At 65.7% G+C, this 229170-nt stretch carries 198 protein-coding genes and 12 pseudogenes (2 of these 210 running past the window's edge); 142 read left to right on the plus strand and 68 right to left on the minus strand.

What is annotated here, in order from left to right:
* A protein-coding gene (locus KY49_RS24150; protein WP_042587020.1) for a GNAT family N-acetyltransferase crosses the window boundary here: on the plus strand, window positions 1–32 show its end. The gene continues 403 nt to the left of window position 1, outside the view; the window shows 32 of its 435 coding nt (coding positions 404–435); its start codon lies off the left edge, out of view; its stop codon occupies window positions 30–32.
* On the opposite strand, the gene KY49_RS24155 is transcribed toward KY49_RS24150, so the two are convergent.
* Window positions 19–888, minus strand: coding sequence for an AraC family transcriptional regulator (locus tag KY49_RS24155; protein ID WP_197083600.1), 870 nt, complete (start codon window positions 886–888; stop codon window positions 19–21). The genes KY49_RS24150 and KY49_RS24155 overlap by 14 nt on opposite strands.
* A 137-nt stretch (window positions 889–1025) precedes the next feature.
* Here KY49_RS24155 and KY49_RS24160 point away from each other — a divergent pair, with 137 nt between their 5' ends.
* Together KY49_RS24160 and KY49_RS24165 are read left to right on the plus strand one after the other, a co-directional pair.
* Window positions 1026–1847 (plus strand): alpha/beta fold hydrolase, encoded by an 822-nt coding sequence (locus KY49_RS24160; RefSeq protein WP_080407592.1) that lies wholly within the window; start codon window positions 1026–1028, stop codon window positions 1845–1847.
* Window positions 1848–1922: 75 nt separating this feature from the next.
* Window positions 1923–2327 (plus strand): DUF1801 domain-containing protein, encoded by a 405-nt coding sequence (locus KY49_RS24165; RefSeq protein WP_042588682.1) that lies wholly within the window; start codon window positions 1923–1925, stop codon window positions 2325–2327.
* A gap of 27 nt (window positions 2328–2354) precedes the next feature.
* Here KY49_RS24165 and KY49_RS24170 read toward each other — a convergent pair whose 3' ends face one another.
* The 3 genes from KY49_RS24170 to KY49_RS24180 are packed head-to-tail and all read right to left on the minus strand — an operon-like array spanning window position 2355 to window position 4913.
* Window positions 2355–3182, minus strand: coding sequence for a MipA/OmpV family protein (locus tag KY49_RS24170; protein ID WP_415869588.1), 828 nt, complete (start codon window positions 3180–3182; stop codon window positions 2355–2357).
* Window positions 3182–4075 (minus strand): alpha/beta hydrolase, encoded by an 894-nt coding sequence (locus KY49_RS24175; protein WP_042587021.1) that lies wholly within the window; start codon window positions 4073–4075, stop codon window positions 3182–3184. Before KY49_RS24175 ends, KY49_RS24170 begins: the two co-directional genes overlap by 1 nt.
* 19 nt (window positions 4076–4094) lie before the next feature.
* Entirely contained in the window at window positions 4095–4913 is an 819-nt protein-coding gene (locus KY49_RS24180; protein WP_042587022.1) for a DUF4118 domain-containing protein, read from the minus strand.
* A gap of 364 nt (window positions 4914–5277) precedes the next feature.
* On the opposite strand from KY49_RS24180, the gene KY49_RS24185 reads away from it, so the two are divergent.
* Window positions 5278–7089 (plus strand): ExeM/NucH family extracellular endonuclease, encoded by a 1812-nt coding sequence (locus KY49_RS24185; RefSeq protein WP_042587023.1) that lies wholly within the window; start codon window positions 5278–5280, stop codon window positions 7087–7089.
* Window positions 7090–7158: 69 nt separating this feature from the next.
* On the opposite strand, the gene KY49_RS24190 is transcribed toward KY49_RS24185, so the two are convergent.
* Together KY49_RS24190 and KY49_RS24195 are read right to left on the minus strand one after the other, a co-directional pair.
* Entirely contained in the window at window positions 7159–8559 is a 1401-nt protein-coding gene (locus KY49_RS24190; protein WP_042587024.1) for a heavy metal sensor histidine kinase, read from the minus strand.
* The gene (locus KY49_RS24195) at window positions 8556–9227 is read right to left on the minus strand and encodes a heavy metal response regulator transcription factor (RefSeq protein WP_042587025.1); all 672 of its coding nucleotides are present in this window, start codon (window positions 9225–9227) and stop codon (window positions 8556–8558) included. The genes KY49_RS24190 and KY49_RS24195 overlap by 4 nt, the downstream gene beginning before the upstream one ends.
* 525 nt (window positions 9228–9752) lie before the next feature.
* Between KY49_RS24195 and KY49_RS24200 the strand changes: the two genes are divergently transcribed.
* The 7 genes from KY49_RS24200 (at window position 9753) to KY49_RS24230 (ending at window position 14996) form a co-directional block, all read left to right on the plus strand.
* Window positions 9753–10142, plus strand: a complete 390-nt coding sequence (locus KY49_RS24200) for a DUF2946 family protein (protein ID WP_042587026.1) — start codon at window positions 9753–9755, stop codon at window positions 10140–10142.
* Window positions 10143–10340: 198 nt separating this feature from the next.
* On the plus strand, window positions 10341–10526 hold the full coding sequence (locus tag KY49_RS39325) for a hypothetical protein (protein WP_442854644.1): 186 nt from the start codon (window positions 10341–10343) through the stop codon (window positions 10524–10526).
* Window positions 10523–11956, plus strand: a complete 1434-nt coding sequence (locus tag KY49_RS24210; RefSeq protein WP_042587028.1) for a TolC family protein — start codon at window positions 10523–10525, stop codon at window positions 11954–11956. Before KY49_RS39325 ends, KY49_RS24210 begins: the two co-directional genes overlap by 4 nt.
* Window position 11957: 1 nt before the next feature.
* On the plus strand, window positions 11958–13253 hold the full coding sequence (locus tag KY49_RS24215) for a multicopper oxidase family protein (RefSeq protein WP_042587029.1): 1296 nt from the start codon (window positions 11958–11960) through the stop codon (window positions 13251–13253).
* 66 nt (window positions 13254–13319) lie between these two features.
* Window positions 13320–13664: a copper-binding protein gene (locus KY49_RS24220; RefSeq protein ID WP_042587030.1), complete on the plus strand. Its 345-nt coding sequence runs from the start codon at window positions 13320–13322 to the stop codon at window positions 13662–13664.
* A 16-nt stretch (window positions 13665–13680) separates the two neighbouring features.
* Window positions 13681–14055, plus strand: a complete 375-nt coding sequence (locus KY49_RS24225) for a copper resistance CopC family protein (RefSeq protein ID WP_042587031.1) — start codon at window positions 13681–13683, stop codon at window positions 14053–14055.
* The gene (locus tag KY49_RS24230; RefSeq protein WP_042587032.1) at window positions 14055–14996 is read left to right on the plus strand and encodes a copper resistance D family protein; all 942 of its coding nucleotides are present in this window, start codon (window positions 14055–14057) and stop codon (window positions 14994–14996) included. The genes KY49_RS24225 and KY49_RS24230 overlap by 1 nt, the downstream gene beginning before the upstream one ends.
* 105 nt (window positions 14997–15101) lie before the next feature.
* On the opposite strand, the gene KY49_RS24235 is transcribed toward KY49_RS24230, so the two are convergent.
* Entirely contained in the window at window positions 15102–15950 is an 849-nt protein-coding gene (locus KY49_RS24235) for a LysR substrate-binding domain-containing protein (protein WP_042587033.1), read from the minus strand.
* Between the two features lie 100 nt (window positions 15951–16050).
* Here KY49_RS24235 and KY49_RS24240 point away from each other — a divergent pair, with 100 nt between their 5' ends.
* From KY49_RS24240 to KY49_RS24250, 4 genes and pseudogenes are all read left to right on the plus strand, one after another.
* A complete protein-coding gene (locus KY49_RS24240; protein ID WP_042587034.1) occupies window positions 16051–16698 on the plus strand; it encodes a LysE family translocator in 648 nt (215 codons plus the stop codon).
* 132 nt (window positions 16699–16830) lie between these two features.
* Entirely contained in the window at window positions 16831–17166 is a 336-nt protein-coding gene (locus KY49_RS24245; protein WP_042587035.1) for a DUF4148 domain-containing protein, read from the plus strand.
* An 11-nt stretch (window positions 17167–17177) separates the two neighbouring features.
* Window positions 17178–17330: pseudogene (locus tag KY49_RS36150) on the plus strand (RNA-guided endonuclease InsQ/TnpB family protein); the annotation flags it as partial.
* A 67-nt stretch (window positions 17331–17397) separates the two neighbouring features.
* Window positions 17398–17721, plus strand: a complete 324-nt coding sequence (locus KY49_RS24250) for a helix-turn-helix domain-containing protein (RefSeq protein WP_231636474.1) — start codon at window positions 17398–17400, stop codon at window positions 17719–17721.
* Window positions 17722–17730: 9 nt separating this feature from the next.
* On the opposite strand, the gene KY49_RS24255 is transcribed toward KY49_RS24250, so the two are convergent.
* Window positions 17731–18168 (minus strand): GNAT family N-acetyltransferase, encoded by a 438-nt coding sequence (locus tag KY49_RS24255; protein WP_042587036.1) that lies wholly within the window; start codon window positions 18166–18168, stop codon window positions 17731–17733.
* Between the two features lie 286 nt (window positions 18169–18454).
* On the opposite strand from KY49_RS24255, the gene KY49_RS24260 reads away from it, so the two are divergent.
* Window positions 18455–19669: an MFS transporter gene (locus KY49_RS24260; protein ID WP_082062496.1), complete on the plus strand. Its 1215-nt coding sequence runs from the start codon at window positions 18455–18457 to the stop codon at window positions 19667–19669.
* A 61-nt stretch (window positions 19670–19730) separates the two neighbouring features.
* Here KY49_RS24260 and KY49_RS24265 read toward each other — a convergent pair whose 3' ends face one another.
* From KY49_RS24265 to KY49_RS37620, 4 genes are all read right to left on the minus strand, one after another.
* A complete protein-coding gene (locus KY49_RS24265; RefSeq protein ID WP_042587037.1) occupies window positions 19731–20330 on the minus strand; it encodes a thiamine phosphate synthase in 600 nt (199 codons plus the stop codon).
* Between the two features lie 55 nt (window positions 20331–20385).
* The gene (locus tag KY49_RS24270) at window positions 20386–21660 is read right to left on the minus strand and encodes an MFS transporter (protein WP_042587038.1); all 1275 of its coding nucleotides are present in this window, start codon (window positions 21658–21660) and stop codon (window positions 20386–20388) included.
* A complete protein-coding gene (locus KY49_RS24275) occupies window positions 21633–22328 on the minus strand; it encodes a helix-turn-helix transcriptional regulator (RefSeq protein WP_042587039.1) in 696 nt (231 codons plus the stop codon). Before KY49_RS24275 ends, KY49_RS24270 begins: the two co-directional genes overlap by 28 nt.
* Before the next feature lie 139 nt (window positions 22329–22467).
* Window positions 22468–23097 (minus strand): hypothetical protein, encoded by a 630-nt coding sequence (locus KY49_RS37620; protein WP_156162594.1) that lies wholly within the window; start codon window positions 23095–23097, stop codon window positions 22468–22470.
* Between the two features lie 20 nt (window positions 23098–23117).
* Between KY49_RS37620 and KY49_RS24280 the strand changes: the two genes are divergently transcribed.
* The 12 genes and pseudogenes from KY49_RS24280 to KY49_RS38740 all read left to right on the plus strand — a co-directional run bounded on the left by KY49_RS24280 (window position 23118) and on the right by KY49_RS38740 (window position 36604).
* A complete protein-coding gene (locus tag KY49_RS24280; protein ID WP_042587040.1) occupies window positions 23118–23648 on the plus strand; it encodes a YcxB family protein in 531 nt (176 codons plus the stop codon).
* A gap of 326 nt (window positions 23649–23974) precedes the next feature.
* Window positions 23975–25213, plus strand: coding sequence for a metal-dependent hydrolase family protein (locus KY49_RS24285; RefSeq protein ID WP_042588686.1), 1239 nt, complete (start codon window positions 23975–23977; stop codon window positions 25211–25213).
* A gap of 861 nt (window positions 25214–26074) precedes the next feature.
* Window positions 26075–28888, plus strand: coding sequence for a type VI secretion system Vgr family protein (locus KY49_RS24290; protein ID WP_042587041.1), 2814 nt, complete (start codon window positions 26075–26077; stop codon window positions 28886–28888).
* The gene (locus tag KY49_RS24295) at window positions 28885–30435 is read left to right on the plus strand and encodes a hypothetical protein (RefSeq protein ID WP_042587042.1); all 1551 of its coding nucleotides are present in this window, start codon (window positions 28885–28887) and stop codon (window positions 30433–30435) included. Before KY49_RS24290 ends, KY49_RS24295 begins: the two co-directional genes overlap by 4 nt.
* Window positions 30436–31422 carry a PoNe immunity protein domain-containing protein gene (locus KY49_RS24300; protein WP_042587043.1) on the plus strand — a complete coding sequence of 329 codons (987 nt, stop codon included), beginning with the start codon at window positions 30436–30438 and terminating at the stop codon, window positions 31420–31422. It abuts the gene before it with no gap.
* A 130-nt stretch (window positions 31423–31552) separates the two neighbouring features.
* A pseudogene (locus KY49_RS36155) lies at window positions 31553–31801 on the plus strand (SOS response-associated peptidase family protein); the annotation flags it as partial.
* A 150-nt stretch (window positions 31802–31951) separates the two neighbouring features.
* Window positions 31952–32836, plus strand: a complete 885-nt coding sequence (locus KY49_RS24305) for an SMODS domain-containing nucleotidyltransferase (RefSeq protein WP_042587044.1) — start codon at window positions 31952–31954, stop codon at window positions 32834–32836.
* Window positions 32814–33407 (plus strand): SLATT domain-containing protein, encoded by a 594-nt coding sequence (locus KY49_RS24310; protein WP_042587045.1) that lies wholly within the window; start codon window positions 32814–32816, stop codon window positions 33405–33407. Before KY49_RS24305 ends, KY49_RS24310 begins: the two co-directional genes overlap by 23 nt.
* 52 nt (window positions 33408–33459) lie before the next feature.
* Window positions 33460–34902 (plus strand): hypothetical protein, encoded by a 1443-nt coding sequence (locus tag KY49_RS24315; protein ID WP_042587046.1) that lies wholly within the window; start codon window positions 33460–33462, stop codon window positions 34900–34902.
* 257 nt (window positions 34903–35159) lie between these two features.
* Window positions 35160–36005, plus strand: a complete 846-nt coding sequence (locus tag KY49_RS24320) for a restriction endonuclease (RefSeq protein ID WP_042587047.1) — start codon at window positions 35160–35162, stop codon at window positions 36003–36005.
* Between the two features lie 67 nt (window positions 36006–36072).
* On the plus strand, window positions 36073–36351 hold the full coding sequence (locus tag KY49_RS37630) for a hypothetical protein (protein ID WP_156162595.1): 279 nt from the start codon (window positions 36073–36075) through the stop codon (window positions 36349–36351).
* A gap of 34 nt (window positions 36352–36385) precedes the next feature.
* Window positions 36386–36604, plus strand: coding sequence for a hypothetical protein (locus KY49_RS38740; RefSeq protein ID WP_042587048.1), 219 nt, complete (start codon window positions 36386–36388; stop codon window positions 36602–36604).
* A gap of 56 nt (window positions 36605–36660) precedes the next feature.
* On the opposite strand, the gene KY49_RS36160 is transcribed toward KY49_RS38740, so the two are convergent.
* Complete coding sequence (locus tag KY49_RS36160; RefSeq protein ID WP_080411923.1) at window positions 36661–37338, minus strand: YozE family protein; 678 nt, start codon at window positions 37336–37338, stop codon at window positions 36661–36663.
* Between the two features lie 563 nt (window positions 37339–37901).
* Window positions 37902–39731 carry a glutamine--fructose-6-phosphate transaminase (isomerizing) gene (gene glmS / locus KY49_RS24340; RefSeq protein ID WP_042587050.1) on the minus strand — a complete coding sequence of 610 codons (1830 nt, stop codon included), beginning with the start codon at window positions 39729–39731 and terminating at the stop codon, window positions 37902–37904.
* Window positions 39732–39886: 155 nt separating this feature from the next.
* Here glmS and KY49_RS24345 point away from each other — a divergent pair, with 155 nt between their 5' ends.
* A complete protein-coding gene (locus tag KY49_RS24345) occupies window positions 39887–40378 on the plus strand; it encodes an Lrp/AsnC family transcriptional regulator (RefSeq protein WP_042587051.1) in 492 nt (163 codons plus the stop codon).
* Between the two features lie 39 nt (window positions 40379–40417).
* On the opposite strand, the gene panB is transcribed toward KY49_RS24345, so the two are convergent.
* A complete protein-coding gene (gene panB / locus KY49_RS24350; RefSeq protein WP_042587052.1) occupies window positions 40418–41284 on the minus strand; it encodes a 3-methyl-2-oxobutanoate hydroxymethyltransferase in 867 nt (288 codons plus the stop codon).
* A 78-nt stretch (window positions 41285–41362) separates the two neighbouring features.
* Here panB and KY49_RS24355 point away from each other — a divergent pair, with 78 nt between their 5' ends.
* Window positions 41363–42190 carry an AraC family transcriptional regulator gene (locus tag KY49_RS24355; protein ID WP_042587053.1) on the plus strand — a complete coding sequence of 276 codons (828 nt, stop codon included), beginning with the start codon at window positions 41363–41365 and terminating at the stop codon, window positions 42188–42190.
* Between the two features lie 40 nt (window positions 42191–42230).
* Here KY49_RS24355 and KY49_RS24360 read toward each other — a convergent pair whose 3' ends face one another.
* Window positions 42231–42758, minus strand: a complete 528-nt coding sequence (locus KY49_RS24360) for a methylated-DNA--[protein]-cysteine S-methyltransferase (RefSeq protein WP_042587054.1) — start codon at window positions 42756–42758, stop codon at window positions 42231–42233.
* A gap of 315 nt (window positions 42759–43073) precedes the next feature.
* Here KY49_RS24360 and KY49_RS24365 point away from each other — a divergent pair, with 315 nt between their 5' ends.
* Entirely contained in the window at window positions 43074–44363 is a 1290-nt protein-coding gene (locus KY49_RS24365; RefSeq protein ID WP_042588688.1) for an MFS transporter, read from the plus strand.
* Between the two features lie 52 nt (window positions 44364–44415).
* Here the strand turns inward: KY49_RS24365 and KY49_RS24370 are convergent, their stop codons facing one another.
* Window positions 44416–45408 carry a LacI family DNA-binding transcriptional regulator gene (locus KY49_RS24370; protein WP_042587055.1) on the minus strand — a complete coding sequence of 331 codons (993 nt, stop codon included), beginning with the start codon at window positions 45406–45408 and terminating at the stop codon, window positions 44416–44418.
* A gap of 182 nt (window positions 45409–45590) precedes the next feature.
* On the opposite strand from KY49_RS24370, the gene KY49_RS24375 reads away from it, so the two are divergent.
* Window positions 45591–46424, plus strand: coding sequence for an NAD-dependent epimerase/dehydratase family protein (locus tag KY49_RS24375; RefSeq protein ID WP_042587056.1), 834 nt, complete (start codon window positions 45591–45593; stop codon window positions 46422–46424).
* A gap of 311 nt (window positions 46425–46735) precedes the next feature.
* On the opposite strand, the gene KY49_RS24380 is transcribed toward KY49_RS24375, so the two are convergent.
* Window positions 46736–47710, minus strand: coding sequence for a serine hydrolase domain-containing protein (locus tag KY49_RS24380; RefSeq protein WP_052495773.1), 975 nt, complete (start codon window positions 47708–47710; stop codon window positions 46736–46738).
* A gap of 127 nt (window positions 47711–47837) precedes the next feature.
* Window positions 47838–48749, minus strand: coding sequence for a LysR family transcriptional regulator (locus KY49_RS24385; protein WP_042587057.1), 912 nt, complete (start codon window positions 48747–48749; stop codon window positions 47838–47840).
* 103 nt (window positions 48750–48852) lie between these two features.
* Here KY49_RS24385 and KY49_RS24390 point away from each other — a divergent pair, with 103 nt between their 5' ends.
* Window positions 48853–49587, plus strand: coding sequence for an SDR family oxidoreductase (locus KY49_RS24390; protein WP_042587058.1), 735 nt, complete (start codon window positions 48853–48855; stop codon window positions 49585–49587).
* A 55-nt stretch (window positions 49588–49642) separates the two neighbouring features.
* Here KY49_RS24390 and cysS read toward each other — a convergent pair whose 3' ends face one another.
* Window positions 49643–51046 carry a cysteine--tRNA ligase gene (gene cysS / locus KY49_RS24395; RefSeq protein WP_042587059.1) on the minus strand — a complete coding sequence of 468 codons (1404 nt, stop codon included), beginning with the start codon at window positions 51044–51046 and terminating at the stop codon, window positions 49643–49645.
* A gap of 339 nt (window positions 51047–51385) precedes the next feature.
* On the opposite strand from cysS, the gene KY49_RS24400 reads away from it, so the two are divergent.
* Window positions 51386–51754, plus strand: coding sequence for a nuclear transport factor 2 family protein (locus KY49_RS24400; RefSeq protein WP_042588690.1), 369 nt, complete (start codon window positions 51386–51388; stop codon window positions 51752–51754).
* 250 nt (window positions 51755–52004) lie between these two features.
* Here the strand turns inward: KY49_RS24400 and KY49_RS24405 are convergent, their stop codons facing one another.
* Window positions 52005–53633, minus strand: a complete 1629-nt coding sequence (locus KY49_RS24405; protein WP_042587060.1) for an NADP-dependent glyceraldehyde-3-phosphate dehydrogenase — start codon at window positions 53631–53633, stop codon at window positions 52005–52007.
* 464 nt (window positions 53634–54097) lie between these two features.
* Complete coding sequence (locus KY49_RS24410) at window positions 54098–55051, minus strand: LysR family transcriptional regulator (RefSeq protein WP_042587061.1); 954 nt, start codon at window positions 55049–55051, stop codon at window positions 54098–54100.
* Window positions 55052–55275: 224 nt separating this feature from the next.
* Between KY49_RS24410 and KY49_RS24415 the strand changes: the two genes are divergently transcribed.
* Both KY49_RS24415 and KY49_RS24420 read left to right on the plus strand, forming a co-directional pair.
* A complete protein-coding gene (locus KY49_RS24415; RefSeq protein ID WP_042587062.1) occupies window positions 55276–56304 on the plus strand; it encodes a DUF1338 domain-containing protein in 1029 nt (342 codons plus the stop codon).
* A 2-nt stretch (window positions 56305–56306) separates the two neighbouring features.
* On the plus strand, window positions 56307–59225 hold the full coding sequence (locus tag KY49_RS24420) for an FAD-binding and (Fe-S)-binding domain-containing protein (RefSeq protein ID WP_082062431.1): 2919 nt from the start codon (window positions 56307–56309) through the stop codon (window positions 59223–59225).
* A gap of 40 nt (window positions 59226–59265) precedes the next feature.
* On the opposite strand, the gene KY49_RS24425 is transcribed toward KY49_RS24420, so the two are convergent.
* Window positions 59266–60393, minus strand: coding sequence for a J domain-containing protein (locus KY49_RS24425; RefSeq protein WP_042587063.1), 1128 nt, complete (start codon window positions 60391–60393; stop codon window positions 59266–59268).
* Window positions 60394–60647: 254 nt separating this feature from the next.
* On the opposite strand from KY49_RS24425, the gene KY49_RS24430 reads away from it, so the two are divergent.
* Both KY49_RS24430 and KY49_RS24435 read left to right on the plus strand, forming a co-directional pair.
* Window positions 60648–61799, plus strand: coding sequence for a branched-chain amino acid ABC transporter substrate-binding protein (locus tag KY49_RS24430; RefSeq protein WP_042587064.1), 1152 nt, complete (start codon window positions 60648–60650; stop codon window positions 61797–61799).
* A gap of 116 nt (window positions 61800–61915) precedes the next feature.
* A complete protein-coding gene (locus KY49_RS24435; protein WP_042587065.1) occupies window positions 61916–63088 on the plus strand; it encodes an NAD(P)/FAD-dependent oxidoreductase in 1173 nt (390 codons plus the stop codon).
* Between the two features lie 106 nt (window positions 63089–63194).
* On the opposite strand, the gene KY49_RS24440 is transcribed toward KY49_RS24435, so the two are convergent.
* Together KY49_RS24440 and KY49_RS24445 are read right to left on the minus strand one after the other, a co-directional pair.
* Window positions 63195–63893 carry a hypothetical protein gene (locus tag KY49_RS24440; RefSeq protein WP_042587066.1) on the minus strand — a complete coding sequence of 233 codons (699 nt, stop codon included), beginning with the start codon at window positions 63891–63893 and terminating at the stop codon, window positions 63195–63197.
* Window positions 63894–64187: 294 nt separating this feature from the next.
* The gene (locus KY49_RS24445; RefSeq protein ID WP_042588692.1) at window positions 64188–64376 is read right to left on the minus strand and encodes a hypothetical protein; all 189 of its coding nucleotides are present in this window, start codon (window positions 64374–64376) and stop codon (window positions 64188–64190) included.
* A 139-nt stretch (window positions 64377–64515) separates the two neighbouring features.
* On the opposite strand from KY49_RS24445, the gene KY49_RS24450 reads away from it, so the two are divergent.
* Window positions 64516–64848: a cupin domain-containing protein gene (locus tag KY49_RS24450; protein ID WP_042587067.1), complete on the plus strand. Its 333-nt coding sequence runs from the start codon at window positions 64516–64518 to the stop codon at window positions 64846–64848.
* Window positions 64849–65052: 204 nt separating this feature from the next.
* Here KY49_RS24450 and KY49_RS36170 read toward each other — a convergent pair whose 3' ends face one another.
* The 4 genes from KY49_RS36170 to KY49_RS24465 all read right to left on the minus strand — a co-directional run bounded on the left by KY49_RS36170 (window position 65053) and on the right by KY49_RS24465 (window position 68543).
* Window positions 65053–65628, minus strand: coding sequence for a hypothetical protein (locus KY49_RS36170; RefSeq protein ID WP_231636476.1), 576 nt, complete (start codon window positions 65626–65628; stop codon window positions 65053–65055).
* 486 nt (window positions 65629–66114) lie between these two features.
* On the minus strand, window positions 66115–66909 hold the full coding sequence (locus tag KY49_RS24455) for an SDR family NAD(P)-dependent oxidoreductase (RefSeq protein WP_042587068.1): 795 nt from the start codon (window positions 66907–66909) through the stop codon (window positions 66115–66117).
* A 56-nt stretch (window positions 66910–66965) separates the two neighbouring features.
* Entirely contained in the window at window positions 66966–67820 is an 855-nt protein-coding gene (locus KY49_RS24460) for a type 1 glutamine amidotransferase domain-containing protein (RefSeq protein WP_231636477.1), read from the minus strand.
* 9 nt (window positions 67821–67829) lie between these two features.
* Window positions 67830–68543 carry a type 1 glutamine amidotransferase domain-containing protein gene (locus tag KY49_RS24465; RefSeq protein ID WP_042587070.1) on the minus strand — a complete coding sequence of 238 codons (714 nt, stop codon included), beginning with the start codon at window positions 68541–68543 and terminating at the stop codon, window positions 67830–67832.
* 121 nt (window positions 68544–68664) lie between these two features.
* Between KY49_RS24465 and KY49_RS24470 the strand changes: the two genes are divergently transcribed.
* From KY49_RS24470 to KY49_RS24495, 6 genes are all read left to right on the plus strand, one after another.
* Window positions 68665–69573, plus strand: coding sequence for a LysR family transcriptional regulator (locus KY49_RS24470; RefSeq protein WP_042587071.1), 909 nt, complete (start codon window positions 68665–68667; stop codon window positions 69571–69573).
* Window positions 69574–69916: 343 nt separating this feature from the next.
* Window positions 69917–70300 (plus strand): hypothetical protein, encoded by a 384-nt coding sequence (locus tag KY49_RS24475; protein ID WP_042588693.1) that lies wholly within the window; start codon window positions 69917–69919, stop codon window positions 70298–70300.
* A 563-nt stretch (window positions 70301–70863) separates the two neighbouring features.
* The gene (locus KY49_RS24480; RefSeq protein WP_042588694.1) at window positions 70864–71145 is read left to right on the plus strand and encodes a hypothetical protein; all 282 of its coding nucleotides are present in this window, start codon (window positions 70864–70866) and stop codon (window positions 71143–71145) included.
* Window positions 71146–71543: 398 nt separating this feature from the next.
* On the plus strand, window positions 71544–72743 hold the full coding sequence (locus KY49_RS24485; protein ID WP_042587072.1) for an aminotransferase-like domain-containing protein: 1200 nt from the start codon (window positions 71544–71546) through the stop codon (window positions 72741–72743).
* A gap of 18 nt (window positions 72744–72761) precedes the next feature.
* A complete protein-coding gene (locus KY49_RS24490; protein ID WP_042587073.1) occupies window positions 72762–72950 on the plus strand; it encodes a hypothetical protein in 189 nt (62 codons plus the stop codon).
* A gap of 46 nt (window positions 72951–72996) precedes the next feature.
* On the plus strand, window positions 72997–73596 hold the full coding sequence (locus tag KY49_RS24495) for a pyridoxamine 5'-phosphate oxidase family protein (protein ID WP_042587074.1): 600 nt from the start codon (window positions 72997–72999) through the stop codon (window positions 73594–73596).
* 41 nt (window positions 73597–73637) lie between these two features.
* Here KY49_RS24495 and gcvA read toward each other — a convergent pair whose 3' ends face one another.
* A complete protein-coding gene (gene gcvA / locus KY49_RS24500) occupies window positions 73638–74534 on the minus strand; it encodes a transcriptional regulator GcvA (protein ID WP_042587075.1) in 897 nt (298 codons plus the stop codon).
* 134 nt (window positions 74535–74668) lie between these two features.
* Between gcvA and KY49_RS24505 the strand changes: the two genes are divergently transcribed.
* The 11 genes from KY49_RS24505 to acnB all read left to right on the plus strand — a co-directional run bounded on the left by KY49_RS24505 (window position 74669) and on the right by acnB (window position 87298).
* Window positions 74669–75373, plus strand: coding sequence for an SDR family oxidoreductase (locus tag KY49_RS24505; protein WP_042588695.1), 705 nt, complete (start codon window positions 74669–74671; stop codon window positions 75371–75373).
* Between the two features lie 181 nt (window positions 75374–75554).
* A complete protein-coding gene (locus KY49_RS24510) occupies window positions 75555–76832 on the plus strand; it encodes an epoxide hydrolase family protein (RefSeq protein WP_042587076.1) in 1278 nt (425 codons plus the stop codon).
* 227 nt (window positions 76833–77059) lie between these two features.
* On the plus strand, window positions 77060–78100 hold the full coding sequence (locus KY49_RS24515) for an alpha/beta fold hydrolase (RefSeq protein ID WP_042587077.1): 1041 nt from the start codon (window positions 77060–77062) through the stop codon (window positions 78098–78100).
* Entirely contained in the window at window positions 78100–78636 is a 537-nt protein-coding gene (locus KY49_RS24520; RefSeq protein ID WP_042587078.1) for a cytochrome P460 family protein, read from the plus strand. The genes KY49_RS24515 and KY49_RS24520 overlap by 1 nt, the downstream gene beginning before the upstream one ends.
* A gap of 255 nt (window positions 78637–78891) precedes the next feature.
* Window positions 78892–79230 (plus strand): DUF4148 domain-containing protein, encoded by a 339-nt coding sequence (locus KY49_RS24525; RefSeq protein ID WP_042587079.1) that lies wholly within the window; start codon window positions 78892–78894, stop codon window positions 79228–79230.
* Window positions 79231–79323: 93 nt separating this feature from the next.
* Window positions 79324–80115, plus strand: coding sequence for an alpha/beta fold hydrolase (locus KY49_RS24530; protein ID WP_042588696.1), 792 nt, complete (start codon window positions 79324–79326; stop codon window positions 80113–80115).
* Between the two features lie 239 nt (window positions 80116–80354).
* Window positions 80355–81257 (plus strand): TauD/TfdA dioxygenase family protein, encoded by a 903-nt coding sequence (locus KY49_RS24535; protein ID WP_042587080.1) that lies wholly within the window; start codon window positions 80355–80357, stop codon window positions 81255–81257.
* A gap of 44 nt (window positions 81258–81301) precedes the next feature.
* Window positions 81302–82357 (plus strand): ABC transporter substrate-binding protein, encoded by a 1056-nt coding sequence (locus tag KY49_RS24540; protein WP_042587081.1) that lies wholly within the window; start codon window positions 81302–81304, stop codon window positions 82355–82357.
* Between the two features lie 125 nt (window positions 82358–82482).
* A complete protein-coding gene (locus KY49_RS24545) occupies window positions 82483–83382 on the plus strand; it encodes an ABC transporter ATP-binding protein (protein WP_042587082.1) in 900 nt (299 codons plus the stop codon).
* The gene (locus tag KY49_RS24550) at window positions 83379–84266 is read left to right on the plus strand and encodes an ABC transporter permease (protein ID WP_042587083.1); all 888 of its coding nucleotides are present in this window, start codon (window positions 83379–83381) and stop codon (window positions 84264–84266) included. The genes KY49_RS24545 and KY49_RS24550 overlap by 4 nt, the downstream gene beginning before the upstream one ends.
* 446 nt (window positions 84267–84712) lie before the next feature.
* On the plus strand, window positions 84713–87298 hold the full coding sequence (acnB, locus tag KY49_RS24555) for a bifunctional aconitate hydratase 2/2-methylisocitrate dehydratase (RefSeq protein WP_042587084.1): 2586 nt from the start codon (window positions 84713–84715) through the stop codon (window positions 87296–87298).
* 375 nt (window positions 87299–87673) lie between these two features.
* Here acnB and groL read toward each other — a convergent pair whose 3' ends face one another.
* From groL to KY49_RS38255, 4 genes are all read right to left on the minus strand, one after another.
* Window positions 87674–89317 (minus strand): chaperonin GroEL, encoded by a 1644-nt coding sequence (groL, locus tag KY49_RS24560; protein ID WP_042587085.1) that lies wholly within the window; start codon window positions 89315–89317, stop codon window positions 87674–87676.
* A gap of 13 nt (window positions 89318–89330) precedes the next feature.
* A complete protein-coding gene (locus KY49_RS24565) occupies window positions 89331–89621 on the minus strand; it encodes a co-chaperone GroES (RefSeq protein ID WP_010098917.1) in 291 nt (96 codons plus the stop codon).
* A gap of 186 nt (window positions 89622–89807) precedes the next feature.
* The gene (locus tag KY49_RS24570; RefSeq protein WP_042587086.1) at window positions 89808–90761 is read right to left on the minus strand and encodes a LysR substrate-binding domain-containing protein; all 954 of its coding nucleotides are present in this window, start codon (window positions 90759–90761) and stop codon (window positions 89808–89810) included.
* Window positions 90758–90946, minus strand: a complete 189-nt coding sequence (locus KY49_RS38255) for a hypothetical protein (protein ID WP_177315666.1) — start codon at window positions 90944–90946, stop codon at window positions 90758–90760. The genes KY49_RS24570 and KY49_RS38255 overlap by 4 nt, the downstream gene beginning before the upstream one ends.
* On the opposite strand from KY49_RS38255, the gene KY49_RS24575 reads away from it, so the two are divergent.
* A complete protein-coding gene (locus KY49_RS24575) occupies window positions 90897–92066 on the plus strand; it encodes a M20 aminoacylase family protein (RefSeq protein ID WP_042587087.1) in 1170 nt (389 codons plus the stop codon). The two genes, KY49_RS38255 and KY49_RS24575, sit on opposite strands and share 50 nt — an antisense overlap.
* Before the next feature lie 53 nt (window positions 92067–92119).
* A complete protein-coding gene (locus KY49_RS24580) occupies window positions 92120–92905 on the plus strand; it encodes an ABC transporter substrate-binding protein (protein ID WP_042587088.1) in 786 nt (261 codons plus the stop codon).
* 64 nt (window positions 92906–92969) lie between these two features.
* Here KY49_RS24580 and KY49_RS24585 read toward each other — a convergent pair whose 3' ends face one another.
* Window positions 92970–93989, minus strand: coding sequence for a zinc-dependent alcohol dehydrogenase family protein (locus tag KY49_RS24585; protein WP_042587089.1), 1020 nt, complete (start codon window positions 93987–93989; stop codon window positions 92970–92972).
* A 119-nt stretch (window positions 93990–94108) separates the two neighbouring features.
* Between KY49_RS24585 and KY49_RS24590 the strand changes: the two genes are divergently transcribed.
* The 5 genes and pseudogenes from KY49_RS24590 to KY49_RS24610 all read left to right on the plus strand — a co-directional run bounded on the left by KY49_RS24590 (window position 94109) and on the right by KY49_RS24610 (window position 99814).
* The gene (locus KY49_RS24590; protein ID WP_042587090.1) at window positions 94109–95050 is read left to right on the plus strand and encodes a LysR family transcriptional regulator; all 942 of its coding nucleotides are present in this window, start codon (window positions 94109–94111) and stop codon (window positions 95048–95050) included.
* 386 nt (window positions 95051–95436) lie between these two features.
* Window positions 95437–97386, plus strand: coding sequence for an arylsulfatase (locus KY49_RS24595; RefSeq protein WP_042587091.1), 1950 nt, complete (start codon window positions 95437–95439; stop codon window positions 97384–97386).
* Between the two features lie 10 nt (window positions 97387–97396).
* On the plus strand, window positions 97397–98440 hold the full coding sequence (locus tag KY49_RS24600; RefSeq protein ID WP_042587092.1) for a formylglycine-generating enzyme family protein: 1044 nt from the start codon (window positions 97397–97399) through the stop codon (window positions 98438–98440).
* A gap of 65 nt (window positions 98441–98505) precedes the next feature.
* Window positions 98506–99312 (plus strand): MetQ/NlpA family lipoprotein, encoded by an 807-nt coding sequence (locus KY49_RS24605; protein WP_156162596.1) that lies wholly within the window; start codon window positions 98506–98508, stop codon window positions 99310–99312.
* 177 nt (window positions 99313–99489) lie between these two features.
* A pseudogene (locus KY49_RS24610) lies at window positions 99490–99814 on the plus strand (antibiotic biosynthesis monooxygenase family protein).
* Window positions 99815–99871: 57 nt separating this feature from the next.
* Here the strand turns inward: KY49_RS24610 and KY49_RS24615 are convergent.
* The gene (locus tag KY49_RS24615; RefSeq protein ID WP_042587093.1) at window positions 99872–100804 is read right to left on the minus strand and encodes a LysR family transcriptional regulator; all 933 of its coding nucleotides are present in this window, start codon (window positions 100802–100804) and stop codon (window positions 99872–99874) included.
* 205 nt (window positions 100805–101009) lie between these two features.
* Between KY49_RS24615 and KY49_RS24620 the strand changes: the two genes are divergently transcribed.
* The 4 genes from KY49_RS24620 (at window position 101010) to pdeR (ending at window position 109779) form a co-directional block, all read left to right on the plus strand.
* Window positions 101010–101783 (plus strand): putative hydro-lyase, encoded by a 774-nt coding sequence (locus KY49_RS24620; protein ID WP_042587094.1) that lies wholly within the window; start codon window positions 101010–101012, stop codon window positions 101781–101783.
* A gap of 230 nt (window positions 101784–102013) precedes the next feature.
* Window positions 102014–103312, plus strand: coding sequence for an MFS transporter (locus KY49_RS24625; RefSeq protein WP_042587095.1), 1299 nt, complete (start codon window positions 102014–102016; stop codon window positions 103310–103312).
* 149 nt (window positions 103313–103461) lie between these two features.
* Window positions 103462–107115, plus strand: coding sequence for a hydantoinase B/oxoprolinase family protein (locus KY49_RS24630; protein ID WP_042587096.1), 3654 nt, complete (start codon window positions 103462–103464; stop codon window positions 107113–107115).
* Between the two features lie 660 nt (window positions 107116–107775).
* Window positions 107776–109779, plus strand: coding sequence for a cyclic di-GMP phosphodiesterase (gene pdeR / locus KY49_RS24635; protein ID WP_042587097.1), 2004 nt, complete (start codon window positions 107776–107778; stop codon window positions 109777–109779).
* A gap of 39 nt (window positions 109780–109818) precedes the next feature.
* Here the strand turns inward: pdeR and KY49_RS24640 are convergent, their stop codons facing one another.
* A complete protein-coding gene (locus KY49_RS24640; protein ID WP_042587098.1) occupies window positions 109819–110682 on the minus strand; it encodes a crotonase/enoyl-CoA hydratase family protein in 864 nt (287 codons plus the stop codon).
* Window positions 110683–110786: 104 nt separating this feature from the next.
* Window positions 110787–111350, minus strand: coding sequence for a hypothetical protein (locus KY49_RS37645; RefSeq protein WP_156162598.1), 564 nt, complete (start codon window positions 111348–111350; stop codon window positions 110787–110789).
* Window positions 111351–111591: 241 nt separating this feature from the next.
* Here KY49_RS37645 and KY49_RS24645 point away from each other — a divergent pair, with 241 nt between their 5' ends.
* The 15 genes and pseudogenes from KY49_RS24645 to KY49_RS24715 all read left to right on the plus strand — a co-directional run bounded on the left by KY49_RS24645 (window position 111592) and on the right by KY49_RS24715 (window position 129372).
* Window positions 111592–112314 carry a winged helix-turn-helix domain-containing protein gene (locus tag KY49_RS24645; protein WP_042587099.1) on the plus strand — a complete coding sequence of 241 codons (723 nt, stop codon included), beginning with the start codon at window positions 111592–111594 and terminating at the stop codon, window positions 112312–112314.
* 4 nt (window positions 112315–112318) lie between these two features.
* Complete coding sequence (locus KY49_RS24650; protein WP_042587100.1) at window positions 112319–114922, plus strand: ATP-binding protein; 2604 nt, start codon at window positions 112319–112321, stop codon at window positions 114920–114922.
* 151 nt (window positions 114923–115073) lie between these two features.
* Entirely contained in the window at window positions 115074–116351 is a 1278-nt protein-coding gene (locus KY49_RS24655; RefSeq protein ID WP_197083601.1) for an ABC transporter substrate-binding protein, read from the plus strand.
* A gap of 68 nt (window positions 116352–116419) precedes the next feature.
* Window positions 116420–117376, plus strand: coding sequence for a carbohydrate ABC transporter permease (locus KY49_RS24660; protein WP_042587101.1), 957 nt, complete (start codon window positions 116420–116422; stop codon window positions 117374–117376).
* 1 nt (window position 117377) lies between these two features.
* On the plus strand, window positions 117378–118208 hold the full coding sequence (locus KY49_RS24665; RefSeq protein WP_042587102.1) for a carbohydrate ABC transporter permease: 831 nt from the start codon (window positions 117378–117380) through the stop codon (window positions 118206–118208).
* Between the two features lie 24 nt (window positions 118209–118232).
* Window positions 118233–119369, plus strand: a complete 1137-nt coding sequence (locus KY49_RS24670; protein ID WP_042587103.1) for an ABC transporter ATP-binding protein — start codon at window positions 118233–118235, stop codon at window positions 119367–119369.
* An 80-nt stretch (window positions 119370–119449) separates the two neighbouring features.
* Complete coding sequence (locus KY49_RS24675; protein WP_042587104.1) at window positions 119450–120259, plus strand: ThuA domain-containing protein; 810 nt, start codon at window positions 119450–119452, stop codon at window positions 120257–120259.
* Window positions 120256–121404, plus strand: coding sequence for a Gfo/Idh/MocA family protein (locus KY49_RS24680; RefSeq protein WP_042587105.1), 1149 nt, complete (start codon window positions 120256–120258; stop codon window positions 121402–121404). Before KY49_RS24675 ends, KY49_RS24680 begins: the two co-directional genes overlap by 4 nt.
* Before the next feature lie 134 nt (window positions 121405–121538).
* Window positions 121539–122945: a maltoporin gene (locus KY49_RS24685; protein ID WP_197083602.1), complete on the plus strand. Its 1407-nt coding sequence runs from the start codon at window positions 121539–121541 to the stop codon at window positions 122943–122945.
* A gap of 5 nt (window positions 122946–122950) precedes the next feature.
* On the plus strand, window positions 122951–123874 hold the full coding sequence (locus KY49_RS24690; RefSeq protein WP_042588699.1) for an aldo/keto reductase: 924 nt from the start codon (window positions 122951–122953) through the stop codon (window positions 123872–123874).
* 48 nt (window positions 123875–123922) lie between these two features.
* Window positions 123923–124921: pseudogene (locus tag KY49_RS24695) on the plus strand (glucokinase); the annotation flags it as partial.
* A gap of 169 nt (window positions 124922–125090) precedes the next feature.
* Entirely contained in the window at window positions 125091–127064 is a 1974-nt protein-coding gene (locus tag KY49_RS24700) for an APC family permease (RefSeq protein WP_042587107.1), read from the plus strand.
* Window positions 127065–127232: 168 nt separating this feature from the next.
* Window positions 127233–128234, plus strand: coding sequence for an OmpA family protein (locus KY49_RS24705; RefSeq protein WP_042587108.1), 1002 nt, complete (start codon window positions 127233–127235; stop codon window positions 128232–128234).
* Window positions 128235–128299: 65 nt separating this feature from the next.
* On the plus strand, window positions 128300–128725 hold the full coding sequence (locus KY49_RS24710; RefSeq protein WP_042588700.1) for a DUF3617 domain-containing protein: 426 nt from the start codon (window positions 128300–128302) through the stop codon (window positions 128723–128725).
* 326 nt (window positions 128726–129051) lie between these two features.
* The gene (locus KY49_RS24715) at window positions 129052–129372 is read left to right on the plus strand and encodes a DUF1840 domain-containing protein (protein ID WP_042588701.1); all 321 of its coding nucleotides are present in this window, start codon (window positions 129052–129054) and stop codon (window positions 129370–129372) included.
* Between the two features lie 213 nt (window positions 129373–129585).
* Here the strand turns inward: KY49_RS24715 and KY49_RS38260 are convergent, their stop codons facing one another.
* A complete protein-coding gene (locus KY49_RS38260) occupies window positions 129586–129747 on the minus strand; it encodes a hypothetical protein (protein ID WP_176727283.1) in 162 nt (53 codons plus the stop codon).
* A gap of 114 nt (window positions 129748–129861) precedes the next feature.
* Window positions 129862–130050 (minus strand): hypothetical protein, encoded by a 189-nt coding sequence (locus KY49_RS24720; RefSeq protein ID WP_010096698.1) that lies wholly within the window; start codon window positions 130048–130050, stop codon window positions 129862–129864.
* 292 nt (window positions 130051–130342) lie between these two features.
* On the opposite strand from KY49_RS24720, the gene KY49_RS24725 reads away from it, so the two are divergent.
* Together KY49_RS24725 and KY49_RS38265 are read left to right on the plus strand one after the other, a co-directional pair.
* Complete coding sequence (locus KY49_RS24725; protein ID WP_156162599.1) at window positions 130343–132256, plus strand: DUF3857 domain-containing transglutaminase family protein; 1914 nt, start codon at window positions 130343–130345, stop codon at window positions 132254–132256.
* A 94-nt stretch (window positions 132257–132350) separates the two neighbouring features.
* A complete protein-coding gene (locus tag KY49_RS38265) occupies window positions 132351–132518 on the plus strand; it encodes a hypothetical protein (RefSeq protein ID WP_175550639.1) in 168 nt (55 codons plus the stop codon).
* Between the two features lie 43 nt (window positions 132519–132561).
* On the opposite strand, the gene KY49_RS24735 is transcribed toward KY49_RS38265, so the two are convergent.
* Window positions 132562–133620 carry an AraC family transcriptional regulator gene (locus KY49_RS24735; protein ID WP_042587110.1) on the minus strand — a complete coding sequence of 353 codons (1059 nt, stop codon included), beginning with the start codon at window positions 133618–133620 and terminating at the stop codon, window positions 132562–132564.
* Between the two features lie 67 nt (window positions 133621–133687).
* On the opposite strand from KY49_RS24735, the gene KY49_RS24740 reads away from it, so the two are divergent.
* The gene (locus tag KY49_RS24740) at window positions 133688–134887 is read left to right on the plus strand and encodes an MFS transporter (protein ID WP_042587111.1); all 1200 of its coding nucleotides are present in this window, start codon (window positions 133688–133690) and stop codon (window positions 134885–134887) included.
* A gap of 16 nt (window positions 134888–134903) precedes the next feature.
* Here the strand turns inward: KY49_RS24740 and KY49_RS24745 are convergent, their stop codons facing one another.
* Both KY49_RS24745 and KY49_RS24750 read right to left on the minus strand, forming a co-directional pair.
* Window positions 134904–136094 carry a M20 aminoacylase family protein gene (locus KY49_RS24745; RefSeq protein WP_042587112.1) on the minus strand — a complete coding sequence of 397 codons (1191 nt, stop codon included), beginning with the start codon at window positions 136092–136094 and terminating at the stop codon, window positions 134904–134906.
* A 23-nt stretch (window positions 136095–136117) separates the two neighbouring features.
* Window positions 136118–137755 (minus strand): YfcC family protein, encoded by a 1638-nt coding sequence (locus tag KY49_RS24750; RefSeq protein WP_231636478.1) that lies wholly within the window; start codon window positions 137753–137755, stop codon window positions 136118–136120.
* On the opposite strand from KY49_RS24750, the gene KY49_RS24755 reads away from it, so the two are divergent.
* The 4 genes from KY49_RS24755 to KY49_RS24770 all read left to right on the plus strand — a co-directional run bounded on the left by KY49_RS24755 (window position 137721) and on the right by KY49_RS24770 (window position 144028).
* Window positions 137721–138635, plus strand: a complete 915-nt coding sequence (locus KY49_RS24755) for a LysR family transcriptional regulator (protein WP_042587113.1) — start codon at window positions 137721–137723, stop codon at window positions 138633–138635. The two genes, KY49_RS24750 and KY49_RS24755, sit on opposite strands and share 35 nt — an antisense overlap.
* 205 nt (window positions 138636–138840) lie before the next feature.
* Entirely contained in the window at window positions 138841–139440 is a 600-nt protein-coding gene (locus KY49_RS24760; RefSeq protein WP_042587114.1) for a DUF2760 domain-containing protein, read from the plus strand.
* Window positions 139437–141278 carry an Hsp70 family protein gene (locus KY49_RS24765; RefSeq protein WP_042587115.1) on the plus strand — a complete coding sequence of 614 codons (1842 nt, stop codon included), beginning with the start codon at window positions 139437–139439 and terminating at the stop codon, window positions 141276–141278. Before KY49_RS24760 ends, KY49_RS24765 begins: the two co-directional genes overlap by 4 nt.
* A 5-nt stretch (window positions 141279–141283) precedes the next feature.
* The gene (locus tag KY49_RS24770; RefSeq protein ID WP_042587116.1) at window positions 141284–144028 is read left to right on the plus strand and encodes an Hsp70 family protein; all 2745 of its coding nucleotides are present in this window, start codon (window positions 141284–141286) and stop codon (window positions 144026–144028) included.
* A gap of 115 nt (window positions 144029–144143) precedes the next feature.
* Here the strand turns inward: KY49_RS24770 and ctlX are convergent, their stop codons facing one another.
* Together ctlX and KY49_RS24780 are read right to left on the minus strand one after the other, a co-directional pair.
* Complete coding sequence (gene ctlX, locus KY49_RS24775) at window positions 144144–145079, minus strand: citrulline utilization hydrolase CtlX (protein WP_042587117.1); 936 nt, start codon at window positions 145077–145079, stop codon at window positions 144144–144146.
* A 55-nt stretch (window positions 145080–145134) separates the two neighbouring features.
* Window positions 145135–146214, minus strand: coding sequence for an ornithine cyclodeaminase (locus KY49_RS24780; protein WP_042587118.1), 1080 nt, complete (start codon window positions 146212–146214; stop codon window positions 145135–145137).
* A 225-nt stretch (window positions 146215–146439) separates the two neighbouring features.
* Here KY49_RS24780 and KY49_RS24785 point away from each other — a divergent pair, with 225 nt between their 5' ends.
* On the plus strand, window positions 146440–146871 hold the full coding sequence (locus tag KY49_RS24785) for an Lrp/AsnC family transcriptional regulator (protein WP_042587119.1): 432 nt from the start codon (window positions 146440–146442) through the stop codon (window positions 146869–146871).
* A 15-nt stretch (window positions 146872–146886) separates the two neighbouring features.
* Here KY49_RS24785 and KY49_RS24790 read toward each other — a convergent pair whose 3' ends face one another.
* Window positions 146887–147810: a LysR family transcriptional regulator gene (locus KY49_RS24790; protein ID WP_042587120.1), complete on the minus strand. Its 924-nt coding sequence runs from the start codon at window positions 147808–147810 to the stop codon at window positions 146887–146889.
* Window positions 147811–147949: 139 nt separating this feature from the next.
* Here KY49_RS24790 and KY49_RS24795 point away from each other — a divergent pair, with 139 nt between their 5' ends.
* The 13 genes and pseudogenes from KY49_RS24795 to KY49_RS36200 form a co-directional block, all read left to right on the plus strand.
* The gene (locus KY49_RS24795) at window positions 147950–148801 is read left to right on the plus strand and encodes an SDR family oxidoreductase (protein ID WP_042587121.1); all 852 of its coding nucleotides are present in this window, start codon (window positions 147950–147952) and stop codon (window positions 148799–148801) included.
* Between the two features lie 590 nt (window positions 148802–149391).
* Entirely contained in the window at window positions 149392–150066 is a 675-nt protein-coding gene (locus KY49_RS24800) for a response regulator transcription factor (RefSeq protein ID WP_042587122.1), read from the plus strand.
* A 167-nt stretch (window positions 150067–150233) separates the two neighbouring features.
* On the plus strand, window positions 150234–150593 hold the full coding sequence (locus KY49_RS24805; RefSeq protein WP_082062432.1) for a transposase: 360 nt from the start codon (window positions 150234–150236) through the stop codon (window positions 150591–150593).
* 97 nt (window positions 150594–150690) lie between these two features.
* Window positions 150691–151227, plus strand: a complete 537-nt coding sequence (locus KY49_RS37650) for a hypothetical protein (protein WP_156162600.1) — start codon at window positions 150691–150693, stop codon at window positions 151225–151227.
* 81 nt (window positions 151228–151308) lie between these two features.
* Window positions 151309–151477: pseudogene (locus tag KY49_RS38745) on the plus strand (IS630 family transposase); the annotation flags it as partial.
* Window positions 151478–152163: 686 nt separating this feature from the next.
* Complete coding sequence (locus tag KY49_RS34655) at window positions 152164–152406, plus strand: hypothetical protein (protein ID WP_052495776.1); 243 nt, start codon at window positions 152164–152166, stop codon at window positions 152404–152406.
* A 16-nt stretch (window positions 152407–152422) separates the two neighbouring features.
* Entirely contained in the window at window positions 152423–152647 is a 225-nt protein-coding gene (locus KY49_RS37660) for a hypothetical protein (RefSeq protein WP_139253453.1), read from the plus strand.
* Between the two features lie 499 nt (window positions 152648–153146).
* A pseudogene (locus tag KY49_RS39330) lies at window positions 153147–153530 on the plus strand (hypothetical protein); the annotation flags it as partial.
* Between the two features lie 291 nt (window positions 153531–153821).
* Window positions 153822–154853, plus strand: a complete 1032-nt coding sequence (locus KY49_RS39335) for a YadA family autotransporter adhesin (RefSeq protein ID WP_231636642.1) — start codon at window positions 153822–153824, stop codon at window positions 154851–154853.
* A 182-nt stretch (window positions 154854–155035) separates the two neighbouring features.
* On the plus strand, window positions 155036–155743 hold the full coding sequence (locus KY49_RS36195; RefSeq protein WP_197083604.1) for an OmpA family protein: 708 nt from the start codon (window positions 155036–155038) through the stop codon (window positions 155741–155743).
* Between the two features lie 55 nt (window positions 155744–155798).
* On the plus strand, window positions 155799–156569 hold the full coding sequence (locus KY49_RS37665) for a hypothetical protein (RefSeq protein ID WP_156162602.1): 771 nt from the start codon (window positions 155799–155801) through the stop codon (window positions 156567–156569).
* Window positions 156570–156835: 266 nt separating this feature from the next.
* On the plus strand, window positions 156836–157534 hold the full coding sequence (locus tag KY49_RS24815; RefSeq protein WP_052495777.1) for a peptidylprolyl isomerase: 699 nt from the start codon (window positions 156836–156838) through the stop codon (window positions 157532–157534).
* Window positions 157535–157660: 126 nt separating this feature from the next.
* Window positions 157661–158152, plus strand: a pseudogene (locus KY49_RS36200) (IS3 family transposase); the annotation flags it as partial.
* 187 nt (window positions 158153–158339) lie between these two features.
* Here KY49_RS36200 and KY49_RS39160 read toward each other — a convergent pair.
* The 4 genes and pseudogenes from KY49_RS39160 to KY49_RS24835 form a co-directional block, all read right to left on the minus strand.
* Window positions 158340–158954: pseudogene (locus tag KY49_RS39160) on the minus strand (response regulator); the annotation flags it as partial.
* 169 nt (window positions 158955–159123) lie between these two features.
* Window positions 159124–161040, minus strand: a complete 1917-nt coding sequence (locus tag KY49_RS24825; RefSeq protein ID WP_080491894.1) for a two-partner secretion domain-containing protein — start codon at window positions 161038–161040, stop codon at window positions 159124–159126.
* Window positions 161041–161145: 105 nt separating this feature from the next.
* Entirely contained in the window at window positions 161146–162816 is a 1671-nt protein-coding gene (locus KY49_RS24830) for a ShlB/FhaC/HecB family hemolysin secretion/activation protein (protein WP_042587124.1), read from the minus strand.
* 23 nt (window positions 162817–162839) lie between these two features.
* On the minus strand, window positions 162840–163325 hold the full coding sequence (locus KY49_RS24835; protein WP_042587125.1) for a helix-turn-helix domain-containing protein: 486 nt from the start codon (window positions 163323–163325) through the stop codon (window positions 162840–162842).
* A gap of 1065 nt (window positions 163326–164390) precedes the next feature.
* On the opposite strand from KY49_RS24835, the gene KY49_RS24840 reads away from it, so the two are divergent.
* The 5 genes and pseudogenes from KY49_RS24840 to KY49_RS24860 all read left to right on the plus strand — a co-directional run bounded on the left by KY49_RS24840 (window position 164391) and on the right by KY49_RS24860 (window position 171218).
* Entirely contained in the window at window positions 164391–164960 is a 570-nt protein-coding gene (locus KY49_RS24840; protein ID WP_042587126.1) for a fimbrial protein, read from the plus strand.
* A gap of 106 nt (window positions 164961–165066) precedes the next feature.
* Entirely contained in the window at window positions 165067–165816 is a 750-nt protein-coding gene (locus KY49_RS24845) for a fimbrial biogenesis chaperone (protein WP_042587127.1), read from the plus strand.
* Window positions 165817–165899: 83 nt separating this feature from the next.
* Window positions 165900–168530 (plus strand): fimbria/pilus outer membrane usher protein, encoded by a 2631-nt coding sequence (locus tag KY49_RS24850; RefSeq protein WP_042587128.1) that lies wholly within the window; start codon window positions 165900–165902, stop codon window positions 168528–168530.
* Between the two features lie 89 nt (window positions 168531–168619).
* A complete protein-coding gene (locus KY49_RS36205; RefSeq protein WP_080407822.1) occupies window positions 168620–169627 on the plus strand; it encodes a fimbrial protein in 1008 nt (335 codons plus the stop codon).
* 296 nt (window positions 169628–169923) lie between these two features.
* A pseudogene (locus KY49_RS24860) lies at window positions 169924–171218 on the plus strand (IS701 family transposase).
* Window positions 171219–171720: 502 nt separating this feature from the next.
* On the opposite strand, the gene KY49_RS36215 reads toward KY49_RS24860, so the two are convergent.
* Both KY49_RS36215 and KY49_RS36220 read right to left on the minus strand, forming a co-directional pair.
* Window positions 171721–172071: a DUF4148 domain-containing protein gene (locus KY49_RS36215; RefSeq protein ID WP_071749599.1), complete on the minus strand. Its 351-nt coding sequence runs from the start codon at window positions 172069–172071 to the stop codon at window positions 171721–171723.
* Window positions 172072–172569: 498 nt separating this feature from the next.
* Window positions 172570–173964, minus strand: a complete 1395-nt coding sequence (locus tag KY49_RS36220) for a flavin monoamine oxidase family protein (protein WP_082062437.1) — start codon at window positions 173962–173964, stop codon at window positions 172570–172572.
* A gap of 72 nt (window positions 173965–174036) precedes the next feature.
* Here KY49_RS36220 and KY49_RS36225 point away from each other — a divergent pair, with 72 nt between their 5' ends.
* Both KY49_RS36225 and KY49_RS24870 read left to right on the plus strand, forming a co-directional pair.
* Entirely contained in the window at window positions 174037–174603 is a 567-nt protein-coding gene (locus tag KY49_RS36225; RefSeq protein ID WP_071749596.1) for a TetR/AcrR family transcriptional regulator, read from the plus strand.
* A gap of 173 nt (window positions 174604–174776) precedes the next feature.
* Window positions 174777–176078 carry an NAD(P)/FAD-dependent oxidoreductase gene (locus KY49_RS24870; protein WP_042587130.1) on the plus strand — a complete coding sequence of 434 codons (1302 nt, stop codon included), beginning with the start codon at window positions 174777–174779 and terminating at the stop codon, window positions 176076–176078.
* A gap of 165 nt (window positions 176079–176243) precedes the next feature.
* On the opposite strand, the pseudogene KY49_RS24875 reads toward KY49_RS24870, so the two are convergent.
* Window positions 176244–176498, minus strand: a pseudogene (locus KY49_RS24875) (IS3 family transposase); the annotation flags it as partial.
* An 87-nt stretch (window positions 176499–176585) separates the two neighbouring features.
* Here KY49_RS24875 and KY49_RS36230 point away from each other — a divergent pair.
* From KY49_RS36230 to KY49_RS24895, 5 genes and pseudogenes are all read left to right on the plus strand, one after another.
* Window positions 176586–176771, plus strand: a pseudogene (locus tag KY49_RS36230) (IS3-like element IS407 family transposase); the annotation flags it as partial.
* Between the two features lie 93 nt (window positions 176772–176864).
* Window positions 176865–177311: a helix-turn-helix domain-containing protein gene (locus KY49_RS24880; protein WP_231636480.1), complete on the plus strand. Its 447-nt coding sequence runs from the start codon at window positions 176865–176867 to the stop codon at window positions 177309–177311.
* A gap of 69 nt (window positions 177312–177380) precedes the next feature.
* A complete protein-coding gene (locus KY49_RS38765; protein WP_071749595.1) occupies window positions 177381–177683 on the plus strand; it encodes a transposase in 303 nt (100 codons plus the stop codon).
* 290 nt (window positions 177684–177973) lie between these two features.
* The gene (locus tag KY49_RS24890; protein WP_042587131.1) at window positions 177974–178642 is read left to right on the plus strand and encodes a response regulator; all 669 of its coding nucleotides are present in this window, start codon (window positions 177974–177976) and stop codon (window positions 178640–178642) included.
* 10 nt (window positions 178643–178652) lie between these two features.
* Window positions 178653–181676 (plus strand): hybrid sensor histidine kinase/response regulator, encoded by a 3024-nt coding sequence (locus tag KY49_RS24895; protein ID WP_042587132.1) that lies wholly within the window; start codon window positions 178653–178655, stop codon window positions 181674–181676.
* Window positions 181677–182080: 404 nt separating this feature from the next.
* On the opposite strand, the gene KY49_RS24900 is transcribed toward KY49_RS24895, so the two are convergent.
* Entirely contained in the window at window positions 182081–183478 is a 1398-nt protein-coding gene (locus tag KY49_RS24900; RefSeq protein WP_042587133.1) for a sensor histidine kinase, read from the minus strand.
* Entirely contained in the window at window positions 183465–184130 is a 666-nt protein-coding gene (locus KY49_RS24905) for a response regulator transcription factor (protein WP_042588711.1), read from the minus strand. The genes KY49_RS24900 and KY49_RS24905 overlap by 14 nt, the downstream gene beginning before the upstream one ends.
* 169 nt (window positions 184131–184299) lie before the next feature.
* Here KY49_RS24905 and KY49_RS24910 point away from each other — a divergent pair, with 169 nt between their 5' ends.
* Both KY49_RS24910 and KY49_RS24915 read left to right on the plus strand, forming a co-directional pair.
* Window positions 184300–185322, plus strand: a complete 1023-nt coding sequence (locus KY49_RS24910; protein WP_042587134.1) for an ABC transporter substrate-binding protein — start codon at window positions 184300–184302, stop codon at window positions 185320–185322.
* A gap of 45 nt (window positions 185323–185367) precedes the next feature.
* Window positions 185368–186678: an MFS transporter gene (locus KY49_RS24915; protein ID WP_042587135.1), complete on the plus strand. Its 1311-nt coding sequence runs from the start codon at window positions 185368–185370 to the stop codon at window positions 186676–186678.
* 92 nt (window positions 186679–186770) lie between these two features.
* On the opposite strand, the gene KY49_RS24920 is transcribed toward KY49_RS24915, so the two are convergent.
* The gene (locus KY49_RS24920) at window positions 186771–188594 is read right to left on the minus strand and encodes a sensor histidine kinase (protein WP_082062438.1); all 1824 of its coding nucleotides are present in this window, start codon (window positions 188592–188594) and stop codon (window positions 186771–186773) included.
* Window positions 188591–189238 carry a response regulator gene (locus tag KY49_RS24925; RefSeq protein ID WP_042587136.1) on the minus strand — a complete coding sequence of 216 codons (648 nt, stop codon included), beginning with the start codon at window positions 189236–189238 and terminating at the stop codon, window positions 188591–188593. The genes KY49_RS24920 and KY49_RS24925 overlap by 4 nt, the downstream gene beginning before the upstream one ends.
* 323 nt (window positions 189239–189561) lie before the next feature.
* Here KY49_RS24925 and KY49_RS24930 point away from each other — a divergent pair, with 323 nt between their 5' ends.
* Window positions 189562–190014, plus strand: a complete 453-nt coding sequence (locus KY49_RS24930; RefSeq protein WP_042587137.1) for a hypothetical protein — start codon at window positions 189562–189564, stop codon at window positions 190012–190014.
* Between the two features lie 98 nt (window positions 190015–190112).
* On the plus strand, window positions 190113–192128 hold the full coding sequence (locus tag KY49_RS24935; protein ID WP_042587138.1) for an LssY C-terminal domain-containing protein: 2016 nt from the start codon (window positions 190113–190115) through the stop codon (window positions 192126–192128).
* A gap of 13 nt (window positions 192129–192141) precedes the next feature.
* Here the strand turns inward: KY49_RS24935 and KY49_RS24940 are convergent, their stop codons facing one another.
* Together KY49_RS24940 and KY49_RS24945 are read right to left on the minus strand one after the other, a co-directional pair.
* Entirely contained in the window at window positions 192142–192471 is a 330-nt protein-coding gene (locus tag KY49_RS24940; protein WP_042587139.1) for a helix-turn-helix domain-containing transcriptional regulator, read from the minus strand.
* A complete protein-coding gene (locus KY49_RS24945; RefSeq protein WP_042587140.1) occupies window positions 192468–192800 on the minus strand; it encodes a type II toxin-antitoxin system RelE/ParE family toxin in 333 nt (110 codons plus the stop codon). Before KY49_RS24945 ends, KY49_RS24940 begins: the two co-directional genes overlap by 4 nt.
* A 349-nt stretch (window positions 192801–193149) precedes the next feature.
* Between KY49_RS24945 and KY49_RS36240 the strand changes: the two are divergent.
* Together KY49_RS36240 and KY49_RS24960 are read left to right on the plus strand one after the other, a co-directional pair.
* A pseudogene (locus KY49_RS36240) lies at window positions 193150–193392 on the plus strand (AraC family transcriptional regulator); the annotation flags it as partial.
* A gap of 290 nt (window positions 193393–193682) precedes the next feature.
* Window positions 193683–194585, plus strand: a complete 903-nt coding sequence (locus KY49_RS24960) for a hypothetical protein (RefSeq protein WP_042587143.1) — start codon at window positions 193683–193685, stop codon at window positions 194583–194585.
* A gap of 38 nt (window positions 194586–194623) precedes the next feature.
* Here the strand turns inward: KY49_RS24960 and KY49_RS24965 are convergent, their stop codons facing one another.
* The gene (locus tag KY49_RS24965) at window positions 194624–195556 is read right to left on the minus strand and encodes a LysR family transcriptional regulator (protein ID WP_042587144.1); all 933 of its coding nucleotides are present in this window, start codon (window positions 195554–195556) and stop codon (window positions 194624–194626) included.
* 125 nt (window positions 195557–195681) lie between these two features.
* On the opposite strand from KY49_RS24965, the gene KY49_RS24970 reads away from it, so the two are divergent.
* The 8 genes from KY49_RS24970 to KY49_RS25005 all read left to right on the plus strand — a co-directional run bounded on the left by KY49_RS24970 (window position 195682) and on the right by KY49_RS25005 (window position 204430).
* Window positions 195682–196767: a 4-hydroxythreonine-4-phosphate dehydrogenase PdxA gene (locus KY49_RS24970; RefSeq protein ID WP_042587145.1), complete on the plus strand. Its 1086-nt coding sequence runs from the start codon at window positions 195682–195684 to the stop codon at window positions 196765–196767.
* A 41-nt stretch (window positions 196768–196808) separates the two neighbouring features.
* Window positions 196809–197981, plus strand: a complete 1173-nt coding sequence (locus KY49_RS24975) for an L-rhamnonate dehydratase (RefSeq protein ID WP_042587146.1) — start codon at window positions 196809–196811, stop codon at window positions 197979–197981.
* Window positions 197982–197983: 2 nt separating this feature from the next.
* A complete protein-coding gene (locus tag KY49_RS24980; RefSeq protein WP_042587147.1) occupies window positions 197984–198901 on the plus strand; it encodes a dihydrodipicolinate synthase family protein in 918 nt (305 codons plus the stop codon).
* 75 nt (window positions 198902–198976) lie between these two features.
* Complete coding sequence (locus KY49_RS24985; protein WP_042587148.1) at window positions 198977–200275, plus strand: MFS transporter; 1299 nt, start codon at window positions 198977–198979, stop codon at window positions 200273–200275.
* 82 nt (window positions 200276–200357) lie between these two features.
* Window positions 200358–201305 carry a YncE family protein gene (locus KY49_RS24990; RefSeq protein WP_042588713.1) on the plus strand — a complete coding sequence of 316 codons (948 nt, stop codon included), beginning with the start codon at window positions 200358–200360 and terminating at the stop codon, window positions 201303–201305.
* The gene (locus KY49_RS24995) at window positions 201283–202266 is read left to right on the plus strand and encodes an amidohydrolase family protein (protein WP_156162604.1); all 984 of its coding nucleotides are present in this window, start codon (window positions 201283–201285) and stop codon (window positions 202264–202266) included. Before KY49_RS24990 ends, KY49_RS24995 begins: the two co-directional genes overlap by 23 nt.
* Window positions 202266–203846, plus strand: a complete 1581-nt coding sequence (locus KY49_RS25000; RefSeq protein WP_042588714.1) for an aldehyde dehydrogenase (NADP(+)) — start codon at window positions 202266–202268, stop codon at window positions 203844–203846. Before KY49_RS24995 ends, KY49_RS25000 begins: the two co-directional genes overlap by 1 nt.
* Window positions 203847–203932: 86 nt before the next feature.
* Window positions 203933–204430 carry a GNAT family N-acetyltransferase gene (locus tag KY49_RS25005; protein ID WP_042587150.1) on the plus strand — a complete coding sequence of 166 codons (498 nt, stop codon included), beginning with the start codon at window positions 203933–203935 and terminating at the stop codon, window positions 204428–204430.
* Window positions 204431–204443: 13 nt separating this feature from the next.
* On the opposite strand, the gene KY49_RS25010 is transcribed toward KY49_RS25005, so the two are convergent.
* The 5 genes from KY49_RS25010 to KY49_RS25030 form a co-directional block, all read right to left on the minus strand.
* Window positions 204444–205397: a leucyl aminopeptidase (aminopeptidase T) gene (locus KY49_RS25010; RefSeq protein ID WP_042587151.1), complete on the minus strand. Its 954-nt coding sequence runs from the start codon at window positions 205395–205397 to the stop codon at window positions 204444–204446.
* A gap of 58 nt (window positions 205398–205455) precedes the next feature.
* Complete coding sequence (locus KY49_RS39045) at window positions 205456–205578, minus strand: hypothetical protein (RefSeq protein ID WP_042587152.1); 123 nt, start codon at window positions 205576–205578, stop codon at window positions 205456–205458.
* A 372-nt stretch (window positions 205579–205950) separates the two neighbouring features.
* Complete coding sequence (locus tag KY49_RS25020) at window positions 205951–206382, minus strand: acetyltransferase (protein ID WP_042587153.1); 432 nt, start codon at window positions 206380–206382, stop codon at window positions 205951–205953.
* Between the two features lie 32 nt (window positions 206383–206414).
* Window positions 206415–207794, minus strand: a complete 1380-nt coding sequence (locus KY49_RS25025) for an FAD-containing oxidoreductase (protein WP_042587154.1) — start codon at window positions 207792–207794, stop codon at window positions 206415–206417.
* Window positions 207795–208129: 335 nt separating this feature from the next.
* Window positions 208130–209332, minus strand: a complete 1203-nt coding sequence (locus tag KY49_RS25030) for a DUF1444 family protein (protein ID WP_042587155.1) — start codon at window positions 209330–209332, stop codon at window positions 208130–208132.
* Window positions 209333–209587: 255 nt separating this feature from the next.
* Here KY49_RS25030 and KY49_RS25035 point away from each other — a divergent pair, with 255 nt between their 5' ends.
* The 4 genes from KY49_RS25035 to KY49_RS25050 are packed head-to-tail and all read left to right on the plus strand — an operon-like array spanning window position 209588 to window position 214433.
* A complete protein-coding gene (locus KY49_RS25035) occupies window positions 209588–210355 on the plus strand; it encodes a DUF3348 domain-containing protein (protein ID WP_042587156.1) in 768 nt (255 codons plus the stop codon).
* A gap of 9 nt (window positions 210356–210364) precedes the next feature.
* Window positions 210365–213172, plus strand: coding sequence for a DUF802 domain-containing protein (locus tag KY49_RS25040; protein WP_042587157.1), 2808 nt, complete (start codon window positions 210365–210367; stop codon window positions 213170–213172).
* Between the two features lie 3 nt (window positions 213173–213175).
* Window positions 213176–213823, plus strand: coding sequence for an OmpA family protein (locus KY49_RS25045; protein WP_042587158.1), 648 nt, complete (start codon window positions 213176–213178; stop codon window positions 213821–213823).
* The gene (locus KY49_RS25050) at window positions 213813–214433 is read left to right on the plus strand and encodes a DUF2894 domain-containing protein (protein WP_156162605.1); all 621 of its coding nucleotides are present in this window, start codon (window positions 213813–213815) and stop codon (window positions 214431–214433) included. Before KY49_RS25045 ends, KY49_RS25050 begins: the two co-directional genes overlap by 11 nt.
* Before the next feature lie 25 nt (window positions 214434–214458).
* Here KY49_RS25050 and KY49_RS25055 read toward each other — a convergent pair whose 3' ends face one another.
* Complete coding sequence (locus KY49_RS25055; RefSeq protein ID WP_042587159.1) at window positions 214459–215031, minus strand: NADPH-dependent FMN reductase; 573 nt, start codon at window positions 215029–215031, stop codon at window positions 214459–214461.
* Window positions 215032–215498: 467 nt separating this feature from the next.
* Between KY49_RS25055 and KY49_RS25060 the strand changes: the two genes are divergently transcribed.
* The 9 genes from KY49_RS25060 (at window position 215499) to KY49_RS25085 (ending at window position 226769) form a co-directional block, all read left to right on the plus strand.
* Complete coding sequence (locus KY49_RS25060; protein WP_042587160.1) at window positions 215499–218339, plus strand: type VI secretion system Vgr family protein; 2841 nt, start codon at window positions 215499–215501, stop codon at window positions 218337–218339.
* On the plus strand, window positions 218311–218874 hold the full coding sequence (locus KY49_RS25065) for a hypothetical protein (RefSeq protein WP_231130510.1): 564 nt from the start codon (window positions 218311–218313) through the stop codon (window positions 218872–218874). Before KY49_RS25060 ends, KY49_RS25065 begins: the two co-directional genes overlap by 29 nt.
* Before the next feature lie 108 nt (window positions 218875–218982).
* A complete protein-coding gene (locus tag KY49_RS25070; protein WP_042587162.1) occupies window positions 218983–219429 on the plus strand; it encodes a hypothetical protein in 447 nt (148 codons plus the stop codon).
* Between the two features lie 191 nt (window positions 219430–219620).
* Window positions 219621–220094 (plus strand): DUF1795 domain-containing protein, encoded by a 474-nt coding sequence (locus tag KY49_RS25075; protein WP_042587163.1) that lies wholly within the window; start codon window positions 219621–219623, stop codon window positions 220092–220094.
* 15 nt (window positions 220095–220109) lie between these two features.
* Window positions 220110–224378: an RHS repeat-associated core domain-containing protein gene (locus tag KY49_RS25080; RefSeq protein ID WP_042587164.1), complete on the plus strand. Its 4269-nt coding sequence runs from the start codon at window positions 220110–220112 to the stop codon at window positions 224376–224378.
* Window positions 224378–225004: an Imm43 family immunity protein gene (locus KY49_RS37670; protein ID WP_156162606.1), complete on the plus strand. Its 627-nt coding sequence runs from the start codon at window positions 224378–224380 to the stop codon at window positions 225002–225004. Before KY49_RS25080 ends, KY49_RS37670 begins: the two co-directional genes overlap by 1 nt.
* A 96-nt stretch (window positions 225005–225100) precedes the next feature.
* Window positions 225101–225721, plus strand: coding sequence for a hypothetical protein (locus KY49_RS37675; protein WP_156162607.1), 621 nt, complete (start codon window positions 225101–225103; stop codon window positions 225719–225721).
* Window positions 225722–225810: 89 nt separating this feature from the next.
* Window positions 225811–226194 (plus strand): VOC family protein, encoded by a 384-nt coding sequence (locus KY49_RS37680; protein ID WP_156162608.1) that lies wholly within the window; start codon window positions 225811–225813, stop codon window positions 226192–226194.
* A 137-nt stretch (window positions 226195–226331) separates the two neighbouring features.
* Window positions 226332–226769 (plus strand): hypothetical protein, encoded by a 438-nt coding sequence (locus KY49_RS25085; RefSeq protein ID WP_042587165.1) that lies wholly within the window; start codon window positions 226332–226334, stop codon window positions 226767–226769.
* Window positions 226770–226787: 18 nt separating this feature from the next.
* Here KY49_RS25085 and KY49_RS25090 read toward each other — a convergent pair whose 3' ends face one another.
* Both KY49_RS25090 and KY49_RS25095 read right to left on the minus strand, forming a co-directional pair.
* Entirely contained in the window at window positions 226788–227585 is a 798-nt protein-coding gene (locus tag KY49_RS25090) for a hypothetical protein (RefSeq protein ID WP_042587166.1), read from the minus strand.
* A 573-nt stretch (window positions 227586–228158) separates the two neighbouring features.
* Window positions 228159–229170, minus strand: partial view of an isoprenylcysteine carboxylmethyltransferase family protein gene (locus KY49_RS25095; protein ID WP_042587167.1) — the 3' portion only. Its footprint extends 272 nt past the window's final position; the window shows 1012 of its 1284 coding nt (coding positions 273–1284); its start codon lies off the right edge, out of view; it ends in the stop codon at window positions 228159–228161.

Raw genomic sequence — 229170 nt, forward strand, 5'->3', positions numbered from 1 at the left:
CCGCGCGCGTGTTCATGGTCAAGGAACTCTGAGCGTCGGCGGCCGAGCGGTGCAGCAGGTGCTGGCGGCGGACGGGCTGCTCGACCAGGCTTCGTTCGCGTTCTCGCCCGATGGACGACCTTCCAGATACCGGCTCGGCGTCTCCCCGAGCACGCGGCGAAACGCGGACGTGAACGCGCTGGGGCTCGCGTAGCCGAGGTCGAGCGCGACCCGGGTCACCGGCTGCCCCTGGCTCAAGCGGGAGACCGCCGCGAGCAGGCAGACCTGCTGCCGCCATGCGGCGAAGCTCACGCCGGTCTGCACGCGGAAGCGCCGCGTGAAGGTGCGTCTGCTCATCCCGGCGTCGGCCGCCACGGTGTCGAGATCGATCGCGATCGACGGCGCTTCGAACAGTTGCCGGCACACGCTTGCCAGCCGCGGATCGTCCGGCAACGGCGCATGAAGCGACAGGCGCGGCATGGCCGCCATTTCCGCGACGAGCAAGGCCATCAGCTTGCCGGCGCGTCCGTCGACGTCGTACAGCGCCGGGAGATCGATTGCGCCGTCGAGCAGCTGCCTCAGCAACGGCGACACGCCGTACACGCAGCAATGGTCGGGCAGCCCCGCCGCATGCGCCGCGTCGCCCGACACGAAGGTATTGAGCATCGTGACCGGGCCGCTCATCGTCATTTCATGCTCGACGCCGGCCGGGACCCAGCACGCGCGCTGCGGCGGCACGAGCCAGCGGCCCTGCGGGGTGGCGATGCTGATTGCGCCGCGCGAAGCAAACGCGAACTGCCCGCGTCGATGCGCGTGCGGCGGAAACGTCAGGCCGGCCGGATAGTCGTTCGCGGTCACCACCACGCTGCGCGGGATGTTCTCGTAGGGATCGAGCAGGGTATTTCGCATGGCCCGGATTCTATAGCGAATGGCCCGGCGTCGAAGGCGGGCCATGGTCGACCGGCCTACGATCCGTTTCATGCGTGGCGCGACGGCGCACTCGACCAAGTCGCCGGACGCCTGATCGTGATTCTTCCGGAGTCGATATGCCCAAACCCTTTCATCGCGTGGGACATGGCCCCCACGCTGTTCTCGTGCTGCACGGCTGGTTCGGTGACGCGCGCTCGTTCGAGCCGATCGAAGCATGGCTCTCACAGGACAAGTTCTCCTACGTATTCGTCGACTATCGAGGCTACGGCGAAAGGCGCGACACGCGCGGCGCCTACACGATCGACGAGATTGCCGCCGATGCACTCGCGCTCGCGGATGCGCTCGGCTTTCGCACGTTCAGCCTCGTCGGTCATTCGATGGGCGGCATGGCGATCGAGAAGATTGCCGCATGCGCGCCCGAGCGCGTGCGTGCGCTGGTGCCGGTTGCGCCTGTTCCGTGCGGCGGCATCGCGTTCGATGCCGCAAGGCGCGCGCTGTTCGAAGGCGCCGCCGGGCATCCGGGCAACCGGCGGGCCATCATCGATCGCAGCACCGGCGGCCGACTGCCGTCGTCGTGGGTCGAATGGAAAGCGGCGTATTCGGCATTGCATTCGTCGCCGGAAGCGTTCGCCGCCTACTTTCACGCATGGGCCGATACGGACTTCAGCGACGAGATCGCCGGGCGGCACCCGGTGAAGGTGCTGGTAGGCGAGCATGATCCGACGTTCAACGCGGCGCTGATGGCCAGGACCTATCTGCGGCGGTATCCTCTTGCCACGGTCGACGTACTGGCGAACGCCGGCCACTATCCGATGAATGAAACCCCGCTCGCGCTGGTGGCGGCGATCGAGTCGTTTCTACTCGCGGTGGACGGGGCCCCGGACGTTTCGACATGCCCGCTTGACTCGCGCCGGTTCCCGACCAAATTCAATCGATAACTCGCGAGTGATGAATCCGGCATGCCGAACGAACATGACGTGTACTTTGGAACGCTCGCCGAAGGAGAAACGCGCATGAAGAAAAGCGAGTCGCAGCACGAGAACGTCCAGTCGCCTTCACAACTGATCGACGCGAGAATCGAGGAGCTGGGCGACTGGCGCGGCGAGATGCTCGGCCGGCTCCGGGCGCTCGTCAAGGAGGCCGATCCCGACGTCGTCGAGGAGTGGAAGTGGCGCGGGGTGCCGGTGTGGTCGGATGCGGGCATCCTCTGCACCGGTGAGACCTACAAGAGCGTCGTGAAGATGACCTTCGCGAAAGGGGCGGCGCTGCCGGACCCCGCCGGCCTGTTCAATGCCAGTCTCGAAGGGAACACGCGGCGCGCGATCGATTTCCGCGAAGGCGAAACGATCAACGAACGCGCGTTGAAGACGCTCGTGCGCGATGCGGTGGCGCTGAACCGGTCGAAGGCCAGACGCTGAGCCGCATCGTCCCGGCCGCACGCGCGGTCAGAAGCGGTAGTTGACCGACGCGAGCGTATTGAGCTCGGTCCTGCGCTCGGTGATCGGGCTCGACGCGGCATGGTGCTGCAAGCGCCCGAGCGTCACCGCGACCGAGCCGACCCAGTGCTTCGAGAAGTCGTAGCTGACGTAGCCGTTCAGATGCACGTCGCGGATGCCCGCGCCGGTGTTGTAGGCGGGCAGCCCCGACGCGGCGCTCTGCTGGTTCGACACGCCGAAGAACGTGCGCGTATGGACGGCGTCCGCCCACGTGAAGCCTGGTCCGGCGGAGAACAGCCAGCCGCCTGCGGGCAGCGACGCGTAGAGATCGGTGAGCACGGTCTTGCCCTGATGGTGTCCGGCGATGTCCTGATACATCGCGACGGAGCCCGTGAACATCCAGACCGTGTAATCGGCGAAGAGCTTCAGCTTCGGGCCGGCGTTCACGTTGCCGAGCCCGTGCAGGCGCGGATCGTCGCTCTCGTGGCGCGACACGAAATCGAACGTGATGGCTGCGCCGACGTGATAGTCGTCGCCGCGCAGCACGTTCACGCCCAGCACGTCGGGGCCTTGCGAGAAGATGCGGTCGTCGTAGGAAATGTCGAGCGCGGGATAGGGGAACACGCGCAGGTCCCGCGAGCCCGGGTATCGCGGCGAGACGAACAGGCCCGGCCCGAACGCGATCTTCCATTTGCCGGCGGGCTGGACGGCCGCGTCGGCAGCGGTTGCGGCGGATGCGGCGTCGGCGGCCGATGCGTCGAGCGCGCAGACGGTCAGCGACAATCCCGCCGCCAGCAGCGCGGCCCGCTTTGCGGTGAGGAACGCAGGAAGCTTCATCACGACGTCCGCCCGTTGCCCAGTGTCGCCAGTTGCCGCAGGCGGCGCGCCAGCGCCTTCGAGACGACCGGCTTGGCGCCGGCGTCGCCCGTGCGGCTTGCCATTTCGCTTTCGCGCAGGAACAGCGCGGTTTCCCGCGCGACGATTTCGCGTTCGTTGTCGGAAGTGATCATGTGATACGAGTCGTCGAGCCAGATGGTTCGCAGGAAGCCGGCCCCGATCGACGAAGCGATGAAGCGCGCATTGCGCGGGCTCGACGTTTCGTCGTCGATGGCATGGATGATCAGGCAGTCGTTGCGGATCGCGCGCACCTTCGGGCGCACGCAAGCCGCGAGCCGGCTTGCCTCGTGCAGGGCGGGGAGCGAGATCGTCGACGGACCGATTTCGCTGAAGTCGTCGCGGCTCATCGCGCGCGCGATCTTCGCGCGCAGCGCCTCGTTGCGCAGGCCGTAGGGCGCCGATTCGCGATACCGGTAGCGGTGGCGCATCGGCGAGTAATACGCCCAGTTCAGCAGGAAGCGATACCACGGAATCGCCCAGCCGTCGTACGCGAGGGTGAGCGACAGCAGCGCAACGGCCTGCGCCTGCGGACGGCGATGCGCGAGCGCGAGCGCAAGCGTCGCGCCGATCGACAGCCCGCAGATCGACACGCGTTCGTAGCGTGCGGCGAGCGCGTCGTATTCGCGGGTCGCGGCGTCGAGCCATTGCTCCATCGCCTGTTCCGGCGTGCCGGCGCTATAGCCGTCCAGCACCGGCGCGCACGTCGTGAAGCCCTCGTCATTCAGGAAGCGCGCGAGATAGCGGAATTCCAGCGGCGAGCTGGACAGCCCGTGCAGCATCAGCACGGCGTGGCCGTCGCCTTCGTTGAACACCGTTCTGGCGGAGATTGACATGTGTAAACAGACCCTGGCGTCAGTCGTCGATGCGCAGCACGAGGAAATCGCCCGCGTGCGTCGTGAAGCGTTCGCAGACGCAGTCGACGAAGCGCGTGGCGCCGTCGCCCGCCGCGTCACCCGCCGCGCGCGTGGCGGGCGTGCCGGACCGGCGCAGCCGCACGCGGTGCCGGCCGGCCGAGAGGGTCTTCGACAGGCGGCGGAGATCGTCCGGGTCGACGTCGTCGAAGCGGGGGCCGGGCGCGATTTCCGCGGGCGGCGGCAGCGCGACATGGGCGCCGCTCGCCGGGCCGCTCGTGCCGCCGCTCCATGCGGGGTTGTGTTCGAGCGCCTGCATCAGCACGAAGGTCCGGTGGTACTGCGACAGGTGATGCAGCAGCCGGTGCGTTTCATCGATCGCGCGGCGCGCGAGCAAGCGCTCGTTGTCGTGGCGCAGCAGCATCTCGTAGCGCGACTGCGCGACGGACGCGATCAGTTCCGCGCGGAATTGCGCGCGCCTCAGGCGCTCGATCAGCGTAATCAGCACGAGCGCGACCAGCGGGTACGAGACGACGAACAGGATGTCGGAGCGATCGATGACGTCGAACACGCCATAAGGCGGCACGAACAGGTAGTCGGCGATGCACAGGCCGGCCAGCATCACGGTCAGCGCGGGCGCGAGGCCGAAGTAGTACTCGATCAGCACGGCGGCGATGCTGAAAGCCGTGCCCGGCATGACGGGACCGAGCAGCGGGTGCAACAGGAGGCGCGCACCGCTCGCCAGGCCCAGCGCGGCGAGTGCGGCAACCCATCGCCGTGGCCCGCGTGGCGCCCAGCGGCGGGCGTTCTGGATCTGCATGAGTCTGGAGTTCGCCGGCGGACCGGGCGTGATTTATCTGGGGCCGAAAACGGCCGGCGTAGCGAGGCGTGCGCGCGAGTCATGAGCGACCCACGGCACGAGTGGGCCGAACGATAGCACATGTAATTTCTCGTAGTAATTGGCGGCGCCGGGTTTCGGCCCGGCGATCGAGGAAGGAATGGCGCGGGGCCCGCTGCCGTCGGGCCGAGCCGGTCGCGAAGGCTTTCCGGCGACCCGGAGCATCCGCCACGCGGCGGTTCGCCCGATCGGATCGGAAACATTACATCCATCCATCTTTCGCTTACCAAAAACTGTCACCAAGCACCGCTAAGCTTTCGGCACCCTCACAACCGGACCCTCCGTCATGCGCGCTCCGATTCCCGTGTCTGCCCTCCTGTTGCTCCTGCCCGCCCTTGCCGCCGCGCCGGCGCTCGCTGCCACCGCCGCGCCCGTCAGCGCGAACTGCGGCGGCAGCGCGACGCCGATCGCCGAGATTCAGGGGCCGGGCGCGCCGTCGCCGCTCGCCGGCCAGAACGTCTCGATCGAAGCGGTCGTCACCGCCGATTTCGGCGGCGCCGACGGCTTCGGCGGCTTCTTCGTCCAGCAGGCCGATGTGCAGCGCCGCAACCAGCCGGGCGTCTCCGAAGGGCTGTTCGTCTATGCGCCGAAAGCGCGCGCGAAGGCGGGCGATCTCGTCCACGTGACGGGCAAGGTCGAGGAGAAATACGGGCAGACGCAGCTCACGCTGTCGGGCGCGATCGCGGTGTGCGCGAACGGCCAGTCGGTCACGCCCGCGACGCTCGCGCTGCCCGTCGACGACGTGAATGCGTTCGCCGCGTATGAAGGCATGCTGGTGCGGCTGCCGCAGAAGCTGAACGTCACCGACAACTACGAGCTCGGCCGCTACGGCAGCGTGCTGCTCAGCAACGGCCGGCTGCGCACGCCGACGAGCGTCGTGCCGCCCGCGCAGGCGCGGTCGCAAATCGACGCGAACGCACGCAACCGGCTGGTCCTCGACGACGGCTCGAACAAGCAGAACCCGGCGAGCGTCCCGTATCCGCCGCCCGGGCTTTCCGCCGCGAACACGCTGCGCGCGGGCTACACGGTCAGCAACGTCGAAGGCGTGCTCGAGATGCGCTACGGCGCGTGGCGCGTGCAGCCGGTGCCCGGCGCGGCGGCGCCCGCGTTCGATGCGCGCGCGAATCCGCGCACCGCGGCGCCCGCGCGCGATCGGCACGCGAACCTGCGCGTCGCGTCGTTCAATGTCCTCAATTATTTCAACGGCAACGGCCTCGGCGGCGGCTTCGACGATCCGGCCAACCGCGGCGCGAAGACCTATCAGGAGTTCCTGCGCCAGGACGCGAAGATCGTCAGCGCGTTGAAGGCGCTCGACGCCGACGTGATCGGCCTGATGGAAATCCAGAACAACGGCTACGGCGAACTGAGCGCGGTGCGCCAGCTCGCGGCGAAGCTCGGCAGCCACTGGCGCGTCGTCGATCCGGGCACGGCGCGGCTCGGCGGCGACGCGATCGCGGTCGCGCTGATCTACGACAGCCGCAAGGTCGAACCGGTCGGCCGCGCGGCGACGCTCGCGATCGACGACAAGAACCGCCAGCCGCTCGCGCAGACGTTCCGGCGCGTCGGCGGCAAGCATGCGCTGACGGTCGTGGTCAATCATCTGAAATCGAAGAATTGCCCGGACGCGACGAGCGACGATCTCGACCAGGGCGACGGCCAGGGCTGCTGGAACGCGACGCGCACGCGCGCGGCGGCCAGGCTCGCCGACTGGCTCGCCGGCACGCCGACCGGCGCGTCGAGCCAGGGCGTGCTGCTGATCGGCGATTTCAACAGCTACACGCACGAAGACCCGATCCGCCTGCTCGAGTCGCGCGGCTACCGGAACCTCGTGTCGCGCTGGATCGGCGCGAATGCGTACAGCTACGTCTACAACGGCGAAGCGGGCTATCTCGATCACGCGCTCGCGTCGCTGCCGCTCGCGGCGCACGTGAAGGCCGTGCACGAATGGCACATCAACGCGGACGAGCCGGTCGCGCTGCAGTACACGCTCGCGTACAAGAGCGCCGAGCAGCAACGGACCTGGTACGCGCCCGACGCGTATCGCTCGTCGGATCACGATCCGGTGCTGGTCGACATCGCGCTGCCGGGCGGCCGCTGATCGCCGGCCGGGTGGCTTCGCCGCGCGGCATGCACGCGATGCCGCGCGGCGTGGCGAGTGAAGAACGGTTCAGGCCGTGGCAGCAACGGGAAAGCGCAGGATGAAGGTCGTGCCGGCGTCGTCGCTCACCGCCTCGACGTTGCCGCGGTGCAGTTCCATGATCGATTTGACGATGGCGAGACCGAGGCCTGCATTTCTGGACGACCCGTGCCGCGACGCGTCGATGCGATAGAAGCGCTCGAAGATGCGGTCGATGTGCTCCGGCGCGATCGGGCGTCCGCGATTCGTCACCTTGACGACGGAAAACCCCGCGGACGATAGCGCGGCCAGTTCGATCGTCGAGCCGGCCAGCGCATGGTCCAGCGCATTCGACACGAGATTGCTGACCGCTCGGCGAAACAACGTGGCATCGGCCGCCACCCGCGCGTCGCCTTCGACCACGATGCTGATGTCCCTTTCGTCGGCGATGCCCTGGAAGTACGACGCCAGCCGGCCCAGCTCGTTCGCCGCGTCGAGGTCCGACAGCTTCAGGTGCTGTTGCGCGTTGTCGGTGCGCGCGAGGAACAGCATGTTCTCGATCATGCGCTGGAGCCGCTCGCATTCCTCGATGTTCGAGTCGATCAGCGCCTCGTATTCGTCGGTCGTCCTGGGCCTGGACAACGTGACTTGCGACGAGCTGATCACGTTGGCGAGCGGCGTGCGCATGTCGTGCGCGAGGTCCGACGAAAACTGCGACAGGCGGACGAACGCGCGTTCGAGCCGGTCGAGCATGCGATTCACGGAGACGGCGAGTTCGCGCAGCTCGATCGGGCCACCGCCGATGTCGAGCCGCTCGTTCAGGTTGTGCGCCTCGATGCGGGAGGTCTGCCGGCCCAGGCCCTCGACCGGACGCAGGCCGCGGCGCGCAACCGCATAGCCGAGCGCGCCGACGAGGATCGCGCCGACGGCAACCGCGACCCAGATATCGACCCGGTAGCTTTCGAGCAGCGATTGCCGGTCGGTCGCCGTGCGTACCAGCGCCACCCGGATCGCTTCGCCGGACGGCAGCGTCGCTTCGGCGACGATGCAGCGGGACGGCCCGATGCCGTCGGGCGAGCAGCTAAACGGCCGGCGGCCCGGATGCCGGCCGGTGACGAGCGCGTCGAGCTTCACGTCCGGCTTGTCGGTGTGCTCGACCAGCAGCGTGTTGCGGCTGTCGTAGATGCCCAGATAGACGCCGGGATGGGACAGCAGGACTTCGTGAACGATGGCCGGGTTCGTGCGGACGGCCTCGGTCGAGCCGCTCGCGCGCGCAAGCTGCAGGAACTGGTTCAGCTTGCCGCCGATCTCGATGTCGTCGCGCCGCTGCAGCTCCGCCGACAACGACCGGTACAGGTAGGTGCCGGTCAACGCGAACACGAGCGCCGCGACCAGCGCGAATGCGAGCGTCAGCCGCCGGAGCAGCGAGTACGGTGCGGGGCCGTCGGTCACGAGCGGTCCTCGAGCACGTAGCCCATCCCGCGTATCGTATGGATGAGCTTCTTCTCGTATGCGTTGTCGATTTTCGCGCGCAGGCGCTTGATGGCGGCGTCCACCACGTTGGTGTCGCTGTCGAAGTTCATGTCCCAGATCTGGGACGTGATGAAGGTGCGCGTGAGCACCTCGCCTTCGCGTTCGGCGAGGAGCTGCAGCAACGCGAACTCCTGCGCGGTGAGATCGATGCGCGTGTCGCCGCGCTTCACGCGCCGCCTGATGAGGTCTACTTCGAGATCGGCGACGAGCAGGATGTCCCGGACGTTGCGCGGCGCGCGCCGCAGCAGCGCGCGAATGCGGGCCAGGAACTCGGCGTAGGCAAACGGCTTGGGCAGGTAGTCGTCCGCGCCCAATTCAAGGCCGGTCACCTTGTCTTCGATGGCTTCCCGCGCCGTCAGCAGGAGCACCGGCGTCTGCTTCTGCGCCCTCAGGCGCTTGAGCACCTCGAAGCCGTCGATTCCCGGCAGCATGACGTCCAGCACGATCAGGTCGAAGCTTTCGTGCAGCGCCAGGAACAGGCCGTCCTGGCCGTTCTCGGCCACGTCGACCGTGTAGCTCGCCTCCATCAATCCCTTCCGGAGATACGACGCCATTTTCGGCTCGTCTTCGACTATGAGTATCCGCATTGCTGAGTGGGTCGTGCTGTCTCTAGGGTCTGTTTACATACGGAACGCACATGCGTTGCCACGAGAACGGCCGCTCGCGAGGCGTGCGACGCCGCGAATACTGGACGTATTCGCAAGGAGCACAACGCGGCGAGCGGCCGTTCTCGTGGCAACCCCAAACTAAAAAATTCATTCCAGGGGAATGCCCGAAATCGCCCGCATGGCGGCGTCGCGCGTCGCTTGTTTGGCTCGGCCAAACGGCGCTCCTTCCTCCTTGCCCTGCGGGCGATTTCGGGCATTCGCATGTGCGTTCCGTATGTAAACAGACCCTAGTGAGGCGGGTTGGTCCAGGGCCCGAGCTTGGGGCGGCGCGGACGCGCCGGGCATGACGGCTGGATGACAATTTTTTCATGAAGCGCCGGCCGTCGACGGTCCGGACGACGCGCCTGCATGACATTTCGGTCATTTTATGGCCATGCCGGCGTCACGCGCGCGGCGCTAAGCTGCGGCCCACGTTCTGTCCTGACACACTCGATTGCCGCTTCCATGTCGTACTGGCGCAAATTCTTCATCGTCGTCTTGCTGGCGCTGAGCCTTCCGGTTCAGTCGTTTGCGGCCGTCTCGACGCAATGCGCCGCCGCGCAGGACGATGCGCCCCGGTACCTGCAACAGGCCGCGCCAGCATACCACCGCGACATGCAACGCATGGCGCGTGCGGACGGCGCGCATCACCCTCGGCATCACGACGGCGCGCACCACGCGCATGCGTGTTCGACCTGTGCATCGTGCTGCATCGGCACGGGATTGCCGGCGATGCCTGCCGCGGCCGTTGCACCGGACGCCGCTCGCGCCGCCCGCCCCATTCCGCCTCCCGTCGGCGTCGCGTCGTTCCTGACCGACGGCATCGAGCGACCGCCTCGCCGCTTTCCCGTCTAGTTCGCCGTCGCGGTCGATGAACCGCGCTACGCCTTCGACCTGGTGCGCCGATACGCGCCTGCCAGCTGATTCACGACGAGAACACGTATGCGACTTATCTCTGCAGCGCTGCTCGGCGCGGCGGCTACCTTGCCGTCGCTCGCGCATGCCGCAACAACGATGCCTGACCCCACGGACGCAACGACCCCGGTGCCGGCGATGACCATTCCCTCTGCGTTCGACGGCTATCAGCCTTACCGGGACGGCGACGGGCCGACGTGGCTGCAATTGAACAAGGCCGTCCTCGACGAGCCGGCCAAAGGCGGCATGAAGCACGGCGGCGCGCCGGCCCAACCGGCCGGCGGTCATTCGAACCACGCGAAGCACGAGGAAACCGCCAAATGATGCGACGATTCCTTACCGCTCGAATGGGCGCGGGCATCGCGGTGATGGCGTTGCTCGCGGGATGCACCACGTTCTCCAGAGACGGCGGTTTCGATACGGTGTCCACCGCCGCCAAGGAGCGGCTCGGCAAGGACGCGATCGTCGTCAGGACGGACGACGACCGGAATGCCGCGGCAAAACGCACGCAGGAACTGCTCGCCAAGCCGCTCACGATGGACGATGCCATGCAGGTCGCGCTGCTGAACAATCGCGGCCTTCAGGCATCCTACGCGGAACTGGGCCTGTCCGAAGCCGACCTGGTGCAGGCCGGCCGCCTCCCGAACCCCGGGTTCACGTTCAGCCGGACCCGCGCGGGAAACGGCGACCTTAGCATCGGCCGCACGTTCTCGGCGAACGTGCTCGGTCTCCTGACGTTGCCGTTCGCCGCGCGCATCGAAGGGCGCCGCTTCGAGCAGACCAACCTCGAGACGGCGGACGCCATGCTCAAGGTCGCCGCCGACGCGCGTCGCGCGTACGTCAACGCGGTGGCGGCCGAGCAGGCCGCCAGGTACGCGGAGCAGGTGAAGGATTCCGCGGACGCCGGCGCCGAGCTGGCGTCGCGCATGCGTCAGGCGGGCAACTTCAGCAAGCTCGACCATGCGCGCGAGCAGGCGTTCTATGCCGATGCGGCCGCGCAGCTCGCGAAGACGCGCCAGCAAGCCGTCGCCGCGCGCGAAAAGCTGACGCGCACGCTGGGCTTGTGGGGAGGCGGCACGCAGTACATGCTGCCCGAGCGCCTGCCGGACTTGCCGAAGGCGCGCCCGGATCTTCAGGACCTCGAAAGCTACGCGATGCAGAACCGCCTGGACATTCAGGCGGCGAAGCTGCAAACGCAGGGCGTCGCGTCATCGCTGGGGCTCACCAAGGCGACGCGCTTCATCAATGCGCTCGATGTCGGGTATCTGAACAACTACGAGACCGACAAGGGGCATGAGCACGGCTACGAGATCAGCATCGAGATTCCCGTCTTCGACTGGGGCGGCGCGAAGGTCGCCCGTGCGGAAGCCATCTACATGCGCTCGGCCAACCAGCTCGCGCGCACCGCGATCGATGCGCGCTCGGAGGTCCGCGAGTCGTACTCGGCGTACGTGACCAGCTACGACATCGCGAAGCACTATCGCGACGAGGTCGTGCCGCTGCGCAAGACCATCTCGGACGAGCTGCTGCTCCGCTACAACGGCATGCTCGCCAGCGTCTTCGAGCTGCTCGCGGATTCGCGCGAACAGGTCGGCGCGGTCAACAGCTACATCGATTCGCTGAAGGATTATTGGCTTGCGGAAACCGACCTCCAGCAGGCGGTCGGCGGCCATCTGCCCCGCGCGGGCGCAGCGCAGCCTGCTTCGGCTCCCACGGCGCAACCGGCGCCGGCAACGCATTCGGAAGGTCAATAACATGGTGTCCCGACGACAATTCCTCAGCGGCTCCGGGGCCGCACTCCTCGGCGCCGCGATGGTCAGCAAGGCGGGCGCCGCGTCGCTCCCCGAAGCACCGACGATGGCGAAGGCGGCGACGCAGCCGCCGCTCGCGCCGCCCAACGGACGCCCGTATACGCCGGTGTCGACGCTCAACGGCTGGAGCCTGCCGTGGCGAATGAAGAACGGCTGGAAGGAATTCCACCTGACGGCCGAGCCGGTCGTGCGCGAGATGGCGCCCGGCATGAAGGCGAACCTGTGGGGCTACAACGGGCAAACGCCCGGCCCGACCATCGAGGCGGTCGAGGGCGACAAGGTCCGCATCTTCGTGACGAACCGGCTGCCCGAGCACACGACCGTGCACTGGCACGGCATGCTGCTGCCCAGCGGGATGGACGGCGTCGGGGGGCTCACGCAGCCGCACATCCCACCCGGCAAGACGTTCGTCTACGAGTTCGAGCTGGAGAAGCACGGGACCTTCATGTATCACCCGCACGCCGACGAGATGGTGCAGATGGCGATGGGAATGATGGGCATGTTCATCGTGCACCCGAAGGACCGCGGCGTGATGCCGGTCGACCGGGACTTCGTGTTCCTGCTGGCGGCCTACGACATCGACCCGGGCAGCTACACGCCGCGCGTCAACGAGATGACGGACTTCAACATGTGGACGTTCAATTCGCGCGTGTTCCCGGGCATCGACCCGCTGCCGGTGCGCGCGGGCGACCGCGTGCGCATCCGGTTCGGCAACCTGACGATGACGAATCATCCGATCCACCTGCACGGCTACAGCTTCGAGGTGGCCGGCACGGACGGCGGGTGGATTCCGCCGGCCGCGCGCTGGCCGGAGGTGACGGCCGACGTCGCGGTGGGCCAGATGCGCGCGATCGAGTTCACCGCGAACCGCCCCGGCGACTGGGCGCTCCACTGCCACAAGTCGCATCACACGATGAATGCGATGGGCCATCAGGTGCCGAACCTCATCGGCGTGCCGCAGAAGGATCTCGCGAAACGCATCAACAAGCTGGTGCCCGACTACATGGCGATGGGCAGCACCGGCGGCGCGATGGGCGAGATGGAGATGCCGCTGCCCGACAACACGCTGCCGATGATGACCGGCACCGGGCCTTTCGGGCCGCTGGAGATGGGCGGCATGTTCACCGTCGTCAAGGTGCGGCAAGGGCTGGGCCGGAACGACTACCGCGACCCGGGCTGGTTCAGGCATCCGAAGGGAACCGTGGCCTACGAATACACCGGCGAACTGCCGGACGGCTGAACGACACAACCAGGCCGGGCCAGACCCGGCCGACCGTTTCATCCCCTCAACCCTGGAGAAAGCACGATGAAAAAAGCACTTGTTTCGATTGCGATGGGCTGCGCCCTCGCGTTCTCGGCCGCGTCGCATGCGGCCGGCGAGATGGGCAACATGGACATGAGCGGCGCGAAGCAGGGCGCCGAAGCGGCGAGCGGCATGTCGCACGGTGAAATCAGGAAGGTCGACACGGCGGCCGGCAAGCTGACCATCAAGCATGGCCCGCTGGAGAACCTCGGCATGGACGCGATGACGATGGTCTTCAAGGTCAAGGACGCGGCGATGCTGTCGCAGGTGAAGGCCGGCGACAAGATCGATTTCGTCGCCGACGAAGTGAACGGTGCGCTCACCGTCACGAAGCTGCAGAAGCAGTGACGAGACGAGCCCCGACATGAAGACATTCACCCTCAAGCACTTCGCCGGACTGGCCGCGACCGGCGCGTTGGCGTTCGCGCCGGTTGCGGCGCTGGCGCACGGCAAGCTGGAAAGCGCGGTGCCCGCATCGGGCAGCATGGTCGATGTGGCGCCCGACGTGTTGCGCCTTGCCTTCAACGAAGACCTCGAACCGACCTTCAGTTCGGTCAAGGTATCCGACGCAGGCGGCGCCGCCGTCACGAAGGAGAAGGCCAAGGTCGACGCGTCCGCGCCGCGCGTCATGACGGTCGCGGTGCCGAAGCTGGCGTCGGGCACGTACACGGTCCAGTGGACCGCGATGACCGCGGATGCGCACAAGACCAAAGGCGCCTACGTGTTCAGGGTGAAGTGATGAACGACGGGTTCCTCGGCATCTTGAGGCTGGTCGCGGTCGCCGTGCAGAACGTCGGCTTCGCCGTCGTCGTCGGTGCGCTGCTCGGCAACCGATGGCTCGCGCGCGGCGCATCCGACTGGCAGGCGGGCATGGCTCGGCGTCTGGTCTCGACGATGCGCATCGCATCCGTCGTGTCGCTGCTGGCGAGCATGCTGTCGTTCTGGGCGCACTGCGCGTTGATGAGCGAGTCGACGCTGTTCGAAGCCGGTCCGGCCGTGTGGTCGATGCTCGCGGGAACCGGCTTTGGGCATGCGTGGCTGGTCGGCGCCGGCTTCACGCTTTGCATCGTCGTGCTGTCGTTTCTGCCGTCACGAAGCGACGTGCGTGTTCCGTTCGCGATGTGGATTGCGCTGGCGGGTGTCGCGCTTGCGCGCAGCAACGGCGGGCATCCGGTGGATGCCGGGCTGTTCAGCGTGCCGGTCTGGGTGGACTGGCTGCATCTGCTGGCCATCAGCGCGTGGGTTGGCCTCGTGCTGGTGACGACGTATGCGGTGATGCCGTCTCTGATTCGCGCTCCGGGAAGTGAATACCGGAACGGCGCGTCGTTCGTGCAATCGCTTTCCGATGCGTCGACGTGGGCGCTGATCGTCCTGTTCAGTACGGGCGCATACAACGGATGGCGCGGAGTCGGTACGCCTTCGAACCTGCTGGCGTCCGCTTATGGGCAGGTGCTGCTGCTCAAGCTCGCGCTGGTGCTGATTGCCGCGGCGCTCGGGGCGCACAACCGGTTCTTCGAAATGCCGAAGCTGCTGGCCGCGTTGAAGCATCCTGCCGCGGCATCGCCGGCGGGCCCGCTGCGCCGTTTCGGCGCGGTGCTCAAGGTCGAGTCGCTCGTGCTGGCCGGCGTGCTGCTGGTCGCGGCCGTGCTCGTCTCGAGTGCGCTGCCGGGCACGACGTAAACCGGCTGGGTTGCGGTATCCGTCCACGCGGGTGGGTCGTCCGTGACGCTGCGGCTTTGGCATGCGGCGGCCATCCTTTGCCGGCCCGGCCATCGAGCGTCTGGCTCAAGCCCTCAGTTCAGCCAGAATCTGCCCGGCGAGAAAATCACAGGGCGGTCGACCGGACCGGGCACTGCGGGCAAGGACGACTTCGAGTTCGTCCAGCGGCGGCAACCCTTCGTTCTGCGATAGCTGAACGAGGTGCCCCGGCACGCCGCATTTGGCGAGGGGCGCTATCGCGAGCCCTGCTTCGACCATGCTGATCAGGCCCATCAGGCTCGGGCTTTCGTAGGACATCCGGTATTTGATGTTCGCGCGCTGAAGCGCGCTGATGGCATGGGCGCGCGCCGTACTGCCATGCGCAAAAACGGCGATCGGAAGCGGGCGCTCCTTCCACACCTTTCTTGCGGGCGACCCGGCCCACACCATCGGCTCGAACCGGAGGAATTCGCCCGCAACGCCCTTCGCTTTCGTGATGCAGGCGAGGTCCAGCGTGTTGTCCTTGAGCAATGGCACGAGCGCGTGGCTAGGCAGGCCGATTACCCGAATTTCGACACGCGGATGCGCCACCGCGAACTTTCCCAGAACCTGCGGCAGCAGCGACGACGCGTAGTCATCGGGAACGCCGATGGTGACGCGGCCCTTTACTTCGGGGCGAACGACCGACGCCCACGCTTCATCCCGCATCGCAAGCATGCGACGGCCATAGTCCAAAAGCGTCGTGCCTTCCGGGGTAATCGTTACGTTACGGGTGCTTCGCACGAAAAGCGGCTTGCCCAGCGCTTCCTCGAGCGCCTTGATTTGCATGCTGACCGCCGACGGCGATCGATGCACGGACTCCGCACCTCGAGCAAACGAACCCGTATCGGCAATCGCCACGAGCATCTCGAGCACGTCCAGGTCGAGCTTCTTCATCTTCTTCAGAAAATCTGATCAATGGATTCAGTTTAATTCGTTTTACTGGAGTTTGCATCGAACCGATACTGCGATCGTCGAACACTTCAGGAGCACAGCAATGTACGGTTCCGCATCGATGTACGGATTTCTGACGGTTGCCGGAATGATTGCCGTGACGCCGGGCCCGAACATGGTCTACGTAATGTCGCGCTCGATCGCGCAAGGCCGAACGGCCGGGCTTATTTCGCTTGCGGGCGTCATGCTCGGCTACCTCTTCTACATGTTTGGCGCAGCGTTCGGCATCACGGCATTTTTCTTGAGCGTGCCTTATGCAGGCAGTGTGTTGGGTGCGGTGGGCGCCGTGTATCTGTTCTATCTGGCGTGGCAGGCCGTGAAGCCCGGCGGCCGCTCTCCGCTGGAGGTTCGCGATCTGCCCCGGGAACAGCCGCGCCGGCTTTTCGCGATGGGCGCCGCGACGAGCCTGTTGAATCCGAAGCTCGCGATGATCTTTCTGTCACTCCTGCCGCAATTCATCAACGATCATGACGGCAGCGTTCTCAGGCAGTCGCTTGTGCTCGGTTCGTCGTTGATCGTCGCGTTCGCATTGGTCAATGGCTTCGTGGCGATCTGCTCCGGCGCCCTGGCGACGTTCCTCGCCAGTCGCCCGGGACTCCTGCTGGCTCAACGCTGGAGCATGGGCGTGATGCTGCTTGCGCTTGGCGCGCACATGACCACGGACGCGTTGAAGGCGGGAGGCATCGGTTGAATTCGGTGGCGGATGAAAGCGGCGTGACCGAAAGGTCATGCATGCGTCACGGGCCATTCAGGGGCCGCTCTCCAGAATGCAAGCCATTGGAGTCGCCTGTCGCGATTCCGGGTTTCGAACCGGAGAGATCACATGAACATTCGAATTGTCGTCGCCATGGTTGTTGCCGCAACCGCTGTCACGTCCGCCTTCGCGGATGGCGGTCACGATTACCCCGGCGCATACGCGGCGAGTAGCGCGTCGAGCACCCGCGGCGCTGCTGCCGTTGCCGTTGCGTCGGCCAGCCCGTCCGGGAATTCGGCTCCGTCCGGAAAGACGCGCGAGCAAGTCCGTCAGGAGCTGATTCGCGCGTATCACGATGGTCTGCTGCCGACCAGCAACCACGACTATCCGCCGGGCCCTGAAACCATTGCGCGGAACAAGGAACTCCACAGCCTGCGCGAACCGGTGTGGGCGGCACAACATTGATGCGCTAGAGTTCGCGGTTCGCCTGTATCGAATGCGGTTTCGAGGAAAACGCCGATGTGGTCGGCGCGATCAATATACTGGCGCGGGGACACCGCGTTGCAGCCTGTGGAGAGCCGGTGCAGTCGGGCCGCTCGGTGAAGCAGGAACCCGCCGAGGCAATCTGAAGCAAGCGTCATCGTTTCAGAAGCGGTAGGAATTCCCGGCATTCAGGCAGGGGAGGATGTCAACGAGATGGACTGCGCGCGCGGCCGCTTCAAGCCGCTGCTCGATCACGTGCGCCGCAACCTCGGCGCGCGTCATCGCGTCAGCGACATGGCCGAGCGCGCGTGCATGAGTCCGCGCCATTTCGCGCGGGCGTTCCAGGAAGAAACCGGTCTCACGCCTGCGAAGGCGGTGGAAAAACTGCGCGTGGAAGCGGCGCGCGCCGCGCTCGAAAGCGGGGCGTCGTCGCTGCAGCGCGTGGCGAACGAATGCGGTTTCGGCGACGCCGAGAACATGCGCCGCAGCTTCGTGCGGCTGCTGGACGTCCCGCCGTCGCTGCTGCGCGCGCGCTGACGCGACGCATCACGGATGCCACGTCAGCTTCGCATCGATGGGCGTTTCCGTGACGAGTCTGAAACCGAGTTGCTCGTAGAGGCGCCGCGCCGGATTGCCCCGAAGAACGCTCAGCGAGACGGGTACGCCCGCGCGTGTCGCCTCAGCCAATACGGCGCGCAGTACCGCGTTGCCAATGCCTTTGCCCTGGTGTGCGGGCAATATCTGGATTTGATGAAGGTGCCACTCATCCGGCGCGCGGCTCAACTTGAGAAGCCCGATGCTTTCGGTGCCGTCGCAGATGATCTTCGCGTCCTCGAAGTTCGCGCGGATGCGGCCGTAGTGCGTGTCGTCGTCGGTGGGGATGCCGGAGCGTTGCAGATGCGCCGTCATCGTGAGCTTGCGCAGTCTCAGGAGGAATGGGACGTCAGCCGGCGTTGCCGCGCGTAGCGTGATGGGTGAGGTCATGTGCTTCTACCGGTGGAAAGTAGCGCTCGTCACGTGAGTGGCGGAATCCCGCAAATAGAAGAATCATTCTATATGCCGAGGAATTTTGCTTCGCTTTTTGTGTGCGGGTCCGGCGATTCTGATTTAAATTGATTCCCCGCTTGCGGCCATCGGGTTCGATGAATAGCCATATCGCAATGCGCATTTCATCTCTTGCGCATGCGGGTCGGCGCCCGTTGGTCAACTCCCGATATTTCAAGCTTTGTTCACCGCGCTCTTCCCCGCGAAAGACCTGCCAAGGCTGCTCATGAATAACAAACCGGCTCTCACCGCCGATGCGCCGCTGGAAAGCGCTGCATCGGCTTTTCGCGCGATGGCGCTGGCGTGCCTGATCGTATTCATGGCGCAGATGGCGACGACGGTTTATCTGCCGTCCTTGCCCATCGTCATGCGCGAGCTGAAGATGACGCAGGGCAGCGCCGAGCTGTCCATCTCCGCCTATGTGATCGGCGCGGCGCTGCCCGTCCTGTTCTGGGGCGCCGCGGCGGAACGCTGGGGCAGGCGCGCGCCTTTGCTGATCTCCTTGCTGCTGTTCGCGGCCAGCAGCCTGCTGCTCGCAAGCTGCACGTCCGCGCTCGCGCTGCTGGTGTTGCGCGCCATTCAGGGCATCGCGGGCGGCGGCGCGGCGATCATCGCCAGGATCATCGTGCGGGACAACTGGCGCGGCGACGAACTGGCGCGACGGCTGTCCGTGCTGTCGATCGCGTTCATCACGGCACTGGGCGGCGGCCAGTTCATCGGCGGGCTGATCGGTCAGTACAGCCATTGGCAAGCGGGTTTCGTGCTGATGGCCGTCACCGCCGCGCTGGCGATCGGCATCTCGTATTCGCTGCCTTTGAAGGCGGGACGCCGCGCCGCCGTCATGTCGGGCATGGCCGGCACATACCGCGCCGTGCTGCGGCGCCCGGGCTTTCTGTGGCCGGCCTGCGCGGGAGGGCTGGGATTCGCCGCGACCGTGACCTTGCAGGAAGTGAGTCCTTTCGTGTTCCAGGAGCATTTCAAGTTGCCCGTGACGGGCTTCGGCAGTATCGGCCTGCTGATCGGCGTCGCCTATTTCAGCGGCGCGATGCTGGTCAATCGCTTCGTGAGCCGGCTTGGCGGCGTGCGATTGATGCATGCCGGCGCGACGCTGCTGGCGCTTGCGACCACGCTGATGCTGGTGTCCTGGCTGGGCGGCCTGCTGAACCATTTCGCCGGGCTGGGGAGCTTCATCGCGCTGTATTGCCTGACGATTTTCGGTCAGGCGGTGCTGTTTCCCAACAGCATGGCGACCGCCGTCAGCGATGCCCACGAGTACGGCGCGCATGCGATGGCCTTGTGCGGCTTCCTGCAGCAAGGACTGGCGGGCATCGCCGCGACTGCCGCCGTGCTGTTGCACCATGACGGCGCGTGGACCCTCGCCGTGTTCGTGCTCGGTGCGCTGACCTTGCTTCAGGTGAAGTTGAAAATCAGAGGCAGGTAGCTTCGATGCGCGGGAGTCGATGACCGAAAGCAGGGCGCATCAGGAATCTCTGCTTCTTCGATTACGACTTTTCGACGACCCCTCCCCAAAACGCGCGAATTGCCGCGACGCCATGCGCGCCAGCGTCGCGGGCTTCGGCCAACGTATCGGCGGACATTCCGCCCAACGCATAGATCGGAATCGAGGTCAGCGCCGCGAGTTCGCGAAAACGCGGCCAGCCAAGCGGTTCGGCAGTGGTATGCGTTGCAGTCGGTAGGACAGGCGAGAGGGTCAACAGGTCGGCCCCTATCCGATTTGCATGCTGTATCTGGTTGGCGTCGTGACATGCAGCGGAAACCAGGAATCCTGCGGGCAACGGTCTGCTCGAGCACGCCATCAGGCGAGTGCTGGTGAGATGTACGCCGTCTGCGTGCAGCGTCTCTGCCACTTCAGGCGGCGCGTTCAGCAGCAGCCGCGCATCGTGGCGCCGGCAACACGTCAACGCTTGCTCGGCCAGCCACGCATACTGCGCGGCAGTCACGGTTTTGGCGCGGAGCTGTACCAGGCGGATGCCCGCCTTCAACGCGCGTTCGAGATCCACGAGAAAGCCGCCTAACGGTTTGTCGGCCGGAGGTTCCGGCGTGACCAGACAGGTCGACGGCAACTTGGTTGATTGCTGCATAGGGCTTGGTGACAGGCGACGGAAAACTAGGGATGGACGATATCGTTGTCGGAGATCAGTCGGATACGCGGAAACGCATCCGGCCTCGTTGCGTCGAAGCCAGACTGTACGCAACGGGCGCGGCAAGCAGTCCCGTGACCAGAATATAGATTGCGGGTGCCGTCACCAGATGCGTGACTTCGATCAGGTAAGCGCACACGACGGGCGCGGTCCCGCCGAAAATCGCAGTGGCAAAGGAGTAGGTGCTGGCCATGCCGACATCCCCCCAGCTCTCCTTGAACAAGTCTGCGAGAACGACAAAAATGACGCCGACGATGCAGCCGGCCATGATTGCCAAAGCGGCTTGCGCAAGCAATTGCAAAACAGGATCGCCCGTCTGCAACACGCGGAACAGCGGATAGCTGCCGAGGACCAGCGAGACGATCCCGGCCAGGACGAGATTGGCCGCGCTTGTGACGCGAGCGCCATAGCCTGCGCCGATCGTCGACGCAGAGAAGACGATCAAGGTGACGACATTCGAAAAATGCGCGTCGAAGCTGGATGCGCCGAGATAGCTGTGTAAATAATTCGGCATCCACACGAGCAACGCATAGATGACGATTTCCATGAACGCCACCAGGATGAACGCCTGCGCCAGCGGCAACGCCGGCTTCCGGCGCGAAGTGCGGCGCTCCTGCGCGCTCACGCCCTTGCTGACCGACGACCTGAGCGAGTAGATCGCGAGCGACAATGGAATGCAGAGCAAAAACGGCCAGCGCCATGATTCGGACCAGTGCCCCGCAGTCGACCCGTGCATGGGCGGGCGCAACGCGCTGGCAAGATACGGCAAGCCGAACGTGGTGCCAGACGCCAACAGCATGCCGATGAATCCGCTGACCACAACGAATGCGCAATAAGGTCCGCGATTCCGGTCATTCGCGTTGAGCGACACGAAATATCCGCTTAACGGCATTTCGCCGCCGGCGCAAAAGCCTTGCAGCACTTTCAACGTCAGCAGCAGGATGGTCGCAAGGTAGCCGGCCGCCTGATAAGTCGGCAGGAATGCGATCAGGGACGCCGGCGTTGCCATGCCCAGCATGCTGAACTTGAGCGCCGTGCCGGTGCCGTATCGATTGCCCAAGGCGCCGAAAAACAGGCTGCCGAAAGGGCGTGCCAGGTAGCTGCTTGCGAACACCGAAAAACTCAGCGCCAGCGCCAGTTTGTCACTTGCGGGCGGAAAAAACAGACGGCCGATTTCCAATGCCATGAAGGCAGTGAGTGAAAATTCATACCATTCAAAAAGGTTGGCCGTGAGCGCTATTTTCAGGATTGGGTCAAATCTTGATCGCATGAAACGCTTTCCTTCATGAGCGACAGGACGTAGGGAAGGTTTCCGTCTATGACCTTGTTGCGCAACGCGGCGCAATGGCACTCTACCGTTCTGTCCGAAATGCGGAGGAATCGGGAGATTTCCTTGGTGCTGAGCCGCTCCGACCTCAAAAGAAAAACGCGGACCTGTGCATCCGTCAACGGAGTGATGAAATACTGGTGGACCTTGAAATAGGTGAGCGTTCGTTCGATCGATGATGCCGTGTTGTAAAACTTCCTGTTCAGCAGATAGACATTAATCGGCGGGAGGGTTCGCGTAATGTCGTGCCGATAAGTGACGATGCCAAGTATGTTTTTGCGCGTTCCCAGCACCGGGAATTTGACCATTTCCTCGACCTGCGCCTCGCCGCAAGCGTCGAGAAACTGGTGTCTGCCGATCACGTGGGATTTCTTTTCGCGCGCGGATAAATCCAGGCGCTCGATCGATTTTGCGTACTGTGCTCCCCAGTCGGGTTGATTGAATCTGATGTCCTGTATCGTCAGCCCCAGGAGATCCTTTGGATTTTTTATTCCAAACTGAAGCGAGTTGTGCAGGTTATTTGCGATGTATCTGCCGGTGTCCGCTTCCTTCAGGCTTGCCGAAGTCGGAAAGTTTTCGATGAGGCTGGCAATTGCGCTGTCGCATTTCATGGCGTAGCCCGGTGAGGTGCAAGGGGCGCATTGTGAGCGAATTTAATGAAAATTTCCCGAATAGTTTCGGGGAATTGTCGTCCACACTCCGATCTAGCATGCGCACGCGGGTACTGTATCAGTAATTTTCGCGGATGTCTTACTGGTGCCGTCTGTGGAAAATCAATCTGTAGTTTTGATTTTTTTTGAAACTTTGGGGTCTTCGGGATTTGTTTTGTAAACAATCGGCAGGAATCGGCGGCAGGCAGGAATGAGAGACGAGATGACGCACGTTCTGGAGCACCGACGTCAACTTGCCCTCGGCTATTGGCGATCCGCTTAGGCCGCTTTTGGCGTATCGGGACACGACGCAAGTCCCCAATTTTGTGTCCCGCCTGCGTTTCTTGAATTGGCTCGATGCAGGCGGCCTTGCGATCGCCGCGGATCCGGCGATCGCTTTTTCTTCCACCTGCTCCGCGGCGGGAATTGAGCCACTATCCGTGTTCACGGCCCGGTGAGCGGGGCGCGACGGCCGTCGCGCGGTGGACCCGCCCTTCGCCATTTCTCGATCTCCAGGCTGACGTGCGGCTGGACTTCTTATGGCCACGTTCCGATTCGGCGATAATGTAAAGACATACGGTGGGGCAATGTCAAACGCATCGCGAATGAGCGCCGGCAGCAGACCATAACGAGCGTATTCCTCGTGGGCATTGCGCCCGGGAACGCTGTTCGAACGGCCGGTGCCTTTGGCGGTGCGTTTTTCAGAGCCCCAATCGACAGTAAAAATCAAGAACCATTCCGAGCCGGTACATGAGTGACACCGTAATCGCCTTTCAGCCCACCTTGGAGGACCTCGTCCTCGCTTACCGCCTGAATCTGCGGCGCAGGTACAACTGGAAATATCTGCTCAAGACATTCGCGATCGCGTTGGCCGTGTATGTCCTTTTTTCGCTCGGTGTCGCCTGGATAGCAAACCGAACCCTGCCGGAACTGAGCGTTGTCTGGTGGATCGTCGGAATTGCGGCGTTGGTCACGATCGGCTGGCCCTTGCTTGCCAATCTGTTGCTGCCGCGCGCCGCTCGCAAGGTCTACGTCCAGCAAAAAAATCTCCACCAGCCTTACACGGTCACCTGCCGCAGCGATTGTCTCGTCGTCGAAACCCCGACCTCCCGCGAAGAAATCCGCTACGCGGATCTTGTCCATTGGAGCGAGGATCGCCACGTGATCCTGTACTACCAGTCGGTGCTGATGCTCCGCTTCATACCGAAACGCCTGCTCACCGAATCGCAAGTGGGGATTCTGCGCCAGACTCTGGCTCGAAACGGCGTTCGGAAAGTCTAGCAAGCTGATGAAGCGGGGATGGTGCAATCGAGTTTCGCGGGCACGTCGAGAAGTCTTGGGCGCGCCGCGAGCTGGCACCGGCCGGGCAGGCGACCTTTAGTCAGGCGCTTGCCTTGTTCGTCGAAGTCAATCTTCCCTTGTCGTTGATCCGCCGCGAAACCTGGGATGATTGGCGTTTAAGCGGAACAAGGCCAAATTCAGGATTCGGGTATCGGGCGATTGAAGCTGCCATAGCTGCCTTTGCCTCGGTACCCATTACATGGTCAATTCCCCCGTCGAGGCTGAATTTCTGGCCTCGACGTTTGGCATTACTTGAAGAGGAAACGATGCTTACACTCCTAAAAGGCGGACGGATCGTCGACGTCAACCACCACGAAGACGACCAGCCGTACGACGTTCTGATCGAGGATGGCATCATCCGGGAAGTCGCGGCACACATCGAGGTCCGGTCGGATGCGAACGTGCTTGACATCAGAGGCAAGACGTTGATGCCGGGGCTGATCGATTGTCACGTCCACGTCATGGCCAGCATGGCGAACCTGGGAGCAAACGCGAAGTTGCCCAATGCCTTTGCATTGTTCCGCGCGGTGCCGATTCTTCGCGGGATGCTGGAGCGAGGCTTTACGAGCGTTCGCGATGCAGGCGGTGCCGACTATGCGCTGGCACAGGCCGTGGAGGCCGGGCTCGCAGAAGGTCCTCGTCTATTCACCTCGGGCAAGGCGCTCTCCCAGACCGGCGGTCACGCAGACTATCGTGTCAGGCTTGACCACAGCGCCGACCACTGCCCTTGCTCGCAGTACTACGGTGCGATTGGTCGCATCGTGGATGGCGTGGATGACATTCGCCGCGCCATTCGACAGGAAATCCGTCAGGGCGCGACGCAAATCAAGATCATGGCGTCCGGCGGTGTCTCGTCTCCGACGGACCCGATCGGCAATCTGCAGTTCTCGGAGGACGAAATCCGGGCCGCCGTTGCCGAGGCGCGCCAGCATCAGACGTACGTCATGGCGCACGCCTACACGGCTCAAGCAATCAAGCGCGCTGTCGAGCTCGGCGTTCGCACGGTTGAGCACGGCAACCTCGTCGACGACGATGCGGCCCGTGTGATGGCTGAGCGAGGCGCCTTCATCGTGCCGACACTGATTACGTACGAGGCCTGTAGAACGGATGGCGCTGAAGCGGGTTATCCGGCGGATTCGCTGGTGAAGAATGCCGCCGTGCTGCAGAAGGGGCTGGATTCACTGGAGATTTACAAGCGCCACAAGGTCAAGATGGCCTATGGTTCCGACTTGCTGGGAACGATGCATCAACGCCAAAGCGAGGAACTCATGCTGCGCACGCGAGCGTTTTCAAACTTCGAGGTGATTTGTCAGGCGACGTCGATCGCAGCCGAGGTCTTGAACAAGACCGGCGAACTCGGCGTGGTGGCGCCGGAAGCCACCGCCGATTTGCTGGTGGTCAACGGAGACCCGCTGCAGAACATCGGTCTGCTGGGGGAGCAAGGGCGTCACCTGGACGTCATCATGAAGCAAGGCGAACTCTTCAAGAACAGCCTCGCTGCCTGACTGGCTACACAATTGCGCCGCGGGTCTGCCTCGGCAAGACCCGGTGGGTCGTTGGGCGGAAGCGTTTACGTGTAAATGCTTCCAATCCGGATTGCCAGCCGGTGTTCGCCAACAATGAAAGCATCCCGTAGGACGCTTCTCGCCTTGGCGAAGTCCTTGTCCGGCTGGGTTTTGCGCAAAAAACCGCAGCGGAATTTTGGCCCAGTTGACCCCCAACGTCGCAAAAATTCGCACCATCGCGCTCAAAAAAATGAAAGCGTCCCGCGGGACGCTTCCTGTACGGCGGAATTCTTGCTGGGCGCGGCTTCGCGCTACGTGAAGCGGAAACTACTCGACCCGGTTGCCCGTCGGCTCCATTCGACATTGAACTACGTCAGCCCCGTGATGTTCGAGAAGAACTGGGCCGCCGCTCGGCAAGGGCAAGCGGCTTGATTGCCTCGGCTATGGGATTCGTGAAACAGGGGCAAGGTCAGGAGGAACCAGGGCCGAAGCCCCGGTCTGCCCGCCCGATGGATTCATTCCGTGACACATTTTTCGGAATTTCCCTTCGAAGGCGGGCGATTTGGTGTCGCCGGATTAGAAGCGCTTATCTTGCGGAATCAAGCGTTTGCAGACGAGTAACAGCTTTTTCTGCAGTGATTTCGCTGTTGTGTAACGACTTCTAATCCGTATTGCCGCATCAGCAGCAATCAATGGTCGGCATTCGCCTCAATTATTTAAAAATCGAGTTCAATTGCCAGAGATTGTTGTCGCCTCTGCCTGTTGGGGAAGGGCGAGGTCGCATCCCTCATATTGTGTGCGTAGGCTCTTCCCCGTATGATTTTGCTAGGTTTTGAGGGAGGCCAGAACAAGGAAAATCAAATGGGAGCGCAGGACCTTATCGCATTAGTGAATTCGGGGTTAATCCAGTCCGACCGTCTCGTAAAACTGGATACTCCTGCCGGGCCGGACGTGCTGCTGCCACAAATCGTGGTGGGCACTGCTCGCCTGGGGCGCAATTACGAGTATGCAGTCGATGTGGTTTCGCTGCGGGATTCGCTTGATCTGAAATCGCTTATTGCGCAGCCTGTCACACTCTGGATTCAGCAGGCCGACAAGTCATACCGGCCACGACACGGATACGTGCATACCGCACGACGCTTGGGTGCCGACGGACAGCTGACGAGCATGCAGCTGATTTTCTCGTCTTGGCTCCATTTCCTGAAGTTCCGCAAGGACGCTCGGATATTCCAGGACCAGTCGGTCGAAGCCATCCTCGAAACGGTGTTTCAAGGGCATCCACAGGCGGTCGGGGCGTACCGAATCGAGGTGCGCAAGCCATCGCCCATGCGCTCGTTCTGCGTCCAGTACGAGGACGACTGGAACTTCGTGCACCGGCTGCTGGAAGCGGAGGGCTGGTTTTACTATTTCGAGCACGCAGAGGACGGCAAGTCGCACACCCTCGTCATCACGGACGACCTGTATTCGCTCAAGCCGCTCGAGCCTGAGCGTGTTCAGTTCTACCGCGCCGGAGTCACCCGTCAGCCGGAAGCGCTGGTGCATTGGGCGGGCGCGCGCACATTGCAGAGCACCTCGTACTCGACTCGGACGTTCGACTACAACAACCCCGATGCGCGCAAGGAGATGTCCTATCCGACCATCGCAAATCAGGGCGACCTGCCGCAGCAGGCCGAGGTCTACGAGTACACCGGGCCGTACTCGTATCTGGAGGAAGACCGCGGCAACCAGCTGACCAAGCTCAGGCTCGAGGAATGGGAGTCGCGCGCGAAGCGATTCTGCGGCGTGGGCAGCCTGCCCGGCATCGACGTGGGGCGTTGGTTCGCCCTCTTCGACCATCCTGAGCACGACCGGGACGCTGTAGAGGACCGCAAGTTCGCGGTCGTCGAGGCAACCTGGTACATCCGCAATAATTTGCCGGTGGGTAACAGTCAGCCCTTTCCGCATAGCCTGGATGCGCGTCTCGCCGAGGTCCGTGACTCTCATGAACAGTCGGCCTCGGCATTCGCGGTCAAGGACGCTTTGGGCAGCGAGGGCTTCTTCCTCGTGGAGGTGGAAGCCCAGCGCCAGAAGGTGCCGTTTCGCAGCCCGTTCCACCACAAGAAGCCCGTCATGCACCTGCAGACGGCGACAGTCGTCGGTCCAGAGAACGAGGAGGTTTACACCGATTCGCTGAACCGCATCCTCGTTCGCATGCACTGGGACCGACGAGAGGGAATGGGAGCGACATGCTGGGTGCGTGCTGCCTTTTCCGACACCGGTAGCGGCTACGGCAGCGTGCATGTGCCGCGCGTGGGTGAGGAAGTCATCATCGACTGGGTCGGCGGGGACTGTGACCGGCCAATTGCCACGGGGCGCGTCTACAACGGGGCGACCCAGCCTCGCTGGCACTCGAACGGCATCCTGTCGGGCTTCCGGTCGAAGGAATACGGTGGCGGCGGCTACAACCAGCTCGTGATGGACGATGCGACTGGCCAGAACCGGATGCAGCTTTTCTCGTCACAAGGCAGCTCGATGCTGCACCTCGGATACCTGATTGCCCAGGACGGCAACGTCCGCGGAAGCTACCTGGGTAGCGGCTTCGACCTGCGCACCGATGCCTATGGCGCTATTCGCGCCAATCGTGGGCTCTTCTTGACGACGCACTCCAGTACCGGGGCGGCGCAGCAGCTCGAGGTACGTGAAGCCCGGCAGCAGCTCGATGGCGCGCACGGCATGCTCGAAGCGCTGTCCCAGGCCAGCACCACGCATCAGGCCGAGGGGCTGAAGGCGGGCCTGGACGCGCTGCAATCGTTTAACAAGGCCACTGTCGACCATGTCGACGGCCCGGCGAGCGGCGGCCGCACGGCCGGCGGCGGGAGGGGCGCGGCCAACGCCTTCAAGAAGCCGGTGCTGCTCGTGTCTAGTCCTGCGGGCATCGGGCTGCCGACGCAGCAGTCAGCTCATCTGGGCGCCGATGAGCAGGTCAACCTGGTCAGCGGCCAGAGCACGCACCTGGTCGCGGGCAAGTCGCTCGTCGCGAGTGTTGCCCAGCGCATCAGCCTGTTCGTTCAGAACGCCGGGATGAAGCTGTTCGCCGCGAAGGGAAAGGTGGAAATTCAGGCGCAGTCGGACAACATCGAGCTGACTGCGCAGAAGACCGTGAAGGTTCTGTCAACAACGGAGAAGGTTGAAGTGGCGGCAAACCAGGGCGTCCTGTTGACGTCCGGCGGCGCCTATATCCGAATCCAGGGCGGCAACATCGAGATTCACGCCCCGGGCAAGATAGACATCAAGGGCGCGCAGCACGCGTTAGCCGGTCCCGCGAGTATCCCCTACGACTTGCCCGCGCTGCCGAAGGGCGACCTGCACAACAAGCTCGAGCTGAATCTTACGGATGACAACTTGAAGGCTGTGCCCAACGCGCCTTACAAGGTGGTGTTCGAGAACGGTACGACGATGACGGGCAATCTCGACGCCAACGGACATGCAGTGCTTCATGACATCCCAGACGGAGCTGCCAAGGCGTTCTTCGGTGAGGACTTACGCACATTCGAACAACAGCCCCTGCCCACTGCCAAGGAGATTGAGGCGCACGAGGTCTTGAAGGAACTTCATGCCGCGGGCCACGACGGCATTACAGGCGACGACCTTGCGAACCTGTTCAATCAATTTTCTGGCCGTCCCGACATCACATGACCAATACAAACCAGCAAGCGATTGAGGATGCGGTCGAGCAGATTGGCAAGTCCATGCTTGCCAATGCTGTTCCGCTGTTTTATGTAGCACAGAATGTCTATGACACCAGTCAAAGTCTCCTCGACGTCTGGAATGCACGCGACGCTACCGACGAGATGACCAAGGTCGAGACCGGTATCGACCTGCTGTTTGCCATCGTCGGATGGGTACCGGTAGTTGGTGCGGGGGTGAAGCAGACCTTCCGACTGGTCAATCACAAGTCGGAAATCTATGGACCATTGCTGTTCGACATCCTTCGACTTGTGCTGCAGGAAGCACACTGTCCGACTAGTCCTGAACAACTCGTCGATAAGCTCTTTGACGCCGCCGGGCTGAAAAATTTGCTGACCGGCGCACGAGGGCATATCGAGAAGTCCTGGCTATATCGCGACCTTCCGGCAGAGGGCCAAGCCGCGGTGAGCGCAGCACTAGTGTACGGCGAGCGGAACCTGCCCTTCTGGGTGACGATGTTTGTCGAGCGCAAGCTGATGCATTGGAAGAGGAAACAACCCAACTCATCGGCAGAGGGTGAAGTCTCTCATCGCAAGGAAACCGAGAAACCTGGGCGGAAGGGCGCTGAAGCCGAGGAGGGCCGAAATCGCGCTAAACCTGCGTCGTCTCGCGTGGTGAATGCAAAGCTCGCAGTTAGACGGGTAACGAACAAAGTAACGGGTATTTTGGGCGAGCACATCGCCGACTACTACTGCTACGAGAAGTTGAAGTGGGGTAACGGCTGGACGAAGCACGATGACGGCCTCGCTGGTAAGTGGGAAGTGGCACCGAGCGCCAGGGTGTTCGGCAAGCTCAATGACGGAGCCAAGCTCAACAAGCTGTTCGCCGAGAAGGCACACGGAAACGGGATTGACGGGGTATGGCGCGCAACTCCCGCGAACAACAACGGGAAGCCATTTGCCATCGTAGAGGCGAAGTCCTCGCGGGTCGCTCAAAAGCGCGTTCGCAAAGGGAAGCCCGGAGTTTCGGGCTTGCTTGGTCATGCGGTGGACAAAGTCTTGCCCCGACCCGTCGAGTTGCTTGAGCCGCCCGACGATGAAGGCGAAGCGGCGGACAACGACACTTCGACGGGAAAAAAGAAAGGTGGCCGCAGAAGGCCGCCCAAGTCGGGCTCGCCAGCGCCAAAAGCAGGTGGCGGCGACGCAGGCACGCCACCAGCTTCTGGCACCTCATTGCCGAAGAGTGGGGACCTTGCGCCTACCGGCGATAAAATTGCCCAGATGAGCCGTGGCTGGATACGGCAGAACCTGCAGGATGCGGTTGGGCCAGCGATGGCGCGTACGGTTGAGGCAGAGGGCTATGCTCGCCACATTCTGTACGTTCCGTTCTACTTGCCGAGCGCCTTGCAGCATGCGAAGGCGTTGCTGATAGGTATTGAGCATGTCCATCCGAACCACAACATCCGGTTCCACTATCGTGAGGAAGAAGTCCGGGTTGCGGTAAACGAAAAACAGCAGCGGCTGAACGACAGATACGGCATCAGGACGGCAACTTAAATGGACTTTACCCAGAAACGACGTCAACGGTTCATTAGCGAAGAATACTTCGAGTGGTGGTCGCGCTTTCACCTCGAGTCCATCGAGCAGTGGACACATACGCTCCCTGCGGAAGGGACCCCCGAAGAGAAGCAGGCAGGCGCTGCATATTTCCGTGCCGATAGCCGTTTCAGTCTCATGCTCCTGCGTTACACGGCCGGGGAGCCCATCGCGCCAATGCGCGAAGAATTGGAGCAAGTGGTTGCTGCCTATGAAGAGTACGCACAACGCGAGTCGCTGGTCTATCGTCCTGGTTGGCCAGCCTTCCGGCTGAGCCAGTTGGGCGACTACGAACGCGCGATGCAACTCATCGGCCTGTGTCATCTACTGCATAGAATCGACTTGCTTCCCCGCATTGCCGCGTTGGAGGACCCTACGTATCGCGCACGCGATACGCTTTACGAGGACCTTCTTGCGTACGGTATGGAAGGCCGTACTGACGTTGACAGCTGGTTTCACGAGTCGTACCGCGACTGTATCAACAGCATGTACGGAGACTCGGATGAAGAGAGCCTTGCGGACCTCAACGCCTATCTGGAGAAGTGGTATGCGTCGATGAAAGACCTCGGATGGCACGATAGCCACCTCAATCTTTCGAATGAATGGGGGCTCTATGTTGGGTACTGGGCAATCGAAGCCGCTGCGTTGGCCTACCTGCTTGAGCTCGACGATACCTCACTGCGCGAGCATATCGTCTATCCGAAGGACCTCGTCGATTTTGGTCGAAACTATCAGGAGTCTTCGCCTCCGACTCCAGTTCCCACAGCACCTACACCGGTCCGTACTGGCCAGATTTGTCCAGAAACAGGAGTCTGGAAGGCGCAGGGTCACAGTGTGCCAGGCGTGCTGGTGAATCAGGGCGAGCGAATGCCTGACGTTTTTGCGCCGGATAAAAGTGGTGCCTTCCGGCCGCAGCCCGCGCTCTGGACGCTCGAACGCAAGGCCTGACTCTAAGGACGACTGCCTCCGCCTCTCGCGGCCTCGTGTGAAGTAAACGTCGGGAGGATACAAGCGCATCTCTACGACATCTACGAGCCGTACTTTGACGTGCTGCGGCTGAAAATCCGCGACGAAGGCACTGATGCACGTCGCCTGTCTTTGGTCGCGATGAACTAAACCTGGTGAGCCGGACCTGCTGTTGTTCGCGGTCGTCACGGATGACCCTCCGCCTGAGATTGAAGCGGCCGGCCATGACCGGTGCATCATTCTCATCAAGCCCCGGAACATCGAAACATGGCGCAATCCGAGCGCATCGAACCTAGATGCGATGTACGCCATCGTCGATGACAAGGAGCGGCCATACTACGAACACAAGCTTGCCGCTTGAGACGATGTTTATCTGATTCCAATAGGTCACGGTTTCCTGATACTGTGTCTTGTGAAAGATAATGTAGGCAGACATCCGGCGTGGATTTCGATGGGGTCGAACGCGGGTTGCTTCCAAGGCGAAATAACAATCGAGATAAGAAGGGAAGAAATGGGCGAAGGGGAATGGTTTTCTCAGTTTTGTGGTGCGCTCCGCATCAATGCTGAAAAACGCGGTTCAATTAGTTACCGGACCGGCCGCATCGTGGGTCAGTTGAACTATGACCTTCGGGACAAGCTGGACTCGAAATCCGCATATCGGTTTTACGTCGGCTCGTACGGTCGCAGCACAGCTATCCCAAGTGTTAGCGACGTCGACCTGCTCTACGAGCTTCCGTATGCGCTCTATCAACGATTCCATGGGCACACCGGGAATGGCCAGTCCGCACTGCTCGCGCTTGTCAAAAACTCAATCCGGAACACCTATAGTGTCTCGGACATGGCAGGCGATGGTCAGGTGGTTGTCATCAATTTTGACGATGGCGTGCGGTTTGAGGTTTTGCCTGCGTTCGAGAATGTCGACGGGAGCTACACGTTTGCAGACTCGAACGGTGGTGGGTCATGGCGCGTTTGCAAGCCGAAACACGAGATGAACGCGGTCTCCGCGCGGAATACAGCCTGCAACGGAAACCTGGTCGAACTGAGCCGGATGGCACGGGCATGGCGCGACACAAACAACGTTTCGATGAGCGGGATGCTAATCGACACGCTTGCTTATCAATTTATTGCCAACTGGGCGCATCGCGACAAGTCATACCTCTACTACGATTACCTGACTCGCGATTTCTTCAACTACCTCGCGAACCTGGATACATCGCAGACGTATTGGCTTGCGCCTGGTAGCGGTTCATATGTGTACCGAAGCGATGTATTTCAGTTCAAGGCTCGCTCTGCAGAGCTTAGGGCAATTGAAGCAATTGGCCATCAATTGAAGGGCGAGAACTGGTCGGCACGGCAAAAATATCGAGCAATCTATGGAACAGCATTCCCAGCTTAACGATTCACGTCTGCAGCCGGCAGCCTCGCTCGAAGGGCAGTTGCGGGAGATGTACGCGCGAGCCGCGTACACCCACAAGACCCACGAGAAGATGGCCGACCGATACATTTCGCGTTACAAGCTTATCAAGAACGCGGAAATCTTCCTGTCGGCAGTGACGACGAGCAGCTTGTTGCTGGCAGTTCTCGGGGATACCCATCCATATACGCTTGTCGGCGTAGTGCTCTCGACAATCCTGTTGGCCTTCACGCTTTACTTCAAGGAAGCCAGTTTGGGTGAGCAGGCCCAGAAACACACTATCGTCGCGTCCAAGCTATGGGGTATCCGCGAAGCCCTCCTATCACTTCTGGTCGACATGAACGATGGTCGTGCTGTCGATGAAATCCGCGCTGCCCGAGACCGACTGAACGCAACTCTCGAAGACATCTACAAGGCGGCTCCCCGCACAAACGGCAAAGCCTACGCAGATGCTCAAAAGGCACTCAAGCAGGCTGAGGAGCTCTTCTTCACCGATGATGAGCTAAACCGACTGCTGCCGAAGGAACTGCGCACGAAGCGCAGCCAGCCGTAGCTACATTTGGCCGCTTCGCCAGCAGCCCCTCATTCTGAATGTGACCGAACACATGACGTACGCCGAGGCAATTCGCCCAATCCGCAACCGGCTCCGAAAATTTACCTACGGCAGTGTTTTGGCCGAACTGTCTCAGTTCATCAAGGCTGAATCGACAGCAGATGATGGGAAGCCGCACGCGCCATGGCTCGCCGAGCGCGTCGCAGTCTGGGTGCTGCGCGATGAGCCACGTATGTATGGTTCGGTGAGAATCTCGCGGCAAGAGTTACGGCGATGTATTGACCTGGCCTGGAAGGTCTCTGACCTAGCGTTCACCGGATTCGGGCCCGGTCGCTCCTTTCACCTCGCGCTTCGGTCGTGGATTCTCCCGCAGATTCCGCATCAACGAGAGCAAGAGCTGGGACCCTTCGCGCGTCAGATTGACCTCATCAATCAACTGCAACCGAACTCGCATCTCTATCGTCTGTTCGAAGACAGCTTGGGCATGCCGCCGATGGACTTTCTCGGCATCGCGACCCTCTTTCGCAAACACTCACTCGAAAATATTTCGACAGTCATTGCCGCGAGATACAGAGAGGGTCTGCAGGGAATATTTGGGCGAGCACCCGTCGAGCGATTCTATCAAACCATGCTTATCCCCCGAGCGGTAACTGCGGAACAATTCGGCGAGGTCAGTTCCGATGAATGGTTCCAACCAAACCTGTTATATCGGTCACCTTTCACACGCCTGGACAACGACACTTGGTATTTTTGGGGGCGCTGCTGCCTCGACCGTAACCTGGGATATGCGTTGAGTGACATCGTCGGCCGCAGCGAGAATCACGGGATTCGACAGAGTTTCGAAAAGCTGTTCGAAGAGTACGTCGGGCGCAGCCTAAGGCTGACTGGCCTTGAGATTCTGAACGAAGAGCAAGTCAGGACCCGTTTTTCGGTTGACGGCAAGTGCTGCGATTTCGCAGTTTTAGATGGGGCCGATGTGGTGCTGCTCGAGGTCAAGAACAAGGCCTTGACTCACACACTCCCCGCTGCTGGAACAGCACGTGATTACGCCTCAAAGCTCAGTGCGACCGTGAAAAAGGCGGATGGACAACTGAGGAATGTCGAGACTTTCGTACACGAGACTTATCCAAGCGCGACCGTGCACAAGGTCGTCATCACCTACGGTGACCTTTTTGCGGCCGAGACGGACCAGCTATTCACGGCAAGTGCAGACCACTTCGCGTCGGGAAACCCTGTCTACATTTTCAGCGTCGACCATGTCGACCGGCTTATCGAGGCCGTCCGGCTGAAAAAGTGCGGATTCGCGATGTTTTTCGAAGACTACACGAGGCGTCGAAGCATCCCAGAAAAGCGTCTTTTGCTGCTGTCCGACCTTCTGAACGAGGCCCCTTACCGCGGCCCAGAGCTGCCGCCTCACCTTTTCGATGTCTACGCCCCCTTCTACGAGAAGTTGATGGAGCGAGCGAGACCGAAGCAGATGGCGACAGCTTCCTGAAACTAGCGCCGCCGATACGACTCCCTTTTTCGCGACGATGCGCGCGGGCCGCTACACACCGCTGAGCCTATCGTAGGCAAAGCCGAACATGTCGCGATTCCCGGCTCGTATTCGGGCATACTTTCTTCGTTTCCCAAGCTTGGACTCGATAAGAGCGGCGGCCTGCGGTGCATGCGGAAAAGTGACGCCGGCATGATTACCCAACACGCAGGGACCTTATGCAACGGATGAAGACGCCGAATATTCGAACCTTCGACATGAAACTCGTCGATGACCTGTTCGAAATGAATGGCGGGTATGTGCTCGATTTCTCCGACCGAACCATGGGCATCTTCTTCCTGGAAGAGCTCAATATCGACATCGACGACCCCGCCTACCTTGATAACGGCACCTCCAAAGCGAAGCGATTGAGGTGCTTTCTGAACAAGGTCGACTTGGCCACAGCCATTACAACGCTCAAGGCGCTGTGGAAACATCGCGAATCTGTTCGGCAGTCGCAGGGTCGGGATGACTGGGTCATCAATGCTGAAGGACAGTTCCTATCCCTGATTAACCGTCTCGAGGGCAAGCCCGAGGGTACCGCTGGTGCGAACCGGCCGCCCAAACCGGCGCTCGATGGCCACCGGATTCTGGCACTCAAGACCAAGCTTCTCGAGTTGTCAGCACTGCCTCCGCATCCGCGCGGCTACGCGTTTGAAGCATGGCTCAAGGAGGCGTTCGACTGCTTCGGCCTCGAAGCGCGGGAGCCTTTCCGCCATCGCGGCGAACAGATTGACGGCAGCTTTGTGTTGCAAGGTGAGACTTATCTCGTTGAGGCGAAGTGGCAGTCCGAGCAGACTGGCGCGGCCGATTTGCACGCATTCCACGGAAAAGTGGACCAGAAAGCAGCCTGGGCTCGCGGCCTGTTCGTGAGCAACAGTGGGTTCACCGCAGACGGCCTGGCTGCATTCGGTCGAGGCAAGCGTGTCATCTGCATGGATGGCCTCGACCTCTTTGACGCGCTGGACAGACAGCTTCCCTTGAACCATGTGCTCGAACGGAAAGTTCGACGCGCCGCAGAATCGGGGCTCCCCTTCGAACGCGTGCGCGACCTTTTTGCCTGAGCGCAACCCGGAACGAGCTGCTTGACGGCTGCGCATTGACAGACGCCTACCTGAGTGGAGTCATCGAATGGAAATCATCGTTGAGACGTATGTGCCCTCTGGCGAACCTTCGTCGGCAGGCTTGCGCGTGAGGCCGCTTCCTGGGCAGGGAGTAGACCCAAAGCTCAAAGTCGAGTGCAGTCGGTCCATGCGGCGGCAGTATCCAGCTGGCTCGCTGTTCCGGCTCACGGTGAAGCTGACTGACCGCGAAGGCACACAATTTCTGTACGCTCACCATGCAGCGCCGTTCGAGCATGTGAGCCGCGAAGAAGCGAAACGATTCATTTCGACCATATTCGGCGCCTGACAAGTCGAAGCGCCCGCATAGGAACACGCAGACGATGCAGCAGGCTACCTATAAAGGTTACGTGCTATGGGGCCACGCCATCCAGCAGCAGGAAGAGGTTCTCGCACCCGAGCGATACGCCGCGAGCGGGACGATAAACCGGGACCGGAAATTCACAGAAGCCTCGGGAGTCCTCGGCGTCTTTGACACCGAGGAAGAAGCGCAGGATGTCGGACTCTCTTGTGCCAGAGCGCGGGTTGACTCGCACGGATAGCCCGCTTGGGCTATCCCAGTGCCCCTGTCTCCGGCCGCCCACTACGGGAAGAGCGTCTAGTTGAGAGCCAAAAATTCAGCGTGCGCCTGTCGCAATGCGGTCAACGCTTCATCGACGGCATTTTCGCTTTTCAGATATGCGATAAGTTCAGCGAGGCGAGTCTCCTCGACTGGAAAGTCCTTATCTCCCTTGATGTCCTGAGCAAGGTCGCCGACCCAATCTCTCCGGTCGACCTGCATCACAATCCATCGATGAAAAGCGCTACGCGAGGCCTCTCGTAACGCCGCTTCGGCCCGGAACCTCTGCACCTCCTCGTCGAGAGCGTTCACGGCATTCGCCGGTCTACGGTAGCTTCGATGCCACGACATTGACAACGAATCCGCAGTCTCCAGTTGACGAATGTAGCGCTCAACTGTCTTAGGGCCATGCTCAGTCGCGAAGTGGTCCAAGGGAAAAAATATATCGCATTGAGCGCAGTAAAACAGGTTGGCGTCGTTTTCCTTTTGGTCGCCATGAAAGTAGTAGCGCTGACGAGAATCCGGCTGACCAGTCAGTTGCGGCTCAACAGCCTTGCGAGTGGGTGTGTGCTTTGTCAGCAAAGCCCAATTTTGGAAGCCATGCTGCTGAGCGAGGCGGTCCTGAGCCTGATGGAGTGGAATAGTTTCCTGACGTGCGAGGCGCTTAGCGTTGCGACGCAGTTGCTTGAGTTGAGCGGCAGAAAGTGGTTTGCTCATGGCGTTGTCCTTAGCCGCAGGAAGCCTATGCACCCACACACGGATTCAACCGCGGCCAAAAGAATGGCCATGCACAAAAGAGATTTTTACGCTGCCGGAACCGGCTTCGCCAATGTGGGCGGGCGAGCCTGCGTCGAAGACTCGTGAATCAAGTGTAGCACGACTTGCGCACGAGGCAGTGTCCCGGTGCCGAAGTGCAAAGCGCTGCTCGACGTCGAGATTGTTGTCAGCGCCAGCCTGTACCAGGCGATGGCGTGGCGGGAGCGCTGGTGAAGTGGGCGAAGCTGCTTGGCAGGCGGTGAGCGGTGGAAGGGAGCGAAACGGCGCAAGGCGCGGGAAAAGCGAGGCGAGAGACCGGGGACGAAGCCCCGGGAGCCAACGGAGGTGGAGGTTTCCCCGCGTCTGAGGCACTTTGGGGGTGCTGCGCATTGGTTCTATTAGTTTCCCTTAAGCCCCGTCCCGCTTGGGTTTGCGGGCGGTCCGAGGGCCTTAAGGAAAACTTCTGCAGCGAGCTTTAAGTAAAACTATTAGAACTTGCCACCAGTTTCGCATTCCCCGTTCCCTCACTCCACCGTCACCGATTTCGCGAGATTCCTCGGCTTATCAATATCCGTCCCTCGCGCAATCGCCGCGTGATACGCGAGCAACTGCATCGGCACCGTATGCAGAATCGGCGACAACGGCCCGTAGTACTCGTTGAGCCGAATCACGTCGATCCCTTCACCCGGCGCCAGCCCGCAATCGACATCGGCAAACACAAACAGCCTGCCATTACGCGCGCTGACCTCATGCATGTTCGATCGCAGCTTCTCCAGCAGCATGTCGTTCGGCGCCACCGCAATCACCGGCATCTCGTTACTCACCAGCGCGAGCGGCCCGTGCTTCAGCTCCCCAGCCGGATACGCCTCCGCATGAATGTACGAAATCTCCTTCATCTTCAGCGCGCCTTCGAGCGCGATCGGGTAATGCATCCCGCGCCCGAGGAACAGCATGTTGTCCCGGCGCGCGAGCAGCTCCGACCACCCGATGATCTGCGGTTCGAGCGCCAGCACCTTCGCGATCGCATCCGGCAGGTGACGCAGCGCACGCAGATGCTGCTTCTCGTCGTCGTCGCTCAACCGGCCGCGCACCTGCGCGAGCGACAGCGCAAGCAGGAACAGCGCGACCAGCTGCGTGGTGAACGCCTTCGTCGACGCGACGCCGATCTCGATGCCCGCGCGCGTCACGAACTGCAATGCGCACTCGCGCATCAGCGCGCTGGTGGCGACGTTGCAGATCGCGAGCGTATGCAGCATGCCCGCCTGCTTCGCCGCATGCACGGCGCCCAGCACGTCGGCCGTCTCGCCGCTTTGCGACACCGCGACGACGAGCGTCTTCGGGTTCGGCACGCTGTCGCGATAGCGGAACTCGCTGGCGATCTCGACGCTGGCCGGCACCTTCGCGAGGCTCTCGATCCAGTACTTCGCGGTCAGCGCCGCGTGATAGCTGCCGCCGCATGCGAGCAGCAGCACCGAATCGACGTCGTTGAACACGCGCCACGCGTGGTCGCCGAACAGCTCGGGCATGATCGACGTGACGTCGAGCAGCGTGTCGGCCACCGCCTGCGGCTGCTCGAAGATCTCCTTCTGCATGTAGTAGCGGTACGCCCCGAGATCGGCCGCGCCGCTGTGCGCGGCCACGCGCTGCACGGCACGCTCCACGCGCTGGCCGTTCGCATCGACGATCCAGTAACGATGCAACTGGACGTCGGCGACGTCGCCGTTCTCGAGATAGGCGATCCGGTCCGTGATGCCCGCCAGCGCGATCGCGTCGGACGCGAGGAAGTTCTCGCCGTCGCCGGCGCCGACCACGAGCGGCATGCCGTTGCGCGCGCCGACGATGCGGTGCGGCTCGTCGCGGCACATCACCGCGATCGCGTAGCTGCCGCGCAGGCGCGTGACCGCGCGCCGGACCGCATCGAACAGGTCGCCGTCGTACAGGTGATCGATCAGGTGGGCGATCGCCTCGCTGTCGGTCTGGCTCGCGAACGCGTAGCCGTGCGCTTCGAGTTCCGCGCGCAGCGCGTCGCAGTTCTCGATGATGCCGTTGTGCGACAGCGCGATGCGCGCGTCGTCGTCGCCCGGCGAGAAATGCGGATGCGCGTTGAGCGTGACCGGCGCGCCGTGCGTCGCCCAGCGCGTATGCGCAATGCCGGTGTAGCCCGACAGCGCGCGCTCGGCGATCTCGCGCTGCAGGTTGGCGACGCGGTCGACGCTGCGCGCCCGCGCAAGCGCGCGGTCGCGGTACACGACGACGCCGCACGAGTCGTAGCCGCGGTATTCGAGCCGCTTCAGGCCGTCGACGAGATTCGGCAAGATGTCCCGCTGGGCCACCGCCCCGACGATTCCACACATATCGCGCTCCGTAGAAGGTGCTGTTTCGATCAGTGACAGCGATGGTAGAGGCGATGAATTGGAATTAAATTTCAAAAATCGGAGAATGATGAAACGAGGCGATTGTCACGTATCATGCTGAAATTAAATTTCACTTCAAAAGAACAGGAGGCCCCTTGGCCAGCGTGACCCTCGACGATCTCGATCTCCGCATCCTCGCGATCCTGCAGGACGATGCGTCGGTGTCGAACCTGGAGCTGGCCGAGCGTGCGCTGTCGTCGCCGCCGACCTGCCTGCGCCGGGTGCGCCGGCTGCGGGACGCCGGCGTGATCCGGCGGCAGATCGCGATCCTCGATCAGCAGATGATCGGCTCGGCGGTCACCGCGATCATCGAGATCAGCCTCGACCGGCAGACTGCGGAGGACTACGACGCGTTCGAGCGCTACGTGTGCGCGGAACCGGCGGTCACGCAGTGCTACCGCGTGTCGCCGGGGCCGGACTTCGTCGTGATCGCCGATCTTGCGGACGTCGCCGACTACGACGCGTTCGCGAGACGGCTGTTTACCGGCGCGTCGAACGTCCGCAACGTGCGGACGTTCTTCTCGACGCATCGCGCGAAGTTCGAGGCGAATGCGCCGGTCGCGCATGCGCTGCGCCGGCGGACGTGACGCTCGCCGCAGGCGCATGCCGATGCGCGTGCGCCGAGATCAGGCGGCGGCGCGTGCGTCGTCCGTCGCGCCGGGCAACTGCAGCGGCTTGCCGACCCCGAAGCAATGCTGCGCTTCGGGAAACGCGTGGTGCCGGACGTCGTGCGCGTATTGCGCGATCGCGTCGCGCGTCACGGCGCCGACGTCCGCATAGCGCTTGACGAAGCGAGGCGTATAGGCGTCGAAGCCGCCGATCATGTCCTCGGTCACGAGCACCTGGCCGTCGCAGGCGGGCGATGCGCCGATGCCGATCGTCGGAATCGCGAGCGCGGCCGTGATGTGGCGCGCGAGCGCTTCGGCGGCGCCCTCGATGACGACGCTGAACGCGCCGGCCTGCTCGACCGCGCGCGCGGCCGCGAAGATGCGTTCGGCGGTGCGCGGCTCCAGCCCCTGCGCCTTGAAGCCGCCGGTCGCGTTCGCTTGCTGCGGCATGAGCCCGATGTGCGCCATCACGGGCACGCCGCGCTCGGTCAGGAAGCGGATCGTGTCGGCCATTTCCGCGCCGCCTTCGAGCTTCACGGCCTGCGCGCCGGTTTCGGCGAGCAGGCGCGCGGCGGAACGGAATGCCTGCGCGTGCGACTCCTGATACGTCGCGAACGGCAGGTCGACGACGACGCACGCCTGCTGCGCGCCGCGCACGACGGCCGCGCCATGCGCGATCATCATGTCCAGCGTGACGCCGAGCGTGCTCGGCATGCCGTACAGCACCATGCCGACGGAATCGCCGACGATGATGACGTCCGCGACTGCGTCGACGAGCCTGGCCATCGGCGTCGAATAGGCGGTCAGCGAGACGAGGCTGCCGGCGCCTTTGGTCGCGCGGATCGAGGTGACGGTTTTGCGATTGGTGGTAGTGTGCGCGCTCATGAACACGTGCCGTGTCGGATGAAGGTGCGTCAAGGTATCACCGCGCCCGTGCACGGAATGGCATTCGGAGGACGTCTTATGCTGCTGGCAGGACAATCGGCCCAACCCTGCGCCATCCCGGCGGTGCCGGCGATGACGCGGCTGCCGAGGCCGCTGTATGTCCGCGCGTTCGAGATTCCGGGGCACGTCAGCGTCGATGCGCACAGCCATCCGTGGGCGCAGCTGATGTATGTGACGGCGGGCGTGATCGAGGTCGACACGCCGCACGGGCGTCATCTGCTGCCGCCGCACTATGCGATGTGGATTCCGCCGCATGTGCCGCACGCGGTCGCGACGCGCGACTGCGTCGCATTCCACAGCCTGTATCTGGACGAGGCGATCGTTGGCGGCGGCTTCGACGATACGTGCCGGATTCTGTGCATGACGCCGCTGCTGCGGGAGCTGGTCGTCGCGACCGCGGAACTGCCGGTGAACTACGACGAAGCCGGTCCGGACGGCGCGCTCGTCTGCCTGATCGCGGATCGCATCCAGCGCCTGCGGCCGGCGCCGCTGACCGTGCCGCTGCCGCGCGACGCGCGCCTGCTGAAGATCGCCCGCGCGCTGCACGCCGATCCCGGCGACGCGCGCAGCCTCGACGCGTGGGGGCAGCAGGTCGGCGCGACGCGCCGCACGCTGTCGCGCCTGTTCCGTCACGACACCGGGCTGTCGTTCACCGAATGGCGGCAGGCGGTGCGCCTGCAGGCGGCATTGCCGCTGCTCGAAGGCGGCGAGGCGGTCGGCGCGGTGGCGGCGCGACTGGGCTACGACTCGACGTCGTCGTTCATCGGGCTGTTCCAGCAGAAATTCCACGTCACGCCCGGCACGTTCGCGAAACAGGCGGCGCGACGCATCGTCAAGCCGGGTTGACGGCCGCGCGCGGCGCGGCGCGCCGTCGCAAGCGCTCCGATCAAAGCGCCAGCGTGTATTGCGCAGGATGGTCGCCGACGGACCGGCGGCCGGCGCTTTCGAGCGACAGCAGCGCGCGCTTCCTGTCGATGCCGCCCGCATAGCCGGTGAGGCTGCCCGTCGCGCCGATGATGCGGTGGCACGGGACGATGATCGACACCGGATTGCGCCCGACCGCACTGCCGACCGCGCGCGCGGCGCTGACGGGCAGGCCGATGCGCTGCGTCAGCTCGCCGTAGGAGGCCAGCGCGCCGAACGGGATCGCCAGCAATTCCTTCCACACGCGCCGCTGGAATCCGGTGCCGCGCAGATGCAGCGGCACCGAGAACGTCGTGCGCGCGCCGGCGAAGTACTCGGCGATTTCTTCCTGAGCCTGTTGCGCCACCGGTGACAGGGGCTGCTCGTGGGTCGCGATCGCGATCGACGGGAAATACTTTTGCCCGACGAAGAAGAGGCCCGTCAGGCAGTCGTCTTCCACGCGCACGACGATGTCGCCCAGCGGGCTCGATATCAGGTTGCCGGGTGTCATGGCTGGTGTCCGGATCGAAGTTCAGGCGACGAATGTAAACCATCGCGGCCACGGCCGACTCATCGTGCGGTAAAAAACGATTAACTCAGACGAGTGCCTGAGTCGTATCTTCGCGCCGCGTGTTTAGAGATGACTCATAGAAATCCCGCACTGGTCAGACGTCCGAAAACTCCCTATTCTTTGAAAAACGTTTTCCAAAGCGATGGCGAAACGTGGCGCCGCGTGCGAGGCCTGCGGCGCGCCTGCCCCGGTGCTCGTCGCCGGCAACGAACAAGCGTGCGGCACGACGAGCGGCGGCGCGCAACGGAGACATTCATGCAATCTGCCGTCGTCGGCGTCGCGCGCGTCGCGAGCCGCTATCGCTGGGCCGTGTGCGGGCTGCTGTTCCTGGCCACCGTCATCAACTACATGGACCGCCAGATCCTCGGCCTGCTCGCGCCGATGCTCCAGCACGACATCGGCTGGACCCAGGTCCAGTACGGCCGCATCGTGATGGCGTTTTCCGCGTTCTATGCGATCGGCCTGCTGGGCTTCGGCCGCGTGGTGGACTGGCTCGGCACGCGCGTGTCGTATGCGCTGGCGATGCTGTTCTGGAGCATCGCCGCGATGCTGCATGCGGCCGTCGGCTCGGTGACGGGCTTCGCGTTCGTGCGCGCGCTGCTCGGCATCGGCGAGGGCGGCAATTTCCCGGCGGCCATCAAGACCACGGCCGAATGGTTCCCGCGCCGCGAGCGCGCGCTCGCGACCGGCATCTTCAACTCCGGGGCGAACATCGGCGCGGTGTTCGCGCCGGCGATCATCCCGGCGATCGCGCTCGCCTACGGCTGGCGCGCGGCGTTCGTGATCATCGGCGCGGTCGGCCTTCTGTGGCTGGTCGTATGGCTCGCGTTCTACCGGCCCGCCGACCCGCAGGCGCTCAGCCGGGCATTCGACGAGCCGCGCGACGAGGCCGAAGCGCTCGACGCCGCCAACGCGAACGCCGGCGCGCCCGGCTGGGGCATGCTGCTGCGCAAGCGCGAAACGTGGGCGTTCCTGATCGGCAAGTTCCTGACCGATCCCGTCTGGTGGTTCTACCTGTTCTGGCTGCCGAAGTGGCTCAACGAGTCGCGCGGGATGGACATGCAGCACATCGGCCTGCCGCTCGTCTGCATCTATGCGCTCACGACCGTCGGCAGCATCGGCGGCGGCTGGATCTCGTCGACGATGCTGCGCTCCGGCTGGAGCGTGAACGCCGCGCGCAAGACCGCGATGCTGATCTGCGCGTGCTGCGTGCTGCCGATCGCGTTCGTCTCGCAGGTCCAGAACCTGTGGGTCGCGGTGCTGATCGTCGGGCTTGCCGCCGCCGCGCACCAGGGCTGGTCGGCGAACCTGTTCACGACCGCGTCGGACATGTTTCCGCGCCGCGCGGTGGCGTCGGTGGTCGGCATCGGCGGGATGGCCGGCTCGATCGGCGGCGTGCTGTTCTCCGAGGTGATCGGCCAGGTGCTGCAGCGCACGGGCCACTACTGGGTGCTGTTCGCGATCGGCGCGCTTGCCTATCTGCTGGCGCTCGCGGTCATGCATGCGCTCACGCCGCGCATGGCGCCCGCGAAGCTCGATGCCTGATTTGATGCGTGATGCCGCGACCCGGGCCGTTCGCGGCCGCGCGCAGCCGCGTTCAGCGGCACGCGGCCGTCGAGCCCCTGACGATCAGGCGCGGCTCGAACGTCGAGTAGCCGGCGTCCGCGTGGCCCGCGAGCGCGTCGATCAGCTTCTGCATCGCGAGCTCGCCCATCTTCTCGCTCTGGATGTCGACGGTGGTCAGCGCGGGCGATGCGTATTCGCCGTAAGGCACGTTGTCGATGCCCGCGACCGACACGTCCTGCGGCAGCCTGAAGCCGAGCGACGCGGCTTCCTTCATGAAGCCGAGCGCGATCAGGTCGTTGTAACAGATCACGGCCTGCGGGCGCTGCGGCCCGAGCATCACGCGCGAGCACGCGCGTTCGCCGGCCTCGGCGGTTGGCGCGTGCGCGTCGTGCACGTCGAGCGTGAGCCCGGCTTGCGCGAGGCAGTCGCGCGCGCCCTGGATGCGCTCGTCGTTGATGCGCGCCTGCCCGAAGCCGAGGTACGCGATGTGCCGGTGGCCGAGATTCAGCAGATGGCGCGCGAGCATGTAGGTCGACAGCCGGCTGTCGATGCCGACGCCGGGAATCGGCAGGTCCGGGCTGCGCCGCAGCAGCACGAGCGGCTTGTGGAGATCGAGCATCCAGCGCAGGCCCTCGTCGGGCGCGCGCGAGCTGACGATCAGCCCGTCGACGCGCGGCGCGAGCGCCTCGATCAGCGCGCGCTCGCGGGCCTGGTTCTCGTCGGTATCGACGAGCAGCAGCGTGTAGTCGTGCTGGAGCGCGACCCGGTTCGCGCCTTTCACGACGTTCGTGAAGTGCGGATTGCTGATGTCGAGGATGACGAGGCCGATGGTGCGCGTGCGCCCCGTGATCATCGAGCGGGCGAGCGGGTTCGAGCGATAGCCGAGCTTGTCGATCGCGGCCTTGAGCCGCGCCTCGACGGTTGGCGAGAACCGCTGCGCGCCGTTCACGTACTTCGACACCGTCGCGACCGACACGCCCGCTTCGGCGGCGACGTCGCGAATCGTCGGGGAAACTCTTTTCATGCGGAGGGTAACGTTTTCTTCGCTGGGCACGGGATTGTGGCAGAAAAAGCCGATGCGCGGCCTGGTGCGATTAGTCGGCGCAAAGCGCAAGCCGGGCGACGGCTTCGATCATTGACGCCGCGCCCGCATCAAACCTATAGTTGGAAAACGTTTTCCAATCAAGCCAGTTTCAAGGAGATTCGATGAACGCCTCAACCACCGAAGCGGGCAAGCCGTTCCGGCGCCTGCTGCTGACGGGCGCGGCCGGCAATCTCGGCTGCCAGTTGCGCGGCGCGCTCGCCGACTGGGCCGACGTCGTGCGCGTGAGCGACGTCGCGCCGCTGGGCGACGCGGCCGCGCACGAGGAAGTCCGGGTCGCCGACCTCGCGGACCGGCAGGCGGTCGCGGCGCTCGTCGACGGCGTCGACGCGATCGTGCATCTCGGCGGCATTTCGGTCGACGCGCCGTTCGACGACCTGCTCGAAGCGAACATCCGCGGCACGTACAACCTGTACGAAGCGGCGCGCAAGCACGGGGTGAAGCGGATCGTGTTCGCGAGCTCGAATCACGCGATCGGGTTTCATCCGGTGACGGAAGTGCTCGACGCCGATGCGCCGCAGCGTCCGGACAGCCTGTACGGCGTGACGAAGTGCTTCGGCGAGGCGCTGTCGCGCTACTACTTCGACCGCTTCGGCATCGAGACGGTGTGCCTGCGGATCGGTTCGTCATTCGAAGCGCCGAAGAATCCGCGCATGCTCGTCACCTATCTCAGCTATCGCGACTTCATCGAGCTCGTGCGCTGTTCGCTGCTGACGAACCGCGTCGGGCACGTGGTCGTGTACGGCGTGTCGGACAATCCGGTCAAGTGGTGGGACAACACCAAGGCGGGCTTCCTCGGCTTCCGTCCGCGCGACAGCTCCGAGCAGTTCGCCGGGCGCTTCGCGCTTACCGCGCCGAGCGCCGATCTCGACGATCCGGCGCAGCGTTTCCAGGGTGGTGGATTCGTCGTCGGGGTGCCGATGGAGCGGCGCGAATAGATGATTCGGAGAACGGAACGGCTTAGGGCCTGTTCACGCTAATAACGGGCTTGCGCTGGCCGCCAGAAGGGCCGAGCGCAAGGAATGTGACGAAGCGAATACTCAACGTATTCGCAAGGAGCATGACGCGGCGATCGGCCCTTCTGGCGGCCAGCCCCACGAATGAATTTTCAAGATCAGGGGAACGTGCCTTTCCGCCCGCATGGCGGCGTCGTTCGTCGTTGCAATAGCTACGGCTATTGCGCCTCCTCTCTCCTTGCCCTGCGGGCGGAAAGGCACGTTCGCAAGCCCGTTATTAGCGTGAACAGGCCCTAACGACCCAACTCGCCGATCGCGGTTTCGATGATCGACTCGAGCTCGGGCCGCGCACCACGCGCCGTGGTGACACCTGATATGGCGATGCGGTGCCGAGGCACGTAGTAGACGACGGTTCCCCAGAAGCCGGCGTGCGAGTAGCACACGGTGCCGCCGATCTCGCTGACGAACACGCCGAGCCGGTATGCGTCGGCGCCTTCGTGGGCGTCCGCCTTGAGCATTTCGGCCAGCGTCTGCGGGTTGTCGAACACCCTGCCTTCGAACAGATCGGCTGCCAGCGACGCGAGGTCGCGCGCCGACATCACCAGCCCGCCGCCGCCATAGAGGTCCATCGTCGCGTTGACGTCCGTCATTTCGATATCGCCGTAGAACTGGCGCGCCCGTGGCTCGACATGCGACGGCGGTTGCTCGATCAGCTCCCACCATGTCGAATGCAAGCCCCGCGCGTCGAAGCGCAGTGCGTTGCGCACCACCGCGGCAAGCGTTTCGCCGGTCGCGCGTTCGACGATGTCGCCCAGCAACACGTATCCGGTATCGGAGTACTGGAACCGCGCGCCGGGTTCGCTCTGCGGGCCGGCATACCGGGCCGACAGGCGGACCTGTTCGTCGCGGGTCCAGTGGTGCGACGGATCGGTGAGCACCGTCTGCATGAAGCTCGGGGCGTCGCCGTGGTCGTACAGTCCCGCACTGTGATTCATCAACTGGCGCACGGTCATCGATTCGGTGCGATAGCCGCCTGCCTGCAGCACGGCAATGAGGCTCGGCGTCGCGACGGACGCGATCGACGCATCGAGGTCGATCCTGCCTTGCTCCCAAAGTCTCAGCACGGCGGCTGCCGTGAACATCTTCGTATTGCTGGCGACCCGCAGCGGCGTGTCGACGCCCAACGGCCGGTTGGCGGATGCATCGGCCATGCCGCATGCCGTTCCCCACGGCGCCGGAGCTCCGTCGCCGGTCACGAAAATCGCCATGGGCGCGCTGGCCCGACCTAACGCTGCAAGCACTTTTTCTTGTTTCAAGCAGATTCTCCGCAAGGATGACGTTCGAGAGGCCGTATCGTCTCACAGCCGCGTGCGGTCGACGGGGCGGCCGCCTGCTTCAAACTCCCGGCGCATGAAACCCCGGCAGCATCGGAATGCGCTCGGCCATGAACTGCAGGAACACGCGCGCCCTCAGCGGCGGGTAGCGGCGCGACGGCGTGATCAGGTGCACCGAATGCGGCGGGATGGCCCACTTGGGAAGCACCCTGACCAACTGCCCCGCATCGATCAGGTCCTGCACGACCCACGCCGGCGCACTGCCCAGGCCGATGCCGGCGAGATAGCATTCGCGCAGCGCGACCGAGTTGTTGACGCGGTAGCGCCCGTTGGTCGGGACGACGATGGTCTCGGCGCCCTTGCTGAGTTCGAGCTGCGCGCCGACGGCGGCGCGCGCATAGCCGACGAACGGATGCCTGAGCAAGTCTTCCGGCCTGCGGATTCGCGGCGCGCGCTTCAGGTAGTCGGGCGTCGCGACCAGCACGCGCGGCGACCACGCGACATTGCGGGCCACGGCGTCCGGGGGAAGGGCGTTGCCGATGCGGATCGCGACGTCGATGCTTTCCTCGACGAGGTCGATGATGCGATCGGTCAGGTTCAGCTCGACCTCGATCTCCGGATATTGCGCGAGGAATTCGAGCACGAGCGCGTTGAGGCGCAATTCGCCGAGCCCCATCGGCGCGCTGACCGTCAGCTTGCCGACTGGCCGCTGCGCCTGGCCGCGCACGTCGGCGACGGCGTCGGCATAGGTTTCGAGCATCTGCTTGCAGCGCTCGTAAAAGCGCCGGCCTTCGTCGGTCGGCGTCAGGCTCGTGGTGGTCCGTTGCAGCAGCCGGACGCCGAGCTGCTTCTCCATCGCGGAGACGACCTTGCTCATCGTCGGCTGACCGATCTTTTCTTCGCGGGCAACCGCCGAGAAGCTGCCCAGCTCGACGGCGCGCGTGTACAGCCACATCGATTGAAGCGAATCCAAGTCATTCCCCTGTGGAATAGGCCGTATGCGATTTTCGCGCATTCCCCCAAGGATTGGCATGACGTAACGTTGCCTCACCTTCACTTCTTTCGACAGGAACACCATGCAATCAGCCACGCAATCGTCGCTCGGCGGCGCGCACGTCGTCGTGTTCGGCGCAAGCTCGGGAATCGGCCTTGCGGCAGCGGCGGCGGCCAAGGCGCGCGGCGCCGACCTCACGCTCGTCGGCCGGACCCCCGCGAAACTCGAAGCCGCCGCGCGAACGATCGGCGGCGCGCGCACGGCGGTGGCCGACATCGCCGACAGGCAAGCAGTCGCCGCGGTGTTCGCCGAGATGACCCGCGTCGACCATCTGGTCATTACCGCGGGCAGCTTCATCGTCGGCAAGCTCGCCGACTCCGATCCGGAGCAACTGCTGGCCGCGGTTCGCGAGCGCATCGCGGGGCCGGTGCATGCGATCCGGGCCGCATTGCCGCTGATGCCGCCCACGGCGTCGATCGTCCTGACGAGCGGGCAGCTTTCCGATCGTCCGTCGGGGGACGGCACGGCGGTCATCGCCGCCGCGGTGAGCGGCGTCGAGGCGCTCGCGCGCTCGCTTGCGCTCGAACTCAAGCCGATCCGGGTCAACGTCGTTTCGCCGGGGTTCGTGGATACGCCGCTGTTCGACGTGTTCGGCCCGGAGAGCCGCGACGCGATCCTTGCCCAGGCGGCGGCCACGTTGCCGGTTGGCCGCGTCGGACGGCCGGACGAAGTCGGCGAAGCGATTGCGTTTCTGTTGGGCAATGGTTACGTGAACGCCGAAATCCTGCATGTCGACGGCGGCGGGCGCTTTGCGTGAGGCCGCGAGGCGGCCGGCCGTCGTCGACCGTCGTTGATTCGATGCCGTGGCCGGCTCAATCCGGCCCGGCATGCGTGACGTTCGCGGCGAGTCCGGTCACGCGTTGCCCATCCTTGCCGTCTTCGACCTGCCAGCCTCGCGCCTTCAGCATCTCGCGGATTTCGTCGGCCCGTGCCCAGTTCCTTTCTGCCCGGGCCCGCTCGCGCTCGCCAAGCAACGCGCGAACCGCTTCCGGAACGTCGGATGCCGACGGCCGCCAATCGCGCAGCTTGAGTCCCAGTACTGCGTCGAAGTTTTCCACCGTCGCCTTCATGGTGGCGGGCGGCAGGTTGCTTTTGACGAGCTCCCACAGGACCGCCAACGCGCGCGGCATGTTCAGATCCTGATCGACCTCGGCATCGAATCGCGCGACGAATGCCGCATCGGCGCTACCGCCGTCGGGCCAGCCGGAATAGAGTTGCCTGAGGCGATTCAACGCCGTCTGCGAAGCATCAAGCGACGTCCAGTTGAAATTCAGCTTGCTTCGGTAATGGGCGGTCAGGCACAGGTAGCGGTACGCGAGCGGATCGACGTTCCGGTCGCGCAACGTTTGCAGGCGAACGAAATCGCCGCTCGACTTCGACATCTTCGAAGCGTCCAGCGTCAGAAAATGCCCGTGCATCCAGAAGTTCGCGAGTCGCGTGCCGTGGGCCGCTTCGGTTTGCGCGATCTCGTTGCTGTGATGCACGGCGACATGGTCTTCGCCGCCGCAGTGGATATCGAACCAGACGCCCAGGTACTTCGCCGACATCGCCGAGCACTCGATATGCCAGCCCGGAAATCCCCGTCCCCACGGGCTGTCCCATTCCATCTGGCGCCTGACCTCGGCCGGACTGAATTTCCACAACGCAAAGTCCGTCGCGTTCCGCTTCGCGCCGACTGCAACCCGCTTGCCGGCCTGCAGGCCGGCGTGATCGAGCCGCGCGAGAAAGCCGTAATCGTCCTGCTTGCTGGTGTCGAAGTAGAGGCCGTCGTCGGTGCGATACACGTAGCCGGCTCGTTCGATTTCCTCAATAAAGGCGATCTGCTCCGCGATGTGATCCGTCGCGCGGCACCAGATCGACGGCTCCAGCAGGTTGAGCGCGCGCCAGTCCGCCTTGAAGGCGTCGGTGTAGTGCGCGGCTATCTCCCACGCCGATTGGCCGGTTCGCCGGCTGCCCTTTTCCATCTTGTCTTCGCCTTCGTCGGCGTCCGAGGTCAGGTGGCCGACGTCGGTGATGTTCACGACATGCCGGACTTCATGCCCGTTGCGGGTCAGCGCGCGACGCAGGATGTCCTCGAACACGTAGGTTCGCAGGTTGCCGATATGCGCATGGTCATAGACGGTGGGGCCGCAGCAATACAGGCCGACGTGATCGTCGCGTATCGCTGTGAACGGGCGCAGGGTGCGCGACCAGGTGTCGTACAACGCAAGTGGCATCGTGTTGCTCCGGCTAGAAGGCAGCGCGCGAAAACGAAAAGGCCGCCGGTTTTGCAACGGGCGGCCAGAAGGATGTGACGCAGTGACGTATAGCGATACGCTAGACGCAGGTTCCCCCCGGCATGTTTCGACAACATGCGCGCACCGGTGAAAGGAGGGGGCGAGCGTGACTGGGCATGACGGGCATCGTAGCGTTTCGCGGATGGGCCGGTCAATAGCGGCGTGTGGTCGTGGATCAGGCCGTTCGATTGACCGGCGGTTCGAGTCTGCGGTAAAAAACGCGGGATGCGATGACGGCCGGCAGGATCAACGACGCGTATGGCGATGCGAGGCTTCGATATGAACGACATGACGATCATCGAGAAATACGAAGCGGCGCTCCGGACGGCGATGCTCGGCAACGACGTCGAAGCGCTCGCGAATCTGCTGGATGACGACCTCGTTTTCACCGGCCCGGACGGGCAGGTGCTTTCGAAACCCGACGATCTGTCCGTTCACCGCGACAGGCTGCTGCGTCTGGACCGGCTGGATTTGCACGGGACTGCCGTTCACCGCATCGGAGAAATGATCCTGGTCACCACGAAGGCCACGCTGGCAGGCCGCTTCGGCGCGACGCCGTTCGACGGTGAGTTCGCCTATACCCGGCTGTGGCGGCAGTCCGGGGCCGTCTGGCGCGTCGTGGCCGGGCACGCCGCCAGGATCGCGTAACGCAGGCGGCTTCCGGCCGGGTCGAGAACGTCGCCGACGCCGCCGCATGACTGCTGTCCGACGGTGCGCGGTTCGTGACGGGGCAGAGCATCCTGGTCGACGGCGGATTTACGCTTGGCGGGCTGCGGCCGTGGCTGAACGAGGTCGTCGCGGAACACGCGTGAGCGCAAACTGCCGGATCGGCGCTTGCGTCATCGCGCTCGATGCGAAACCGGGCGGCGCGCAACGCGCCACGCCGCCCGCACCCGCTTCAGAAAATGAACCCGGTGTTCACGAACTTCGAATGGTGGTCCGACACGATCGCATCGAGCAACTGCTTGCTGCTGTCGGTCTGCTTCGCGGCGACCATCGAGCGGATCGAGAACGCGCGCAGCGCATCGGTCACCGACAGCGTGCCTTCCGCCGAATCCTTGCGCCCGGCGAACGGGAACACGTCCGGGCCGCGCTGGCACTGGCAGTTGATGTTCACGCGGCACACCTGGTTCACGAGCGGATCGACGAGCGCGCCGATCTGCGCCGGGTCCGTGCCGAAGATGCTGACCTGCTGCCCGTGGTCCGACGTCGTCACGTAGTCGAGCGCGGTCTCGACGTCGTCGAACGGCGCAACCGGGATGATCGGCCCGAACTGTTCCTCGCGATACAGCTTCATCCCTTCCGACACCGGATACACGACGGCCGGATAGAACAGCGTCTTGCTGAACACGCCGCCCGATGCGTTCACGACCTGCGCGCCTTTCGCCTTCGCGTCGTCGATCGCGTCGGTCATGTACGCGGTGCGGTGCATGCCCGGCAGCGGCGTGATGCCGACGCCTTGCTCCCACGGCATGCCGATCTTCATCTGCTCGAGCGCCGCGGTGAAGCGCTTCAGGAATTCGTCGACGATCGAGCGATGCACGAGCAGCATCTTCAGCGCGGTGCAACGCTGCCCGTTGAACGACAGCGCGCCGAGCAGGCATTCCTTGACCGTCAGGTCGAGGTCCGCATCGGGCAGCACGATCGCCGCGTTCTTTGCGTCGAGCCCGAGAATCGCGCGCAGCCGGTGCGACTTCGGGTGCTGCTTCTTCAGGTGATCGGCGACCTTGCTCGACCCGATCAGCGCGAGCACGTTGATCTTGCCCGACGCGAGCATGTGCGGCACGATCACCGCGCCCGGCGCGTAGATCGTGTTGATCACGCCTTTCGGGAACGCGTCGCGGAACGCCTCGAGCAGCGGCTCGAACAGCAGCGTGCCGTACTGGGGCGGCTTGAACACCACGGTGTTGCCCATCAGCAGCGCGGGGATCAGCGTCGCGAACGTCTCGTTCAGCGGATAGTTGTACGGCCCCATGCACAGCACGACGCCGAGCGGCGTGCGGCGGATCTGGCCGATCGTGCCTTCGGCGATCACGAAGCGCGAGTTCGCGTTGTCGAGCTCCTTCAGCGCATCGATCGTCTGCAGCATGTAGGTGACGGTGCGGTCGAACTCCTTCTGCGAATCGGCGAGGCTCTTGCCGATCTCCCACATGATCAGGTTCACGACCAGCTCGCGCTGCGCGACCATCCGCTTGATGAAGTCCTGCATGCACGCGATGCGCTGCTCGACCTTCATCGTCGGCCATTCGCCGCGGCCGGCGTCGTACGCGCGCACCGCGGCGTCGAGCGCCGCGTCGCTTTCCGGCTCGCCCATCACCGGGTAGCTGCCGATGTCGAGCTGCTCGACGCTGCCGTCCGGCTGCCGAACGCACACGGGCGACAGCACCGTTTTGGTCGCGCCGTCCCATGGTTTCAGCTCGCCGTCGACGAGCGACGCGCGCTGGTGGATCGGCGATTTCAGCCGGAATTCGGCGGGGATGTCTTCGTAAGCGGGGAACAGCTGCTGCAGTGCGGCGGAATCGGGCATGACGGTCTCGCTTGACTGAGGGTATCCGTGATGGACGGACGATGCGGAATCCTGATGGTGCTCCTCGATCCTGAATCGCCATGATGACGCGCGGACGACGAGGCGTCACGTCACGGCATGGCTGAAACGCGGATTGGAACCAGTTCCATTAAATCGGAACGCCAGCGCGATTGCAATCGTCGCGCGCAGCGGCCGCGCATTTGAAAGCGCAATGAAGGAAAGTAGCGGTGTGGCGGATCAGAATCGGATCACGTTCGACGAGGATGCTCGCAAACGTTTTACTTCTGTCGAATCAGGCGGATAATGGCCGGGCGCTTATGCGCAAGAACAACAACGAGGACCTGAGAGCTTACGAGGCGTAAGAAAAATAACGATCGCCACGACGCCAGCGCCGGGTCGGGCTGACCGGGGCGCCGGGCCGGAGTCATCCGGTCCGGCGCGCGCCGGCCATCGCGCCTCCCGCGTCACTCGACGTCTTCGTTGTCCACGTATTCGTCCCCGTCATCGTCCCGGTCCCGCCCCGGCGCCGCATACGCGCTCGCCTGCTCCAGCAGCCACGCCCTGAACAGCTCCAGCGGCTTGCTGTGGCTGAACTCGGTCGGATAGACGAGGTAGTACGCGGAATCCTCCGCCGTCGCCGCGTCGATCGGCATCACCAGGCCGAGCTGCTGCAACTGCCCTTCGACGAAGAACTTCGGCACGAGCGCGATGCCGAGCCCGGCCTGCGCCGCGCTGATCAGCATCGTATGCAGCTCGTAGCGCACGCCGTGCATCGTGCGGGTGTCCTCGACGCCGAGCGTCTCGAACCATTGCGCCCACGCGCCCGGGCGCGTCGTCGAGTGCAGCAGCGGGTACGCGAGCAGGTCCTGCGCGTGCTTCACCGGCCCGTCGAGCAGCGCCGGCGAGCAGATCGGCACGACTTCCTCGCCGAACAGGTAATCGGCCGACGTGCCGGGCCAGGTCGGCTTGCCGTAATGGATCGCCGCCTCGAAGTGGGTGTCCTCGAAAGAGAACAGGTCGGTGCGGCTGCCCATGTTCACGCGCACGTCGGGCGTGCGGTCGTAGAAGTTCTTGATGCGCGGGATCAGCCAGTGCGACGCGAACGTCGGCAGCACCGCGAGCTCCAGATAGCCGCCGCCGCTGCCGTGCGCGATGATCGACAGCGTGTCGCGATCGAGCGTCTCGAGCGCGCGGCGCACCTGGGTGCCGTACAGCTTGCCCGCGCGGGTCAGCACCACGCGCTGCTTCACGCGCGCGAACAGCCGCACGCCGAGGCTCGCTTCGAGCGTCGCGATCTGCCGCGACACCGCGCTTTCGGTCAGGAACAGCTCCTTCGCCGCGTGCGTGAAGCTCTCGTGGCGCGCGGCGGCCTCGAAGGCCACGAGCGCGCCCATGTTCGGAATCTTGAATTTGCGCATGAGGGTCGTTTCGTCTGACGAACGGGCCGGCGCCGCACCGGGCGGGACGCCGGGCAATTGCCGCCGATTGTTCCAAAAACTCATTACGTGTCAATTTAATCTCGCTTTACGCCCGCCTGCAACCATTTGAATAATGCATCCCACGCAAGGCCGGGCGTCCATCGGGCGGCTGGCCGACGAGTCGCCGGCACCGTTGCCGGCCGGTTCCCCCGAAGAGAAACGAGATGCGCAATCCGAATATCGAGAGCTTGCTGACGAAGCTGCTGGGACAGGCGAAAACCGACGCCCTGTTCGCGACCCTGAACATGCCGGCCATCCTCGAGGAATGGGAAGACGGCGTCGTGACGCGCGCGGAAATCGCGCAGGCGATGAACATGGCGCTGTTCGAGGGGCTGCTCGAACGCTCGCCGAACGGCCGCGCATACACGGCCGACGCGATCGGCAACGGCGGCTCGGTGTATTTCGATCACGGCGCGCTGCGCACGGTGCGCTGGCCGCACACCGGCGCGCTGCCGCCGGGCGAGGCCGCGTTCACGCGCATCCTGCGTCCGCTCGGCTTTCGCCTGAACGGCCGCTATCCGCTCGACAAGCTCGGCATGACGGGGCGCGCATACGCGCACGAGGATGCGCCCGACGAGATCGCGCAGTTCTTCGTCAGCGAGCTGCATCCGGAGCGCTTCTCGAAGGAATTCCAGCAGGCCGTGACGAACGTCGTGAGCTCGTCGCGCGATCCGCTGAGCCCGGCCGCCGTCGCGCTGCTGTGGGAGATCGAGCGCGAAGGCTGGCTGCCGCTCGACGCCGCGCACGCGCTGCTGCCGGAGATCGTCGGCGCGTTCGCGCGCCAGCACGACGTGCCGCGCGAGCTCGACTACGACACGCTGCTGCTCGAATCGGCGGAAATGGCGTGGATCGCGACCGAAGGCAACGCGTTCAATCACGCGACCGACCGTGTCGCCGACGTGTTCCGGCTGTCCGACGACGAGAAGGCGAAGGGCCGGCCGATGAAGCCGGAAGTCGAGCGTTCGCGCTCGGGCCGCGTGTTCCAGACCGCGTATCGCGCGGACGTCGTCGAGCGCGAGTTCAGGACGCGCGACGGCGGGCTGGTCAAGCGCAGCGTGCCCGGTTCGTTCTACGAATTCATCACGCGCAAGCGCACGTTCGACCAGGCGCAGCGCCGCTGGGTGACCGACCTGCGCTTCGATGCCGGCAACGCGCAGGGCATCTTCAAGATGACCGCGAACGCCGCGAAATAATCGTGAAGCGCGCGACACCGATCGAAGTCGGGCAGGAGCTGCTCGACGCGCTCGCGGCCGACCTGCGCACCGCGATGCGCGGCGAGGTGCGCTTCGATGCCGGCACGAAGGCGCTCTATGCGTCCGACGCGTCGAACTACCGGCAGGTGCCGCTCGGCGTCGTGGTGCCGGCCGACGCGGACGACCTCGCCGCGGCGCTCGGCGTGTGCCGGCGCTTCGACGTGCCGTTCCTGACGCGCGGCGGCGGCACGTCGCAGAACGGGCAGGGCGTGAACGTCGCGGTGGTCGCCGACGCGAGCAAGTACTTCAACCGCGTCGTGTCGGTCGATCCGGACGCGCAGACGGCGATCGTCGAGCCGGGCGTCGTGTGCGACACGCTGCGCGACGCGGCCGAGGCGCACGGCCTGACGTTCGCGCCGGACCCGGCGACCCACAGCCGCTGCACGCTCGGCGGGATGATCGCGAACAACTCGTGCGGCGCGCATTCGGTGATGGCCGGCAAGACGGTCGAGAACGTCGAGGCGCTCGAGATCCTCACTTATGACGGCGCGCGCTTCTGGGTCGGCCCGACGCCCGAGCACGAACTCGACGCGATCATCGCGGAAGGCGGCCGGCGCGGCGAGATCTACCGCCGCTTGCGCGACCTGCGCGACCGCTACGCGGAGCGCATCCGCAACGAGTTTCCGCAGATCAAGCGGCGCGTGTCCGGCTTCAACCTCGACCAGCTCTTGCCGGAGAACGGCTTCAACGTCGCGCGCGCGCTGGTCGGCACCGAAGGCACGTGCGCGATCACGTTGCAGGCCAAGGTGCGGCTCGTGCACAGCCCGTCGTGCCGCGTGCTGCTCGTGCTCGGCTTCACCGACATCTTCACCGCGGCGGACGCGGTGCCGCATTACAACCGCTTCGCGCCGATCGCGATCGAGGGCCTCGACCGCGCGATCATCCGCGGGCTGCAGGCGCGCGGGCTGAAGGCCGACGAAATCGCGCTGCTGCCGCCGGGCGACGCGTGGGTCGTGCTGGAGTTCGGCGCGGACACCGTCGATGCGGCGCTCGCGCAGGCGCGTGAAGCCGAGGCGCATTTCAACGGCGGCGGCGCGGGGCCGGACGTGAGCGGCTTCGTCGTCACGGAGAAGGCGAAGCAGCAGAAGATCTGGTCGATCCGCGAAACCGGCGCGTCGGCCGTCGCGCTGTCGGTCGATCCGTCCAAGCCCGATCCGGTCGCCGGCTGGGAGGACGCGGCCGTCGATCCGCTGCGGCTCGGCGACTATCTGCGCGCGTTCCAGGCGCTCGTCGACCGCTACGGCTACGAAACCTGCCTGTACGGCCATTTCGGCGACGGCTGCGTGCATGCGCGGATCACGTTCGACCTGCGCAGCGCGGAAGGCGTGCAGGTGTGGCGCGGCTTCCTGCGCGAGGCCGCGCAGCTCGTGGTCGACTTCGGCGGCTCGCTGTCCGGCGAGCATGGCGACGGCCAGGCGAAGGCCGAGTTCCTGCCGATCATGTACGGCCCGGAGCTGATGCAGGCGATGGCCGAGTTCAAGGCGATCTGGGACCCGGCGAACCGGCTGAACCCCGGCAAGGTGATCAACGCATACCGCGCCGACGAGAACCTGCGGCTCGGCCCCGCATACAAGCCGGTGACGCTGCAGACGAAGCTGACCTTCGCGAGCCCCGAGGGCGACGGGATGCAGCGCGCGATCGAGCGCTGCATCGGCATGGGCAAGTGCCGCTCGCTCGACGGCGGCACGATGTGCCCGAGCTATCGCGCGACGCGCGAGGAGAAGTTCTCGACGCGCGGCCGCGCGCACCTGTTCTGGGAGATGCTGCAGGGCGACGTGATCAAGGACGGCTGGAACAGCGCCGAGGTCAAGGAAGCGCTCGATGCGTGCCTCGGGTGCAAGGGCTGCAAGTCCGATTGCCCGACGCATACCGACATGGCGTCGTACAAGGCGGAATTCATGTCGCACTACTACGAAACGCATCGCCGGCCGCGGCAGGCGATGTTCATGGGGAGGATCGGACAATGGGCGCCGCTGGCGAGCCGTTTTCCTCGGCTTACGAATTTTATGACCTCGACCCCGCCCTTGGCGCGTATCGGCAAGTGGCTCGCGGGCATCGCGCCGCAGCGCGCGCTGCCGGCGTTCGCGCCGCGTCCGTTCCGGGCGATCGCGAAGCGGCGCGGGATCGGGCAGCGCACGAACGCGGCGCCGGCCGGCAACAAGGTGATTCTGTGGGTTGATACGTTCAACGAGCACTTCTCGCCCGACATCGCGGCGGCCGCGGTCGACGTGCTGAGCGCGCTCGGCTACGACGTGACGTTGCCCAAAAAGCGCCTGTGCTGCGGCCGGCCGCTGTACGACTACGGCCTGCTCGACGAGGCGCGCGCGCTGCTGCGCACGGCGGTCGACGAACTCGCCGACGAGATCGGCGCGGGCGTGCCGGTCGTCGGGCTCGAGCCCGGCTGCCTGTCGGTGTTCAAGGACGAACTGCTGAAGCAGCTTCCCGACGATCCGCTCGCGAAGCGCCTCGCCGCGCAGACGTTCCTGTTCTCCGATTTCGTCGCGCAGGCGGAGTTCGCGTGGCCGCGGCTCGACGCGGACGTGATCGTCCACGGGCACTGCCATCAGAAATCGCTGTTCGGGATGCAGGGAGAAACCGCGCTGCTCGACAAGCTCGGCGTGCGCTGGACACTGCTCGACACGGGCTGCTGCGGGATGTCGGGGTCGTTCGGCTTCAACGAGGACCATTACGACCTGTCGATGAAGATCGGCGAAGGCAAGCTGCTGCCGCTCGTGCGGCAGGCGAGCGCGGATGCGATCGTCGTCACCAACGGCTTTAGCTGCCGCGAGCAGATCGAGCAGGGCGCGGGCCGCACGCCGCTGCACATCGCGCAGCTCGCGAAACGGGCGCTCGGGGTGTGACGGAGGGCGTCGACGCCGGCAAAGCGTCGACGTCCGCGCGTCAGAACGGCATCTCGTCGAGCGGGAAGGCCGACTGCTGACGTTTCAGCTCCTTCAGCCAGCGCTTCAGGCTCCCGACGTCGTCGAACAGCGGCATCTCTTCCTTCAGATCGCGAATGTCCTGCTCGCGTTCGACGATTTCACGCGCGAGATCGAGCAACACCGTGTCGGGAGAGACGTCGGCGTACGGAGAAAGTCCGTAGGCGAACCTGAGGTGGGATTCCACGTGCCGGATTTCCTGGTCGAGTTCGGCGACTTGCTCCTTGAGTATCTTGTTGTAGTGCTTCAAGCGATCTTCGCTGATTTGGTTGATCGCGTGCTGGTCGATGTGCTCGAGTTCGAGCTGCAATTCCAGCAGTTTCAGCAGATCGTTCCTGTCGTAAGCCTGGTTCACGCGCTGCATCAGCGAAGTCTTGCGCTCGCGCTCCAGCGGGTCGGGCTCCCGATCGGGATGCAGCGCGCTGGCGAGCTTGCGATAGACGTCACGGATCGACTGGCTCAGCGCGACCTGTTCGGCTTGCTGTTGCGACTCCTTCGCAAGCTGCTTCGCCGTTTTTTGCCGTTCGGCCCGCCGCGCTTCCCGCGCGCGCTTGTTGGCCTCGTCCCGAGCCTGCTGTTGCTCCAGCTTCGCCCGAACGTGTTGCAGGACTTCGTCATGCGCGCTCATGTCGAGATCGTCGTCGAGCTCGACGCCGAGCATCGCTTCCAGCTCGGCCTTCATCGTCGCGAATCCGGCGGCGACTTCGTCGTCGTAGTCGGTCCCGCGATGCCGGTTGTAGATGGCCTTCAACTGCGCGTCGTCGTTTGCGTCGAGCAGGTCGCCGGCGAGGCTGGCGAGCAGCGTCGAGAGCGTGCGTTGCTCGGCCTTGGTCAAGCCTTTCCGGCCGCTTGCCTCGTCGAGCCGGAAAGCCATCGTCGTGCGCAGCTCCGTCCACGCGCGTTCGAGCGGCAACAGCTCGTCGACATATCGCTTCTGGAACGCGGGCATGACGTGCTCCCATGCCGACAGGCGCTTGCGGCGCTTCTCGATTTGCTTGATCAGCGCGTTGAACGCCTTTTGCCCCTTGGACAGGACGGTCTTGCCGGTGTCCGGCGCGATGCTGACGGACCGGCTGTTTGTGCGGGGCATGGCTGTTCCTCCTGGTGGCTGCGGTGCATGAAACAAAGGGGCCATTCTAGCGCCTGAACGGCTGACGCTCGCGGTCTGCCGGATTGCGCGTTCACCCCGACTTGATGACTATTGCGCACAACATAGTTCCGATAATTCGTTTGCTGCGCGGGTATTGGCTACCCACAATCGGCTCACCTCTTTCGCGGTGAAAGGCTCCCGGAGACGGCGCCGCGCTGCGCATCCGCTTCCCCCCAGACCGAAGGAATGCCCCGATGAAATTCCGAATTCGCTCTCTTTCCGGCGCGGCGCTGGCTGCGGCGACACTCGTGCTTCCGGCCGGCGCGGCCCTTGCGCAGGAGACGGTCGTCAAGGTCGGCGTCGCCGGTCCGCTGACGGGCGGCGGCGCCGCGTACGGCAAGGACATCGAGAACGGCGTGCGCATGGCGGTCGACGAGGCGAACGCGGCGCGCCCGACGATCGGCGGCAAGCCGGTGAAGTTCGTCGTCGCGTCGCAGGACGACCAGAGCGATCCGCGCGCCGGCGTGCAGGCCGCGCAGCAGCTGACCGACGCGCAGGTCGCGGTCGTGATCGGCCACTTCAATTCGGGCACGACGCTGCCCGCGTCGAAGATCTACGCGAAGGCGGGCATTCCGATGATCACGCCATCCGCGACCAATCCGGAGATCACGCGCGCGGGCCTCGGCACCGTGTATCGCGTGATCGCGACCGACACGCAGAACGCCGGCAACGCGGGCGCGTATGCGGCGAGCGTCACGAAGGCGAAGCGCATCGCGATCATCGACGATCGCACCGCGTTCGGCCAGGGCGAAGCCGACGAGTTCGAGAAGGCGGTGAAGGCGAACGGCGGCACGATCGTCACCCGCGAGTTCACCAACGACAAGGCGGTCGACTTCAGCGCGCAGCTCACGAAGATCAAGAGCGTCAATGCCGATCTCGTGTTCTTCGGCGGCCTCGACGCGCAGGCGGCGATGCTCGTCAAGCGGATGCGCCAGCTCGGCATCAAGGCGCAGTTCCTTGCCGGCGGCGGCGTGATGAACGCCAACTTCATCCGGCTCGCCGGCGGCGCGGCGGAAGGCGCATCGGTGTGGGAGTACGGCCAGCCGCTGGCGCGCCTCGAGAAGGGCAAGACCTTCGAGACGAAGTTCCGGCAGAAGTACGGCGTCGACATGCTCGCGTATGCGCCGTTCGCGTACGACGCGACGTGGATCGCGATCAAGGCGATGGAGAAGGCGAATTCGACGAAGCCCGCGGATTTCAACGGCGCGCTGAAGCGCACCAGCTACGACGGCATCACCGGCACGATCGCGTTCACGGACACCGGCGACCTGAAGAACCCGAGCTCGACGCTGTATGAAGTGAAGAACGCCGCGTGGCAGCCGGTGACGACGAAGTCGGCGAATTGAGCGGACGGGCCGGGGGCGCGCGACGCTTTCGCGCCGGTTCCGTCCATGCTGAAATACCGCAAGCAGTCCGGCGCGCGCGGCGCGCCGTGCCTATCATCCGCAATCTGGAGTCAGTCGTGAGTTCTCAAGTCGTAATCGTCGGCGGCGGCGTCATCGGCAGCTCGATCGCCTACTTCCTGCGCGCATCCGATCCGACGGTAGCCGTGACCGTGATCGAGCGCGATCCGACCTATGCGAGATCGTCGTCGGCGCTGTCGGCCGCGTCGATCCGCCAGCAGTTCTCGACGCCGCTGTCGATCGAGATGTCGCTGTACGGCATCGAATTCCTGCGCACCCTCGGCGAGCGGCTCGAAGTCGACGGCCACCGGCCGTCGATCGACCTGCACGAGGGCGGCTACCTGTTTCTCGCGACGCCGGCCGGCGACGCGACGCTGCGCGAGAACCACGCGCTGCAGACGCGTCTCGGCGCGGACATCCGCCTGATGGATCGCGACGCGCTGAAGGCGACTTTTCCGTGGCTGAACGTCGACGATCTCGCGTCGGGCGCGTATGGCGTCAGCGGCGAAGGCTGGTTCGACGGCTACGGGCTCGTGCAGGCGCTGCGCAAGAAGGCGCAGGCGCTCGGCGCGCGGTATGTGCCGGCGGACGTGACGGGCGTCGTGCGCGACGGCCGCAAGGTCACGCACGTCGTCACGCGCGATGGCGAGCGCCACGCGTGCGACACGCTGGTCAACGCGGCCGGCGCGTGGTCGCGCCCGCTGTCCGCGATGATGGGCATCGACATTCCGGTCTACGCGCGGCGGCGCAGCATCTTCAACGTGTCGTCGCCGGCGAAGCTGGCGGCGTGCCCGCTGCTGATCGATCCGACCGGCGTGTATTTCCGGCCGGAGGGCAAGACCTATATCTGCGGCACGTCGCCGAGCCCGGACAAGGACCCGGACGACCTGCCGCTCGACGAAGTCGATCACGACCTGTTCGACGACGTGATCTGGCCGACGCTCGCGCATCGCGTGCCGGAATTCGAGGCGCTGCGCGTCGAGCACTGCTGGTCCGGCTATTACGAGTACAACGTGTTCGATCACAACGCGATCATCGGCTACCACCCGGATCTCGATAACTGCGTGTTCGCGAATGGGTACAGCGGGCACGGGCTGCAGCAAGGGCCGGCGACGGGGCGCGGCGTCAGCGAGCTGATCCTCGGCGGGCGCTATGCGACGCTCGACCTGTCTCCGCTCGGCTGGGAGCGGGTGCTCGAGAACCGGCCGATCGTCGAAAAGAACGTCGTGTAGTGCGGTAGCGCGAGCGGCGTGGCAGTCCTGTGTGGTGGACGGATCTCTCCTTGTGTCACCGATTGGCCCGACGTTGTCGGGCTTTTTTTTTCAGGTTCTTCCCGGATCAGCGCGAGTGGCCTTGCTCATTCGCATGCTTCAGCATGGATTTGAGCCGCTCCAGCAGGCTTTTCGCGTGCGCCATGAAATTGGCGTCGGCAGTCGCGGCATCGTTGGTGCGGGAAAGGTTATCGGCCATCGCGCGATAAGCGCTCGCGGGGCTGGCCTGGCCGCCGGCACCCGCTTGCGAAAGCGCGCCTGATGGCGAGATGGCGTCACCAGCGGTCGTCGGATTCCCGGTCGTGGCTTCCGTCATCGCCGTCGAAGCATCCAGCGACGCGGCATTGACGTTTGCGGCGGCGTTTGACGCACCATCATCCGCCGCCGTTCCGGCGTCTCCCGACGCGGTAGGCGAATCAACGGACACGTCGGCACCCAGCGCTTTTCCTGCAGCCTGGTATTGCTCAACGAGGCCTTTCACTTCTTTTAACATCGCTGCGAGCTGCTTGGGCGACAGCCCGAGCATTGCCAGCTTTCGCAGCATGTCCTCAATCTCTTCCAGGCGCCTGCGCGCATACTCTTTCGCGCTTTGCGCCGATGACCGCCCAAGGTCGCTCAAGGCCACGCGAACCTGCTCGTTCCGCTTGAGCAGGTCACGAAGGGAAGACTCCGGGCTCGTCGGGTCGTCTGCTTTTCTGGAACCTTCACGCTCGCCAACGGGGTAGGCGTAGGGGCTGCTGGAATAGTTGGTGGCCTTGATCGTCATGGAACCCTCGTCTTTGGCGGCGGCGCTGGATGGACAACGCGAAGCCGGCCCCGCCGCTGCAATGAATGTATTTTGTAATGTTGATTAACGGCAGCAAACGGTTCCGGTTTAGGGCACGGGTTTCTCGACCTTGAGCTATTCAGTTCCGGGGACGTTCGTGGAAGACAGTTCGTCGTTCGCCGCCGCCCGCTCGCGGATGATTTTGGACGCAGCCAACCGGCGCGCCTTATCGCACGGCGCCAGCAAAATTGCCGGTGCCTTCCCTCACGGGCCGCCCCGGCAGCGGATTCAGCATCAACGCGCGACGAGGTTGATGGCCACGATTTCGTACCCGGTGTCGGCGTGCGCGTTCGCCGCTTTTATCGCTTCCTCATACGAGAGAAAGGACATGGCGTCTTCAATCGTCGGTGCTATGCCGATATCTCCGTCCTCGGCACAGCAGAGGAAGTGCTCACCGGTTTTCACGACATAGATGGTCGTCATGTCTCCCTCCATGGTTTGCCGGGGGAACTTTCAGTCTAGCAGGCGGGAAGGGGGCGGGCGGTTCGAGGACTATAGTGGACATTGTTTCTGCACCTTTGAACCAACCGCCTTCGCACGAAGGCTGACGCGAGGTCAAGCAATGCAACTTCAAACCGGTAACCTGTTCAGCCCCGAAGGGAAGCGCGGCGGCGACGAGCGGATTGACGTGCTGGTCACGGGGCAACGCCTGAACGTGGAGCGGATCGTGTCGACGGGACAGGCGAGTCCCGAGGGGTTCTGGTATGACGATTCGCGCGCCGAGTGGGTTGCGCTGCTGTCGGGTGCGGCCGTGCTCGAATTCGAAGAGGATTCGACGCTGCACGAGATGCGCCCCGGCGACTATGTGCTGATCGAGCCGCATTGCCGGCATCGCGTCGCGTGGACGCATGAGGAAGAGCAGACTGTCTGGCTTGCGATTTATCACGAACGGTGAATTGGGCGCTGGATCATAGGGATTGGCCGGGACTCGATCCGGCGGGTAGATGGCTGCCCCCCACCGTTCGAGTGTTCATCTGAGTGCTCGGGCGAACGGCTGGAGAAGACCGTCGGCTTCCGGCCATGAACGGTCAATCGACTTGAGCATTCGAATTGTTCACAATCGCTCGTGGGTTGACCGAGGTCGACGCACCAATGGCCGTCAGGAGGAGCCACACCATTCGTGGAACCGTTCGAATACCCGAAAACCAACGTAATCGAGTTTTCGCTTGTACAGCCAACGGTAGTAGCAATCCCAATAACTGATCATTCGATCATGCGTACGCTTCATGAAAACTGGGTTTTCCCTGAAAAACGCGCCGTAAACGCATTGATCCATGGATGGCAAGTTCGCTTCAATCTCGGCGAGGATTTCAATTACATACTCGCCGCAGAGGTGCACGATGAAAGGCGCAATCCAAGGCTCGGGTGAAGTGGCCAGCCGCCCGATATGACGCTGGCGCACATGTCCGTCAAGGTGCCTCGTCAACACGCAAGCATAGATAGCCGCTTGAGCCGAGTTCAGCTGAGGGAAGAGCGTGTCATCGCATTCGTGGTGAATTCGATACGGGACGTTGAGTGATTCGCCTCGAACAACGACAGCCGCCCCGGGATGAGTTGCGGTGCTGGGTCGAATCAAATCCGTGACGACGGTCACTTCGGAGCGAAGCTCTGCGGGAAAGGCAGTCAGCAAAGGACCGCTTTGAACTCCGTTATCCGCCGCCCGGGTGTTTGGCATAGGTTTTCGCCGTCAACGCAAATTATGCAATTGTGTCATACGTAGACCGACGGTCGGTGACGCCTGCGAATGTCCCAATTTGGTTTCTGGGAGTGTCCCTTCAGGGTCGATAACGGCCCATCCCCAAAAGCGTGAGCGTAGGTTGTGGCGTAGGTTTGTGCGCCGGGCCTTGTCAAATAAGGCACAGGTACTGCTGCATCATTGGGGTGACGATTGCAGGTGTTGCGGTGAATTGCGCGCTCATGTGACCGGGAAAGTTGCTTTGGCGGTTCCAGTTAACCAGTGCCCCAATCGGGGGGCCTTCGTGCGTAGCGTTTCCTCCACCTCATAGGCGATCTGCCTGATACTCGCCAGCACGGGATTGCCCATCGCCTGCGCAGTTCCAGGACCGGTACTGAAGAACATCAGCAGCGAGTTTTCGCGCGTAAGGCGCCTATACGCCTCGTCGATCGTAGGGTCGATGTGTGCGCCACCTGCGGCGCCTGCTCAGAGGATCGACCGATAGGTGCCGCCCTCGACGCGTACTGCGGCGCCATTGGATGCAGCGCCCAAGGGACTGGCAAGCAACGCCACCATCGCGGCAATCTCGTCGGCCTCGATCATGCGGGCAATCAGCGAGCTTGGGCGATACGTGTCGAAGAAGTGCGATTCGATTTCCGCATCAGTCATGTCGGGTCGCGGCGCAGTCTGCCGAAGATATGTCACGATGCCTTCCGAACGCGTGGCGGATGGCAGTACGCTATTGACGGTCACGCCGGTCCCCTTCGTCAGTTCGGCCATTCCGCGTGAGACCGCAAGTTGCGCCGACTTGCTGACACCGTAGTGCACCATGTCCGGAGGCGTGAATGCACCTACTTCGCTGGACATGAAGATCACGCGCCCCCAGTTCTTCGCGAGCATGCGCGGAAAGTAATGACGAGACAGCCGTACACCGGACATCACGTTGACGTCGATCATTCTCAGCCAGTCGTCATCGGTGATCTCGGCGAACGGCTTGGCTTCGTAGTAGCCGAGATTGTTCACGAGAATATCCGTATCCGGCTGCGCATCGATCAGTTCCGCGACACCGCGATCGCCGCTCACGTCGGCGACGATTCCGCGCACGTTACCGCGCTGCGCGCCACCGGAGAGCTCGGCCACGGCTGCGTCGAGCTTGTCACGTTGCCGGCCGGTGATCGTGACCGCCACGCCTTCCGCGGCCAACGTTCGCGCGATCGCCATGCCGATGCCGGCAGTGGCACCGGTGACGATCGCAGTTTTTCCTTCAAGTTGCAGATCCACGGTTTGCTTCTCCTTTACTCATCGAGGAACCGGCACTGCCGGTCTATTGCACGGCATTACTTGAGCCGCTTCAGCATTTCGCCGGCGACATCCAGAGCCGATGCCGGATTCTGGCCGGTGATCAATTCACGGTCGGCGACCATGTGCGCAGTAAAGGGCACCTTGTTACTGCTGTAAATCCCGCCCGCGCGTTGCAATGCAGTCTGCGGATAGAACTTCATCGCGCCGCCGCCGAGCAGCCCTTTGGCCTGCTCTTCTTCCGCGTTGCTGATCACCGTCATCCGGTAACCGGCGTAGATCCATTTCGTGTCGCCGTCGCCCGCGTTCCCCGCCGCGAGCTTTCGTGTAAAGCCCGGCGCATCGGGCAGCGTCGACAGCAGCGCAATCGGGCCGTGGCAAACGAGCGCCGTGGTCTTGCCGCGCGCGTGAAAGTCGGCCAGCAATCTGCCCATGGCGGCACTGGTCAACAGGTCCTGCATCGGCGCATGGCCGCCGGGAACATAGACGGCATCGAAGTGCGCGTATCCAATCTGCTCCACCCGCGACAGGCTGATCACCGGGGAATGCGCGCGCGACGTGATTTGTAGCCGGTCGAGCAAGGCCCGGTAGTCGAGCATCGCGTTGTCGTCGCCGTTGAAGTACATTTTGTCGGCCGACGTGACGTCCATCGTCGGCGCCTTGCCCTCTGGCGTGGCGAAGGTCACTTGATGGCCAGCATCGAGCAGCGCCTTCACGGGCTGCATCAACTCGTTCAGGTAGAAGCCCGTCGCGAAGACCTTGTCATCCTTCAGGTCGAGGTGGTCGGAATCCGACAACACCACTAGCACGTTGGCAGCATGAGCGCCGCACGCGGCAATGCCGAGGATGGCTGCAACGGCGAGCCTCCGCATCGAATACATGGCTTTCTCCATTGGGAAATTTCAGGCTTGTCGTGAACGGGTGAGCAACAGATGACGCATTGCGGCGCCCACGCCGGAAGCCGACTGCGGGTTCTGGCCAGTCACGAGCCGACCGTCGACGACGACTTTCGCGGTCCAGTTCGGCGCGGGATGGTGAAGTGCGCCGCGCTGCTTCAAGGTGCCTGCGAGCAGGAAAGGGACGACGCGATCGAGCTGGACCGCCCGTTCTTCTTCGTCCGTGAATGCACTCAGATTCTTGCCGGCGACGAGATATGTACCGTTGCCAAGTTTCACGTCGACCAGTGCGGCCGGACCGTGACATACAGCGCCGACCACGCCGCCCGCTTCATAGACCGCGCGCGTCACATTTTCCACGTCGGCATTGCCGGGAAAATCCCACATTGCGCCGTGACCTCCGGCAAAGAAGACCGCCGCATATTTCGCTGTGTCTACATCGCTTAGCCGCTGTGTCTGGCGCAGTGCGTCCCGGAAAGCGGCATCGCGCCAATAGTGCGCATTGATTTCGTCGTCGAGATCGAGCCCGTCAACTGGCGGTTCACCGCCCTGAATCGATGCGAATTCGACGGGAATGCCGGCCGCGTCGAGTTCGGCCAGCGGATGCGTCACTTCGCCGAGATAGAATCCGGTCGGCTCGCCGGTCGAGCCTTTCTCCGCGTGGCTCGTGAGTACGAATAGAACCGATAGATCCTGCCGGTGGCGATGTTCGCCGTTCATGCTGTGCTCCTCGATTTCGGTGGGTGACTCGACGATGCAGTCACGATGCACACACTTTATTTGGTTCATTCGTGGAGATAAACTGACGCGAAGGTAAAGCTTTTGTTCTTCGGAGGACAAGATGGCGCGTAAATTCGACCGTCTCGGTGACGTGGAAGCGTTTGTGACGGTGGTCGAAAAAGGCTCGATGACTGCCGGCGCGGTGGCATTGGGCAGCACGCCCTCCGTATTGAGCCGAGCCATCACACGTCTGGAAACCCGGCTGGGCACGCAGTTGCTGCGTCGGTCTACGCGGCGGTTGAGCCTGACGGAGCACGGCAGGCACTATCTCGAACAATCGCGCGCGGCTTTCCTGCTGATCGATGACGCCGAGCGGGCCATTCAGGGGCACGGCGGTACCTTGACCGGCCATGTCCGGCTGAGCGTACCAACGACGTACGGGCACTATCGTCTGCCGCCGCTGCTGCGGCGGTTCACGCGGGAACACCCGCACGTTCGCGTGGAGTTGAACATCGCGAACCGGAACGTGGATCTCGTGGCCGAGGGCTTCGACCTGGCGATCCGTCTGGGCGAGCTACCGGACAGCGGTCTGGTCGCGCGCAAGCTCGAGGATGCGGCGCTGTGCCTTGTGGCGTCGCCCGAGTACGTCACGCACGCCGGCACGCCCGGAAACGTGGCCGATCTGGAGCACCATCTTTGTTTGCCGTTCATGCTGCCCAGCAGCGGCCGTATCGCGCCCTGGGTGTTTCGTGACGACGATCAGGACATCGATTGGCTGCCGTCCTCGAATGTCGCGGTGTCCGACGATGTGCTTGGTGTCGTTTCAATGGCGCAGAGTGGTGCCGGTATCTGCCAAACTTATGACTTCATCGTTCAGGATCGGATCCGGGCCGGACATCTCGTCGAAGTGCTGCCCCATCTGCGGGGCCGCACACGGCCGTTTTCGGTCATCTATGCGCCGCATCGCCGCCTGTCGGCCGCCTCCCGCAACTTGATCGACATGCTGATAACGTCGACAGCCGAGGCTTGATTGCGATATGGGTTGACCGAAGGAGTCGAATGGCATGCCATCCTGCGTGTCGGCCTCGACCGCATCGCCCTGGCGTGACGCTCGCAGCGATACGCTCGAAACTTGTTCTGCGATCTGGCAAGCCCGGTTGTTTGATCGCTGTGCTTGCAGTGCGGCAAAATGAGTGTCCTGTCGCCCCTGCGGCCCCGATGAGTGGCGCACTCGAAGGCGTCAACCTTCCGATCATGGTGCCTTTGCACGGGCCAAACGTCGGCGCCAGGCGGCGGTAGCACCGTCCGCATTCGCGGCACCTGCCCTGGCGCGACCCGTGCGATGATGTGCGATGACCAACATGAGAGATGGAATGACGACTACATTCGACGAGGCGACAACGGCGGCGATCGCCGCGTTTGCCCAATTGGATTTCTACACGGCTGTGCAAGCGATGCGTGCCGAGGCCGATTACGACCACGAACGAGACCAGTGGATCTCGCGCTATATCGACGAGCACGGCGGCGGCGCGGACGATGCAGCATACGATGCCTTGCACGCGCAGGCCCAGGCAACCCCGGAATACGCGCAGTTCATCGATGCGGTTCGCCGGGAAATCCTGGAATACTTCGGCGTGACCGACCATCAACTGGACTGGATGGTCCTGCTGCGCAATGACGACAGCGATGAGCTTTGGGCGGAAGTCAACCGGCAGCGGAGCGCGCTGGGAACCGGTGAAGTGCGCGGAGATCTCTGACCATTGCTTGCCATTGGGGTCTCAAGTCGTGCTGGATGCGGGGCTAGAGTCAGGTCAGTCACGTGGTACGCCGGGCTCTTAGTTGCTGCAACCGATCCGCTAAGGGAGGACACGCTTTCGGATCTTCGGACCGAGTGACCGTTGTGCTCTGACACCTGCTCTTGGAGGTGCAACGCCTCGAGCGGCAGCAACGGGTCGATTCCGCCCGATCATATGCGACTGCGGTTGGCCAGTTTTAGCGATTCACCAGGCACGAAGGGATGCGAAATGACTAATTCGGAACATCGGTCCTGCATCGCGCGTCTCCTTATACCCTTCGGCCAATCCTGATCAACAACCCATTTTCAAGACGCCAGCGCAGCTAAACTGGTCTCGAAGCCTTGCTTCTCGATCATCGGCTGTTGAACGGCGTCCCCTTTGCGCCGGTGGTCGGAAACCGTCTTGCTCGACAAGACGTAGCGAAGGGAAGAGAAGGAAATTCACGGCAGCAAAAAAGCGCGGGCCGCATGGGCGGCAACCCATACGACCCGCTGACCACAACCAACTCATCACGGGAGTTGACCATGGCTGACGCCAATAGTAAGTCACGTCCAAACAAGCGTAAACCGCGCAAGCCGAACACCGTGCTTGCGATGATCCTCCGCAGCACACCTGACCGGCCCAGGAGAGGCTGGCCGTACATGCCATGGATGAGCGTCATCGATGCGCACTTCAAGCTGTTCGGATTCGAACCGGGTGACCGCGTCTTCCTCGACATCAATCACAAGACCCGGCAAATCAGCATCACGCCTGACTACAGCCAGCTTGCGCAGCGAGAGCAGCCATACCATCAGCCTGTTGAATGATCGGAAACGGCATAAACAACAAGGACCGCTTCGCGCGGTCCTTGTTGCTGGATTGCCGGTTTTGCATGATCGCGACTGATCGGCGGGCGCTATCACCCTGGCCTTTGCCTCGGATGCTGCGGAGCGTGTCGACCGTTATCTTTAACAACTGTCATGGCCGCAAGAGCTTTGAAGCAGCAATGCGCATGTCGAAACAATCGAATGGGCTAGATCAGCGGCAGTGCATGGGCTTCCCAACGATTCCCGCCGTCCCCCAATTGATGACCAAACCGCAAGACATAGTGCATAGATATCGTTTGCGGCAGCCTTAACGGCTGCCGACAATCGTGGCTTGAATTCGCCGCCGGCGCGTCGAAAGCGCACCGCCGGCCGCCATCCGCCCCCGAGCCCACGACGACATGTACGCGTTCACCACCCCGTTCCAGCACCCCGCCGGCTCGCCGATCCGCGAGCTGTTCAAGTATCTCGGCGAGCCCGGGATGATTTCCTTCGCGGGCGGCTACCCGGCCAGCGACCTGTTCGACGTCGACGGCCTGAGCGCGGCCGCCGCGCGCGCGTACGCGCAGCCGACCCGCTGCCTGCAATACGGCCCGACCGACGGCCTCGCCGAACTGAAGCAGCAACTGATCGCGCTGATGTCGCGTCGCGGCGCTGCGTGCACGCCCGCCGAACTGGTCGTCACGACCGGTTCGCAGCAGGGCCTCGACCTGCTGCTGCGCGTGATGGTCGCGCCGGGCGACGTCGTGCTGACCGAGCAGCCGGCCTACCCGGCGACGCTGCAGGCGCTGCGCCTGCAGCAGGCGCGCGTCGTCACGATCCCGGTCGATGGCGACGGCCTCGACGTCGACCGCCTCGACGCACTGCTGGCCGCGGGCACGATCGCGCAGCCGAAGCTGCTGTACACGGTGCCGACCTTCGCGAACCCGACCGGCGCGACGCTCTCGCGCGAGCGCCGCCTGAAGCTGCTGCGCCTCGCGGTGCGGCACCGCTTCCTGATCGTCGAGGACGACCCTTACGCCGACTTGCGCTTCGCGGGCGAAGCGCTGCCGTCGATGCTGGCGCTCGCCGAAGAAGTGGACGGCGCGCGCGACTGGATCGTGCATTTCGCGAGCCTGTCGAAGATCGTCGCGCCGGGCCTGCGGGTCGGCTGGACGATCGCGCCCGCCGAGATCGCTCGACGCTGCGTGATCGCGAAACAGACGGTCGATCTGTGCAGCGCGCCGTGGACGCAGGCGATCGCCGCCGAGTATCTCGCCGACGGCGCGCTCGAACGTCATCTGCCGCGCATCACCGATGCCTACAAGCGCAAATGCGCGGCGATGTGCGATGCGCTGCGCGACGGCCTCGGCGATGCGATCGAATTCCATCGTCCGGAAGGCGGGATGTTCGTGTGGGCGCGGATCGGCGCGGTGTCGTCGGCGCAGCTGCTGCAACACGCGATCGCGAACAAGATCGTTTTCGTGCCCGGCAACGCGTTCTTCGCGGACAACGTCGACGACGCGTCGCTGCGCCTGTCGTACGCCGCGCCGGACGTCGACGCGATCCGGGAAGGCGTCGCGCGGCTCGCGCGCGCGTATGGCGCGGCATTGGCCGCTTGAGGATGAGGAAACCTATCGATGAACATGACCGCAAACGCAACCGCATGGATGGATGAAGCACCGGGCATGGCCGACGTCCGGCCGGTCGCGCACCTGTCGTCGCAGATCAGCGCCGGCCCCGAATACGTCGTCGAAGTGCTCGGGCGATTCGGCGTCGAACACGCGGAGGCCTCCGACATGGCGCCGGTCGTGCTCGGCTACAACTGAGCAGCCGGAACGGTTAAGCTTGCGCGACCGACACCGCGCCCCGACCATGTCCGACTCCGCCACCGAATCGCTTCAATCCACCTACGACCGCCTCTGGGCCTGCCTCGAGTCGGGCGTCGGCGCGGAGCGCTCGCCGTTCACGATGCTGCAGGCCGCGACGCTCGGCCTCGACGGCGCGCCGAAAGTGCGCACGCTCGTGCTGCGTCAGGTGCGCCGCGCGGGCCACGTGCTGTCGTTCCACACCGATGCGCGCTCGGAGAAGGTCGCGGAGCTGCGTCGCGATCCGCGCATCGCGCTGGTCGGCGTCGATCTCGACGCGCTCGTGCAGATTCGCGTGGAAGGCGTCGCATCGGTCTGCACCGATGAAGCGGAGCGACGCGCGGTCTGGCAAGCGAGCCGTCCGCACACGCTGCTGCTGTACCGCGCGCCGCTGCCGCCCGGCACGCCGGTCGCGACGCCGGCCGACGCGCACCCACAAACCGACGCAGGTCCGATGACGGCAGACGACGGCTACGCGAATTTCTGCCTGATCCACGTGACGGCGACGCGTATCGATTTTCTCGATCTCGCGCCTTCGGAAGGGCATCGCCGCGCGATATTCGACCTGCATGCAGGCGGCTACGACGGCCGCTGGGTCGCACCCTGACGCAAGCAAGCGCGCGCGCCGTCGCCAGCCCGACTCAAGACTCAAGGCCGCCCATCCTGCGCCGCCTGCGCGATCAGCCAGTCGCGCATCACCGCGAGATCGTCGTCGTCACGCCGCTCGCCCGGATACACGAGATAGAACCCGACCGACAGCGGAAACGCGAATTCGAACGGCTTGACCAGTCGGCCGGCGGCGATGTCGCGCTCGACGAGCGGATCGGTCGCGAGCGCGATGCCCTGGCCGGCGACTGCCGCGTCGATCGCGAGCGACGTCTGGTTGAAGCGCAGCCCCTTGTGCGGATCGACGTCGACGGGCTCCGGCAGCGCGGCGAGAAATTCCGGCCAAAGATCGTGCCCGTCGTGCAGCAGTACGTGGCCCGCGAGCGCGCGCGGCGGCGCGGGCGCGGCCAGCAGCGACGGGCTGCACACCGCGTAGATATCGAGCGGGAACAGCAGATGCGCGGCAAGGCTCCTGCCGAACGGCGGCTTGCCGTGGCGGATCGCGAGATCGACGCCGTCGTGGCGGAACGTCGCGAGCTGCGCGTCGGCGATCACGCGCACGTCGAGGTTCGGGTGCGCGTCGGTGAAGCGGGCGAGCCGCGGGATCAGCCACTTCGACGCGAACGACGGCGTCGTGCTGATCGTCAGCGTCGCGCGGCGCTTGACGAGCTTGTCGGTTGCGTCTGCGATCGCGTTCAGCGCGCGCTGCACGTCGGAGAAATACGCGGCGCCGTCGTGCGTCAGCGCGAGGCCGCGCGGCAGCCGCTCGAACAGCCGCAGGCCGAGCACGTCCTCCAGATGCCGCACCTGCTGCGCAACCGCGCCCTGCGTGACGCCGATCTCGTCAGCCGCGGCGCGGAAGTTCAGGTGGCGCGCGGACACTTCGAACGCGCGCAGCGCATTCAACGGCGGCAGGCGGGACAGGCGGCGGAGCGGCATCGTCAGGCTGTAGAAAATCTATCGGCTAGAGGCAGAAATACTGGTTCGACAGCGGCGGTCGATGCGCCTACATTACCACCATGGCGCGCCGGCTGGCGGCTGCGCGGCGGCTTGAATCGATCGAGGGGCACATCGTGACTGTAGAAAAAGTGGCGCTGATCACGGCGGCGGGCAAGGGCATGGGCGCGGCGATCGCGCGCGAACTGGCGGCGACGGGCTACCGCGTCGCGCTGATGTCGCCGTCGGGCAGCGCGGTCGCGCTGGGCGAGGAACTGGGCGGCTTCGGCCTCCAGGGCTCGGTGACCGAGGACGCGGACATCGAGCGGCTCGTGCGCGAGACGATCGCGCGGTATGGCCGCATCGACGCGGTCGTGAACAACACCGGGCATCCGCCGAAGGGCGACCTGCTGTCGATCACCGACGACGACTGGCACGCGGGGCTGGACCTGATCCTGCTGAACGTCGTGCGCGTGATGCGGCGCGTGACGCCGATTTTCCAGACGCAGGGCGGCGGCGCGGTGGTGAACATCTCGAGCTTCGCGGCGGACGCGCCCGAGCAGCCGATGCCGGTGTCGTCGGCGCTGCGCGCGGCGTTGAGCGCATGGACGCGTCTCTATGCGGAGCGCTACGCGGCCGAAAACATCCGAATGAACGCGGTGCTGCCGGGCTTCGTCGACAGCTGGCCGGAAACGCCGGAGATCGTCGCGCGCATTCCGGCGGGCCGCTTCGGCAAGACCGGGGAAATCGCGAAGACGGTCGCGTTCCTGCTGTCCGACGGCGCGGGCTACATCACCGGGCAGAACATCCGCGTCGACGGCGCGATCGTGAAGGCGCTCTGAGCGCCGGCGGCGGGCGCGTTCGTTTCGGGCCGCCCGCCGTCGCACGGCACGGCATCGCGCCGGCGCCTGCTACAAAACCGTACAAACCAGACAAATCCCCGATACATCAGACCTTTCCAATTGCCTACGCCGCCGTACCGATCGAGCGGCGTGTCCAATTTCGGAAAGGAGGATGTAGAACATGTCTTCAACACGGTTTTCGCCGATGCGGCGCCACCTGCTGGCCAGCTCCGTGGCCGCGGGCGTATCCGCGATGCTTCCCACCGCACTTCACGCCGCGACGGGCGGCGGCGGCATTCGCCCGTTCACCGCGCACATCCCCGACGAAGCGCTCGCCGACCTGCGCCGCCGCATTGCCGCGACGCGCTGGCCGGGCCGCGAGACGGTAGCCGACGAATCGCAGGGCGTGCGGCTCGCGCGCATGCAGCAGCTTCTCCAGTATTGGGGCACCGAGTACGACTGGCGCAAGGGCGAAGCGCGCCTGAACGGCTTTCCGATGTTCATCACGGAAATCGACGGCCTCGACATTCACTTCATCCACGTCCGGTCGCGGCACGAGAACGCGATGCCGATGATCATGACGCACGGCTGGCCCGGCTCGATCTTCGAGCTGCTGAAGGCGATCGGCCCGCTGACCGATCCGACCGCGCACGGCGCGAGCGCCGACGATGCGTTTCACGTCGTCGTGCCGTCGCTGCCGGGCTTCGGCTTCTCGGGCCGGCCGACGAAGACGGGCTGGGGCTCGGACCGCATCGCGCGCGCGTGGGGCGAACTGATGGCGCGTCTGGGCTATACGCGCTTCGTGTCGCAGGGCGGCGATTGCGGGTCGGTGATTTCGCACCGGATGGCGATGCAGCGCGTGAAGGGGCTGGCCGGGATTCACGTGAACATGCCGGCCACGGTGCCGCCCGACATCGCAACGCTGCTCGCGACCGACGCGCCCGCGCCGGCCGGGCTGTCGGCGAAGGAAAAGGCCGCCTATGAAAAGCTCGCGACGTTCTACCGCGACAACTGCGGCTACTCGGCGATGATGGTGACGCGCCCGCAGACGGTCGGCTACGCGCTCGCCGATTCGCCCGCCGGGCAGGCTGCATGGATGGTCGACAAGATCTCGCAGTGGACGTACAGCGGCGGCATTCCCGAGCGCTCGATTCCGCGCGACGAGATTCTCGACGACATCTCGCTCTACTGGCTGACCAACACGGCGACGTCCGCGGCGCAGATCTACTGGGAGGATCACTCGAACAATTTCAACGCGGTGGACATCGCGCTGCCGGCGGCCATCACCGTGTTTCCCGGCGAGATCTATCAGGCGCCGCGCAGTTGGGCCGAGCGCTGCTATCACAACCTGATCTATTTCAATGAAGTCGGCAAGGGCGGGCATTTCGCGGCATGGGAGGAGCCCGAGCTGTTTGCGCAGGAAGTGCGTGCCGGGTTCCGGCCGCTGCGCCGCGCGTAGGGGCGTGGTCTGAAGGACGAACGCGAGCCTGCGCAAACACGGCTCGCGTTCGTCCGCAGGCGCCGTTTTGCGCAGGATTTTGAATCGCCGTGTGTCGTATTCGAACGCAGATACGTTGAGATACAAAGCGTCCGCGCGGTTCGGATATAAATCCGGTGAAGCGATTCCAGCGCGCCCGCCCAGTGCCGTGGGCCCTTTCCTCAGCTATCGACCATGGAGAACGAGTCATGCCTGAAACCGTGAACACCCGCCGCCGCCTGATCCTGGGCACGACGCTCGCGAGCCTTGCCGACCTGGGGCTCGGCAATCTCGCGCACGCGCAATCGGCGCCCGATGCGTCGCCGACGCCGCGCGCGGCCGGCGGCGGCGCGTCGTTCGGCACGATCCGCCAGATCGACGCGGGCGTGCTCAACGTCGGGTATGCGGACGTGGGACCGAAGCACGGCCCGGTCGTATTCCTGCTGCACGGCTGGCCCTACGACATCCACAGCTACGCCGAGGTCGCGCCGCTGCTCGCGGCGGCCGGCTATCGCGTGATCGTTCCATACCTGCGCGGCTACGGCTCGACGACGTTCCGCTCGGCCGACACGCCGCGCAACGGCCAGCAGGCGGTGACGGCCGTCGACATCGTCGCGCTGATGGACGCGCTGAAGATCGACCAGGCCGTGTTCGGCGGCTACGACTGGGGCGCGCGCACGGCCGACATCATCGCGGCGCTGTGGCCGCAGCGCGTGAAGGCGCTGGTGTCGGTGAGCGGCTACCTGATCGGCAGCCAGCAGGCGAACCAGAAGCCGCTGCCGCCGCAGGCCGAATTCCAGTGGTGGTACCAGTTCTATTTCTCGACCGAGCGCGGCGCGCTCGGCTACGCGCAGAACCGCGACGCGTTCAACAAGCTGATCTGGCAGCTCGCGTCGCCGAAATGGCAGTTCGACGACGCGACCTACGCGCGTTCGGCGGCGTCGTTCCGGAATCCCGATCACGTGGCCGTCGTGATCCACAACTACCGCTGGCGTCTCGGGCTCGCGAAGGGCGACGCGCAATACGACGACATCGAGCGGCGTCTCGCGGCCGGGCCCGCGATCACGGTGCCGACGATCACGATGGAAGGCGACGCGAACGGTGCGCCGCATCCGGAACCGGCCGCATACGCAAAGAAGTTCACCGGCAAATACCAGCACCGCACGATCAGCGGCGGCATCGGCCACAACCTGCCGCAGGAAGCGCCGCAGGCGTTCGCCGATGCGATCCTGCAAGTGGAGCATCTGTGATGCGGGCGGGAACGGGTGTCATGCGTCGCGGCGTGGTTCGTGTGTTCGGCGCGAGCGCGCTGCTGCTCGCCGCGCTGGCTGCGAGCAGCCCGGCCGCGTTCGCGGAGCCGACGAAGCCGGCCGCGTCGCCGATCTACGGCGTGACGATTCCGCCCGGCTACCGGAAATGGGAATTGGTCGCGCCGGCCGAGGAGGCCGCGCCGCTGGACGAATTGCGCGTGGTGCTCGGCAATCCGGTCGCGATCCGCGCGCTCGAGCAGGCGACGCTGCCGTTTCCGGACGGCACGATCCTCGTCAAGCTGGCGTACAAGCGCAAGCAGTCGGACGAATTCCCGCCGGCGACGGTGCCGGGGCAGGCGACGACCGTGCAGGTGATGGTGAAGGACTCGCGCCGCTACGCGGCGACCGGCGGCTGGGGGTTCGGGCGCTTCATCAACGGCGTGCCGGCGGACATCGGCCAGCACCAGACCTGCTTCGCGTGTCATCAGGCGCGCGTGAAGAACCACGATTACGTGTTCACGCGGCTCGCGCCGTGACGTGATGTCGCGCGAGCAAGGCGTGCCGCAGCCGGCACGCCTTTTTTGTTTTGCGCGGCGAATGCGGCGCGTGATTGTGTATCGCACTGTATCTGCGGCCGTCCTGGAAAAACTGGCATGCACTCGGCCCCGGTGACGGAAACATGCCGGATACGTTGGCGGGTTCTACTGTCGACATGCAGAAAATATTCGACATGCGACGTTGCATCGGATGCCGAATGATCGACCTGCCCACTTCCCTTCAGGAGAACCCTCATGAAAACCGCCCGAATCCTCGCTGCTGCCGCACTTGCCATCGCCCCTGCGCTGTCCTTCGCCGATGCCGGACACGTCCTCACGCGCGCCGACGTGCGCGCCGAACTGGTTCGGCTGGAGCAGGCCGGCTACAACCCGGCCCGCAGCGAACCGCACTATCCGGACGACGTTGCCGCCGCCACGCTGCGGGTCGCACAGTCCGACCAGAACGGCCCGTCGAAGTCCGACGGCGACAACGTCGCCGAAACGCCGTCGCCGGTCCGGGATCGCGACATGACGCAGGCGCGCGTCGTGCACCACGACGCCATCCCGTCCGATGACCTCTACGCGCATTCCTGATCCGACGCCGTGCCGCCGCCTTCGCCTCATCTCGACAGCGCGGCGGCAATCGCAGGACTTCATGTGAACAACACGACAGAAAGGAGCATGACCATGGTTCGTTTGATGAAACGGGTTCTCATTTCCGCCGCGGTGCTCGGCGGACTGTTCGGCGCAGCGGCGGCCCATGCCGCACCGAAGGAAGATCTGAAAGGCACCAATGTCGTCCTCGTGCACGGCGCGTTCGCCGACGGCTCGAGCTGGAACCGGGTGATTCCGCTGCTCGAGGCGCGCGGCCTGCACGTCGTGTCCGTGCAGAACCCGCTGAGCTCGCTCGCCGACGACGCGGCCGCGGCCAGGCGCGTGATCGACCAGCAGCAGGGGCCGGTCGTGCTGGTCGGCCATTCGTGGGCCGGCGTCGTGATCAGCGAAGCCGGCAACGACGACAAGGTGAAGTCGCTCGTCTACGTCGCGGCGTTCGCGCCCGACAGCGGCCAGTCGATCGCCGACGTCACGCAAGGGCTGCCGCCGCCGGCGTGGGCGGGCGAGCTGAGCAAGGACGCGGCCGGCTTCGCACGGCTGTCGGACAAGGCCATCGCGCAGGATTTCGCGCCCGATCTGCCGCCCGTGCAGCAGCGCATCGTCGCGGCGACGCAGGGGCCGTGGTTCGGCGGCTGCATCGCGGAGAAGGTCGCGCAGGCCGCGTGGCACGCGAAGCCGTCGTCCTACGTCGTCGCGACGCAGGACCGGATGATCGACCCGACGCTGCAGGAAACGATGGCGAAGCGCATCGGCGCGACGGTGACGCGCGTGAACGGCAGCCATGTCGCGATGCTCAGCCAGCCGAAGGCCGTGGCCGACGCGATCATCGCGGCCGCGGAGCGCGTGGAGCGGGACGCGCATTGAGCGAACGCGGCGCCGCCGCGCGCAGCGCGCGGCGGCCCATCGACGTCGTTGCGCGCTGCGCCGGCGTTACCCATCGCTTCCCCTTGCCCATCACCATACGCCGCGTTGGCTCGGCCGCGTATGCTCGAGCAGTCATCCTTATCGGTTCAGCAGATAAACGTATCGAATATGCTTCGTTGACGGGCCGCGACGTGCGATCGTAGATTCGCGTTTTCATCGCATTCGACGGGGCCTGCTTCGTGACCACCATCGCCACCCACGCCGCCGAGCCGTCGCAGGGCGCGACGCCGCAGCACTTCGAGATTTGCGCGTTCGACGGGCCGCTGGGCGCCGAGGTGATCGGCCTCGACCTGTCGAAGCCGCTCGACGAAGCCGGCTTCGCCCGCATCCATCGCGCGCATCTCGACCATCACGTGCTGGTGTTCCGCGACCAGCGCATCACGCCGGACCAGCACATCGCGTTCAGCCGCCGCTTCGGCCCGCTGCAGATCCACGTGCTGCACCAGTTCGGGCTGGCGGGGCATCCGGAAGTGCTGGTCGTGTCGAACATCGTCGAGAACGGCAAGCCGATCGGTCTCGGCGACGCCGGTCACTACTGGCACTCCGACCTGTCGTACAAGGAAAAGCCGAGCCTCGGCTCGCTGCTGCATGCGCAGGAGCTGCCGTCCGAAGGCGGCGACACACTGTTCGCGAACATGCATCTCGCGTGGGACACGCTGCCCGCGCACCTGCGCCGCGCAGCCGAAGGGCTGCGCGCCGAGCATACGTATCTCGCGCGCTATGCGGAACTGCAGGCGCGCAATCCGTGGCGGCCGAACCTGTCCGCCGAGCAGATCGCGCAGGTGAAGCCGGTCGTGCATCCGGTCGTGCGCACGCACCCGGAGACGGGCCGCAAGGCGCTGTTCGTCAGCGAGCATTTCACGACGCGCATCGTCGGCCTGCCCGAAGACGAAAGCCGCGCGCTGCTCGACGAGCTGTTCGCGCACAGTGTGCGCGCGGAGCATCAATACCGGCACGTGTGGCGCGACCACGATCTCGTGTTCTGGGACAACCGTTCGCTGATGCATCTCGCGGCCGGCACGCCGGACCACCTGCGCCGCAAGCTGTATCGCACGACGATCGAAGGCGACGCGCCGTTCTGACCGCCGCGCCGCTGCCTGCCTTCTTCCTTCCGACTGGAGTTCCGATGTCGTTCTCGATTCGCGCGGCACTGGGCCGCACGACGCTGTCCGCACGCCGTGCGGCCGTCACCATGCTAGCCGCGGCGCTCGCCGTCGCGGGCCTCGGGGCCGCGCGGCCCGCGCGCGCCGAAGGGCAGATCCGCATCGCCGAGCAGTTCGGCGTCGTCTACCTGATGCTGAACGTCGCGCGCGATCAGCAGTTGATCGAGAAGGAAGGCCGCAAGGCGGGCCTCGACATCAAGGTCGACTGGGTGCGCCTGTCGGGCGGCGCGGCCGTGAACGACGCGCTGCTGTCCGGCGCGGTCGACATCGCGGGCGCGGGCGTCGGCCCGCTGCTGACGGTGTGGGACCGCACGCATGGCCGGCAGAACGTGAAGGGCGTCGCGTCGCTCGGCAACCTGCCGTACTACCTCGTCAGCAACGATCCGAACGTGAAGACGCTCGCCGACTTCACCGCGAAGGACCGCATCGCGGTGCCGGCCGTCGGCGTGTCCGTGCAGTCGCGCGTGCTGCAGTATGCGGTCGCGAAGCAGTGGGGCGACCAGCAATACGCGAAGCTCGACGGGTTCACGCAGGCGATTCCGCACCCCGACGCGACGGCCGCGATTCTTGCGAACGGCAGCGTGATCACCGCCCACTTCGGCAATCCGCCGTTCCAGGAGCAGGAGCTGGCGGGCAATCCGAACGCGCACATCGTGCTGAATTCATACGACGTGCTGGGCGGCCCGAGCTCGGCGACCGTGCTCTACGCGACCGAGAAGTTCCGCAACGAGAACCCGAAGACCTATCGCGCATTCGTCGCGGCGCTTGCGGAAGCCGCACGCGTGATCGCGGCCAACCCCGAGCGCGCGGCGGACGCGTATATCCGCGCGAACGGCTCGAAGATCGACCGCGCGCTGCTGCTGAAGATCGTGCGCAATCCACAGGTGCAATTCAAGACCGCGCCGCAGAACACGTTCAAGCTCGCGCAGTTCATGTATCGGATCGGCGCGATCCGCAACGAGCCGAAATCGTGGCGCGACTACTTCTTCGACGATCCCGCGACGGCGGGCGGAAGCTGAGCGGCGGCCGTTCGAGCGGCGCAATCGACGCTTATGCGCCGCGATGGTTTGAATATGCGCAATGATTGGTTGGTGTGTGCACCGGCCGACCGTATGGTGACGTTTTGCTTGCAGGAATCCTTATCGTGAACGTCACCACGTCAAGAAGCTGGACGCTGCCCGCAGCGGCGCGTCCGGGGCCGTCGCCTGTCACGCGGGCCGCGGACGGCGCGCCGGCCGCAGCCGCGCCATCCGCGCACAGCGAGCGCCTGCTCGCGATCGACCGCGTGAGTCTCGAATACCGCAGCCACGCGCGCATCGTCCGCGCGACGCATCAGGTGAGCTTCGACGTGTACGGCGGCGACCGCTTCGTGCTGCTCGGGCCGTCGGGTTGCGGCAAGTCGACGCTGCTGAAGGCGATCGCGGGCTTCATCGAGCCGGCATCCGGCACGATCGCGCTCGGCGGCGAGCCGGTGCGCGGGCCCGGCGCCGATCGCGTCGTCGTGTTTCAGGAATTCGATCAGCTTCCGCCGTGGAAGACGGTCGCCGAGAACGTCGCGTTCCCGCTGCGCGTCGCGAAGAAGCTGCCGCGCGCCGAAGCGCGCGAGCGCGCGTTGCACTATCTCGACAAGGTCGGCCTCGCGGCATTCGCCGATGCGTATCCGCACACGCTGTCCGGCGGCATGAAGCAGCGCGTCGCGATCGCCCGCGCGCTCGCGATGCAGCCGCGCGTGCTGCTGATGGACGAGCCGTTCGCCGCGCTCGACGCGCTGACCCGCCGCAAGATGCAGGAGGAGCTGCTGCGGCTGTGGGACGACGTGCGCTTCACGCTGCTGTTCGTCACGCATTCGATCGAGGAGGCGCTCGTCGTCGGCAACCGCATCCTGCTGCTGTCGCCGCACCCGGGCCGCGTGCGCGCGGAGCTCAACAGTCACGCGTATTCGCAGGACAGCGTCGGCCGCGCCGATTTCCGCGACAGCGTCGCGCGCATTCACCGGCTGCTGTTCGAGACGAACGACGCATTCGTGCAGGAAACCGAACGATGAGTACGCCGCATCCGACTCTGCCGCCGCTGCCGCCGGTGCGCGCGGAATACGAACTGCCGCTGCAGGCGCCGCTCGACGTCGAACGCGCGACTCCCGTGCCGCTCGCGCGGCGCGTGCTGGACGCCGGCTGGTTTCGCCGCGCGCTGATCGCGCTGGTGCTGATCGGCGCATGGGAACTCACCGCGCGGCTCGTCGCCAACGACCTGCTCGTGCCGACCTTCGGCGCGACGTTCGTCGCATTCGTGCAGGGCATCGCGTCGGGCGAGCTGCTCGTGAAGACCGGCATCTCGCTGTCGGTGCTGCTGCGCGGCTATGCGCTCGGCGTGGTGCTCGCGTTCGCGCTGACGTCGGTTGCCGTGTCGACGCGCATTGGCCGCGACCTGCTGTCGATGCTGACGTCGATGTTCAACCCGTTGCCGTCGATCGCGCTGCTGCCGATCGCGTTGCTGTGGTTCGGCCTCGGCACCGGCAGCCTGCTGTTCGTGCTCGTGCACGCGGTGCTGTGGCCGCTCGCGCTGAACATGTACACGGGTTTTCTCGGCGTGCCCGCGACGCTGCGGATGGCCGGCCGCAACTACGGGCTCACGGGGCTGAGGCAGGTCGCGCTGATCCTCGTGCCGGCCGCGCTGCCGTCGATTCTTGCTGGATTGCGCGTCGGCTGGGCGTTCGCGTGGCGCACGCTGATCGCCGCGGAACTCGTGTTCGGCGCGAGCGCGGGGCAGGGCGGGCTCGGCTGGTACATCTTCCAAAATCGCAACGAGCTGTATACGGATCGCGTGTTCGCGGGGCTCGCGGCGGTGATCGTGATCGGGTTGCTCGTCGAGCATCTCGTGTTCGATACGCTCGAGCGGCTGACGGTGCGGCGGTGGGGTGTGCAGCACTGAAGCAGCGGCATGGTCGGCCGCACCTCCCATACGCATTGGAATGCGGTCGCCGTGGCGGCCTCGAACGGCTCGCGCGCCAATATCACATAACGAAATTCAGCCCCGACAGGGGCTGTCTCACGTCAGAGGACGATCGAAAATCGCGGTCGGGCAGCTTGCCGCAGATCGTCTCCGTTCCTGCCGACGATAGTCGGAGTTTCCCTGAATGCCTTGTGCGGCAAGGCTCCCATGCAAGCAGCCGGATTTCGCGCGCAAAGGCCGATTCGGTCGGTTCCTCGTTGCAGCCGAGATTTCCGATGCCTTGTCTTTCTACTCTTATATAAGACATAAGACATTTGACGTTGTGGGATATTGCGATTAGAATCGCGATCGTCAAAGCAGTGCCCGGAACAGCCTCGGCGTGCCTGAAAGGCCTTCCCCTGAAACTCAACATCAGCAGGTCCCCCATGCTTGAAAACTTTCGTGCTCACGTGGCCGCCCGCGCCGCGCTCGGTATTCCTCCCCTGCCGCTGACGGCCCAGCAGACCGCCGAACTGGTGGAGCTGCTGGCGAATCCGCCCGCCGGCGAAGAGCAGACCCTGCTCGACCTGATCACCCACCGCGTGCCGGCCGGCGTCGACGAAGCCGCCCGCGTGAAGGCCGGCTTCCTGGCCGCCGTGGCCAAGGGCGAGACCGCCTGCCCGCTGATCTCGCGCGCGCGCGCCACCGAACTGCTCGGCACGATGCTGGGCGGCTACAACATCCAGCCGCTGATCGAGCTGCTGTCCGACGACGCAGTGGCCGCGGTAGCCGCCGACGCGCTGAAGAAAACCCTGCTGATGTTCGACCAGTTCCACGACGTGAAGGAACTCGCCGACAAGGGCAACGCGCACGCGAAGGCCGTGCTGCAAAGCTGGGCCGACGCCGAATGGTTCACGAGCCGTCCGGAAGTGCCGCAAAGCCTGACCATCACCGTCTTCAAGGTGACGGGCGAAACCAACACCGACGACCTGTCGCCGGCCCCGGACGCCACCACCCGCCCGGACATCCCGATGCACGCGCTCGCGATGCTGAAGAACGCACGCCCCGGCATCACGCCGGAAGAAGACGGCAAGCGCGGCCCGGTCAAGTTCATCGAATCGCTGAAGGAAAAGGGCCACCTGGTCGCGTACGTGGGCGACGTGGTCGGCACCGGCTCCTCGCGCAAGTCGGCCACCAACTCGGTGCTGTGGTTCACCGGCGAAGACATCCCGTTCGTCCCGAACAAGCGCTTCGGCGGCGTGTGCCTCGGCGGCAAGATCGCCCCGATCTTCTACAACACGATGGAAGATGCCGGCGCGCTGCCGATCGAACTCGACGTGTCGCAAATGAACATGGGCGACGTGGTCGAGCTGCGCCCGTACGAAGGCAAGGCGCTGAAGGACGGCAAGGTCATCGCAGAATTCCAGGTGAAGTCCGACGTGCTGTTCGACGAAGTGCGCGCCGGCGGCCGCATTCCGCTGATCATCGGCCGCGGGCTGACCGCGAAGGCGCGTGAAGCGCTGGGCCTGGCCCCGTCGACGCTGTTCCGCCTGCCGCATCAGCCGGCCGACAGCGGCAAGGGCTTCTCGCTGGCGCAGAAGATGGTCGGCCGCGCGTGCGGCTTGCCGGAAGGCCAGGGCATCCGCCCGGGCACGTACTGCGAACCGAAGATGACCTCGGTCGGCTCGCAGGACACCACCGGCCCGATGACCCGCGACGAACTGAAGGACCTCGCGTGCCTCGGCTTCTCGGCCGACCTCGTGATGCAGTCGTTCTGCCACACCGCCGCTTATCCGAAGCCGGTGGACGTGAAGACGCACCAGACGCTGCCGAACTTCATCAGCACCCGTGGCGGCATCGCGCTGCGTCCGGGCGACGGCGTGATCCACTCGTGGCTGAACCGCATGCTGCTGCCCGACACCGTCGGCACCGGCGGCGACTCGCACACGCGCTTCCCGATCGGCATCAGCTTCCCGGCTGGCTCGGGCCTGGTCGCGTTCGCGGCCGCTACCGGCACGATGCCGCTGGACATGCCGGAATCGGTGCTGGTCCGCTTCAAGGGCAAGATGCAGCCGGGCGTGACCCTGCGTGACCTCGTCAACGCGATTCCGCTGTACGCGATCAAGCAAGGCTTGCTGACGGTCGCCAAGCAAGGCAAGAAGAACATCTTCTCGGGCCGCATTCTCGAAATCGAAGGCCTGCCGGACCTGAAGGTCGAGCAAGCGTTCGAGTTGTCGGATGCGTCCGCCGAGCGCTCGGCCGCCGGTTGCACGGTCCACCTGAACAAGGAACCGATCATCGAATACCTGAACAGCAACGTCACGCTGCTGAAGTGGATGATCGCGCAGGGCTACCAGGACCCGCGCAGCCTGCAGCGTCGCATCACGGCGATGGAGCAGTGGCTGGCCGACCCGCAACTGCTGTCGCCGGATGCCGACGCCGAATACGCGGCCGTCATCGAGATCGACCTGGCCGACATCCACGAGCCGATCGTGGCCTGCCCGAACGATCCGGACGACGTGAAGACGCTGTCCGACGTGGCCGGCGCCAAGATCGACGAAGTGTTCATCGGTTCGTGCATGACCAACATCGGACACTTCCGTGCCGCGTCGAAGCTGCTGGAAGGCAAGCGCGACATTCCGGTCAAGCTGTGGGTCGCGCCGCCGACCAAGATGGACCAGAAGCAGCTGACCGAGGAAGGTCACTACGGCGTGTTCGGCACGGCCGGTGCGCGCACCGAAATGCCGGGCTGCTCGCTGTGCATGGGCAACCAGGCACAGGTGCGCGAAGGCGCGACGGTCATGTCGACGTCGACCCGCAACTTCCCGAACCGTCTCGGCAAGAACACGAACGTGTACCTCGGCTCGGCGGAACTGGCGGCGATCTGCTCGCGCCTGGGCAAGATCCCGACCAAGGACGAGTACATGGCCGACATCGGCGTGATCAACGCCAACGGCGACAAGATCTACAAGTACATGAACTTCGACCAGATCGAAGACTTCAAGGAAGTGGCCGACACCGTGCAGATCTAAGCGTGCTGTCGGGCTACGGCGGGTTGTGCCCGTCGTAGCGCCACGCAATGGCGCCGCAGGCGGAATGCTTGCGGCGCCGTTTTTTTTGTGCAGCCCGGCATGCGCTCACGCGGTTCAGCGTGGGCGAGGGACAACGTATCGGCGGAGGGTCGCGTTCGCGGATCAGGCAAGGGGGCAGCGCTATTGCTGTGCAAGGCCCGTCTTCAATGCCTGCCAGAAGCGGGCATTTTCCATCCCATGTTGCAATCCGTCCCTGTCACCGTGATCTTCACGCTATTTCGTGACGGACCAACAAAAAAGCGCGCGACACCCGAGGCATCGCGCGCCTTGCATTTCACACCGGCGCCCCCGCGAACGGACGCATCGGCTTTCCCGTCAGAACCCGCCGAACCCCGGCCCGCCGGCCCCCGCTTCCGGTGCGCCGCCCACCGATGGCGCCTCCTTCGGCGCCTCATGCACGGTCGCATCCGTCGTCAGCAACAACCCCGCGACCGACGCCGCATTCTGCAGCGCCGTGCGCGTGACCTTGGTCGGATCGAGCACGCCCGATTCGACGAGATCGCCGTACTCGCCCGTCTGCGCGTTGTAGCCGAAGTTGCCCGAACCTTCCGCGACCTTCGCGACCACGACGCTCGCTTCCTCGCCCGCGTTGGTGACGATCTGGCGCAGCGGCTCCTCGAGCGCGCGCAGCACGATCTTGATGCCGGCGTGCTGGTCGGCGTTCGCGCCGGTCAGTTCGCGGATTGCCTGCTTCACGCGGATCAGCGCGACGCCGCCGCCCGGCACGATGCCTTCCTCGACGGCTGCGCGCGTCGCATGCAGCGCGTCGTCGACGCGGTCCTTCTTCTCCTTCACCTCGATCTCGGTCGCGCCGCCCACCTTGATCACCGCGACGCCGCCCGCGAGCTTCGCCACGCGCTCCTGCAGCTTCTCGCGGTCGTAGTCCGACGTCGCCTCGTCGATCTGCACGCGGATCTGCTTCACGCGCGCCTGGATGCTCGCCGCATCGCCCGCGCCGTCGATCACCGTCGTGTTCTCCTTGCCGACCTCGATGCGCTTCGCCTGCCCGAGTTCGGCGAGCGTCGCCTTTTCGAGCGTGAGGCCGGTTTCCTCGGCGATCACCTGGCCGCCGGTCAGGATCGCGATGTCTTCCAGCAGCGCCTTGCGGCGGTCGCCGAAGCCCGGCGCCTTGACCGCGACGGTCTTCAGGATGCCGCGGATGTTGTTCACGACCAGCGTCGCGAGCGCTTCGCCTTCGACGTCCTCGGCGATGATCAGCAGCGGCCGGCCGGACTTCGCGACCTGTTCGAGCACTGGCAGCAGCTCGCGGATGTTCGAGATCTTCTTGTCGTGCAGCAGGATGTACGGATTCTCGATCTCAGCGATCTGCTTGTCCGGGTTGTTGATGAAATACGGCGACAGGTAGCCGCGATCGAACTGCAGCCCTTCGACGACGTCGAGCTCGTCGGCGAGTGACTTGCCGTCCTCGACGGTGATCACGCCTTCCTTGCCGACGCGGTCGATCGCCTCGGCGATGCGCTGGCCGATCGACTCCTCGCCGTTCGCCGAGATCGTCGCGACCTGCGCGATTTCCTTGCTCGTCGTGGTCGGCTTGCTGATCTTCTTCAGCTCGTCGACGGCGGCCGCGACGGCCTTGTCGATGCCGCGCTTCAGGTCGAGCGGATTGAGCCCGGCCGCGACGTACTTCTGGCCTTCGCGGACGATCGCCTGCGCGAGCACGGTGGCGGTCGTCGTGCCGTCGCCGGCCGCGTCGCTCGTGCGCGACGCGACTTCCTTCACGAGCTGCGCGCCGATGTTCTGCAGCTTGTCGGCGAGCTCGATTTCCTTCGCGACGGACACGCCGTCCTTCGTGACCACCGGCGCGCCGAAGCTGCGCTCGAGCACGACGTTGCGGCCTTTGGGCCCGAGCGTGACCTTCACCGCGTTCGCGAGAATGTTGACGCCTTCGGTGAGCTTCGCGCGCGCGACGTCGCTGAAAATGATTTCCTTCGCTGCCATGATTTGCGCTCCTTTATTGATTGACGACGGCGACGATGTCTTCCTCGCGCAGCACGAGGAGCTCGCTGCCGTCCACCTTGACCGTCTGGCCCGCGTACTTGCCGAACAGCACGCGCTCGCCGACCTTCAGGTCGGGCACGATGCGCTGGCCGTCGTTGTCCCGGCGGCCGGGGCCGACCGCGATCACTTCGCCCTGGTCGGGCTTTTCCGCGGCGCTGTCGGGAATCACGATGCCGGAAGCGGTGGTGGTTTCCTGGTCGAGTCGCTTCACGATGACTCGATCGTGCAAGGGGCGGAGGCTCATTGGTTCGTCCTGTCGGAATGTGTGATTGGCACTCTGCATCGGAGAGTGCTGACGAGTATAGAAATGCGCGCCGGCGCGATCCAATAACGGATTGCGAAATGCATTTGCGCGGGCGTGAATTGGAGGGGGCGGTGCGCGGAGGCGAGCCGACAAGCGCGGATGAAAACCAGATAGAAGCGCGCCGCGTCAGATCAGCAGCGTCAGCGTGCGGAACAACGCGAGGTCTTCCCTGCGCGCGGAGCGCGCGTGACGCCGGATCACCTGCAGCAGGCAGTCGATGAAGCAGCGCGCCGCGTCGCTCAGCGTGCTGCTGCGGCGCGTGACGATGCCGAGCTCGCGCGGCTCGAAGCGTTCCTTCAGCGACAGCGCGCGCATCCGTTCGCCGAACGACGGCACGACGCTCAGGATCGTCGGGCACCATGTGCACATGTCCGCCTGTTCGAGCATCGTCTGCAGCATCGCGACCGATTGTGCGCGGACGATGCGCCGCTCGTCGAGCTGAGCACCGTGGCGCGTGAACAGGTAATCGACGAGCGCGGCCTCGCCGTCCGGCGCGAAATTCAGCACCCAGTCCTGGTCGAGCAGGTCGTGGATCGAGCGCGCGCGCTCGCGCGGGTGGCCGGCGCGCACCATCACCGACGTCTCGTAGGTCAGCACCGGCTCGCACGCGAATTCCTGCGCGGCCACGCCCGGCTGCACCTGCCCGAGCGCGAAATCCATGCTGCCGTCGCGCAGCAGCGGCTGCGCGACGGCCATCAATCCTTCATACAGCTCCAGGCGCACGTCCGGCATCCGCTCGCGAAACAGCCGCACCGTCTCGGCGAGAAACGTCAGCGTGAGCCACGGCGTGACGCCGACACTCAACCGGCCTTCGACGCGGCCGCGCATCCGCGCGAGATCGTTCTGCGCATGTTCGAGCTGCTTGAGCACGAGCTTCGCGTGCGTGAGCAGCGCCTTGCCGTATTCGGTGAAGCCGATCCCTTCCGGCGCGCGCACGAGCAGCGGCAGGCGTTCGCTCGCCTCCAGTTCGCGCAGCGCCCGCGTGACGGCGGCCTGCGACAAGCCCAGCGCGCGCGCCGCGCCGCGAATGCTTCCGGCCTCCGCGCTCGCGACGAGCGCCTGCAGCTGATGCAGCTTCATGGTGTGATACCCGACAACAGAGGGTTGTCATCATAACGAAATCGGGGCTGTTCGCCGGCATTTTCGCTGCATACGATCCGGCCAACGATCGGCCATTCGGCGATCGTCGACGATACGGAACCGGGGAGCGGGAAATTGGATTCGACACGCATTCCGCCCGAAATGGCGGCAATCGAAGCGGACATGATCGCGCTGCGGCGCCGGCTGCATGCGCACCCGGAGCTGGGCTTCGACGAGCGCGCGACGAGCGAGCTCGTCGCCGACTGCCTGACAACGTGGGGTTATCAGGTGACGCGCGGCCTCGGCGGCACCGGCGTGGTGGGCACGCTGACGCGCGGCGCGGGCCGCCGGCTCGGCCTGCGCGCGGACATGGACGCGCTGCCGATCCGCGAGACGACCGGGCTGCCGCATGCAAGCCGGATCGACGGCGTGATGCACGCGTGCGGCCACGACGGCCACACGGCGATGCTGCTCGCGGCCGCGCGCTGCCTGGCGGAACGCGAACGGTTCCGCGGCACGCTGAACCTGATTTTCCAGCCGGCCGAGGAAGGGCTCGGCGGCGCGCAACGGATGATCGAAGACGGCCTGTTCGCGCGCTTTCCGTGCGACGCGGTGTTCGCGATGCACAACGTGCCGGGCCTGCCGGCGGGCAAGCTCGGCTTCTGCGACGGCCCGTTCATGGCATCGGCCGACGAGGTGCGCGTGCGCGTGACCGGGCGCGGCGGGCACGGCGCGGCGCCGCACGCAACGGTGGACCCGGTGGTCGTGTGCGCATCGATCGTGATGGCGCTGCAGACGATCGTGTCGCGCAACGTGAACCCGCAGGCACTCGCGATCATCACGGCCGGGTCGATCCACGCGGGCACCGCGTCGAACGTGATTCCGCCGCACGCGGATCTCGAACTCAGCGTGCGCGCACTGTCGCCCGACGTGCGCGCGCTGCTCGAACGGCGCATCCATGAGACCGTGCACGGCCAGGCAGCAAGCTACGGCGCGACGGCCGAGATCGACTACCGCGCCGGCTACCCGGTGCTCGTCAATCACGCGGACGAAACGGCCTTCGCGCGGCAGGTCGCGCGCGACTGGGGCGGCGGCGACGCATTGATCGAACAGATGCAGCCGATCGCCGCGAGCGAGGATTTCGCGTTCATGCTGAACGCGTGCCCGGGCAGCTACCTGTCGATCGGCAACGGCGACGGCGCGGCCGGATGCGCGCTCCACAACTCCGGCTACGACTTCAACGACGGGATTCTCGCGACCGGCGCGAGCTACTGGGTGGCGCTCGCGGAGCGGTTTCTCGGCTGAAGCGGCACGGCGATTCCGGTTCATACGTTCAGGTACACACAAGGAGACAGGCAATGAAGAAGTGGATGGCGGCAGTTGCGATGACGCTCGCGGCGGGCGCGGCGCACGCAGGCGGCGACTGGGCGGGCAGGGAGATTCGCCTCGCGGTCGATCCGACTTACCCGCCGCTCGAATACAAGCTGCCCGACGGCACGCTGGCGGGCTTCGGCATCGACATCACGAACGCGCTGTGCGCGGAGCTGCGGGCGCGCTGCGTGTGGGTGGAGTCGAGCTTCGACGGGATGATTCCGGGCCTGCTCGCGCGCAAGTTCGACGTGATCGCGTCGTCGATGACGATCACGCCGAAGCGGATGCAGCAGATCGCGTTCACGAACCGGATCTCGAACGCGCCTGCGCGTCTCGTCGTGCGCAAGGGTTCGCCGCTGCTGCCGAGTGCCGGATCGCTGAAGGGCAAGCGCGTCGGCGTCGAGCAGGGCTCGGCCCAGGCCGACTATGCGCTCGCGAACTGGCAGGCGGCCGGCGTGCAGATCGTGTCGTACCCGAACCAGGACCAGGTGTACGCCGATCTCGTGACGGGCCGGCTCGACGCGGCGTTCCAGGCGTCGATCGCCGCGAGCGACGGGTTCCTGAAGAGGCCGCAAGGCAAGGACTTCATGTTCGCGGGCGCGCCGATCGACGACAGGAAGTATTTCGGCCAGGGCGACGGGCTCGGGTTGCGCAAGCAGGACGTCGAGCTGCGCGACGCGTTCAACCATGCGCTCGCGGCGATTCTCGCGAACGGCACGTACGCGCGGATCAACCGGAAGTACTTCGACTTCGACATCTACGGCGCGAAGTAAGCCGCGCACGCCGGCGCCGAGCCGCCGAAGCGTCGACGCCGCCACGCGGCCCCGGCCATGCGCGTTACCGGGCGACCCGGATCACGACCTTCCCGAAGTGCTGCCCCGACTGCAGGTACGCATACGCGTCCGGCGTCTCGTCGAAGCCGAACACGCGATCGACGACCGGCTTGATCTTGCGCGCGTCGACGAGCCCGGCCACCGCATCGAGCATCGCGCGGCTGCCGACCATGATGCCCTGCAGCCGCCGGATGCCGCCGATCAGCGACAGCAGGCCGAGCTCGGGCCCGGCGAAGCTGCTGAGGCCGCCGATCACCGACACGACGCCGCCCATTTTCGTCGCGGCGACCGAGCGCGGCAGCGTGTCCCGTCCGCCGACCTCGACGACGATATCCGCGCCCGCGCCGCCGGTGAGCCGCAGCACTTCGTGCTGCCATTCGGGCGTCGCGCGATAGTTGATCGTCGCATCGGCGCCGAGCTGGCGCGCGCGTTCGAGCTTCGCGTCGCTCGACGACGTGATGATCGTGCGCAGGCCCGCCGCATGCGCGAGCTGCAGCGCGATGATTGACACGCCGCCCGTGCCGAGCAGCACGACGGTCGAGCCGGGCGCCGCGCCGCCGTCGGCGAACAGCGCGTTCCACGCGGTGATCCCCGCGCACGACAGCGTCGACGCTTCGTCGTAGTCGAGATGCGCGGGGATCGCGACCAGCGCGTTTTCGTCCGAGACGAAATATTCGGCGAGCACGCCGTCGAACTGCGCGCCGGGCGAGCCCGCGACCTTCGACGGCGTGGGCGGGCCGTCGATCCACCTCGGGAAGTACGTGTTGATCACGCGATCGCCGGGCTTGAAGCGCGTGACGTCGCGGCCGGTCTCGACGACTTCGCCCGCGCCGTCGCCGACGGGGATCAGCGGTGCGTCGCCGATGCCGGGATAGTCGCCGCGCGCGAACATCAGGTCGCGAAAATTCAGCGACGCCGAATGGACCTTCACGACGACGTCATTCGGGCCCGCCGGACGGCGCGGCGCGTCGATGCGCTGCAAACCGGCGATACCGGCGCCGGGTTTCAGTTGCCATGCCTGCATGTCGACTCCTGTTCGTGGTTGACGGGCTCATGATAGTGTTGCCGGCGAGGATGCATTGGAGAGAGTTCGGCCACTGACTGTCGCCAAAATGGAAACGAATCGATAAGGAGAGAAAGCGCATGGACGATCGCCTGGGCGGCATCGCCGAGTTCGTCGAGGTCGTGGAATCGGGCAGCTTCGCGGCGGCGGCGCTGCGGATCGGCGTGACGCGCTCGGCCGTCGCGAAGATCGTCGCGCGGCTCGAGCGGCGTCTCGGCGTGCGGCTGTTGCAGCGCACGACGCGCCGCCTGAGCCTGACCGACGAAGGGCTCGTGTACTACGAGCAATGCCGCCGCGTGCTGGCCGAGCTCGGCGAGACGGAGGCGGCGCTCGACGCGGGCCGTCGCGAGCCGTCCGGGAGGCTGCGCATCAGCGCGCCGGTGCTGTTCGGCCGGCAGTGCGTCGCGCCGGTCATGCGGCGGCTGGTCGAGCGTCACCCGCGGCTCGAGGTCGAGATGTCGTTCAGCGATCGCATCGCGGATCTCGTCAACGACGGCTTCGACGTCGCGGTGCGCGTCGGCCCGCTCGTCGACACGACCGCGCTCGTCTGCCGCCCGCTCGGCATGCAGCAGATGGGCATCTGCGCGTCGCCGGCCTATCTGGCGCAGCATGGCCGGCCGGCCGGGGTCGAGGATCTCGCGTCGCACGTCGGCATCGCGTACGCGCGCGGCGGGCAGGTCACGCCGTGGCGAATCGTCGGCGCGGACGGCGACGCACGCGAGCTTCGCGTGAGCGCCCGCCTGCGCTTCGACGACCTGCAGGCGATCGCGGACGCCGCCGCGGCCGGCGCGGGGCTCGCGTGGCTGCCGTGCTGGCTGATGGCGCCGTATCTGCGCGACGGCCGCCTCGCGCTCGTGATGGACAGCGACAGCGTGGGGAGCGCGGAAGTGTTCGCGGTGCGGCCGAATGCGCGGCAGGTGCCGTCGAAGGTGCGGGCGGCGATCGACGCGCTCGTCGACGAGATCCCGCGCGTGCTCGCGCGGAGTTCGTCCGTCGACGGCGGGCACGGAGCGCATGGGTGACCGGGCCGCCGCAGGATCGCCATCGCCGGCGGGATTCCGGGCCCGCCCTGTCAGCATCGACAGGCTGACGACGCCGGGCGGCGGTGCGTATGATTGCGGGCTTTTGCTTTCCGAGAGGACATGCCCGTGAACAAGAAACTTCAGGTCGTCACCGTGTTTATCGTCGGCCTCGTCGCGATGAGCGTCGCCTATCATTTCATGCATTCCTGAACATCGGCGCGTACCGCCCGCGGCGGGCGCCGGCCGCGCTTCCCGCAATCCCGCCGATGCCTTCCGTGCGCGGTCGCCTCATATTCCGTCGCCCCACTAGCATGTGACGAATCCGACTTTGGCCCCTGCTGCGGCAACGCTAAGATCGCCGATCCCGACGAACGAGCGATACCGCGATGACCCAGCCCGCCGCGCCCCAGCCTGCTTCCCGCTTCCGCCTGATCTGCGCCGCGCTCGCCGGCGCGCTGACGCTCGCGTCGTGCGGCGGCGACGTCGACAGTACGCCGCCGCAGGCGAACGCGGGCGCGTCGGCGAAGCGCCCGAACATCCTGTACATCATGGCCGACGATCTCGGCTATTCCGACATCCACGCGTTCGGCGGCGAGATCAGCACGCCGAACCTCGACGCGCTCGTGCAGTCGGGGCGCATCCTGTCGAATCATCATGCGGGCACCGTGTGCGCCATTACGCGCGCGATGCTGATTTCCGGCACCGATCACCATCTGGTCGGCGAAGGCACGATGGGCGTGCCGACCGACGAGCGGCGCGGGCTGCCCGGCTACGAGGGCTACCTGAACGACCGCGCGCTGTCGGTCGCGCAACTGCTGAAGGACGCCGGCTATCACACGTACATGGCCGGCAAGTGGCATATCGGCTCGGGGATCGTCGGCAGCACGACGGGCGGCGGGCAGACGCCGGACCAATGGGGCTTCGAGCGCAGCTACGTGCTGCTCGGCGGCGCGGCGACCAATCACTTCGCGCACGAGCCCGCCGGCTCGAAGAACTACGCCGAGGACGGCCGCTACGTGCAGCCGGGGCAACCGGGCCAGCCGGGCGGCGCGGGCGGCAGCCCGGCCGTGTTCTATTCGACCGACTTCTATACGCAGAAGCTGATCGCGTACATCGATTCAAACCGTCAGGATGGCAAACCGTTCTTCGCGTACGCGGCCTACACGTCGCCGCACTGGCCGCTGCAGGTGCCCGATCCGTGGCTGCACAAGTACGCGGGCGTGTATGACGCGGGCTACGCCGCGATCCGCAATGCGCGCATTGCGCGGCAGAAGGCGCTCGGGCTGATCCCGGCCGACTTCAAGCCGTTCGACGGGCTGCCCGAGACGCTGGTGGCGTCGCCGGCCACGCCGAACAACGGCGCCGCGAGCGCGAAATACCTCAGCGCCGTGCATGCGGCTGCCGACGGCTATAGCGATTACGGCCCCGGCAAGGTCGACAAGCTGTGGTCGAGCCTGTCGCCCGCCGAGCGCAAGGCGCAGGCGCGCTACATGGAGATCTACGCGGGCATGGTCGAGAACCTCGACTACAACATCGGCCTGCTGATCCAGCACCTGAAGGACATCGGCGAATACGACAACACGTTCATCATGTTCCAGTCGGACAACGGTGCGGAAGGCTGGCCGATCGATTCCGGCGCGGACCCGACGGCGACCGACACCGCGAATGCGCAGGAGCCCGTATATTCGGCGCTCGGCACCGACAACGGCAAGCAGAACGCGCAGCGGCTGCAGTATGGGCTGCGCTGGGGCGAGGTGAGCGCTGCGCCGTTCCGGCTGACGAAGGGCTACTCGGCCGAGGGCGGCGTGTCGGTGCCGACGATCGTCCGCCTGCCGGGCCAGAAGCAGGCGCTGCCGACGCTGCGCATCTTCACGCACGTGACCGACAACACGGCGACGTTCCTCGACGTCGCGGGCGTCACGCCGCCGTCGCAGCCGGCGCCGCCGCTCGTCAACACGCTGACGGGCGTCGACCAGAACAAGGGCAAGGTGATCTACAACAACCGCTACGTGTATCCGGTGACGGGCAAGTCGCTGCTGCCGGTGCTGAGCGGCGCGAGTGCGGGCGAGCTGCACACGACGCCGTTCGGCGACGAAGCGTACGGCCGCGCGTACCTGCGCAGCGCCGACGGCCGCTGGAAGGCGCTGTGGACGGAGCCGCCGGTCGGCCCGCTCGATGGTCACTGGCAGCTGTTCGATCTCGCGTCGGATCGCGGCGAGACGACCGACGTGTCCGCGCAGAACCCGTCGCTGATCCAGAGCCTCGTCGAGCAGTGGAAGGCCTACATGGGCAACGTCGGCGGCGTCGAGCCGCTGCGTCCGCGCGGCTATTACTGAGGACGCGGCGATGCGGCTCCGGATCATCGGCGCGGCGGTGGCCGCCACGTCGTTCGTTGCGGCGTTCGCGGCCGGCTATGCGCGTCCGGCGGCTTCGCCGCCGCCCGGGTTCGACGACGCGAATCGCGGCCGACCGCTCGCGCCGCTCGGCAGCGAGGCGCAGTGCGCGCGCTATGCGGGCCTGCCCGCGAACTGGCGCGACGATCCGAAGGCGGGGATGGTGCATCTGCGCGGCGGCGCGTTCGTGTTCGGCAGCACGCGCGGCTATCCGGACGAGCGTCCGGCGGGCGACGGCCGCACGCGCGTCGGCGGCTTCTGGATCGACCAGACCGACGTGACGATCGCGCAGTTCGCCGCGTTCGTGCAGGCGACCGGCTACGTGACCGATGCGGAACGGCAGGGCGGCGCGGCGGTGTTCCACGTGCCGACGCGCGACGAGATGAACGCGCGCGATCTCGCGTGGTGGTCGTGGGTGCGGGGCGCGTCGTGGCGGCATCCGGCCGGGCCCGGCAGCAGCGTCGACGGGCGCGGCAACCTGCCGGTCACGCTGGTCACGCAGCGCGACGCGCTTGCTTACGCGCGCTGGCTCGGCCGCGACCTGCCGACCGAAGCCGAATGGGAATACGCGGGCAAGGCGGGGCGCGACGACGCGTCGCTCGACGCCGCACCGCGCGACGCGCGGGGCAAGCCCGCCGCGAACTACTGGCAGGGCGTGTTTCCGGTGCTCGACACCGCGGAGGACGGCCATGCGGGGCTCGCGCCCGTCGGCTGCTACGCGGCGAACGGCTTCCGGCTCTACGACATGATCGGCAATGCGTGGGAATGGACGAAGGACGTCTACACGGGCCCGCATCAATCGCACACGAACGGCGACACCGCGGCGGTGGCGCCGCCGGCGCGCCGGCACGACACGCCGATGGTGATCAAGGGCGGCTCGTTCCTGTGCTCGCGCGATTACTGCGTCCGCTATCGCGCGTCGTCGCGCGAGCAGCAGGAGGCGGATCTCGCCGCGTCGCACATCGGGTTCCGCACGATCCTGAGGGATGCGCCGTGACGCGGACATTGTTCCGGCGTGTCGCCGCGTGGCGGCAGGCTCTGCCCGAGCGTGACGCATGCGCGATGACGAAGCGTGCGCGCCGTTCGATTGCCGTGCTGATGTGGCTCGCGTGCGGCGCGCCGCATGCGGCGCCGGCGGTCGAGGCGGCCGGTGCGCCCGTGCGCGTCGGCGTCACGCGCGGCGTGCACGCGGAGATCCTGGACGAAGTGAAGCGCGTTGCCGCCGCGCGCGGTCTGCCGGTCGACGTCGTCGTGTTCGACGACGCCACGCGCATCGACGGCGCGCTGGCCGACGGCCGCATCGACGCGGCGAGCTTCGAGGATGCGCAGCGCCTCGCGGCGACGCGCGCCGCGAAGGGGTACGCGCTGACGGCGGTCGCGACGACGGTGACGCTGCCGATGGCGCTTTATTCGCGCAAGCTCAAGCGCCTGAACGCGTTGCGGCCCGGCGCGACGATCGCGATTCCGGCGGACCCGCGCGGCATGGCGCGCGCGCTCGTGCTGTTGCAGAACGACACGCTGCTGACGTTCCGCGACCGCGCGGGCCTGCATGCGTCGCTGCGCGACGTGACGGGCAACCGCCTCGGCCTGAAGATCGTCGCGTTGCGCGGCGAGCGCCTCGTCGCCGCGCTCGACACGGCCGCGTTCGTCGTGCTCGACAGCGATGATGCCGCCCGCGCGGGCCTGCAACCCGCGCGCGACAGCATCGGCATCGAGGATGCGCGTTCGCCGTATGCGGACGTGCTGGCCGTGCGCGACGCGGATCGTGCGCAGCCGTGGGTCGCGCGGCTCGTTGCCGCGTATCAGTCGGACGATGTCGCGCGCTTCATTCTCACGCGCTACCAGGATTCGGTGCGGCGGCCGTGGTAGACACCTACCTGCTCGCCTGCAATGCATGCGGACGCTGCTGCAACAGCGCGCCGACGCATCCCGCATCGAGGCTTGGCTCGCCGATCGACCCGATTTCGACCTCAACGCGGCCTGACGATCGTCGAGGTCGTCGTGCCTTAAACTCGACGCTTGTCCAATAACAACCGAGGGGCTTCGATGTACGCTTCCACCTTCATTTTCCGCGCCGGGCAATACGACGACGAGTTCCACCGGCTCGACCGGCAGATCGCCGACATCGCGCGCGATTCCGGGCTATCTGGGGGAGGAGACCTGGGAGCGCGCTGACGCGGGACTCATTCAGAACGTCTACTACTGGGAATCGGAAGAGGCGCTGCAGCAGTTGATCCGGCATCCCGCGCACCTCGAAGCGAAGGCGAAGCAGGCGCGCTGGCTGGACGGCTATCGGGTCGTCATTTCGAAGGTGATCCGGGAGTACGGGGACGGCAATCTCGCGACGCCGCGCGCAGGCCAGTCCGCCTGACCGACGCCGCGCCGGATTGCGTCCGGCGCGAGCGCAAGCGGCCACGGGCCCGCCGCGTCACAGCGCCTCGACCAGCCGCCGGTTGCTCTTCTCGCAATACTCGTGGCACGCGGCGCGCGCCGCGATCGACGCGCCGTGCACGAAGCGCGGCGCATCGGCCCGCCGCGACATCGACACGACGATCGACGGCGGCGACGGCTGCAGCGGCAGCTCGACGAGCTCGCCGCTTTCGATCAGCGCGTCGACGAACAGCCGCGGAATCGCGGCCACGCCGAAGCCGTCGCGCACGAGCTGCACGATCACCGAGATCGACGGCGACCCCGTGATGCGCGTCTCCGACAGCGGCACGCCGTGCGCGTGCGCGAGCGTGCGGACGATGTCCTCCAGCGCGCGATGCGGCGCGGTGCCGCGCCCGTACGTCAGGATCGGCTGCCGCAGCACCTGCCGCGCCAGCCCGCTGCGCGTGGCCGACAGCAGCCCAGCGCGCGCGATCCAGCGCACCGGGTAGTTCGCGAGCGCGTCGCAGACGACCGACGCCTCGTCGCTGCCCTCGACGCGGATGATCAGGTCGAGCTCGCCCGCCATCAGGCGGCGCTGCAGCACGACGCTGACGTCGACGGTCAGGTCGATCTCGAGCTGCGGACAGTCGGCCGCGAGCCGGCGCATGTAGTGCGGCAGCCAGCTGTGCACGACGGTCTCGATCACGCCGAGCCGCAGCTTGCCGCGCAGCGTGCTTTCGCCGGACGCGGCGGCCTGCAGCTGCTGCGTCGCCTCGACGACGGCCTTCGCGTAGCCGAGCAAGTATTCGCCGTGCGGCGTCAGGCGGAACTCACGGTTGTCGCGATCGACGAGCACGGTCCGCAGTTCCTCTTCCAGCGCCTTCACCCGCTGCGAGATCGCGGCCGGCGTCGCGTGCAGCGCGGCGGCGGTGGTGCGGAAGTTGCGCAGCTCGGCGAGCGTGACGAAGGTTTCAAGAAAGCGCGTGTTCATGGCGGTCGGCGAGGCGATGGGCGCGCAGCTTGCCCCGCTGAAAAAATGAACGGGACTGGGGAAAACCCGGCTCCTTGTTAAGGAATTCTATACACGGGCCGCAAAAAAACTCGTTGGCGTCGCATTTTTTTCTTTCCTATTCTTCGCCGTATCCGATGACGCGGCATCGTCATCCTCCTGACAACCCGACCCGCCACCGCTCGCCATGACGCCTTTCGAATTTCGCCAATCCGTGCGCCGCGGCGCGTTTCGCGGCCCGACCGCCGGCCATTGCGGGCCGTTCGCGCAGGCGAACCTCGCGATCCTGCCCGATGCGTACGCGCACGATTTCCTGCGCTTCTGTCAGGCGAATCCGAAGGCCTGCCCGCTGCTCGGCGTCGGCGAGCCGGGCGAATTCCGGCTCGACGCGCTCGGCCGCGACGTCGACATCCGCACCGACGTGCCGAGCTACAACGTTTACCGCGACGGCCGGCTCGCCGAACGCGTCGACTCGCTCGACGCGCTGTGGCAAGACGATTTCGTCGTGTTCGCGATCGGCTGCTCGTTCTCGTTCGAGGACATGCTGGCGCGCGAAGGCATCGCGCTGCGCCACGTCGAGGAGGGCCGCAACGTGCCGATGTACCGCACGTCGGTCGCGAACCGCCGCGCCGGCATCTTCGGCGGCCAGCTCGTCGTGTCGATGCGGCCGATGCGCGGCGCGGACGCGATCCGCGCGGTGCAGATCACGAGCCGGTTCCCTGGCGTGCACGGCGCGCCGATCCATATCGGCCATCCGCGGGAATTGGGGATCGAGGATCTCGGCGCGCCCGATTTCGGCGACGCGGTGACGATCCGCGACGGCGAGCTGCCGGTGTTCTGGGCGTGCGGCGTCACGCCGCAAACCGCGCTGATGGACGCGAAGCTGCCGCTCGCGATCGCGCATACGCCGGGCCACATGCTGATGACCGACATCACGAACGCATCGCTCGCGGTGTTCTGACGCCCGATGCGGCCGCACGAGGCGGCTGCATCGGGCGGCCAGGCGGGGGCGGCGAACCTGCCGCCCCGCCCGAACCCGTCGCGGCGGCGCGCCGCGACCTAACCTGATCCGTCCGGCCGGAGGGCGACGCGCATCCGCGTCCCGGCAGCCGGCGGCCGATGACGACAACCCGACAACGACTCGACGACGGCTCGACGAGTCATTCGGCGCACTTCGACTGGAGCGACACCATGGACAGCAAGACCCTGACGGCGCCCGCCGCCGACCCCGCGAGCGCCGCGCGCAGCGGCCTCTTCTCGTGGTATGCGGAGGCCGGGCCGCGCGAACGCCGCGCGTTCTGGAGCTGCAAGGTCGGCTACATGCTCGACGGGATGGACACGCAGATGCTGTCGTTCGTGATCCCGACGCTGGTCGCGACCTGGGGCATCTCGCTCGCTGACGCGGGCTTCATCGGCACGCTGACGCTGCTCGCATCCGCGCTCGGCGGCTGGATCGCGGGCATCCTGTCGGACCGGATCGGCCGCGTGCGCACGCTGCAGCTCACGGTGCTGTGGTTCGCGGTGTTCACGGGGCTGTGCGGGCTCGCGCAGAACTATCACCAGCTGCTCGCGGCGCGCGCGCTGATGGGCTTCGGCTTCGGCGGCGAATGGACGGCGGGCGCGGTGCTGATCGGCGAGGTGATCCGCGCGCGCGATCGCGGCAGGGCGGTCGGCCTCGTGCAGTCGGGCTGGGCGATCGGCTGGGGGCTCTCGGCGCTGCTCTATGCGCTGCTGTTCTCGACGCTGTCCGCCGAGTACGCGTGGCGCGGGCTGTTCCTCGTCGGCCTGCTGCCCGCGCTGCTCGTCGTCGTGATCCGCCGCTACGTGAAGGAGCCGGACGTCTACGAGAAGGAGAAGGCCGCGCAGGCGCGCGTCGCGGATGCGCCGCGTCTCATGGAAATCTTCGCGCCGAAGCTGCTGACGACGACGCTGCGCGCGGCGCTGCTGACGACCGGCGCGCAGGGCGGCTACTACGCGATCACGACGTGGCTGCCGACCTTCCTGAAGACCGAGCGGCACCTGACGGTGATGGGCACCGGCGGCTACCTCGCGACGATCATCGCCGGCTCGTGGGTCGGCTACCTGACGAGCGCGTACCTGACCGACCGCCTCGGCCGCAAGCCGAACTTCATCCTGTTCGCGCTCGGCTCGATGACGATCGCGTTCGCGTATACGTCGCTGCACCTGACCAACACGTCGATGCTGTGGCTCGGCTTCCCGCTCGGCTTCTTCGCGTCGGGCATCTTCTCCGGGATGGGCGCGTTCCTCACCGAACTGTTCCCGACCCGCGTGCGCGGCTCGGGCCAGGGCTTCTGCTACAACGTCGGCCGCGCGGTCGGCGCGCTGTTCCCGTTCCTGATCGGCGCGCTGTCGAAGCACTACGGCCTCGGCGCGAGCATCGGCATCTTCGCGGTCGCCGCCTACGGCGTGATGATCGTCGCGGCGCTGACGCTGCCCGAGACCCGCGGCCGCGAGCTCGAGGACGCCTGACGCCGGCGCTCCGGCGCGGCTGGCGCGCCGCGCGAGCGCAGCTCGCCTTCCATTCCCGACGACGCCTGTCGCGACGCGCGTGAGCGCGCGCCGCGCGGATGGCGCTCGTCCTCCGATTCACGATTCCACGACACAGTGATGCCATCGCCATGACGACCCGACACAGTTCTTCCGTTCCTTCCGACGCGCGCCGCTGGCAATTCTGGATCGACCGCGGCGGCACGTTCACCGACATCGTCGCGCGCCGGCCCGACGGCTCGCTGACCACGCACAAGCTGCTGTCCGAGAACCCCGAGCAGTATCGCGACGCGGCCGTCGCCGGCATCCGCCACCTGCTCGGCCTCGCGGCCGGCGAGCCGATCACGCCCGAGCGCGTCGGAATGGTGAAGATGGGCACGACGGTCGCGACCAACGCACTGCTCGAGCGCAAGGGCGAGCGCACCGCGCTCGCAACCACGCGCGGCTTGCGCGACGTGCTGCGCATCGCGTACCAGAACCGGCCGCGCCTGTTCGACCTCGACATCGTGCTGCCCGATGCGCTGTACGAGACGGTCGTCGAGATCGACGAGCGGGTCGGCGCGCACGGCGACGTGGTCGAGCCGCTCGATCTCGCGTCCGCGGAAACGGCGCTGCGGCAGGTGTACGACGCGGGCATCCGCGCGCTCGCGATCGTGCTGATCCACGGCTACCGGCACACCGCGCACGAGCAAGCGCTCGCGCAGCTCGCGCGCCGCATCGGCTTCACGCAGGTGTCGGCGTCGCACGAGGTGTCGCCGCTGATGAAGATGGTGTCGCGCGGCGACACGACCGTCGTCGACGCGTACCTGTCGCCGATCCTGCGCCGCTACGTCGAGCAGGTCGCGCACGAGATGCCGGGCGTGAACCTGCAGTTCATGCAGAGCAGCGGCGGCCTCGCGCGCGCCGACGCGTTCCAGGGCAAGGACGCGATCCTGTCCGGCCCCGCGGGCGGCATCGTCGGGATGGTGCGCGCCGCGCGCGTCGCGGGCTTCGATCACGTGATCGGCTTCGACATGGGCGGCACGTCGACCGACGTATCGCACTTCAACGGCGAGTTCGAGCGCGTGTTCGAGACCCAGGTGGCCGGCGTGCGGATGCGCGCGCCGATGATGAGCATCCATACGGTCGCGGCGGGCGGCGGCTCGGTGCTGAGCTTCGACGGCGCACGGCTGCGCGTCGGCCCCGAATCGGCGGGCGCGAACCCGGGGCCGGCCGCATACCGGCGCGGCGGGCCGCTGACGGTGACCGACTGCAACGTGATGCTCGGCAAGATCCAGCCCGGCTATTTTCCGCGCGTGTTCGGCCCGCACGCGGACGAGCCGCTCGACCGCGACGGCGTCGTCGCGAAGTTCGACGCGCTCGCCGACGAAATCCTTGCCGCGACCGGGCGGCGCGAGACGCCCGAGGCGCTGGCCGAAGGCTTCCTCGAGATCGCGATCGGCAGCATGGCGAACGCGATCAAGAAGATCTCCGTGCAGCGCGGCCACGACGTGTCGCGCTACGTGCTGACGACGTTCGGCGGCGCGGGCGGCCAGCACGCGTGCGGCGTGGCCGATGCGCTCGGCATGACGCAGGTGTTCGCGCATCCGCTCGCGGGCGTGCTGTCCGCCTACGGGATGGGGCTCGCCGACCAGACCGCGATGCGCGAGCGCGCGGTCGAGGCGGTGCTGTCCGACGCGTCGCTCGCGACGCTGAACGCGACGCTCGACCAGCTGGCCGACGAAGCGGTCGGCGCGCTGCGCGAGCAGGGGGTGCCGCCCGAGCGGATCGCGACCGAGCGCCGCGTGCACCTGCGCTACCAGGGCACCGATTCGGCGCTCGCGGTGCCGGCCGGCAGCGTCGACGCGATGCGGCAGGCGTTCGACGCCGCCTACCGGCAGCGCTACGCGTTCCTGATGCCGGGCACGCCGCTCGTCGCGGAGCTGGCGTCGGTCGAGGCGATCGGCCGCTCGGACGCGCCGGTCGAGGTCGCCCCGCTCGCGGCGCGCGACGCCGGCGCCGCGCCGCGGGCCGACGCGGCTGTGCGCTTCTACTCAGGCGGCGCGTGGCACGACGCGGCGCTCTACGTGCGCGACGCGCTGCTGGCGGGCGACGTGATCGACGGGCCGGCGATCGTCGCGGAAAAGAACGGCACGACCGTCGTCGAGCCGGGCTGGCGCGCGCGGATGACCGCGCAGGGCAATCTCGTGATGGCGCGCGCGACGCCGCTGCCGACGCGCCGCTCGCTCGGCACCGACGCGGACCCGGTGCGGCTCGAGATCTTCAACAATCTGTTCATGTCGATCGCCGAGCAGATGGGGCTGCGGCTGCAGAACACCGCGTACTCGGTGAACATCAAGGAGCGGCTCGACTTCTCGTGCGCGATCTTCGACGGCGACGGCAACCTGATCGCGAACGCGCCGCACATGCCGGTGCATCTCGGCTCGATGGGCGAGAGCATTCGCACGGTGATCGAGCGCAACCGCGGCCGCATGCGCGACGGCGACGTCTACATGCTCAACGATCCGTATCACGGCGGCACGCACCTGCCGGACGTGACGGTGATCACGCCGGTGTTCGCCGACGGTTCGGACCAGCCGCTGTTCTACGTCGGCTCGCGCGGTCATCACGCGGACATCGGCGGCACGACGCCGGGCTCGATGCCGCCCGATTCGACCCACATCGACGAAGAGGGCGTGCTGATCGACAACTGGCAGCTCGCGTCGGCAGGCGTGTTGCGCGACGCCGAGACGCGCGCGCTGCTCGCATCGGGCCGCTACCCGGCGCGCAACGTCGAGCAGAACATGGCCGACCTGCGTGCGCAGGTCGCCGCGAACACGAAGGGCGTCGACGAGCTGCGCCGGATGGTCGCGCAGTTCGGCCGGGACGTCGTGCTGGCGTTCATGCGGCACGTGCAGGACAACGCGGAAGAGGCGGTGCGGCGCGTGATCGGCGCGCTGCAGGACGGCAGCTACCGCTATGCGCTCGACAACGGCGCCGAGATTCGCGTCGCGATCCGCGTCGATCGTGACGCCCGCCGCGCCGAGATCGACTTCACCGGCACGTCCGCGCAGCTCGACAACAACTTCAATGCGCCGAAGGCCGTGTGCATGGCGGCGGTGCTGTACGTGTTCCGCACGCTCGTCGGCGACGACATTCCGCTGAACGCGGGCTGCCTGAAGCCGCTGACGGTGATCGTGCCGGCGCGCTCGATGCTGAACCCCGAGTATCCGGCGGCGGTCGTGTCGGGCAACGTCGAGACGTCGTCGGCGATCACCAACGCGCTGTACGGCGCGCTCGGCCGCGTCGCGTCGAGCCAGGGAACGATGAACAACTTCACGTTCGGCAACGCGCAATACCAGTACTACGAGACGATCGCGGGCGGCAGCGGCGCCGGAAACGGCTTCGCGGGCGCGGACGCGGTGCAGACGCACATGACGAATTCGCGGCTGACCGATCCCGAGGTGCTCGAATGGCGCTATCCGGTGCGGCTCGATTCGCACCGCATCCGCGCGGGATCGGGCGGCGGCGGACGCTGGCCGGGCGGGAACGGCGCGATCCGCCGGATTCGCTTCCTCGAGCCGATGATCGCATCGATCCTGTCGAACAACCGCATTCACGCGCCGTTCGGCGCGGCGGGCGGCGCACCGGGCGCGCCTGGCCGCAATGCGATCGAGCGCGCGGACGGCACCGTCGTGACGCTCGACCACATCGGCCGCGCGCAGATGGCGCCGGGCGACGTGTTCGTCGTCGAGACGCCGGGCGGCGGCGGGTATGGTGCGCCGCCCGGATGCGATGCCGAATGACCGCGCGTTTCGACGGGCGTGCGCGCAATGAAGCAAGCGGTTCATTCATTCGGCGCGCAGACATGCCCGGCAGTCCGGAATGTTTCGCGGCGTGACGCAAGTGCGTTCATCGGTGATGAAATGCGTGCGCCGATCGACGCCGATATTGCGAAACATTCCTGAACAAGTCCGACGAACGTGGATGACAGGGGCGGAATGTCGGTTCGGCGCAACGCGTCGCCGTAACGTTCCGACCCTGATCGCGCATTCATCGCGGAACCGGTTCGTGCAACGATGAAATGCCGGCGAAGCCGCGCCGGGCGCGTCGCAACCTGCATTCGACGCACGGTTGCAACCCGCTCTCGCGAGCCCGGCCATGCCGTTTTCCGACGCGACACGGGAGACTGTTGCCAACGCCGATACGGCGGCCGCTTGCTTGACACTCCGTGAGAATTGTGTGTGTGCAAATCCCGTCCTTCATTTGATAAGATGAGCCCATCATTCGTCTGGCAGAACCCGCGCACGACACGCGCGGACGTGGGTTCGGAATTGTCTGGAGCAAAAAACGGGGCGAGGGCCGCGACCCCAGTCGAATCGCCGGGCGCCGTAGCGGGCGTCCGCGCATGCGATTGGGCGGGGCGCCTCGTCTAAACTGAGCGTTTTTTTGGTCGGGGCTCGTCCATGGATGACGAAAACGAAAGCGCGGTACTCGAGGCGCACTTCGGCACGCGCAGCCCGTGTTGGCGCCTGGGCAGCGACAGCAATGCGCTCGAGCTGGCCGCCGTGCGCGGCCTGACCAACATCAGCGTGGCGTTGAGCGCCGAGCAGGCCGCGCGGATTCGCGCGCTGACCGGCGTGACCACCCACCTCGTGCTCGACATCAAGCTGTTCGGCGATCCGGTCAGCCTCCACCTCGTCGGCAAGAAGCTCACGACGGCCGACTGGGCCGGCACCGCGTGCGCATATTCGGACACCGAGTCGGTCGCACGCGATCTCGCGCACGGCCTCGCATTCGCGGAGCAGGTCGTCTCCGAAGTCAATTCGCTCGTCGTGATTCTCGACCGCAACGGCGTCGTGCAGCGCTTCAACCGCCTGTGCGAGGAAGTGACCGGCCGGCGCGAAGTCGACGTGGTCGGCCGCAGCGCGTTCGAGCTGTTCATGAGCGAGGACCAGGGCGCGCAGTCGCGCACCAACATCAGCGGCTTCTTCTCGAGCAACAAGCCGTTCTCGGTCGAGCGCTACATCAACACCATCAACGGCCCGCGCCTGTTCCAGTTCCGCAACAAGTTCGTGCAGAGCGGCAGCGGCGTCGACGAGCAGTTCCTGATCTGCTCGGGCATCGACATCACCGAGGAGCGCAAGGCGCAGCAGCGGCTCATCGAGCTCGCGAACACCGACGTGCTCACCGGCCTGCCGAACCGCCATGCGATCAGCGAGCAGATCAAGACCGTGCTGGCCGGCGACCCCGGCGAAAACCTGCTCCAGGTCGGCATCCTGTTCCTCGATCTCGACAACTTCAAGCGCGTCAACGATCACTACGGGCACATCACCGGCGACCGGCTGCTGAAGGACGTGTCGGCGATCATCGCCGGCTGCCTGCCGGAGAACGCGACGCTGGCGCGCCTCGGCGGCGACGAATTCCTCGTGCTGTTCTCGCGCGGCACGCGCCCGATGCTGGAGGCGACCGCGCAGGTGATCCTCGAGCGGCTGCGCACGCCGATCCATCTCGGGCTGATGGAGGTGTATACGAGCTGCTCGATCGGCATCGCGATGTATCCGCAGCACGGCGACACGCTCGAAACGCTGATCCGCAGCGCCGACACCGCGATGTACGTCGCGAAGGAAGCCGGCAAGCACACGTATCGCGTGTTCTCGGTGGAGATGAACCAGAAGGTCGCGAAGTACATGTGGCTCGACACGAACCTGCGCAAGGCGCTCGAAGAGGAGCAGTTCGTGCTGCATTACCAGCCGATCGTCGACCTCGCGACGGGCGACGTGCATGGCGTCGAGGCGCTGATCCGCTGGCAGTCGCCGGAACGCGGGCTCGTCGCGCCGGTCGAGTTCATCCAGTTCGCGGAGGAGTCCGGGCTGATCGCGCCGCTCGGCCGCTGGGTGATGCACACCGCGGCGGAACAGGCGGCCGCGTGGAAGGCGAGGGGGCTCGAGACGCGCATCGCGATCAACGTGTCCGCGCGGCAGTTGCAGGACCTGAACATCGTGCACCAGTTCGCGACGATTCTCGACGAGGCGGGCCTGAAGCCGGGCCTGCTCGACATCGAGCTGACCGAAAGCTGCTTCATCGAGGACGAAGGCGCGGCGCTCGCATTGATGAAGCAGTTCCGCCTGCTCGGCGCGGAGATCCACCTCGACGATTTCGGCACCGGCTATTCGTCGCTGTCGCAGCTGTCGCGCCTGCCGCTCGACACGATCAAGCTCGACCGCAGCTTCATCACCGGCATCGACCGCAATCCGCGTTCGCAGGCGCTGGTGCACTCGGTGGTGGCGCTGGCTCGCGCGCTGAATTTCTCGGTGGTGGCCGAAGGCGTCGAGACGCGCGCCGAAGCCGACTTTCTCAAGCAGATCGACGTCGATCAGGCGCAGGGCTACTACTTCGCGCGGCCGATGGCGGCGCAGGCGTTCGAGCAGTGGCTCACCGAAAAGAGAAAGTTCAGGCTCATCGCCTGAACTTTCCCGTCATGCCGTGCCGTCAGGCGACGGCCGGCACTACACCGTGCGCAGCTTCGACACGCGCCGGTTCTGCAGCATCACGAGGCGTTCCATATACGCGAGATCCTTCGGCTCGATCGTGAACGCCGCCCGCACCCAGTCCTCCGTGATGTCCATCAGTTCGGACCGCGACAGCGGAAACACGCGCTGACGTGCGCGCAGCATCGCGCGCACGCCGTTCAGCTTCGGCCGCAGCACGTCGATGAAGGTGCGCGTCGCGAGAAACGCGTCGCCCGCCTCGAACGTCTGGTCGACGAGGCCGTGATCCGCGTACCACTCGGCGACGTGCGGCTCGCCGTTCGCGATCAGTTCCTCCGCGAGGCGCCGGTGCGCCTTGCGCGCAACCAGCGAATAGCCGCCCATCCCCGGGAACAGGTTGAACGCGATCTCGGGGAAGCCGAGCTTCACGCCTTTCTGCGCGAGCACGTAGTGGTGCGCGAGCGCGGCCTCGAAACCGCCGCCGAGCGCGCTGCCCTCGACCATCGCGATCGAGATCGCGCCGGTGCCGAAGCCCGTGTAGATCTCGAAGACGCCGTCGATGCAGGAGCGCGCATACGCGACCAGCTGGTCGCGCCTGCCGCTGCGGATCGCGTCGACGAAGAAGCTCAGGTCGCCTCCGACGTTGAACAGCTCGGGGACGAGCGAGCCCGTCACCCAGAAGTCGAATGGCAGCCCGGTCTCCCGTGCGACGCGCGCGAGATGGATGATGTCGGTCACGAGCTGCTGGTTGAAGCACGGCCGCGGTTCGGAGCGAAGCATCATCCACATGACGTTGCGGCCTTCTTCATAGTAGGCCACGAGTTGCGTCAATTCACCGGCTTCGTGGAACGGCCGGCATGCGGGGTGTGATTGGAGTTGCATGGATGTGTCCTCGATTAGAAAGTTAATTGGCGTTGGTCAAACACCGCGTAACCGATCCATGCGAATGGCAAGACGGCCGCATGGCCCACGGTCGCGCGGCATCGTCATTGTTGCGCGCACGAAATCGCCGGATGCGTCGGGTTTACCGCTTGAACGCGTGTTTTTCGAGGGTGAAAGCCAATGGCATTTCGGGGGCGTGCGGTCGAATGGATGCGCGAATGGGCGTCATGGACGACACGCGTTTTTTTGCGAATTTCCGGTGGAGATCGCGTGAACCGACGACGCGCAAACGTTTCATCACGCTGAATGGCCGACGCCGCACGGATGCGCACCGGCACGCGGGAGCTGCCCGGCATGCCGGACGGCAGTGCCGGCATTTCGCTTGAAAGTCTTTCCGGAATATTCCGCTCGCGGCGACGCGGTGCGGACATCTTTACGACCGAATTCCGCGCGGCCGCGCGCGAGTGCGCGTGCGAATGGCGTCCGGATATCGCTTGCGGCATCGGCAATCGCGCGCGGAAGGTCGCGACGCAACGGCGGTGTCGTTCGTCATGCAGAGGGATTCGCTTGTCGGCGCAACGCGGTTGGCCGGATGTCGCGATGCGCGCGCGGCGAGATTCGATCGCGAGGCCGGGTCGCGGGTGCGAGTGCCGGGGCAGGGTATTCACCGATCGCCGCGCTTAGGCGCTTCGGCGCATCGGCGCGACGGGCCCGCCGCCGCGCTTTCCGGCCGCCGCCATGGCCTTCGCCGCTGCCGGCGCTTGCCAGGGTCGCCCGGTATCGGCCAACATTCGCTTCCGGCCGGACCGCGCACTCGACGGCGGCCGGCCCGAACCCGGCGGATGGCGCCGGTCGACAACCGGACGCCGCGTGAATCGGCGCACGCGGCCGGCATGGAGGAGAACACGCATGTCAGAAAAACATCGGATCCTGGTCCTGGACGACGATCCGGAAGTGCGCGCCTGGCTGACGGGCGTGCTGGAAGAGGCGGGATTCGAGGTGTCGGCGGTCGACAGCGCCGCGCACATGCAGCAGCGGCTGGCGGCCGCGCCGCACGCGCTCGTCATTCTCGACCTGAAGCTGCGCGGCGAGGACGGCCTCACGGTCGCGCGCGAGCTGCGGCGGCGCTCCGACGTATCGATCATCATGATCAGCGGCCTCGGCGACGAAACCGACCGCGTGCTCGGCCTCGAGACCGCGGCCGACGATTTCGTCACGAAGCCGTTCTCGGGGCGCGAGCTGCTCGCGCGGGTGCGCGCGCAGTTGCGGCGCACGACCGAGCTGTCGATGCCCCGCCCCGCGTCGAACGGGGGCGGCCCGCGCTTCTGCTTCGACGGCTGGACGCTGGACCTCGCCGCGCGCACCTTGACCCATGACGGCAGCGCCTGCGCGTTGACGCAGGGCGAGTTCGAACTGCTCGCCGCGATGGTGCAGCAGCCGTCGCGCGTGTGGTCGCGCGACCAGCTGCTCGAGCACACGCGCGGCTTCGGCATCGACGTCTACGACCGCACGATCGACGTGCTGATCCTGCGGCTGCGCCGCAAGATCGAGCCGAACCCCGAGCAGCCGACCTATATCCGCACGCAGCGCGGCGTCGGCTATGTGTTCGCGGTGCCGGTCGTGCGCGTGTGACGCGATGCGCGCCTCGTTCAACCCGTTGCCGCCGTGGAGCGTGCGGACCAAGCTGACCGCGACGTTCCTGCTGCTGTTCGGCATCACGCTCGCGGTCGTCGTGGTCGGCGTGCTCGGCATGCGCGCGAACCAGAACGCGCTCGACGAATACGAGGCGAACGTGGTGCCGGAGATCGCCCGCGCGCTCGAGCTGTCGGACAAGGTCGCGCAGCTCGCGGCGGTTGCGCCGAGCATGATGCTGACCGATTCGCCGGACCTGCTGCACAACGACACCGAGCTGCTGCGCGGCCTGCTCGGCGACATCCGGCGCCTGTCGCCGGGCTTCGGCATGCAGCCCGGCCCGGCCGCGAAGGCGGGCGAGCGGCTCGCGGTGACCGACGACCTCGACGCGATCGACCAGGATCTCGCGCGGCTGCTGGTCGTGTCGGGCAGGCAGCGGCAGCTCAAGGAGGAGCTGAGCGAGCTGCGCATGGAGAACGACCGCATCGGCGCCAGCATCGCGCGCGACAAGAGCCTGATCGCGCAGCGCGCGCCGACGCTGCTCGAGATCTGGGCGCGCACCGCCGGCGCGCTGCAGGCGGCGAACGCGGCGGAGCTCGGCAGCGCCGAGAGCGACAACGAGGCGCTGTGGCTGCGCGTGCGCGAGCGCGGCGAGGACCGCCGCCAGCCCGCGCTCGCCGATGCGCTGCAGCGGCTCGACGGCGGCGCGCGCAGCGTGTTCGCGGTGCGCCGCGAGTTCCTCGCGAGCGAGACGCAGACGGGCTACCTCGTCACGCTGCTGCGCGGCCATGCGGACCACTTGAGCGGCAAGTCCGCGCGCTACGTCGAGCGGCTGCGGCAGATCGCGAGCGAGCGCAGCGACAAGGTGCGCAAGGTCGCGGTGTCGAGCCAGTCGGGGCTGTTGCTGCTGGCGGTGGCGGGCGTCGCGGTCGCGCTGCTCGGCGTCGCGTACGCGAGCCGCATCCTGCGCAAGCTGCAGGCGATGACGCGCGTGATGGCGCGCCTCGCGAAGGGGGTGACGTCGGACCGGATGCCGTCGACGCACCGGCCGGACGAAATCGGCGAGCTGGCGCGCGCGTTCGAGGTGTTCCGCACCAACCTGATCGAGAAGGAGCAGTTGACGCAAGGGCTCGAGGCGCAGCGCCGCCTGCAGGAGTCCGTGCTCAACTCGATGAACGACGGTGTGTCCGTGCACGACGCGCACGGCAGCCTGATCGCGTGGAATCCGACTTTCGCGACGCTGCTCGGGATCGACGCCGCCGCGCTGCATGCGGGCCTGCCGCTCGCGACGCTGCGGCGCGCCGTCGCCCCGCCCGCGCGCTGGCGCCAGGTGTCGCGCGAGACCGCGACCCGCACGTCGGACGGCGCGCGCATCGCCGCGTCGGCCGAACTGCACCTGCGCGACCGGCGGATCCTCGAATTCCACTGCCAGCCGCTGCCGGACGGCGGCTGGGTCGCGGTGTGCCGCGACCTGACGAGCCGGCGCGCGGTCGAGGCGGAGCTGCGCCAGGCGCAGAAGATGGACGTGCTGGGGCAGCTCACGGGCGGCGTCGCGCACGATTTCAACAACTTCCTGGTCGCGATCCTCGGCAACCTGGAGCTGCTGCTGCCGCGCCTCGACGGGCAGCACGACGCGCAGACGATGGCCGAGCGGGCGCGCCGCGCGGCCGAGCGCGCGTCGCGCCTCACGCGGCGGCTGCTCGCGTTCGCGCGGCGCCAGCCGCTGCAGGCCGAGCGCGTGTCGGTGCGGGCGATGCTCGCGGAGATGCTCGATCTCGTCGAGTATTCGGCGGGCCAGCGCGTGACGGTGGTGCTGGAGCCGGCCGCGGAGCCGCTGTGGGTGAACGTCGATCGCGGCCAGCTCGAGAACGCGGTGCTGAACCTGACGCTCAACAGCGCCGCCGCGATGCCGGACGGCGGCACGCTCACGCTGGCCGCGCGCCGCGAACCGGCGGCCGACGGCGCGGCCGCGCCGTGCGCGATCGTGCTGAGCGTGACCGATACCGGCTGCGGGATCGCGCCGCTGCTGCTCGACAAGGTGATCGATCCGTTCTTCACGACCAAGGCGGCCGGCGAGGGCAGCGGGCTCGGCCTCAGCAGCGTGTACGGCTTCGTGCGCCAGAGCGGCGGCGACCTGCGAATCCACAGCGAGGTCGGCCGCGGCACGCGCGTCGAGCTGTGGCTGCCGGAAGGCGCGGCGCCCGAGCGGCGCGGTGCGGCGACCGCCGCGCCTGCGCTGCCCGCCGCGTTGCGGGCCGGCACGCGCGTGCTGGTGGTCGACGACGATCCCGAGGTGCGCGACACGGCGCTCAGCCAGTTCGCGGCGCTCGGCGCGCAGGCCGACGCGGTCGCGACCGGCGAAGCGGCGTTCGACTGGCTGGCCGAGCACGGCCCGGTCACGCTCGTGCTGTCGGACATCTCGCTCGGCGCGGGCGGCAGCGGCATCGCGTTCGCCGCGCGGCTCGCGCAGCGCTGGCCGGCGCAGCGCGTCGCGCTGACGTCGGGCCTGCCGCCCGAGATCCATCAGGCCCATCCCGACTGGCGCGCGGACCTGCCGTTCGTGCCGAAGCCGTTCGATCTGGCGGCGCTCGCCGCGCTCCTCGCCTGATCCGCCGAGCCGATTGTTTCGATTGTTAATGGCGGGTCGGATTTCCGAAATTTTCGATTAACGGGACTGGAGTCTCATACACCCACGGCACCCGGCGACGCGCTCGCGACGCCTGCGGCGCACGATTCGAACGACACTGGAGACACACCCGATGATGAAGCTCAAGGCTGGATTGCTGACGATGGCGCTCGCAACGATGGCCGCCGCGTCCGTCACCGCCGGCGCGGCGACGCTGCGGATTGCATGCGGCGCGGCCGGCGTCGACCAGGACATCTGCCAGGTCTCGGCGAAGCGCTGGGCCGAGAAGACCGGCAACGAGGTCGAGTTCATCAGCATGCCGAACAACTCGAGCGAGACGCTCGCGCTGTACCAGCAGCTGCTCGGCAGCGGCTCGGACAAGATCGACGTGATGCAGATCGACACGGTCTGGCCGGGCATCCTCGCGAACCACCTGATCGACCTGAAGCCGTACAGCAAGGGGCTGGAGAGCCAGTCGTTCCCGAGCATCGTCGCGAACGACACCGTGAACGGCAAGCTGGTCGCGATGCCGTGGTTCATCGACACGGGGCTGCTGTACTACCGCAAGGACCTGCTCGACAAGTACCGGATGAAGGTGCCCGCGACGTGGGACGAGCTCGACGCGACCGCGCGCAAGATCCAGGCGGGCGAGCGCGCCGCCGGCAGCGAGAAGGTCTGGGGCTACGTATGGCAGGGGCGCGCCTATGAAGGGCTGACCTGCGACGCGCTCGAATGGGTCAGCAGCTACAACGGCGGCACGGTGGTCGACGACAAGGGCCGCGTGACGATCGACAACCCGGGCGCGATCAAGGCGCTCGAACAATCGGCGAAATGGGTCGGCACGATCAGCCCGAAGGCGGTGCTGAACTACGGCGAGGAGGAGGCGCGCGGCGTGTTCCAGGCCGGCAACGCGGTGTTCATGCGCAACTGGCCGTATGCATGGGCGATCGCGAACCGCGCGGGCAGCCCGATCAAGGGCAAGGTCGGCATCGCGCCGCTGCCGAAGGGCGGCGCCGACGGGCGGCCCGCCGCCGCGCTCGGCGGCTGGCAGCTCGCCGTGTCGCGCTACTCGCCGAACCCGAAGCTGGCCGCCGATCTCGTGATGTACCTGGCGAGCGCCGAGGTTCAGAAGATGCGCGCGGTGCAGGGCTCGTACAACCCGACGATGCCGGCGCTCTACCGGGACAAGGACATCCTGCAGGCCAACCCGTTCATGGCCGACCTGCTGCCGACCTTCACCAGCGCGGTCGCGCGCCCGTCGACGGTCACCGGCGCGAAGTACAACCAGGTCAGCAACCAGTTCTGGAACGCCGCGCACGACGTGCTCGCCGGCAGCGACACCGCGTCGGGCGCGCTCGCGCGGCTCGCCGCGTCGTTGAACCGGCTCGCGCCCGGCGGCAACTGGCGCTGAGCGGGGCCGCCCGCGCCCGATCGATCCGGCCGGCTGCCTGACGGCGCCGGCCCCGCAGGAGACATCGCATGAGAACCGGAAGCATCCAGATCAGTAGTACTCCTCCGTTTGAGCAGGCGCCCGCGCGGCCCGGCGCGGGGCTCGTGCAGGCCCGCCGGCGCCAGGCGTGGCTGCTGGTCGCGCCCGCGATGCTGGCGCTGGTGGCGATCGCCGGCTGGCCGCTCGTGCGCACCGCGTGGTTCAGCCTGACCGACGCGCAGCTCGCCGACCTGTCGCAGCGCCATTTCGTTGGCCTCGACAACTATCTCGGCGCGGCCGGCGTGCTGCGCGACCCGGCGTGGTGGCAGGCGGTCGGCAATACCGTGCTGTTCGCCGTCGTGTCGGTGCTGCTCGAGACGGGCGCGGGCCTCGGCGTCGCGCTGCTGCTCGACGTGCCGTCGCGGCTGCGCACGCTGCTGCGCGCGGCGGTGCTGGTGCCGTGGGCGATCCCGACCGTCGTGTCGGCCAAGATCTGGAGCTGGATGCTCAACGACCAGTTCGGCATCGTCAACGCAATGCTGATGGCGGTCGGCGCGATCCATGAGCCGCTCGCGTTCACCGCCGATGCGCAGCTCGTGTTCCCGACCATCGTGCTCGTCGACGTGTGGAAGACGACGCCGTTCATGGCGCTCCTGATGCTCGCCGCGCTGCAGACCGTGCCGCGCGACTGCTACGAAGCCGCGCGCGTCGACGGCGTGCCGCGCTGGCGCGTGTTCCGCTCGGTGACGCTGCCTCTCATCCTGCCCGGCGTGCTGGTCGCGATGATCTTCCGCTCGCTCGACGCGCTGCGCGTGTTCGACCTGATCTACGTGATGACGTCGAACAGCCGGGTCACGAAGAGCATGTCGGTGTACGTGCGCGAGCAGCTGATCGATTTCCAGCAGGTCGGCTTCGGGTCGGCGTCGGCGATGCTGCTGTTCGTCACGATCGTGCTGTTCACCGTCGGCTACATGGCGGTCAGCCGCCGCCGCATGCAGGAGGCCTGACATGAAGAAGCATCCGGTCGAGATCGCGATCCACACGCTGCTGTCGGCGCTCGTGCTGGTGATCGCGCTGTTCCCGTTCGTCTACATGATCGGCACGTCGGTCAAGCATGGCGACGCGCTGTTCGATACGTCGCTGTTCCCGGTCAGCCCGTCGCTGGACAACTATCGCCAGCTGTTCAACGACCAGCCGTTCGGCGCGTACCTGCTGAACTCGGCGCTCGTCGCGGGCGGCGCGGTCGCGGTGTCGCTCGCGGTGTCGGTGCTCGCCGCATATGCGCTCGGCCGCGTGTCGTTCCGCGGGCGCGGCGTGCTGATGATGTGCATCCTCGGCGTGTCGATGTTTCCGCAGGTCGCGATCCTGTCGGGCCTGTTCGAGCTGGTCCGCGCGCTCGGCCTGTACGACCATCTCGGCGCGCTCGTGCTGTCGGACCTGATCTTCACGCTGCCGTTCACGATCTGGATCCTCGTCACCTTCATGCGCGAGCTGCCGCGCGAGCTGGAGGACGCGGCGCTCGTCGACGGCGTCGGCGTATTCACGTTGATCTTCCGGATCTTCCTGCCGCTGCTGCGTCCGGCGCTCGCCGCGACGTCGCTGCTCGCGTTCGTGTCGGCATGGAACGAGTTCCTGTTCGCGCTCACCTTCACGATCTCGTCGGGCGAGCGCACGGTGCCCGTCGCGATCACGATGATCTCGGGCGCGAGCAGCTACGAGCTGCCGTGGGGAACCATCATGGCCGCGTCGGTGATCGTCACGGTGCCGCTCGTGCTGCTCGTGATGGTGTGCCAGCGGCAAATCGTCTCCGGCCTCACGGCCGGCGCAGTCAAGGGTTGAGTCGTCAGGATCAGGAGAGCAAGCATGAGTCAGATCAGGTTGAGCGGTCTCAACAAGCAGTTCGGCGCGGCCCCCATCCTCAGTGACGTGAATCTCACCGTCGAACCCGGCGAGTTCTGCGTGTTCATCGGCCCGTCGGGCTGCGGCAAGTCGACGTTGCTGCGGATCGTCGCCGGCCTCGACGAGCAGAGCGCGGGCGACGTGTGGATCGACGGACGCTGCGTGAACACGTTCGCGCCCGCGAAACGCGACATCGCGATGGTGTTCCAGAGCTACGCGCTCTATCCGCACATGTCCGTCTACGAAAACATGGCGTTCGGCCTGCGCCACCTGCGCTTGCCGAAGGACGAGATCGACCGGCGGGTGCGGCTCGCATCGGAATCGCTGCGTCTGACCGAACTGCTCGAACGCAAGCCCGGCGCGTTGTCCGGCGGCCAGCGGCAGCGCGTCGCGATCGGCCGCGCGATCGTGCGCAAGCCGAAGGTGTTCCTGTTCGACGAGCCGCTGTCGAACCTCGACGCCGCGCTGCGCGTGAAGACCCGCGTCGAGATCGCGAAGCTGCACCGCAGCCTCGACAGCACCAGCATGATTTACGTGACCCACGACCAGGTCGAGGCGATGACGCTCGCCGACAAGATCGTGCTGCTGCGGCCGCTCGAAGGCCGCCACGGGGTCGCGAGCATCGCGCAGATCGGCACGCCGCTCGACCTGTATCACCGCCCGGCGAGCCGGTTCGTCGCCGGCTTCATCGGGTCGCCCGCGATGAACTTCCTGCCGGCGGCCGTCGCGTCGGCCGGCGCGGGCGAGGTTCGCGCGCTGGCCCGCGAGCACGCGTTGACGGCGAACGTGTCGGGCGACGGCCTCGAAGCGGGCGCCGGCGTCACGCTCGGCATTCGCCCCGAACACGTGCGGGTCGGCGCGGGCGTCGTGACGGGCGAAGTCGCGCACGTCGAGCAGATGGGTGAGCACACCTACCTGTACCTCGATACGCCGCTCAGCACGCAGCCGATCGTCGCGAAGACCGACGCCGGCGGCGCGCGGATCGGCGATCGCCTGCGCGTCGAGCTGCCGGCCGGCGCGCTGCATCTGTTTCACCCGGACGGCCGTGCGGCCGAGCGCATGCTGCGCGACGCCGCGACGCCGGCGCTCGCCACGGCCTGAGCGCGGCGGGCCGGACCATCAGGCGGCCGGGGCGCACGGCCGCTGTCGAATCGGCGCCACTCCATCGAAAAAGGATAGTCATGCAAAACAACAAGCTTTCAGTGATCGTCTGGAACGAGTTCGAGCACGAACGCGAAAACGCGGGCGTGCGCGCGATCTACCCCGACGGCATTCACCAGGTGATCGCGAGCGCGCTCGCCGAGACGCCCGCACTCGGCCACGGTGCGCTGCCGCTCGAGATCGGCACCGCGACGCTCGACCAGCCCGAGCACGGTCTCAGCGAAGCGCGGCTCGCCGCGTGCGACGTGCTGGTCTGGTGGGGACACAAGGCGCACGCGAAAGTCTCCGACGAGATCGTCGAGCGCGTGCAGCGCCGCGTGCTCGAAGGGATGGGCCTGATCGTGCTGCATTCCGGGCACTTCTCGAAGATTTTCCGCCGCCTGCTCGGCACGAACTGCTCGCTGAAGTGGCGCGAGGCGGCCGAGAAGGAGCGGCTGTGGGTGGTCGAGCCGTCGCACCCGATCGCGGCCGGGCTCGGCGAGTACTTCGAGCTGCAGCACGAGGAGATGTACGGCGAGCGCTTCGACATTCCGCAGCCGGACAGCACCGTGTTCATCTCGTGGTTCGAGGGCGGCGAGGTGTTCCGCTCGGGCTGCTGCTGGGAGCGCGGCCACGGCCGGATCTTCTATTTCCGTCCCGGGCATGAAGCGTATCCGACCTATCACGACCGCAACGTGCAGCGCGTGATCGCGAACGCGGTGCAGTGGGCCGCGCCGCGCGTGAACCTCGCCGACCGCTGCCCGAACTCGCCGCCGCTCGAAACGCTCAGCGAGAAGAGCGTGCAGTTCGCGCAGGTCGGCATCCAGCAGACCGCGGGAGACCTCGCATGAACGACGACTACAAGGTGGAACTGCCGGAAGCGGCGGCGATCGCGCGCGGCCGTCGCCTGCGCGTCGGCGTGATCGGGCTCGGGATCGGCCGCAAGCATATCGAAGGGTGGCGCGAGCATCCGGACGTCGACGTGGTCGCGATCGCCGACCCCGACGCGAAGCGGCTCGCGAAGGTCGGCGACGCGTTCGGCATCGACGCGCGCTATGCATCGGCGGATGTGATGTTGGCGTCCGAGAAGCTGGACGTCGTCAGCGTGTGCACGCCGAACAAGTTCCATCGCGAGCTGACGCTCGCCGCGTTCGACGCCGGCGCGCACGTGCTGTGCGAGAAGCCGATGGCGCTGAACGCGGACGAGGGGCGCGACATGCTGATCGCCGCGCAGCGCGCCGGCAAGCGGCTGATGATCAATTTCTCGTACCGCTTCAGCGCGCAGTCGCGGGCGCTGAAGGCACAGGTCGACGGCGGGGTGTTCGGCGATTTCTATTTCGGCCGCACGGTGTGGCATCGCCGGCGCGGCATGCCCGGCTTCGGCGGCTGGTTCGGCACGAAGGCGCTCGCGGGCGGCGGGCCGCTGATCGATCTCGGCGTGCACCGACTCGATCTCGCGCTGTGGCTGATGGGCTATCCGAAGCCGGTGTGGGTGATGGGCAGCACCTACGACCCGATCGCGCGCGAGCTCGCGACGCGCGCGGGCAAGACCTTCGACGTCGAGGATCTCGCGGCCGCGCTGATCCGCTTCGACAACGGCGCGACGCTCGCGCTCGAGGCGTCGTGGGCGACCAACATCCAGGAAGCGGAGCTGATGGAGACGCGCCTGCTCGGCACGCGCGCGGGGCTGCTGCAGAAGAACCTGAACGAAGGCTACACGTTCGACGCGCACATCTTCATCGAGCAGAACGGCGCGCAGTTCGACATGCGCCTGAACCCGCCCGCGGACGGCGCGCATTCGGCGATGTACGACTACGCGGAAGCGATCCTGTGCGACGTCCCGCATCCCGCGCCGGGCGAGGAGGGGCTGATCGTGATGGAGATCCTCGACGCGATCTATGCGAGCGCGGCCGCGGGCGAGCCGATCCGCATTCACGCGGCGGGGTCGGCCGCCGCTGACGCGCCGCCGGTGCTCGATCTCGACGTCGCGGGCTGACTTCGCACCGGGCCGGCGCGCGGCTCGTCCACCGCGCCGGCCCGCGGGCGGCATGACGGACGACGCAGCACCCATACCTATTCGATGACGCCGCGCATCGCACGCGGCGCGACAACATGTTTGGAGACACGTTCATGATCGACGAAGCAGGCCGCATCGCGCGCGGCCCGTTCAGGCTCACGCGGCTTGCCGCCACCTTGTCGCTGGCCGTCGCGTCGGCCGCGCTGCACGCGGCGCCGGACCCCACGGCGACCGTTGCCGCCGACAGCGCGCCGGGCGGCCTCTCGCAGGCCACCGGCGTCGTGCCGGCCGACACGAATCCCGCCAACGTGGTGACGCCGACGCCGTCGTCGGCCTGGAACCAGCTCACGCCGTGGACGCAGTTCCACGGTTATATGCGGGCCGGCATCGGCACGAGCGAAGGCCATTCGCAGGCCTGCTTTCAGTTGCCGGGCGCGCCGAGCAAGTACCGGCTCGGCAACGAATGCCAGGTCTACGGCGAGCTGGAGATCGACCAGACGCTCTACAAGTTCGCGAACGGCATGCAACTGTCGGCGGTGGCGATGGCGAGCCTCGTGAACGATCTCGACCGCACGCCGACCTTCGACGGCAATCATGGACGCGTGCGCCTGCCGCAGTCTTACGTGCAGCTCACCAACTTTCCGGGGCTCGACGACATGCGGATCTGGTTCGGGCGCATCTACTACCGGCGCAACGACGTCCACATGAACGACTTCTACTACTGGAACCCGAGCGGCCTCGGCGCGGGCATCGAGAACGTGCCGATCGGCGGCGGCCTGAAGCTCAGCTATGCGCTGTTCCGCGAGGACTACATCGACCAGCCGAACTACGCGACGCGCCATGACCTGCAGCTGTCCGGCGTGCATCCGAACCCGGGCGGCGAACTGCAGTTCGGGCTGTCGTACCTTCCGGCGCGCGCGCCGGTGCTGAACGCGAGCGGCGTGATGCAGGACGCGCACAGCGGCTGGTCGGTCACGGTCCAGCACGTGCAGACCAACCTGCTCGGCGGCAAGAACAAGCTCGCGTTCCAGTACGGCGTCGGCCCGGGCACCGGCCTCGGCTATACGGGCACGCTGACGAACGACAACCGCTACAAGAGCATCCGCGTGCTCGACGCGTTCGACTGGCAGGCGACGCGCGACTTCGGCGGGCAGGTGGTCGGCATCTGGCAGCGCGACATCGCGCCGTCGGGCGGCTCGCAGACCTGGGTGTCGATGGGCGTGCGGCCGGTGTACGCATTCACGCAGCACGTGAAGCTGCAGGGCGACCTCGGGCACGACCGCGTGACGCCGTCCGGCGGGCCGACGCGCACGCTGCTGAAGGCGAGCGTCGCGCTGACGCTCGCGATGGACCGCTCGTTCTGGTCGCGGCCGGAATTCCGCGTGTTCTACACGTATGCGCGCTGGAACAAGGCGGCGCAGGATGCGGCGGCGCCCGGCGATCCGCTGTCGACGACCGGCATCTTCGGGACGTCGCGCAGCGGGTCGACGGTCGGCGCGCAGGTCGAATGGTGGTGGTGAGCGCGATGAACGAACCTTGCACGACGATCCCGATGGGCGCCGATGCGATGCCGTTCTCGCGCATCGTGTTCGGGATGTGGCGCATCGCCGACTGGCGGCTGTCGCGCGGCGAGCGCCGCGCGTTGATCGAGGCGGCGCTCGAACTCGGCGTGACGAGCTTCGACCATGCGGACATCTACGGCGACTACACGGCCGAGGGTTTATTCGGCGACGTGCTCGCGGATGCGCCGCAACTGCGCGAGCGGATGCAGATCGTGACGAAGTGCGGAATCCGGCTCGTGTCCCCACAGCGGCCCGCGCACCGGATCAAGCATTACGACACGCGGGCCGCGCACGTCGTCGCGTCGGTCGAGCAGTCGCTACGCGCGCTGCGCACCGACCGGCTCGACCTGCTGCTGCTGCATCGTCCCGATCCGCTGATGGATGCCGACGAAGTCGCGGCGACGTTCGCGGCGCTGTGGCGCGACGGCAAGGTGAGGGAATTCGGGATATCGAACTTTACGCCCGCGCAGGCGGCGCTGCTGCAGGACCGGATGGACGAGCACGGGCTGTCGCTCGCGACGAACCAGGTCGAATGCTCGCTGCTGCATCTCGCGCCGCTCGACGACGGCACGTTCGACCAGGCGCAGCGCTGGCGTTGTCCGCCGATGCTGTGGTCGCCGCTCGCGGGCGGGCGGCTGCTGACCGACGCGTCGCCGGCCGCGACGCGGGTGCGCGCCTGCGCCGAGCGGATCGGTGGCGCGCTCGGCGTGCCGGCGACGACGGTGCTGTTCGCGTGGCTGCTCGCGCTGCCATGCCGGCCGCTGCCGATCGTCGGGTCGGGCCGGATCGCGGCGCTGCGCGAGGCGGTGGCGGCGACGCGCATCACGCTCGAACGCGAGCACTGGTTCGAGCTGCTGCATGCGGCGCGCGGCACGGAGGTGCCATGACCGGCGCGCTCGATATGACCGACATGCGATGACGATCCGGGAGAAACGATGAGCGAAGCGACCCTCAACGGCGACCCTGTCGCGCGGTGCGCCGCGCGTGCCGCCGAACCCCGCCTGCTGGCGGACATCGGCGGCACGCATGCGCGCTTCGCGCTGGAGACCGCGCGCGGCGAGATCGGCAATGTGCGCGTCTACCGCTGCGGCGACCATGCAAGCGTTGCCGATGCAATGCGTGCGTTCCTGCGCGACGCCGGCGGCGCGCGCGTGCGGCATGCGGCGATCGCGATCGCCAATCCGGTGGACGGGGATCTAGTCAGCATGACGAATCACGACTGGCGCTTCTCGATCGACGCGACGCGCCGCGCGCTCGGCTTCGACACGCTGCATGTGGTCAACGATTTCGCGGCGCTCGCGATGGCCGTGCCGCATTTGTCCGGGGAACAGCGGCGGCAGGTCGGCGGCGGCGATGTGCAACCCGGCGGCACGATCGGCGTGCTCGGCGCTGGAACCGGGCTGGGCGTTTCCGCGCTCGTGCGCGTGGGCGATGCGTGGGCGCCGCTGTCCGGCGAAGGCGGGCACGTGTCGTTCGCGCCGGCCGATGAACGCGAGGATGCGGTGCTGCGCTACGCGCGCACCCGCTGGCCGCACGTGTCGTTCGAACGGCTCGCGGCGGGGCCCGGCATCGCCGTGATTCACGCGGCGCTTGCCGCGCGCGACGGCGTCGACGCGGCCGGCGTCGATACGGCCACGATCATCGAACGCTCGCTTGCCGTCGACGCACGCTGCATCGCGACGCTCGACTGCTTCTGCGGCATGCTCGGCACGTTCGCGGGCAACCTGGCGCTGACCCTCGGCGCGACCGGCGGCATCTATATAGGCGGGGGCGTCGTGCCGCGCCTCGGCGCGCGGTTCGACGCGTCGCCGTTTCGCGCGCGCTTCGAGGCGAAGGGCCGCTTCGCCGGCTATCTCGCGAGGATTCCGACCTTCGTGATCACCGCGCCGCATCCGGCCTTCACGGGCGTGTCGCGGCTGCTCGCCCGCGCGCTGGGCGAGGCCGGTTGACGCGACGGCGCATTGTCTGCCGCCCGTAGGCGTCCTGAAAGAAAGCGGCCGATTTCCGGCACGGCGTCATGGAATACGCCGACTGGCGGCCGTCCCGGAACTCATTTACTTTTGAATGCAGTGGCGCGGACGCGTCGCGTGTTCCGGAGGGATCATGGCCGCACTCCAGAAGGTCTGGCAGACGCTCGTCGGCAAGCCCCTCGATCCGCTCGATCCACGCACGCGCCATGCGATCGCGGTGACGCCGCTGCTCGCCTGGGTCGGGCTCGGCGCCGACGGCCTGTCGTCGTCGTGCTACGGCCCGGAAGAGGCGTTCCTCGCGCTCGGCCAGCACCACCCGCTCGCGCTGTTCCTCGCGCTCGCGACCGCCGCGACGGTCTTCATCATCGCGATCGGCTACAACCAGGTGATCGAGCTGTTCCCGACCGGCGGCGGCGGCTACCGCGTCTCGACCGCGCTGCTCGGGCCGAAGCCCGGGCTCGTGTCCGGCGCGGCGCTGCTGGTCGACTACGTGCTGACCGTCGCGACGTCGCTCGCGAGCGGCGTCGACGCGTTCTTCAGCCTGCTGCCGGTCGGCGCGCAGGCGTTCAAGCTCACCACCGAGATCGTCCTCATCGTGCTGATGACGGGGCTCAACTTCCGCGGCATGCGGGAATCGATCATGGTGCTGCTGCCGATCTTCTTCGGCTTCGTCGTGCTGCACTTCGGGCTGATCGTATACGGCATCGCGGTGCACGGCGACCATCTCGTGTCGATCGTGCCCGACGCGATGCGCGAGGCGCACGGGATGTCGCAGTCGCTCGGCACGTTCGTGATGCTCGCGCTGCTGATGCGCGCGTTCTCGCTCGGCGGCGGGACGTATACCGGCCTCGAGGCGGTGTCGAACAACGTGAACATGCTGGCCGAGCCGCGCGTGCCGAGCGGCAAGGTGACGATGTGGTACATGGCGACGTCGCTCGCGTTCACCGCGGGCGGGATCATCCTGCTGTACATGCTGTGGCATGCGAAGCCGGTCGAAGGGCAGACGCTCAACGCGGTCGTGTTCGGCAGCGTGATCGACCAGCTTGGCCTCGGCTCGTCGTTCGCGCGGCACGCGCTGCTCGCGGCCGTGCTCGCGTTCGAGGCGGGGCTGCTGCTGGTCGGCGCGCAGACCGGCTTTCTCGACGGCCCGGCGGTGCTGTCGAACATGGCGTCCGACTCGTGGGTGCCGCGCCATTTCCGCGACCTGTCGACGCGCCTCGTGCGGCAGAACGGCATCATCGTCGTCGGCGTGTCGAGCCTGCTGATCCTGCTGTGGACCCACGGCAGCGTCGACGTGCTCGTCGTGCTGTACAGCATCAACGTGTTCCTGACCTTCAGCATGTCGCTGCTCGGCATGAGCACCTACTGGTGGCGCCAGCGCCGCACGGACCGCGGCTGGTACAAGCATTTCCTGCTGACCGCGCTCGGGCTGGTCGTCACGTCGACGGTGCTCGCGATCACGCTGGTCGAGAAGTTCACCGCCGGCGGCTGGCTGACGGTGCTCGTGACGAGCGCGGTGATCGCGCTGTGCTTCATGATCAACCGCCACTATGCGGATACGCGCGCGCAGCTCGCGAAGGAGGATGCGCTGTTCTCCGGCGCGCCGCCCGCCGTCGACGAGGCGACGGCGCCGGGCAAGCCGGACCCGTCGCAGCCGACCGCGGTGCTGCTGGTCGGCAAGCATCGCGGCGCGAGCATGCATGCGCTGCTGTGGGTGAACCGGCTGTTCCCGGGGCACTTCCGCAACGTGATTTTTCTCGCGGTCGGCGAAGTCGACGCGAAGGCGTACGACGGGCACGAGCATCTCGAACGCCTGCGGCACACGATCACCGAAGCGCTCGACTATTACGTCGCGCATTGCCGGCGCAACGGCATCGCGGCCGATTACCGGATCGGCTTCGGCACGAACCCGGTGCTCGAATTCATGAACCTCGCGTCGGCCACGCTCGACGAGTTTCCGAACAGCGTGTGCTTCGCGAGCAAGCTGATATTCAAGCGCGTGAATTTCCTGACCGCGTGGCTGCACAACCAGACGCCCGTCGAGCTGCAGGCGCGGCTGCACGTCGAGGGCAAGCAGATGGTGCTGCTGCCGATGAACGTCGGGTAGCGAAGCGCACGGAAGGCGCTCGCACAAGCGTGAAAACGATTCAACATGACGCAATGCGTCAGAACGTTCGGTATACGAAAACAATTGCCCGTTTTTTCGGAAAGATTTGATAAGATGCGCGCGCTTCGTCGCCATCAACAGAACGACAAATCCTTCCCGAGGGGCTCAATGAAGAACGCAGTATCGTCCGTATTCCGTGTCGCGCGCCGTGGCCGCCACGCGCTGTTCGCCGCCGCGCTGCTGTCGCTCTCGTCGCTGGCGAGCGCCGCCGGCGACGTGCCGGGCTCGAAAGACCATCCGCTGGTCACGCGCTTCGCGGGCGCGACCATCACCGCGTATTCGCAGACGCAGTTCGACGAGGCGTTCCTGCCGAACCAGCCGATCGACGACGAGAAGACCGCCAAGGGCCTGAATCTCGAAGGCAAGGTCACGCGGATCTCATACGCGATCGGCGCTGGCCGGTCGACGCTGGAAGTCGAGCGCAACTATCTCGACGCGCTGCAGAAGAGCGGCTTCCAGATCCTGTTCCGCTGCACGGCGGAGCAATGCGGCAAGGGCGGCGGTGGGGAGCTCCAGAGCATCGTGATCAATTCCGGCCGGATGCGGCAGGCGGGCGGCGGCAACGCGAACTTCGGCGGCAAGCACCGCACGATCCTCGCGAAGCTGCCGCGAGCGTCCGGCGATGCGTATGTGTTCCTGCACATCATGGACGATTCGGCGTCGAACAAGCGCGCGCTCGTCTACGAGGAAGTCGTCGAGGTGAAGCCGATGCAGACCGGGCAGGTCAAGGTGATGGATTCGAGCGCGCTGCAGAAAGGGCTCGCGGCGACCGGCAAGGTCGCGCTGTACGGCATCTACTTCGATACCGACAAGGCGCAGGTCAAGCCCGAATCGAAGCCGCAGCTCGACGAGATGGCGAAGCTGCTGACCGGCAACCCGGCGCTGAAGGTGTACATCGTCGGCCATACCGACAATCAAGGCGCGTTCGCGCGCAACGCCGACCTGTCGCAGAAGCGCGCCGAAGCGGTCGCGCAGGCGCTGGCGACGACCTATCGCATCGCGCCGGCGCGCCTCGTCGCGAAGGGCGTTGCGTCGCTGTCGCCGGTCGCGTCCAACGGCGACGATGCCGGCCGCGCGCAGAACCGCCGCGTCGAGCTCGTCCAGCAGTAACCGTTCTTCAATCCTGCCCCGGCGGCCGCATGTGCGGCCGCGTGTCCTTTCGCCGCTTCGAAACCATGAGACTCCTGATCGCCGCCGCGCTCGCCGGCTTCGCCGTGTCGTCCATCGCCCAGACCGTGTCGCCAGGCATGTGGCACGACGAAACTGCATACACGTTGAACGGCAAGCCGCTGCCGACCACGCAGGCGCCCGACGAGTGCCTGGCGGAGGCTGACGCGAAGAACATCCGCAAGACGATGGAATACCGGATGAAGCGCGACAACATCCATTGCACGATCACGAACTGGGACTATGCGGGCTCGACGCTGCAGGTCGCGCTGTCGTGCGCGAACGCGCAGGGCCGCGGCACGGCGAAGGTGACCGGCACGGTCACGCCGACGAGCTACGACCTGAAGGGGCAGGGCAGCGGGCAGACCGTGCAGGGCGGCCCCTATACGATGGCGTGGCGCTGGCGCGGCAAGCGGGTCGGCGACTGCCGATAGCGTATCGGGCTAGGGCCTGTTCCCGCTAATAACGGGCTTGCGCTGGCCGCCAGCCCCACGAATGAATTTTTAAGATCAGGGGAACGTGCGTTGCCGGCCGCATTGCGGCGTCGCGCGTCGCTTGTTTGGCTCGGCCAAACGGCGCTCCGTGCTCCTTGCACTGCGACCGGCAACGCACGTTCGCAAGCCCGTTATTAGCGGGAACAGGCCCTATTCGCTTGCATGCATCACGGCGCGACATAAAATCGAAACAGGCCCGCGGGCCGTTCGAATGCCTGACCCGGGAGGGGCAGACCGCGCCGCGGCACACACGCAAGGAGCGCGCGATGGTGGTTACGTTTCGGTCATCCGCCGCACCCGACATCGTGATGCTGCGCGATCTGGCGCACTATCTGCTGGGGCTGGCCGGCAAGACGCTCGATGTCCGGGGCGTGATTCTCGCCGACGAGTTGCCCGGCGCGATCGCGCGGCTGGAACAGGCGATCCGGGAGGACACCGCCCGGGAAAACGCCCATGAGCGCTCGACGCGGATGCTGCACACGGACGGCCCGCCGCATACGGGCGAGCTTGCGCAGCGCGCATGGCCGTTGCTGGACATGATGCGCGAAGCCTGCAAGCAGGGGCGGAACGTGATGTGGGTGATGTAGGCGGGCGCGGCGCGCTCGCCGAAGCACGGAGGCGGCGGCCTGTATTGTGGCCGCCATGATGATCGACCTCCGCCGAAAGGCCGACGGCCCGGCGTCGTGTGACGCACGGCTCGCCGGCCGTCTTTTTTGCGGCGAGGCCACGGGCGGGTGAAAGCGTTGTTCAGGATTCCGGCATGTCCGGACCTGCGGCCGGCCCATGCGCGGCATGCCGGATCACGGGTGATGATGGTGCGTATGCGACCGATGCGACCGCCGCGACGATCGGTGCAGCAGCCGCTCGCGAATCCGGTCGCGACTGCGCCGCTGGATGACGAACAGCAGCGCGAGCGCCACGATCATGAGAATCACGATGATTTGCACGATGCTGTGTTCCATGCTGCCTCCCCCGGAAGGATCGACGAAACGCGTGCGCCGCGCGATTGCGCATCGCCGCGCCGCGTCGATGCATCGTCATGCCCGTCCGTGCATCGCGCGGGCCGGCGCGTGCGCTCAGGTCAGCATCGGCACCGCTTCGACCAGAAGAATGCCGATCAGCGCGCCGATCGCGGCGCCGATCAGCCGCGGATGCCAGCGCCCCAGATGCAGCCTGATCAGCAGCGCGCCGATCAGGATGACGCCGAGCAACGTGAAAACGACGACAAGAAAGCCGACTTCATAGTCGCTGTTGATGATCGCCATGGCCGCCTCCTCGCCCGCTCCTCGCCGTCGCTTTCGGTGCATCGCGGCAGGCTTTGCGCTTAACGGGTCATGTTTGCAGTATATGCCGCGAAATGACGCAGATGACCGCCGGGGACAGCGGCCGAGGCGGGCGCCGCGCGAATTCCGGTTCGACCCCGGGATGCCCGCCGTCGGAGCCGGCGGCAGCCCGATGCCGCATCGCTGCGGCGGCGGGCCGATTGGCGTAGTCTGTCGGCGAAGGCGGCCGTTCGGCCGCGGTCTCACCGGCCACCGTGCCGCGAGGTTCGATCCGATGCGCATTCCGGTCCGCCTGCTCGGCGTTGCCTGTTTCTGTCTGACGACGTGCGGCGCGCATGCGTCGCCGTCCGCGCCTGACGCGGCCGCGCCCCGGCCGCCGGCAGCCGGCATCGACGACACCCCGCCGACGACGCTCGAGCGCGACGTCCACGAATTCGTGATCCAGCGCGACGGCTCGCTCGAGGAGCACGACGACGCGACGCTGCGCGCGAACGACGCGAACGGCATCGACGCGATCGCGCAGCGCTACGTGTGGTTCGACAAGGACCTCGAGAAGGTCGACCTGCTCGCGGCGCAGACGATCGATCGCGACGGCGTCGCGCATCCGGTCGGCCCGGACGCGATCCGCGACGTGCAGGAGCCGCGCTCCGCCGGCGCGCCGACGTTCCAGGACGGCGTGCTGCGCACGGTCGTGTTCCCCGGCGTCGAAGCCGGCTCGCGCACGCGCGTCGCGTTCCGCAAGGTGAGGACCCGGCCGCTCAATCCCGGATATTTCGGTTACTTCGTCGAGCCGTCGCGCGATCCGGTCGACTACCAGCGGCTGGTGTTCGACGTGCCGGCCGACATGCCGCTTCATGCCGACGCGCGCGGCTACGTCGCGTTGCCGCCGGTGACCGCGAACGGCCGCACGCGCTACGTGTTCGAATACCGTCACGGCCCGTATGACCGGATCGAGCTCGGCGCGGTCGGCTATCCGACCGACGGCGACCGGCTGATGGTGTCGACGCTGCCCGACTATGCCGCGTTCGCCGCGCGCTACCGCAACGCGGCGGTGGACCCGAGCGCGGACGATCTCGCGGTCGCGCAGCTTGCGCGCGCGCTCACCGCGCACGCGCCCGACCCGCACGACAAGGCGCGCATCCTGTACGACTGGGTGCGGGCGAACGTGCGCTACGTCGCGCTGTTTCTCGGCGAGACCGCCGCCGCGCCGCACCGCGTGACCGACATCCTGCGCAACCGCTACGGCGACTGCAAGGATCATGTCGCGCTGTTCGGCGCGCTGCTCGCGGCGGTCGGCGTCCGCAGCGAGCCGGTGCTGCTCAACCTCGGGGCCGTCTACACGCTGCCGTCGGTGCCGGGCTACGGCGGCGGCGCGGTCAATCACGCGATCACGTGGCTGCCCGATCTCGGGCTGTACGCCGACACGACCACCGGCGGCATCGCGTTCGGCTACCTGCCGCCGATCGTGATGGACCGGCCGGCGCTGCTCGTCGACACCGGCGTGCTGGCGCGCACGCCCGCGACACAGCCGCGCACCCGCACCGCGCGCCTCGCGATCGACGCCGCGCGGCTCGACGCGCAGCGCTACCAGTCGTACGTCGAGGACGACGGCTGGACCGCCGAACTCGAGCGCAACGTGTTCCGCCGCGCGACGCGCGAGCGCGTGCGGCAGCTCGCCGTCGAGCGTCTGCGGCAAAGCGGGCTGCGCGGCACGGCGGACCTCGTCACCACCGACCTGGCGGCGACCGCCGGGCCGTTCGGCGTGACGATGACGGGCACGCTCGACCACGCCGTCTGGCCGGACGGCACGACCGCGGTGCCGGCGCTGTCGAGCCCGACCGGCGGGATCGCGACGCAGGTGCAGGGCTGGCTCGCGGAGCCGGTGCGCACGCAGGCGTGGGTCTGCATCGGCGGGGCGTTCGACGAGACCGCGCAGATCGCGCTGCCGGCGAACGTCGCCGTGACCGACGTGCCGGCCGACACGGCGGTGCGGGATCGCTTCGTCGATTTCGCGTCGCACTACGTGTTCGACGCCAGCGCGCGCGTCGTGCAGATCACGCGGCGGCTGCGCGCGCATTTCGGCCGGCAGGTGTGCACGCCGGACGATTACGCGGCGATGCGCGCGTCGCTCGAACGGATCGAGCGGGATACGCAGGCGCAGATCGTCGTGCGGGCGAAGGCGCGCTGAGCGTCTGCGCGGCAACGGGCCGGCCCGGTTTAGCGCGTGCGCCGGCATCATGGACGCGCGCCGTCCGCAGGGGCCGGCGCGCAGGAGGCGAATCATGACCGAACGAGACTACGAGATTGCCGATCTGTCGAAGGACCTGCTGGGCCGGATCGTGCAGGGCACGCTGGCGAACGGCGCGACGGTCGATGCGCAGCGCAGCGCAGAGCTGGCCGTGCAGTGTGCGACGGCGTTGATCGACAGGCTGGCCGAACAGACCGGTTGAGCGTGCGGAACGCGTCGCGCGGCGGCGGGCGATGGATGCCGCGCTAGCTGTCCTTGCTTGCGCTGACGCCGGGCTCCCCATCTCCCCGCACCGCGCCCGGCGGCTTCCCGACCACGCGCTTGAACGCGCGGCTGAACGCCGCGAGCGATCCATACCCGAGCCGATACGCAACCGTCTCGATCGGTTCGCGATCGCGCGCGATCCATTGCGCGGCGAGCCGCATCCGCAGCTCGGTCAGGTAGCGCACGGGCGTCATCCCGGTCGCCGCGAGAAACCGCTCGGCGAACACCGAGCGCGACACGCCGGCTTCGGCCGCGAGCTCGGCGACGCTCCAGTTGCGGCCCGGGTCGCGATGCAGCGCGACGATCGCGCGGCCGAGCTTCGGGTCGCGCAGCGCCTGCACCCAGCCGGTCGCGGCGCCGCAGCCGCATTCGACCCAGCCGCGCACGATGAACGCGGCCACCACGTCCGCGAGCCGCGCGAGGATGCCCGCGAATCCCGCGCGCTCGGTGCACGACTCGCGCTCCATCGCGTCGAGCATCGTCCGGAGCTCCGGATAGCGGGCGAGCAGCGTGCCGACCAGCATCACCTCGGGCATCGTCGCGACGAGCGGCTGCATGCCGCCGAGATCGAGCTCCATGCAGCCGCTGAAGATCAGCGCGTCGCCGGCGTCCGCGCCCGCGGCGGCGTGCGTCGCGGCGTCGACCGACGCGACCGTGTCGCAGATTTTCGCGGCCGCGAAGCCGTCGATTTCGCGGCACGGCGCGTCCGGCTCCGACACCAGCGCATGCGCGCCGCCGTGCGGCAGCAGGATCGCGTCGCCGGCTTCGAGCCGGTAGGTTGCGCCGCCCGACGTGCGCAGCAGCACCGGCCCGCGCCCGACGAAGTGGAATTGCGCGCGGCCGCGCGCGTTGTCGAAGCGCACGCCGAACGGCCGCGCGACCTGGATGCGGCGGTACTGGACGCCGCTCAGGCGCATCCCGAGCAGCAGTTCGCTGACGAGGTCGTGCGCGTCGGGCACGGGTGCGGCGGGCGGGGCGGCGATGTGCGGGTCTGCCATCGGTTTCGGACGATCGATCAATATTCGCGGATTGTATGTCATAGACCGTCCAGCCGTCGTTCCATACGATACGCGGTCATTGGCACCTTTTTACGGAATGGAACGACGCATGAATCCGATCAACCAGCCCGCCGGCGCGACGGCGGCACCCGGCGAGCCCGCGTGGGGCGCGGTCTTCGCGATGACGCTCGGCGTGTTCGGGCTCGTCACGGCGGAATTCCTGCCGGCGAGCCTGCTCACGCCGATGGCGGAGAGCCTCGGCGTGACGGAAGGCGTCGCCGGCCAGGCGGTCACGGCGACCGCGACGGTCGCGCTCGTGACGAGCCTGCTGATCGCCGCCGCGACCCGCACCATCGACCGGCGGCGCGTGCTGCTCGCGTTCTCGGCGCTGCTGGTCGTGTCCAATCTCGCCGTCGCGTTCGCGACCAACCTGACGACGATCCTGATCGGCCGCGTGCTGCTCGGCATCGCGCTCGGCGGCTTCTGGACGATGTCGACCGCGACCGCGATGCGGCTCGTGCCGACCGCGATGGTGCCGCGCGCGCTGTCGGTCATCTTCAGCGGCGTGGCCGTCGCGACGATCGCGGCTGCGCCGCTCGGCAGCTATTTCGGTCACCTGATCGACTGGCGCAACGTGTTCCTGATCGCGGCCGCGCTCGGCGTCGTCGCGCTCGCGGCGCAGGTCGCGACGCTGCCCGGCATGGCGCCGTCCGGCACGACGCGGCTGCGCACGCTGGTCGACGTGCTGCGGCGGCCGACGGTCGGCCTCGGGATGTTCGCGACGACGCTCGTGTTCACCGGGCATTTCGCGTTCTTCACGTATCTGCGGCCGTTTCTCGAGCAGGTCGCGGGCGTCGGCGTGAACGGGCTGTCGGCGATCCTGCTCGGCTACGGCGTCGCGAACTTCGTCGGCACGTCGCTCGCCGGCCGCGTGCTCGAGCACCGGCTGCGGCCGATGCTGATCGCGATGCCCGCGCTGATGGTCGTGCTCGGCGTCGCGCTGGTCGCGCTCGGCCGCGCGCCGCTCGCCGACGCGGTGCTGGTCGCGCTGTGGGGAATGGCGTTCGGGGGCGTGCCGGTCGCGTGGTCGACGTGGGTCACGCGCACGGTGCCGGATGAGGCGGAGAGCGCGGGCGGGCTGATCGTCGCGGCGGTTCAGCTGGCGATCGCGACCGGTGCGGCGGCGGGCGGCGTGGTGTTCGATGCGAACGGCGCGGCGGGGGTGTTCGTCGGCGTGGCGGTCGTGCTGGCCGTCGCGGTCGCGACGATCGTGACGGGCGTGCCGAAGCGGTTGGGGGCGGCGTCGTAGGGGACCGCGCGTCCGCCTACCGGATCGGCAGATAGCGTTCGACCAGCCTGGCCCAGAACGCGGAGCCGACCACCAGGTTGTCGTCGTTGAAGTCGTAGGTCGCGCTGTGCAGCGTATTCCCGCCGTCGTTCGGGCCATTGCCGATCCGCAGGAATGCGCCGGGGCACTCCTGCAGCATGTACGCGAAGTCCTCGCTGCCCATCAGCGGGTCCATCTGTTCCGTCACGCGATCCGCGCCGACCAGTTCCTTCGCGACCTGGATCGCCAGCTCCGTTTCGGCGTCGGTGTTCGTCACCATCGGATAACCCGCCACGTAATCGACGGTCGCGGTGACGCCGTAACTGTCGGCCTGCGCGCGCACGAGCTTCGTGATGCGCTCTTTCAGCATCCGGCGGACGTCCGTGTCGAACGAGCGCACGCTGATGCTCAGCTCGACCTCCCCCGGAATCACGTTCGGGGCCGATCCGCCCGCGATTTTTCCGACGGTCAGGACGGCGGATCGGGTCGGGTCGACGTTGCGGGACACGATGGTCTGCAACGCCATCACGATGCTGCCGGCCGCGACGATCGGATCGTTGGCCAGATGCGGGCGGGCGGCATGCCCGCCCTTGCCCGCGATCTTCACGTAGACGCGGTCGCCCGCGGCCATGAAGTTGCCTTTGCGGAACATGAACGTGCCTGCCGGCGCGCCCGGATGGTTGTGCATCGCGAACACCGCGTCGCACGGAAACCGCGTGAAGAGCCCTTGCTCGACCATCCGCTTGGCACCGCTGTCGTAGCCTCGCTCTTCCGCCGGCTGGAAGATCAGGTTCACGGTGCCGTCGAAGCGTCGGCGCTGCGCCAGGTGCCGGGCCGCGCCGAGCAGCATCGCGGTGTGCCCGTCGTGGCCGCACGCATGCATCCGCCCCGGACGGACGCTCTTGTGCCCGAACGTGTTGAGTTCGTCGATCGGCAATGCGTCCATGTCCGCGCGGATTCCGATCTTGCGCTCGCTCGTGCCCAGTCGCAGCGTGCCGACCACGCCGGTGCCGGCTATGCCCGTCTCGACCGCGTAGCCGTATTCCTCGAGACGGCTCGCCACGAGCCGGGCGGTCTCGACTTCCTCGAACGCCAGTTCCGGGCAGCAATGCAGCGTGTAGCGGAGCCTGCGCATGTCGTCGGCAAGCGGCTGCAGGTCGGAGAGGGTGCTGAGGTCGGGGAATAGCATGTTCGATCCGGAAGAAAAGCGGGCTAGAAAGGGCCCCAATGAACGGCGACGCCTGCCGCGATCGCAGCGATGCAGACGACGAACCAGGCAAGCAGCAGCGGCGCCACGAAACGCACCCACTTGACGTAGGGAATGCCGGACGTCGCCAGCACGGCCATCAGGACGCCGGAAGTCGGGTTGAAGCAGTTGATGAAGCCTTCGCCGAGCAGCACCGCCTGTACCGTGACCTGGCGGGTCAGGTGCAGCGCGTCGCCGAGCGGCGCGAAGATCGGGATCAGCACGGCCGATTCGCCCGATCCGGACGAGATGCCGACGTGAAGCAGCGCGGCGCTCAGGAACATGCTGATCGCGGCCGCCGTGGCATTCAGCGGGGCAAGCAGTCCGGCAAGCAGGTTGACGATCGGGTCGAGGATTTTCCCGTCGCCGAGGACGATCGAGATGGCCCGCGCCGACCCCACGACGAGCGCGCCCTTGACGAGCCCGCCGCAGCCCTGGAGGAACGTGTCCGCGATCCTGCCCGGCCGGATCCCGCTCACGATCCCCGAGGCGATCGCCATGACGACGAACATCGCGATCATTTCCTGCTCGGCCCAGTGGCGCGTCGACGACCCGTAGACGAACACCGACAGGCAGGCGAGCACGATGACGACGACCGCGATCTGGCGTGCGTCGAGCCGCCGCGACGACACGCGGGGCAGGGCTGCGCCGGGCGCCGGCGCGTGGCAGGCCGAGCCGCGCGTCCGATGTGCGCGGATGCGGGCGATGAGAAACACGACGGTGGCCGCCACGAACGCGACATAGACGCACACCCGGAACGTCATGCCGGAAAACATCGGCAGGCCGGCCAGGCGTTGCGACAATCCCGTCGTCACCGGATTGAGGAGGCCCGTGTTGAAGCCGGCGTAGGTGCCCAGATAGATCAGGCCGGCCCCGATCTCCCTCGACAGGCCCATCGACACCGCCAGCAGCAGGCCGAGCGGAACGAACGCGACGACCGAGTTCGTCACCACGCCGAGCGTGCCGAGGAGCGAGAAAATCACGCAAACGGCGATCACGGTGAAGTTCGCCCGCGCCCCTTCTCCCGGGGCGAGCAGCGCGAGCGTGCCGCGCACGGCGCCCGTCGCTTCGAGCACGGCCAATGCGCCGCCGGTGAACAGGATCAGGAAAATGATCGGCGCGGACTGGATCATCCCCCGGGCCAGCGCGACAAACATCTCGCCCGGCATCACCGCATGCTGCGCGACCGGTTTCAGGCTGTTCGGAACGGCAAAGCTGATGCCGTTGCTGACCGTCCGGGAAAACTCGCCGGCGGGCACGACCCAGGTCGCCAGCGCCGCCGCCGCCAGCATGAAGAAGAGCAGCACATAGGGACTGATCGTCTCCCTGCTCGCGATTGCGCGAGGCGGCTGTAGCGGGTGCTCCATGCTGTCAACCGGCCGACTGGCGTCGTTCATGTTCTCCTCCATCGATGCGCTCGTTTGCGAACCACTCTGTTCTTTATCGGGCGTTGAGGATTTCCGCATCCCCCGACCGTCTCCGGGGCCGAGTATCGGCGAAAATCCGCGTGGAAAGTTGCGTCCCGGGCTGCGAAAATGTTGCATTGGACGCAACACTGGAGTCCCCCAATTGGAACCCTTCGGATCGAGCCTGTCGGAGCGCACGCTGCAGTACCTGGTCGCGATCGCGACGTACGGCGGGATGCGTCAGGCGGCCTTGAGCCTCGATGTGAACGTGTCGACGATCAGCCGGCAGGTCGCGCTTGCCGAGCGCGAGCTTCGGCTGTCGCTCGTGACGCGCCGGGGCCGAAAAATGGAGCTGACCGAAGCGGGGCAGATGGCGGTCGACTACTTTCGCGACTGCGAACGTCACGCCCGCCGGTTTCGCGCGCAGCTCGACGCGTATCGCAGCCTGCAGCGCGGGCAGGTCACGATCGCCGCAGGCGAGGGGATCGTGACGAGCCTGGTCTCGGTCGCGCTCAAGCCGTTCCTGGACAAGTATCCCGGCATCGTCGTCGAGTTGCGCACCGGCTCGCTTCCGCAACTCATTTCGATGGTCCGGGAGGATCTCGTCGATATCTGCGTGTCCATCGGCGCGTCGACCGATCCGACGCTCAACGCGCGCTTGTTCCAGAGCGAGCCGTTATGCGCGATCTTCGCGGCCGGCCATCCGATGTCGTCGCGCAAATCGGTGAAGATGGAGGCGCTCGCGAACGAGCGGCTCGTCTTCATGCCCGCGGAGTTCGGGCTGCAGGCACACGTCGACGCGATCCTGGCCGACATCGGGCAGACGTACGTGCCCGCGTTCCGCTGCGACCGGTTTTCGACGGCCACAGCCATCGTCGCGCAGAACCTCGGCGTCGCATTCATGACGCGCGGCGCGGCGCAGGAGCGGATCGCCGCCGGCCAGGTCAAGGCCGTGCCGATCGACCACCCGATCGCGCGCACGTTCGATCGCTACGTGATTACCCGCGCGGGGCGGCGGCTCGGCCCGGCGGCGAACTATCTGCTGCGTGAAATCGTCAGGCTGATGTCGACCGTGTAGCGGCCTGTATGGGTGGCCGCCGGCATGTTCCGTCCCCCAACTTCCGCACCATTCGCCCGCCACAGGGCAAAATACGGGTTTTCCGCACCCCGCGAGGGGGCCCAGAATCGCGCTCCGGGCGGCGGCCGCGCGCCTTCGCGCGCTCCGCGCCCGCCGCCCAGGCAAGATCGCTCGCCGCGCGCGAGCCCACAGGAGTCCAAGCCACATGCCCGAATCCAACCTGTCCTTCTTCGGCCGGCTGTCGCTTGCCGTCGGCACGTTCTTCTCCGTGCTCGGCAACCGCGAGTTCGCCGCCGCCGTGCTGCGCGTGCGCGACGGCGCGCCCGTCGCCGCGCAACCGGCCCCGGCCGCCGCGCCCGTCGCGACGCCTGCGCCGGCCCCGGCTGCCGCGCCCGTCAAGGCGCCCGCGCCCGAGCTGCGCGAAGCGAGCCCGCAGGCCGCGCTGCAACTGCTCGGCCTGCTGCAGCGCGACGCGCGCTTCATCGACTTCGTCGAGGAAGACATCGCCGGCTACGCGGACGCCGACATCGGCGCGGCCGCGCGCCTCGTGCACGACGGCTGCCGCGCCGCGCTGCGCGAGCACTTCACGATCGTGCCGGTGCGCGACGAGGCCGAAGGCAGCCGCGTCACGCTGCCGGCCGGCTTCGACGCCACCGCGGTGCGCGTGACCGGCAACGTCGTCGGCGCGGCGCCGTTCAGCGGCACCGTCAGCCATCGCGGCTGGCGCGTTTCCGACGTGCGCCTGCCGAAGCTGACCGGCAGCCACGATGCATCCGTGATCGCCCCGGCGGAGGTGGAACTGTGAGCGATTCCCGTTATTCGATCGGCATCGACCTCGGTACGACCCATTGCGCGCTGTCGTACGTCGACACGGCAGCGTGCGACGGCGAGACGATCGCGCAGCAAGTGCTGCCGATCGCGCAGCTGACCGCGCCGGGCGCGCTCGAATCGCGCGACCTGCTGCCGTCGTTTCTCTACCTGCCGCATGAAAGCGAGCTGACGCAGGGCGACCTTACGCTGCCGTGGACCACGTCGCGCAACTTCGCGGTCGGCGAGATGGCGCGCAGCCGCGGCGCCGGCACGCCGATCCGCCTCGTGTCGAGCGCGAAGAGCTGGCTGTGCCATCCGGGCGTCGACCGCCGCGCGGCGATCCTGCCGAGCGACGCGCCGCCGGAGGTGGCGCGCGTGTCGCCGCTCGAAAGCTCGATCCGCTACCTGACGCACCTGCGCGAAGCGTGGGACCACGCGCATCCGGACGCGCCGTTCGCGGACCAGGACGTGACGGTCACGATTCCCGCGTCGTTCGACCCGGCCGCGCGCGAGCTGACGGCCGAGGCTGCACGGGCCGCCGGTTATGCGCGGATGACGCTGCTCGAGGAGCCGCAGGCGGCGCTCTACAGCTGGATCCAGAAGAGCGCGGGCGGCTGGCGCAAGCAGGTGCGGGTCGGCGACCTGATCCTGTGCGTCGACGTCGGCGGCGGCACGACCGACCTGTCGCTGATCGCGGTCGTCGAGCGGGACGGCAATCTCGAGCTGCATCGCGTCGCGGTCGGCGAGCACATCCTGCTCGGCGGCGACAACATGGATCTCGCGCTCGCGCACGTCGTCGCGCGCAAGCTCGCGACGCAGGGCACGCAGGCCGATCCGTGGCAGCTGCGCGCGCTCACGTATGCATGCCGCGCCGCGAAGGAGACGCTGCTGTCCGACCCGTCCACCGACGCGGTGCCGCTCGTCGTGCCGAGCCGCGGCTCGAAGCTGATCGGCGGCTCGATCCGCACCGAGCTGACCCGCGCGGAACTCACGCAGACGATCCTCGAAGGCTTCTTCCCGCAGGTCGACGCGGCCGCGCGCCCGATCAGCCGCGCGCGCGTCGGCCTCACGCAGCTCGGCCTGCCGTATGCGCAGGACGCGGGCATCACGCGCCATCTCGCGGCGTTCCTCGGCCGCCAGGTCGCGGCGCTCGATACGCTCGAAGGCGTCGAGCGCGCGCTGCCGGCAGGTGCGACGTTCCTGCATCCGACGGCGGTGCTGTTCAACGGCGGCGTGTTCAAGTCGACGCTGCTGACGCAGCGCGTGCTCGATACGCTCAACAGCTGGCTCGGAGCGGAAGGCGCGGCGCCGGCGCGCCTGCTCGAAGGCGCGGATCTCGACCTCGCGGTCGCGCGCGGCGCCGCGTACTACGGCTACGTGAAGCGCGGCCGCGGCGTGCGGATTCGCGGCGGCACGGCGCGCGCGTACTACGTCGCGATCGAATCGGCGATGCCGGCGGTGCCGGGGCTCGAGCCGCCGGTGCAGGCGCTGTGCGTCGCGCCGTTCGGCATGGAGGAAGGCACCGACGCGGCGCTGCCGCCGCAGGAGTTCGGCCTCGTCGTCGGCGAGCCGGTGCATTTCCGCTTCTTCGGGTCGTCGGTGCGCCGCCAGGACCAGGTCGGCACGCTGCTCGACTACTGGTCGCCGGAGGAGCTGCAGGAACTCGAGGAGATCCAGGCGACGCTGCCGGCCGACGGCCGCACGGTCGGCGAGATCGTGCCCGTGAAGCTGCACGCGCGCGTGACTGAGGCCGGCACGCTCGAGCTCGAGGCGATCCCGAGCGGCACCGACGAGCGCTGGAAGGTCGAGTTCGACGTGCGCGGCGCCGCCTGAGCGCGATGAAGCGCTATACGGTCGGCATCGACCTCGGCACGAGCAACACGGTTGTCGCGTACGTCGAGAACGGATCGGATGCGATCCGCGTGTTCGACGTCGAGCAACTCGTCGGCCCCGGCGAGGTCGCCGCGCAGCCGTTGCTGCCGTCGGTGCGCTATCACCCGGCGGCGGGCGAGCTCGCGCCGGATAGCCTGCGGCTGCCGTGGCAGGCTGCGGCGGCCGATTCGACCAATGCGGCCGGCGCGCCGCCGGCCGTGATCGGCCGCTATGCACGTGCGCTCGGCGCGCAGGTGCCGGGCCGGCTCGTCGCCAGCGCGAAAAGCTGGCTGTCGCACGCGTCGGTCGACCGGCTCGCGCCGATCCTGCCATGGGGCGCGGCCGACGGCGTCGACAAGATATCGCCGGTCGACGCGAGCGCCAGCTATCTCGCGCACGTGCGCGACGCGTGGGACGCGCATTTCCCCGATGCGCCGCTCGCCGAGCAGGACGTGATCCTCACGGTGCCCGCGTCGTTCGACGACGGCGCGCGTGCGCTGACGGTCGAGGCCGCGCGTCTCGCGGGGCTGCCCGCGCTGCGCCTGCTCGAAGAACCGCAGGCTGCGTTCTACGACTGGCTGTACCGCCACCGCGGGTCGCTGCGCGATACGCTCGCGGGCGCCCGGCGCGTGCTGATCTGCGACGTCGGCGGCGGCACGACCGACCTCACGCTGGTCGACGTCGCGCTCGGCGACGACGGCGAGCCCGCGCTCACGCGGATCGGCGTCGGCAATCACCTGATGCTCGGCGGCGACAACATGGACCTCGCGCTCGCGCGGCTCGTCGAGACGCGCCTGACCGAGCCCGGCGCGCGGCTGTCGGCCGCGAGCCTGTCGCAGCTCGTCGAGCGCTGCCGCGCGGCCAAGGAGCGCCTGCTCGGCGACGATGCGCCCGACGCGGTCACGGTCACGCTGCTCGGCGCGGGCAGCCGCCTGATCGGCGGCGCGCGCTCGGCGGAGCTGACGCGGCAGGAAGTCGAGCAGATCGTCGTCGACGGCTTCTTCCCGCAGGTCGCGGCCGACGCGCTGCCGCGCCGCGCACGCAGCGCGATCGTCGAGTTCGGGCTGCCGTACGCGAGCGACGCGGCCGTCACGCGGCACGTCGCCGCGTTTCTCGCGCGGCACGCGGAAGGCCCGCTGCCCGACACGCTGCTGCTCAACGGCGGCGTGTTCCGCGCGGGCGCGCTCGCCGGCCGTCTCGCGCAGACGCTCGGCGCGTGGCGCGGCCAGCCGCTCAACGTGTTGCAGAACACGCAGCCGGACATCGCGGTCGCGCGCGGCGCGGTCGCGTACGGCCTCGCGCGCGCGGGGCACGCGCCGCGCATCGGCGGCGGCTCGCCGCGCAGCTATTTCCTCGTGCTCGACGACGGCGGCGCCGAAGCGCGCGGCGTCTGCCTGCTGCCGCGCGGCACCGAAGAGGGCCACGAGATCCGGCTGGAAGACCGCACGTTCGCGCTGCAGCTTGGGGCGCCGGTGCGTTTCCACCTCGTGTCGACGGTTGCCGATACGGCATACCGTCCCGGCGATCTGGTGACGTTCGGCGACGGCGATTTCGTCCGGCTGCCGCCGATCGCGACAGTGGTCGGGCGGCAGGACGCGCGCGACGCACGCGAGACGCCGGTGAAGCTCACGGCGTCGCTGACCGAAGTCGGCACGCTCGAAATGCACTGCATCGCGACGGATGACGCGGCGCAGCGCTGGCGCCTCGAATTCCAGTTGCGCGGCGACGCGGCGACGCAAGGCGACGTGGACATGCCCTTGCGGCATCCGCAACTCGATCAGGCGATCGAACTGATCGACCGCTCGTTCGGCGGCCGCTCGGCAGACGTCACGCCGAAGGACACGCGCCGTCTGCGCGCGCAGCTCGAGCAGTTGCTCGGCCCGCGCGACGAATGGGACGTCGCGCTCGCGCGCGAGCTGTTCGACGCGCTGCTCGCGCGGGCGCGCCGTCGGCGGCGTTCGGCCGATCACGAGCGTGCGTGGCTGAACCTCGCCGGCTATTGCGTGCGTCCGGGCTTTGGCCATCCGCTCGACGCGTGGCGCATCGAGCAGCTGTGGCCGTTGTTCGACGACGGCATCCAGTACGTGAACGACGGGCAGGTGTGGTCCGAATGGTGGACGCTGTGGCGGCGCGCGGCAGGCGGGCTCGACGAGGATGCGCAGACGCAGATCCGCGACGCGATTGCGTTTCTCGAACCGGCCGACGGCAAGCGGCGCAAGCTGCCGTTCGATCCGGCCAAGGTCGGGCCGGCCGACATGACGCGCTTGTCCGCGTCGCTCGAGCGGTTGCCGGTCGAGCGCAAGATCGAGCTTGCCGAGCGGCTGACCGCGCTGCTGCAGAAGCCGTCCGACTGCGCGCTCGGCGCGTGGGCGCTCGGCCGCGTCGGCGCGCGCCAGCCGTTCTACGGCAGCGCGCATGGCGTCGTGCCGCCCGATGTTGCAGGCCGCCTGCTCGATGCGCTGTTCGCGCTCGACTGGAAGCAGGTCGAGCCGGCCGCGTTCGCGGCCGCGCAGATCGCGCGGATGACGGGCGACCGCTCGCGCGACCTGCCGCCCGACGTGCGCGACGCGGTGATCCGGCGGCTCGCGGCGGCGAATGCATCGGCGAAGTGGATCGACATGGTGCGCGAGGTGGTCGCGTTCGACGTCGACGATACGGTGCGCGTGTTCGGCGAGTCGTTGCCGGCGGGGTTGAAGTTGATCGGGGAGTGATCGCGCACGGGTGCCCTCGAGACAGCAGAAATAAACCGACCTCGACGTTGCAAGGGCGAGGAGGGCATGATGGCCTTTCTTGCAGCGCGCGCCGACCGTCGACTTCAACGAAACTTCAAGCTTGCCGCCGCGCCAGATGAATCCCCGCCAGCATGCAGCGCACCGAGCCGCCGGCCAGCTCGATCGTCGGCACGTCGAGCGGCAGCAATTGCGCCGAGCGTTCGATCAGCCGGCGCTGGTGCGGCGTCAGGCAATCGAACGCGCGCCGCGACAGCGCGAGCACGCGAGCGTCGCGTCCTGACAGTTCGAGCGCATTGCCGGCGAAGTTCGCGATTTGCGACGGTTCGAGCGCGACCACCGTGCGGCCCGTCTCGGCCAGCCGGCGCCGGATCTCGTCGCGTCGGTTCGGATCACTGATCAGATCGAGGCCGATCAGCGCGAACTCGGTCGCGACGCTCATCATCACGTTCGTGTGATAGATCGGCCGGCCATCCGCGTCGGCCGTGTCGAAGCAGATCGGCTCGAAGTTGAAGTGCGTGCAGAAGCGTTCGAGCGCGACCGGATCGGCGCGGCGCGAGCGCGCGGTGTACGCGATGCGCGCGACGTGGTCGAGCACCATCGCGCCGGTGCCTTCGAGGAACACGTCGTCGTATTCGAGGCCCGAGTAGTCGATCACGTCCTGCACGCGGTATTCCGTCTTCAGCATCTCGATCACGTCCGCGCGCCGCTCGCGGCGGCGGTTCGGGCACGTCATCGGATACAGCGCGACGTGGCCGCCCGGATGCGTCGAGAACCAGTTGTTCGGGAACACGGAATCCGGCGTGTCGTGCTCGCCGTGGTCGTCGAACACGTGCACGCGCACGCCGGCGTCGGCGAGGCGCTGCGCGGCGGCGCCGACTTCGTCGCGCGCGGCGGCGGACACCGCGCGCGCGTCGCCTGCGCCACCGCTGCGCTGGAACGCGTTGTCGGCGGAGGTTTGCGGGTTCGGCTGGAAATGGTGCGGCCGGATCATCACGACGGCGGCCGGCGCCTGAATCGACACGAGTTTCATCGCAAACGGGGGAGAGGCAAAGGGCGGTGCGGCGCGCGGGCCGCACCGGCTCGGGTCAGCGCGCGAACGCGGCGACGGCGTCGGCGACGAAGGCCGCGTGGCGCTGCGCGAGCGCGGACGGATCGTCGATCAGCGCGAACAGGTTCTTCGGATCGACGGCCGGCGGGATCAGCGCGATCTCGACGCCTGCGTCGTGCTGCTGCGCGAGCGCATGCAGGTAGCGCAGCGCGGAATAGTCCTCCAGCGCGAAGCCGACCGAGTCGAACACGGTGATCTGGCCGGCACTGTCGCGGCCAGCGGCCTCGCCTTGCAGCACGCGCCACAGCTCGGTCACCGGAAAGTCGGCCGGCAACTGCTGGATGTCGCCCTCGATGCGCGACTGCGGCTCGAATTCGACGAACACGCGGCCGGCGCGCAGCACGTCCGCATGCAGCTCGGTCTTGCCCGGGCAATCGCCGCCGACCGCGTTCAGGTGCATGCCCGCTTTGATCATGTCGGGGGTGATGATCGTCGCGTACGCCTTGTCGGCTGTGACGGTCGTCACGATGTCCGCGCCGCGCACGGCGTCGGCGCTCGACGCGGCGCGCACGACGCGCAGCGCCGGATACGCGGCGAGATTGCGCACGAGCTTGTCGGTGGCGTGCGGATCGACGTCGAACACGCGGATTTCGTCGATGCCGAGCAGCGTATGGAACGCGATCGCCTGGAACTCGCTCTGCGCGCCGTTGCCGATCAGCGCCATCGTGCGCGCATCCGGCCGCGCGAGCGCCTTCGCGGCCAGCACCGACGTCGCGGCGGTGCGCAGCGCGGTCGTCAGCGTGAGCTCGGCGAGCAGCAGCGGGTAGCCGGTATCGACCTCGGCGAGCGCGCCGAACGCCATCACCGTGTGCATCCCGCGCGCCGCGTTGACGGGATGGCCGTTCACGTACTTGAACGCGAACAGCGACGCGTTGGCGACCGGCATCAGCTCGATCACGCCGTCGCGCGAATGGCAGGCGACGCGCGGCGACTTGTCGAAGTCGGCCCAGCGCAGGAAGTCGGCGTGCAGCGTGTCGACGAGTTCGCCGAGGAAGCGCGTGACGCCGGTTCGGGCGATCAGCCGGGCAGTGGCGGGGACGTCGAGGAAGCGGGTCATGGGTCTGTCTCCTTGAATGATCCGGACGCGGCACGGCGGGCCGCTCGATGAAGACATTATTTCCGGGAGGCCAGCCAACAAAAAGCCAGCAAAAGTGGCAGATTCATCGATAAACTTGGCAGAATGCCAGCCCGATAAAGCAATCTGATCAGCTCCTGCTGGTCAAGCGGGGCGACGCGCGGCAGGCTTGCGGCTGGTTCACATCCGGAAGGAAAAGCAAACTCGATGATTGCGCTCGACGACGTCGACCGACAGCTCATTGCGCTCTTGCGCGACAACGCGCGGCTGTCCGTGGTCGCGCTCGCGAAGCAGCTGCGCGTCGCGCGCGCGACCGTGCAGAACCGGCTGACGCGGCTGGAGAAGAATGGGGTGATCGTCGGCTACACGGTGCGGCTGAAGCCCGCCGCCGAACGGCACCGGATCCGCGCGCTGATGTCGATCGCGGTGCAGGGCAACCGCGCGGCGGAAGTGATCAAGGTGCTGCGCGGGCATCCGAACGTCGCGACGATTCATAGCACCAATGGGCGCTGGGACCTGGTCGCGGAGCTGCACGCGGATTCGCTCGAGAACTTCGATCGCGTGCTCGGGGCGATCCGGCTGATCGACGGGATCGCCAATACGGAGACGAGCATCCTGCTGTCGACGCACAAGGCGTGACGCGCGTGACGCCGGTCAATCGAATGCATCGATGCGCGCGCGCCACGCGCTTTGCGCGAACGATGCCGTCAGGAAGTCGATGAACGCGCGCACCTTCGGCGGCGTGAGCCGAGCGTGCGCGTAATACACATGGATCGTGCCGCCCGTCGCCGGATACTGCGTGAGCACCCGCACGAGCCGGCCGTCGTCGAGATACGGCAGCACGTGATGCGCGCCGAGCCGCGCGAGCCCCATGCCGGCCACGGCGGCGTCGCAGATCGCGTCCAGGTCGGTCAGCACGACGCGCCCGTCGACCGGCGCCGTCACCGTCTCGTGGTCCACCGTGAACGCCCATTCGCGAATCCGGCCCGTCGTCGCGGAGCGCAGGTGGATGCAATCGTGGCGCGCCAGGTCGGCGAGCGTGGCGGGCGCGCCGTGCTTCGCCAGGTACGCGGGCGACGCGACGATCAGCGGCCGGATCGGCGCCAGTTCGCGCGCGACGACGTTCGCGTCGTCCTCGACGCCGGAGCCGATCGCGGCGTCGAAACCTTCCTTGACCAGATCCACATGGCGGTTCTCGAAGCTCCAGTCGAGCCGGATGCCCGGATAGCGTTCGAGAAACGCCGGCATCAGCGGCAGCACGTACTGCCTTCCGAACCCCGGCGCGATGCTCACGCGCAGCGTGCCCGCCGGATGCGCATCGCGCTCGGTCAGCGTCGCCATCGCCCGGCTCAGCGCACGCGCGGCCGACGACGTTTCCGCATACAGGCGCTCGCCGGCTTCCGTCAGCGCGAGGCTGCGCGTCGTGCGATGGAACAGCCGCGTGCCGAGATCGCGCTCCAGCTTCGCGACGTGCTTGCTGACGGCCGCGGGCGTCACGCCCAGCCGGCCCGCCGCCGCGGAAAAGCTGCCGGCCTCGACGGTGCGCAGGAAGCTTTCAAGCGCGCGCAGGTCGTCCATGGCGATTCGATCCAGGTCGTTGAAATTGATTCGATGGATTATGGACTACCCGGCATGAATCGGGGTGGCTAGGATGAGGTTCATCGCTCCGTGTCCTGGTCGACCGGCGCGCCCCTCTTTGGTTATCAGGAGACACATCATGTCCAGCACCATCCTCGTGACCGGCGCGACCGGCACGATCGGCCGCGAACTCGTCACGCAACTGAAGGCGGCCGGCGCGCATGTGATCGCCGGTTCGGCGAGCGGCAAGGCGGTCGAAGGCGTCGAAACCCGCCACGCCGATTTCGCCGACCCGGCGAGTCTGGCGAACGCGTTCCGCGGCGTCGACACGCTGTTCCTGCTGCTGCCGCTGCAGGCCGACATGGTGACGCTCGCGGGCAATGCGGTCGCTGCGGCCAGGGCGGCCGGGGTCCGGCACATCGTCCGTTCGTCGGGCGCGGGCGCCGATCCGGACGCGCCGTTCGCGATCGGGCGCGTGCAGGGCGAGATCGACCGGCTCGTGACGGGATCGGGCGTCGCATACACGATCACCCGGCCGAACTGCTTCATGCAGAATTTCGTGACCTTCTATGCGGACATGATCCGGGCGGGCGCGCTGTATCTCCCGCAGGGCGACGGCAAGGTGTCGTTCGTCGACGTGCGCGACATCGCCGCCGTCAACGCGGCGATCCTGCAGCGCCCGGATGAACATGCCGGCAGGACTTATGACGTGACCGGCGGCGAGGCGCTGTCGAATGCCGACGTGACGGCGCGCATCGGCGCGGCGCTCGGGCGCAAGATCGACTATGTGGCGGTGTCGGATGATGCAGCAATCGCGTCGATGCGCGACGCGGGCATGGATGCGTGGTCGATCGACACGCTGATGAGCCTGAGCAGGCTGATTGCGGCCGGGCATGCGGCGGCGGTCAGCGCGGACGTGCGGACGCTGTTGGGCCGGGCGCCGATTGCGTTCGCGCGGTTCGTTGAGGATTACGTCGGGAGCTGGCGGTGAGCGGGGCGGGCCCGCTGTCTGCAGGATCGGTCAGGATGCGGATCGACGAAATAAAATACTCGGCGACCGAGGCGCCGAACGGAATGTCGTGACGCATCCTTTAGCCCGCGGGTTCGAGACTCGCTGGACACCGCTTCCTTCGATCACTCACAGTGCAAACGATCGAACGACCGGGGCGGGCAGATGCCGTGCGTCGAGCAACGGCACACGCGCCGGCGCCGAACCTGGTTTCGGGCGAGTTGCATGGATACGTTCGCGATCCGGCATTCGTCCGTTGACGGAGCGTTGCCATCGTCCATACAGCCACCGGTTTGTTCCCGACAACTGGATGCTGATTCGCACCCATTTCAGCGATACCCGAGGCTGTGTCGCCCGTCTTGATCGCCGTCACGGCACGTGATTGTCAAACTTCGTTAGATCTGAGACTCGTCTCAAATTTCGATAGCCAATTCTGGCGTGAGTCCCATATCTGGGAAGCGTGATGGTTAATAGAATATGAATCCCTACATTTTATCGATCAATTCTATTCCGGTTTGATATAAAAATGCGCATCGGGCATGCGAATGAAAACCGGGTGAGCGGGGATTTGTATGCGAGGTTTCAGGGTTCAAGCCATATTTGCCAATGACCGTCCTCTGACATTGGCAGGAATGGAGCACATCGCCGGTAACACGAATGCAATCGATCTGGTCGGGCTTTGCAAGAGTGCGGACGAACTTGTCTCGTCGTTGCATCAAACGAAGTGCGATGTCGCCTTGATCGATTTTTCGATGCGCGCGAGAGGGCAAATGGAGGGGGTGACACTGTTTGGATATCTGTGTCGCAACTTCTCGGAACTCCGGATCATTGCGCTCGTCACGCACGAAAATCAGGTTGTCCTCCGTTCGCTTCTGAATCGGGGCGTTTCAGCGATCGTCAGCAAATTTGACGATGTCGGGCATATCGTTACCGCCATTCACACGAGTTACGGTGGCGGTCGATATCTGTCGCCCTCCGTCAAGAACGTGCTCGGATCCGAGAATGACGGAAAAGAGCAATCCGCCTCGAAATTGACGCCGCGAGAAATGGACGTTGTACGCCTTTACCTATCCGGCATGTCGGTGAAGGAAATCGCCGCAAAATTCAGAAGGGGAAAGCAGACCATCAGCGCTCAGAAAATGAGCGCCATGAAAAAGCTGGGAGTGAAGGGAGATGTCGAGCTGGTCAAGTGCGCATTCTGGCTCGGCTTGCTCGACGAGTCGAATTCGGGCGGCGCGAACAACTGATTTGCCAGGCTTCGCGAATATCTTGTCATGCTCATCAGGCAATACATGCATGAAATCGAAATGCACATCGGGCAGCCCGAAGCTGGGCCGCGCGACGTTGCAGGCGATGCGTCAGCAAGCCATGATTTAGGTAGTCAGTGCTCGGGGCGAGTTGTGCGTCATGGTCCATGATGGTGTCCACCGCCGTTGTTTTCCGAGAATTTCTCGGTTGCCTGATGCTCGGCGCGCGTCAGCCCATGTTCCTCGTACTCGACGGCCATCCGATTCACAAGGCTACGCTGGTCCAGGAATTCGCGACGGTACGGAAGGGGCATCTGAAGCTATTCCGTCTGCCAGCTTACTCGCCGCACCTGAACCCCTACGAGCAAGTTCGGGCTCACGTGAAGCACAGCTTCTCAAAACGCCTCGGGCAGTCAGAAGACGAAATGCAGTGGCCTGCCATCGCTTCACTAGACCGCATCCAGAAGTTGCCGGCGCTGGCGAAGCCTTTCTTTCGCCAGTCCGAATGCCAATATGCCACCATGTGACATCTATTTTGGAAATATTGGCAATCGATGCGTGAATTGGGTCGTTCTTTAACGTGTGTGACGGGTGCCGCAGTAGCATCCTGAAAAGGCGTTCGCGATGAAGAATTTCATTGTAATGACTGTAATCGCATTGGTGGCCATTGGCGAGGTAAACGCGCAAACTATTCCGATGTTATCTGAAGAAGATTGCATGCGGAGACTTCATAAATTTGGAGCGATGCGAGGTTATTGTTATAATAATCGGGGTCGCTGGTTTTTGGTGGAAAATTTGCCTGCCCGCATTCCGATGTTATCTGAAGGAGATTGCATGCGGAGAATTCATGAATTTGGAGCGATGCGGGGTTATTGTTACAATAATCAGGGCCGCTGGTTTTGGGTAGGAGATTTGCCCACCACCATTCCGCACAACCGTGCACCAAAGGTCAAGCCGCGAACAGAAGCCCAGCAAAGGGCCGATTTCGAGTATCTGAAGAAAAGACTCGCGACAGGGAGTGAATGTGAATTGGTGCGAAATCGATGCTTGCGCGATGGTATGCCGGTTCCCGTTCATTGCCTGCCGCTACCCGATTTAAAAATAAAACGCCGAGATGACATTAATACGTTCTCGGCATTGCTACAGAAACCGTGCGAGTGAGATAGTACAACGCTTCACAAGTAGATTAAGCGATTGCCAGATTTTTCGAAAATCTTGTCATGCTCACGAGGCAATACGGGCATGAAATCGACACGCACATCGGACAGCCCTAAGCTGGATCGCGCGACGTTGCAGGCGATGCGCCAGCAAGCGGTGAAGACCATACGCGAAGGACAGGACGTGACGAGTGTGGCTGCCTCCTACGGCGTGAACGAACGCAGCGTGTATCGCCGGCTGGCGCAAGCAGCGCGGGACCCTGCTCGGTTGCAGTTCAAATTTACGGATTCAACCCGTCGATGCAGAAAATCGATGAAATCGCTCAGCTGGTGTATCGAAGTCTAGTGGCTTTCGCGGACGCTCTTTGAGCCGCCTGGCTACGGCCTTGCCCCTGTCGATCGCTGCATGCCTTGCTGCGAGTGAATACGGCGCAGGATCATCGGTAAACGATCGTGAAGGTCGCGATGCCGTCGGCGGTGCCCGGCGCGACCGTCGCATCGACCTGGTAATAGCGCGCCAGCAACGGCACGGTGATCGCCGCTGACGATGACGGGGGAGTCGGACGCGTTCCACGGAGTGCCCAGTGGCGCCGGCTTTCCGCCGGCTTTGAGCAATTGAATTGCCACGCCTCTCGCGGTACTCGTCGACGTCAGCGCCAACAATCCTGACGACGCGTCAATCTGGTCGTTGCTTTTCCGCATCATGGCGGCCACGAATTTACCGAGCGGCTCCGAGCAAACAGTGCCATTGAGCGATGCAGCGCAGATTGTAAAAAAATCAAGAATTTTGGACGGGTCTTATTCTTTTATGGCCAAATTCATTGTATTCCTATATGAAAATAAATGACGCGCCAATATCATTATTTCATTAAGGAAATATTGATCTGCCAGGCCCGACGGTCGCCGCTGGCGCAACCGAGAATGTTGCAGAAGGAAGTTCATGGAGTGGGCTTGCCCCCATGAATTATCGGGCGTCGATCTGGCGATCGATGACGGGCTGGACGAGACCACGCTGCTGAAGTTCGGATGCCTGATGGTTTGGCGTGACCTGAAGCGCAAGTCGTTCGACGATGTGGGCATTTCGCCATACACACGCGGGCTACTGATGCAGGATGGCAATCTGATCGACGCGACGATCCTTACGATTGCCGCCGTCTACCACGAATTTCAAAACGGATCCTGATTTTGAGATGAGGCAGATGAAGAAGGGCAAAGATTGGCGCATCGACGTGAAGGCGCAAGCCGGAGCCAATGCCGAATCGAGCTTGATGCATCACTTGATGGAAGCGGCGGTCAACGTATCAGGTGTTTCCGAAAACCGGAGGCCGACTCCACTGAAACGCCGTGACATATTTATTGATAAGCGTTTCATGATCCGTAGAAGCTTGTATGGGTTATGTGTATTTGAATGTCAATGGGCGTGAGTTTGCGTGTTGATGCAATCGAGTCACTTGACGGTTGGCGGGATGTTAATTGTTAAGACGCACACACATCGGAGGGAACTTTAATTTTATGAGATACGCGCAACATTCCATGTATCCGGCTATTCAGTTAAATAGGCCGATTGTCCCATTCCGCGGATCAGAAATTGTCCGGCTTGGCGCTTCATCTAGTATCAAGACGGCTCAAGTGAAACGGCTCGCTGCAGGCGCGGCTCTCGCATTCGCTGGCGTATCGCCTGCAGTGGCTGCGGACTCCAACTCGATCAGCCTGGGTTGCGGTGCAAGCGGCGGCCTGATCGGCGATGGCGGCGTGGCGATCGGGGGAAGCTGCCATGGCGCCAGTGAGGCTGCTCGAGCGAACGGGGCCCTTGCGGTTGGCATAGGGTATAACGCCCAGGTCCACAATGCAGCCTCAAAGGGCAGCATCGCGTTCGGTGCGCAGTCTCGGGTCGGCTCGGATGCCCGCGCAACGGTCGGAGGAATGGCTTTGGGCTGGGCGGCGAATGTCGGCGGTGGCGCAGATAACGCGATTGCCCTGGGGACCTCCAGTCGTGTTGTGGATGGCGTGCTCAACGGCATCGCGTTGGGGCCGAACGCGAAGACCACGGTCAACGACGGCGTCGCGCTGGGTTCTCAATCAGTCGCGGATCGTGGCGCAATAAACACACAGGCGGAAATCGATGCTGCTGTCGATCCTCTTTCGTACAGCGGCCAGAGGGTGAGAACCATGCATGGCGCCGTGTCCGTCGGCGCTTCGGGAGCGGAGCGGCAAATCACGAACGTCGCGGCCGGCACCGAAGATACGGATGCGGTCAATGTCGGACAAGTGAAAGCGGTGAGAACGGTGGTGGACAGCAATGCCGCTTCCGTTGCAGCCGCCCTTGGCGGCGGCTCGGAGGTGCGCGGCGATGGCACATTGTCGGCACCGAGCTATACCGTCGGCGGCGTCAACGTCAGCAGCGTCGGCGACGCGATCACGAATATCGATTCGCGTGTCACCCGGAACTCGAGTTCCGTCGATTTGCTGAACAAGGACATCGGCAACGTCAAATCTCAGCTCGCCGAGAGCGGAATTGGCCTTGTTCAGCAAGATGCCGACACCAAGAACATTACGATCGCGAAGAACCTGGAAGGCGGGCGCGTCGATTTTCGTGGCATGTCGAAAGTGACTCGGCCGGACGGCGGATTCGACTACGTTCCCGTGACGCGCGTCGCGACCGGTCTGTCTCGCGGCGAATTGAGCGAGACGAGTACCGATGCGGTGACAGGCGCGCAGCTCTTCGCGACGAACCAGGATGTCGCTCGATTGAACGAGGCGGTTAAGAAGCTGAATGCGGGTGGCACGGGTGGCACGGGTGGCTCCGGGGAGGGCAGCGAACACGTGACCGCTACCGGTCCGAATTCGAACGCGTCGGGCAATGGAGCGACGTCGACAGGCGCCAATTCGTCGGCGTCGGGCAATAACGCGACGTCAACGGGTAGCGGCTCCTCGGCTTCGGGCGAAAACTCGACCGCTACCGGTGCGAATTCGAACGCGTCGGGCAATGGAGCGACGTCGACAGGCGCCAATTCGTCGGCGTCGGGAAATAACGCGACATCAACCGGTAGCGGTTCCTCGGCCTCTGGCGAAAACGCGACCGCCACGGGTGCGAACTCGATTGCTTCCGGTAAAAACTCGACCGCTAATGGCTGGAGTGCATCGGCTAGTCGGGAAAGTTCGACAGCGTTGGGGGCTGGAGCGATCGCATCGGGTGACCGCTCGAGCGCACTCGGCGCCGGCGCCAAGGCCTCGGCGCCAGACTCGGTAGCGCTTGGTGCAGGGTCGGTGGCTAACGAACCGAATACCGTTTCTGTCGGATCCGTGGGACATGAACGACGTATCACGAATGTCGCCGATGGCGTGAATCCAACGGACGCGGTCAATATGCGCCAGTTCCAGAACGGAATTTCGGATGTTGCCCGAAAAGCATATAGCGGGGTCGCCGCGGCAAGCGCGTTGAGCATGATCCCGGATGTCGATCAGGGCAAGACTATCGCAGTGGGGACGGGCACTGCGAATTATCAAGGCTACCAAGCGGTGGCACTTGGACTGTCGGCCCGAATTACCCAGAACTTGAAAGTGCGAGCCGGAGCCTCGATGACAGGTGCCGGCACGACCTGGGGAGTGGGCGCATCGTATCAATGGTAGTAAGACGCGCGGCGCGATCGACATCTCGCCGCGCGAAAGATGATTCTGAATCTCACGCAAACGATTTCCGCACGTCGATTGGGATGCGACTCGCCAGGCAGGCAATTGGATCGGTGTGTGGAATCGAATGAAGAACGGGAAATGACGAAAACATGACAATCGGAATGCCAGGAATTGCCCGGATGGTCAAGCTAATTTCGACCGCTGCTCTACCTGCGTTGATGGCCGGATGTACAGCGACCAGTGGCCTCACATACGACGCACGTGCGAAGGATCTGTCCGGCAAGGCCGGCTACGAGGTTGAATGTCGCGGGTTGTTTGAAACATTGCATTCCTGTATTGATACGGCAAAAAGAATATGCTTGGGAAAGCGAGTCAAACCGGTGGACAGTGTCACAGGCGCGCCGAGCGTGTTTGATGGCTTGGCCTCTGCTAGAACGATAACGTTCTTGTGCGAGGATGAAGCTGCAACCGAAAAGGTGCGTACTGCTTCGCTGATGCCGATCGCCACAATACCGCTGCGCACCGATATTCTCTTCGGTTTCGATCAATCGGATCTTGCAAGCATAACCCCGATTGGTCGAATCGAACTTCAGAAGGTGGCGGTCGATGTCAATAAGGCGGTCTCGGAGCGGCTGATCATTTCAGGTTATACGGATCGACTGGGCGACGACGCATATAACCTTAAGCTTTCCACGAGGCGAGCAGAATCGATCAAGCAATTTCTATTGGAAAGCGGTGTGCGGGTGCCAATCCTTGCAAGAGGTTATGGAAAGAGGGTTCCCGGTACACCGTGTTCGATGCATGAACGGGCGGCGCTAATTGATTGCCTGGCTCCGGATCGGGTGGTCGAGTTAACAATTATGGCGCGCCCCCGCAATGCGCCATGAATTTAGTGTGACAAGGATATTTTGACCCGAACGGACGTCAAAAAAGATGGCGGCGATGAATCGTGTGACCATAAGTGATCTGCAAAATACCGTTGAGCGGTTGCATTCGAACCTGATGTCTCTGGAAAACCGGGTGTCGACTCTTTCGCCTCGTAAAACCGGTTTGCAGGGGGTGCGAATCATGCGGCTCGTCGCCCTGATGTCCGGTCCAAAAACAATAGCGACGTCGAGTGGAATACGAGTCGACTCGATGGCGCCTTATTCGTATCGCGACGAAGCGAATGATACGAGTGGGCGTGACGTAAAACGGCGGCATGGATTGGCGCTGGCAATAATTGCGGGCGGTTGCCTCACGGTCGGAGGAGGAGCGCTATTTCGCGAGATGATAATTCCCGATCGTGTGTCCAAGAAAGTCGATGCGCTGGTGCCTCAAGCGATGAGTCGAGCGAAGCCACTTGTTCAGCCCGCAACGCAGGCCGTGCCTGCTGCACCCCTTGTCCGGCACCCGGTTTCGGTCGCGAAAAATCGCGGACGACCAGATGGACGGATCATAAAATCTGACGAAATACCCAATCAGCGCTTGCGTGATGCAACAAAAAATCGTGATGTTCTCCAGGGCGCTCCAACGTATTCGGATGACTTCGATGTCTTGTCGATAACGAGATCGAAACCGAAAGTCGATCCAGACATATCGTATGGCGATGCAGCGCCGCAACTTGAGCGCGTATTCTCCGATAGATTCGAGCCTGACCCATTAGAGACCGACTGGATGAAGCATCTTAGTCAGAGGCGCCTGACGGAAGTGCCGGACGAGTTCATTCGGTAGGGAGTAAGCGAGATTGCGAACCCGTTGAGTTCGATTTATTGGAATCCATGCCGGCGACCTTGAGCGCTGTGCATCCGATGGATGTGAACCACTATTTTTGAGAAATATTCTTCTTGATGTCTATGAAAAAAATAGCCATTCGGCGATTCTGCGTGCCGTTCACAATGGTTCCGTTATTTTTCGGTTGTAGCACCACTTCCAGTGTTTCGAGATTGCCGACTGACGTCGTTGCGCTGGTCAATGGCCATGCTATTTCGAAAGTACAGTTGGACAACGCCGTGCTGGTCACGGGAAAACCGGATACGCCGGCGTTACGGAAGATGATCAAGGGGCAATTGATCGAGCGCGAACTTGTTCGCCAGCAGGCAGAAGCCGAGCGCTACGACTTGCTCCCGGAAGTGCAAGAGGCAATGCGAACCGCAAAAATCGATTCCGAAATCGAACATTACCTTCGCGATCACGTCCACGCTGCCCCAGTCGGGGAGGCGGAACTCCGAGCACGTTACGATGCCCGTATCGCGGAATTGGGACCCAAAGAATACAAGACGCGTATTCTGATCGTCGGTGATGACACAACTGCAGCGACGGTGAGGGAAGCGCTTCGAGCTGGCGTCGATTTTCAGGAACTGGCACGTCGCTACAGTCTCGCTCCCAACAAGAACCAGGGTGGGGAGCTACCATGGTTGAACTTCAAGAGCGATCCCGTTGACGGGCAGACACATGGTCTTTCTCTTCCGGTGGCTCGCGCGATCATCCGACTTTCGCCGGGAGAGATGACCTACCAGCCGATCGCTGTCGGTGAGGCGAGGGTTTTTGTGAAGCTCGACAATGTCCGGCCGGCAACCGCGGCACCTTATCAAACCATGAAGCCATTGCTGCAGCGAGAATTGGAGCGCAAGGTCCGAGAGCAAGCCACCGCGCAATTGCTGAGGAAGTTGGCCGACCGCGCCGACATCGTTGAGTGATTGACGACGACCAAACGCCGCGACCATGCGAGAGATGACCTGATTTCCTGACTCGTTGATGGAGCACGGGCATGGCCGGCCGACTCGTACTCTTTCAGGTAGACCTCTTCATGTTTGATGGCGGGAGGGGCGGACCATCCTATTGATTGCGCGCTCACCATTGCTGCCGGGGGACGACCGTTGAAGACGGTCTGTAAAGTCCTGGGTGTGTCGCGCTCGAATCTCACGGTCAAATTGAAGCGCACCGCTGAATGGGTCGATCGGCGCAAGACGCCCGTTCTGGATGACATGCCGCTCGTCACCGAACTGCAAGAACTGATTGCCGACCTGCCCACATACGGCTATCAGCGAGCATGGGCGCTGCTGAGGCGAAGCCGGGACGCGCTGGGCCGACCTCGCGTCAATGCAAAACGGGGGTATCGCGTCATGCGTCGCCACGGCCTGCTGCTCGAACGGCGACCTCGTCATGCCTCCTCGACGCGTCGGCACGATGGCAAGGTCGCGGTGGACAGAAGCAACGTGCGCTGGTGCTCAGACGGTTTCGAATTCCGCTGCGACGACGGCACCCCGTTGCGCGTCGTCTTCGCACTGGACTGCTGTGACCGGGAAGCCATGAGTTGTTCAGTTGCCCGGCGATCTCGTTGATCGACAGGCCGGACGGGTAAAGCCGGATGACCTCGATCTCGCGCGGCGTCAGCTTCCACTCGCGCCGGCTTTCGCCGTCGCTGACCTCGTCAAGCCCGCTCTTGATCGTCGGAGACAGATAATTGCCGCCGCCGTAGCTCGCATGCATCGCGGTGACGATATGGCCGATGTCGTCGAACTTGCTGACGACGCCCGACACGTCCAGCGCGAGAATCGAGCGAATGATCACCGGGTTTTCATGCGTCGTGAGCACGACGAGGCCGATCTTCGGGAACGTGCGCCGCAGGTAGCCGAGCAGCGCCAGCCCTTCCATATGCCCATTTCCGCGTATCGAGTAATCGATCAGCACGACGTCGCAGTTCCGGCGGGAAAGCGAAGCGATCAGATCGCCGGGGCTCTTCGACACGCCGACCAGATCGATTGCGCTGGTGCTGCCCGCAATAAATTCCATCCCTTCCATTGCCAACGGTCTGTCATTGGCGAAGACGGTTTGAACACAGAAGCTCCTCATATGCGTTTCCCCGCTACTCTGCGATGTCGGCCTCTGTCGTCGGCCCCGTATCCGGATTCCCGGCTTCAGGACGGATATTTGACAAACTTTGTCTTTGTTTTTCGTACGAATTCGCGCGGATAAATGTTCACTTCGAACTCGAACGATGTTTTGCCATCGATACCGGGTGAATGTTGGAATCGGCGCACTCGCTCGAAGCCGATCCGGGCGGCATGTGCTTCGCGAGCGAGCTGATCTTCGGGGGCGTAATTTTTCCGACTGCATGGCTGAACACCCGACGCCCGTCGAGTTGCCGGCGCGACCGCATGTCGAGGGCAGCAGATGGTGCTGCTGCCGATGACAGTCGGGTAGCGGCGCGCCGCGTGGCCCGGGCGGCCGCAAGTCGCGCGATCCGCCCGGGCGGCGTGCCGTTCAGCCGGCTACCGGCGCCGCCTTACGCCCACTGGAAGAACGACGCGAGCCAGAACCTTATCCGGTGGACGATCCACGAGACCGGGCTCGGCGGTGCGACGGGCCGCACGACCGGGGCCGCAGGCGCAGGCGTAGTGTTGGCGACCTGCGTCGGGGGCACCGGTTGAGCCGGCTGTTCGACGGCGGGCGGCGCGACCGGTGCCGTGGGCCTGGCGTCGGCGACTTGCGTCGAGGAATCAGGCTGTGCCGGCTTGTCGACAACCGGCGGCACGGCCGCGGATTCGGCCGGATTTGCTTCGATCGGCGGCGCCACCGGCTCCGCGGCCGTGAGCGTATCGATGCGCGCGTACTGCTCGATGCGGCCGCTGTTGGATTGCCCGCCGACCGTCAGCAGCGAGCCTGCGGCGCTGAGGCGTCCGGACGCGGCATTGTCGAGACCACCGACGATCGTGACCGATCCTTCGCTGCGCAGCTTGCCGGCGTTGAACACGCCGCCGGTAACGTTGAGCGCGCCGGACCTGAAGGTCCCGCGATTGGTCAGGCCGCCGTTGACGCTCGCCGCGCCGGCAATCGTCGCACTGCCGCTCTGCGCGACCTCGAGCCCGCCGGTGAACTGCGCGCGGTCGGCCCGGACCGCGCCGCGATTATCGAATCGGCCTGTGGCTTGGAGCATGCCGTCGGCGCTCAGCTGGCCGAGTGTGCCGACCTGGGCGCCGCCCGTGATCGAGATCGATTGTCCGTGGATGCGCCCGTCGTTGCGCGACAAGCCGCCGGTGATCGACAGGGCCTGCCGCGCGTCAAGCGATGCGCCCGCGCCGACCGACACGCCGCCCGTCGCCGCGATCGTATCGGCGCTCATCCTGCCCTGGTTGGCCAGCCCGCCGGTGACGGCCAGGCCGCCGTTTTGCGCGACGCCGGTGCTGCTCCAACCGACGTTCGCGCCAGATTGCCCTGAAACGATGCTCGACCCGTTGCCGGCGCCGCCGACGTCGCCGTTGTTGACGAGGCCGTACGGGCTCCGCGCGACATTGACGCCATCGCGTTGCGTCTGCGTGACGATCCTGCCATTTGCGTCGACGCGCGGATCGCCCGCCACGACGTCGACTTTGCCATCGACGTTGACGCCGACGCCCTTCGCCCCGCCGACGAGCGTGATCGCGTTCGCGTGCATGCTGCCGAGCCGCGCAACGTCGATCGCAATGTCCGGCGTGTCGGCGCCGGACGGATTCCGGCGATACGCAACGGTGTCACCGTCGATCTTCACCTTGCCGTCCAGCGCGACGCCGACGAGCTGCTTCGCCCGCAGTTCGGCGTTGACGCGCAGCGAGCGCGCGACGAGATCGACGTCGGTGTTGCCTGCGTCGAGCCCCTTGCCGTCGACCGTGATGCGGCCGCGCGTTTCGAAGCTCGCGATGCCGCCGTCCTGGTCGAACACCGGCTTGCCGGCCACCAGCGTCGCGCGCGTCGCGTTGATGAAGCCGGCGCCGTCGGCCACGATGCCGTTCGGGTTTGCGACGATGAGCCGGGCCGCCTGCCCGGCGATTTCCGTGGTGCCGTTGAGTTGCGACGCGCGGCCGCCCGTCACCTCGTTGAGGATGACACGCGCGGGCGCGCCGCCGAGCTGCGCGTTGCCGGCGATCGTGCCCGCGAGCTGCGTATGGACCGACGTGACGCTGTTGTTGAGGATCAGGCCGTCAGCACCGACGTTGTAGTCGGTGAAGCGGTTGTGCGACAACCCCGCGGCGTTCGGTGCGGTGATATCGACGACCGGCGTCCCGCCGACCGTCGTGATGCCCGGCTGGGCGGCCGCTCCGGCATCGGGCCGCAGCACGGCCTGTGCGTGCGCGGCCAGCGCGGGCATCATCAGCGCAAGCGCGCCGGCCAGTGCCGACGGGCGCGGCAATGCGCGCCGACGGGCGAATCGATGAGTGTGTTTCATGGTCAATCTCCATAGCGTGTGTGATGTGGCCCGACGATGTGCCGGGCATGGGACGAGGTGGGCTACATGGGCGCCTCCGTGAAGAAGACGTCGTTCGCGACGGCGTCAGAATCGGCTGGTGAGTTGCAGGTCCAGCGTCGGCGACGCGGAATGCATTTGTGCCGGTTTGCGCAGCGGCACGCCAAGCGCGACGTCGAACCCGAAGCCGCGATAGCCGCCGCGCACGCCGAGCGCGGCGCCGGCGAGCACGCAGCGTCCGTGGTACGCATCGCACGACACACCGCCCGCGTCGAGCGCCGCATAGACTTCCTGGCCCGCGAGCGCGGTCGCCCATTCGTTGCGCAGCAGCCATCCGTTCTTGCCGCTCGGCGCCTTGTCGCCGTCGAATCCGCGCACCGTGTAGCGGCCGCCGATCTGCATGAATTCCGTCGATGGCGCGGCATCCGGCGTGTGCTGCAGCAGCAGCGTGCCGCGATAGCCGTAGCGCCGTGTACCGAGCGAGAAGAGCGTATCGAGCCTGGCGCTGAACGTGACGATCCGGTAGCGCCCGTTCCAGCGCGTGCGGTTCTTCACATAGCCGGGAAACCGGCTCAGGCCCGGCAGGCTGCCGCGCATGCCGATCGCGGCGTCGAGCGTCGCACGCGCGAACTTCTCGCGATGCGCGGCGGAAAGGTCGTAGGTCATCAGGTCGTGCTTCTGGACCATGAGCTCCGCGTCGTCGAGCCACGCGCGATCTTCCCGGCGCGCAAGCCTGAAGCGCAGCGTCGACTTGCCGTGGCTCGACCGGTACGGCACGTAGCCGACGGCCGCCTCGATGCGCCGGGCCCGATTCGCGTAGACGAGGCCCCCGTAGTCGGCGAGCGTCTGGCGGCTGGTCCATTCGCTCGCACCGACTGAAAACGACGCATAACCGATCGGCACGTTCCACGCGATGCTTTTCGACTGCGCGCCGCGCGCCTTGTCGTGGAACGCGGCGTCGGTGTTGTAGGTGACGAGCAGTTGGTCGTACAGATGCAGCGGCGAGTCGAGCGAGACGATCACGCCAAGCTGGTTGCGGCCGGTCGCATCGAGTCCCGCGTTGTCGGCGGTCGCGACGACGCGCAGGCGCCGCGCATTGTCCGGATGCCGGACGACGATGTCCGTGTCGCCGAGCGCCTCGCCCGGCACCAGGTCGAACGCCGTGGCGCCCTGGCCCGGCAGACGGCGTACGTTCTCGAGCGCCTGGTCGAGGTCGCGCACGTTCAGGCGCGCATGCGGGCCGTGCGGAAAGAGCAGCGGCGTCCAGCCGATGCGGCCGGCAGCGTCGCGAATCAGGCCGATGCGGCCCGACAGAATCTCGACGACGAGATGGCCGCCCGACAGATCCTGGGCCGGCAGGCTGGCGAGCGACGTGACGTAGCCGTGCGCGGCGAGCCGCCGGTTGGCCCATTCGCGCAGCAGGCGCAGGCCTTGCGCGCCGATGCACTGGCCTTCGAGGCCGGCGCCTGACGTCAGCCACGGAAACGCATCCGCGCCGCGCCACTCGACGGAGCGGATCATGAAGCACGGCTGTTCGTCGGGAAGTTGCAGGCGGTCCGATGCGCGGTTCGTTCGAGCCGACAAGACGTCGGGCGGCGCGAGGTACTGCTGACGGAGCCGATCGAGTTGCTGTTCCTGGTTCCGTGTCGCGTCGGAAGGCGGTGCGGCCGGATGGATGGTCTGAGCGTGCGCGGCAAGGCCATGCCACAGCAGATTCACGGCGCACAGGGCGCGCGCCGCGCGGGTCGAGAAGGTCATGGCGGATGCGTCTACGTGTCGCTTCAATGGGATGGATGCGTGTCGATCGTTCGGCCGAATCCGTTCAGGCATGACGGGTAGACCGACCATCGGTTGCGCTTGAACGAGAAGCCTTTGCGCTTGAGCGCGGCGCTCAACGTTTCGAGTCGGCACGGCAGCGGTTCATTGAACGTGGCTTCAAGCCGTTGGGCGATTTGCCCCAGCGTCAAGGGTTCGGCCTGCGCAAACTGAGCGGCGGCGTCGACCATCTCATCCGCCAGTGCGCGAGTCCGACCGCCTTTGTGACCGACCAGCAATCCGACTACACCCTGTTCTCGCCAAGCACGAGCCCAGTTGTAGATCGACTGGTCGCTCACGCCGAGCTTCGCAGCCACTTCGGCCGGCCGGACTTTACTCGCGAGCATTAGCAGCCCTGCCGCGCGCGTGCGAAAGTCCCGAAGCCGGTGGTTAATCGACAGTTGTTGCAACGTCAGGTCCTCGGCCTCGTTCAGCATAACGACACACTTCATCCAGCACTCCGGCAGTTGCGCTCCGCCGAAGTTAATAAAATCAAAACGCGTTTACTGGATCCACTTATCAGAACGATATCTCGATAGTTTAATTCTCGCATCAATTCACCTCTGATTCATGAGTAACCACTGGAAATAAATATCTGCCTCACGTGGCACTCGAGTACGGCAAGAGCGAGTGTACGCACCGAACGAAATATTTCAATCAGACGCGTCACATTATTTTTTTTGAGATTTGACGCGACGACGAATGGGCGGAACAATTCTGCCACTGCCGACATCGGAGCGAATCGTTTGGCCGATCGTCATCAGTGACCCTTTGCATGCGTCGTTGCAATGAAAGCGCGATGTAACGGCGGCCTGCCAGCGGCAGGACCCTCCCGCCTCTGTTGCAGGTGCTTTCACAGGGACCTGCGGTTCGAACAGTCGACCTTGCCGCTACGTCTCAATGGGCATGCTGAACGTTCGCAAACAGGCAGATCCTGCTTGCGCTCAGAATCATCATCCCGCGGAAATGCATTGGAAATCGTCTCTTCGGGCTTGCTTTATGTTGGGTATCGCTGATTGTTAAATCAAGTCAAATATGAGACTAGTCTTAATCTTGGTCTCCGATTTTGCGTCCGAATCCTATTCCGGGGAGCGAGGATCGAACCTTAAAATGTACCTTGGCTTCTGCTGATTCGGTTCGCTTTTATGAGCGAAGTTTCGGCAGTCGGAGAGTTCAATTAAATTTATCGCATCGCCATCGCAATATATGTCGCTCGTCGCGACGTGGACGATCCGTTTCCGGCTATAGAGTTTCTCATCGCATCGAGCCGAAGTTTGGGGGGGCTTCCATTCGCATATCGAGAAGCATGAATCCCAATATGTGTTTTTGAGTTTCTCGTCGCTGAATTCGCCGGGCGTTTGGATCATCGTGCTTCGCGTGGCCGGCGTCGTGTGAAATATTTTGCGGCGGATGATTTGTTTGGAACTTGCGAGGAGGGCGTATAGCTAAACGATATTTTTGTCCGAGTGATGTTTCGAATGTTCAAGTTTAAATCCAACTACTGCAAAAATTTGCTTATGAATAAAAATGCAATTCTGTTGCCGGCCGCCGTGCTGGTCATGACAATGGCCACTACGGCACACGCGTCCGACGGCACGATCAACTTTACCGGTAGCGTGGTCGCGTCGACCTGCAAGATCAACGGCGGTACGAACGACCTGACCGTCGCGCTGCCGAAGGCTGCGACCAATCAGCTCGCAAGCGCGGGCCAGACGGCTGGCCGAACGCCCTTCACCTTGTCGCTGAGCGGCTGTACTTCGCCCGTCGACGCGGAAGGCAAGCCCGTGCAGGGTGTCCCTGCGAACGTATCCGTGGTCTTCGAGCCGGGCCCCAACGTGAATCTGGCAACCGGCCGCCTGAAGCCGGCCGGCGCGAATTCTGCAGCGAATGTCGAAGTGAGTATTCAAAACGACGGGTACAAGGACATCATGATCGGCGCCCAGAGCGCGGACCAGGGTTCGCAGACCGTGGCGATCGACAAGAGCGGGAATGCAACGCTGCAGTACGCGGCGCAGTATTACGCGACCGGCCAGTCCACTGCCGGCTCGGTGAACACGTCCGTCACCTATTCCGTCATCTACCCGTAGGCACATGGCCCATTCGGTGCAAACCGGCTGCCTCCGGGCGGCCGGCCTTCGGTGAGACGGTACGCGGCATGGGCGAGTACCCGAACGGATCATCAACGAGATAGTCATGAATAAGATTAGATATCCATATGAAATTTTGATGCTCCTGGTACTGATGCTGTCTTGCTCAGGTGTGCATGCAAGCGTGTTGGTGTCGGGCACGCGGGTTGTGTTCCCGGGAAGCGACCAGGAGGTCACGGTGCGGCTCACGAACGACGGAACGCTGCCGTCGCTCGTCCAGACATGGCTCGACAACGGAAACCAGACCGAAGCGCCGGACCGGATCGACGTGCCGTTCGTGATCACGCCGAGCGTCTTTCGCCTCGAGCCGGGAAAGGGCCAAACACTGCGGATTCTTTATACGGGCGAGTCGTTGCCGACCGACCGGGAGTCGCTGTTCTGGCTCAACGTGCTGGACGTGCCGCCGAAGCCTGGCGCCGAAGATGACAGGAACCGGATTCAGTTGGCGATCCGCACGCGTATCAAATTGATGTATCGCCCGGCGAATCTTCCCGGGAGTACGGAGGACGCGCCAGGCAGGGTCACGTGGAAGATCGGTAGCAATAAGGCACATGCGCCGGTCCTCAGGGCAACGAATCCGACGCCGTATGTCGTGAATCTGGCCGGCATCGCATGGGTGGTGAATGGCAATACGTTCGATGCGGGAATGGGCTACGTGCTTCCCGGCAAGTCGGCGGAGTTCGAAATCAAGGGCATGAAGGACGTGAACGGCGGAGCAGGCACTGTCGAATTCATCAGTGTCGACGACTGGGGTGCGAATCGCTCGGGCCGAGCGACGGCGGAGGTGTCGCGATAGCGATGGCGGCTGTTCCACGCGTTTCCCCATAAATCGAATCGTTCATCCGTATGGCATGACGAACAAAAACGTTGAGAGGGAAAATGGTGGAACGAAGTCGGGAAGTCATTCGAACGGAAGGCGGGCCGCGATTGAAGCCGATATGCGGCGTAGTCCTGACGGTCGTGGCAGGCTGGCAGCCGTTTGCGCTTGGCAAGCAGGTTGAATCGAGCGGCATGCAGGTTGCGCAGACAGAATTTGCGCAAGTCGAGTTCGATGGAAGTTTTCTGAACGGTGGCGGCGGCGCGATCGACGTGTCGCGGTTCGAGCGCGGCAACGTCGTTCGCGCTGGCCAGTATCGTCCCGACGTCTATGTCGACGGCAGCTGGATCGGGCGCATGGAAGTGCCGTTCAAGCCAGCGCCGAATACCGTCGACGCGCAACCGTGCTTCGATGAGGATGCGCTCGAAAAACTGGGCGTCGACGTTGCGCGCCTGCCCGCAGACATCCGTGCCGCACTTGCGGAAGAACACGCATGCATGCGGATCGGTCAGGCGATTTCGGATGCGTTCGCGACGTTCGACTTCAACGAGATGCGGCTGGATCTCAGCATTCCGCAGGCTTCGATGATGCGGCGCGTGCGCGGTTACGTCAGCCCCGACCAATGGAGCGAAGGCGTGCCGGTCGGGATGCTCGGGTATAACCTGAACATGTACCAGTCGCACGCGAGCGGCGGCATGAATGCGACGCAAGGCTATCTTGGTCTCGACGCCGGCGTCAACGTGATGGGCTGGCACTTGCGCCACCAGGGCTCGTTCAACTGGGACAATCGCGGTCAGCGTCGCTACCAGGACATCGCGACGTACCTGCAGCGGAATCTGCCGACGTGGTCGTCGCAGCTCGTGATCGGCGATTCGTATACGTCGGGCGATCTGTTCGACTCGACGTCGTTCCGCGGTGTGCGGCTCTATAGCGACGACCGGATGCTGCCCGATTCGCTGCGCGGCTACGCACCCGTCGTGCGCGGCGTCGCGAACACCAACGCACGCGTGACGATCACGCAGAACGGCATGAAGCTCTACGAGACGACCGTCGCGCCGGGCGCGTTCGTGATCGACGATCTGTTTCCGACAGGCTACGGCGGCGATCTCTTGGTGTCGGTGACCGAGGCGGACGGATCGGTGCATTCATTCTCCGTACCCTACGCGTCGGTTCCGTTGTCGCTGCGCCCGGGACAGAGCCGCTACAGCTTTACCGCGGGCGTGGTCCGCAACCTGAGCAATTCGACGAATCCGCCGTTTGCGCAGGTGACGTGGCAACGCGGCGTCACGAACCTTTTGACCGGCTATGGTGGCGTATCGATTGCGCAAGGGTACGTGGCGGCGATGCTCGGCGGCGTGCTGAATACCTCGTGGGGTGCATTCGGTGCGGATGTCACCCAGGCGAATACGTCGATTCCCGGCGAAAGGCACTACTCCGGTTCGAGCTTCCGGCTCAGTTACGCAAAGAATGTCGCGTCCACTGGCACGAACATCGCGATCGCGGCATATCGCTACTCGACGAACGGTTACTTCGGCATGAACGATGCGATGAACGCGCGCGACCACGCGAAGGCGGGCTTGAAGTCCGCAGGCGTCTGGCGGCAGCGTAATCGCGCATCCGTGACGATGAGTCAGCCGCTCGGCGCTCGACGTGGCAGCGTGAACATGACGGCATCCGCGGCGACATACTGGAATCGGAGCGGCTCCGACGTCAATTACACGGTTGGTTACAACAATGCATTCCAAAACATTGCGTACAGCATATCGGCGACGCGGCAGCGCGACGCCTTTGGCGCGTCGAGTACGCTCTATTACGTCAGTCTGTCGATTCCGCTCGGCCGCAGCAGGCCGGCAACGATATCGACCAGCGTCAGTCGAGACACGACGGGTGCGACGCGCGCGCAAACGTCCCTGTCCGGTTCGCTGGGGACGGACAACAACATTTCGTACGGGCTGAACGTCAATCACAGTGCAGCGCAGCGCGATTCGCAGACGAACGGTGGCGCGAACATCTTGTACCGTGGCTCGCGCGCCGAGCTTTCCGGCAGCGTGGGCGTGAGCGCGGATTACCAGCAACTGTCGATCAGCGCACGCGGCGCCATCGTCGGCCATTCCGGCGGGGTCACGCTGTCACAACCGTTGTCGGAAACGTTCGCGATCGTCAAGGCGCCGCATGCGGAAGGCGCGCGCGTCACGAATGCGTCCGGAGTGAGGGTCGATGGGCGCGGCTATGCAATCGTGCCGTTCGTGACGCCGTTCCAGATGAACGAGATCGGGCTCGATCCGAAGGGTCTCTCGACGGACGTCGAACTCAAAGAGACGAGTCTTCGGGTTGCGCCGCTCGCCGGCGCGGTGCCGATGCTCGAATTCAACACCGTCTATGGCCGATCGGCGTTGATTCGCGCAACGCAGCCGGATGGTTCGCCGGTGCCGTTCGGGGCAATCGTGACGGACGAGCACGGCAAGGATGTCGGCGCTGTCGGCCAGGGCGGCAAGATATTTGCAAGAGGATTGGCGGATCGTGGGCAATTGGCGGTGCAGTGGGACGCTGGCAGTCGCAAAGCGGTTTGCCAGCTCACTTATTCGCTTCCGGTGCGCGAGCACGCACGTGCATACCGGTTGCCGCAGCGGATTGATTTGCCTTGTGCGTCGAAAGATGCGGATCTGGCAGTGACAGCGGAAATCCGTCGATAGTGGCGGGATTGGCCTCGAACCGTCCGGCAGGCCCAATTGGATGGCGTGGAAAAAACACGCGCGGTTTGTCGAACTTGCGCGACGGGCACATGTCGTCTCGTGCCAACGAGCGCATTTTGGAAGGATCAGATGTGAAGAAAATATTTGCTTATTGTTTGGCCGCCATCCTGATCTCTGCGTCGGGAATTACATATGCGGAATGTAAATTCGCCAATTCGAAAAGCGAGCTGGTAGTAAATTTCAATCTCCCTGCGGAGATCACCGTTAAACCGGGAACGAAGGTCGGCCAGGTCCTGGCCGATGCAACATTTGTTCCCGACAAGGAAGCATATGCATACTGTACTCCGCCAGGGAGAGTAAATCGAAGTGTTTATGGCGGTGCGAGGGTGAATGGCGGGGGGATACCTTACGTCTACGCAACCAATATTCCGGGTATCGGATTGGCATTCTATGACGAGTATAAATCGGGCGATGCGCGGTATTGGGGGGAGGGTGATGGCGGTAGTCACGTGGGATGGTGGTCATGGGGGGCAGGTGGCGGGTCTTCGAAGCTCGGCGTTAAAGTCATTCTTACCGGGCCGGTCGGGGTAGGGGATATCCCGGCAGGAGCCGTGTATGCAAAAATGACACTCGACGGTTTGGGCGTGGCGATCCTGCGTACAAATGGTACTAAAATCAAAACGCCGGCGTGCTCGGTTCCAAGTATAAATGTGGATATGGGGGCAATAAAAATGAATGAATTTTCAGGGCCGTCGTCCACTGCAGGAGACAGAAGCTTCGACATTCAATTGAATTCATGTCCGCCGGGGCGTAATGCCATTTATTACCAGTTTGATGCGACCACTCAAATTGTTCCCGGGGCCGGGAATTCCGTGGTTCAGTTGAATGGATCGTCAAGCGCGAGCGGGATCGGCTTGCAGCTACTCGACGCAAGTGGCAATCCCGTGCCGTTCGGAGCCGCTTCGAAATTTTCGGGTTATTCCGGTCAGTCCGGGAGCTACACAATGCCGTTTCGGGCGCGTTACTACCAGATCGCACCCACGGTTACGCCCGGCACCGCGAATACGGCGATTACGATCACGATGAGCTATGAGTGACAGTTCGTTCGACGATGGCGGTTGCGGATTCCATAGTTTTGTCGAAGCGAGGGGGGCATATTGGGTCCGGCAGTGCCGACCGGGTCGCGCGTTTGCGGTACGCGACTGAATGGATGAACGATGCTTGGGATGGAGCCTTGCGCGGCGATGGGACCAGATCGTCCGGCCCAACCTGTCCGAAGCCGAGGGGGGCAGTTTAATATCGAGATATAATTTGCGCGGACTTTGCAATAATCTTACTGTGTCAATAAATTCATGCCACTATAGGAACTTCTTCATCCATGGCGTGAGGAATGATGGACTTGGAGACGTCATTCGAGGCATATCTGGCACATTTGTGTGAAGCGCTTGGGCATAACGACCGCGAATCAGGATTGAGGGGCTATTGCCAAGGGCTGATGCTGCCAATTCGGTGCAAGAGCGTCGAGCCGCTGGCTGCACATCTGGAGCCGGAGCATGTGGGTGCGCGGTACCAGTCGCTGCATCATTTCGTGGCGAAGTCGGAATGGTCCGATGAGGCGCTGCTTGAGCAGGTACGGCGCTGGGTGCTGCCGCATATGGATCCGGCGGGCGGGTTGTACTGGATCATTGACGACACGGGTTTTCCCAAGAAGGGCAAGCATTCGGTTGGTGTGGCGCGGCAATATTGCGGTCAACTGGGCAAGCAGGACAACTGCCAGGTGGCGGTGAGTCTGTTGGTGGCGACGGCAGAGGCAAGCTTGCCGGTGTCGTATCGGCTGTATCTGCCGCGTGAATGGAGCGACGCTCCCGAGCGACGACAGAAAGTTGGCGTGCCCGAGCAAATCGAGTTTGCAACCAAACCGGAGATTGCGGCCGGGCAGTTGTGCGAAGCTCGGCAAAGCGGCGCGCCCGACGGTGTCGTTCTGGCCGATGCTGGCTATGGAGACGACACCTCGTTTCGCGAGGCCGTCGGCGAACTCGGATTGCAGTATGCGGTGGGCATTCGCTCGAACACACGCGTATGGGCGCCGGGTTCGGCTCCTCTGCCGCCAGAGCTCTCCGCGGGGAAGTCGGGCCGGCCGCGCAGCTTATTACGGCGCGCGCCGGGGCATGAGCCGATCGGCGTCAAAGATCTGGCCTTGACGCTCGATGCCTCGCACTATCGCACGGTGATATGGCGTGAAGGCACGTGTACCGCACTCAATTCGCGCTTTGCCGCCGTGCGTGTGCGTGCTTCACACCGCGATTACTGGCGGCCCACACTGCGCGATGAGGAATGGCTACTGACCGAATGGCCTGAAGGTGATGCGGAGCCGCTCAAGTATTGGCTTTCGACTTTGCCCCCAGACACGACACTCGATCGTCTGGTTCATGTCGCCAAGATGCGCTGGCGTATCGTGCGGGACTATCAGGATCTCAAGCAGGAATTCGGCTTGGGACACTTCGAAGGACGTGGCTCGCGTGGATTCCACCACCACGCATCATTGTGCATTGCTGCCTATGGGTTTCTTGTTGCTCAACGCCTTATACAAGGCGGCAGTAAAAAAACTCCGCGATCCGCAATCCATTTGCCTTACCCTCGGATTACGTGCCACGCGGGTCCCCAGCGCGCGCAGCGCCACGTGGCTGATTCCATCACCACGCTGCGCTGGCGTATCGCTGCCTACATCGCGCGCCGGCTCCAGCGATGTCCGATTTGTTCAACTTCCAATGCTGATTTATTGACACAGTAAGACTTCTATGGGGCATCGGCCCGCGCGCGGGTGACTGCGAAGGCACGGTGTGGTGGGATGAGGCTGCAGACGAAGTCCGCGACGTGATTGCCGCGCGCTCTATGGGTGACGCTGCGGCGGTGATCGGATGGTGGCATCACGACTGGACAGAGGCATCCGACACGCCGCGCGATGCGGCTACAGGGGCGTGCGGCATCTGAATATGTCGCACGCCTTGCCATTCTGCTGATGCAGGCACCGCACTGACTGTGTTCGGTCGCAATTACAGCCACTTTGGCCTGCCGCCGAGCCGAGAGGGGTGAATTCCGTCTTTCTCCGGCAAAATGGGCGTGGCCTGCTGATTTGCGCAGCCTGCGAGAATGCAACAAATAAGAATGGCCGAACCAAAGAAATTTAATGTCATTTTTTGTTCATACCCGTTGGGTGACTCGCCCCTGCCTCATGATCGGGAGAGATTGTCTGTGACGGACGAGCCATTTTCAGATCGAATTCGGAACAATAGTCACGATTACCGTACCGGGTTTGATAGAGCTGCCTGTTGCGTTTGATGGCATCCTCGCCAAGTGGATACTGCGAGCGGGCGGTTGGCACCAATCCGCGGCGTTGTGCATCGACCAGCTCACAATATACTTGTTTGCGTGTTTTCGGAGCGGCCGGTAGACCATCGATCATTCCCGCGGTTTCAGAGGCGTAAGCGGCCAGGGGTGTAAGGAGAGAAACAAAAATTGCCTTCTGAATGGCGTATTTCATGAATAGACCTATAATTAATTAAAGAAGCGAGAGATGGAAGTGTGCGTAATTTTTCTCTCTGCGTTTTATCGATTAAACAAATTTGTATGCCGTACGTCGAGAATATCGCGAGGCGACGCCTGTGATGGGTGAGTCACATGTGATTTCGGTCGATTTTCGTTGTCGAGAATTGCCAGTCGAGCGTGTACCTCGACGCTCGATGCGCGGCAGATCATCAAGTCTTCATCTTAGTCATATTCCATTCTGTGGAAAATTACTGAATCCAGTGGATGCAATGAAGAATAATAAATAATTCAATCGAACAGAATTTTGTAAAATTGATTGAATATCTATGATGCGTGCACCTATCTTTGCGCAATTATCTGCTTCTGCTCGAATTGCCATCTGCTGCTGCGATACTCAAGCTATCCACGCCAGTTTCTTATCATCCTTCTCCAATCAACCTTCAGTCCATGGCTTATTTGATATTGAAACCATGGTCGCATGATGATCTGTTAATCAGCCTAGAATTCTCGAGGCCGCACGCCAACCAGACAGCAACGCGCCGTGAACCGTTCCGCTGTAGTCCTCGTGTGTTGCTTCGCCGGCGAAGAACACGCGGTCGGCGATCGGCGCCGCGAGCAATTGACGATCTCCCTGTCTACTGCCTATAGCAGGAAACGAGTAGCTGCCACGTGAAAAGGGATCAGCACCCCAACGGGTAACACGATATCCCGTCGGCTCCAATATGCGCGAACCATAGATGCTAGCCAGCCGCTCCATCGCATCCCGGACGATTTCGGCGTCTTTCATTCTCTCGATACGACGTGCGGCGTCCCCGCCGTTGAGTGCACAGAGGATCGGTGCGTTAACGATATGCTGCAATGTGTACCAGTTCGCCCATTTGCCATGCTGGTTGCCCCGCTGCGAAATCACGGGAACATTATCCCAAAACACTTTCGGAAAACGTAGATAGAGCTTGTCATAGATACCCATGCCCAGCCGCTCGATCGCACCGAGTTTTTCATCAGGTAACTCGGGCGTGAATTTAACTGTCCGCGCTTTAAGGACACCCAACGGTAGGGTGACGATTGCTCGATCCGCCTCGAGGACGCCACGGTCAGTATGAACACGCACTCGATTTCCACCGTACTCGATCTGAGTAACCGTTTGGTCAAAGCGCACGTCCAACCCGAGTGAGAGACGATCGACCAATTGACCATAGCCTTGGGGAAACACAACTTCATGACCGCCGAAGTTTGCACCTTCATCTAGTCCCCATGCAGCGATTTCGTTAATCCCGGCACCAAAGTTATCCTCTACTACTCGATTCTGCAGTTCGAATACGTTTTCCCTGCGTGTCTCACTCATACTGCTCTTACTGAGAACTTCAAGTAATGCAGTACCAGCCGCCAACTTCGATGAAGCCTTCTCAGCGAACTTCAACAAATGGTCGTTGACATATTCCTGATCACCACTCAATTGCAGTAATTGAGCGGCCGACACGAGCTGGCCATCGACGGTGTAGAGCCGGCTTACTTTCGTGTTTTCGGAAAGTGTGCCCGTGTCATAGATCACTGTAGGGAGCTTGAATTCCTTCACCATTCGAGCAACGGGATTGAATCTAACCCCATGAATCCACGACGCACCAAGATCGACCGGGACATCTTCCCAGGTCCGATCAGTCCAGATTCGACCGCCAATACGGTCGCGGCCATCAAGAACGACGACCTTTTGACCGGCTGCCTGCAACTTGCGCGCAGCGGCAATGCCCGAAATACCGGCGCCGATAACCAACGTGGTCCCTTTTCTGTTCGGCTGATGACCGGCTGTTGCCGCGCGCTGGGAGATCAAGGTGGACGCGGTCAACATCAATGCAAAGCGCCGCGCTCTATTGCGCCTGGAAAACAGCATGATAGACTCCGGAGTGACTGTGAATGTTCAAACGATACATAATTGTACCACAAAGGTCAACTTTGATCCGCGATGCCCAATCCAACTGAAGATATCCTCGATGCTGCCGCAACCGCGCTTGCCCGAGACCGGAGCGCCTCACTGCACCACATCGCAAAAGCAGCAGGCGTAAGCAGAACGACACTGTCGCGTCATTTCCCGACGCGCGAAGCGTTGATCGCAGCGCTTGTCGATCGTGTATTTGGCGAAACCTTGTCGGCTCTCGATGCTGCAGGATTGGATACCCAGCCAGTCGACTCAGCGTTGCAGTCCCTCGTCGGGAGTTTTGGAATAATTGGCAGAGCCTGGGGGATTGGCTACGGCTTGGGATATAGCTGGAATGAGTTATCGAAATTGGTACCCGGCATGGCAGAGCGCGTAGATACAATCGAATCGCGATTGAAAGTCTTCTTTGAGCGCGGGCAGCGAGAGGGCTTCTTCAGACAGGACGTTCCAGCGGCGTGGTTGGCAGGCGCATTGCAGGGCTTGGCTGAAACGACATCCGACTTGATTGCCGATGAAGCGATGGGAACACGCCAGGGACCGGACTTTCTCGCCAAGATGTTTCTGTACGGCTCGCATAGCCCAGCTTCACGATAAGTGTTCACGAAAAATTCGTTTGGAAAGCGGAGCCGTAGCCGCGCAGCAGTTCGGCGAGCTCGGCGTCGATGGTTTCCTTGGTCCAGGTGACGAAGTTGCGCCATCGGTATTCGTAGCAACGCATGCGCGTTCCATATGTAGGCAAGCCATAGCTTTTTTACGTTCTCGCAATCATGCAGACATTCGTGAACCAACCGCACGTTGCGTCGTACTACGCGGCGACCGCCAACGATACGACCCGCCATGCGCCGCTCGCCGGCGCGACCGACGCCGACGTGTGCGTGATCGGCGCAGGCCTCACCGGCCTGTCCGCCGCGCTGAATCTCGCCGAGCGCGGCCATTCTGTGACCGTGCTCGACGCGTCGCGGGTCGGATGGGCGGCGAGCGGCCGCAACGGCGGTCAATTGATCGGCGGCTTTGCGTGCGACATCGATACGTTCGCGCGCTTCATGCCGGAAGACGACGTGAAGCGGATCTGGGACATGGGGCTCGAGACGCTGTCGCTCGTGAAATCGCGCATCGCGAAGCACGACATCGACTGCGCGTTCACGCCGGGCTACGTCACCGCGGCGAACACCGCGCGCGACGCCGATTCGCTCAAGCGCTGGCGCGACGACGCAGCGAAACGCTTCGGCTACGACCGCTTCCGTTTCGTCGACGAAGCGGACCTCGGCGGCTACGTGCAGTCGTCGCGCTATCGCGGCGGCTTGTACGACCCCGACAGCGGCCATCTTCATCCGCTGAACTACACGCTCGGCCTTGCGCGCGCGGCGAGCGCAGCCGGCGTGCGGATCCACGAGGACAGCTGCGCGACGCGCATACGCGACGTCGCGGGCGGCCACGTGGTCGAGACCGATCGCGGACACGTGCGCGCCCGCTTCGCCGTGCTCGCGTGCAATACCTATGTCGGCACGCTCGCGCCGGCGCTCGCGAAGAAGATCATGCCGGTCGGCACGTATGTGATCGCGACCGAGCCGCTCGGCGACGCACGCGCGGCGGCGCTGATGCCTGCGCGCGCAGCGATCTGCGACAGCCGCTTCGTGCTCGACTACTTCCGGCCGGCGCCCGACACGCGGCTGCTGTGGGGCGGCAAGGTCAGCTACTCGAAGCGCCCGCCGCGGCGCCTCGCGGACGCTATGCGCAAGGACATGCTGAAGACGTTCCCGCAGCTCGCGGATGTGAAGATCGACTACGCGTGGGGCGGCTTCGTCGACATGACGATGAACAGCGCGCCGCATTTCGGGCGCGTCGCGCCGACGATCTATTTCGCGCAGGGATTCTCCGGGCACGGTGTGAACACGACCGCGCTTGCCGGCAAGCTGATCACCGAAGCGATCGACGGACAGGCGAGCCGTTTCGATCTGTTCGGCAAGATTCGCCACCGCGACTTCCCGGGTGGCGCTGCGCTGCGCACGCCGGCGCTCGTGCTTGCGGTGAGCTGGTATCGGCTACTCGACGCGCTCGGCCTTCACTGAGCGGTGGTAGTGCGTCGGCGAAGCCAACCATGGTGAACCGGATGACTTCGGATCCGGGATCGATCAGCCAATGCTCAACGAAGCAAGGGGCGCGCTCGCGAAGGCGCTGTCGCGGACAAAGAGAACTGTCCGGTTTGGGGGGGGCGGCGGAATTCTTGGACTGGTTTATGTCGTCAGGCCGAGGCTCTCCCGGTATTCAATCGGACTGCGTGCCCCAAGCGAGATCTTGATCCGTTTCTCGTTGTACCAGCGAATGTATGAGTCAACGACCTCAATGAACTCGTCGGTGCTGACGGTCTGCAAGTCCCGAGAGTAAGACAGTTCCTTTTTTAGCCGTCCAAAGAAGCCTTCGCGCGCTGCATTGTCGGGCGAGCAGCCCTTGCGCGACATCGAGCGAATCAATCTTGCATCACGTATCCGGTGACCTGCCCCCCAGCAAACCGGGCCAGTCAGAAGTGCGAAGTTCGGCGGCATGGAGGTGTCGGAAGCGCGCCGGATGAAGGGGATCTGGAAGCGGAGAACATCTCCGAACGCCGCGCCTGCCGGCTTGTTGGGATATCTCGCAGCGTGTTGCATTACGAAGCGCTGACGGCGCGCCTGGTGGAACTGGCGCATGAGCGCCGGCGGTTCAGCTACCGCCGGCCGCATGCACTTGGGGAGCGCGAAGGCATTCACGCGTATCACAAGCGCGTGCATGCGTTTCGTAAGTGGATCTAGTAAACGCATTTGGATTCTGTTGACTTCGGTGGAACGCAACTGCCGGAGTGCTGGATGAAGTGTGTCGTTATGCTGAACGAAGCCGAGGAGCTGATGTTGCAACAACTGTCGATCAACCACCGGCATCGGGACTTTCGCACGCGCGCGGCAGGGCTGCTGATGCTCGCGAGTAAAGTCCGGCCGGCCGAGGTGGCTGCGAAGCTCGGCGCGACCGACCAGTCGATCTACAACTGGGCTCGTGCTTGGCGAGAACAGGGTGTAGTCGGATTGCTGGTCGGTCACAAAGGCGGTCGGCCTCGCGCACTGCCCGATGAAATGGTCGCCGCCGCCGCTCAGTTTGCGCAGGCCGGATCTTTGACGCTGGGGCAAATCGCCCAACGGCTGGAAGCCGCGTTCAATGAACCGCTGCCGTGCCGACTCGAAACGTTGAGCGCCGCGCTCAAGCGCAAAGGCTTCTCGTTCAAGCGCAACCGATACGCGCTCAAAAAAAGCGCGACGAAGCAGCCTTCGCCGTGAAGCAGTCCACGCTCGCGAAGCTCCAGCAGGCGGCACGGCAGAACGCCGTTCGGCTGTTGTATCTCGACGATGGACTTCATCGATGGCCTGCTCGCCGCAGGCGACGGCCGCCCCACCGCGATCGTGCTGGACAACGCCAGCATTCATCACGGCATCGACGCCGCGACTCGCGATCGATGGCCGATGGATCACCGAGCCCTGCTGTTCTATCTGCCTGCCTACAGTCCCGAGCTCAACAAGATTGAGATCGTCTGGCGGCAACTGAAATACCGATGGCGCAACTTCGTCACCTGGAACAAGGAAACCATCGACGCCGAGCTCGCTGAGCTGATGCGCGGCTACGGCTCCGCTTTCCAAGCGAATTTTTCGTGAACACTTAGTTCGTTCGACGATGGCGGTTGCGGATTCCATAGTTTTGTCGAAGCGAGGGGGACATATGGGGTCCGGCTGTGCCGACCGGGTCGCGCGTTTGCGGTACGCGACTGAATGGATGAACGATGCTTGGGATGGAGGCTTGCGCGGCGATGGGACCAGATCGTCCAGCCCAACCTGTCCGAAGCCGAGGGGGGCAATTTAATATCGAGATATAATCTGCGCGGACTTTGCAATAAGAACATGTGGCATGCTTGATCGGCGCCGCATTCCTGGATAAGGGGAGCCCGATGGACGAATTTTTGATACGGGTGATTGTGGCGGACGATCATCCGGTAACCGGGCACGGCATTGCGCAGGCGCTGAACGACATGCCGACGATCGAGGTGGTTGCGGTCGTGCCCGATGCGGCGACTCTGTTCGCGAAACTCGACGCCGCGCCTTGCGACGTGCTCGTGCTCGACTACGTGATGCCCGATGAGCAGGGGCAACATGGCGATGGTCAGACCTTGATCGCGTCGTTGATCCGCCGCTATCCCGAGTTGTGTCTCGTGACCGTCACGATGCTCAATTCGCCAGCCATCTTTCGTGCGCTGCAGACGCTCGGCGTGCAGTGCATCGTCAGCAAATCGGACGGCTTGTCGCCTCTGGTCCATGCGGTCCATGCGGCCCGCGCGAAGGGATTCTATCTGTCACCAACGGTTGCTTCGCTGCTGGCAAAGACCGATTCGGACGGCGGTAGCGTATTGTCGCAGCGGGAATCCGAAATCGTCCGTCTGTTCCGCGACGGATACAAGGTGTCCGAGATTGCGGAAAAGCTCCATCGCAGCAAGAAGACCATCAGCGCCCAGAAACTGGCTGCGATGCGCAAGCTCGGTATCGCGCGAGACGCCGATTTGATCAAGTTCGAGGGCGATCTTGGCGCGGAGAAGACGGACGGCACCGAGTCCGGAGACTGAGCGGCGAAGCATGCGCTCGATCGGAAGATGGCCTGTCCGGGCGGGGTCGAAACGCCGGGGCGAGTTCGACCCACGCTGGATGCATGCCTATCAGCGGACGTTGCTCGTGACGGGTGGCGCGATACTCGGTGTCTTCATGGTGCTGTGCGCCGCAGCGATGACGTGGATCGAGATCGGCGATTTTCATGCGGCAATGCGCGTGCATTTCCTCGTGGAAAAATCGCGCTTGCTCGTCGGCATGTCGTCGCATGCGACGCTTCTTAAGCGGTTGACGTCCGTCGCGGAAGGGGTGTGGGATCCCGGCGCGAGACCGTCACCGGACATGGAAGCGGCGTTTGCGGCGCGAGGCGGCATCGTGCGTCGCGACACGCGCCAACCGGATGTGATCTACGCGGGTCAGGTCATTCACGATCAGGCGCATCCATTGCGCAACTACATGCCGCTGCTTGCGTTGTGCGAGACCTTGGTGGCGAAGGACGCATCGCGCAGACACACGACACCGGTGCGGACTCACGTTTACGTGACCAGTCCTGATGGCAGATTCGTTGGCGCACTGGTGAAGGCGCCATCCGGTGTGCCGAATCAGGCAGCACTCCACAATCTGGCGGCGGCGCTGTCGCGCGCATGGCCCGACGTCCTTGCCATGGCAAGGGAGGCTTCCGCGCATCCCGATCGCACGCCGGATCAGGTGATGTGGCTGCCGCCCCGGGAAGATCCGATTACGGCGGAGCGCATGGTGCGCGTAGCGAACTGGGTATTCGATCGCGACGATCGCCCGGTGGCGCTGATCGTGCGCGCGTTGCATCCGTCGGATGTCCTCGACGGTCGCGGTATCGACGACCGCGACGGCGCGATCGCAGTGATCGACTCCGCCCGCAACGTGTTGATGCAGTGGCCCGACGGCCGCAGTGCCGGGCTCGCGCAAGCCGTGCGCGAGTTGCCGCACGACGAGGCCGACGCGACGGAACAATTTCTGCACGCCGGTCGCTATATCGTCTACGACGGCATCCTTGATACCGACTGGGCGTTCGTTCGCCTCTATTCGGCACGCACCGTGCTGAGCGGCATTGCGCCGCGGGCCGCCGCGATCGCGGCCTTCACGTTGCTCGGGCTTGCGATTCTTGTGACCGGCCTCGTCCTCATCGGGCGGCGCATTCTCGAACCGTCCTACCTGCGCGCGCTGCGGCTGCAGGAAAGCGAGCAGTTGAACCGGACGCTGATCCGCACCGCGCCGGTCGGCCTCGCGCTCATCGACGAAGCGAACGGCCGCATGCTCTTGCGAAACGAAGTGATGTCGCGCTACGAGGGCGGTTGTGACGGCGATGCGTTGTCGACGCGGATCCGGCAAGCGTTCGGTCAAATGCGCGACGAGCAGGCCGCAACACGCCGTCAAGCGCTCGCCGCGCTCGAGATCACGCTCGGTGGCAGCGACTCCGCGAGCGAAACGCACGTCCTCGTCCACCTCGCCCAGGTCAGGTATCGCGGTGCGAACGCGATGCTCTGCACCGTCGTCGACATTACCGCGCGCAAGCTGACCGAGCAATCGCTCGAGGCCGCGCGGCGCGCGGCCGATCAGGCGAACCGCGCGAAGTCGGTATTCCTCGCGACGATGAGTCACGAGATCCGCACGCCGCTGAACGCGGTCATCGGCAACCTCGAGCTCATGAAGCGCGGCGCGCTGCCCGACATGCAGCGCCGGCGGCTCGAGATCGTCGATTCGTCGTCGTCAGCGCTGCTGCACATCCTGAACGATGTGCTCGATCTGTCGAAGGTCGAGGCGGGGCAGTTGCGCATCGACGCAGTGCCGTTCGACTGCGCGGCGCTGTTTAGCGAGGTCGTGGAGTCGTTCCGACCGCTCGCCACGGGGAAGAGGTTGAGCCTGAACTGCGAGATCGCGCACGACCTGGCGCCGCACCGCGTCGGCGATCCGATCCGGATCCGGCAGATCGTGTCGAATCTGCTCGGCAACGCGATCAAGTTCACCGAAACCGGTGGCGTGACGGTTGTCGCGCGCGGCCATGTGGCCGACGGGAACGAATTCGTCGACATTCGGGTCATCGATACCGGCATCGGCATCGCCGAGGACGCGCAAGCGGCGATCTTCGAACTCTACCAGCAGGCTGACGAATCGATTCATCGGCACTATGGCGGAACGGGCCTCGGTCTCGCGCTTTGCCGGCGTCTCGTCGATGCAATGCACGGCCGGATTGCAGTCGTCAGCGCGCCCGGCAAAGGCAGCACGTTTCGTGTCCACATCCCGCTGCCGATCTCGGCCGACAGACCGGAAATCGGCGAAGCATCGGGCGATGCGCGTGACGCTGCGAACATCGTGGGCGACGACGGCATGCCGATTCGTGTGCTCGCCGTTGAGGATCACCCGGCGAGCCGGCTGCTACTGGCCGATCAATTCGGCGAGTTGGGTGTCGACGCGATGCTCGTCGAGCGCGGTGCGCAGGCGCTCGACGAGCTGGGGCGAGGCGCCTTCGACATCGTCCTGACCGACCTGGGCTTGCCTGACATGGACGGTTGGGCACTCGCGCAGGCCGTGCGAGCAATCGACGTAGATCTGTCCGTCGTTGCGATGACGGCCCATGCGAGTGCCGACGACGAACGGCGATGCGTGGAGGCCGGCATTCGAGCGTTGCTGCCCAAGCCGCTGACGCTGCGTGCGCTGCGCCAGACAATCGGCGCGCATGCGCGCGGTTCGCGCGCCATGTGGCGGGCGGACACGTCGCGCGCAGACAGCGTGTCGCCCGATACCGTGCTGGCTGCGATGCGCAAGGTCACGCTGACATCGTTCGCGGCGATCGACCACGCGCTGGTCCTGAGCGATGCGGGAACGGTCGCGCGTGAGCTTCATTCGTTGAGTGGCGGATTCCTGTCGGTCGGCCAACGCGTGCTCGCCGAGCTCTGTTCGGGGTTGCAGCAGGTGGTGCACGACGAAGGAGCGGACGTGTTCGCCGAGTTGTGGCCTGCGCTGCGCGGTGAGCTGGCGCAGGCGCTTGACGGATTGCCTGCGGCCGGGCGCGCGTAGACATCGACCGTGAACCCGCCGAATGCCGCGATCGTGCCGGTCAAAGGATCGCTGCCGACCGGAAGGAACATCTTGCCGAAGATCGGCGCGGCCGCGAATGGCAGGGTTCACACCCGCACGCGTGACGTCAAGACAGGAGTCGTGTTTTACAGGGGCGAATGACGGACAAAAAATGGATGACATGAATGCGGTGCATGGGGTGCGTGTGCGGCAATGCGCGTGCTTCATCCCCATCGCCATGCCGTGGATCCTGTGCTGAGGCAAGCGCAGTGTGCGACCCGGTGATTGATCCGGCGCCGGATGTCAGTCGAAACGGGTTGTACGACGCGTCCCGTGTTCGGATCGGGGCGGGACGCCAAGTCGGCGTCGCGGCGCTCAACCCGCTATGCGACCCGTTGCAACGGTCAATCGAACCTGCCGCGCGGAAACGTCAACACCACCGCAAACCCGCCCGCTGGCGGAAACGCGAAGCCGACGCTTCCGCCATGCGCTTTCATCACCTCCTGCACGATCGCGAGCCCGAGCCCCGAACCCGTGCGCCGTTCGCTGCCGTCCGGCGCGATCCGCACGAACGGCTGCAATGCCGCGTCCCAGTGCTCGCGCGGGATGCCGCGGCCGTTGTCGGTGACGGTCAGCGTGACCGCGTCGCCGGCAGTTGCGACCGACACCGCGATGTCGTCCGCATGCCCATGCAGCAACGCGTTGTGCAGCACGTTCGACAGCGCCTCCTGCAGGCTGATTGCGTCGCCGTCGATCCACGCGTGCGGCGCGTCGCTGTCGAATGCGACCGCCACGTCGCGCGCGTCGGCGAGCGGGATCGTGCGCCCGAGCACTTCCTTCGCAATCCCGACCAGTTCGACCGGCTGCAGCGGAACGACCTCGGTGCGATGGATCACCATCGCGTGATTCAGCAGTTGCCCGGTGAGCCGGCCGACGTCCGCGCAGGTCGCGCGCAGCGCGTCGAGCCGCGCCGCGTGGCGCGCCGGGTCGGCTTCACTGCCGAGCAGCTCGATCTGCGCATCGAGCCGCGCGAGCGGCGTGCGCATCTGGTGCGCGGCGTCGGCGATGAAGCGCTGCATCGCCGCGATCCGCTCCGCGAGGCGGCGCATCAGCCCGTTGATCGCGCCGATGATCGCGTCGATCTCGCTCGGCGTGTCGACGGCCACCGGCCGAAGATCGGCGGGATCGCGCGCGGCGATGATCGTCTCGATCTGCGCGAGCGGCCGCAGCCCGCGCCGGATCGCGAGGCCGCTCGCGCCGATCGCGAGCACGCTCATCAGCAGGATCAACGTCCACACCTTGAAGCTCATGTCGTTCGTCAGCTGCTGACGCGCGTTCGTCGTTTGCGCGACGGTGACGAGCGCCCAGCCGGGCGTGCGCTCCTCGGGCATGTAGCGCGCGATGGTCGCCATCCGGATGCGCTGGCGCTGGTAGGCGCCGTTCGCGAACGCGGGGCCCTGCCGCGCGGCGGCGAGGGTCGCGGGGCTCGCGAGATCGTTGTAGCCGGCCACGACGACGCCGCGCGAATCGACGACCTTGTAGTAGACGAGGTCGTAGCGCGACAGCGTCGACAGCGCGGCGACCGGCGGATTCAGCGCGAGCACGCCGCCCTGCACGTAGAGGTTCTCCGCGACCTGGATCGCGGCGCCGGCGAGCAGCTGGTCGTACGCGCGCTCGGCGGCGACGCCCGCGTAGTAGCGCGCGATCGCGGCCAGCGCGAGCGCGCCCGACGCGACGACGAGCGCGACGAACAGCAGCGTGCGCCCGAACAGCGTCTTCGGAAACCAGTCAATGCGCGGCAATCTGATACCCCATCCCGCGCGCGGTGCGGATCTCGACCGAGCTGCCCTGCAGCTTCCGGCGCACGCGCGTCACGTATTGCTCGACCGCGTTCGCGCTCGGCTCGTTGCCGAAGCAGAACAGCTGGTTCAGCAAGTCCTCCTTCGAAAAGATCCGCTGCGGCCGGCTCGCGAGAATCTCGAGCAGCGCGAATTCCTGGCGCGACAGCGACAGCGGCCGGCCGTCGAGTTCGGCGAGGCGGCTGCTGCGATCGATCGTGAGGCCGCCGAGCGTCAGCACGTCGTTCGCGTGGCCGCTGTTGCGGCGCAGGAGCGCCTGCACGCGCGCGTCCAGTTCGCGGTAGTCGAACGGCTTCACGAGATAGTCGTCCGCGCCGAGCCCGAGGCCGCTCACGCGGTCGTCGATCGCGGAGCGCGCGGTGACGAGCAGCACCGGCGTCGTGCTGCCCGACGCGCGCAGGTGGCGCAGGATCGCGAAGCCGTCCATCGAAGGCAGCATCACGTCGAGCACGACGAGATCGAAGCGCTCGATGCGCAGCAGGCTGCTCGCCGTCGCGCCGTCGGTCTCGAGGTCCACCGCGTGGCCGAGCCGCGTCAGGCGGCTGCGGATCGCCGCACCGATTTCCGCGTCGTCTTCTACGACGAGAATGCGCATGTTGCCGTCCTGCCGATTCACTGGGTTACGGGTTTTCCCGGGGAGGGGATGTCAGCATTTTCTCAGACTCGCTCGATAACCTGTGCGCAGCCGGGAATTGCAGAGACGGCATTAATACCAGAGGAGACGGCACCATGCAGCAGGCAATGAGCGAAGCGGGAGCCCCCGCATGACGTCGTCGCCGCGCCGCCGCGCGCTCGTCGCCGCCGGGCTCGGCGCGGCGCTCGCGCCGTCGCTCGTGCTGCCGAAGCCGCGCACGGTGCGGATCTCGAAAGGCTACGGCGTGCTGTACCTGCCGCTGCTGGTGATGGAGCGGCAGCGGCTGTTCGAGCGGCACGCGGCGCGGCACGGCGTGCGCGACGTCAGCGTCGACTGGGTGCTGCTCGACGGCGGCAACTCGGTCAACGACGCGATGATGGCCGGCACGCTCGACTTCGCGGGCGCCGGCGCGCCGGGCTTCATCGAGCTGTGGGCGCGGGCGCGCGGGATTCCGAACGTCGAGGTGATCGGCATCAGCGGGCTGTCGACGACGTCGCTGTCGCTGAACGCGAACCGGCCCGGGCTTGCGTCGCTGCGCGACTTCACGCCGTCCGACCGGATCGCGGTGCCGGGCATCCGCACGTCGCTGTCGGCGGTCGTGCTGCAGATGGTCGCGGGCAAGCTGCTGGGCCAGCGGCATTTCGCGCAGCTCGATTCGATCACCGTGAATCTCCCGCACCCGCAGGCGATGCAGGCGCTGATCCGGCACGAGAACGGCGTCACCGCGCACTTCACGTCGCCGCCGTTCTCGACGCTCGAACTCCGGCAGCCGGGCATCCACCGCGTCGTCGGCTCGATCGACGTGCTCGGCCCGCTGACGCTCGACGTCGTGTTCGCGCCGAAGCGGCTCGTCGACGCGGAGCCCGCGCTCGCCGCCGCATTCCTCGGCGCGCTCGACGACGCGAACCGGCTGATCGCGCAGGACCCGCGCGCGGCGGCGGCGATCTATGCGTCGGCGTCGGCGTCGGGCGTCGGCGTGTCGCACGACGACGTGATGCAGATGCTCGCCGCGCCCGAGACGCGCTTCTCGGTGCGGCCGAACCAGCTGATGGACTACGTCGATTTTCTCTACATGGCCGGCACGATCAAGGCGAAGCCGCGCACGTGGCAGGAGATGTTCGTGCCGATGCTCGACGGCTTCCGGCCGTCGTAGGCGCAACCCCACACACTCACAACCGACACCCCGGAGGAGCAAGCAGTGAACGCCACCGAAACCCTGGACCCCGCGTCCGCCGAAGAGCGGCACGTCATGTCGAAGATGGCGCGGCGCCTGCTGCCCATCCTCGTCGTGATGTTCCTGATCGCGTTCATCGACCGGCAGAACGTCGGCTTCGCGAAACTGCAGATGGTGCACAGCCTCGGGATGACGGAGGCCGCGTTCGGTCTCGCGTCGTCGCTGTTCTTCATCGGCTACCTGCTGTTCGAGGTGCCGAGCACGCTCGCGCTGCATCGCTACGGCGCGCGGGTGTGGCTCGCGCGCATCATGCTGACGTGGGGGCTGATCACTGTGGCGATGGGCTTCGCGACGTCGATGCCGGTGTTCTGCGGGCTGCGCTTCGCGCTCGGCATCGCCGAGGCGGGCTTCTATCCGGGCGTCATCTACTACCTGACGCTGTGGTTCCCGCAAAGCTATCGCGCGAAGGTGCTCGGCATCTTCACGCTCGGCAGCGCGCTCGCCAACATGCTCGGCTCGCTGGTCGGCGGCTGGCTGCTGAGCCTGAACGGCGTGTGGGGGCTCGCGGGCTGGCAGTGGGTGTTCGTCGCGACGGGCATCCCGGCGGTGGCGGTCGCGATCGTCGTGTTCCGCGTGCTGCCCGCGTCGTATCGCGACGCGCGCTTCCTCGACGAGCGCGAGAAGCAGGTCGTCGCCGCCGCGCTCGAACGCGAGAAGCCGGCGCACGCCAAGCACGCGCAGCCGTGGAAGGCGCTGCTCGATCCGCGCGTGATGCTGTTCGCGGCAACCTACATGCTGATGTCGACGTCGCTGTACGGCGTCACGTACTGGCTGCCGACGCTCGTGAAGTCGTTCGGCGTGTCGAGCGGCATGAATGGTTTCCTCAGCATGCTGCCGTGGGCGCTCGCGGTGCTGCTGCTGCTCTGGCTGCCCGCGAAGCTGCGCCGCGCGAAGAGCATCCTGCGCACGATCGCGATCGTCGCGGCGCTCGGCGCGCTCGGCTTCCTGCTGAGCCTCGTGCTGCCGTCGACGCCGCTGCGCTTCGTCGCGCTCGTGCTCGGCGGCGCGTGCATTCCGCTGCTGTATCCGTGCTTCTGGTCGATGCCGCCGCGCTACTTCACCGGCGCGCGCGCGGCGGCGAGCGTCGCGGCGATCAACTCGATCGGCAACCTCGGCGGCTTCTTCAGCCAGAACCTGATGCCGTTCGCCGGCAAGGTCACCGGCACCGCGTTCGGGCCGATGATCGTGCCGATCGTGTGTCTCGCGTTGCTCGGCGTCGGCGCGCTCGTCGCGTGGACGCGCTCGGAGCGGGGGCTGGTGGCGGCGCGGGCGTGAGCGTGTGACGGCGGCGTGTCGGGCGGGGCGGTCCGGCATCAACGGGAAGACGACTACCACTGACCCGCTCACGCAGCGGCCCTGCGCTTCCGCTAACCCGTGTGCCCCGTGTGATGTTCGTCGGCCACGAACGTCGCGTGCGCGGGCTGCAACGGAATGTGGACGCCGATGGTCGTGCCCTTGCCGCGCGCGGTGTCGATCCGTAACGTTCCGCCGACCAGGTACGCGCGCTCGCGCAACCCGACGAGCCCGAACGAACCGGGCTTGCGCGGATCGCCGCGATCGAAGCCGGCGCCGTCGTCGCGGATCGTCAGCGCGATGCCGTCGTCGCCGCATACCAGCTCCACTTCGACCTGCGATGCGGCCGCATGGCGCGCGACGTTCGCCAGCGCTTCCTGCGCGATGCGGAACACGGCCGTCGCATACGGTTCCGCGAGGTTCTGCTCGGGCGGGTCGACGTGCAGCGTGCAGCCGATGCCGTGCCGCTGGCGGAAGTTCTGCACGAGCCACTGCATCGCCGCGGCGAAGCCGAGATCGTCGAGCATCAGCGGCCGGAGATCCGACGCGATGCGCCGCGTCGCGGCCACCGCGCCGCGCGCGAGCCCGTGCATCGCCGCGATCTTGCGCGCGAGCTGCGCGTCGTCCTGCGGCACGTGGTCGATCAGCCATTCGAGATCGTTCTTCAGCGTCGCGAGCGTCTGCGCGAGTTCGTCGTGCAGCTCGCGCGCGATGCGGCGCTGCTCCGCTTCGCGCGCGCTCGCGCTGATCGCCGAGATCTCCCGCAACTCCTCGCGCGACGCCTGCAAGGCCCGCTCCGCGCGCACGCGTTCCTCGACCTCGCGCCGCAGGTCGCGGTTCGACGCGCTCAACTGCGCGGTGCGCGCGGCGACGCGCTGCTCGAGGCGCTCGTTCGCGTCGTTCAGCTCCGCGGTCTTCTGCAGCACGAGCTGATGCTCGTGCCGTTCGCCGGCGAGCGCGCGCGCCGTGCGTGCATGCAGCCGGCCGTTCTCGAACAGCAGCGCGAACAGCACGAGGCTCGATGCGACGAGCCCGTATATGCGCCCCGCGTAGAAGCCGAGGTCGAAGCGCCCGTGATTCAGCATCGCCGACATGGCGATATCGAACAGCCACGCGACCGTGACGATCATCACCCACAGGTCGAGCACCGAATGGCTGCGCCGGCGCCGCCACATCAACGCGAGCGCGATCAGGTTCAGCGCCCAGACCGCCACGACCGGACTCTGCAGCGGCTCGATCATCCGGTTGCCGCGCATGACGCGCGGCAGGTAATCGTGCCCCGCGGTCGTGAACAGCGCGATCGCGCCAGTCGCGAGCGCGGTCGCGACGATGCAGCCCGCGATCGGGATCGCCGCGTGACGGACCGGCTTCGGCGGCGTGCGCGGGGCGTCGCGCAGCAGCGCGTAGCACGCGACCACGAGCGGGAAGCCGCCGTGCCAGAACACGTACAGCCACGCCGTCGTCTGTTCGCCCGCGTGCAGCAGGCCGGTCGGCGCGAACAGGCCCGGGAAGGTCAGCATGTGCACGCCGGCCATGAAGCCCGTGAACAGGTAGCCGGCCGCGAGCGCCAGCAGCGCCCGCTCGCGCAGGATCGCGTATTGGCCGAGCAGCAGGCCGGCCGTCACCATGTCATTGACGAGGATCGCCGTCTGGTAGACCGGGATGAAGCCCCACTCCTGCGCGAGCGGCATCTTCGCGAACGGCGCCAGCGCGACGAAGATCGCCGCCGATACGATCACGGTCGCGAGCGCGAGCTGGCGCTCGCGCCGCTCCGGCCGCAGCGACGACATGAACATGGGCGACGTGTCCGTATCGGCGTCGCGCGTCGCGGCTTCCGTCGGGGCGGGGGAGGTGTCCGGCCGCGGGGAGCCGGGCTGGGGCGTCACGGCGTGCGTCATGCGTCGTCCAGGTCGATGCCGAGGCCGTGGCGCACCGCATAGCGGATCAGCGCCGCGTCGTGCGGCAGGTCCATTTTTTCGAGAATGCGCATCTTGTAGGTGCTGACCGTCTTCGCGCTGAGGGCGAGCGCGCTCGCGATCTGCGTGACGGTCTGTCCCGCGACGATGCGGCGCATCACGTCGAATTCGCGCGTCGACAGCCGTTCGTGCGGCGGCGTCTCGACTGGCGCGTGCAGGGTCCGGGCAAGGCTCTCCGCCGCCGGCCGGCTCACGTAGACGCCGCCCGACGCCACCTTGCCGACCGCCGCGACCAGCTCGGCGGTTGCACTGTCCTTCGTCAGGTAGCCGGTCGCGCCGGCCTTGAACGCGCGCGCCGCGTATTGCTCCTCCGTGTGCATCGTGAGCACGAGCGTGCGCAGCGTCGGCGCGTGGGTCTTGATCAGCTTGAGAAGCTCGATGCCGGTCGGCGCGGGCATCGACAGGTCGAGCAGCAGCACGTCGGCCGCGCCGCGCTCGGCCAGCTCGAGCGTGGTCGAACCGTCAGAGGCTTCGCCGACGATTTCGAAACCGCCGGCCGTCTCGAGTATGTGACGCAGCCCGTCTCGCATGACTGCGTGGTCGTCGGCCAGTATCACCTTGATCATGGAGCGGTCCTCTTGGCGGGATGACGCTTCGGCGCGCGAGGGCGCGGTGTCGTGCGGACGGCATTGCTTGACGGCCGGGGCGCGAGACGCCCGCGCACCGGCCGTTGTTCTGATCAATATATTCCGCCTGACCGGAAAACGGTACACGTCGAAGAAACTTTCTGCGACACAACAGACGGAATCGGTACCAGAACTAAATGATCGGCGCGGCGGCGGCCTATTCATCTGATTAAATGCTGGGGCGGCGCCGAGCGGCACGGCCCGTGCCGGTTCGGGACTACACTGAATCTGATGCCGCCCCCATCTTTCGAGGAGAGTCATCGATGATCGATCTTGCCGCCATCCTGCCGGGCGCGCTGCCCGCCGCCGTCGCGTGGGCGGAAGCGCAGGCGGCCCGCGGGCTCGCGCAGGGCGAGCCGCTGACGCCGGCGCTCGCCGACGATGCGCGCTCGGTCGGCGTCGCGCAGCCGGAGCGGATCCGCGTCGTCAGCGCCGCGCAGTTGCCGTTTCCCGACGAGCCGGCGCTCGCCGAGCTCGCACGCGAAGCCGGGCTGCTGTCGCCGGGCACGATCGGCCTGACGCTCGGCCACGCGGTGTTCGTGCTGCAGGGGCACGGCACGCGCCGGCTCCTCACCCACGAATTCCGCCATGTGCACCAGTACGAAGCCGCCGGGTCGATCGGCGCGTTTCTCGCGCGCTATCTGCGCGAGATCGCGACGGTCGGCTACGACGCCGCGCCGCTCGAGGCGGATGCGCGGCGGCACGAGATCGGCTGACGCACGGGCGTGTACACCTTCATGACAGCCGCGACGGCGGCGAACGCCCGGCGTTGCCGGCGCATGCGTGGCGGGGTCACCCCCCGACAGGACAGGCGATGAGCGAAACGATCCATGCATGGCTCGGCGCCGTCGGCGCGCATCCGGCGCTCGTGCTCGTCATCGTGTTCGCGGCCGCGTGCGCCGAAGCGATCGCGCTGATCGGCACGGTGGTGCCGGCCGGCGCGGTGATGTTCGCGGCGGGTACGCTGATCGGCGCGGGCGCGCTCGACGGCTGGATCACGATCGGCGTCGCGGTCGCCGGCGCGGTCGTCGGCGACGGGATCAGCTACGAGCTTGGCCGGCACTACCACAGCGAGGTCCGGAAGTGGTGGGCGCGCAGGGGGCTCGCCGCATCGTACGAACGCGGCGAGCAGTTCGTGCTGCGCCACGGCATGAAGAGCATCGTGCTCGCACGCTTCCTCGCGCCGGTGCGCGCGGTCGTGCCGGTCGTGGTCGGCTGCGCGTCCCTGCCGCGCCGGTCGTTCTATCCGACGAACGTCGCGTCGGCGCTCGTGTGGGCGCCGGTGCATGTCGCGCCGGGCATCGCGTTCGGCGCGTCCGCCGCGCTGGCCGAGGCGGTCAGCACGCGAGTCGCCGCGATCCTGCTGGTCGTCGCCGCGCTGGTCGTGGCCGTGTGGTTCGGCGTGCGGGTCGCGCTGCGGCGCGGCGTGCCGCTGTTGCGCGGCGCGGCGGCCGCCGCGGTGCACGCGTGCGCGCATCGCTGGCCGGGCGTCGCCGTGCGGCTGCGCAGGCTGGTCGCCCGCGTGCGCCGGCTGCCGGGCGCGATCCTGTTGCTGGCGCTCCTGTTCGTCGGCAGCGTCTGGCTATTTGCCGGCGTCGTGCAGGACGTCGTCGCGAACGATCCGCTGATGCGCGCCGACACCGCGCTGTACGCGTTCCTGCAGAACCTGCGCACGCCGCCCGTCGACGCGGCGATGCGTGCAATCGCGGTGCTGAGCGGTCGCGACGTCGGCCTGATCGTCGCGGCAGCGTTCCTGGTCTGGCTGATGATCCACCGCTGCTGGCTGACGGCCGCGTGGTGGATCGCGGCGGTCGGCGTCGCGGTCGTGCTCGTGCCGCCGTTCGGCATCGCGCCGATCGGCGGCACGCCCGCGACCTTCGAGCCCGGCGGCGCGCACGCGCCGCTGCCGGACGCCGACGCGGCGTTCGCGATCCTCGCGACCGGCTGCATGGGCTGGGCGCTGACGCGCGGGCGCGCGGTGCTGTGGCGCAACGGCGTCGCGATGGCGATCATGCTGTGGATCGTGCTCGGCGGCTTCGCGCGGCTGTATCTCGGCAATGCGTGGCTGTCCGGGCTGCTCGGCGGCTGGAGCCTCGGGCTCGCGTGGTTCGCGTTGCTCGCCGGCGTCTATGCGTTCGGGCACGTGCGCGACGAGGTTCAGCCGAAGGGGGCACTCGTCGCCGTCGTCGTGGTGCTCGCGACGGCCGGCGTGTGGACGATTCCGGCGGCGTGGCGCGCCGACCGGGTCCAGCATGCACATGCCAGGGTGGTCGCAATGACGGTCGACCAGTGGATGGACGGCGGCTGGCAGTCCGTGCCGGCGCGGCGCACCGAAATCAGCGGCGATCGCGAGGAATTCCTGCCGCTGCAGTGGTGCGCGACGTCCGACACGCTCGACCGGCATCTCGCGCAGGCCGGCTGGCAGCGCGCGACGCCGTGGTCCGGGCAGACCGCGCTGCGCTGGCTGCTGCCGCAGACGCCGGCCGACGGGCTGCCGGTGCTGCCGCGCTATTCGCAGGGCGTGGATACGCGGCGGGTGTTCGTGCGCGTCGAGCCTGGACAGCCGAACCGCCGCCTCGTGCTGCGGCTGTGGCGCTATCCGTACGTGCTGCAGGATGCGCAAGGCACGCGGGCGCTGTGGTATGGCGCGCTGTATCGCGAGACGCTGCACCATCCGGCGGGGCTGATGACGATCGTGAGCAGCGCGACGATCGACCGCGCCGCGGACATCGCGCAGGCGCTCGCGGTCGACGCGAAGATCGTGCATCCGCCGGCCGGCGCAAGCTCGGCGCCCGCGGACGTGCTGTTGGTGTGGATGGCGATGCCGTGACCGCGTGCGTCGCTTACGGGCGCGCGTGCTGTTCCGGTTCGACGGAAAGGCGCAGGCCGACCGTCTTGAGCACGGCGATCAGGGTTTTCAGCGTCGGGTTGCCGTTGGGCGACAGCGCGCGATAGAGCGCTTCCCGGCTGATGCCGGCCTGCGCCGCGACGGTGCCGAGGCCGCCATAGGCTTCGGCGACTGTGCGCAGGGCGAGCAGGCCGCCTGCGCGGTTGTCGGGATCGTCGAGCGATGCCATGGCCGCCTTCAGGTATTCGACGGCGAGTTCGCGGTCTGCGCGCAGTTCGGCGAGTTCCGCGTCGTGGTGCGGCGCCGCGCCTTCGAGTTTGCTCATGATTGCCTCCGTTTCCATGCATGCCAGAGTGCCTTCGCGTAGCGGATGTCGGCAGTCTGGCTGTCCTTGTCGCCGCCGCTCAGCAGCAGCACCAGCGTGTCGCCGTGCCGGCCGCAATACATGCGGTATCCGGCGCCGACGTGGACGCGCAGTTCGATCACGCCTTCGCCGACCGGCCGGCAATCGCCGAAGTTGCCCATCTGGACCTGACGCAGGCGAACGCGAATCCGCGCCTGGGCGACCTTGTCGCGCACGGCAAGCAGCCATTCGGTAAACGGCTCGTGGCCGTCATCGCATCGATAGCGAAGGAGTTCGACGACAGGCGGCATTGTAACTTATAAACTACAAAAAGAAAAATGAAAGCGGAGCGGATTTCGCGGCTTGCCGGGCGGAATGACGGAGGGCGCATAGCGAGCCGCAACGAAAAAGGCGCTGCAGCCCGAGGGCATGCAGCGCCTTTCATTCGGAGTCTCGATCGATAAGCCAAGCGATGAAACCCGCTACCCGGACGAGATCGATTCTTTCATCCGGTACGGCCGGCCGCTATTGGCCGAGCGGGCAACGCGGCCAGGTTTTCGTCACGGCAACGCGACCACCCGTTCCTGCGCGAAGGCTGCGAGCGTGTGCAGCGCATCGCGCGCCGAGCGCAGGTGGAACACGTGCCAGCGCGCCGCGCGACTCGCCGAGCGGCGCGCGGATGTCGGCGCCGCGGCGATGATCCGCGATTGCCTGGGCTCGACGCCGGGTGCGCCGCCGTTTTCGCTCGAGGACATGGCGCGGCTGATGAACACCAGCGCGCGCAAGCTGAAGCGGCGGCTGCAGGACGAGGGCACGACGTTCCGCGCGCTGCTCGGCGAGTCGCGCGGCGCGATGGCCGAAGCGCTGCTCGGCGACGCGCGGCTGACGCTGACCGAGGTGGCGCTGGATAACGGGCGCGCCGGTTCGGCGCAATGGGGCCGGCGTGGGTATGGCCTGGACGTTAGAATAGTTTCGTTGTTGTTGACGGGGATGCCCCGAATTCACCGCAGGAGAGATGAGGTTCCCTCGGTTTTTCTCCTTCCAACGGTCCCGAGTTATGCGGCGGCGCGCCTCCTCGGATCGAATGCGGCGGCCGCCGGATACAGCGATAGGACCTTCCCTTGTGCTTGTCGGTCATCGACAGGATCACGTTGAGGACACCGCTACTTTGTCGCCCCTTTCGTCCCCCTCGAATGTCCAATCGCCAGAATATTTATGAGAGGTTCCACACTCCGAGCGACGAAGTTGCCGCGCGGGAAGTCGCGGCGATGAGCGATGAGGAGCACGCGCGCGCCAAGTCGGCTGGGATAGTGCATGTCCGAAGCTGGCTCGCCATTCTGCTGGCGCCGGTCGCAGTCGGGCCTTTGGTCCCGATGTTCGCGTATATGCTGGGTCTGCTTGCGTACCGCGGAATGATCGATCCGGCCTTTGATATTGATCGTGCTGTCGGCGAAACAGCCGTACCCGCAATATGGGTCACGGCTCTCTTCATTGCAGCCTGGATCGGCCTGAACTGGTGCATCGCGACGTATGGTACCCGACAGCGGTATTGGCGCGAAATGCCGTTCAACGGGAATGTCGAATTGGAGCGCCACACGCTACGTTCGGCAATCGTCGTGTGGTCGGACGACTACGATCCGGAACCCCTCTACGTCGAGGAATGGATCGACGGCAAGCTCAAATCCAGCCGGGCCGGAGTCAGGCAGTGGATCCTGGCCCGAACGTCCGTCGGTCATTGGCTGGTGCTGGATCATCGAATTGCGGTAGACAGTTGGTGCGGGCCGCCAACGTTCCCCTTGGAGACGAAACGATTGATCCCGGGGCGAGAACTGGCGATAGCATTTGCGCCACGCACCAATATCCGTATCGGATTGAGATTTAGCGGACCGGCAGCGCCATTGACCGTCACCTCCTATCTGCTGTCTCAAGCTGAATGTGAGCGTCTGGCCGAGGCGGCTCACCACTATGCTTTTTTTCCGCCGGACCAATATGGAGTCGTCGATCCCTCCGATGCGGACTGGGTTGGGGAACTCGCCGCCAGGGCATTGGAGAGCGAAGTGCCTGTCGACGTGGCGGCCGGACGAGCGTTGACGTAATCGTTGCGGGCTGCTTCAACGACGAATCGCTTGCCTCGTCAAGCCCCCGCCTCCCGATGAAACAACGCGAGAAACTGCTGTGCAGGAACGGAAAGCGGCCGATCCCGCCGCACGAGGCTCCCATACGACGGCAGCTTCTGCGCGAGCGTGTAGTCGACGATCGCAACCATCCCGTGCTCGGCATTCAATTCGGCGACCGTCCTCGGTATCACGCCGAGCATCGGCGAGCGATCGACGAGACTCATCGTCGTCAGGATCGAGCCGGTCTCGACCAGCCCGCGCGGCATCGGCTGGTGGTGCATCCGGAACTCGCGCTCGACGACTTCGCGCGCGGGGCTGCCGGTCGGCTGCAGGATCCACGCATAGTCGAGCAGCGCCGCGAACTCGACCGGCCCGCCGCCGACGAGCGGATGGTCGCGGCCGGCGACGATCGCGAGCGCTTCGTCGTCGACCGCGCGGAATTCGCAGTCGGCGCCGACGTTGCGCCCGATCACCACTTCGAGCACGCCTTCCTGAAGCTGCGGCATCAGCTTGTCGCTGGTGTCGACCGCGATGTCGATCGCGAGCAGCGGATAGCGTGACTTCAGCTGCACGAGCGCCTCGGTGAGCCGCCCGGGCGTCGCGGCCATGATGCTGCCGATCGCGAGCCGCCCGGCGCTGCCGAGCTGCAGTTCGGCCAGCTCGCGGTTGAGCGCCTCCATGCTGCCGCGGATTCCGCGGAAGTAGCCGAGCACCCGCTCGCCGGCCGGATTCAGCACGAGCCCGCGCCCGACGCGCTCGAACAGCGGCTGGCCGAGCGCATCCTCGAGCTCGCGCAGCATCTTGGTCGCGGCCGGCTGCGTGAGGCCGAGCCGGTCGGCCGCCGCACGCAGCGTCGAGCACTCCTCGACCGCCAGCAGCAGCGCGACCTGGCGCATCCGCAGCCGGTTCAGCAGTTGCGGCGTCGAATCCTTTCTGTCGATCGAACCCAATTCGATTACCCCAGGTTATCAATTCATCAAGAGTTTTCAATTTACCGGCGTGTCCCGTCTACCTAGCATGAACCCCACATGACGAACGGCCGCTTTCCGGCCAGAGGCAGAGACAGGAGACGAACATGCAGACGAATTCGGCGATTCCGGCACACGGCCCGGCGCGCGCGGCAGACCCGGCATTGCCGGTCGTCGCGCTGACGCTCGGCGACCCGGCCGGCATCGGCCCCGAGCTGATCGCGAAGCTGCTTGCGCGCCCCGATGCCGTGACGCACGCCAATCTCGTGCTGTTCGGCGACCGCTGGCTGTGGGAAGCCGGCCAGCGCACCGCGGGCGTGCAGGTCGACGTCGAGCCGGTCGCGTCGCTCGCCGACGTGCGCGACCGGCCGTCCGTCGCGCGGCCCGCGTTCGTCGCGATCGATACCGTCGATCCCGCGCAGGTGACGCTCGCTCAGGCCGGCCCGGCAGGCGGCCGCTCGGTGCTCGACGTGCTGAACCGCTGCATGGACGCGGCGCTGGCCGGCGACGTCGACGCGATCTGCTTCGCGCCGCTCAACAAGCATGCGATGAAGCTCGGCGGCCTCGCGCACGACGACGAGCTGCACCACTTCGCCGACTACCTCGGCGTGACCGGCTACTTCTGCGAATTCAACACGTTGGGCGAACTGTGGACCGCGCGGATCTCGTCGCACATCCCGCTGAAGGACGCCGCGCGCTACCTGTCCGTCGAGCGGATCGAACAGGCATCCGAACTGATTTACCGGTCGCTGCTCGCGAACGGCGTCGCGGCGCCGAAGGTCGCGATCGCGGCGTTCAACCCGCACGGCGGCGACGGCGGCATGTGCGGCCGCGAGGAGATCGACGTGATCGCGCCGGCCGTGCGCGCATTGCAGGCGCGCGAATGGCCGACCGACGCGCCGTTCCACGGCCCCTTCCCGGCCGACACGATCTTCCTGAAGGCGCAGGCCGGCGACTACCAGGCGATCGTCACGATGTACCACGACCAGGGGCAGATCGCGATCAAGCTGCTCGGCTTCTCGCGCGGCGTGACCGTGCAGGGCGGGCTGCCGGTGCCGATCACGACGCCCGCGCACGGCACCGCGTACGACATCGCGGGGCGCGGCGCGGCCGACGTCGGCGCGACCTGGCAGGCGCTGCAGATCGCGTGCCGGATGGGCGCCGCGCATCGCCGGCAGACCACCTCCGCGTGACGGCCCACCGGAAACGAAACCGAAAATCAGGAGACGACACAATGAAGATCAAGGCTGTGCGCGCCCGCGTGTACCAGTGGAAAGGCAAGACCGTGCCGCCACAGGGCAATTTCTGCTCGAACGCGATGGACCTGCTGTACGCGCCGCAGGAAACGATGAGCACGTTCCGCTTCCATTCATGGACGGTCGTCGAGGTCGAAACCGACGACGGCATCGTCGGCCTCGGCAACGTCGCGCTCGCGCCGCACGTCGCGAAGGCGATCGTCGACCAGTACCTCGCGCCGCTCGTGATCGGCCAGGACCCTTGGGACTACGAATACCTGAACCAGCGGATGTACCGGGCAACCCACGCGTGGGGCCGCAAGGGCGTCGGCATGGCGGCGATCTCGGCGGTCGACATCGCGATCTGGGACATCCTCGGCAAGAGCGTCGGCAAGCCGGTGTTCAAGCTGCTCGGCGGCCGCACGAAGGAGAAGATTCCCTGCTACTACTCGAAGCTGTACCGCACCGACCTGAACGAGATGCAGGCGGAAGCGCAGCGCTATCTCGACGAAGGCTTCCGCGCGTTCAAGATGCGCTTCGGCTACGGGCCCGCGCACGGGCAGCAGGGCGTCGTCGAGAACCTGAAGTCGGTCGCGGCGATCCGCGAGGTGATCGGCGACGACAACGACCTGATGCTCGAGTGCTACATGGGCTGGAACCTCGAGTACGCGAAGCGCATCCTGCCGAAGCTCGAGAAGTACCAGCCGCGCTGGCTCGAAGAGCCGGTGATCGCCGACGACATCGACGGCTACGCGGAGCTGAACCGGCTGACGAGCATTCCGATCTCGGGCGGCGAGCACGAGTTCTCGCTGTACGGCTTCAAGCAGCTACTGGATCGCAAGGCGGTGTCGGTCGTCCAGTACGACACGAACCGCGTCGGCGGCATCACGATGGCGCACAAGATCAACGCGCTGTGCGAGGCGTACAGCGTGCCGGTGATCCCGCACGCGGGCCAGATGCACAACTACCATCTGACGATGAGCACGCTCGCGTCGCCGATGAGCGAGTACTTCCCGATGTTCGACGTCGAGGTCGGCAACGAGCTGTTCTATTACATCTTCGACGGCGAGCCGGTGGCCGAGAATGGCTTCCTGCAGCTGCGCGACGACGTGCCCGGCCTCGGCCTCACGCTGAAGACCGAGTTCCTCGACCAGTTCGACATCGTGGAGTGACCATGCGCGCACGTTACCAGGGCGTCTTTCCGGTGGCGCCGACGATCTTCACCGAGGACGGCGCGCTCGACCTCGACGGCCAGCGCCGCGCGATCGACTTCATGATCGACGCGGGCTCGCACGGCATCTGCATCCTCGCGAACTACTCGGAGCAGTTCGCGCTCGGCGACGACGAACGCGACCTGCTGACCCGCACCGTGCTGGAGCGCGTCGCCGGCCGCGTGCCGGTGATCGTCACGACGTCGCATTTCAGCGCGCGGATCTGCGCGGAACGCAACCGGCGCGCGCGGGCCATGGGCGCGTCGATGGTGATGGTGATGCCGCCGTATCACGGCGCGACGTTCCGCGTGCCGGAGGCGTCGATCCACGCGTTCTTCCGCGACGTGAGCGACGGGCTCGACATTCCGCTGATGATTCAGGACGCGCCGGCGAGCGGCACGACGCTGCCGGTCGACTGCCTCGCCCGGCTCGCGCGCGAGATCGACGCGGTGTCGTACTTCAAGATCGAGACGCCCGGCGCGGCGGCGAAGCTGCGCGAGCTGATCCGCGTCGGCGGCGACGCGATCGAAGGGCCGTGGGACGGCGAGGAGGGCATCACGCTGCTGGCCGATCTCGATGCGGGCGCGACGGGCGCGATGACGGGCGGCGGCTATCCGGACGGGATTCGCCGGATCACCGACGCGTATTTCGCCGGCCGCCGCGACGAGGCGTGCGAGCAGTATGCGCGCTGGCTGCCGCTGATCAACTACGAGAACCGGCAGGCGGGCTTTCTCGCGGCGAAGGCGCTGATGAAGGCCGGCGGCGTGATCGCGTGTGACAGGCCGCGCGCGCCGTGGCCCGACCTGCATCCGGACACGCGCGCCGGGCTGCTCGACGCGGCGCGGCGGCTCGATCCGCTCGTGCTGCGCTGGGGGCGGTAGGCGCGCGGCGAAACGACACGATGACGCAAGGCCCGCGAGAAGGCCGCGTCCACGCAGACAAATATTGGAGACACCATGACCACCCTGAACCAGGCGAGCCCGGCCTACGACGCCGACGTCGCCGCCCCCGTTCCGCGCCGCCGCTGGCTGCGCGTGATTCCGCCGCTCCTGATGGCGTGCATCATCTCGTACATGGACCGCGTGAACATCGCGTTCGCGATGCCCGGCGGGATGAACGCCGACCTCGGCATCGGCGCGAGCATGGCCGGCCTCGCGGGCGGCATCTTCTTCTTCGGCTACCTGTTCCTGCAGATTCCGGGCGGCCGGCTCGCGGCGCTCGGCGGCGGCAAGAAGTTCATCGCGTGGTCGCTCGTGAGCTGGGCCGTGCTGTCGGCGCTGACGGGGCTCGTCACCGAAGCGTGGCAACTGCTGGCGCTGCGCTTCCTGCTCGGCGTCGCCGAAGGCGGGATGCTGCCCGTCGTGCTGACGATGGTCAGCAACTGGTTTCCCGATCGCGAGCGCGGGCGCGCGAACGCGATGGTCATCATGTTCGTGCCGCTCGCCGGGATGATCACCGCGCCGCTGTCCGGCTACATCCTCGCGACCTACGACTGGCGCCACCTGTTCTACGGCGCGGGGCTGCTGTCGCTCGCGTTCCTCGCGATCTGGCTGCCGTTCGCGGACGACAGCCCCGAGACCGCGCGCTGGATCTCGCCGCGCGAGAAGGCGTACATCGCCGAGGCGCTCGCCGCCGAGCGGGAAGCCGCGCGCATGAGCGAGCGGAAGACCGCGGCGTCGTTCGGCGCGCTGCTGCGCGACGGGACGATCTGGCGGCTCGTGCTGATCAACTTCTGCTACCAGGTCGGCATCTACGGCTATACGCTGTGGTTGCCCACGCTCCTGAAAAACCTCACCCACGGCGGGATGGCGCAGGTCGGGATGCTGGCGATCCTGCCGTACGTCGGCACGATGCTCGGGATGAGCGCGACGTCGTATTTGTCGGACAAGACCGGCCGGCGGCGGCTGTTCATCGTGCTGCCGCTGCTCGGCTTCGCCGCCTGCCTGTTCCTGTCGGTGCGGTTCCAGGCGACGATGGTGGTGTCGTACGCATTCCTGATCGGCTGCGGATTTTTCCTGCAGGCGGCGGCCGGCGTGTTCTGGGCGATTCCGCCGAAGCTGTGCAGCGTCGAGACGGCCGGCAGCGCACGCGGCCTGATCAATGCGCTCGGTAATCTCGGCGGGTTCTGCGGCCCGTATGCGGTCGGCGTGCTGACCCAGCACGTGAGCACGGCGGCCGGCGTGTACAGCCTCGCGGGCGCGCTCGCGGTGGCCGGGCTGCTGACGTTCACGCTGCCGAAGCGCTGCGAGGCGTGAGCGCGCGCGACATGCGCTTTATTTCGCCGCGGCGACTTCCATGCGCCGCGGCGGCAAGATCGAAGGACGGAGACTCATCACCATGAACGACATCCTGCTGCTGGTCCAGAAATGCGCGCACACCTTCAGCTTCTACGACCTCGAAACGCGGGCCGCGCTCAAGCACATCGTGCTGCCGAACTTCCCGCATGAATTCACCGTGGACGCGAACGACCGCTACGCGTACGTCGGCATCTTCGGGATCGAGACCGCGTGGACACGCGGCCACGAAGGCGATCACCGGATCGCCGAGATCGACCTCGTCGAACGCACGCATACGCGCATGCTCGACCTGTGGCCGTATTACCGGCCGCACGGGATGGCGAGCGATCGCGAAGGCCGCCTGTACGCGATGAGCGAGGCGCACGACATGCTGCTCGTGTTCGATCGTCCGACGGAGCAGGCGGTGCCGAACCTGGCGGTGCCGTCCGGCGGCGTGAAGACCCATCTCGTCACGCTGACGCGCGACGCGAGCCGCGCATACGGCGTGCACCTGCTGTCTAACACGGTCACGCAGTTCCACCCGCGCGACGCGACGGTCGCACCGCGCGCGGTGATGCCGGGGCCGTGCCCGGAGGGCAACGCGCTGTCGAGCGACGAGCGCACGCTGTACGTCGCGAACCGCGGCGACGACACGCTGGTCGCGATCGACACCGAAACGATGACGTGCGGCCGCCGCGTGAAGACGCGCAGCGATCCGAACCGCATCTACCGTGCAAGCGCGCCGGACGGCCGCGACCTGCTGCTGCTGACCAATTCGGGCGAGCAGTCGATCTCCGTGTTCGATGCGCAGCAGCTCGAGGAGATCGAGCGCGTGGCATTGCCCGCGAACCCGACCGCGCTGTCGTTCCATCCGTCGCGGCGCGCGGCCTACGTGTCGTTCCAGGACGACTACGTGCGCGAGCTCGATCTCGACGCGTGGCGCTTCGTCGGCGCGATGCCGACGCTGCGCGAGCCGGATGCGTCGTATGTGCTCGCCGGCCCGCGCTGACATGCGCGGGGAGTGCATCCTGGACGGCATGCCCGATGCGCTCGTCGACGCGCATCACCACCTGTGGCGGCTCGATGCGGGCGCGCACTATCCGTGGCTGCAGGATCGGTACGATCCGTCGCGCTTCATCCTCGGCGACTACGCGGCGCTGTGCCGCGATTTCGACGTGGACGACTACCGGCGCGCAGCGCAACGCGCGCCGCTCGTCGCGAGCGTGCATGTGGAGGCCGAGCGCGCGCACGACGAGGCGCTGGCGGAGACGCGCTGGCTGCACGACGTCGCGGCCGCGCACGGGCTGCCGTCGGCTGTCGTCGCGTGGGTCGACCTGCTCGCCGACGACGCGGCGCAACGGCTCGCCGAGCAGGCCGCATGGCCGCGGGTGCGCGGCGTGCGCTTCAAGCCGTGCACCGCGCCGGCGCCGGATGCGACGGCCGATGGCCCCGGTACATTGCGTGATCCGCGCTGGCCCGCCGCGCTTGAACGGCTCGCCGCGCACGGCCTATGCTGGGATCTGCGGGTGCCGTTCTGGCATCTCGGCGATGCAGCAGCGATGCTCGCGGATGCGCCGGGCGTCGACGTGGTGCTCGAACATGCGGGGCTGCCGTGGGACCGCTCGGACGCGGGGCTCGCGCGATGGCGGCGCGGGATGGAAGCGCTGGCCGCGCTGCCGCGCGTATCGGTGAAGCTGTCCGAATTCGGGTTGCGCGACGCCGCGTGGAACGACGCCGAGAACCGGCGAATCATCCGCGACGCAATCGCGATCTTCGGCTGGGAGCGCTGCATGTTCGCGAGCAATTTCCCGGTGGCGGGGCTGCGGGTCACGTATCCCGCGTTGCTGCGCACCTTCGCGGACGCGCTGACGGACCTCGACGACACGGCGCGGCGCGCGATCTGGCATGACAACGCGATCCGGATCTACCGGATCGGCATGGACGAACAGCGAAAGCAGGCAGGTGAATGATGCAGATCACTGGAGAGATGTTGATCGGCGCTGCGTCGGTGCGCGGCACGGCAGGGACGCTGCGCGCGTTCGATCCGGCGCGCGGCGTCGAACTGGAACCCGAGTACGGCGCGGGCGACGCGGCGGACGTGGATCGTGCGTGCACGCTCGCGGCGGCGGCGTTCGATCCGTTTCGCGCGATGCCGCTCGACGTGCGCGCACGTTTTCTGGAGACGATCGCCGACAATCTCGTCGCGCTCGGCGACGTACTGATCGCGCGTGCGCACCAGGAATCGGCGCTGCCGGTCGCACGGCTCGAAGGCGAGCGCGCGCGCACGGTCGGCCAGCTCCGGCTGTTCGCGGCGCTGGTGCGCGACGGCCGCTGGCTCGACGCGACGCTCGATGCCGCGCTGCCGGACCGGCAGCCGCTGCCGCGTCCCGATCTGCGGCTGCAGAAGATTCCGGTCGGCCCGGTCGCGGTGTTCGGCGCGAGCAATTTCCCGCTCGCGTTCTCGGTGGCGGGCGGCGATACGGCGTCGGCGTTCGCGGCCGGCTGCCCGGTGGTCGTGAAGGCGCATCCCGCGCATCTCGGCACGTCGGAGCTCGTCGGGCGCGCGATCCGGCAGGCGGTCGCCGCGTGCGGCCTGCCGGAAGGCGTGTTCTCGCTCGTGATCGGCGCGGGCAACGCGATCGGCGAGGCGCTCGTCGCGCATCCGGCGATCAAGGCGGTCGGCTTCACCGGTTCGCGCGGCGGCGGGCTCGCGCTGATGCACATCGCCGCGCAGCGGCGCGAGCCGATTCCGGTCTACGCGGAAATGAGCAGCATCAATCCGAGCTTCGTGCTGCCCGGCGCGCTCGCGGCGCGCGGCGGCGAGATCGCGCGCGGCTTCGTCGAATCGCTGACGCTCGGCGTCGGCCAGTTCTGCACGAACCCGGGGCTCGTGGTCGTGCTCGACGGGCCGCACACGCCGGCGTTCATCGACGCGGCCGCGCAGGCGCTCGGCCGGAAGGGCGCGCAGACGATGCTGACGACGGGAATCGCGCAAGCCTACGCGCGCGGCGTCGCGCAGCGCGCGGCGGCGGACGGCGTGAGCGCGGTCGCGCAAGGCGCGCAGACTGGCGCGCAAGCGGCCGCGGTGCCCGCGCTGTTCGCGACGACGCAGCCCGCGTTCGTGTCGAACCCGCGGCTCGAGGACGAAATCTTCGGGCCGACGTCGCTGATCGTCACGTGCCGCGACATCGACGAGATGATCGACCTCGCCGAGCACGTCGAAGGGCAGCTGACCGCGACGCTGCATCTCGACCCGGACGACTACGCGCTCGCGCGCCGCCTGCTGCCGACGCTCGAGCGCAAGGCCGGGCGGATACTCGCGAACGGTTATCCGACCGGCGTCGAGGTCGCGCATGCGATGGTGCACGGCGGGCCGTTTCCGGCGACGTCGGATTCACGCACGACGTCGGTCGGCACGCTCGCGATCGAGCGCTTCCTGCGGCCGGTGTGCTACCAGGCGTTGCCGCAGGCGCTGCTGCCGGCGGCGTTGCAGGACGGCAATCCGCTCGGGGTGTGGCGACTGAAGGATGGGCGGTTCGGGAGGGAATGAGCGACGGTCGGTGAAGCCGGCGAGCGTGAACCGGGTCTAGAATCGACAGCGTTTCAACAACGCCATCCCCATTTTCGAGGAACCACATGCTCACGATTCGTCCGATGACCGAAGAGGATTTTGCGCTGTTCTGGCCGACTTACCGCGCAGTGGTCGCTGCGCAGGAAACCTACGCATTCGACCCCGCGCAGACCGAGGACGCCGCGCGCGCCCTGTGGCTCGACGCGCCGCTGTGCACCTGGGTCGCGGAAGAGGACGGCGTGCTGCTCGGCTCGTACTACCTGAAGGCGAACGCGGCGGGGCCCGGCAGCCACGTCTGCAACTGCGGCTACATGGTGAGCGAAGCGGCGCGCGGCCGCGGCGTCGCGCGCCGGATGTGCGAACACTCGCAGGAGGTCGCGCGCGAACGCGGCTTTCTCGCGATGCAGTTCAATTCGGTGGTGTCGACCAATGAAGCCGCGGTCGCGCTGTGGCAGAAGCTCGGGTTCGAGATCGTCGGCCGCCTGCCGCGCGCGTATCGCCACGCGCGGCTCGGGCTGGTCGACAGCCTCGTGATGTACAAGTGGCTGGGGGCGCGCGCATAGGCTTGCGCCGGCGTCACACGGCGAAGGCGCCGTCGAACACGATCCGGTCGTCGAGCGCCAGCTTGCCCTTCGCGAAGATCAGGTCGAGATGGTGGCTGCCTTGCGCGCCGCCGCCGAGGCCGAGATGCAGTCCCGGATGCCGCTCCTCGAAGCCGGCGTTGCGGCCGTACAGGCCCTTGATGCCGAGATTCGTGCCGATGCCGAATTCCTCGATCCGGCGGTGATTCTCGTGCCGGTCCAGGTAGGACGCGAAATCGCGCCGGAAGTCCGGATGCTCGCTGTCGAAATCGACGATCGTGCTGCCTTCGACATGCAGCGTCGCGAGCCGCTCCACGACCTTGTACTTGACCGCGAACGGCACGGTGCCGAGGAAGGTGCCGCTGAACACGATCGAGCCGCGCAGGTCGGTCACGTGCGTCGCGATCTCGCCGGGCACGACGTCGAGGTTGCCCATCCCGTCCACGCTGGTCCATTTCTGGTCCGGCGCGAGGGAGCCCGTCAGCCGGTTGCCGGCCTCGTCGACGAAATGGATCTGCGACGCGCGCGCGGCGGCGTCGATCAGCCGTTCGTTGCGCGCCGCGATGTCGTCGAGCGATTCCGCGAACGCTTCGTCGAGATGCGGGCCGTAGTCCTTGAACAGCACCGACTTGCTCCAGTGCTCGACGATCGCCGGCCGGATCGCCGCGAGGAACGGCGGGCCGCTCGGCGACGGCGTCGGCAGCGTGGACGAGTCGTACAGCAGCACGAACAGGTCGGCGCGGCCGATTGCCGCGACGATCTCGGCGGGCGGGGTGGTTTCGAGGCAGAGGGTCGTCGCGTCGAGCGACGCGGGCAGCGTGGAAAACGCGCGCAACGCGATGTCGCGATTGCGCGCGTCGTAGGCGACCAGCAGCTTGCCCTGGTCTGCGCGCGCGAGCTTGTCGCGCAGCGCGGGATGAAAGCCGAGCGCGCGGTGCAGGTTCAGCATGCGTGTCTCCGGAAGCGGCGGAAGGGGCGGCGCCCTTCCGCCTGGTCGAACGGCGCGCTTACAGCGGCCAGAGCGCGGTGCCGAACGGCACCACGGCATCCGCGACCATCATGTCGACGGCTTCCGGATGCGTGTCTTCCTGCATCCACTCGAGCAAGTCGATTTGCTGATTTTCCTGCATGTCAGTTCTCCTATTCGATGTATACGAGACCTTCTACACGGAAACACGGCGGGTTGGCCGCCACTGCCTGTGCGACATTTATTGTCGATGCCTTACAAGCGGAGTCGATATTAATTGACGATTTTGGCGAATGCAATCAGGCGCATTGTTTTTACCTGATGCGCACTAAACACGGGGAATTGGCCGTGATATCGGGCTACACGGCGCACGGGCGGGACGCATGAATCGATAAAACCGGAAAGGATTTTAATAAATTAATGGAAGAGGAATCCGGATAGGTAATTGGAATTGCCGATCATGATTTCAATTGGCCGAATCGTTTCGAATGATTGAATTCGTCAAGCCATCCCGCGGCGCCGGCTTGCCGATGAATCAATACGCCATGTGAATCAGCGGAAACGGCCGGCCGGCGGAATCCGTCGCCGAGCGTCCGACGTCCCGGAAGCCGTAGCGGCGATAGAACGCATGCGCGCCCGGGTTCTGCTCGTTGACGTCGACCGTCAGGCGCGCATGCTTCGCGCGGACATGATCGAGCAGGCGCGTGCCGACGCGCTGACCGAACCGCTCGGGATCGACGAACAGCATCTCGACCTGCGCGTCGTTCACGCCGATGAAGCCGGCGACGCGGCCGTCGTCGGCTTCGGCGACCCATACCGCGACGCTCGGCAGGTAGAGATCGCGAACCTGCGGGTAGAGCGCGGCGATGTCGTGTTCGGTGAGGAACGTGTGCGTGGCCTGCACGGCGCGGTGCCAGATGTCCAGCAGCGCGGGATTGTCCTCGGGGGTGCGTTCTCGGATCGTCATCGTCGTTGTAGTCAGGTTGAACGCCGCGAATTCTAACCGGGCGGGCGCAGATCCTGCAGCAACGTCGGCACCAGCTCCGACACCGTCGGATGAATGTGCATCGCGCGGCTGATCGTCGTGTACGGCGCGTTCGCGGCCATCACGTCGAGCAGCGCATGCACGACTTCGTCGCCCGTCACGCCGAGAATCGACGCGCCCAGGATCGCGTGGCTGTCCGCGTCGACGATCACCTTCATGAAGCCCTGGCTCTCGCCTTTCTCGACCGCGCGCCCGACGCGCGTCATCGGCCGCGTGCCGACCAGCAGCCGGCGTCCCGTCTGCATCGCGTCGGCTTGCGTCATCCCGACGCGGCCGAGCGGCGGGTCGATGAACATCGCGTATGCGGGGATGCGGTCCGACACCTTGCGCGGATCGTTGTCGAGCAGGTTGGCCGCGACGATCTCGTAGTCGTTGTAGGACGTATGCGTGAATGCGCCGCGCCCGTTGCAGTCGCCCAGCGCCCAGATCCCGGGCACGTTCGTGCGCAGCTGCTCGTCGACCTCGATGTAGCCGTGCGCGTCGGTCGCGACGCCGGCGTGCGCGAGCCCGAGATCGTCGGTGTTCGGCACGCGTCCGACGGCGAGCAGCAGATGCGAGCCCGCGACCTCGCGCGCGCCGGACGCGCAGTCGAGCCCGACGACGACGCGGTGCCCGTCGCGCCGCGCGCTCAGGCAGTTCGCGTCGAGCTGCACGTCGATGCCTTCGGCTTCGAGGATCTCCCGCACTGCGTGCGACACGTCCTCGTCCTCGCGGTGGATCAGGCGCGGGCCTTTCTCGACGATCGTCACGCGCGAGCCGAAGCGCCGGTACATCTGGCCGAATTCGAGCCCGACGTAGCTGCCGCCGACGACGATCAGGTGCTCCGGCAGGAAATCGACGTCCATCATCGTCGAGTTGGTGAGATAGGGCACCTGGTCGAGGCCGGGCATCGGCGGCACCAGCGCGCGCCCGCCGACGTTGACGAAGATCCGCTCCGCCTGCAGCAGCGCGTCGCCGACGCGCACCGTGCGGGCGCTTTCGAAGCGCGCGTGGCCCTGCAGCACCGTCGCGCGTTCCAGCCCGCGCACCCACTGCTCGACGCCGTGGCTGGAGCGCGCGGAGATTTCGTCCTTGCGCGCCTTCACGCGCGGCATGTCGACCGTGACCGGTCCGCCGACCGTCACGCCGTATTCGCCGGCCCGCCGCGCGAGATGCGCGGCATACGCGCTCGCGATCAGCGTCTTGGTGGGAATGCAGCCGGTGTTCACGCAGGTGCCGCCGAACCGGCCCCGCTCGACGATGGCGACGCTCATGCCCGCGCCGGACAGCCGGGCGGCGAGCGGCGGGCCTGCCTGCCCGGTGCCGATGATGATCGCGTCGAAGTGCTGGGTCATGGCATTCTCCTTCGCTGCTGCGGGGTGGGCCGGGGCCGCGTGCACGGCCTGCGCGTCCGCCTATGGTAGACCTGCCGGCGGGGGCTCGCGAGCGGTTCGGGCGCGCGGCGCGCCCCTGCCGGCGTAGCGGGAAGCGTGCCAGAATCGCCGTTCGGCCCGTTCATCGCGGGCCGGCCGGGCTCCGGCGGGCGGGGCCGCTATTTCGAGGAGACACGGATGACCGCAATGACCGCCGTTTTCGGCATTCTGGTCGCGCTATGGCTTGGCTAAACGGCGCTCCTTGCCCTACGAGCGATTTCGGGCATTCGCATGTGCGTTCCGTATGTAAACAGACCCTATGGCTTCGGGTATTTCTCCATCAGCGCCCGGAACCGCGCCTCATCCGGGAAGGCCTTCACTTCGTAGCGCACCGGGCGATGCGCGGTGGCCGTCATCAGGTCGCCGCAGAGGCGCAGCAGCTCGGCCATCGGCACGGTGGCGGACTGCTGTGTCCGAGGCCGGAACAGCATGACGCTGTCGGTGTCGGGCAGCAGCGAATGCACGCCTTCGGTCCACACGCTCATGCTGAACAATTCGCCGGTCGGCCGCCGGTACGTGCTGTACTGCGCGACGAACACGTCGAGCCCGTCGCGCGCGTGGGCCTCGTCCATCAGGGCCTGCTGGTCGCGGTAATCGCCGGCGAGATCGCTGACCCACAATTGCTGCAGCCGCGCTGCGAACCCTTCCGGCACGAACCGCTGCCAGGCCGCGCCGTCCCAGCGGAGCATCAGCGGCGGCAGCGGGCGCGGCTGCGCGAACGCCCGTTCGGCCACCTGCAGCATCGTGTCGAACCCTGCCGGATTGCGATCGCCGGTGAGCAGCAGCACGGCCCGGTTCGGCGCCATGACGACCGGCGCGCCGGCGATCGGCTGCCGGTACAGCAGGTCGGTCAGCAGCAGCCGCGACGCATCGTAGTAGTCGCCGAACTGCGCCAGGAACACGCCGTTCTGCAACGCCAGCCACGGGCGGGACGATTCGGCGCGCAGGTTGTCGATCGCGATGTCGTAGGCCTCGTCGAACGTGATCCCCCATTCCTGCAGCTTGGTCGTCGTCAGCCGCGACACGCTGAACTCGCTGTCGTACGCGATGCCGATCTCGAGGTTCCCGCACAGCGGCCGGAACGTGAGCTCCGGGCGGGTTGCCATCTGCAGATGGATCTCGCCGCGCTCGGACGTGCTCCGGATCACCGGACGCAGCTGCGCTTTCGCGTCCGCCAGGCGCGACGGAATGGCGTGCCCGACCACGGCGCTCGCCTGGTGCTTCAGCGTCGCGTGCCGGTCGGCCGGCTTCGCGCCGGCGTATTCCCGAAACAGGTTGTGCAGGTTGACGACGTTCGACGGGGCGTCCGGCTGCACGAGGCGGCTCTTCTCGCTTTCGTAGATCCACGCGCGCGTGTCGCCGGCTGCGCGCAGCGCGGCCATCAGCCGTTCGGCGAAGATCTGTTGGGTGGGCGGCTTGCGGAAGCGGTCGAGGAGGCGCGTGACGAAATCGGTGAGCATCGTGTGTGAGCGGGTCGGGTTTGCGTCCGTCGACGCGCACCGGCGAAGAAGTGGCAGCGGAGCGGGCCCGCTGCACAGTGATATCGGCCGGCTGCGCGAATTTCTTGAAGGCCGGGGGCGGCCGATCGCGCTGCCGGCCTTGTCCGGCGGGCGTTCGCGCCGCCGCGCCCGCTCCGGCGGCCGGCTCGCCGACCGCAATCCGGCGGCCGACCGGCCCGCGACGTGTAAACTGCTGCCTTTTTTGACGGTAGCAGCATGGTGCAAGCCCCCCAGCGCACGGCATTGAGCGGCCCGACGCTCGTTCGCCTGCTCGCGCGGCTGGCGGACGCCGACGTGCCCGAATCCCGGCAGACGCTCGCGGACCGGCTGAGCCAATGGCTCGGCTGGACGGATGCGATTTCGCTGTCCTCGGCGCTGAACGGCAGTCCGCCCGCGGTCGCGGCCGGCGGCGCGCGCCCGGCCGGCGGCGACGCGGAGCGCGAATGCGCGCGCGTGCGCCACGCGCTGGCGCAGGCGATGATGGTTGCCCGCCCGGCCGCCGCGAGCCGCCGCAACGGTGCGCGGCAGGCGCCGCCGGCAGGCGAGACGGCCGATTGCGCGGACTATGCGGATTTCCGGCAGCGCTATCTGACCCTGCAGCAGGAGATGGAAACGGCGATCGGCAACCTGCGCGGCCGCTTGCGCGTCGCGCTGGCGGCGCGCACGCCCGGCATGGCGCGGCTCGCGACGCTCGACGCGATCATGGAGCGGGTGCTCGGCGCGCGCGAACGCAGCCTGCTGGCCACCGTGCCGGGGCTGCTCGGCGCGCACTTCGAGCGGCTGCGCGCGGCGGAGCAGCAGGCGCTTGCCGATGCGCAAGACCCGGAACGTCCGGAAAACCCGCAACACCCCGAGCATCCGGCCGTCACGCCCGGCGCATGGCTGGACGTGTTCTGCAAGGACATGCAGAGCGTGCTGCTCGCCGAACTCGAAATCCGGTTTCAAACGGTGGATGGGCTGCTCGCGGCCCTTCGCGCCAGCTAAGAAGAAGTTATGTCCAGAATTCGCATTGATCTCGTTGTATTTATGGCCGGCCTCGTCGCGGTGTGCTGGATCGGCGCCGGTTATGTCGCATCGAATCCGCCGGCGGCGGCCGTCACGCTGCTGATCGCCGCGTGCTATCTCGCGGGCGCAGCCGAACTGCTGCGCTACCGCCAGGCGACCGCGACGCTCGCCGGCGCCGTCAACGGCCTGTCCGGGCCGCCGCCGGCGCTCGACGCGTGGCTCGACACGCTGCACCCGAGCCTGCGCGGCGCGGTCCGCGCGCGCATCGAGGGCGCCCGCGCGGCGCTGCCGGGACCGTCGCTGACGCCGTACCTGGTCGGCCTGCTCGTGCTGCTGGGGATGCTCGGCACGCTGCTCGGGATGGTCGTGACGCTGAAGGGCACCGGCGCCGCGCTGGAAAGCGCGACCGATCTCGACGCGATCCGCGCGTCGCTGATCGCGCCGGTCAAGGGCCTCGGGTATGCGTTCGGCACGTCGATCGCCGGCGTCGCGACCTCGGCGATGCTCGGGCTGCTGTCCGCGCTGGTGCGCCGCGATCGGCTCGACGCGTCGCAGCAGCTCGACGCGAAGATCGCGACGACGCTGCGGGTGCATTCGCACGCGCATCAGCGCGAGGAATCGTTCCGGCTCCTGCAGAAGCAGGCCGACGTGATGCCGGCGCTGGTCGAGCGGCTGCAGACGATGATGACCGCGATCGACGCGCGCAGCGCGGCGCTGCACGAACAGCAGATCGCGAGCCAGCAGGCGTTCTTCGACCGGACGGAGCAGGCTTATGCGCGGCTCGCGTCGTCGGTCGGCCAGTCGCTGCAGGACAGCGCCGCCGAGAGCGCGCGCGTGGCCGGCGCGGCGCTGCAGCCGGTGATGGAAACGACGATGGCCGGGCTCGCACGCGAAATGACCGCGCTGCGCGACGCCGTCACGCACGCGGTCGAGCGGCAGCTGGACGGCCTGTCGAGCGGCTTCGAGGCGACCACCGCCAACGTGACCGGCATCTGGAACCGCGCGCTCGACGAGCATCGGCGCTCGAGCGAGGCCGCGGCCGGCCATCTGCATGCCGCGCTCGGACAGTTCACAGATACGTTCGCGCAGCGCTCGACCGATCTGCTCGACGGCGTCGCGACGCGCCTCGAAGCGACCGAGCAGCGCATGGCCGACGGCTGGCAGCACGCGCTCGCGCGGCAGGAGCAGGTCGGCGAGACGCTGGCCGGCCACAACGCGCGCGCGCTGGAGGCCGCCGCCGCGACGTTTGAGCAGCATTCGGCGTCGCTGCTGCGCACGATCGGCGAGTCGCACACGAGGCTGCAGGGCGAGCTCGCGTCGCGCGATGAACAGCGGCTGGCCGCGTGGTGCGAATCGCTCGCGGCGATGGCCGCCGCGATGCGCGACGACCTCGCGCAGACGAGCGCACATCACGTGAGCCGCCAGCAGGCGATCTGCGACGCGCTCGCGAAAACGGCGACCGACATCGGCACGCAGACGTCGATGTTCGAACAGCATTCGGCGTCGCTGCTGAATACGATGCGCGAATCGCACGCGAATCTGCAAACCGAACTGGCTTCGCGTGACGAACAGCGTCTCGCGACATGGAGCGCTTCGCTTGCGGAGATGGCGGCGAAGCTGAGCGACGAGTGGGCGCAAACGAGTGCGAGCCACATGGGTCGCCAACAGGCGATCTGCGATGCGCTCGCTCAAACGGCAGCCGACATCGGCACGCAGACCACGACGTTCGAACAGCATTCGGCATCGCTGCTGAACACGATGCGTGAGTCGCACGCGAATCTGCAAACCGAACTGGCTTCGCGCGACGAACAGCGTCTCGCGGCATGGAGCGCTTCGCTTGCAGAGATGGCGGCAAAGTTGAGCGACGAGTGGGCGCAAACGAGTGCGAGCCACATGGGTCGCCAACAGGCGATCTGCGATGCGCTCGCGCAAACGGCAACCGACATCGGCGCACAGACTACGACGTTCGAACAGCATTCGGCATCGCTGCTGAATACGATGCGCGACTCGCACGCGAACCTGCAGACCGAACTGGCGTCGCGCGACGAACAGCGTCTCGCGGCATGGAGCGCTTCGCTTGCAGAGATGGCGGCAAAGTTGAGCGACGAGTGGGCGCAGACGAGCGCCCAGGCCGCGAGCCGCCAGCAGGACATCTGCGACACGCTCGCCCGTACCGCGAACGACATCACCGCGCAGGCGCAGGCGCACGCAAGCGACACGATCGCCGAGATTTCCCGGCTCGTGCAGGCCGCGTCGGAGGCGCCGAAGGCCGCGGCCGAGGTCGTCGCCGAGCTGCGCCAGCGCCTGTCCGACAGCATGGTGCGCGACACCGCGATGCTCGACGAGCGCAGCCGCCTGCTGGCCACGCTGGAGACGCTGCTCGACGCGGTCAATCACGCGTCGACTGAACAGCGCGGCGCGGTCGACGCGCTCGTGCGCACGTCGGCCGACCTGCTGGATCGCGTCGGCGCGCGCTTCAACGATACGGTCGATGCCGAAACCCGCAAGCTCGATGCGGTGGCCGCGCAGGTCACCGCGGGCGCCGTCGAGGTCGCGAGCCTCGGCGACGCGTTCGGGATGGCCGTGCAGGTGTTCGGCGAATCGAACGACAAGCTGCTGAGCCATCTGCAGCGCATCGAGGCCGCGCTGGAGAAATCGCTCGCGCGCAGCGACGAGCAGCTCGAATACTACGTCGCGCAGGCGCGGGAAGTGATCGACCTGAGCATGATGTCGCAGAAGCAGATCGTCGAAGACCTGCAGCAGCTCGCCGGCCGGCGCGCGTCCGTCGGAGCGTAACGCATGCACGACGAAATCGACGGCGGCGCGCAATCGGCGCCGGTCTGGCCCGCCTTCGCCGACCTGATGTCGGTGCTGCTCGGCGCGTTCGTGCTGATCCTCGTCGGCGTGATCGGCATGCAGTTGCAGCTCACCTCGAAGCTCGAGGAGGCGATCAAGCAGCGCCAGCAGGAAGCGCAGCAGCGCAAGACGCTCGAACAGGCGCTCGCGGGACCGCTCGCGGCCGGCCGCGTGACGCTCGTGAACGGACGCATCGGCATCGCCGGCAACGTGCTGTTCGCGCTGAACTCCGACCAGTTGCAGCCTGAAGGGAAGGCGCTGCTGAAGACGCTGGCCGGCCCGCTGTCCGCGTATCTGAAGACGCGCGACGAGATCCTGATGGTCAGCGGCTTCGCCGACGATCAGCAGGTGCACGCCGGCAACCGCCTGTTCGCGGACAACTGGGAGCTGTCGGCGAAGCGCGCGCTGACCGTGACGCGCGCGTTCATCGACGCGGGCGTGCCCGCAGCGTCGGTGTTCGCGGCCGCATTCGGCTCCGAGCAGCCGGTCAGCTCGAATGCGGACGACGCCGGACGCGCGAAGAACCGCCGCGTCGAGATCGCGCCGGTGCCGCGCAAGTCGGCGTCGAACGGTGGCCGCCGTGAACCGTGACGCGACGCGCGCCCGCGCGATGCTCGATGCGTGGCGCGCATCCGGCGCCGATCGGCTGGACCCGGTGCGCTTTCATCGGATCGACGCACTGGAGCGGCGTGCTGCGGGCCATGACGGCGATGCGCGACGCCTGCTGGATGCGCGGCTCGACGCGCTGCTGGCCGGCTATGCCGACGACGTCGAGCGCGCCGGCGCGCACGCGGACGACTCGAACGAACCAGACGACGTCGCGCAGGCGAGGCCGGCGAGCGGCGCGCTCGCGGGGCTGGTGACGCACATCGCGCGCGATGCACAGGCGGACCGGGCCGGGATCGACCCGGCGCTGATCGACTATTTCAGGGAAACCTGGTCGAAGGTCCGCACCGAGAAGCAGTATCGTCAGGCGCTCGACCAGGTGCCGCGCAATGCCGGCCCGCTCAATTCGAGCAGCCTCGTGCACCGGTCGCTGTCGCTGATGCGCGACCTGTCGCCCGGGTATCTTCAGCAATTCCTGTCGTATGTGGACGCACTGGCGTGGCTCGAAGACCTCGCCGGCGGCGGCGCGCAGGCGGAAAAGGAAGCGCCGCGCGCGAAGGGCGCGAAGAAGGGCGCGCGGAGCAAGGCGCGGTAGCGCGCGGCGGCGTGCCGCGGGGCGCTCAGCCCGGCGCGACCGGCCGCAGGATCGCCGCGCGCAATGCGTGCAACGCGCGCGCCAGCGCGTCGGCGAACGGCGGATGCGCGGCGATGCCCGCCGCGTCGAGCCGGCTGCCGAGGATCGGGAGCGCGATCGAGGCCTCGTCCACGACGCGAGCGGACATCACCGACAGCGTTTCCTTCAGCGCCGCGTCGGCGTGCGTCGCGCGCGGCGACGCGTTGAGCACCGCCACCGGCTTGTGCACGAATGCTTCGCACCCGACCACCCAGTCCAGCGCGTTCTTCATCACGCTGGTCACGCCGTGCGCATACTCCGGACTTGCGATCAGCACGCCGTCGGCCGCGTTCATCCGGTCGATGAAGTCGCGAACCGGTTCGGGCGTCGGGTGCTCGACGTCGGGATTGAAGAGCGGGAACTGTCCGAGACGCAGGAACCGGGCGACATGCATGTCCGGCGGCGCAACGGCGGCCGCGGCGTCGAGCAGCGCCGCGTTGCAGGAACACGCGCGGAGGCTGCCGCACAACGCGACGATCTCCATGCGCGGGGAAGTTGAGGTTCGAAGTTCGATCGGCATCGGTGAGCGCCGGGAGGGCGGCGAAGGCAGGCTGCGTTGGGTTGGAACCGGGCGGATTATCGCATCGGGGCGGCGGGATGACTGCTCGAGCAGCGAACCATCATTTCCGAATCATCGATAAATCGCGCGTGAGCCGTCGAATTGAATCGAATCGATTCCGAATGCGCGATGTCGTGAATCGGTAAATATGACTTTGATGCTGACTGCATTTTGATTTCGATCGGTATTTATCTTCCGATTGATTTGGCCATGACGCCGGCGGCATCCCGGAACCGGTTTCCCGAACCGGGTTCGATCGGCTTGCGAATCTCCGCGGCGATTTAAAAGAGCGTCAAAAGCTTGCGGATGCTTATGAATTTCCTTTCGATTTGTTATATTTGGCGGCGCGTTCGGCGGCTGAGAGACCGTGACAAACGGGCGCGTCGCGGGTCAGGCATTCGCCCCGCCCGATAACAAAGAGGTTAATCATGAGTTTCGCGGAAAACAGGGGCGCGGGCGGGATTGCCGGCGGCGCCGTCCCGGCCTCGGCGGGCGGGCTGGCGAGTCTGGGTTCGATTGCCGGCATGGCGGGGCAGCTCGGCGCGCTGACCGGCATGCCGGGCGCGGGGTTGCTCGGCGGCGCGGCGAGCGCCGTCCGGCTCGCGCAGACCGGGATGGCGATGCTGGGCAAGACCCCCGAATCGATCGCCGACGCGATCAACGGCCTGGCGGGCGCGCGCCCGCAACTGACCCAGGAAAACCGCTACGTCACGCTCGAAACGCCGCTGGGCGACGACGTGCTGCTCGTCAACGCCGCCGTGATCGACGAGCACGTCAACCAGCTGCCGGAGATCCATCTCGACCTGCTGTCCCACCGGAACAACATCGGGCCCGAGCAGATCGTCGGCCAGCGCGTGAAGATCGTGCTGGACCCACAGAGCAAGAATTTCAGCCTGACGAAGATCGTGGCCGCGTCCACCGAGACCGACGAGCGCCGCTACTTCGACGGCTATGTCGCGTCGTTCGGCAAGGTCGGCAACTCCGGCACGGTCACGCGCTACGAGATGTCGGTCGTGCCGTGGCTCTGGTTCCTCACGCGCTCGACGGACTGCCGGATCTTCCAGAACCAGACGCCGCAGGACCTGCTGCGCGGGATCTTCCAGGAAATGGGCTTCGCGGATTTCGAATTCGACATCCGCGGCAAGCAGTCGCCGCTCGAATACATCGTGATGTACGACGAGTCGTACTACCACTTCTGTGCGCGGCTGATGGAGCAGGAAGGGCTCGTCTGGACGTTCCGCTTCGAGAAGGACAAGCATGTCCTCGTGATCGGCGACAGCAATTCGCTGTTCCGTCCGATCCCGCAAGCCGAGACGATCTCGTACTACGCCGACAGCGCGGCCAGCGAACTGAACGGCATCGATCGCTGGGACGAGGCGTTCAGCTTCCGGGTCGGCAAGATCACGTTCCGCGACTTCAACTACAACCAGCCGTCGTCGTCGTTGATGCACGTCGAGGTGCCGACCGTCAACCTCAAGCACGACAACATTCAGGCGACCGAACGTTATCAGTTCCACTCGCTGTACGACCACGGCGAGGACGGCGAGCGCTACGCGCGCTATGCGATGGAAGCCGAAGAGGCGCAGGCGCGGCGGTTCAACGGCGGCGGCTATGCGCGAGGGATGACGACGAACGGGCGCTTCACGCTCGTCAACCACGCGTCGTCGTCCTACAACGGCAAGGAGTTCGTGATCCTGCGCGTGCGCCATCAGGCGGTCAACGACTACACGCGCCAGGGCGCCGAGCTGCCGTATCGCAACACGTTCACGTGTCTGCCGTTCGACATTCCGTTCCGGCCGGAACGGCGTACCCGCAAGCCGTCCATGCACGGCACGCAGTCGGCGATCGTGGTCGGGCCGAAGGGCGAGGAAATCCATACCGACGGCAGCCGCGTGAAGCTGCATTTCCTGTGGGATCGCCGCGGCAAGCGCGACGGCTCCGATTCGATGTGGGTGCGCGTGTCGCAGCCGTGGGCCGGCAAGGGCTGGGGCGGCTCCGCGATTCCCCGCATCGGGCAGGAGGTGATCGTCGCGTTCAACGAGGGCGATCCGGACAACCCGGTCGTCGTCGGCCGCGTATTCAACGGCGAATCGGGCAACCCGTATCACGGCACCGGCGGCCAGACGATGGGTCTCAAGAGCCAGACGCACAAGGGGCAGGGCTCGAACGAGCTGCGATTCTCCGACGTGGATGGTGCGCAGGAGTTCTTCATGCATGCGCAGAAGGACATGAACACCGTCGTCAAGGACAACGAGTCGCATACGGTCGAAGGCGGCGCGCGGAAGGTGTCGGTGCTGAAGGGGGATGAGACGAAGCATGTGGCGCAGGGCAACATGACCGAGATGGTCGCGCTCACGCGATCGTCGACCGCCAACGTGATCAACACCAACGCGGTCGCGAGCAAGGCCGGCCCCGGCATGCAGAGCCATCTGGCGAGCGACGGCATCGAGCATCGCGTCGGCGACAGCGTCGTGATCCTGACGCAAGGCAGCATCACGCTGACGCACGGGGCGTCCACGATTCGCATCGACGCGAGCGGCATCTACATCGACGGTCCGGTCATTCACTTGAACCAGGGCGCGTCGTCGGGGCCGTCGGCGCCGGCAGCGAGCGGGGCCGGTGGCGCAGCTTCTGCCGCGGCGGAGGGCGGAGCGGCGGGCGCGGGCGCAGGTGCGGCCGGTGCCGGCGCGGCTGCGGGATCGGCCGCGCCCCCGGTGGAGACGGGGCTCGGTCACGACGTCGACCAGCTTGCCGCGAAATCGCCGGGTCTGCAGGCTGACCTGAAGAAGCTCCAGGACGAAGGTTGGTCATTCGATTATGGCGCGCCGGGCGGCGGTTCGTTTGCGGATCGCCGCAACAAGACCGTCACGTTCGACGGCAACCTCAAGGGCAAGGTAGCGGAAACCACGCAAACCCTGGCGCACGAAGCAGGCCACGCGACCTACGGGTTCACGCCGGACTATTCGTCGAAAACTGCGTACGTCAATGGCACACTGGCGGACGAAGGCGCGGCGACGCTGAACAACATCAAGGCCCGGCGCGAAATTCTCGCGAACGGCGGCGCGGATATCGGCATTGCCGGCAACAGTGCCAACCACGCGGCGTACAACAAGGCATACGACCAGTTCCTGAAGGACGGCAACGCCGACGCCGCCCGGCAGGCGATCGGCGCGCAATTCGGCAGGGGCGAAATCACGTCGAACACGAAGCAACCTTATGCAGAATATTACGGAGGCTGGTATGACAACAATTTCCCGCCCAAGAAATAACTTGCGACGGGTTCTGATGACGCTTGGCGTGGTGATCTGGCTTGCAGGATGCAGCCAGGCCGATGGAAAAAACGTACAGGATTCACACATGACGCAATCAAAGATGACCCTGTGGCAAGCGATCGACGCGCTGGCGCAGCAGGTCCCGTTCTCGAAGGCCAGGATCGAACAGACGCTGCCGACCCGCTTGACCGAGATCGATCGGGAGGGGAACAAGGTGTTCCACTTCTTCAAGAGCACGCCGGTCACGCTGTCGGACGGCGTGGTCATCGAGAACGTGGATTTGCGCATCAAGCGCCAGGGCGAGCACCCGGGATTCATGGTGCTGCGGCTGGGCGGCACGTGCGTCGGACTCGATGCCGTGCGTGGACGCTACAGTCACCTCGAAATCGTCGACGTTCCGCGCGGTCGTTCGCTCGACGAATCCACGACGCATGCGGAGAAGCTGCCCTGGGGGGAACTGGCGTTCGGCTTCCTGGAGCGCAATCCCGGCTGTCTTGCCTTCGTCGCGTTCGATCCCAAAAAGCAAGACTGAGTCCGGCGCGCCGTGAATAACTTGCGACGGGTTCTGACGACGCTTGGCGTGGTGATCTGGCTTTCCGGATGCAGCCGGGCCAATGGAAAAGACGTACAGGATTCACGCATGACGCAATCAAGGATGACCCTGTGGCAGGCGATCGACGCGCTGGCGCAGCAGGTCCCGTTCTCGAAGGCCAAGGTCGAACATGCGCTGTCGACCCGGTTGACCGAGACCGACGAAGGGGGGAATGACGTGTTCCAGTTCTTCAATAGCACGCCTGTCACGCTGACGGACGGCGTGGTCATCAAGAACGTGGACTTGCGCGTCAAGCGGCAGGGCGCGCATCCGGGTTTCATGGTGCTGGAGCTGGGCGGGCCGTGCGTCGGACTCGATGCGGTGCGCGCACGCTACAGCCACCTCGAAATCACCGACGTGCCGCGCGGCCGGTCGCTCGATGAGGCAACGACGCATTCGGGGCAGTTACCCTGGGGGCAGCTGTCGTTCGGCTTCGAGGAGCGCAATCCCGCCTGTCTCGCTTCCGTCTCGTTCAAGCCCAAAAAGCAAGACTGAGTCCGGCGCTCCCTGCGGTGTTCCGTGCTGCGACGCGAGGCACGGACACCGGCAGCACAGGGCATTCACGCATCGCACGGCCGAAGCTGCCACGGCGGCTGGCAAATTGACGCACTGACGATAGCGTCCGCCTTTCCTGACCGGCCGGCTCCAAGATCGATTCAACCATCGAAGTTCATCGGATAACCAGCATGACCGATCCAGACAACCGCATCCGCATTCACGAAGGCAGCATCACGCTGCCTGACGGATTCGAGGACCGCACCACCAACCTGTTCGTGCCGGCCGATCCGGCGAACCAGCCGAACCTGAGCGTCGCGCGCGACTGGCTGAAGGACGGCGAGACGCTCGCGCCGTACGTCGACCGACAGCTCGCGCTGCTCAAGTCGCGGCTGCAGGGGCACAAGCTGATCGCGCGGCAAGCAGAAAGGCTCGGCCCGGATGACCACCGGGCGCTCGCCGGCGAGCGCATCGACGCGAGCCACCGCAACGGCACGCGCGTCGTGTTCCAGCGGCAGGCGGCATTCATCGTTGCGCCGGGGCGCGTGCTGATCTTTACCGCATCGAGCGCCAGGGCCTTCAACGACGAACTGGACGCGTCGTGGCGCGCATGGCTCGACGGCTATCGGCCTGCGGACGAAACCGGCGAAGCCGGGCTGGCCTGACGAGGAACGCACGCCATGTTCGAGGCCGCACGCGTCACCGATCCGATCGAGCACACCAGCGCGCTCGCGGGTTTCCTGATCGGCGCCGTCATCGGCGTCGCGTTGATCGCCGCGGTCGCGTTCGCGACCTTCACGTGCGGCTTCGGCGTGGCGTTGCTGGCGGGCCTGGTTGCCGGCGTCGGAGCCAGCGCGATCCTGTCGCTAGGAGAGGCGATAGGGAAGATGTTCAGTTCTCCGTCCGGTGCGATCGTCACCGGCTCCGCCAATGTCTTCATCAACGGCAAGCCCGCCGCGTACGCCACGCTGAGCGGCACGGCTTGCGACAAGCACAATCCGGTGCCGCTCGTCGCGCAGGGATCGACCAACGTCTTCATCAACGGGCGGCCCGCCGCGCGCAAGGACGACAAGATCACGTGCGGCGCGGCGATCGGCGACGGCTCGCACGATACGTTCATTCACGGCGGCACGGAAACCTACCTGCCGGTGGACGACGAGGTGCCGCCGTGGCTCCGTACCACGGTCGACTGGGCACTCGCGCTGGCCGGGCTGGTTGGCGGCCTCGCCGGCCTCGTGAAGGCTGCCGGCGGATTGTCGCGCGCGGTCCTGCCGTGCGCGGCGAAGTTCATCGGCGGCTTCGTGCTCGGAGAGGCCGTGGGGCGCTACGTGGCCGGGCCCGCGATCAATCGCGCGATCGGCGGGATGTTCGGCAATCCTGTCGACGTCACGACCGGGCGCAAGATCCTGCTCGCCGAATCGGAAACCGATTACGTCATTCCGGCTCCGCTGCCGGTCGCGATCAAGCGCTTCTATTCGAGCGGCCTCGACCACGTCGGCACGCTCGGCCGCGGCTGGGTGCTGCCGTGGGACCTGCGGCTGCAGGCGCGCGACGGGCGGCTCTGGTACACGGACGCGCAAGGGCGCGAAAGCGGGTTTCCGCTGGTTCGCAACGGGCAGTCGTCGTTCAGCGAGAGCGAGCAGCGCTATCTGACCTGCACGCCCGACGGGTGTTACGTGCTGCACGACGTCGGCGAAACGTATTACGACTTCGGGCGGCTCGATCCCGACACGGACCGGATCGCGTGGGTGCGCCGCATCGAGGACCAGGCCGGGCAGTGGACGCAGTTCGAGCGCGACAGTCAGGGGCGCGTGCGCGAGATCCTCACCTGCGGCGGCATACAGGCGGTGCTCGATTACGAGGCCGTCCACGGCCGGCTCGCAACGGTCACGCTTGTCCACGGTGACGAGCGCCGTCTCGCCGTCGCCTATGGATACGACGACAACGGTCAGATGGCGTCGGTGACGGACGCGAACGGCGCGGTCGTGCGCCGCTTTGCGTATGCCGACGGCTTGATGACGAGCCACACGAACGCGCTGGGATTCGTGTCGAGCTACAAGTGGGCGGCGATCGGCGGGCAGCCGCGCGTCGTCGCGACGCAGACCAGCGAGGGCGAGCACTGGACGTTCGAATACGATCTCGATGCGCGCGAAAGCCGCGTTCGCCATCTCGACGGACGTTCGGCGCGCTGGCGTTACGACGCGCAATTCCAGGTCGTCGAATGCACGGATCTCGACGGCGCGCAGTACCGGATCGAGTACAACGATGCCGGCATGCCGATTGCGTTCATGCTGCCTGGCGAGCGCAAGGTCGCGCTGGAATACGACGACGCGGGGCGCATCGTCGCCGAAACCGATCCGCTCGGGCGCACGACGCGCACGCGGTACGACGGCAACAGCCTGCGTCCGGTGGAAATCACCGCGCCGGACGGCGGCGTCTGGCAGGCGGAATACGACCGTCAGGGGCGCCTGCTGCTCAGCCGCGACCCGCTTGGCCGGACCAACCGGTACGAGTATCCCGACGGGCTGACGTCGCAGCCCACCGCGCATGTCGATGCGCGCGGCGGACGCAAGGCGCTGGCGTGGAACCGGCTCGGTCAGCTCGTCGCGTATACGGATTGCTCGGGGAAGACCACGCGCAGCGAGTTCGACGCGTTCGGACTGCCGGTCGCCACGGAAAACGCATTGGGGCAGCGCGTCTCGTACGCGATGCGGCCGACCGGCGAACCGGTGCGCATCGCCTATCCGGACGGCAGCGAGGAGTCCTTCGAATACGATGCGGCTGGGCTCGTCGTGCGACATGTCGGATTGGGCGGACGCATCCGGCAATCGATCCGCAATGCGCGTGGCCAGTTGCGCGAAGCGATCGATCCGGCGGGGCGCCGGCTCGTGTATCGCTACGATGCCGAAGGGCGGCTGCTCGAGCTGCTGAACGATCATGCGCGCTATGCGTTCGCCTATGACGCGGGCGGGCGTTTGCTGTCCGAAACGCGGCCGGATGGCGTGAAGCGGCGCTTTGCCTATGACGATGCCGGCGGGCTTCGGGAGCTGACGATCGTCGGTGCGGCTGACGATACGAATCGTCGTGATGCGCAGGCCGTTCGGGTGCTTCGCTTCGAGCGCGACCTGATGGGGAATCTGACGGCGCAGCACACGCCGACCGACGTGACTCGCTACGAGCGTGATGCGGGAGACCGGCTGCTTGCCGTCGAGCGGACGCCGACCGATGCGGGTGTCGCGCTCGGTATCGAGCCGGATGCGGTCAGGTTCGAATACGACAAGGGCGGGCGGCTGATTGCCGAGCATGGCGTGAACGGCACGGTCGGATACGCGCTGGACGAACTGGACAACGTGTCGACGCTGTCGTTGCCGCATGAGCAGACGCTGCAGATGCTGCGATACGGCTCGGGCCACGTGCACCAGATTCGCTGCGGCGACCAGGTGGTCAGCGATTTCGAACGGGACGACCTGCATCGCGAGATCTTGCGGACGCAAGGGCGTCTGGTCGAACGGTCGGGTTATGACTTGCTGGGACGCAAGTTGTGGCAGGCGGCCGGGTTGTCGCCTGAGACGACCGGCCGGATGCGTGGGCAGTTGTGGCGAAATTACGGCTATGACGCGGCCGGCGAGCTGACGGAGATGAGCGACAGCCTGCGGGGCAGCACGCAATACAGCTACGACCCGGCGGGGCAGTTGATGCGGCAGTACCGCACGGCGGACCGGCATCTCGAGGAATTCGCGTGGGATGCGGCCGGCAACCTGCTGGATGACGGACAACGTCGCAGCCGCGGTTACGTGGAAGGCAACCGGCTGCGGATGTGGCAGGACTTGCGGTTCGCTTATGACGCGTTCGGGAATCTTGCGACGAAACAGCAGGGGCCGAATCGGACGCAGCGGTTTGGCTACGATGGGCAGGATCGGTTGATTGCCGTGCGGACGGAAGATGCGAGCGGGGCGGTCGAAGCGCGGTTCGAGTATGACCCGCTTGGACGGCGGACGGCGAAGATCGAAACTTACTTCGATCATCGCGGCGTGGAACTGCGCGCCGAGCGCAAGCGGTTCGTGTGGGAAGGGTTGAGGCTCGCGCAGGAGATTCGCGAAACCGGCGTCAGCAGCTATGTTTACAGCCCGGATGTGCCGTATACGCCGGCGGCGCGTGTTGACGCGGTGATCGCGGATGCGGTTGCGGCAGTTGCGATCGACAAGGCGAAACATGCGGCACGGGTCTACCATTTCCATACGGATCTGGTCGGCGCGCCGCTGGAGGTGACGGACGAGGCAGGAGAGGTTGCCTGGGCCGGGCGGTATTCGGCTTGGGGGAAGGTCGATGCTGGGGATCGGCAACTGGCGGCGCCGCGTACAGAGCAGCCGTTGCGGTATGCGGGGCAGTATGCTGACGACAGTACCGGGCTGCATTACAACACGTTTCGGTTCTATGACCCGGATGTGGGGAGGTTCGTTAATCAGGATCCGATTGGGGTGCTGGGTGGTGAGAATCTGTATGCCTTTGCACCAAACGCGACTGGATGGATCGATCCGTTGGGTTGGTGCTCGACAGTTCTTGGCAAAAATATGGGAGCCCGCACCGGGGACGGCATGGCGAACCATCATCTCATCCCCGAAGAGTTGATGAAGCATCCCGATTTCGCGGCTATGTTCAAGCGCCTCCGAAGTATGGGCTTTGATGGCGACGGTGCTTCGAATGGTACGTTCTTGCCGGGCAGTTCCGGACTCGCGAAGGACATGGGGCTGCCTGGGCACTGGTCGAATCACAGTCAATACACTGCTGCTATCGAGGCCGAGCTGAAAAAGCTCAATCAGCAGTTCCTCGCTGGACGGCTCAGTGACACGCAACTCGCTCTCGGTGTCGGACGCATCCAAAATATGGCGCGAGAGGGGCTTGAGACGGGGAAGTATGTGATTGATGTAATAACTGGAAGGCTACTTTGATGGATGCTCGATTCTATGTCGTTCAATATCGTCCGGGTGAGTGTGGGTGCCCGCACTTCTTGTCGGGAGCAGTAAATCGCGACGAGTGGGAGTGGCCAATGTATGTTGGTGATCCATTCAGCGTGGCAGTGGAGCACGATTACATATATCAGCTTGCGGACTCTAAGGATTCGGTTGATTTTGATTTTTACGGAAGTCAAACGAATTTTGTGTCAGAGCGGTTTTTGCAAGTATGTGACGCGATGAAGGTTCGTTATCGTGCAATTCCATTGCGGATCACGTACGATGGTAAAGATGTTGGGGATAAGCGCTATTCGATATTTCTTCCGGCGGAACACGCTGCGTTGCTTGATCGGAGTAGTTCTGAGTTTTTGGAAGATAGGGATATGGAATCAGGGGAAATTGCTGAGAACAATCTTTTTCCCGGTACTCCAATGTACAGCTGGATCAAGCGATTCGTTCCCCGTGATGATTGTACGTCAGCCTTGTTTCGGAGTGTCGAGATAATGGAGCTTGTTTGTAATGAGAAATTCAAGGAGGCGGCGGAGCGGGCGGTGTTGAAGGGTATAGAGTTTATTCCAATCGATAGTAATTATATTTATGACCCGTGGGGCGAGGCTTCATAGGGCTGCGTTGTTGTTCACGGTTCTCCCGCTGCATTTTGTCGAGATCGATCTTCAAGGCGATGGCGAACCGATGTTCATGCACAAGGTGAAGTGGCTTTGCTTTTGCTGAGAAGCTTCGATCGCACGACCGAAATCGTTCGGAACGAAGTTGACGGACGCTCACAGGCTTTAGCTGCAAGTGATTCGGCACAGCTGTTGAGCCGAGGCTACTTCACAAGCGCCGACGGCCGGTTGGATACGTCTCGGAGAGTTGGACAACGTGTCGACGCTGTCATTGCCGCACAAGCAGCCACTGCAGACGCTGCGGTACGGCTCGGGGCACGTGTACCAGCTATGTCAGGTGCTGAATTGAAGAATGTCGTTTTTGTTCCATCGAAATCGACTGAGGAGTCGGTGGAGTTTTATGTCAATGAACTGGCGCTGTTCGAGGTTGCCGAGGATCTTGGCCGGGGGAATGTATTTCTCCGATATATCCGGAGTGAGGATTTTTATTTGATGCTTTCTCTGGAGTTGGATGTGCGAGAGGGTGGTGCACCGGTATTCTCTGTCGGGGTTGACGACTGTTTTGGTGAGTATAATCGTCTAAAAGGTGTTAATTTCAAAAGTGGAGCGGAAATCCTCTCGAATCCGGGGTTTGTGGAGTGGCCGCTGGGTAAATTTTTAAAAATGAGGGATCCCGCTGGAAATGTATTTGATTTGAGTGAATGGTATGTGTAGGGCGATGGGCGTGTCAGTGAAATGGGGCGGTCGCGTGAGGTGGCCGATATTCGTCTTGAGGCGTGGCGGGCGGTGATTGCTAAAGTGTGATGAGAGCAGATATTTTTGTGCCAACAGTTTCCGTGGACGAGCAGGTTCGATTCTATGTGAAAGAATTGCGCCTTTTCGTCGTTTCACAAAACTACGGTATGGGAGAAATTCTGCTTCGGCATATTGATTGCCCATCGTTTTGTTTGCAACTTCAACCAAATCGAAGTCCGTCTGGCGATTGGCCAATTTTTTGCATGACGACGGAAGATTGTCGCTCGGAGTTCGCACGCCTTTCGGTGGTCGCCTTCCAGAAGGGAGGGCTTGTTCCTGATGCAGGGGCAGGTGCTCAGCCGTGTGAATATCCCCTCGGTCAAACCATCTCGTTACGAGATGCAAGTGGAAATCTGTTTCTGATCACCGAATGGCATCCGAGCGCGCTGTAAGGTTCGTGGACCGATGTATTGGAAGTAGGCGGCAAAGCATAGGTAACACATCAGGTGGAAGGAAGCGGTCATAGTGGAAGATCCGTTTTGCAGCACGCTGTGCGACAGTGAAGCGTGAAATTTGAACGGGACGTGGCATGTCTCTGCTCCTTTTGAGAAATTTCGATTGCGCGCGCGAAGTGCTCCAGTACGCGACAGACCATGGTCCGAAGGCTTGGGTCACTCACGACCCGGCGCGCCAGCCGGATCGCGGTTATTTCACGGTTGTGGACGGGCGCTACTACGGCGTCTTTGCGTCTGCTACGGGACCGGTGGCGTTTCGCGACGCACAGCAATGGATGCTGTGTGAAAACCAAGTGCTGACGGAAATGAAGTTGTTGCCCGACGGACGGAAACGATTCGTGGTGACGATACGGAACGAGCGCGTGCTGGATGTCGTATATCAACCATCCGGCATCGTTGTCGACAATTGGTCCGATGACGAACGCATGATCGACTTCTTCGCGTGGCTGCGCGACGGAATGTCGAGTGGGGCGCTTGGCCAGTTTGTCTCCTTTTACACGCTGTCAGCGTGAAATTCCGGACACAGCGCTTCAGGTGTCTTTCCGCAAGCGTATCGGCGATTCCGTTTGGAATGCACGACAGTCATGGCCCGGTCCAGCTTGCCGGCGACTACCGGCCCCTGATTGTTTGGCCACGATTGTGCTTGCTCCCGGCACGATGGATTGAGCGTCCGGCGCGTCGCCGTTCGGCGGCACCCGAACCGGCCACTCCGGCCAGCGCGCCGACGTGCGAACTGATCGATCGTGTGCAATCGCCGGCCCGCCAGTCATGCCGATCACCTCCGCAAATTCCCCCATCGTCCACCCCGCCCCAAGCAACAGCCGCCGCGTATGCAACGCACCGTGCACGTCATCCGACACGCACTCTCCGAGATAACGCAATTCCCGCCCTTCGATATCGACGAACCCGTGCCGATACTCCCGCGCGAGCATCGTCCACAGCCTTGCCGCCCCAACCGACTGCCGCGCGCCGCTGATCAGGCACAGCCCGGCGTCGAGCCCCCACCGATACAGCGTGGTCGCAAGCCCCTTGCGCTGGAACGAAGCGCGAAATTTGGAATGCGGCGCCCGCAAATAGCGATCCGCGCGACGGGGAATTTCGGGCAAGCGATTGAATACCGTATACCCGGCGAGCTGCCGGGGCGCCGGATCTTCGACATAGAGAAAATATTCGCCATCCGCCTCCCGATGGCGAACGATCAGGCCCGACGCGCCGAGCGCGACGGCCGGCAGGCCGTGCAGGCGGTGGCCCGGTTGATGGAGGCGAGCATGGAGCGTGTCCAGCTCATCGTCGATGCTGTTCTGGCAATGCTGTACGTCGATGCGCATGGCAAAGGGAGATCGTGTCGAGCGTGTCGAATGAATGGGTCATGGCGATGGAAAACGGAGGAAGCGGCCCCGCGGCTCGGCAAGCGAGCCGGGGCCGCCAATCAGCTGGGGATGTGCTGGAAACCGGCGGCGATCGCGGCGAGGCCCGCGACGCAGAGAGCGATCAGGATCAGGACTTTATGCATCACGCCTCTTTCCTCATGAATGCGCGGCGCCGGCGGGCGGCGTCGCGGAGACGGTGAACGGCGGGCCGGAACCCGCGCGGCCGTCGCGCAGGGCGACGGTCGGAATGTCCGAACGATGCGAGCGGTGCAAGCACCCGGGCGAGCCACTACGCACGCGGACGGCCCGCACCATACGCGGTCATCGCGCATCCGGCAATCCCGCTGTCCGTAAAAGGCGTAAATTGCCCATGTTTCGCGACAATTGGCCGCAAGCTGGCCATTTTTGAGATGAGTTGAGCGCGCAAAGCGCCTGCGTCGGGGGCGGCAGAAGGCCTGCCGTTTTATTCCTGACGAAAGCGGCGCGGGCGACCGCCTTGCGAGGCTGCGGTCCACCCGTGCCGGCGGCAAATCAACCCGCCTGCTGCTGCCCGAACACGCGCCGAATCCGCGCAAACAACCCGTGCTCGGCGATCCACGCCGCATACGCGCGATAGTCCGGATCGCGCATCAGGTGACGCTCCTCGGTCTTCGCGCGCAGGAAGTAGATCAGGTTGACCGCGACGAGCGCCGCGCAATGCGCGAGCGCGACCCGCCAGCCGAGCGGCTCGACGAACGGCACCGAGATCATCCAGTACGACAGGTTCTTCGTGATGTAGGCCGGATGCTTCGTGAAGCGGTACGGGCCGGACGTGATGATCCCGCGGTTGGTCAGGTTCGAGAAGCGCAGGCCGAACGAGATCGTCGACAGCGCGTAGCACAGCAGCAGCGCGATGATCGTCGCGCCCCAGGCCACGCGAATCGCCGGCGCGGAGAGCAGCCAGTTGTCCCAGAACATCGAGCCCTCGTAGCGGATGTAATTGTTCGAGATCAGCGACCAGAACGGCTGGTAGCAGATCAGCGCGGCGAGCCAGCCGAGCGTCGTCGGCTCGACGGTGCGCACGTGGCTGTCGAGGACGCGGAATGTGCACAGGTAGCCGACGGTGCCGAACATCAGGTCCATCGTGAACGACAGGTCGTACATGAACACGAACAGCGCGAGCGACATCGGCGCATGCATCGCGTTCGCGAGCGACGCGCTCAGGTGATCGGCGTCCTTCGACAGGTAGACGGTCATCAGCGGCAGGAAGAACGCCTTGACCATCCACCCGGCGAGCATTTCGCGCACCGGCCGCCAGCTTGCGGGCTGCTCGCCGCGAAACAGGAAGCGCCCCCACAGCAGGTAGGCGTCGTCGGTCTCGCGTTGATGGCGGTCCATCCACGCGAAATAGATCGGCGCGGCGGCGATCACGTACGGCGCGAGCGCGCGCAGCAGCGACCAGAACGGCAGGTAGAACGCGCCGTGATACTCGGGCAGCAGCCAGTACAGCATGCCGATGCCCGCGTAGACCGACGCGAGCGCGCCGAGCCGCACCGCGACGCGG

This window comes from Burkholderia sp. MSHR3999, assembly GCF_000833595.1.
Classification (GTDB): domain Bacteria; phylum Pseudomonadota; class Gammaproteobacteria; order Burkholderiales; family Burkholderiaceae; genus Burkholderia; species Burkholderia ubonensis.

Excerpts from the sequence above, each read along its gene's own strand:
- KY49_RS24540 (WP_042587081.1), top strand. The coding sequence starts at position 81,302 with ATGTCGTTCTCGATTCGCGCGGCACTGGGCCGCACGACGCTGTCCGCA.
- KY49_RS37630 (WP_156162595.1), top strand. The coding sequence starts at position 36,073 with ATGGAAATCATCGTTGAGACGTATGTGCCCTCTGGCGAACCTTCGTCG.
- KY49_RS24830 (WP_042587124.1), bottom strand. The coding sequence starts at position 162,816 with ATGACCTTCTCGACCCGCGCGGCGCGCGCCCTGTGCGCCGTGAATCTG.
- KY49_RS24940 (WP_042587139.1), bottom strand. The coding sequence starts at position 192,471 with ATGAGCAAACTCGAAGGCGCGGCGCCGCACCACGACGCGGAACTCGCC.
- KY49_RS24925 (WP_042587136.1), bottom strand. The coding sequence starts at position 189,238 with ATGATCAAGGTGATACTGGCCGACGACCACGCAGTCATGCGAGACGGG.
- cysS (WP_042587059.1), bottom strand. The coding sequence starts at position 51,046 with ATGCCACTTGCGTTGTACGACACCTGGTCGCGCACCCTGCGCCCGTTC.
- groL (WP_042587085.1), bottom strand. The coding sequence starts at position 89,317 with ATGGCAGCGAAGGAAATCATTTTCAGCGACGTCGCGCGCGCGAAGCTC.
- KY49_RS24320 (WP_042587047.1), top strand. The coding sequence starts at position 35,160 with ATGAAACTCGTCGATGACCTGTTCGAAATGAATGGCGGGTATGTGCTC.
- KY49_RS24795 (WP_042587121.1), top strand. The coding sequence starts at position 147,950 with ATGTCCAGCACCATCCTCGTGACCGGCGCGACCGGCACGATCGGCCGC.
- KY49_RS24660 (WP_042587101.1), top strand. The coding sequence starts at position 116,420 with ATGAGAACCGGAAGCATCCAGATCAGTAGTACTCCTCCGTTTGAGCAG.
- KY49_RS24255 (WP_042587036.1), bottom strand. The coding sequence starts at position 18,168 with ATGACCTCACCCATCACGCTACGCGCGGCAACGCCGGCTGACGTCCCA.
- KY49_RS24740 (WP_042587111.1), top strand. The coding sequence starts at position 133,688 with ATGAATCCGATCAACCAGCCCGCCGGCGCGACGGCGGCACCCGGCGAG.
- KY49_RS24280 (WP_042587040.1), top strand. The coding sequence starts at position 23,118 with ATGAGTGACACCGTAATCGCCTTTCAGCCCACCTTGGAGGACCTCGTC.
- KY49_RS24195 (WP_042587025.1), bottom strand. The coding sequence starts at position 9,227 with ATGCGGATACTCATAGTCGAAGACGAGCCGAAAATGGCGTCGTATCTC.
- KY49_RS24490 (WP_042587073.1), top strand. The coding sequence starts at position 72,762 with ATGAACATGACCGCAAACGCAACCGCATGGATGGATGAAGCACCGGGC.
- KY49_RS24285 (WP_042588686.1), top strand. The coding sequence starts at position 23,975 with ATGCTTACACTCCTAAAAGGCGGACGGATCGTCGACGTCAACCACCAC.
- KY49_RS25080 (WP_042587164.1), top strand. The coding sequence starts at position 220,110 with ATGTTCGAGGCCGCACGCGTCACCGATCCGATCGAGCACACCAGCGCG.
- KY49_RS24715 (WP_042588701.1), top strand. The coding sequence starts at position 129,052 with ATGGTGGTTACGTTTCGGTCATCCGCCGCACCCGACATCGTGATGCTG.
- KY49_RS24910 (WP_042587134.1), top strand. The coding sequence starts at position 184,300 with ATGACGTCGTCGCCGCGCCGCCGCGCGCTCGTCGCCGCCGGGCTCGGC.
- KY49_RS24200 (WP_042587026.1), top strand. The coding sequence starts at position 9,753 with ATGTCGTACTGGCGCAAATTCTTCATCGTCGTCTTGCTGGCGCTGAGC.
- KY49_RS25035 (WP_042587156.1), top strand. The coding sequence starts at position 209,588 with ATGGTGCAAGCCCCCCAGCGCACGGCATTGAGCGGCCCGACGCTCGTT.
- KY49_RS24935 (WP_042587138.1), top strand. The coding sequence starts at position 190,113 with ATGAGCGAAACGATCCATGCATGGCTCGGCGCCGTCGGCGCGCATCCG.
- KY49_RS24780 (WP_042587118.1), bottom strand. The coding sequence starts at position 146,214 with ATGACCCGCTTCCTCGACGTCCCCGCCACTGCCCGGCTGATCGCCCGA.
- KY49_RS36225 (WP_071749596.1), top strand. The coding sequence starts at position 174,037 with ATGCCCAATCCAACTGAAGATATCCTCGATGCTGCCGCAACCGCGCTT.
- KY49_RS24680 (WP_042587105.1), top strand. The coding sequence starts at position 120,256 with ATGAACGACGACTACAAGGTGGAACTGCCGGAAGCGGCGGCGATCGCG.
- ctlX (WP_042587117.1), bottom strand. The coding sequence starts at position 145,079 with ATGAAACTCGTGTCGATTCAGGCGCCGGCCGCCGTCGTGATGATCCGG.
- KY49_RS24480 (WP_042588694.1), top strand. The coding sequence starts at position 70,864 with ATGGCTGACGCCAATAGTAAGTCACGTCCAAACAAGCGTAAACCGCGC.
- KY49_RS39335 (WP_231636642.1), top strand. The coding sequence starts at position 153,822 with ATGTCGAAAGTGACTCGGCCGGACGGCGGATTCGACTACGTTCCCGTG.
- KY49_RS24360 (WP_042587054.1), bottom strand. The coding sequence starts at position 42,758 with ATGACACCCGGCAACCTGATATCGAGCCCGCTGGGCGACATCGTCGTG.
- KY49_RS24590 (WP_042587090.1), top strand. The coding sequence starts at position 94,109 with ATGGACGATCGCCTGGGCGGCATCGCCGAGTTCGTCGAGGTCGTGGAA.
- KY49_RS24770 (WP_042587116.1), top strand. The coding sequence starts at position 141,284 with ATGAAGCGCTATACGGTCGGCATCGACCTCGGCACGAGCAACACGGTT.
- KY49_RS38260 (WP_176727283.1), bottom strand. The coding sequence starts at position 129,747 with ATGGAACACAGCATCGTGCAAATCATCGTGATTCTCATGATCGTGGCG.
- KY49_RS24785 (WP_042587119.1), top strand. The coding sequence starts at position 146,440 with ATGATTGCGCTCGACGACGTCGACCGACAGCTCATTGCGCTCTTGCGC.
- KY49_RS25010 (WP_042587151.1), bottom strand. The coding sequence starts at position 205,397 with ATGCTGAACCTGCACCGCGCGCTCGGCTTTCATCCCGCGCTGCGCGAC.
- KY49_RS24675 (WP_042587104.1), top strand. The coding sequence starts at position 119,450 with ATGCAAAACAACAAGCTTTCAGTGATCGTCTGGAACGAGTTCGAGCAC.
- KY49_RS24570 (WP_042587086.1), bottom strand. The coding sequence starts at position 90,761 with ATGAAGCTGCATCAGCTGCAGGCGCTCGTCGCGAGCGCGGAGGCCGGA.
- KY49_RS24265 (WP_042587037.1), bottom strand. The coding sequence starts at position 20,330 with ATGCAGCAATCAACCAAGTTGCCGTCGACCTGTCTGGTCACGCCGGAA.
- KY49_RS24945 (WP_042587140.1), bottom strand. The coding sequence starts at position 192,800 with ATGCCGCCTGTCGTCGAACTCCTTCGCTATCGATGCGATGACGGCCAC.
- KY49_RS24645 (WP_042587099.1), top strand. The coding sequence starts at position 111,592 with ATGTCAGAAAAACATCGGATCCTGGTCCTGGACGACGATCCGGAAGTG.
- KY49_RS24930 (WP_042587137.1), top strand. The coding sequence starts at position 189,562 with ATGATCGATCTTGCCGCCATCCTGCCGGGCGCGCTGCCCGCCGCCGTC.
- KY49_RS24230 (WP_042587032.1), top strand. The coding sequence starts at position 14,055 with ATGAACGACGGGTTCCTCGGCATCTTGAGGCTGGTCGCGGTCGCCGTG.
- KY49_RS24460 (WP_231636477.1), bottom strand. The coding sequence starts at position 67,820 with ATGGAGAAAGCCATGTATTCGATGCGGAGGCTCGCCGTTGCAGCCATC.
- KY49_RS34655 (WP_052495776.1), top strand. The coding sequence starts at position 152,164 with ATGGAGTGGGCTTGCCCCCATGAATTATCGGGCGTCGATCTGGCGATC.
- KY49_RS24640 (WP_042587098.1), bottom strand. The coding sequence starts at position 110,682 with ATGCAACTCCAATCACACCCCGCATGCCGGCCGTTCCACGAAGCCGGT.
- KY49_RS24425 (WP_042587063.1), bottom strand. The coding sequence starts at position 60,393 with ATGCCCCGCACAAACAGCCGGTCCGTCAGCATCGCGCCGGACACCGGC.
- KY49_RS25070 (WP_042587162.1), top strand. The coding sequence starts at position 218,983 with ATGACGCAATCAAGGATGACCCTGTGGCAGGCGATCGACGCGCTGGCG.
- KY49_RS24445 (WP_042588692.1), bottom strand. The coding sequence starts at position 64,376 with ATGACGACCATCTATGTCGTGAAAACCGGTGAGCACTTCCTCTGCTGT.
- KY49_RS24380 (WP_052495773.1), bottom strand. The coding sequence starts at position 47,710 with ATGGCGATTTTCGTGACCGGCGACGGAGCTCCGGCGCCGTGGGGAACG.
- KY49_RS24375 (WP_042587056.1), top strand. The coding sequence starts at position 45,591 with ATGAACGCCTCAACCACCGAAGCGGGCAAGCCGTTCCGGCGCCTGCTG.
- KY49_RS24450 (WP_042587067.1), top strand. The coding sequence starts at position 64,516 with ATGCAACTTCAAACCGGTAACCTGTTCAGCCCCGAAGGGAAGCGCGGC.
- KY49_RS24270 (WP_042587038.1), bottom strand. The coding sequence starts at position 21,660 with ATGCGATCAAGATTTGACCCAATCCTGAAAATAGCGCTCACGGCCAAC.
- KY49_RS24525 (WP_042587079.1), top strand. The coding sequence starts at position 78,892 with ATGAAAACCGCCCGAATCCTCGCTGCTGCCGCACTTGCCATCGCCCCT.
- KY49_RS25000 (WP_042588714.1), top strand. The coding sequence starts at position 202,266 with ATGCAGATCACTGGAGAGATGTTGATCGGCGCTGCGTCGGTGCGCGGC.
- KY49_RS24355 (WP_042587053.1), top strand. The coding sequence starts at position 41,363 with ATGCTGCTGGCAGGACAATCGGCCCAACCCTGCGCCATCCCGGCGGTG.
- KY49_RS24920 (WP_082062438.1), bottom strand. The coding sequence starts at position 188,594 with ATGACGCACGCCGTGACGCCCCAGCCCGGCTCCCCGCGGCCGGACACC.
- KY49_RS39325 (WP_442854644.1), top strand. The coding sequence starts at position 10,341 with ATGACCATTCCCTCTGCGTTCGACGGCTATCAGCCTTACCGGGACGGC.
- KY49_RS24235 (WP_042587033.1), bottom strand. The coding sequence starts at position 15,950 with ATGAAGAAGCTCGACCTGGACGTGCTCGAGATGCTCGTGGCGATTGCC.
- KY49_RS24665 (WP_042587102.1), top strand. The coding sequence starts at position 117,378 with ATGAAGAAGCATCCGGTCGAGATCGCGATCCACACGCTGCTGTCGGCG.
- KY49_RS24180 (WP_042587022.1), bottom strand. The coding sequence starts at position 4,913 with ATGCAGATCCAGAACGCCCGCCGCTGGGCGCCACGCGGGCCACGGCGA.
- KY49_RS25075 (WP_042587163.1), top strand. The coding sequence starts at position 219,621 with ATGACCGATCCAGACAACCGCATCCGCATTCACGAAGGCAGCATCACG.
- KY49_RS24365 (WP_042588688.1), top strand. The coding sequence starts at position 43,074 with ATGCAATCTGCCGTCGTCGGCGTCGCGCGCGTCGCGAGCCGCTATCGC.
- KY49_RS24410 (WP_042587061.1), bottom strand. The coding sequence starts at position 55,051 with ATGCGCAAATTCAAGATTCCGAACATGGGCGCGCTCGTGGCCTTCGAG.
- KY49_RS24985 (WP_042587148.1), top strand. The coding sequence starts at position 198,977 with ATGACCACCCTGAACCAGGCGAGCCCGGCCTACGACGCCGACGTCGCC.
- KY49_RS25040 (WP_042587157.1), top strand. The coding sequence starts at position 210,365 with ATGTCCAGAATTCGCATTGATCTCGTTGTATTTATGGCCGGCCTCGTC.
- gcvA (WP_042587075.1), bottom strand. The coding sequence starts at position 74,534 with ATGCCGCTCCGCCGCCTGTCCCGCCTGCCGCCGTTGAATGCGCTGCGC.
- panB (WP_042587052.1), bottom strand. The coding sequence starts at position 41,284 with ATGAGCGCGCACACTACCACCAATCGCAAAACCGTCACCTCGATCCGC.
- KY49_RS24240 (WP_042587034.1), top strand. The coding sequence starts at position 16,051 with ATGTACGGTTCCGCATCGATGTACGGATTTCTGACGGTTGCCGGAATG.
- KY49_RS24710 (WP_042588700.1), top strand. The coding sequence starts at position 128,300 with ATGAGACTCCTGATCGCCGCCGCGCTCGCCGGCTTCGCCGTGTCGTCC.
- KY49_RS24170 (WP_415869588.1), bottom strand. The coding sequence starts at position 3,182 with ATGAAGCTTCCTGCGTTCCTCACCGCAAAGCGGGCCGCGCTGCTGGCG.
- KY49_RS24405 (WP_042587060.1), bottom strand. The coding sequence starts at position 53,633 with ATGCCCGATTCCGCCGCACTGCAGCAGCTGTTCCCCGCTTACGAAGAC.
- KY49_RS39045 (WP_042587152.1), bottom strand. The coding sequence starts at position 205,578 with ATGCAGGAAAATCAGCAAATCGACTTGCTCGAGTGGATGCAGGAAGAC.
- KY49_RS24895 (WP_042587132.1), top strand. The coding sequence starts at position 178,653 with ATGCGCTCGATCGGAAGATGGCCTGTCCGGGCGGGGTCGAAACGCCGG.
- KY49_RS24390 (WP_042587058.1), top strand. The coding sequence starts at position 48,853 with ATGCAATCAGCCACGCAATCGTCGCTCGGCGGCGCGCACGTCGTCGTG.
- KY49_RS24850 (WP_042587128.1), top strand. The coding sequence starts at position 165,900 with ATGGTGGAACGAAGTCGGGAAGTCATTCGAACGGAAGGCGGGCCGCGA.
- KY49_RS24690 (WP_042588699.1), top strand. The coding sequence starts at position 122,951 with ATGAACGAACCTTGCACGACGATCCCGATGGGCGCCGATGCGATGCCG.
- KY49_RS24370 (WP_042587055.1), bottom strand. The coding sequence starts at position 45,408 with ATGAAAAGAGTTTCCCCGACGATTCGCGACGTCGCCGCCGAAGCGGGC.
- KY49_RS24515 (WP_042587077.1), top strand. The coding sequence starts at position 77,060 with ATGCCTGAAACCGTGAACACCCGCCGCCGCCTGATCCTGGGCACGACG.
- KY49_RS36170 (WP_231636476.1), bottom strand. The coding sequence starts at position 65,628 with ATGCCAAACACCCGGGCGGCGGATAACGGAGTTCAAAGCGGTCCTTTG.
- KY49_RS25045 (WP_042587158.1), top strand. The coding sequence starts at position 213,176 with ATGCACGACGAAATCGACGGCGGCGCGCAATCGGCGCCGGTCTGGCCC.
- KY49_RS24250 (WP_231636474.1), top strand. The coding sequence starts at position 17,398 with ATGGACTGCGCGCGCGGCCGCTTCAAGCCGCTGCTCGATCACGTGCGC.
- KY49_RS24605 (WP_156162596.1), top strand. The coding sequence starts at position 98,506 with ATGACGAAGCGTGCGCGCCGTTCGATTGCCGTGCTGATGTGGCTCGCG.
- KY49_RS24725 (WP_156162599.1), top strand. The coding sequence starts at position 130,343 with ATGCGCATTCCGGTCCGCCTGCTCGGCGTTGCCTGTTTCTGTCTGACG.
- KY49_RS24225 (WP_042587031.1), top strand. The coding sequence starts at position 13,681 with ATGAAGACATTCACCCTCAAGCACTTCGCCGGACTGGCCGCGACCGGC.
- KY49_RS24215 (WP_042587029.1), top strand. The coding sequence starts at position 11,958 with ATGGTGTCCCGACGACAATTCCTCAGCGGCTCCGGGGCCGCACTCCTC.
- KY49_RS24705 (WP_042587108.1), top strand. The coding sequence starts at position 127,233 with ATGAAGAACGCAGTATCGTCCGTATTCCGTGTCGCGCGCCGTGGCCGC.
- KY49_RS24300 (WP_042587043.1), top strand. The coding sequence starts at position 30,436 with ATGGACTTTACCCAGAAACGACGTCAACGGTTCATTAGCGAAGAATAC.
- KY49_RS24175 (WP_042587021.1), bottom strand. The coding sequence starts at position 4,075 with ATGTCAATCTCCGCCAGAACGGTGTTCAACGAAGGCGACGGCCACGCC.
- KY49_RS37670 (WP_156162606.1), top strand. The coding sequence starts at position 224,378 with ATGGATGCTCGATTCTATGTCGTTCAATATCGTCCGGGTGAGTGTGGG.
- KY49_RS24880 (WP_231636480.1), top strand. The coding sequence starts at position 176,865 with ATGCTGAACGAAGCCGAGGAGCTGATGTTGCAACAACTGTCGATCAAC.
- KY49_RS24595 (WP_042587091.1), top strand. The coding sequence starts at position 95,437 with ATGACCCAGCCCGCCGCGCCCCAGCCTGCTTCCCGCTTCCGCCTGATC.
- KY49_RS24210 (WP_042587028.1), top strand. The coding sequence starts at position 10,523 with ATGATGCGACGATTCCTTACCGCTCGAATGGGCGCGGGCATCGCGGTG.
- KY49_RS24840 (WP_042587126.1), top strand. The coding sequence starts at position 164,391 with ATGAATAAAAATGCAATTCTGTTGCCGGCCGCCGTGCTGGTCATGACA.
- KY49_RS24520 (WP_042587078.1), top strand. The coding sequence starts at position 78,100 with ATGCGGGCGGGAACGGGTGTCATGCGTCGCGGCGTGGTTCGTGTGTTC.
- KY49_RS37660 (WP_139253453.1), top strand. The coding sequence starts at position 152,423 with ATGAAGAAGGGCAAAGATTGGCGCATCGACGTGAAGGCGCAAGCCGGA.
- KY49_RS24845 (WP_042587127.1), top strand. The coding sequence starts at position 165,067 with ATGAATAAGATTAGATATCCATATGAAATTTTGATGCTCCTGGTACTG.
- KY49_RS24470 (WP_042587071.1), top strand. The coding sequence starts at position 68,665 with ATGGCGCGTAAATTCGACCGTCTCGGTGACGTGGAAGCGTTTGTGACG.
- KY49_RS24620 (WP_042587094.1), top strand. The coding sequence starts at position 101,010 with ATGACGCCTTTCGAATTTCGCCAATCCGTGCGCCGCGGCGCGTTTCGC.
- KY49_RS24825 (WP_080491894.1), bottom strand. The coding sequence starts at position 161,040 with ATGAAACACACTCATCGATTCGCCCGTCGGCGCGCATTGCCGCGCCCG.
- KY49_RS37650 (WP_156162600.1), top strand. The coding sequence starts at position 150,691 with ATGAAGAATTTCATTGTAATGACTGTAATCGCATTGGTGGCCATTGGC.
- KY49_RS25030 (WP_042587155.1), bottom strand. The coding sequence starts at position 209,332 with ATGCTCACCGATTTCGTCACGCGCCTCCTCGACCGCTTCCGCAAGCCG.
- KY49_RS25025 (WP_042587154.1), bottom strand. The coding sequence starts at position 207,794 with ATGACCCAGCACTTCGACGCGATCATCATCGGCACCGGGCAGGCAGGC.
- KY49_RS25065 (WP_231130510.1), top strand. The coding sequence starts at position 218,311 with ATGACAACAATTTCCCGCCCAAGAAATAACTTGCGACGGGTTCTGATG.
- KY49_RS24430 (WP_042587064.1), top strand. The coding sequence starts at position 60,648 with ATGAAATTCCGAATTCGCTCTCTTTCCGGCGCGGCGCTGGCTGCGGCG.
- KY49_RS38740 (WP_042587048.1), top strand. The coding sequence starts at position 36,386 with ATGCAGCAGGCTACCTATAAAGGTTACGTGCTATGGGGCCACGCCATC.
- KY49_RS25020 (WP_042587153.1), bottom strand. The coding sequence starts at position 206,382 with ATGACGATCCGAGAACGCACCCCCGAGGACAATCCCGCGCTGCTGGAC.
- KY49_RS24165 (WP_042588682.1), top strand. The coding sequence starts at position 1,923 with ATGAAGAAAAGCGAGTCGCAGCACGAGAACGTCCAGTCGCCTTCACAA.
- KY49_RS24615 (WP_042587093.1), bottom strand. The coding sequence starts at position 100,804 with ATGAACACGCGCTTTCTTGAAACCTTCGTCACGCTCGCCGAGCTGCGC.
- KY49_RS24630 (WP_042587096.1), top strand. The coding sequence starts at position 103,462 with ATGACGACCCGACACAGTTCTTCCGTTCCTTCCGACGCGCGCCGCTGG.
- KY49_RS24315 (WP_042587046.1), top strand. The coding sequence starts at position 33,460 with ATGACGTACGCCGAGGCAATTCGCCCAATCCGCAACCGGCTCCGAAAA.
- KY49_RS37680 (WP_156162608.1), top strand. The coding sequence starts at position 225,811 with ATGAGAGCAGATATTTTTGTGCCAACAGTTTCCGTGGACGAGCAGGTT.
- KY49_RS25090 (WP_042587166.1), bottom strand. The coding sequence starts at position 227,585 with ATGCGCATCGACGTACAGCATTGCCAGAACAGCATCGACGATGAGCTG.
- KY49_RS36220 (WP_082062437.1), bottom strand. The coding sequence starts at position 173,964 with ATGCTGTTTTCCAGGCGCAATAGAGCGCGGCGCTTTGCATTGATGTTG.
- KY49_RS24685 (WP_197083602.1), top strand. The coding sequence starts at position 121,539 with ATGATCGACGAAGCAGGCCGCATCGCGCGCGGCCCGTTCAGGCTCACG.
- KY49_RS24720 (WP_010096698.1), bottom strand. The coding sequence starts at position 130,050 with ATGGCGATCATCAACAGCGACTATGAAGTCGGCTTTCTTGTCGTCGTT.
- KY49_RS24745 (WP_042587112.1), bottom strand. The coding sequence starts at position 136,094 with ATGCTATTCCCCGACCTCAGCACCCTCTCCGACCTGCAGCCGCTTGCC.
- KY49_RS25060 (WP_042587160.1), top strand. The coding sequence starts at position 215,499 with ATGAGTTTCGCGGAAAACAGGGGCGCGGGCGGGATTGCCGGCGGCGCC.
- KY49_RS24440 (WP_042587066.1), bottom strand. The coding sequence starts at position 63,893 with ATGACGATCAAGGCCACCAACTATTCCAGCAGCCCCTACGCCTACCCC.
- KY49_RS24995 (WP_156162604.1), top strand. The coding sequence starts at position 201,283 with ATGTGCTCGCCGGCCCGCGCTGACATGCGCGGGGAGTGCATCCTGGAC.
- KY49_RS24790 (WP_042587120.1), bottom strand. The coding sequence starts at position 147,810 with ATGGACGACCTGCGCGCGCTTGAAAGCTTCCTGCGCACCGTCGAGGCC.
- KY49_RS24625 (WP_042587095.1), top strand. The coding sequence starts at position 102,014 with ATGGACAGCAAGACCCTGACGGCGCCCGCCGCCGACCCCGCGAGCGCC.
- KY49_RS24415 (WP_042587062.1), top strand. The coding sequence starts at position 55,276 with ATGCGCAATCCGAATATCGAGAGCTTGCTGACGAAGCTGCTGGGACAG.
- KY49_RS24600 (WP_042587092.1), top strand. The coding sequence starts at position 97,397 with ATGCGGCTCCGGATCATCGGCGCGGCGGTGGCCGCCACGTCGTTCGTT.
- KY49_RS38765 (WP_071749595.1), top strand. The coding sequence starts at position 177,381 with ATGGACTTCATCGATGGCCTGCTCGCCGCAGGCGACGGCCGCCCCACC.
- KY49_RS24310 (WP_042587045.1), top strand. The coding sequence starts at position 32,814 with ATGGAACAGCATTCCCAGCTTAACGATTCACGTCTGCAGCCGGCAGCC.
- KY49_RS24245 (WP_042587035.1), top strand. The coding sequence starts at position 16,831 with ATGAACATTCGAATTGTCGTCGCCATGGTTGTTGCCGCAACCGCTGTC.
- KY49_RS24975 (WP_042587146.1), top strand. The coding sequence starts at position 196,809 with ATGAAGATCAAGGCTGTGCGCGCCCGCGTGTACCAGTGGAAAGGCAAG.
- KY49_RS24305 (WP_042587044.1), top strand. The coding sequence starts at position 31,952 with ATGGGCGAAGGGGAATGGTTTTCTCAGTTTTGTGGTGCGCTCCGCATC.
- KY49_RS25085 (WP_042587165.1), top strand. The coding sequence starts at position 226,332 with ATGTCTCTGCTCCTTTTGAGAAATTTCGATTGCGCGCGCGAAGTGCTC.
- KY49_RS24700 (WP_042587107.1), top strand. The coding sequence starts at position 125,091 with ATGGCCGCACTCCAGAAGGTCTGGCAGACGCTCGTCGGCAAGCCCCTC.
- KY49_RS37665 (WP_156162602.1), top strand. The coding sequence starts at position 155,799 with ATGAATCGTGTGACCATAAGTGATCTGCAAAATACCGTTGAGCGGTTG.
- KY49_RS24960 (WP_042587143.1), top strand. The coding sequence starts at position 193,683 with ATGTCCAATCGCCAGAATATTTATGAGAGGTTCCACACTCCGAGCGAC.
- KY49_RS24185 (WP_042587023.1), top strand. The coding sequence starts at position 5,278 with ATGCGCGCTCCGATTCCCGTGTCTGCCCTCCTGTTGCTCCTGCCCGCC.
- KY49_RS24290 (WP_042587041.1), top strand. The coding sequence starts at position 26,075 with ATGGGAGCGCAGGACCTTATCGCATTAGTGAATTCGGGGTTAATCCAG.
- KY49_RS24295 (WP_042587042.1), top strand. The coding sequence starts at position 28,885 with ATGACCAATACAAACCAGCAAGCGATTGAGGATGCGGTCGAGCAGATT.
- KY49_RS24835 (WP_042587125.1), bottom strand. The coding sequence starts at position 163,325 with ATGAAGTGTGTCGTTATGCTGAACGAGGCCGAGGACCTGACGTTGCAA.
- KY49_RS24905 (WP_042588711.1), bottom strand. The coding sequence starts at position 184,130 with ATGCGCATTCTCGTCGTAGAAGACGACGCGGAAATCGGTGCGGCGATC.
- KY49_RS36195 (WP_197083604.1), top strand. The coding sequence starts at position 155,036 with ATGGTCAAGCTAATTTCGACCGCTGCTCTACCTGCGTTGATGGCCGGA.
- KY49_RS24655 (WP_197083601.1), top strand. The coding sequence starts at position 115,074 with ATGATGAAGCTCAAGGCTGGATTGCTGACGATGGCGCTCGCAACGATG.
- KY49_RS24670 (WP_042587103.1), top strand. The coding sequence starts at position 118,233 with ATGAGTCAGATCAGGTTGAGCGGTCTCAACAAGCAGTTCGGCGCGGCC.
- KY49_RS24650 (WP_042587100.1), top strand. The coding sequence starts at position 112,319 with ATGCGCGCCTCGTTCAACCCGTTGCCGCCGTGGAGCGTGCGGACCAAG.
- KY49_RS24260 (WP_082062496.1), top strand. The coding sequence starts at position 18,455 with ATGAATAACAAACCGGCTCTCACCGCCGATGCGCCGCTGGAAAGCGCT.
- KY49_RS25005 (WP_042587150.1), top strand. The coding sequence starts at position 203,933 with ATGCTCACGATTCGTCCGATGACCGAAGAGGATTTTGCGCTGTTCTGG.
- KY49_RS24890 (WP_042587131.1), top strand. The coding sequence starts at position 177,974 with ATGGACGAATTTTTGATACGGGTGATTGTGGCGGACGATCATCCGGTA.
- KY49_RS24550 (WP_042587083.1), top strand. The coding sequence starts at position 83,379 with ATGAGTACGCCGCATCCGACTCTGCCGCCGCTGCCGCCGGTGCGCGCG.
- KY49_RS24465 (WP_042587070.1), bottom strand. The coding sequence starts at position 68,543 with ATGAACGGCGAACATCGCCACCGGCAGGATCTATCGGTTCTATTCGTA.
- KY49_RS36160 (WP_080411923.1), bottom strand. The coding sequence starts at position 37,338 with ATGAGCAAACCACTTTCTGCCGCTCAACTCAAGCAACTGCGTCGCAAC.
- KY49_RS24870 (WP_042587130.1), top strand. The coding sequence starts at position 174,777 with ATGCAGACATTCGTGAACCAACCGCACGTTGCGTCGTACTACGCGGCG.
- KY49_RS24565 (WP_010098917.1), bottom strand. The coding sequence starts at position 89,621 with ATGAGCCTCCGCCCCTTGCACGATCGAGTCATCGTGAAGCGACTCGAC.
- KY49_RS24475 (WP_042588693.1), top strand. The coding sequence starts at position 69,917 with ATGACGACTACATTCGACGAGGCGACAACGGCGGCGATCGCCGCGTTT.
- KY49_RS24275 (WP_042587039.1), bottom strand. The coding sequence starts at position 22,328 with ATGAAATGCGACAGCGCAATTGCCAGCCTCATCGAAAACTTTCCGACT.
- KY49_RS25055 (WP_042587159.1), bottom strand. The coding sequence starts at position 215,031 with ATGCCGATCGAACTTCGAACCTCAACTTCCCCGCGCATGGAGATCGTC.
- KY49_RS24485 (WP_042587072.1), top strand. The coding sequence starts at position 71,544 with ATGTACGCGTTCACCACCCCGTTCCAGCACCCCGCCGGCTCGCCGATC.
- KY49_RS38255 (WP_177315666.1), bottom strand. The coding sequence starts at position 90,946 with ATGTCCGCTTCGATTGCCGCCATTTCGGGCGGAATGCGTGTCGAATCC.
- KY49_RS24510 (WP_042587076.1), top strand. The coding sequence starts at position 75,555 with ATGTCTTCAACACGGTTTTCGCCGATGCGGCGCCACCTGCTGGCCAGC.
- KY49_RS36215 (WP_071749599.1), bottom strand. The coding sequence starts at position 172,071 with ATGAAATACGCCATTCAGAAGGCAATTTTTGTTTCTCTCCTTACACCC.
- KY49_RS24530 (WP_042588696.1), top strand. The coding sequence starts at position 79,324 with ATGGTTCGTTTGATGAAACGGGTTCTCATTTCCGCCGCGGTGCTCGGC.
- KY49_RS24585 (WP_042587089.1), bottom strand. The coding sequence starts at position 93,989 with ATGCAGGCATGGCAACTGAAACCCGGCGCCGGTATCGCCGGTTTGCAG.
- KY49_RS24160 (WP_080407592.1), top strand. The coding sequence starts at position 1,026 with ATGCCCAAACCCTTTCATCGCGTGGGACATGGCCCCCACGCTGTTCTC.
- KY49_RS24980 (WP_042587147.1), top strand. The coding sequence starts at position 197,984 with ATGCGCGCACGTTACCAGGGCGTCTTTCCGGTGGCGCCGACGATCTTC.
- KY49_RS24805 (WP_082062432.1), top strand. The coding sequence starts at position 150,234 with ATGATGGTGTCCACCGCCGTTGTTTTCCGAGAATTTCTCGGTTGCCTG.
- KY49_RS24400 (WP_042588690.1), top strand. The coding sequence starts at position 51,386 with ATGAACGACATGACGATCATCGAGAAATACGAAGCGGCGCTCCGGACG.
- KY49_RS24735 (WP_042587110.1), bottom strand. The coding sequence starts at position 133,620 with ATGACATACAATCCGCGAATATTGATCGATCGTCCGAAACCGATGGCA.
- KY49_RS24990 (WP_042588713.1), top strand. The coding sequence starts at position 200,358 with ATGAACGACATCCTGCTGCTGGTCCAGAAATGCGCGCACACCTTCAGC.
- KY49_RS24970 (WP_042587145.1), top strand. The coding sequence starts at position 195,682 with ATGCAGACGAATTCGGCGATTCCGGCACACGGCCCGGCGCGCGCGGCA.
- KY49_RS24580 (WP_042587088.1), top strand. The coding sequence starts at position 92,120 with ATGAAGAAGTGGATGGCGGCAGTTGCGATGACGCTCGCGGCGGGCGCG.
- KY49_RS24495 (WP_042587074.1), top strand. The coding sequence starts at position 72,997 with ATGTCCGACTCCGCCACCGAATCGCTTCAATCCACCTACGACCGCCTC.
- KY49_RS24155 (WP_197083600.1), bottom strand. The coding sequence starts at position 888 with ATGCGAAATACCCTGCTCGATCCCTACGAGAACATCCCGCGCAGCGTG.
- KY49_RS24760 (WP_042587114.1), top strand. The coding sequence starts at position 138,841 with ATGCCCGAATCCAACCTGTCCTTCTTCGGCCGGCTGTCGCTTGCCGTC.
- pdeR (WP_042587097.1), top strand. The coding sequence starts at position 107,776 with ATGGATGACGAAAACGAAAGCGCGGTACTCGAGGCGCACTTCGGCACG.
- acnB (WP_042587084.1), top strand. The coding sequence starts at position 84,713 with ATGCTTGAAAACTTTCGTGCTCACGTGGCCGCCCGCGCCGCGCTCGGT.
- KY49_RS36205 (WP_080407822.1), top strand. The coding sequence starts at position 168,620 with ATGTCGTCTCGTGCCAACGAGCGCATTTTGGAAGGATCAGATGTGAAG.
- glmS (WP_042587050.1), bottom strand. The coding sequence starts at position 39,731 with ATGTGTGGAATCGTCGGGGCGGTGGCCCAGCGGGACATCTTGCCGAAT.
- KY49_RS24220 (WP_042587030.1), top strand. The coding sequence starts at position 13,320 with ATGAAAAAAGCACTTGTTTCGATTGCGATGGGCTGCGCCCTCGCGTTC.
- KY49_RS38265 (WP_175550639.1), top strand. The coding sequence starts at position 132,351 with ATGACCGAACGAGACTACGAGATTGCCGATCTGTCGAAGGACCTGCTG.
- KY49_RS24800 (WP_042587122.1), top strand. The coding sequence starts at position 149,392 with ATGCGAGGTTTCAGGGTTCAAGCCATATTTGCCAATGACCGTCCTCTG.